The following is a 230,686-nucleotide window of genomic DNA, read 5'->3' as shown; positions in this document are numbered from 1 at the left end:
AGCGGCGCTGGCCGTGGTGGCCGGCGCGGCAGTCGCGGTGGCCCAGTCTGTGGATGAGCAGATCGCCGAGCGTATCGCACCGTCTGGCAAAACCTGTATGAAAGGTGAAGCCTGTGCAGCTGCCGCCCCGGCGGCCAGTGCCTCCACCGGTGGCGCGCGCAGCGGCAGCGACGTGTACAGCGCACATTGCGCGGCCTGTCACGCCACAGGTGCTGCCGGTGCACCGAAACTGGGTGATGTGGCTGCCTGGAGCCCACGTATCGCTCAGGGCATGGATACCCTCTACACCCACGCCATCCAGGGCTTTAACGCCATGCCGGCCAAGGGCCTGTGCATGACCTGCTCGGACGACGAGGTAAAAGCCGCTGTTGACCACCTGGTAGATGGCAGCAAGTAAGCAACTGCTTACTTAGCGTCAAAAAAAGCCGCTCAACGAGCGGCTTTTTTTGTGCCTGTAACAAAGCTGGTTTGGTGTGCCCGAATGGCGCGCGCCTGACCGATCGCGTCCCCAATCCCCCCCCTCGTCCGCCAATTTCCCTGGCCAATTCTACTATTGCGCACAAAATAAATTGTGTTAGGCTTATTTTGCTTTTGCGCACAAGAATAAATTTAACACGCTATCTAGGGGAAACGTACCATGCACGCCTCAAAGAAATTACTCGCGCTGGCCATCGCCGCGGCCACCAGTCACAGCACCCTGCTTTACGCACAGGACAATGCTCAGGACGACCAGTGGGAAGGCGATGCCGCCCTCGAAGAAGTGGTGGTCACTGGCTCGCGTATTCAGCGCTCCACCTTTGACACACCTTCGCCCACCTCGGTGATCGGCAAGGAAGCGATCAAGATGAGCGGTGAGCTGAACCTGAACGAAGTGCTGTCCACCATGCCGCAGTTCGGCGCCGGCTTTGACGCCACCAGTGGCAGCTACTCCTTCGGCAACTCGGGCCTGAACGCGCTCGACCTGCGCGACCTGGGCGTCAAGCGCACCCTGACCCTGGTCAATGGTCACCGCCCTGTGCAGGTCACCGCCGACGACAACACCATGGTGAGTGAAATTGGCATGATCCCCAGCGAGCTGGTGGAGCGGGTGGAAGTGCTCACCGGCGGTGCCTCCGCGGTGTATGGCGCCGATGCCGTGGCCGGGGTGGTGAACTTTATTCTGAGAGACGATTACGAGGGCATTTCCCTGCGCAGCCAGGTGGGTGAGTCGGAGGCCGGTGGCGGTGCCAACCAGTCCATCACCCTGACGCTTGGGGAAAACTTTGCCGACGGCCGCGGCAACTTCGCCGCCTCGGTGGATTACTTCAAGGAAAAGCCGCTCGCTTACCGCGACCGCAAATCCGCTGCCGGGCGCACCCGTTACCTGCCCAACCCGGACGACACCGGCCCCAACGACGGCATCAAGGATTACATCATCCACAACAACATCACCTATCCGGATTTCAACATCGACGGCAATGCGTTTGCGGTGTGGAATGCGGCGGCGGGTGATGTGGACTGGTTCCAGCTGGATGGCAGCGAAGCCAGCCTGCGCACGCCGGCCACCAGTATCGTCAACGGCTGGATGGTCACCGATGGCAGCGGCTACGACCCCAATGCGTACAACTTTGCCCGCGGCCCTTACGAGCGCCTGAACACCTATTTCCGCGGTCACTACGACATCAGCGACAGCACCCGCATCATCGCCGATCTGACCTATTCCAAAACCGAGTCTTACGATGAGATCGACCCGGATTTCATCTGGGCTGACTGGCATCAGGTCAGCGATCTCGAGGCCAACGGCATCGCCATTCCCGATGGCGTGCAGCAGGTGCTCGCCGACTACGGTGACAGCTGGCTGAAGATTCCCTACACCTTCGACGAGGCCGGCCCCCGCTGGCACACCAATGACCGGGAATACGTCGCCGCCACCGTGAACCTCACCGGTGAATTCGACAATGGCTGGAACTGGGACACCTATCTGGCCACCGGTTCCACCTCGGCGGATCTGGAACAGGGCAACAAGCTGCGCTATGACCGCATCGACACCGGCACCTTCCAGCTGATAGGCCCCTGTGAGGAAACCAACAGTTGTGCCAGCTTCTCGCCGTTTGCGCCGGCCTCGCAGGAAGTGCTGGATTATGTGATGACCCGTCACACCACCACTACCGATGTTGAGCAGCATACCTTTGCGGCCAACCTGAGCGGTGACCTGTTCGCCTTGCCTGCCGGCTCGGTCATGTTCAGCACTGGCCTGGAAACCCGTTATGAAAGCCTCGACTACCAGCCCTCGGAGCTGTGGCAGTCCGGCGCGCTGTCGTCACAGCAGACCTCCATCGACAACGCCAGCCGCAACGTGCATGAAGTCTATGCGGAACTGCTGGTGCCGCTGCTGCGCGAGGCGCCGCTGGCACAAAGCGTCGAGTTCGAGGCGGCAGTACGCGGTGCCGAATACTCCACCGAGTCCGCCAACTTCACCAGCTGGAAAACCGGCCTGAACTGGGCGTTCAACGACAGCGTGCGGTTCCGCACGGTACTGTCAAAAGCGGTGCGCGCGCCGCAGCTGGGTGAAATGTTCCTCGGCACCAGCATTGGCTACAGCGATCTGACCGACCCCTGTGATGTACTGGAAATTGACGGCGGCCCGGACGACGGACGCCGCAAGGCCAACTGTCAGGCACTGGGTATTGAGGACGGCTGGGATTCCAACCTGAAGGGACGTCGGGGGCGCGTGATTTCCGAGGGCAACGACCAGCTCAAGGAAGAGGAGGCCACCACCTTCACCGCGGGTCTGGTCTTCACCCCGACGTTTGTGGAAGGCCTGAATGTATCGGTGGACTATTTCGACATCGACATGATGGACATGATCGTGCGCTTCGGTGCGGGCACCAACCTGGCCATGTGTGTTGACTCGGAAACCATCAACAACGACTTCTGCGCGCAGGTCGTGCGTGAAGACAACGGCGATGTGTATTCCGTGCGCGATACCTACGTCAACGCCGACGCTGCGCGCCGCCGTGGTGTGGACCTCGAGCTGGATTACAATTTCAGCCTTGAAGATACCCTCGGCCTGCCGGGTGACCTGCGCCTCAACCTGTTGGGCACGCGCCTGATCGAAAGCTCCTACACCAACACGGTGGCCGGGGAATCGAGCACCACCGACTATGTGGGCCAGTACCGCACCCCGGAATGGAAAGCGGACTTCGCCACCACCTATTCCGTGGCCGACCTGACCATGCGCCTGACCACCAAATTCACCGAAGGTGGCCCGATTGACCTGGACGGCAACCCCGAGCGCTATGAAAACCATGTGATCCGGGATTCGCTGTATTACAACCTGTGGACTGGCTACCAGTTCACCGAGAGTACCGAAGGCTACTTCGGGGTGAACAACCTGACCGACGAGAACTGGCGTGACCACCCGTATACCTCATACGGGTCCGCCAACTACTCGCTGCTGGGGCGTTACTTCTACGCCGGTGTCACCGTGACCTTCTAAACCCATCCTCCCTTGTGCTCACAGGACCAGGTCCCCGCCCGTAACTCTGCGGGGGCCATTTGAGCTCTCTGCTTACGCGCCGCTTTGCGGCGCTTTTTTTTGTCGGGCTTGTGGGTTCACCCTAATCAAACATACTCAGCAGTGAGCCCAGCGTCTCGGCGCCCTTGGCCTGGTTCTGTTCTGGCGCTGCCTTGCCGAAGCCCTCAAAAATGCAGTCTTCCTCTGGCAGCTCTTCCAGAAAACGGCTGGGGGTGGTGTCCTGGTTTTCGCCGAACATCTTGCGTTTGCCGGCCAGCGTCATGGTCAGGGTTTTTTGTGCGCGGGTAATGCCCACGTAGTCGATATCGTCGAGCATCTCGCGCAGCGCGGATTCCGGGCTGTTGTCGCGGCGTGTTGATGATGCGCGGGAAGGCGTTGTCATCGTCCGGATTGACCAGCAGGCGCAGGTAGGACATCACATGCTGGACGCTGCCAAGTAAGCGGCTGCTTGCCCCTTGGTGCAAAAAAGCCGCTCAGTGAGCGGCTTTTTTCGTATTGATCACGTGTAAAAAGATGCCACACGCTCGATCGTCCAGAACATGGCAACACTGCCGACACCGTAGCTCACCGCCAGCTTTGCCAGGTGCCGATATTGACTGGCAGCTCCCATTGCTGCGTTGCTCAACAACATGACCCCGGCCACAAAGAGCAACTGTCCAGCCTCTACCCCCACATTGAACGACAGCAGCGCGAGGGGGATTTCACTGGGTGGCAGTCCGATTTCCGACAGGGCACCGGCAAAGCCGAACCCGTGAAGCAGCCCAAACACGAAGGCAACCAGCCACGGTTTGCGGTAGCTCAGCCCGATTTGTCCGTACTGCGCACGCACGATTTCTGCCGCCAGAAACAGAATACTGAGGGCGATCACGGCCTCAACGGGCGCCTGTGGAAGCCGTACCGCTCCCAGGGAGGCGGCGCTCAGGGTGATGCTGTGGGCGACCGTGAAGGCGGTGATGGTGGCTAGCAGATTGCGCCAGCCGACGACGATCAGTAGCAGGGCAAACACAAATAGCAGGTGGTCGATACCGAGCAGTATGTGCTCTATGCCGAGCACAAAGTAGGTCTGTGCGACTGCGCTGGGGGTAGGTGCGGGGCTAATGGCCACCGAATTCTGTCTCGGGGTGAGACGGGCTGTCTGTGCCGGCAGTTCCAGCCGGGTTACGCGCACCAGCGCGTCGGTCATCGAATGCTGCAAGCCGTCGATGGCGATGCGTTCGCCCTCGATATTTCCATCGCACAGCAGCTGCCAGCGCTGGATGATCGCTCCGGTGGCCTCGCGGGAAAGGCGAGGCCCCTGTTCGTGGCATTTTGTGGGGAAGGCGGGTTCCATGGGCGCAGGGATGCCGCCCTTGATCGGCATTTTCCACAGGACCTGCCACTGACCATCGCCGGATTCGGCCAGCTCAAGGTAAGCGGGTTTTACCTCGTGGGCGAACGTTGGCTGCGAGGTGAGCGCAGCCAGCAGTAGTCCCAGGAGCCAGGATAGCCGGCTCATTCAGATACGACCTCATCGGCTGCCAGCCGGGCTTCCACCGTCTGCGCCACGATGACTTCGTATTCCTGCCGGAGTGACTCGTAGAACGCCGCTTCCGTTTGCTCGCGCTGTTCCCGCAGCCACCGTTGCGTCACGGCTTCGCGCACATCGGCCAGGGTAGCGGCGCGGGCTGGCTGCACCTGCGAAACCCGGACCAGATGGTACCCGAAACCGGATCGAATCGGGCCGAACCACTCATTGAGCGGTGCGCTGTCCAGTGCCTCGCTGAACACCGAGCCAAACTCCCGTTCGATACCTGTTGCATCGGTATCGTCAATTTGCCCGGGCAGCATCATCGGGTCGCCGAGCTGCTGGTCACTGAGCTGCCGGTAGTCCGGCGCTTCGGCTACACGCAGTTGCGCCAGCAAGGCGCGGGCATCGGTTTCCAGTTTTCCGGCCCGCCGTTGCGGGTCCAGGTAGATTTGCTGAAAGCTGTATCGGGGAGGGGCCTGAAACTCAATGTGATGTCGCTCGAGATATTCTTGCAGGTCCATATCGGAAGGCTGCCGCATATCGCTGATATCGGCAGAAATGAACTCCATCTTCTGTGCCAGTCGTCGCCTTACCAGGGCGTCATCCCGGTCGAGCCCAAGGGCAAGAGCCTCCCGGTACAGAATCTCTTCACGGATATCACCGTCCACCAGTGCGGCGAGCTCACTACGGGTGGGCAGCCGTTGCCACTTGCGTTCAAACAGGGCGATATGGCGTTCTACGTCCCGCTCCGAGATGACAATCGTTTTTTGTGGCGCCGCCGGTTCTCCGGATTCAATGCTGTAGAGCGCGAACATCAGCCCACCGAGCAGGGTGAAATGGAGTAGCGGCTCCTTGATTATTTTTCTGATCATGCGCTGCGCTTACTTTGGGCTGTACCAGATTGGCGAGGTAAAGGCGCGCTCCTGAGACGACAGGCGCGCGCCCTTCGGCATTTTGAGGCTGTAGTATTTGGCATCGAACGCGAGCCATGTGGGTGTTGGGATTTCCAGTACCCGCACGTAATAGAACGCCTTTTCAGCGGGGTCAAAATCCGGGTCTTTCCAGAAAGCCTGTAAAAACGGCGCACCAATGGTGTTGGTAAAGCTCGCATCGGCTTCATTTACAGTGGTACCCACGGGGGTTTTGCAGCGGCCATTTTTATCAATCTTGCGGTCACCGGAGACGGCTACATCGTAGATTCGCTCGTGGGTCTTGCCATCCTTGTCGAGCCAGCCCTTGATGACCTGAATGCGGTCTAGGTTACCGCCTTCAACCTCGCGCATGGCTCGTACAACAAAGCTCGGTGCTTTACCGCTGGGTGCGCCCTTGAGGTCGCCGCCCATGGGCACGCCCTTGTCATAGCCAACCTTGGCAAACTCGGAGCTCGCCAGATCTTTTTCGGAAAAATCCCAGCCCCCGAAAACGCGCACCTGCAGGCGAGTACCGCTGGTACCGTAGGCTTCCTTGCGCTCCATGGCATCAAATAATGAGGTTCGGGTATTTTCATTCGCCCACACGGCGACCAGTCCCGCCGCCTGCAGGTCGAGGGCGGTGATATTGAGCTTGGGATCGACCAGGGATTTGATCAACACGTCCTGATAGCGCTCCGCGCTGGGCTCTAACATGTGGGCCTTGCCGAACCAGTTCTTTTCCTCGGCGGTTGCAAGACCGGTGTGGTTGTCGGTACTCCCGATCAGGCCGAACTTGTACGGGTTGGTGCCAAACTGGTTTTCCAGCAGCAGGCCATCCATCAGTGCCTGGCGAGCGTATTCTGTCTCCAACATTTTATTGGTCTTGGGGGCAGAGCCCTGCAGGTTGGTCTTGTCCAGCAGGCCAAAATCGGCAAATTCATCTTCCGGTGACAGTAGCGGGTGAGTCTCTCCGGTGCCCTTGGCTTGGGTAATTTCTACCAACGGCTCGCGCTTCGCCCGGGACTCGACATAGTTGCGATCCCATTTCGAACCGTCGAACTTGGTCTTTTCAAAGAAGCGGCCGTTACTGAGGTTGCCATTATGGGGAATCGCCAGCATACGGCCACCGGTCTTCTGCTCGTAGCGGTCCATGTATTTCCACAGTTCCTCCGGTGCCTCGGAGTCGTAGGCTGAGAAGGGTACTACTTGCTTGGCTTTGTCGCCGTTGTCGCGAAACACCACCACTCGGTGCAGGTTGTCGCCTTTGGGGTGTGAGGTCCACTCAAAGCCGATAAATGCGGTAAACAGTCCGGGCTGATTGTGCTTCTCCGCGGCATCAACGATTTCTCCCCAGGCCGACTTTGTCATCTCAGGGCTATCGAACGGGCGCTTGGCGCCGAAGTTCAACCACTCGATAAAGGCGTCATATCCTTTCCCCGCCTTCACCATGTCGTGCCATTTCTTACCCAGTGGGTCGCTTAAGACCGTTGGGTCAGATTTGCGAATGAACGGCGCCAGGCCGAGCAATTCGGCGTGGTCTGCCACCACCAGAAAATCCAGTGGTGCCCGCAGTCGCGCTTTCTGCCCGGTTTGGGATTCGACTACCTCGCCCTTGGCAAAGCGGTAGGCTTCATCCGGACCGACTTTTTCCTGCCCCGCCATGCCGGCATCGGTGGAATAGCTGGTGTGTAAATGGGTGTCGCCAAAGTAGACCCTGCGTGGAAAGTTCTCGCTCGGGTAGGGCGAGTACTGTCGGTCTCCCGGTGCCGGTTCAAAAACCGCACCTTGTGCGAGGGCAGGCGGCGCTGAAATGGCAGCGGACAGAACGGTGAAAGCCAGAAGGAAAGCTGGCGCTTTCCAGTTGTTCAAGGGGCTGGGGCTCATGGGGCTCGACTCGCGATAGAGGACTTGCCCGATGAATATAGGAAAGCTACGCCGGAGGCGCGTAAAGAAGGCGCCAAAAAACGCAACATTACTGCTATTAAAGAAAGTGAAGCTGCATTCCTATGTCGGTGCGAATCGAAATATGCGGATGGCTTCCACCGATGGTCACCGGGATCGCAACGGTCAGTCAAACATACTCAGCAGCGACCCCAGGGTTTCCGCGCCCTTGGCCTGATTTTGCTCCGGCGTGGCCTTTCCAAACCCTTCGAACACACAATCCTCTTCTGGCAGCTCCTCGAGGAAGCGGCTCGGCGTGGTGTCCTGATTCTCACCGAACATCTTGCGCTTGCCGGCGAGCGTCATGGTCAGGGTCTTTTGCGCGCGGGTGATACCCACGTACGTGAGGCGGCGCTCTTCCTCGATGTTGTCGTCTTCGATGCTGTTGCGGTGGGGCAGCAGGTTTTCTTCCATGCCGATCATGAACACATGGGGGTATTCCAGACCCTTGGACGCGTGCAGGGTCATCAGGCTCACTTTGTCGGTGGCCTCTTCCTCTTCCTGGCGGTCGAGCATATCCCGCAGGATCAATTTGGAGATTGCCTGTTCCAGGCGCACGTCCTGTTCCAGCTCGTCATCGGTGCCCTCCATGGTTTTCATCAGGCTGTCCAAAAGCCAGTAGACGTTCTCCATGCGTTTCTCGGCGACCTTTTCGCTGCTGGCGTTTTGCGACAGCCAGCCGGCGTAGTCGATGTCGTCGAGCATCTCGCGGAGGGCGGATTCCGGGCTGTTGTCGCGGCAGTTGCGCGCCACGCCTTCGAGCCAGTGGGCGAACCGATTCAGGCGCTCGTAGCCCGCTTCGGTGATGTGCTCCTTGAAACCGATCTCGCTACACGCACTGAGCATGGAAATCTCGCGGCCCTTGGCATAATTGCCCAGCGCTTCGAGACTGCTGGTGCCGATTTGCCGGCGCGGCGTATTGATGATGCGCAGGAAGGCGTTGTCGTCGTCTGGGTTCACCAGCAGGCGCAGGTAGGACATGACATCCTTGATCTCGGCGCGGGCAAAAAAGCTGGTGCCGCCCGACAGCTGGTAGGGAATCTGGTTCTCCTGCAGCTTCATCTCGATCAGGCGCGCCTGGTGGTTGCCCCGGTAGAGCACCGCGAAGTCCTTGAAGTGGCAGCCGCGGCGCGCCTTCTGCAGGAAGATCTCGTTCGCGACCCGCTCCGCTTCCTCGTTCTCGTTGGCCACCTTGAGTACGCGGATCTCGTCGCCGAGGCCGCGGTCGGACCACAGTGCCTTGTCGAACTCGTGCGGGTTGTGCGCAATCAGGTGGTTGGCCACCTTGAGGATACGGCTGGTGGAGCGGTAGTTCTGCTCCAGCTTGATCAGCCGCAGGTTGGGGTAGTCCTGCTTCAGCTGGCTCATGTTTTCCGGGCGTGCACCGCGCCAGGCGTAGATCGACTGGTCGTCGTCGCCCACCACGGTGAGGCCGCCGCGGCTGCCCACCAGCAGCTTCACCAGCAGATACTGGGAGCTGTTGGTGTCCTGATATTCGTCCACCAGCAGGTAGCGGATCTTGCGGCGCCAGCGCTGCAGCAGTTCCGGGTCACTGTCGAACAGCTGAACCGGCAGCATGATCAGGTCGTCGAAGTCCACCGAGTTGTACGCCTTGAGGGCGTCACAGTAGCGGCCATAGGCCACCGCCATGGCCTGCTCGCCCGGGCTCTGGGCCAGCTCCAGCGCCTTGCGCGGGGGCAGCATGTCGTTCTTCCAGTTGGAAATCTGGTTCTGCACCCGGTCCAGCAGGTCCGTGTCCAGGTCGCCATCGCGCAGCATCAGTTCCTTGATCAGACTGCGGGCGTCATCCGAGTCAAAAATGGAAAAGCCGGGTTTGAAACCGGCAACCCGGTATTCCTTGCGCAGGATATTCAGGCCCAGGTTGTGGAAGGTGGACACGGTGAGGCCGTGGGAGGCCTTGGACTTCTTGCCATCGGGGCCGGTAAGCAGCTTGCCGACCCGCTCCTTCATCTCCCGCGCGGCCTTGTTGGTAAACGTCAGGGCAGCGATGTTTCGTGCCTGATAGCCGCATTGTTCGATCAGATAGGCGATTTTCCGTGTAATTACACTGGTTTTTCCTGAGCCGGCACCGGCCAGCACCAGACAGGGACCGTCGATGTACTTCACGGCTTCCGCCTGGCGTGGATTGAGCTTGGTCATAGGTGAATCTGGGTCGTGATACAGCGGATTTGGGGCCACAAGATGCGGCGATTCTACCAGCGTGCGCCGCGGATGGCTTTGCCTTAGGTGGTTTTCCTCTGACCGGCGAGCCGCGGCTTTCGCCGCAAGCGGGATTTGTCTATAAAGAGCGGCTGAATAGCCTGGGGAACGGCATGCAACAGCCAATAGTCGGATATCACCGCGATGATGAGCGCCACTGGGTAGCGCAACTGGCCTGCGGTCATAACCAGCACGTGCGCCACGATCCACCCTGGCAAAACCGCCCTTGGGTGACCACCCGCGAGGGCCGGCAGCGTAAGCTGGGGCTCAAACTGGCGTGCAAAAAATGCGATGCGGGTGCCCCCGCCGACCAACAACCGCGAGAATCTGATTAATGCCGAAAATCTGGGTCGATGCCGATGCCTGCCCCACGGTGATCAAGGACATCCTGTTCCGTGCCGCCGAGCGCACACAGACGGAAATGACGCTGGTGGCCAACCAGCATGTGCGGGTACCGCCATCGCAATACATACGTTCGGTGCAGGTCACTGCGGGCTTTGATGTGGCCGACAATGAAATTGTCCGCCAGTGTGCCGCCGGCGATCTGGTGATTACCGCGGATATCCCGCTGGCCTCGGAAGTGATCGACAAGGATGCCACCGCGCTGAATCCCCGCGGCGAAAAATATTCCAAGGCCAATATCCGCGCACGCCTGAACATGCGTGACTTTATGGAAACCCTGCGCTCCAGCGGCGTACACACCGGCGGCCCACCGCCACTGGGCCAGCAGGAGCGTAAAGCATTTGCGGATCAGCTGGATCGGTGGCTGGTGCAGGCTCGCAAGAAGTAGCCCTGGCAATCGCCTAAGCGGGCATTACCGATTTACGATCCAGATTGCGATACGCCAGCACTTCCGCGATTTGCCCGCACCCGATATTTTCCTGCTTACTCAAATCGGCGAGCGTGCGCGCTACCTTCAACACCCGGTGGTAACTGCGCGCCGACAGTCCCAGCTTTTCTACCGAGGCGCGCAGCAGAGCGCTTTCTGCCCTACCCAGCGGGCAGTAGGCATCCAGCTCATTGCCTTTCAATTCGCCGTTGATCTTGCCCTGTCGCTGCAACTGTATATCCCGTGCAGTGCGCACTCGCTCACGTACCGTCGCTGATGATTCACCCACCGGCGCATCCTGTAACTGGCCGGCGCTCATGCTCGCCACTTCTACCTGCATATCGATGCGATCCAACAACGGCCCGGACAATTTATTGCGGTAGCGATCGATCTGGTCTGGGGTACAGCGGCAGCGGGGTTCGCCGAGATAACCGCACGGGCACGGATTCATCGCTGCCACCAGCTGGAAGTCGGCGGGGAAGGTGACCTGCGCGCGGGCGCGGGAAATGCGCACTTCGCCGTTTTCCAGCGGCTCGCGCAGTATCTCCAGTGCGGAGCGAGGGAACTCCGGCATTTCATCCAGGAACAGGACCCCACGATGGGCCAGGCTGATCTCGCCGGGGCGGGGTGTGCTGCCGCCGCCCACCAGGGCGGTGGGGGAGGCGGAGTGGTGCGGGGCGCGAAACGGTCGCGACCGCACCCGCTCAAGTCCCGCGCTGGAGTAGAGTGCGGCCACCTCGATCAGCTCGTCCTCCGCCAGCGGCGGCAGTATGCCGGGGAGGCGGCTGGCCAGCATGGTCTTGCCGGTGCCTGGCGGGCCATAAAACAGCAGGTTGTGGGATCCGGCGGCGGCCACTTCCAGTGCGCGCCGGGCCTTGAGTTGCCCGCGCACGTCGGCCAGGTCCGCGCAGATCACTGCCTCCTGTTCGGCGTCCTGCACCGCATCGGGCAATGGCTCGCGACCGTGCAGCTGGGCACACACCTGCAACAGGGTGCTGGCGGATTTTATCGGGGTGGCGATCAGAGCCGCTTCGCGGGCGGAGTCGGTGTCGGTGACCAGAGTGCGGCCGCTGTCGCGACAGGCCATGGCCGCGGGCAGGGCACCGGGAATGGGGCGCAGGCTGCCCGACAGCGCCAGCTCGCCAATGAATTCATAATGCTCCAGGGTTTCGCCGGGCACCTGCCCGGAAGCGGCGAGGATGCCCAGGGCAATGGCGAGGTCGTAACGCCCGCCGGCCTTTGGCAGGTCCGCCGGGGCCAGGTTGACGGTGATGCGCCGCTGGGGGAATTCGAAGTGGCTGTTGATGATGGCACTGCGCACCCGGTCGCGGCTTTCGCGCACCGCGGCCTCGGGCAGGCCCACGATGTTGAATGCGGGGAGTCCGTTGGCGAGATGGATCTCCACCGTCACCAGGGGGGCCTGCACGCCCAGCTGCGCGCGGGCATAGGTAATGGATAGGCTCATTTTCTTCCCTGAAAAATTGGCTGCCTTGGAATGCTTACATTGTGTGATGCGCGGGGTTTACTCGTCGAGCTTACCGGTGACGCTGCTTTCCAACGCGCGCACCTGCGCTTCCAGCTGGGCGAGCTTCTCCTCGGCGCGGGCGAGCTTGGCTGCCTGAATGTCGAATTCACGCTGGCTTACCAGCGGCAGCTTGCCCATCGCCACTTCCAGCGCATCGCGCAGGTCACTGCTGATCACTGCCCCCTGTTGTTGCAGCTCACTTAACAACTGTTGCAATTTGTCCCGTGCCACGCGCAATTCTCCACTAAGAAACGGTGATAAAACGAAGCGAAATATTACCGCAGCGGTGTTTTACCACCAAGCGGCGATTGCGGTGCGCCGGGATGGTTCACCCATTGCAGCTTGCACTGCCTCGATGCCCGTCGGTGGTGCGCGTGTCATTTTGGTGCGCACTGTTTTTGCGCAGTTTTTGTGACTGCCCCGTATCCAGGGCCCGAAAAACCTCCAGAAATCCTCTTAACTCACTGATTTTCCGATGACTTTTTAAAGTTGGCACTAAGTCTGCAAGTACCCCTGTGCAAATCGCCCTGGTGACGAAGGCAGGGGATAGGTCTTCAGTGAAGTGCCTGGGCGAGTGCGGTCAGTGCCGTTTCCCCGGCGAGGTCAGTGCCGCAAAACATAAAAATACCAAGACGAGCATTTCACACAGAGATCAAGGAGAACCAAAAGTGGGAATCAAATTTAATAACAAGGTTGCAGCTATCGTATCTGGCAGCGTTCTGGCCATGGCAATTTCCAGCGCCGCAACCGCAGAGGAATCCGGTCCCAGCTTCAGCGCCAATGTTGGTGTTGTCAGCGACTACCGCTTCCGCGGCATTTCCCAGAATGATCGCAATCCGGCGATCCAGGCCGGTGTTGACCTGGACCTGGGTAACGGCGTTTATCTGGGTACCTGGGCTTCCCAGGTAGATTTTGCCTACGGCATGGACGAAACCAAGTTCGAACAGGACTTCTACGGCGGTTACGCCGGTGAAACCGCCGGTGGTGTGGGCTACGACGTGGGCTACATCTACTACGCCTACCACGGCAGTGACTGGGACGAAGATTACCAGGAAGTTTACGGCAGCCTGAGCTTTGGCGATGCGTCTGTGGGCTTTGCCTACTCCGACGACTACTGGCTGCAGAGCGGCGCTTTCTACTACCTGAGCGCTGGCTATTCCTTCAGCCTGGCCAACGATATTTCCCTGGACCTGAGCGCCGGCCTGAACCTGTTTGATGAAGAAATCTTCCTCGACGGCGCCGACTCTTACATCGACTACTCCGTATCCGTAGGCAAAGAGTTCGGTGGCCTGGCCCTGAGCGCTTCTCTGGTAGGTACCGACGTGAGCGACCAGGAATGCTTCTTCACCGATTGGTGTGAGCCGACCGTACTGGCTGGTGCTTCTTACAGCTGGTAATCGACAACCGCGACCTGAGCCCGCTCGATGAGTGGGCTCTTTTCTCAGGGGGAGACCATGAAACTGGTAACCGCAATCATCAAACCATTCAAGCTCGACGCAGTGCGCGACGCTCTGGCAGAAGCCGGAGTCAGTGGCATTACCGTGAGTGAAGTAAAAGGTTTTGGGCGGCAGAAAGGGCATACCGAACTCTATCGTGGAGCCGAGTATGTGGTGGATTTTCTGCCCAAGACCATGTTGCAGATCGCCGTAGAAGACAGCCAGGTTGACGCCGTGCTGGAGGCCATCGGTACTGCGGCGCAAAGTGGCAAGATCGGCGACGGCAAGATCTTTGTTGCAAACCTTGAGCAGGCAATCCGCATTCGTACCGGTGAAACCGGTTCGGAAGCGATCTAAGACTCAGAACAGATTGCCTACAACGATTCTTTGATCAATAGACAAAAAACGACCGGGGTGACTCGGGATAGTTTGGGTTAAACGGAGCGAAAAATGGAAAATCAAATTTTTCAGTTGCAGTACGCAATTGATACATTTTATTTCCTCGTGTGTGGTGCACTGGTTATGTGGATGGCGGCAGGCTTTGCCATGCTGGAAGCCGGCCTGGTGCGTTCCAAAAACACGACTGAAATTCTCACCAAAAACGTGGCGCTGTTTGCGATCGCGTGCATCATGTATCTGGTCAGTGGCTACGCCATCATGTATGACGGCGGCTGGTTGCTGAGTGGTATCGAAGCCTTCAGCATGGATGAAGTGCTGGCAGCTTCTGCCGAAAACGGATTCGACGGCGATTCCGTCTACTCCGGTGCTTCCGACTTCTTCTTCCAGGTCGTGTTCGTTGCTACCGCAATGTCCATCGTCTCTGGTGCGGTTGCCGAGCGCATGAAGCTGTGGAGCTTCCTGGTATTCGCGGTTGTCCTGACCGGCTTCATCTACCCGATGGAAGGTGCCTGGACCTGGGGCGGTGCGGAAGTCTTCGGCCTGTATAACCTGGGCGACCTGGGCTTTTCCGACTTCGCCGGTTCCGGCATCGTACACATGGCCGGTGCCGCTGCCGCCCTGGCTGGCGTACTGTTGCTGGGTGCCCGTAAAGGCAAATATGGCCCGAACGGCGAAATCTTCGCGATCCCCGGTGCCAACCTGCCGCTGGCTACCCTCGGTACCTTCATCCTGTGGATGGGCTGGTTCGGCTTCAACGGCGGTTCCGTACTGAAACTGGGCGATGCCGCCAACGCGCACTCTGTAGCCCTGGTGTTCCTGAACACCAACACCGCTGCTGCGGGTGGTGCGGTCGCTGCGCTGATCACCGGTCGCATCCTGTTCGGCAAGGCCGACCTGACCATGCTGCTGAACGGTGCACTGGCTGGCCTGGTTGCGATCACTGCTGAGCCTTCCACCCCGACTCCGCTGCAGGCAACCCTGTTCGGCGCCCTGGGTGGCATCCTGGTGGTCTTCTCCATCATCACCCTGGACAAGCTGCGCATCGACGATCCTGTTGGTGCCATTTCTGTGCACGGTGTGGTTGGTCTGCTGGGTCTGCTGCTGGTACCGGTTACCAACGACGGCTCTTCCTTCAGCGGCCAGCTGATCGGTGCTGCCACTATCTTCGGCTGGGTATTCGCCACCTCCTTCGCGGTCTGGTTCGCCCTGAAGCTCATCACCGGTATCCGTGTTTCCGAAGAGGACGAGCAGCAAGGTGTTGACTTGGCCGAGTGCGGAATGGAAGCTTATCCGGAATTTATGAGCAAGTAAGCGCTCATAAGATCGCCGCCGGCGCCAGGGAACACTCCCCACCGGCGGTAAAATAATCTTCCGGCACCGGTTTTCGGGCCGGTGCCCGCAAGACAGATAATCAGGGGATAAGCGAATGAAATTGATTACGGCTGTGGTTAAGCCATTCAAACTGGACGATGTGCGCACGGCGCTGTCTGAGGTTGGCGTGCAGGGCATGACCGTGACAGAAGTGAAAGGCTTCGGTCGCCAGAAAGGTCACACCGAACTGTACCGTGGCGCCGAATACGTGGTGGACTTTCTGCCCAAGGTAAAACTGGAACTGGCGGTGGACGACAGCATGGTCGACAGCGCCGTTGAAGCCATTACCAAAGCCGCGCAGACCGGCAAGATCGGTGACGGCAAAATCTTTATCACTGCGCTCGAAGAAGTTATCCGTATTCGTACCGGCGAAACCGGCAGCGAAGCGGTCTGATCAAAGAATCGGACACAGTGTTTTATGAGCCCCGCAATGCGGGGCTTTTTTATGCCTGAAATAAGGCAAACAGGGTACAGCGGTGGTGTGGCAGAAAAAGCCTCTTACCCGTGTGCGTGACGTCTAAATCCTGACGCCTGAAATTGCATAACCAAGCGCGATAAATCGGGCAAAAATCGCACAAAAAAACTCTACTAAAATCGGGAACCTTTTCTGGCAGGCTGGTTAGACACTATCTATAAATATTTCGCCGCAGGAAAGTTTCCGGTGGACGGATCTGGTTTGCAGTTTCGCTTTGGCACTGTCGCCGATGTGAGTCTGAAGAGCAGATCTGCGCAACCGGGTGGAGCAATCCACGCAGGGTCTGCGGCAGCAGGGGTATTCCCTCTGTAACAAGGGGTATCAAGTTACAGGGTATATTGACATGAAAGACGACCAAGCCAGCGCTCGAGCGAAAGACACCGAGGATTTCGCAGAAGAGCGCACCCTATCTTCCCGTCACCGGGCCCGCAGCCAACTGACTGCCGAGGTCGAGGCTTTCCTCGCCCGCGGCGGTGCTATCGATGAGGTAGCGCCGGATGTTACTGCGGATCCACCGCGCAAGCCGCAGCCGAAGTACGGCAGTCGGCCTATCTGACGCAGGCGGACCGTTTGCGGGCAGATAGTTGAAGCCGGTGCACGCCGGCTCGTCGCCCCCGATTCCTCCGCGGGGGTGATGGCGTTGGCTGGCAGGCCGCTGGGCGTAGGTTTTCAGCGGCCTGCTAGACTCCTTCCGTATTTACCCCAATCCCATCCTGTTCGCCCTCTTCCAGTGGGGTAGTGCTTCTGTGTACTCCCTTTGTGTATTTCCGGTGGGCGGGTGCGGGACAGCACGGAGGCTGAAAACCATGACCCGCATGATACGAGTGCTAGCGGTAATCCCCCTGTTGATTAGCTCTGGCGCGACCTTGGCCCAGGATGCCCCACAGGCCGCGCCGAAGCCTGACACCCGGTATGCACCTTACCCGAGCCACAACTTCCCCAACCGGGTGTTCTTCGGCGACACCCATGTGCACACCAGTTACTCCACCGATGCCGGTATGTTCGGCAACCGCCTGGGGCCGGATGCCGCCTACCGCTTTGCCAAAGGCGAAGTGGTTACCTCAAGCACCGGCGTGAAGGCGCGCCTGAAGCGCCCGCTGGACTTTCTGGTGATTGCCGATCACGCGGAAAACCTCGGCCTCTCCCCCATGATTGAAGAATCGGACAAGCGTTTATGGGCGTCGCCCTGGGGCAAGCAGGTGCACGACCTCACCAAGGCGGGTAAGGCTGGCGAGGCGTACGCCATGTGGGGGGAGAAGATGACCGCGAAAGAGGATCCCCTTAAGGGGATTGAAGGCTTGCTGGCGTCCATGTGGCAGCGGCTGACCAAGGCCGCGGATGCGCACAATACGCCGGGTCTGTTTACCGCACTGATTGGCTACGAGTGGACCTCCAGCCCCGATGGCAGCAACTTGCACCGCAACGTGGTTTTCCGGGACGACAAGTCCAAAGCCGACCAGGTGGTGCCGATGTCCGCCTACGACTCGGAAGACCCGGAAGACCTGTGGCGCTGGATGGCCAACTATGAAAAGAAAACCGGGGGGCGTGTGCTGGCAATACCCCACAACGGCAACCTGTCGAATGGCCTGATGTTCGATGACGTCACCCTCACCGCGCGCAAACCGCTGGATCGGGACTACGCCGAGCGACGCAGCAAGTGGGAGCCACTGTATGAGGTCACCCAGATCAAGGGCGACGGCGAGACACATCCGCTGCTCTCGCCCGACGACGAGTTTGCCGATTTTGAGACCTGGGACCGGGGCAGTTTTGCCGCGGCCAAGGAGCCCGACATGCTGCCAAGGGAGTACGCCCGCGAAGCACTCAAGCGGGGCCTGGTGTACGAGAAAAAACTCGGCGCCAGTCCGTTCCGCTTTGGCATGATCGGCAGTTCGGATACGCACACATCCCTTGCCACCACCGACGAAGACAATTTCTTTGGCAAGGCCACCGCAGTAGAGCCCACCGCGGACCCGATCCGGTTCGAGGAAAAAATTACCGGCTATCTGCCGGACCCCAAGGGCCGCGACTATGCGATACGCCATTACGAGGCCAGTGCCTCCGGGCTGGCGGCGGTGTGGGCGCGGGAGAATACCCGTGAAGCGATATGGGACGCGATGGCGCGCAAGGAGGTCTATGCCACCACTGGCTCGCGGATGCTGGTGCGCGTGTTCGCCGGCTTTGGCTTTGCGGCGGATGATTTGAGTCGCCATGATTTTGCCCGCTACGGCTACGCCGAAGGTGTGCCCATGGGCGGCGACCTCAAGCCTTCGGACAAGGCGCCAGGCTTTCTTATCCGTGCCATGCGCGACGCCGACGGTGCCAACCTCGAACGTATTCAGGTCATCAAGGGCTGGCTCGATGCCGATGGCAAAGCACGGGAGCGGGTTTACGATGTGGCGGTATCCGGGGGGCGCAAGATCGGCAGTGACGGGCGTGCCGGCAAGGCCATTGGCAATACGGTTGACGTGGCCAATGCCACCTACGACAACAGCATCGGCGAACCCATTCTGCAGGCGTTCTGGAAAGACCCGGATTTCGAATCCGACCAGCACGCCTTCTACTATGTGCGGGTGCTGGAAATACCGACGCCGCGCTGGACCACCTACGATGCGAAATACTTTGGCGTGAAAGCGCCGGAGGATGTGCCGGCCACTATTCAGGAACGCGCGTATACCTCACCGATCTGGTACACGCCCTGAGTGCGCCCGGCGCATTGACGGGGTGCGTCAGTCCTCGTCGTGCTGGGCGCGGGGGTGCGCCTTGTCGTACACCCGGCTCAGGTGCTGGAAATCCAGGTGGGTATAAATCTGGGTGGTGCTGATATCCGCGTGCCCGAGCAGTTCCTGCACCGCGCGCAGATCGCCGCTGGATTCGAGCATATGACTGGCGAAGGAGTGGCGCAGCATATGCGGGTGTACGCGCTGCTCGGCACCGCCGGCGCGGGCCCAGTGGGCCAGGCGCTGTTGAATCGCGCGGTTGCCGAGCCGCCGGCCCCTGGCACTGGTGAACACCGGGCTGCTGCCGCGGGCGTCGGCGATGCTGGCTGGCGCGTTGCGGCGCCAGTCGGCCAGCGCACGGCATGCGTGCCGCCCCACCGGTAGCAGACGGGTCTTGTTGCCCTTGCCTGTCACCCGCACTTCGCCTCCCTTCAGGTCGATATCCTCCCAGTTGAGCCCGGTCAGCTCCGACAGGCGCAGGCCACTGCTGTAAAACAGCTCGAGTATGGCGCTATCGCGCAGGGCCAGCAGGTCATCGTCAGTGTCGGTATCGGTATCGGTCTTGGTATTGGTGTCGAGCGGGCTCTGCACATACTGCGCGGCGGCGTCCACATCGAGGAGTTTGGGCAGGGTACGCGCGGCCTTGGGCGCGCGCAGCCCTTCCGCCACATTGGCGCTTAGCCAGCCCTCGCGCACGCAAAAGCGCAACAGGGTGCGCACTGCCGAGAGCCAGCGCTGCAGGGTTTTGGGGGAAAGTCCGCCGCGGTGCAGCTGTGCCAGCCAGCTGCGCAGGCGCATCTCGTCGAGGGTGCGGACATCCGTAAGCAGCTCGGCGTCCGCCAGTTGCTGCAGCTTGTCGAGATCGCGGCGGTAACCCGCGAGGGTATTGGGGGAGAGGTTCTTGTGTTGCAGGTGTCGCAGGAAAGCGTCGCTCGCCGCTGCCAGCTGCATCGCATTCAGCTCCGCGCCAGCAGGTCGGGCAGCAGCCGCTCGAGAATCTCCCCGATGTACGACAGGAACAGGGTGTCGAGGCTGGAGCGGTAGTGGTTGGGGTCACTGGAGCCAACGGCGAGCACACCCAGCTGTCCGGCGAGGGGCACCACCGCTGCGGAGGCGACGCGGTCGGCGTGCTTGCCGAACAGGTAGGCGGTTTCCGAGGGCCGCAGGGTGCCGCACACGGTGCGCCCGTTGCGCAGGATGGAGCCAATGGCGGCCTCGGCACTGGTGCGGGCGCTGCTGCGCACATCGCCCAGCTGCTGTCCCGAACCGGGCAGGGGGGCGAACAGGGTCAGGGTGGTGAACTCTACCTTGAAGTCATTTTTGAAGCTGCCCAGCAGCGCGCTGCCGGCCTCGGCCACGGTGCGCGCTTCCAGCAGCGCCAGTACCAGCCGGCGGCTGTGCAAGAACAGCTGGTCGTTGTCCCGGGCATTCTGTAGCAGCTGGTCGAGCCGCTGGCGCATTTCGATGTTGCGCTCCCGCAGCAGGTTGGTCTGGTGCGTCATCAGCGAAACCGTCTTGCCGGATTCCTTGGGCAGCTGGATGCTTTCCAGCAGGTCCATGTGTTCGGCAAAGAAGGTGGGGTTCTGCATCAGGTAGCGGGCCACCTGGCGCGCAAGCAGTTTTTTGCTGCGCTGGCTCTCGCTGTCGGCGGCTTCCTGTCGGTCCAGGCTGGCTTCGACATCGCTGTCGAGCAGTGGGGCATCGCTGTGATCGGTCATGTCGGGTTCGCTGTGATCGGTCGTGGCCGGTATCGCCGATACCGGGCCGTGTTCAGAGTACTATCTGTCCGTGATATACCGCCGCGGTGGGCCCGGTCATGGTAACCGGCTCGCCCGGCCCGGGCCAGTGGATCGTCAGGGTGCCGCCGGGTAGGGTGATCTGGACTTCTTCGTCCACCAGGCCGCGCAGGCGCGCGGAGACCATGGCGGCGCAGGCGCCGGTGCCACAGGCGCGGGTCTCGCCCACACCGCGCTCGAAGACCCGCAGGCGCGCCCGGTCGCGCGCCTCGATCTGCAGGAAGCCAACATTCACCCGGGCGGGAAAGCGCGGGTGGCACTCGATGGCAGGTCCCAGGGATTCCACTGGCGCCTTCAGCACATCGTCTACCAGCAGCACCGCGTGGGGGTTGCCCATGGACACTGCGCCCACGTTGTACACCTCGCCGTCCACTTCCAGCGGGTAGGTTTCCGCCTGGATGTCCGCCTGAAAGGGAATTTCTCCCGGTTGCAGCACCGGTTCGCCCATATCCACACTGACCTGCTCTTTCTCCTGCACCTTCAGTTGGAGAATACCGGCGGCGGTCTCCACCAGGATCTGGTCCTTGCTGGTCAGGCGGCGGTCGCGCACAAAGCGTGCGAAACAGCGGGCACCGTTGCCGCAGTTTTCCACTTCGCTGCCGTCGGCGTTGTAGATGCGGTAGCGGAAATCGACGTCAGGGTTGCGCGGTGCTTCCACCAGCAACAGCTGATCGCACCCGATGCCGGTGTGGCGGTCGGCGATCTGGCGGACTTTTTCCGGTGACAGCTTCACCCGTTGGGTGATGCCGTCGACCATGACAAAGTCATTGCCGAGGCCGTGCATTTTGGTGAATTTAAGCCGCATTCTGATTCTCTTGACGGTGGATGCGCATGCGCCTATCCACCCAACATTCTATCTACAGTCATCCCGTAGGGTGGATAAGCAAAGCGCATCCACCACCCGGGCTCAATCCCTGGCCGGTACCGTCGTCTCACCGCGCACCAGGTCCGCGAGGGTTTCCCGCGCCCGTACCAGGTAGGTTTTGTCGCCGTCCACAAGAACTTCTGCGGCGCGAGCGCGGGAGTTGTAGTTGGAGCTCATGGTAAAACCATACGCGCCGGCGGACAGCATCGCCAGCAGTTGTCCCTGTTCCAGCGCCAGCGGGCGATGTTTGCCGAGGAAGTCGCCGGTCTCGCACACCGGGCCGACAATGTCCCAGCTCTCGGCGGTGGCATTGGACGGGGTAACGGCGACGATATCCTGCCAGGCCTGGTACAGGGCCGGGCGCAGGTTGTCGTTCATGGCGGCATCGACGATGGCAAAGTTGTGCTCGTCGGTGCGCTTGAGGTATTCCACCCGGGTCAGCAGGGCGCCACCGTTGGCGGCGATGGAACGCCCGGGCTCCAGCACCAGCGCCAGGTCGCGGCCGGCCAGTTTTTCTTTTACCGCACCCAGGTAGTCGCTCACTTCCGGCGGTTCTTCACCGCGGTAGCGAACCCCGAGTCCGCCGCCCAGGTCCAGGTGCTTCAGGGTGGTGCCGTCCTCGGCCAGTTCGTCGATCAGCACCAGCAGGCGGTCGAGGGCGTCGAGGAAGGGGGAGATTTCGGTGAGCTGGGAGCCAATGTGGCAATCCACACCCACGGCCTTCAGACTCTGGGAATCGGCGATGCGCGCGTACACAGCGCGGGCGCGCTCGATGGCGATACCGAATTTGTTTTCCTTCAGGCCGGTGGAAATATACGGGTGGGTCTTGGCATCCACGTCCGGATTCACCCGCAGGGACACCGGCGCGGTCACGCCCATCTCGGCGGCGACCGCTTCCAGGCGGTCCAGCTCGCCCTCGGACTCCACGTTGAAACAGTGCACGCCCACGGACAGCGCACGGCGCATTTCATCGGCGGTCTTGCCGACCCCGGAAAACACCACCTTGGCCGGGTCGCCGCCGGCCATGAGGACGCGCTCAAGCTCACCGGCGGAGACGATATCGAAACCCGCGCCCAGTTGCGCCAGCACCGACAGGATGCCGAGGTTGCTGTTGGCCTTGATGGCATAACAGATCAACCCCGGGTGATCGCCCAGTGCATCGGCATAGGCCTGATACTGGCGCTCGTAGTGGGCGCGGCTGTAGACGTAGGTGGGGGTGCCGAATTGTTCGGCAATCTGTTCCAGGCTGACGCCCTCAGCCCACAGGCTTCCCTGCTGGTAGGAAAATTCGTTCATTTGGAGACTGCTTCCGCTTCCGTGTGTTGCTCGGTCTGTTGTTCGGTCTTTTCTTCCGTCCGGGTGCTTTGCTGGGCGTCGACGCTACCCGGCTGGACTGCGCTGCGCGCGGCAGGCGCCGCCGGGTCCTGGGGCAGGTAGAGTGGGCCCTTCTGGCCACAGGCGCTCAACACCAGGCTGACGGCGGCGAGGGCGACCAGTGAAATCAGGGGAGTGCGCATGGGCTTTTACCTGGCTATTACCTAAAGAGTACCCGATGAGTACCGGGACTGTACCGGCCGCGTTCAAGCGGGACGAGAAGACCGGAAAAGCCTGCTAGTATAGCGATCCTCATCCCTTAGCAACACAGTAACAAAAGTAACCGCATTATGACCCAGGCCGCCTCCCAAACCGCCTATAACGCCGCGATCGAAGAAACCCTGATTGCCGTCGAGGACGCGCTCGACGAGTGCGATGTGGATATGGATTACGAGCGCGCGGATTCGGTGCTGACGATTACCCTGGAAGACAACGGCACCCAGGTGATTCTGTCGCGCCAGAGTGCGGTGCAGGAGCTGTGGGTGGCGGCGCGCTCCGGCGGCTATCACCTGAGTTTTAAGAACCCTGGCTGGCTTTGCTCCACTACCGGTGAGGATCTGCCGACGCTGCTGGATCGGGTGTTGAGCGAGCAGCAGGGAGCGCCGGTGTCCCTCGGGCTGTAAACGCGCCCACAAAAAAAGCGGGCCAGGCGCCCGCTTTTTTATTGCCTACCTATTTTTCACCGGCCTATCGCGAAGTGATCAAGGCGCGCGCCCGCGCACAGGCCGCACGCACCTGATTGGGCGCGGTGCCGCCGATATGATCGCGGGCGGCGACGGAGCCTTCCAGAGTCAGCACGTCGAATACATCGTCGCCAATCACATCGGAAAATTTCTGCAGCTCCGCCAGGCTCAAATCCGCCAGGTCGCACTCCTTGTCGATGGCAAACGCCACAGACTGGCCGACGATCTCGTGGGCATCGCGGAAGGCCACGCCCTTGCGCACCAGGTAATCGGCGAGGTCGGTGGCGGTGGAGAAACCCTTGCCGGCAGCGGCGAGCATATTTTCTTTTTTCGGCTTCAGGGCCGGTGCCATATCGGCAAAGGCGCGCAGGCAGTCGAGCACGGTGTCGGCGGCGTCGAACAGCGGCTCCTTGTCTTCCTGGTTGTCCTTGTTGTAGGCCAGCGGCTGGCTTTTCATCAGGGTCAGCAGGGCGATCAGGTGGCCGTTGACGCGCCCGGTCTTGCCGCGCACCAGTTCCGGTACGTCCGGGTTTTTCTTCTGCGGCATGATGGAGGAGCCGGTGCAGAAACGATCTGGCAGGTCGATAAAGTCGAACTGGCTGGAGGTCCACAGCACCAGTTCTTCACTGGCGCGAGACAGGTGCGTGAGCAGCAGGGCACTGAACGCGCAGAATTCGATGGCGAAGTCGCGATCGCTCACAGAATCCAGGGAGTTCTCGGTGGGGGCGTCGAAACCCAGCAGTTCGGCGGTGCGCGCGCGGTTGATCGGGTAGCTGGTGCCGGCCAGGGCAGCCGCACCCAGCGGCGAGCGGTTGACCCGCTTGCGGCAGTCCATCAGGCGATCAAAATCGCGGGTGAGCATCTCGTTCCAGGCCAGCAGGTGGTGGCCGAAGGTGACCGGCTGCGCGGACTGCAGGTGAGTGAAGCCGGGCATGATGGTATCGGCTTCTTTTTCAGCCAGATCCACCAGGCCGGTCTGCAGCCGGGTCAGTTCGCCGGCAATCAGGTCGATGCGGTTGCGCAGCCACAGGCGGATGTCGGTCGCCACCTGGTCGTTGCGCGAACGGCCGGTGTGCAGCTTCTTGCCGGTAGCGCCGATGCGGTCGGTGAGGCGCGCCTCGATATTCATGTGCACATCTTCCAGTGCCACCGACCAGGGGAATGTGCCGGCCTTGATCTCCTCGGCGATGTCCCTGAGGCCGCCTTCGATCTGCTGGAACTCGTCTTCCGTCAAAACACCCACTTCCGACAGCATCTGCGCGTGGGCCAGGGAGCCCTGGATGTCTTCCAGGGCCATGCGCTGGTCGAACATCACCGAGGCAGTGAAGCGCTCCACGAACGCATCGGTGGCTTCACTGAAGCGGCCACCCCACAGCTTGGCTGCGGGGTTGGCGGTAGAGCTCTGTGCGGTGTTTGCGGAGGAGTTATCGTTGCTCATGCTGCCTCTGGTCGAATATGGGTTGGGATATGGAAGTCCACCCGGGATGGCGGTATCTTCCTTGGACGGACACAGAATAAAGATAACGTGGTATGACATCTTCCCGGCCCGCGCAAGCGGCGGGCATTATAGCGCAGCAAATTCGCGAAATTGCCCCCGAAGGCAAAGATTCTGCGCGTGTGCCTCCTCGCCACGACGCCGAAGCCCCGGCGCCCTTCCTTCCCGACCTGTGCAGTGTGACCGGTGTGGCCGCACTGGTTCTGATGGGCGAGCTGCTGGCGCTGGTACTGGTGCTGGCCAGCGATGGCCTCAATCCTTTCAACTGGCAGCGCCTGGGCCTGGTGTCGCTCACCGTGCTGTGGGCCATTCTGCCGTCCGCCGCGATCCTCTGCCGCCTGCGGCCCCGCTTGGCCCGCCTGTCTCACAAGGTGGCCGCAGCGCTCAGCTATTCCACGGTGCTCGCGGTGCTCGCCGTTGTGCTGCTGGCGCAGCACTGGTGGAGTGCGGACATGGCGGGTGCGCCCATCGACTACTGGTCCCTGCTGGCCAACTTCCTGGTGGGTGCGATTTGCGCGGGCGTGGTGCTGCGCTACGCCTATGTGCAGCAGCAATGGCACAACCAGCAGCAGGCGGAGCTGGGGGCGCGTATCGAAGCGCTGCAGTCGCGTATTCGTCCGCATTTTCTGTTTAACAGTATGAACAGCCTGGCGAGCCTGATCGCGGTGGATGCGGAGCGCGCGGAAAAACTGGTGGAAGATCTTTCGGCCCTGTTTCGCGCATCGCTGGCGGACTCGAAGCTGGTGCCGCTGGAGCAGGAAATTGCGCTGGCAAAGCGTTACATGGAAATTGAGTCCCTGCGCCTCGGATCCCGTTTGCAACAAGAGTGGCAGATCGACAATCTCCCGGCCGGTGCTACATTGCCATCCATGTTGCTGCAGCCCCTGCTGGAAAATGCGGTGCTGCATGGCATCGCCCGTTTACGTCACGGCGGTACGATCAAAATCGGCATTCGTGAAGTCCCGGTTACCCATAAAAAATTCATTGGCAGCGGCACAAGTGAACTGCTATTGTCGATTCATAACCCTGTTGCAGATTGCGAAATAAAAACTGGGACTTACGAGCGCCACCTGTCGAATACGCATGTGGGTAACGGCATGGCGATGGAAAATATTCGCCAACGTCTCAGTGCATTTTACGGCGACCGTTTCCGCTTCTCCGCACAACCGTGCGATGGCGAGCACGGTACAGAGTACCGCGTAGAAATACGTTTGCCGCTGAATGCCAATACGCAAACCAGAACAACTGAGCCAGTGGCAGCACACTCAGCTGGCGTCGCGAAAGAGGTAGGTCAATGAGCGCTACCGAACGCCCCCTGGGAGTGCTGATCGTCGACGACGAGCCGCTGGCGCGGGCCAGGTTGGCCCGACAGTTGCAGTCTATAGATGGTTGCCAACTGCTTGGAGAAGCTGCCGATGGGGAAAGCGCGTTACAACAGCTGGATTCACTCGACCCGGACTTGTTGTTACTGGATATCGAAATGCCCGGAGAAAACGGGCTCCAACTCGCCACCCAAATCACCAACCGACCCAACCCGCCTGCGATTATATTCTGCACCGCCCACGACGAGTTTGCGCTCCCTGCCTTTGCGGTTGCTCCATCGGGTTACCTGCTCAAGCCCGTCAGTTTGGAACAACTGGCACAGGCGATTGCCCAGGCGCGAAGACTGAGCAAGCCCCAGTTACTGCAGACCCGTTCCGATGATTCGCAAAGCATCCGCGGCCGCCGCCAGATCAAGGCGGTAAGTCGCCGCGGCGTGCAGTTACTGAACGTCGACGATATCCGCTGTTTTATCGCCGAAGACAAGTACGTCATCGCCCACCATAGCGGCGGCGAAACGGTGCTGGATGAATCACTGAAGGAACTTGAGGCGGAATTCGGTGAGCGCTTTGTGCGGGTGCATCGCAGTGCGATTGTGGCGCGGGAATTTATTACCGGCCTGAAAAAATCCGGCGACGGTTACGGTGTCACCCTGAGTGGTTGTGCACAGGTGCCGCCGGTATCACGGCGATTGCTGGCCGGTGTGAAATCCCTGCTTACAGAAATGGCGTGAAGTTTGTTCGCCCTAGGCACTGCGTGCCGCCATCCACACTCCACTGCCAATCAATAGACTCCCGCCGAGCAGATTAAGCACTCTGCTTTCCTTGCGATTCTGTAGCAGCTTGCGCGTGTGCACCGTCGCCCAGGCGTACATCAGCATCACACCCACCACTGCGATCGTGACGACCGCAAAAATAATAAGCGTATCAATAGCGGTGATGCTGCCGAGTGGCAGAAATGCGGGAAAAAAACTGAGATAAAACAGGATCGCTTTAGGATTGCCGAGGGTCGTCGTCAGCCCCAACAGCAGGCTGGAGGCCAGTGATTTTTTTGCACCCTGGGTAATTTCGGCGCGACTGCCCCGCGCCCGGAGCAGGCTGATACCGAGCCAGATCAGATAGGCTGCACCCAGATACTTGATGACAACAAAGGCGCCGCCCATCACATCTGCCACATAGGCGAGTCCGGAAAGACACAGCGCAATAAACACGTAGTCTCCCAGCACAATGCCCACGGACGCCACCGCCCCGTGCAACATTCCTCCACCGGCAGCGCGCGCCATTACCGCGAAGGTGCCCGGGCCGGGAATGGCAGCCAGAACGACCATTGCGCTGAAAAGGGCGAGGGAGTTGATTAAATTCACTGAATTATCCGTACTTTAAAGGCCGCCGGAAATATCGATAAACGTGCCTGTGGAAAATGAAGCTTTGTCACTAATTAGCCAGGCAATTGCTTGCGCAACTTCGCGATCGTAACCGCCACGCCCGAGGGGGATAGCTGACTTCAAGCGCTCCACCCGATCCGGCTCTCCGCCATCTGCGTGCATTTCCGTGTAGATAAAACCGGGGCGAACACCGTTCACACGAATGCCTTCCCGCGCGACTTCCTTACTGAGACCGATGGTCAGTGTGTCGACCGCGCCCTTGCTTGCCGCGTAGTCGACATACTCATTGGGCGAACCACTGCGGGCTGCGCCAGAAGACACATTGATGATAGCGCCACCATTGCCTCCATGTTCTGTCGACATACGCCGGACGGCTTCGCGGCAACAGAGTAAGGTGCCGGTGACGTTGGTTTGCAGAATTTTGTTGATGCGCCCAGCGGATAAGTTTTCTACGCGGGTCTGCGGCATCAGCATGCCGGCATTATTCACAAGTGCATTCAGGCTGCCTTGGCGTTTGTCGAGCTCGCTGAATAGTCGTTCGATGTCTTCTTCGCGGGAAATGTCGGCCTGCACCGCGATCGCTTCTACGTCAAAGGCTTCACATGCCTCGGCGATCTTATCCGCCTCGGCGGACCTTTCGCGGTAGCTGATACAGATGTCGTAACCCTGCTCCGCGAGCAAGATTGCTGTGGCTGCACCAATGCCACGACTGCCGCCAGTGATCAATGCAATCGGTCTCAATGCGCGCATCCTTTCTGAGGGGGCGGTTGACCTCGGCCTGTTGCAGGCAAACCGCTTCCAAGTGGAACCTGTCCCGAAAGCAGGCTCCACAAATGGCCAGATCAATAAATCTGTGGGCCGCCGCCGGTATCGCTATCGCTGGCGAGACTCAGTTCATCGGCGGCGCTGCTGAGGTACTCGGCGTCGGATTCGGACTTGAGCTTGATCATCAGGCGCAGGTCGTTGGCGGAGTCGGCGTGGGCGAGGGCGTCTTCGTAGGTGATTTCGCCGCGGTCGTAGAGTTCGTACAGGGCCTGGTCGAAGGTCTGCATACCCTGCTCATTGGAGCGCTTCATCAGCTCCTTCATTTTGTGTACCTCGCCCTTGCGGATAAGGTCCGACATGAGCGGGGTGTTAATCATGATTTCGAGACAGGCGCGGCGGCCGTCGCCATCCGGGGTTGGCACCAGCTGCTGGGCGACCATGGCCTGCAGGTTCAGTGACAGGTCCATCCACAGCTGCTGGTGACGATCTGCGGGGAAGAAGTGGATGATGCGGTCGAGTGCCTGGTTGGCGTTGTTGGCGTGCAGGGTGCACAGGCACAGGTGGCCGGTTTCGGCGAAGGCGATGGCGTGGTCCATGGTTTCCCGCGAACGCACCTCACCAATGAGGATGACGTCGGGGGCCTGACGCAGGGTGTTTTTCAGCGCGGTCTCAAACGATTCGGTGTCGAGGCCCACTTCCCGCTGGGTGACGATGCAGCCGCGGTGCTGGTGGATGAATTCGATGGGGTCTTCGATGGAGATGATGTGACCCTTCGAGTTTTCGTTGCGGTGGCCGATCATCGAGGCCAGCGAGGTGGATTTACCGGTGCCGGTTGCGCCCACGAATATGATCAGGCCGCGCTTGGTCATGGCCAGTTCTTTGAGCTGTTCTGGCAGGCCGAGTCCGTCAATGGTGGGGATTTTGGTTTCGATGCGACGCAGTACCATGCCCACGAGGTTGCGCTGGAAGAAGGCGGATACCCGGAAGCGGCCGACGTTGCGCACGGAGATGGCGAAGTTGAGCTCTTTGGTTTCGGCGAATTCTTTTTTCTGGCGATCATTCATGATGCCGACGACCATTTCCCGGGCTTTTTCCGGGGTCAGCGGGGAGGTGCTGACGGGCACGATTTTGCCGTGCAGTTTTATGGACGCGGGTACGCCGGCAGTGATGAACAGGTCGGAGGCGCCTTTTTCGGTGACCAGTTGTAGGAGTCGTTCGATTTCCATTTTTATTTACCGCCTGGGGTATTTGTTCTTGTGCAAGTTCTGTGGCGGCCAGGCACCCGGCACCTAGCCTTCGATTTTTACATTGCTACTTCGCAAGTAGTCTTACTTCGTAGCACTGGGTCCCGGATCGAGTCCGGGAAGACGGGGGTGCGTCATCCCGGTCTCGTCATGCCGGACTTGATCCGGTACGGGATCTAGTTTTGTAGGGTGGATAAGCGCAGCGCATCCACCAAAATCCCGCCGTGTTCAATGGTGGATGCGCTCTCGCTTATCCACCCTACGGTATCGGGAGTGTTCGATCTTATTAAAAATTCTCTGGCATCTTTGCCTTCTCGCGCGCTGTTTCGCGGCTGATGATGCGTTTTTCCACCAGGTCCTGCAGGCACTGGTCCATGGTCTGCATGCCCACGTTGGCACCGGTCTGGATGGCGGAGTACATCTGCGCGATCTTGTCTTCGCGAATCAGGTTACGGATGGCCGGGGTGCCGCGCATAATCTCGTGGGCGGCGACACGACCGCCGCCGTTGCGCTTGAGCAGGGTTTGCGAGATGACCGCCTGCAGGGATTCCGACAGCATGGAGCGCACCATGGATTTTTCTTCCGCGGGGAAGACGTCGACAACACGGTCGATGGTCTTGGCGGCGGAGGTGGTGTGCAGGGTGCCGAATACCAGGTGGCCGGTTTCCGCGGCGGTCAGCGCCAAGCGGATGGTTTCGAGGTCACGCATCTCACCCACGAGGATGATGTCCGGGTCTTCACGCAGGGCGGAGCGCAGGGCTTCGGAGAAGCCGTGGGTGTCGCGGTGCACTTCCCGCTGGTTCACCAGGCACTTCTTGGATTCGTGCACGAATTCGATCGGGTCTTCGACGGTGAGGATGTGCTCGTACTTGTTATCGTTGATGTAGTCGATCATCGCCGCGAGGCTGGTGGACTTACCGGAACCGGTGGGTCCGGTGACCAGCACCAGACCGCGAGGCGTATCGGAGATCTGCTTGAACACCTGGCCCATCCCCAGGTCTTCCATGGTCAGTACCTTGGAGGGAATGGTCCGGAATACAGCGCCGGCGCCGCGGTTGTGGTTGAACGCGTTGACACGGAAGCGGGCCACGCCGGGCACCTCGAAGGAGAAGTCGGTCTCGAGGAACTCTTCGTAGTCCTTGCGCTGCTTGTCGTTCATGATCTCGTAGATCAGCCCGTGCACCTGCTTGTGCTCCATCGGCGGCAGGTTGATGCGGCGTACGTCGCCATCGACCCGGATCATCGGCGGCAGGCCGGCGGAGAGGTGCAGGTCCGAGGCGTTCTGTTTGGCGCTGAAGGCGAGGAGTTCTGTAATGTCCATACTGCTAACCTTTATTCTTCTCGTATATGACGCGGCGGCAATGAGCGCATAGAATGCCCGCCAAGCAAAAGTTGGGTCCCAGTATATGCGCAAAGGGTCTATCCCCGAAAACCTGAATTCCGTCGCTGAGCGGATTGTCACAGCCTGTCGCAGTTGTGACCGGCGGGCCGATTCTGTCACCCTGCTGGCGGTGTCGAAAACCCGTCCGGCGGAGGACCTGCGCGTCGCGTATGACGCGGGTCAGCGCCATTTTGGTGAGAATTACCTGCAGGAGGCGCTGGACAAGCAGGAGGCGCTGGCGGATTGCGACATCATCTGGCACTTCATCGGTCCCCTGCAGTCGAACAAGACCCGTGATGTGGCAGTGCACTTTCACTGGATGCATACCGTGGAGCGGCTAAAAATTGCACGGCGTCTGTCGGAGCAGCGCCCCACGGGGATGCCGCCGCTGAACGTATGCCTGCAGGTGAATATCGACGAAGAGGACAGCAAATCCGGTGTCAGCGTGGAGAAGCTGCCTGAGCTTGCGGCGTCCGTGGCGGCGCTGCCGAACCTCGCACTGCGCGGGTTGATGGCGATTCCGGCACCGCGCGGTGTGGCGGAGGACCAGCGCACCCCGTTTATACGGCTGGCTGGCTTGCTGGAAGATCTCAAGGCGCAGTTGCCGGATCAGCCCCTGGATACCCTGTCGATGGGCATGTCCGGTGATATGGAAGCGGCGATCTTCAGTGGCTCGACCATCGTGCGGATCGGTACCGATATTTTCGGCGCGCGTAAATAGTTTGGTGGAGGTTTAAATGTCTGATCAAAAAATGGTCTTTATTGGTGGCGCCGGCAATATGGCGGGTGCCGTGATTGGCGGCATGGTCGCCAGCGGCTACCCGGCGGACAAGATCGTCGCCACCGGCCGCGACAAAGAAAAGCTGAAAGCCTTCTGTGACCGCACTGGCGTGCACGGCAGCACCGATAACCTGGCGGCGATCGAGCATGCCGATGTGGTGGTGCTGTCCGTAAAGCCGCAAGTAATGAAAGAATTGTGCGAATCGATCGCTGAAAAAGTGAGCGCTCGCAAACCGCTGGTGATTACGCTTGCCGCGGGTATTCCGCTGGCAGCCTACCAGCGCTGGCTGGGCGCCGGGGTGCCGATCATTCGCGCCATGCCCAACACGCCGGCGCTGGTTGGCACCGGGGTGACTGGCCTCTATGCGGGCGACGGGGTGACGGATGAGCAGAAGTCCGTTGCCACCCAGATGGCCGACGCGGTGGGTATTGCCCTGTGGGTGGAGCAGGAATCCGGTATCGATCAGGTGATCGCGGTATCTGGTTCCGGGCCCGCGTACTACTTTCAGTTTATGGAGTCCATGATCGACGCGGCAGAGAAGGCGGGCATGGATCGCGCCGATGCCGAGCGACTTACCTTGCAAACCGCACTGGGCGCGGCGAAACTTGCGGTGGCCGCGGATGTGGATGTGGCGCAGTTAAAGCGCAATGTCATGTCACCGAACGGTACCACCGAGCGGGCGGTAAAGCGCTTCCAGGAGGGCGGCCTGCCGGAGCTGGTGGCGCAGGCCATGGGCGATTGCGCGGCGCGCGCCGCGGAAATGGCGAAAGAGCTCGACAAATAATGAATTGTGATTAAGGACTTTTGATGGTCAACACCTTCAGTAATATCGGCGTCTTTCTTCTCGCCACTATCGGTATTCTGTTTCTGTTTGCGGTGCTGCTGCGCTTTATGCTGCAGGTAGGTCGGGCGGATTTTTACAATCCGATTTCCCAGGGCATCGTCAAGGTCACCAACCCGTTCCTGCGCCCACTGCGCAAGATCGTGCCCGGCCTGTTCGGCATCGATATGGCCTCCCTGCTGCTCGCCCTGCTGGTGGGCTGGGTGATGATTATTGGTGCCGGCTTTCTCGCGGGCGCCGGCCTGCTGAACCCCCTGAGCGCTCTGCTGTGGTCCCTGCTCGGGGTGTTGATGACGCTGATTGCCATTCTGTTTGTGGGTATGCTGATCTCCATTGTGGTCAGCTGGATTGCGCCGCAGAGCTCCCACCCCGCGCTGATGTTGCTGCGCCAGGTACTGGAGCCGGTGTACGCGCCGGTGCGCAAGATCATCCCGCCGCTGGGGGTGATCGATATCAGCCCGATCTTTGTGTTTATCCTGCTCACCGTGGCGGACAAGCTGCTGGTGGGGTTTGCGCAGAGTGCGCAGATGCCGCAGTTGGTGTACAACCTGTTCTGGCACATCCCCTTCTAATGAATCGCCGCAGAGCTACTGCGCAGGGCTGTGGCGAATCCACCACAGCCCCGCTCGCTACGTTTTCAAGCGCCCCTCTGCCAGCTATTTAGTTGACTAACCTGTCAGCGCCTATTGCTCCTTTTCTCATTTCTCGATTGCGGCTTTATCCAGTTCGCGAAAACCGGGGCGCGGGGTTTAACTTCGCGCCGGGTTACTGGAGAATGGCAGCGAAATCTGTACGCAGTAACTCTTTAGTAGTAACCGATAAGAACACTAAAACATGGAAGATGTGACCTTGCGCCAGCATATTGCCGACTACGATCGTTGGAAAAAGGGGCTTGATGGCCAGTTAAGCCGCTTTAATGAGTGGCTTGAAGCGCATTTCCCCAATTCTGCTGGTGCGCGCCAGGTGGTGCAGCAGGCGCGTCAGTTGTTGGTGGAAGACCAGTTTACGGTGGCGCTGGTGGGGGAGTTTTCCCGCGGCAAGACCGAGCTGATCAACGCGCTGTTGTCACACACCTACGGCAAGCGCCTGTTGCCGTCGCGCCCGGGGCGTACCACCATGTGCCCCACCGAGATCTTCAGTGATGGCAGTGCACAGGCTTCGGTCCGCCTGCTGCCCATTGAGACTCTCGCCACCAATACCAGCCTGGAAAGCTTCCGCCGCATCCCGCAGAAATGGGTCAATTTTGACTTCGATCCGGAAGACGCCGAAGCCACCCGCAATGCCCTGATGAAGGTGGCCTCCAGCAAGGCGGTGACCCCGGAAGAGGCCGCCCGTTACGGGTTTGATCGTCGCCACCTCGACGGCAATGGCAACCTGGTACAGATTCCCGCCTGGCGCTACGCGCTGATTTCCTTGCCGCACCCGCTGCTGGCCCAGGGCTTGCGCATTATCGATACACCTGGGTTGAATGCCCTGGGCAACGAGCCCGAACTGACGCTGTCGACGCTACCCAGCGCGCAGGCCGTTGCCTTCCTGCTCTCGGCAGACGCCGGTGTCAGCGGCACCGACCTGAATATGTGGGAAACCCATCTGGTGCCATTGAAAGAGCACCGAGGTACCGCGGTGATGGCACTGCTAAACAAAATCGACGTGCTGTGGGACGATCCCGACGAAGACGCCGATCAGATGCTGCGCAAGATGCGCGCGGAAGTCAGCAAGTTGCTGGACCTGCCACAGGAAAACGTGGTGGGCGTGTCGGCGAAAAAAGCCCTGCTGGCGCGGGCGGAGCGCGACCCGGTGCTGCTGCAGCAGAGCTGCTTTGGCGATTTTGAAAGCCTGCTTGTACAGCGTTTGATGGAACACCGCGACAAGGTGGCCAACCACCGTTCGCTGCATCAGGCCCTGACGCTGATGGCGGATACCCGTGATCTGCTGAAGCGCCGCCTCAACAGTGGCCGCGCGACTCTGGAGCACCTGCAGCGCCAGGGGGCCACCAGCCCGGAGCAGATCGACGAGCTGAAGCAGCTGCATGCCACTGCCAAGCAGCAGCACAAGTATTGCCACCAGGAGCTGCTGACACTGAAATCGAGCCAGCGCATGCTCGCCCGCCAGCGCGCATCTCTGCTGGCACCGGTTTCCAGTCAGCAGCTGCAGCAGTTGATCGAGGAAACCCGTCACGCACTGAACGAGCGCTGGTCTCCGCTGGGACTCGCACGTGCGATCGATGGGTTTATGGGGGGCGTAGAGCACCAGCTGTCCAACCTTGAGCGGGAGGTGGACCAGGCTAATCGTCTGGTGGATGCCATCTACGATCGCTCCACCCTGAGTAATATCATCTCTGCTGAGCAGCACTTTGATATCGCCGGTTTCCGCGCGGCACTGCGCGGCCTGCACCGCCAGGCGGCGCAATTGCGCCGCTCGCCGCAGCTGCTGCTGGCGCGCCGCAATCGTCTCACCGAGCGCTTCGTGGCCACACTGGCCAACGAGGTGGGCCGTATGTACAGCCAGATGATTTCTTCAGTGGATGGCTGGCTGGACGGTGTACTTGAGCCGCTCAAGCAGCATGTGCAGTACCAGAAGCACCTGCTGAACCGGCATTTGATCAAGCTTACGGAGCTGAAGCAGAAAACTCAGAACAAGCGCACCGACCTGCGCGCGCTGGAAGAAGAGCTGGTGCGCAACCACAGTGCGTTGGGCGCCCTGGAAGACCTGTTGAAGCAGACCCGGGCGGCGCCACAGCCGATTCCACCGGCGCCGGTTGCGAATAATGTCACGCCGTTAAAAGCGCCGGTGACCTCTTGATTCTTCCGAAGTAACGCGGGTAGCCCTGACGCCGGGTACTGCTTCTCAAGACCTTCACCGGCAGGGATGCCGGTGCAGAGCCCCCAGGGATGGGTTCACGGCGTGTCTTGAGAAGCAGTACCCGGTGGCAGGGCGGCGGGGCACCACCGAAAGCTAACAGGTGTACTCCCGCCCCCAGCTTTCGTAAACTTGGCGCCCCGCCCAATAACCACATGCGAAAGATTTTGACCACGGAAGCGCAAACGTCCCAATCAGGAAGGCCGGCAGGATTGCCAGCCAACTCCGTCGGCATTGTCGAGCCGCAAAGCCACACCTTTCCCGGGCCTTTCAAATTGGCCTGTGGGCGTGTGCTCGACGAATACACCCTGGTGTACGAAACCTACGGCACCCTGAACGCCGACAAAAGCAACGGCGTGCTCATCTGCCACGCACTCTCCGGGCATCACCACGCCGCCGGGTATCACAGTGAAAATGACAAGCGCCCGGGCTGGTGGGATCACTATATCGGGCCCGGCAAACCGATCGATACCAACCAGTTTTTTGTGGTGGCGCTGAACAACCTTGGCGGTTGCCACGGCTCCACTGGCCCGACCTCCATCAATCCGCAAACAGGCAAACCCTGGGGTCCCGATTTTCCGCCGCTGCGCGCGCGGGACTGGGTGCACAGTCAGGCACAGCTGGCCGACCATCTCGGCATTCAACAGTGGGCCGCCGTGGTGGGTGGCAGTCTTGGTGGCATGCAGGCCATGCGCTGGGCGCTGGAGTACCCGGAGCGTCTGCGCCACTGTGTGGTGATCGCGTCGGCGATGAAATTGTCTGCGCAGAATATCGCATTTAACGAAACAGCCCGTCAGGCCATTACGTCCGACCCGGACTTCCGCGACGGCCGCTATCTGGAAGACAACACGTTACCCCGTGACGGCCTCGCCGTGGCGCGCATGATCGGGCACATCACCTATCTGTCGGATGACGGGCTGGGCAAGAAATTTGGCCGCGAGCTGCGCTCCGGTACTTTTCAGCAGGGTGTGGAAGAGCTGGTGGAGTTCCAGGTGCAGAGTTACCTGCGCTATCAGGGTGATACCTTTTCCAGCAGCTTCGACCCCAATACCTATATTTTGATGACCCGCGCGCTGGATTACTTTGACCTGGCCCGTGAATACGACGACGACCCGGTAAAAGCCTTTTCCCACGCACGCTGCAAATTCCTGCTGGTGTCGTTTACCTCCGACTGGCGTTTCGCTCCGGAGCGCTCGCGGGAAATTGCCGATGCACTGATGCACGCCAATATCCCGGTTACCTATGCCGAAGTGGAATCGCCCATGGGGCACGACGCTTTCCTGTTGCCCAATGCACGCTACGAGAATCTATTTGCGGCCTATATGAATAATGTTGCGCGCGAGCAGGACGCCACCGGGCCCCGTGAGGTGACCGCATGATGCGTCAGGACCTGGATATCATCCACAACTGGATCGCGCCCGCCACACGGGTACTTGACCTCGGCTGTGGCGATGGCGCGCTGCTGGACCGGCTGGGTAAAGAGAAGCGGGTGGACGGATACGGGCTGGAAATTGACCCGGACCAGATTCAGAAATGCATCGAACGCGGTGTTAATGTGGTCGAGCAGAACCTGGACAACGGTCTGAAGAATTTCGCCGACCAGAGTTTTGATACGGTGGTAATGACCCAGGCCCTGCAGACCCTGCGTTTCCCACACCTGGTGGTGGAAGAAATGCTGCGCGTGGGGCGTGAGTGCATTATTACCTTTCCCAACTTCGGCCAGTGGAAAGCGCGCTGGCACCTGGCGGTTTCCGGGCGTATGCCGGTATCCGACTTATTACCCTACGAATGGTACGACACGCCAAATATTCACTTTTGTACTTTCAAAGACTTTGAGGTGCTCTGCCGCGAACATCACTGGCAAATCTTGCACCGGCAGGTAGTCTCAGAGTCGCCGGTTTCCGGGGTTTTGAAGGATTTTTTGCCGAATCTTTTTGGAGAAACGGCGATTTACCATCTGACTCGCTAATATTAGAAGAAGATGGTTGTCAAACGCGCCGCCTCAAACGGAGGGGGCGGTTTCATGATTAGTAAGGAGGACGCTGTGAAACGTCTGTTTGCTGGATTTCTCTCATTGGCCCTGCTGCTGTGGGCGGCCGCTGCCGCGGCCCAGGGTGCGAAGATCATCGAAAATCACAAAACGTTCGGCGATTACCACGTCTCCTACTCGGTGTTTAACAGCGAATTCATTTCCCCCGACATTGCCCGCCAGTACAACCTGGTGCGTGCGCCAGATCGTGCCTTCGTCAATATCTCGGTGAGAAAGAAAGATGATACCCAGGGCATGAGTGCCGGGATATCCGGCAATGCCACCAACCTGATTCAGCAGTCGCGGACGCTCGAGTTCCGCGAAGTGCGCGACAACAAGGCCGTCTATTACCTGGCACCGTTCCGGTTTGAAAATGAGGAAAACCTCACCTTCAATATCGACCTGGTGCTGCCCGACGGCAGCACCCAGCAGCTTACCTTCCGTCGGCAATTGCACAAAAACTGATTGTGCGAGCCGTTAGAGTCTGCAGCGGGCCTGATTGAGCCCGCTGTTTTTATTTTGGCGATAGAGCTTTCCCTTAACCTTCTTGGGTTCTCGGGGAATTTTCTTGAGGCTTTCTCAGGTTTGGGTCATGGAAAAAATTGTTCTCGCCAGCGGCAACGCGGGCAAGCTCAAAGAATTTTCGCAGCTGTTTGCCGGCTGGCAGATTGCGGTGTTACCGCAGTCGGATTTTCTGCAGCAGGAGGCGGAGGAAACCGGCCTCAGCTTTATTGAGAACGCCCTGATCAAAGCGCGCCATGCCAGCCGTGCCAGCGGGCTTCCGGCGCTGGCGGACGACTCCGGGCTGGCGGTGGATGCGCTCGATGGTGCCCCCGGAATTTATTCGGCGCGTTATGCCGGTGCCGGTGCCAGTGATGAGGACAACAACCGCAAACTGATGGAAGCACTGGACGGGGTGCCCGCGGAAAAGCGCACCGCGGCTTTTCACTGTGCGCTCGCGTTCGTGCGTACGCCTGACGACCCGGTGCCACTGGTGTGCACCGCGCACTGGCCCGGCCAGATTCTCACCCGGCCTGCGGGGGACCAGGGCTTCGGTTACGACCCCCTGTTTTATGTGCCGTCGGAAAAGCTTACCTCCGCGCAATTGCCCCGCGAGGTGAAAAACCGCTTGAGCCACCGCGCTCAGGCCGTAAAGAAGTTCGAGCAGCTGTGGCACGAGGAAATGGTGGTGCCCGAACAGTTCCGCCACGCCGCTATCGGCAAGAAGCTGCTTTGAGTTCACCACATTGAGCGCCGATACCCAGCCACTGGTGCTGCCCCCGTTGAGTCTGTATGTGCATATACCCTGGTGTGTGCGCAAATGCCCCTACTGCGATTTCAACTCCCATCAGGTCCCCGCGGCTGATCGCTCCTCCGGGTCAGGTGAACATGTCTCCATTCGGCACGGAACCAACAGCGAACCGGCCGCTAGCCAGCTGCCGGAGGCCGAATATGTGGACCAGCTGGAGCGGGACCTGCGCAGCCAGCTCGGCTGGATTCAGGGGCGCAAGCTCGGCTCGATCTTCTTCGGTGGCGGTACCCCCAGCCTGTTTTCGCCGCTGGCGATCGAGCGCATTCTCAACCTGGCGGAATCCCTCGTGGGCTTTGCGCCGGATATCGAGATCACCCTGGAAGCCAACCCCGGCACCTTTGAGCAGGCGAAGTTCGCCGGCTATCACAGTGCCGGCGTCAATCGCCTGTCGATCGGCGTGCAGAGCTTCGACCCGTTACAGCTGCAGAACCTCGGGCGCATCCACTCCGGTGCCGAGGCGCACACGGCGGCGACACAGGCGCGGGCGGCGGGTTTCGATAACATCAATATCGACCTGATGCACGGCCTGCCCGGACAGGGAGAGGTGGATGCACTACAGGATCTGAAGCAGGCGGTGGCGCTGGGTGCCGAGCACATCTCCTGGTACCAGCTCACGATCGAGCCGAATACGGCCTTCTATTCTGCGCCACCGGTGACCCCGGGCTCCGAGCAGATCGCCGAGATTCAACAGGCGGGCCGGGCCTATCTGGCGGGGGAGGGCTATGGCCGCTATGAGGTGTCTGCCTATGCGCGCACTGGCCTGGCGTCTCGCCACAACCTCAACTACTGGTCGTTTGCGGACTACATAGGCATCGGTGCCGGCGCCCACGGTAAATTCATCTTGCCCGACAGTGGCCGGATCATCCGCACCCAGCGTACCCGAGCCCCCCGGGACTACCTGGCACTGGGGTGTGCCCTTGGTAAGGGCGGTGGTGACTTCCCACAGGCCAAAGTGACAGACGTTGCCATTGCCGAGCGCCCGCTGGAATTCCTCATGAATACCTTGCGGCTGGAAAAGGGGGTGCCGGCAATGTCTTTTCCGGCCTACACCGGCCTGCCCCTGTCCACCCTGGCGGGGGAATGGGCGAAACTGGAGGCCATGCAGTTGGTGGAGCCCCTGGGGCCGCGCATCTCCACCACGGAGTTTGGTTACGACTATGTGGACGAGATCCTGCAGCGATTTCTGCCCTCTGACTGAGCCACCATGGCGGCACGGGTGAGCGCGGCCACTTGAAAACCGTGGCGCGGCCCTTATATCAGGGCGAAATGCCAACTGTTGCGGCAAAATGGCAACGGTGGCGGGACCATTTGTCTTGCGGGGCCTGCGGGCGGTACTTATTATGTCTGCCGGCGGGCCAGCGGGGCCTGAAGAAACAGAACTACAGGAAAGCACTATGAGCGCGAACATCGTCAACGTCACCGACGCAGAATTTGAAGCCGAAGTACTCAAGGCCGAGGGCCCGGTACTGGTGGACTTCTGGGCCCAATGGTGCGGTCCCTGCAAGATGATCGCTCCGGTACTGGAAGACCTGTCTGGCCACTACGGCGACAAGCTGAAAATCGTCAAAGTGGACGTGGATGCCAACAAAGAAGCGGCAGCCAAGTACAACGTCCGCGGTATCCCCACGCTGTTGCTGTTCAAGGGCGGTAACGTCGAGGGTACCAAGGTGGGTGCGCTGTCCCGCGCCCAGCTGACCGAGTTCATCGACAGCCAGATCTGATCCGGCTGTGCGGGGCGTGACTGGCCAAGGTCAGGGCGCCCCGTGTCATTTCCTGCAACTGCCGGGTCGCGGCACCAGAGCCCGAGAAATAGACCTTGCAGGATGCCGAACTGCCGTTATACTGCCTAGTAATCAAAGTAACTGTTCAGTACAGACCTGAGCCAAGTCGCCAACCCCGCTGTCGTCACAGCCTCTCCGGCGCAAACTCCTCAAGTTGAACGATCTTCCCTCTGGCGCCTTTGCCAAGCCAATTGTGCCAATTGCGAGCGGTAACCCCTGTTTTGGTGGTATCCAAGAGAGTGTTCAAGTGAGTAGCGCGCGGAAAGCGAATCCGTCGGCCGGTCGATACAGGCATTATCAACATCGAACTTTCAAATCCCCCCGCAAACACTTCCGGTGCGTCCGCGCCATCTGACAGAAGAAACCTAAATAAAGCAATTGGTATGAACCTTTCTGAATTAAAAACCAAACCCATCGAAGAGCTGATTGAAATTGCCAAGGGCATGGGGCTCGAAAACGTCGCCCGCTCGCGCAAGCAGGACATCATTTTCAATATCCTCAAGCGCCACGCCAAAAGCGGTGAAGACATATACGGCGAGGGTGTGTTGGAAATTCTTCAGGACGGGTTTGGCTTTTTGCGGTCTGCCGACTCCTCCTACCTCGCAGGCCCCGATGACATCTATGTTTCCCCCAGTCAGATCCGCCGCTTCAATCTCCGCACCGGCGACTCCATTTCCGGCAAAATCCGTCCCCCCAAAGAAGGTGAGCGCTACTTCGCACTGCTGAAGGTCAGCGAGATCAACTTCGACAAGCCGGAAAATGCGCGCAACAAGATCCTGTTTGAAAACCTCACGCCGCTGTTCCCCAACGAGCGCCTCGGCCTCGAGTGCGGAAACGGCTCTTCCGAGGACCTGATCGGTCGTATCATCGACCTGATCGCACCGATCGGCAAAGGTCAGCGTGGCCTGATTGTTGCGCCGCCCAAGGCGGGTAAAACCATCATGTTGCAGAACATGGCCCAGGCCATCACCCGCAACAGCCCGGAGTGCCACCTGATCGTTCTGCTGATCGACGAGCGCCCGGAAGAAGTGACCGAGATGCAGCGCTCTGTGCGCGGCGAAGTGGTCGCCTCCACCTTCGACGAGCCGCCCGCCCGTCACGTGCAGGTGGCCGAAATGGTGATCGAGAAAGCCAAGCGCCTGGTCGAGCACAAGAAAGATGTGGTCATCCTGCTGGATTCCATCACCCGACTGGCGCGTGCCTACAACACCACCGTACCGAGCTCCGGTAAGGTGCTGACCGGTGGTGTGGATGCGCACGCCCTGGAGCGTCCGAAGCGCTTCTTTGGTGCGGCGCGAAACATCGAAGAAGGCGGTAGCCTCTCCATTATTGCCACTGCGCTGGTGGATACCGGCTCCAAGATGGACGAAGTGATCTTCGAGGAGTTCAAGGGCACCGGTAACATGGAGCTGCAGCTGGACCGTAAAATCGCCGAAAAGCGGGTTTACCCGGCCATCAACGTGCGTCGCTCCGGCACCCGCCGTGAAGAGCTGCTGATGCCCGAAGGCGAGCTGCAGCGGGTTTGGATCCTGCGCAAGTTGCTGCACGATATGGAAGACTTGGCCGCCACTGAATTCCTGATCGACAAGCTCAAGGACTTCAAGACCAACGACGAATTCTTCCTGTCCATGAAACGGAAATAATTCCTCTTCACAATAAGGCTTGCGCAAACTGCAGGCCTTTTTTGCATCTTGTGGAGAATTTTTGCAATGCGACGAAACAGGCGTGAAATTACGCCGAATTCGGTTGAAAAGGCATTGCGTTAGGCATATAAAGGCCAACATTGTTGTGTTGAACAGTATTTCAGCACTGCCCGAATTGGTCTCGCCCGGCTGGGAAGTCGAGCGACTCTGGACCAATCGCAAATGGATAACTCGGTGGAGCTGGTTACCATTTGTGAATTGCTCGACAGCCCACTGACTCTAGTGAGACTTTTTTGTGAATATCTATATCGGAAATCTGGCCTACGGCGTAACCTCTGACGAACTGCACGAAGCTTTCGGTGCGTTCGGTGAAATCTCCCGGGCTACTGTAATCACTGACCGGGAAACTGGCCGTTCTAAAGGTTTTGGTTTCGTAGAAATGCCGAACGACGACGAAGCGCGTAAGGCAATCGAAGAAATGAATGATCAGCCGCTGTCTGGCCGTAACATCCGTGTTAACGAAGCCAAGCCGCGCGAAGACCGTCCGCGTCGTCCCCGCTTCTAAGGCACGCTTTACCGCCTAGAAGTTCGGCAACCCGTAGCATGTTCCATGCTGCGGGTTGTTCAATATCCCCTTCCGTTCTGCCACCGAGCCTGCTGGTGCGGTGTATGTTCCCCATTTTGTTCTGACTGTTTTACACTGGCCGTCGAAATTCTCGTCGACCGGTAACACATGAAATACAACGACCTGCGCGACTTCATCCAGCTATTGGAAAAGCGCGGCCTCCTCAAGCGCATAACACATCCCGTCAGCCCCTATCTGGAAATGACAGAAATTGCCGACCGCGTGCTGCGTGCCGGCGGCCCAGCCCTGTTGTTTGAAAACCCCACCGGATATGACACCCCCGTACTCGCCAATCTGTTCGGCACGCCCGAACGTGTCGCCCTGGGCATGGGGCGCGAGTCCGTCAGCGAACTGCGCGAGGTGGGTGAGTTGCTCGCCTTCCTGAAGGAGCCGCAGCCGCCGGAAGGTCTGCGCGATGCCTGGGACAAACTACCCATCTTCAAGCAGGTGATGAACATGGGGCCCAAGGTCATCAGCAAAGCCGACTGCCAGCAGTTTGAAATCAACGCCGGCGACGTTGACCTGACCAAGCTCCCCATTCAGACCTGTTGGCCCGGTGATGCCGCACCCCTCGTCACCTGGCCCCTGGTGATTACCCGGGGGCCGGAGAAAAAGCGCCAGAACCTCGGTATCTACCGCATGCAGTTGATTGGTAAAAACCGCCTGATCATGCGCTGGCTATCCCACCGGGGCGGTGCGCTGGACTTCCGTGAATGGCAACAGCAATTCCCTGGCGAGCCCTTCCCGGTTGCTGTCGCACTCGGCGCTGACCCAGCCACCATTCTCGGCGCCGTCACCCCGGTACCGGATACCCTCTCTGAATACGCCTTTGCGGGCTTACTCCGGGGCGGGAAAACGGAAGTGGCAGAAGCCCGGCTCAGCAACCTGCAGGTCCCCGCCAGTGCCGAGTACGTGCTGGAGGGCTATATCTATCCGGACGACATGGCCGACGAGGGGCCCTACGGCGACCACACCGGCTACTACAACGAAATCGATCGCTTCCCGGTGTTCACCGTAGAAAAGATCACCCATCGTAAAGATCCCATCTATCACAGCACCTACACCGGCCGCCCACCGGATGAGCCGGCCGTTCTAGGCGAAGCGCTGAATGAAGTCTTCGTACCCATATTGCGCAAGCAATTTCCGGAAATTGTCGATTTCTACCTGCCGCCCGAGGGCTGTTCATACCGCCTCGCCGTGGTCACCATGAAGAAGCAATACCCGGGACATGCCAAGCGGGTCATGATGGGCGTCTGGTCTTTTTTGCGCCAATTCATGTACACCAAGTTTGTGATCGTCACCGATGATGACGTCAACGCACGGGACTGGAACGACGTCATCTGGGCCATGACCACCAGAATGGACCCCGCCCGCGATACGGTAATGGTCGAGAACACCCCGATCGATTATCTCGACTTCGCCTCACCGGTATCAGGGCTGGGCTCGAAGATCGGTTTCGACGCGACCAATAAATGGGACGGCGAAACCACCCGCGAGTGGGGGAGACCAATCGTAAAAGATCCCGAAGTCACACAAAAAATCGATGCCATGTGGGACGAGCTGGGTCTGTAGGAAGCATTTGCAAATGCCAAGGAGGGCAAATGGAAATTATAAAAACAATCCGGCCGGGCGATGATGGCAGCAAGCGCTATCACGACAAATACGGCGATCAACTATGCGCCGTACGATACCGACGATCCCCATGCAAAAACACCGTCTACACCACCGTGGAAATCATCGTCGCGCAACGGGAAGCCTATCGAAATAAAAATACCAAACCCACATCTCCGCAAAACCCAACGGAATGGGTGGCACTGAAAATCGCCTACGACGAAGTCGAGCTGCGCGCTGAAGTGCGGAAAATAGGTGGTCGCTGGAGCAGGACCGCCAAAGCCTGGGTGGTAAAGCGGAGCATGGCCGAGCGCAGAAACATGGCCCACAGAATCGTCGAGGGGCTAATTGATCAATGCCTAGATGTAGACATATAGCCGACCATAAAAAATGGCTACATATAGCCATAATGGACATATATAGACATGTCATGCCCAGATATGCACATAATGTCTATATCTGGGGCTTTTGAATAAAACTGTTAGGCATCCAAATGAATACGTTGCCAAGTTCAAAGTCTGCTCCCAAGAGAGTAGACGTTGAGAAGATTAAAAAAGCAGTTGTCCATCGAAACCTGGTGGGCTTAGCGAACGATACGAAGTGGAATGAATTAATTAATTCTGTTCGTGCGCGTAAGGACTGGCAGCCTTCCTACAGGTCGAAAACTGTCGAAGGATATGTAACGGGCTGGGATGTAGAGTGGTACTACCACCTTCCTTTCCCATTCGTTGGTGTGGAGTGGTTTGACATTAGCCTGCAATCCACTCAGAAAGAACAAGACACCTCATGGGTCGTTGATTTAGTCGAAGATATAGGCTTCGAATATGAGGTTAGGGAAGACATACTGCGGATTTGGGGATATGGTCCAAAGTCTTTTGATGAATTCGGAGTATGAAATGCCTAACAAGCGGCATCACGGCGACCGCTTTTCCGCCGCTTCGCGGCTCCAAATCGGCGCATGTGCCGGGCGTTAAGTTTCTAGGTGAAGTAATGACCGATAAAATTATTCAAAATATTCGTGAAAATAAATACGACAGAAACGAGCTGGAGAAGCTTCTTTCAAATGCAGAACGATTGAATCGTGAGGATATAATTGAAGCCGTTAAAGAATCACTTCAGGAAATTGATCCTAGATCATACTCAAAACGGTATGTGAAACCCATTCGCGAGAAGGTAAAGGGAATTGCTGAAGAAATAATGAATTCTCAAGGTTGGGGGGCATGGCCAGAAAACCTAGTTGGAAACGGTGTAAAAGCTGGAGGTCCAATGATGAATGGCGAGGTGCTGGCTGAATTTTATATATCGTACAAAAAGGAAGGCTGGAAAAACTCATCATACCTTGCTGTTGTTCAACCAGATGAAGAAAGTGTCGTTCACTATATGGTGAAAAAACACGGTGAAGAAGGACAAATTGTTTATACCAGTTCGGAAGCAATTGAGTTTTTCGCGGCAGCATTGGAAACTTAACAAAGCGCTGCAGACCGACAGCTTACTTTGTGCACCTTTTGCGCGGTCGCTGTCGCTCCCATTTTCGCGCAAAATGCGCACAAAGTAAGCTGCGGCTGAGCGCGGCGTTAGGCTTCGTATGGGTATGGATAAGAAATTTATACTTATCATGGTAGGAATGTTCTTAAGTTCGTGTGCTGTGCTTCATGAAGAGTATTTCTATCCGAGAGCGAGTGGAGCAACTGTCGAGAAGAAATGGTGTCGCGGAAAAGTCGGTGTAGATAACCAATTGATATTCAGCTTAAGCAATGTTGATGTAACGCTGGAAGTTTGGGAGTACAACGGAGTTACCCGCTTGGGGGTCAGTTTTAACGTTTCTCAAGGCGGTGCTGTAGTTTGGCCTTCACAAACGGTTATTGCCTTTACAGATTCAAGGCAAAAGGAAATAAAAGTAAATAGTTTTACAAGATTGCGCAGAGTTTCAGGCACAGATGATCTGCTAAAAAAGGATTTTCCTGTAAATTCTGTTATGAATAACTCTTCACTCGACGAAGCTGAGACCTACTATGAGTCATTCGAAATACCAGAGAAAATTATTGAAGAAGTAAAAATTTCGGAAATACGTCTATTGATTAATGGTATCGAGAATGTATTGTCAGATCTAACCTTTACAAAAAAGACCGGTCTATTTCTCCATCCTCTAAATTGCTAATCAAGCTTAGTGAGTGGGCCCTAGGAGCCTAACAAACAGCGGCAGAGCGACAGCCAACACTACACACCTTTTGTGTTACTCGCTAGCGCTCAAACATTAACACAAATGGCGCTCCGCATTGGCTGCGCCTGATTGAGGCGTTATGGTTCAGTGTTATCCACAAAGTAACCAATTCAACTGTTGATGAGCAAATATAAATAAGGAAATTCGTGTGGTTGGACAAATTTTTGTTTTTATTGTTGGGATGATCGGCTTGGTAGTGGGTTTGGTTGAAGGCGATTACCTCTGGGCGTTTGCCGGTCTCGTTGTGGTACTTTCTGGTGTTCACCTGATATACAAGATAAAAACAGGCAAAAACATTTGGGACAAAGAAAACAGATGATGAGCGTATTAATATATGGATCTATTGTGCTTGGCTGACGCTCATTCTTCGCTAATTTTGACCAAGCTTATCCACTCATTATGTGGGCGTTATGCAATACAAGGAGAGTAAATTTGAAGAGGGTATTCTCGCTCTTAGCGATAATTGTGATTGGCGTGATACTCGTATCAGATGTTGGGCTATTAATTAAATATGCGCAAAAACCAGAGGCCTATTCATTAATGGAGAACGTCTCATTTGTGCATTATTTTATCTTGTACAAAAATGGGGTTGAGTTCGCCCTGCTAAAAACAATATTTTCAGGCCTGCTGATGACTTTTTGGATTTGGAGGCTTATTTACCCTTCTAGAATCGAAGCTCTTAAATATGCGACTCTCGTGTACTCGCTGCTGTGGGTTTCCATTGGTGGGGTTGTACTAACAGGGATTTCGGGCGTATTGCAATTTTCGGCCGGTTTAACAGTGAAGCCCTTCGATATGACACCGCTAGTTGTAAGTATGAATTTAAAAAACCTTGGCGTTCTAGTGGCAATATCCATTGCACTTCCTATGGTATTACTATTTTTGCCTAGGCTACATAATCGTTATCATCGCGTCAGTAATGTATAACAGTGCCGGGAAATTTACGCTGGGCTTTTGGCAATCCGCGGGAGAGATTATTTTGTGCACGTTTTTCGCAGGTTACTTCGCCCCCATGGTTGGGCAAAACACGCACAAGATTATCTGCGCTACTAACGTCGTTAATTGAAATCCGAACATGAATATTCAATTGCTAGAGTCCGATGAGGAATTAGATAAGGTTGCTAGGGTTCTTCTGCAGCTTAGGCCGAAGTACGATCTGGATAGCCTTAAGACTCAAATCAAGTTACAGCGAGAGTCAGGCTACAACCTTGCGTATGTTACATGCGGTCACAGCGTTTTGAGCGTGGCAGGCTTTGTGGTCGGTCAGAAACTGGCTTGGGGCAAGCATGTCTATGTCGATGATCTCGTTACAGATGAGCGTCACAGGTCATCTGGGGCTGGCGCATTGCTGGTTGATTGGATAAAACAGTACGCGAAAGAAATTGGTTGTAGCCAAGTGCATCTTGACTCCGGGGTTCAAAGATTCCAGGCGCATCGCTTTTACTTGAGGGAAAAGTTCAATATTGAAAGCCATCATTTTTCCATAACAGGACTCTAGGGCGTTTAATCGGTTACAGGTTGCGGCTTGGTCCATGCATTTTCAGGATAGTTTTATGGATTTGAATCAGGTAACACTTCCCGTAGTTGATATGCAGGCAGCGACGGAGTTCTATCGAAAAATGGGGTTCCTTCAGATTGTTGATACGGATCATTACGCCCGCTTTGAGTGCCCGGCTGGAAATGCAACATTCTCTCTTAGCCTTTCAGGGGCAGGGTTTTCGAATGGGAGCATTATTTACTTCGAGCACGAAGATCTTGACGCATTGGTAAAAGAGCTTGAATCGAAAGGGATCAAGTTCGATGAGCAACCCAGTGATAAACCGTACCTTTGGCGGGAGGCGATATTGCACGATCCATCCGGGAACAAGATTAAATTATATTGGGCGGGTAAAAATCGGTTGAACCCACCATGGCGCGTCGAGCTTGGTGCATAGCCCAGGCTATTGGGTGACAGTCAGGTAGCGAATAAGCAGGATTAACAGATGAATAAGAAAATTGTCGGAATCGTTCTGATCGCTATTGGGGTGGCCTTGGGGCTCTGGGGTTATGACGTTTATGATTCGGCGAGCTCGCAGGTTGTGCGTGCGTTTAGTGGTGATACACCAATCGAAGCTTGGATCGGCATGGTCGGTGGTGCGATCTGTCTGCTGGTGGGGATCTTGAAGCTCAAGTAAATGGCGCGCTGTGTTCCAGGAAAATGCCGCGCCCATTTTCTGAATGGGGCGTCGCGTTTTTTGTGGCAATGAGGTGATTAGCGCTCAGCCCTTTCTATACTCTCAGCTCCCGATTGTGGGCGTGTATGAGGAGAATGTTATGGAAGGCGTTCTGGGCTTACTGGTTCTGATTGCGGATATCTATGCCATCATCAAGATTCTGCAAAGTTCTGCAAGCGGCCTGAAAAAGCTGGTGTGGGTATTGATTGTGCTGCTCTTCCCGGTCATTGGCTTTATTGCCTGGTTTTTCTTTGGTCCGGGCGGCCGGGCTTGAGCAAGCCCGGCCTGGTGTTGCGATATGAGTTGCTCAGGACGCTTTGGTGCTGAGCATGCCTGTCTGTTGGCCGGGTAGAGGCAGCTTCGGTAGGTCGGAAACGGCTTGCAGCAGGCCCTGTTCGTAGAGGCGCGCGGCCTGTTCCTTTTCGCCCAGTGCGAAGAGCAGGCGGGCCAGCTCCGCAGACGTGACGGGATCTGCACGCAGCAGCAGGCTTTTTTCGAAATACTGCCGCGCTTTGCCCCAGATTTCATTGCGCAGACATAGTCGGCCCAGGCAGGTCAGCAGGTCGGCATTTTCGCCGTACTCCTTTTGCCAGCCATCGGCGACCGAGAGTTGCTGGTTGGCGTCCGCACCGGTGAGGTGACCGTACAGGCGCACAGTGTCTCCCCGCCACTCGCGGTTGAGAATCCAGCGCAGGTGCTTTTCGGCCTCCACATCGTCTCCCACCTTGTGCAGGGTTTCGCCGTAAAGATTGCGCAGTTCAATATTGCGCTGCCAGCGGCCGTTGAGGCTCTGCCAGACTTCCTTGAGTTTTTCACGATCGTTACGGTTAGCCGCTTCGCGCAGCAGGTTCTGATAAACCTCGAGTTCTAATTGCTGGAGCTGGGATTCTGGCATGGTGCCGTGCTTTTCCAGTCGCGGCAGCAGTTCGCGGAGGCCGTGCCATTCGCCGATATGGTAGTAAGCCTGACGCAGTAACTGCAGCAGTGCCGGGTGGTTGGGCTCTTCGTGCATGGCTCGCTGCAGGCTGGCAATACACTGTTCGTAATGTTTGTCGAGCAGCTGCATGCGGGCCTGGCTGATGGCCACGGCCAGCTGGGTGTCGTCGCCGGTGGCTTCGGCCTTGGCCAGCAGTTCGTTGGCTTCATCCCGGTAGCCGAGCTCAAAAGCGCTGCGCGCGGCGGCCAGGTAATTGATGATGGGGGCATCCGAGCGCGCGGCACTTTTCAGCAGCAGGCGCCGGGCGCGCGCCCAGTTGCCCTCCATATACTCGACAAGGCCGTTCGTCAGGCGGCGGCGTGCCATGCGGCTGCGGCCAAAGCGGATGCGGCTGACACTGCCTTCAATGGCTCGGGCGAGGCTGCGCAGTAGCCAGATGGCGAGAAACAGGGCAAGCATGCCCAGGACCAGGCCACCAATCGCGACCCACAGGTTCATTTCAATACGTTTGCCGGCGTCGCCGCCCACCGTGAGTAACAGGTAGCCCGGGTAGGAGCGCATGGCTTCTGCGAGCAGGGCGCCACCCAGTAGCAATACCAGGGTAAAGAACAGGAAGCGTTTCACTGGGAGTCGCCTCCGTTGATGTCGTCATCCATTTGGCCGGACGAAACCTTGTGCATGCGCTCGATGTAATTGCGCAATGCGCTTTGCGAGGCGCTGAGGTTGGGCAGCTCGGTTTTGATTGTTTCTTCACTCAGTTCTTGCAGCTCGCGCAGGATCACTTCCCGTTGCGGATTTTCCACGCCGTAGTCGAGCAATAGCTGTCGCGCATGGTTGAGCGAGTCTTTGTATACAGTGTCGTCTGCGCGCAGCACCGCCAGTTCCGCCTGCTCCATATTCAGTCGCAGGCTCTGGCGGAAGCGGGTTTCACTCTGCGGTGAAAGCAGCACCGGGTCTACGGCGCCGTCGCGAATGCGTACCGATCCTTTGAGGAAATTAACGAAGTTGTCCCAGCTGGAGCGGAAATGCTCTTCACCCACATCGGTGTTGTCGGCCTGCGCCTGGGCCGCTGCCGCATCCCGTTTGGCGAGGTCGAACTGGGGCTGGATGTTGAGTTTCACCATCTGCTCTTCCAGCGCGCGCAGGCGCAGGTAGAGCCCTTCCCGGTCTACGTTCTCCACCAGTTTGAGCGCGGTGATGTCGCGGGCCAGCTGCTGGCGTACGCCGTAAAGGTCGGGCAGGTCGACCCGGCGCACAATGGTGTCTACTTCTTTCAGCAGGCCCAGCGCGGCGCGGCTGTCCTGTTCGAGCATCAGCCGCTGGTTGGCGAGGCGCAGCAGGTAGTCCGCTTCGGCGAGCTTCCAGTCCTCGCGGCTGGCGTTTCCGAGTTGGCTGAGGCGGGCGCCCTGCGCGGTGACGTTGCGTTGCAGGCCTGCCAGTTGCTGTTGTAGCTGCTGGATGGTCTGGCTCTGCTGCGACAGCTGCTGATTCTGTTGAGACAACTGCTGGCGCAGTTCGCCGATCAGTTGCGCGCTGTGGTCCTGAGGCGGGACCGGTGAAGTGCTGGAGGGCGGTGTGGGTGGCGCTTCGCCCGGTTGCAGCATGGGCTGCTCCGGCACCGGGGGTTGCGGGGCACTCTGTGTATTTCCTGTGTCGTTGTCGGCGGTGCCCGTGTCGCGCTGGGGTTCGCGCACACTGGTGGTGTCCGGACTGCCTTCCAGGTTGGTCGGTGCGGCATCCGGTTTCGGCGTGGTGCGCGTCGCCTGGGTCGGGTTGCTCGCGCTTGCGGAGAAGTGTTTGCCCACCACCGGCAGCGCCTGCAGGTGCTGTCCCACTTGCTGCCGCACGCCGGGCACCAGATACCACGCGGCCACGGCGATGGCGATCAGAACTATTAGTAACAGCCAGAACCAGCCCCAGCCGCGTTTCTTTTTGGCGGAGGGCCGTGGCTTTTTGGCGGAGCCGGGCGACGGTTTCTCACCTGGCTTGCTACCGCTTTTGCCACCGGTCTGGGCAGCTTTGGCAAAGTTGCTTTGGGGTTCGGCTTTGCGGGTCACCACCGGCACATCTTTGGCCGTACCTTTGTCCGTATCTTTGTCGCTGGCCTTTTTGTCGCCACTGTTGTCCGGAGTGGCGGGCGGCGGGGCTTTTTTATCGCTCATGGACTCGCTTGCTCAGAATGGATGCCGGGGTGCCCGTGGCACCTGCGTCTTTGGGCGGCTGCAGAACCGGTTCTACAGCGCGCGATGCGGTGACACAGGTTGAAACTGGAGCATCACCATAGAAATTTTGTCGCCAAATTATAGCGACTGACGCGGCTCTTTATACGGACTCTGGCGCGGAAATGAAATTTTTTACCGACTCTGGCGTGTAATCAGGAATCGCCGGCGGCCACGGCCTCTTTCAGTGCGGCCAGCATGGCGTCATCGCCGGCATTGGCGGCGGCAAAGGCACGGGTAAAGCCGAGTGCGCTGGCCTGTTCTGCTACGCGCGCGCTCGGGCAGATCAGCGCAGTGTGGCGCAGAGCCGTGCGCGCGCTCGCGTCGATGACCCGGTGCAGGTTTTCCAGGGTTTCACCGCTGTGCACGGTAATGGCGTCTGGTGTCGCGCGATAGGCGCGTATTTCTTCGGCAGCGTTGGCGGGTAGGGTGCGCCGGTACAGCTCGCAGTAATCCAGTCGCGCGCCGCGTTCTTCGAGTGTGGTGCCGATCAGGGGGCGGCCGCCCTGTCCGCGAAAAATGATGACCCGCTGGCCCTGCAGGTGTTGCAGCTGGGGCAGTGCGAGCAGGGCTTCCGAATCCATGGTGCTTGCCAGCCCCTGCTCAGTGTTGCCGGTTTCCGGGTTGGCCCCGCGTGCGCGAATGGCGCGCGCGGTGGCGGCGCCAATGGCGTAGTAGCGGGGCCCGATGGGCAGTTGCGGCCAGTAGTTGTCGAGCCAGTCGAAGGCGTACTGCACGGCATTCTGGGAGACGAAAATCGCATGTTCGAACTGGTCGAAATCCAGAATTAGGCTTTTAGTCCGCTGGGCGTCGTCGCCCTGTTCGATCGGCGCGATTTCCAGCAGGGGGATGCAGTCCGCCACCGCTTCCTCGGACTGCAGCCGGTCCCGCCAGCCCCCTGTTTGATGGGCGGGGCGGGTGATCAGTATGCGTTTGCCGGCGAGTGCGGAATGGGCGCTGGGCATGGGGGTATGTGGTTTGATCTGGCTCGGTTCAGGGTTCAATCGCTGCGAGAATCTTGTCGGCACCGGCGTCCAGCAGTCGTTCGGCAAGGCGGATGCCGAGGGCTTCGGCGTCCGCGGTGCTGCCGCGCACTTCATCGCTGAGCATGGTGGCTCCATCGGGGCTGCCCACCAGGCCGCGCACATGCAGGGTGCTGTGATCGCTACTGTCGAAAATGGCGTAGCAGCCGATGGGCACCTGGCAGCTGCCATTGAGGCGGCGCACCATGGCGCGTTCGGCTGTCAGGTGGTGGCTGGTGTCTGCGTGGTGCAGTGGCGCCAGCAGTGCTTCCAGAGCCGGGTCGCGGCGGGACTCGATGCCCACGGCACCCTGGCCACCGGCGGGCAGCAGTACTTCGGGCTCGATAAAGGCCGCGATGCGCTCACGCATTTCCAGGCGCAGCAGGCCGGCGGCCGCCAGGATGATGGCGTCGTAGTCGCCGGCATCGAGCTTGGCGAGGCGGGTGTTGACATTGCCGCGCAGGAATTTCACTTCCAGGTCCGGGCGCAGCGCCAGTACCTGACACTGGCGGCGCAGGCTGGAGGTGCCCACCACGGCACCCTTGGGCAGTGCTTCGAGAGATGCGTAGTGATTGCTCACAAAGGCGTCGCGCGGGTCCTCGCGCTCGCAGATCACGGGCAAATGCAGCCCCTCCGGGAATTCCATCGGTACGTCTTTCATGGAGTGCACGGCGATATCGGCACGGCCCTCCAGCATGGCCTTCTCCAGTTCTTTCACGAACAGGCCTTTGCCGCCAACCTTGCTCAGGGGGATGTCCAGCAGCTGGTCGCCACGACTGGTCAGCGGCAGCAGTTCCACGGTTAGGTCCGGGTGATGCAGCTCCAGCTGTTGCTTGACGTAATTCGCCTGCCACAGAGCAAGGGCGCTTTCACGGGTGGCAATGCGGATGGTGGTGATGGCGGAAGATGGGGAGTCGGACATGCGCGGCAATCAGGTCGGTTGGAAATGAGCGCGCAAGTCTAACAGTTTGGTGGCGGGAATGGTCTAGCCGGCGCCCTGCTGGCGCAGCCAGTCCTCGAGAAAAATCCGCGCGGCGATGGAGTCTACCGGCTGGTTGGCGTAGTTGCCGCGATGGCCGCGCTCACGGGCTTCGTCTTTGGCGGCGCGGGTGCTGAGGCGCTCATCGGCATACTCCACCGGCAGGCCCAGGCGGCCGTGCAGGCGCTGGCCGAATTTGCGCGCGCGGGCGCCGAATTCGCTTTCCGTGCCGTCCATGTTGAGAGGCAGGCCCACCAGCAGTACCTGCGGCTGCCACTCTTTGACAATGCGCTGTACCTGATCCCAGTTCGGCTTGCCGTCTTTGGCCGGCAGCGGGTCCAGTTCACGGGCACTGCCGGTGAGGCTCTGGCCGTAGGCGAGGCCGATGGAGCGGGTGCCGAAGTCGAACGCCAGGGCGGTGCGCGGTTTGTTCATGCTCACTCCTCAGGCGTGACCGGACTGGCTGCCCATGCCGGAAAGGTCGATACCGTGGCGCGCGGCGGCGGTCTGCCAGCGTTTTTCCCAGGGGGTGGCAAAGAGGATTTCCGGCTCGGCGGGCAGGGTCAGCCAGGCATTCTCGGTAATTTCCTGCTCCAGCTGCCCCGGCCCCCACCCGGCGTAGCCGAGGGCCAGCAGCACATCGTCGGGGCCGCGGCCACAGGCGAGGGACTCAATGATGTCCTTGGATGCGGTGAGGCTGATCTCGTCGGAGACCTCGGCAGTGGAGGCGAATTGCATGCCGCGACCGTGCAGCACGAATCCCTGCTCTTGGGCCACCGGGCCGCCTACCAGCACCGGCTCGTCGCTGCGCAGGCTGGTGTCGTCCAGTGACAGCTGCGCAAACACTTGTTTCCAGGTCACTTTACTCGGGTCGTTGATGACGATGCCCATGGTGCCTTCCGGGCCGTGCTCGCAGACAAAAGCCACCGCCTGGTGGAAGCGCGGATCCTGCATGCCGGGCATGGCGATCAGGAACTGGCCGCGCAGGCTGCTGTGGGTAAGGTCGCTGTCGATACTGGATGGCTGCATGGGGCGCTTTCGGTTAACAGAGCTGTGGGGCTGCCGCGCGGCTGCGGTGAAGCGTTAAGTTTAGCGTTTCTGACGCGGCTGCGTGGTCAGCCGCGGCTGGGTGACTTTCCGGCAGCGGTAGAGAAACCGGTCATTTCGAACCGCCAGGTGCGGATGATTTCGAGCCGGTCGGCCTGCTGGCGGATTTCCGGGGGAAACGGGGCAAAGGGTGCTGCCAGGCGCACGATCTGCTGGGCGGCATCGTCGAGAATGCGCTCGCCGGAGGATTCCAGGATCACCACATCTTCCACCGCTCCGGTGGGCAGCAGGCGCACCATCATGCGCAGGTCGCCGGTAATCTGGCGGGCCAGCGCTTCCTCGGGGAAGTTGTCGTTGCCGATGGCTTCCACTTTCTGTCGCCAGTCGTGCAGGTAGGCGGCATCCGAGGCAGCCTTGGTGGCCACAGAGGTCAGGCGGCGCACCCGCGGACGCTGTGCGATGGTCTGGCGGATCTTGTCCAGGCGCGCCTGCAGGCTGGCGATTTCCGGATTGGTGGGCGGCAGGTCGGAGGGCGCGTCGCCCCGTTTTTCTTCCGAGCGCTTGTCTTCGGCGGGCAATTCCGGGGCCCGCTGGGGGCTGTCGCCGATGGTGGTGATCAGTTGCCGCAACTGGTCGGCCGGACGCGCCGCCTGCTGTTGCGGGAGCGGGCTCACCTGGCGAATGCTGGTGTCTGCCATTTCCGCGCGCCTGTCGGTAGAGAGTTCCCGCGGGGTCTCCGCGGTGCCACTGGCCTGCTGGTTATGTTGTGCCAGGTAGTCGGCATCTTCCGGGGCGTCCAGTGACCGGTGTTGGGCCAGGGTGACCTCCAGGGTGGGCGGGGCTTCCCTGGCTTCAGGGGCGGTAAACGCAACGCCGAAAATCAGCAGCGCGTGCAGGGCGCAGGCCAGAAACAGGGCAAAGGTAAAGCGGTCGCCCTGGCTGGCAGGCGCGGTGGCCGCCGGGCGCGGGTTCTGGGCCTGTTTTGTGGCCTCTGCTTGGGGTTGGCTGGCTGCTGCGGTCATTGTGGTTATTGCTTTACTTCTTGCCGTTACTTCTGCCGTGAAACCGCCGGTGCCGCCAGCCACGGATCAGTCCGCGCGCATAGGGCTCCGGCAGGAGTCGGACAGTTTACCCTTTTTGCGCCAGTCGGTCTGTGATCGCGCGCATCAATAATCCGCCGATGTCGGTGCCGAACGCGGAGTCGATTTCGCGTACACAGGTGGGGCTGGTGACATTTACCTCGGTCAGGTAATCACCGATTACGTCGAGGCCAACAAACAGCAGGCCTTTTTCCTTCAGGCTGGGGCCGACCTGCCGTGCGATCCACAGATCCCGCTCAGAGAGTGGGCGCGCCTCGCCGCGGCCGCCGGCGGCGAGGTTGCCGCGGGTTTCACCGGCCTCGGGGATGCGTGCGAGGCAATAGGGCACCGGTTCCCCATCCACCATCAGGATGCGCTTGTCCCCGTCCTTGATTTCCGGCAGGTAGCGCTGGCCCATGATCTGGCGCTGGCCGTTGTCGGTGAGGGTTTCCAGGATGGCCCCCAAATTGGCGCCGTCCGGTTTGACGTGAAAGATGCCTGTGCCGCCCATGCCGTCGAGGGGTTTGAAAATGACGTCCTTGTGATGGGCGTGGAAGGCGCGCAGCTGGGCCATGTCGCGGCTGACCGTCAGCGGTGGGCAGCAGTCGGCGAAATGGGTGGCGAAGATTTTTTCGTTGCAGTCGCGCAGGGACTGGGGCTTGTTGGCCACCAGTGTGCCGGCGCGTTCAGCGGCTTCCAGTATGTAGGTGGAGTAGATGTATTCGTTGTCGAACGGCGGGTCCACGCGCATCAAGAGGACGTCCAGCTCACCCAGATGCATGGGCTTGCGCTCGCCGAGGGAGAACCAGTTGTCCGGATCCTCAAAGACTTCCAGGTGCGAGCCGTTGCCCATGGGCGTGCTGCCGTCGAGGTACAGGTCGGACTGCAGGAAGTAGCGCAGTTCAAAGCCGGCACGCTGTGCGGCCAGCAGTAGCGCCAGGGTGGTGTCTTTCTTGTAATTGATGTTGGCGATGGGGTCCATGACCACGCCGAGCGTGTGGCTCATACCGGTATCCATAGTAGTGAAAGTGGGGCAGGGTGGCGGCTGGTCCGGGTGCTGCGATCAGTGCCCGGGGTGCGACCTTTCAGCCCGGCTAAGGTAAGAGTAGCTGGCGCCTTGTGCAAGCCGGCACGCCGGACTCGGCGTGCGCCAGAAGTGCGGCTTTGCTCACAATTTGATCATCCCTCGATTACCGGTTCGGCCGTCGCTAGATTCACTCTGGTATCTGTGATACAAGTTTGTCCCTGATCTGCGTCTGCTGGCCGTACGCCAACAGTTTGCGACGATCGGACCCCGTAATGAGGTTGCACATAAGGGCGCCGCCGCGGTTACACAACAATATCCAATGGCGCTCGAAAATAAGTAAAGGGGATTTGGGAACACACTATGGAGCTCAACTGGGAAAGTCTCACCGTTATGGTGATTGACGACAGTAAAACCATTCGTCGCACCGCGGAAACGCTGCTGCAGAAAGCGGGTTGTGCGGTTGTTACCGCCACTGATGGCTTCGACGCACTGGCGAAAATTGCTGACTCGCGTCCGGATATCATTTTTGTCGACATCATGATGCCGCGTCTCGACGGCTATCAGACCTGTGCATTGATCAAGAACAACAGCGAGTTCCGCAGTACGCCGGTGGTCATGTTGTCCAGTAAAGATGGCCTGTTCGATAAGGCCAAGGGCCGCGTTGTGGGCTGTGACCAGTATCTCACCAAGCCATTCAGCAAAAGTGAGCTATTGGGTGCGATTTCTGCCCACGCCAAGCCGCATCACGCCGCTTGAGGTTGGGTTCTCGCTGAAAACGTGAAACCTTTGGCAAAAATCGCGTAGACTTAGGCGTCTTGCATGGCGCCCTCTCGGCCTGCCTTCGTGGCAATGCCGGGGTGCGCAATAGTCAGCAAATTTAATAACAAAGCGTTTGGCCGCACGCGCTGATGTGCAATGCGGTCGCTAGCAACAACAATTCGCCTGGCGGGGATCCGATGCCAGCGCGGAAACACTATCTCGGGGGAGAAAGATGGCCAGAGTGCTAATCGTTGATGATTCGCCAACCGAAACTCACAAACTGACCACCATTCTGGAAAAGAATGGCCACGCCGTATTGACCGCCACCAATGGCGAAAACGGTGTGGATGTCGCGCGTGAAGAGCGTCCCGACGTGATCCTGATGGATATCGTCATGCCGGGTCTGAACGGCTTCCAGGCTACCCGCCAGCTGAGCAAGAATGACCAGACCAGTGGTATTCCGGTAGTAATTGTGACCACCAAGGATCAGGATACCGACCGTGTCTGGGGTATGCGCCAGGGTGCGCGTGCTTACCTGACCAAGCCGGTCGATGAGAGCAAGCTGCTGGTTACCATTGAGGAGGTGTTGGCCTGAGGCCGACGTTGAGTCCTCGTGCATTCATCTCTAACCCCTTATCTCGCGCTGGTTGATATCGCCAATCGCGCAAAGGCGCAGGCGCAGGGGCTGCCTGCCCGTCAGGAGGTCAAGCCTTACTGGACGGGCATCGGTTTTTCTCTGCTCGGGCACCGCTTCGTCGCTGCCATGGAGGATGTGGTGGAACTGCTGGAAGTTCCGCAATACACCTTCATCCCGGGTGTTCAGCCCTGGGTGCGCGGTGTGGCCAATGTGCGCGGCCGCCTGTTGCCGCTGTTCGATATGGCCGTTTTCTTTGGCGGCCACCTGAACAGCCCTCGCCAGCGCCGCCGCGTGCTGGTGCTGGAGCGGGATAAGGTCTATGCCGGCCTGATCGTCGACGAGCTGCACGGGATGCAGCACTTGGCGCTCGAGTACGGAAAGATGCCGCCGTCCGATCTGACCGAGCCGTTTGCGCCTATGGTCAGTGGCCAGTTCCAGTTGCAGCAGGGTCGCTGGCTGGTTTTTGATCTGCAGGCGTTGTTAAGTGACTTTCAATTTGCGGATGCCGCGGCTCACTGAGTCGCGGCTTTCTGTTTTCTGGTGTCCGTTGAATCGGGCACGCCACTGCAAACATGCAGTGGCTACTGAGGTGCAGCGCCGTTTGTGCGTTACACCCTTTGCAGCGGCGGTTTTCCGCCGCTGAAGTAAACCGCAGCCGGCATTGCCCGGTTGCACAGGGGGTGCCCGCGTTTGTCGGGTAGCGAGAGATGTGAAGCCACGGGGCTTCAAACTAGTGGTAATAACAAGAATTGGCCTGAGGTACACGCAGGTCCGCCAGGAGTAAATTATGAAAACAGGCTCCCAGAGTTCATTTTCCGCGTTGCGCAGTAACCCTGCCGCGCTGTTTATGGGTTTGCTGGTACTCGCCACACTGGCGGGGCTGATCGTCAGCATCTATTTGGTGCAGAGCCACGCTGACCGGGACCAGGAATACCTTGAAGACGTAGCCGAGCTGCGCGCCCTTTCTTATCAGCTGGTGTCCTACGCACCTGCGGCGACCGCCGGCGATGAGCAGGCGTTTGCCGACCTTGAGAACACCGTCAACCAGATGGCGGCGACCTGGAGCACGCTGCAGGGCATGGAGCCGGGCAGTCGCCGCGCGCTGGAAGAAGAGCTGGCCAACTACGGCCAGGTGTGGCGTCAACTGCGCGAGCAGGCGGACACCATTATCGGTAACAAGGACTCGATCATCTTCCTGAACGATGTGGCCAGCACCCTGAACGACTCCCTCCCGGAGCTGCAGGCAGAGCACAACAACATCGTGGAGATTCTGCTGGCCAACAACGCGCCGGCGAACCAGGTCGAGCAGGCCCAGTTGCAGGTATGGCGCGCCGAGCGTATCGGTCGAAATATCGACAAGATGCTGCAGGGCGGTGACGATGCGGAATCCGCGGCCGACCAGTTCAACACCGACGCCAGCCTGTTCGGTAAAGTGGTTGAGGGCATGAAGGGCGGTGACGTGGTGATGGGCATCTCCCGCGTGACCGATGATGAGGCCCGCGAGTCGCTGGAAGAAATTACCGAGCTGTTCGAGTTCGTGAGCTCCTCGGTACGTGAGATCTTCGAGGCAACCCCAGCACTGTTTGCTACCCGTCAGGCCGCCGATGGTATTGCCACTTCCTCGCCACAGCTGCTGGAAGCCCTGTCTACCCTGAATGACCGCATCGTAAGCCTCTCCAGTGAGCGCCAGCCGAACAACCAGACCATCGCGATTATCGCGGGTGTGTTCGTACTGTTGATCTTCGGCATGATGATTACCGCATTCTCCGGTACCCGTCGAACCCTGAAGGAAGAGACCGAAACCAACGAGCGTAACCAGCAGGCGATTATGCAGCTGCTGGACGAACTGGCGGACCTCGCCGATGGTGACTTGACCACGTCGGCAACGGTAACCGAGGCCTTCACCGGTGCGATCGCGGACTCTATCAACTACACCATCGACCAGCTGCGTGTACTGGTATCCCGAATCAACGGCGCTGCACAGGAAGTATCCTCCCTGTCCCAGGAAACCCAGCAGACCGCTCTGCACCTGGCCGAGGCCTCTGAGCACCAGGCCCAGGAAATCGCCGGGGCTTCCGCGGCGGTGAACGAAATGGCCGTGACCATTGACCAGGTATCTGCTAACGCCGCCGAATCTGCCCAGGTAGCAGAACGCTCGGTACAGATCGCGAGTAACGGTGCCAAGGTGGTACAGAACACCATCAAGGGCATGGACACGATCCGCGAGCAGATCCAGGACACCTCCAAGCGAATCAAGCGACTGGGTGAATCTTCCCAGGAGATTGGTGACATCGTTAGCCTGATTAACGACATTGCCGACCAGACCAACATTCTGGCATTGAACGCGGCGATCCAGGCCTCTATGGCCGGTGACGCCGGTCGAGGCTTCGCGGTGGTTGCGGACGAGGTTCAGCGCCTCGCAGAACGCTCCGCGGCAGCCACCAAGCAGATTGAAGGCCTGGTAAAAGCGATTCAGTCGGACACCAACGAAGCGGTAGTTTCGATGGAATCCACCACCACCGAGGTGGTGCGCGGTGCTCGCCTGGCCCAGGACGCGGGTGTTGCCCTGGAGGAGATCGAAACGGTATCCACCAGCCTCGCATCCTTGATTCAGAACATCTCCAACGCGGCACGTCAGCAGGCTTCGTCCGCGGGCCACATTTCCAACACGATGAACGTGATTCAGGAAATTACCTCGCAGACCTCTGCCGGTACCCAGGCAACCGCACAGTCCATTGGTAACCTGGCGCAGACCGCCTCCGCTCTGCGCGATTCCGTTGCCGGCTTCAAACTGCCCAGCAATGACGATGTGGATGGCGAGAGCGATCTGTACGATGGCGATCTGGCCGAGCTTTCCGAAGAGTTCCCGATGCTGGAAGACGACACCGCTGACGGCGTTGCCGCTGAGCAAGACGGCCTCGCGGCGCTCTCCGCACGTGAGCGCGACGAACGGGCCATGGCCTGATCCGCACCTACCGATAACGACAACAAAGCGGATACCGCTGGGGCTCGCGGCCCCGCGGTGTAAAGCAGCAGATGGGTGGCGTTGCGGTTGAACGCCGCTTGTCAGCGAGCAACCTGAATTACCGAGGACTTGGCGTGAGTCGCGACAATCCCAATTTTGTAGCCCTGGATTGGCTGATAGGCGAAATCAACGAGACGCTGGCCCAGGCGCGCCAGCACCTGGAAACCTTTGCCTCGGATTCCTCCGCCGCGGAGTCGGCTGGTGACTCTTCCAGCCTGCTGAAAAACTGTCTTGAACTGATTCACCAGGTACACGGCAGCTTGCACATGGCAGAGCTGACCGGTGCCGCCATGCTTGCCGAAGAAATGGAGCAGCTGGTGCAGGCGCTGGCCAGTGGCGAGGTGGAAAACAGCGATGAAACCCGCGAGTTCCTCATGCGTGCGCTGCTGGAACTGCCGCTGTATCTGGAAAAAATTGCCTTCCAGCGCCGTGATAACCCGGTACTGTTGCTCCCCCTCCTGAACGATCTGCGTGCAGTGCGTCGTGAGCGCCTGATTACCGAGGGCGCACTGTTCGCGCCGGACCTCAGCGCGCTCGAGCAGGCCTCTGGCAAGCGTCAGCCCCTGCTTTCCAACAACGCCAAGTTGCAGGAGCTGGTGGTCAAGCTGCGCAAGATGTACCACGTTGCCGCCGCTTCCCTGATCCGCGATGTAAACAGCGGCGAAAGCCTGGCCTACCTGAACAAGGTCAGCGAAAAAATGTCGCTGCTCTACAGCGGTAGCCAGCGTCAGCATCTGTGGGAAGTATTGCAGGGCCTGCTCGAAGGTATTGCCGATCACCGCGTTAACGTATTGCCCGCATTGCGCCAGCTGCTGCGCCGCATCGATGTGGAATTCCGCCTGCTGCAGGGCCAGGGCGCGCGCGTACTCGACCTGCGCCCGGACCACGACCTTATCCGCAACCTGCTGTTTTACGTTTACCTGTGCGGCCCGAACGGGCCGCGCGGCCAGGCCCTGTACCAGAAATATGCTCTCGATCGAGCGGTTCCTGGTACCCCGCGCCCGGACACCGAAGACGCTCTGGCCATGGGCCCGGAAGCGATGGGTACCGCGGTCACCGCGCTGCGCGAAGAGCTGGCGGGTGTGCGCGAGGCGCTGGACCCCAGCATCACCAACGGCGAACGCCCGCCTCTGGCCGATACTGCCGTGGTCGCCAAGCGCATCGCCGATACCCTCGGTGTACTGGGCCTGGAAAACCAGCGCATCCGTGCGCGCAGCATTTACGAATATCTGCGTGACGCATCGCGCAGCCAGGCCCCGGACGATCTGCTGATGCAGGCGGCCTCCGAGCTGGTGCAGTTGGATTCCGGGCTGGCGGCTGCCGCCGAGCGCGACAAGCACATCGACAGTGAATCGCCGCTGATGGGCGAGGCCACCGGGCAGGTGCTGCGGGAAGCGCGCATTGGCCTGGAGACCGTCAAGGAGGCGGTGGTCGAATACATCGCCAGTCATTGGGATGCCGGACATCTCGCACAGGTGCCGAAGCGTCTGCAGGAAGTCTGCGGTGGTCTCGACATGGTGGGCTACCAGCGCGCCGCGGAGATTGTTGGTGCATGTAAAAGCTATATCTCGGAGCGCCTGATCAATGCCGGCGATCAGCCGGATTGGAAGCTGCTGGATACCCTTGCGGATGCGGTGACCAGCGTCGAGTACTACCTCGAGCGCCGTGCCGACGGCATCGAAGATGCCGATATGCTCCTGGCGCTGGCGGAAGACAGTGTGGCCACCCTGGGCTATGCCGTGTCCGACAGCGAAGGTGCCGCAATGGAAGAGGCACCGCAGCCATTTGCTGACGCTTCCGCCGAGCCGCAGGCGCCCGCGACGGACACAGCGGACGAGCAAATTGCCCTCGACAGTTTCGAATTCAACCTGGATCTGGATGAGGTCGATGTACCGGCGCAGACCGAAGCCGAAACCCCGCAGGCCCCAGTCAGCGAAGACCCACTGGCCAGCCTGTCCGAATCCCTGATAGAGAGCGCTGCGCAGGAAACTGCAGCGGCAGCGGAGCCGGCCGACGACGCGCCGTCGCTGCTCGAAGAGAGCTGGTTCGCGAGTGATGATCACGCGGCCGGGTCCACCGAGCCGGATACTGCCGTGGCAAGTGCCGGAGAGAGCACCCAGGCGAGCGCGCACCATAGTGACCTGGCGAGTACCGCTGAGCCTGCACCGCAGGCACCGGTGCTGGAAGAGGACGACGACACCAGCATTATCGACGATGAAATCGTCGAGATTTTCCTGGAAGAAGCGGGCGAAGTGCTGGAGACCATCGGGGAATACTTCCCACAGTGGGCGGCAAACTTTGACAACCAGGATGCACTGGTGGAATTCCGCCGCGGTTTCCACACCCTGAAAGGCTCCGGCCGCATGGTGGAAGCGCTGGAAGTGGGCGAGCTCGCCTGGGCCGTCGAGAATATGCTGAACCGGGTGATCGACGAGACCGTCAAACCCGGTCGCGGCCACGTACTGCTGATCGAGCAAGTGGTGGCCAAGCTGCCATCCATGGTGGACGGCTTCCGCACCCGCACCGGTGATCCCGATCCCGTGCGCACTGCGCAACTTGAAGGCTGGGCCAAGCAGCTCTCCCGCGGCGAAGTGCCGGAAGCGCTGCTGGACGCCGCCAGTACCAATGCGTCCGTGCAGAGTGCGCCCGCCGAGCCCCAGTTCGAGGACACCAGCGAAGCGGACGACAACGCCCAGTTGTGGGAAATATTTGCCCAGGAGGCGGAGACCCATCTCGCCACGGTGACGGACTTCCTCAATGAAATGCAACGGGCCGCGCCGTTGTACGGGATTCCCTCTGATCCGCTGCACCGTGCCCTGCATACCCTGAAAGGCTCCGCGCATATGGCGGAAGTCACCCAGGTCGCCGAACTGATGGCGCCGCTGGAGCGCTTCGCCAAGGAACTGCGCACCTATCAGGTCGTTATCGACAGCGATATTTTTGAGTTGATCAGCGATGCGCGCAGCTATGTGCAGGCGGTGATCGACCAGATTTACAACGGCGAGCCGCTGCACGTCGAGCGCAGCGAGCAATTCCTGGCCCGTGTTGCCGAATTGCAGGAGCGCGCCGTCGGCCACCTGATCCGGGAGCGCGAGGCCAACGAGCCTAAGGCGGTCGACCCGCAGTTGCTGGCGGTCATCATGGCCGATGGTATGAAGGTGCTGCTGGACGCAGACGAGATGCTCAATCAGTGGCGCGCGCATCCGGGTGACAAGGCAATCCTGCTGCCGGTCGCGGAAGAGCTGGACACCCTGCAGCAGGCGGCCGGCCAGGCGCAGCTGCCTACTTTGCAGGAGCTCGCGCAGCTGTTGCTGGCGGTCTACCGCCAGGTGATCGACGGTCACCTGGAAGAGGAGCCGGCGCTCTGGGCCGCCCTCGAGCAGGGGCACAATGAATTGCTTGATCTGGTGGATGCGGTCGCCGCCTCCACCGATCTGCCGCCGGTGAGCGAGGCGGTGGGTGAAGCGTTGCGCTACCTGGCGCAAGGCGACGACGGCGCCGACGATGAAGATATCGACCTGTCTGAATACGGCATCGACAGCAGCGATTACAGCTTTGTCGAAGATCTCTCGGTGGGTGAGCCCACAGCAACAGACAGCGCAGCCGCCACCGCAGACAGTGAAGATGATGCCCACAGCTTCAGTTTTGACGATCTGGTGCTGGCGGAAACGGCTGCTGAAGACTCGGCCGCCGCTGACTCGGATGATGCGGCGAGTATCACCTTGTCTGAGCCGAACACGAGCGGGCCCGAGTCAGAGCCTGAGCTTACCGTCGAGTGGCTGGAGTCCGAGCTGTCTGGTGACGATGTCGCAGTAGAAGCTCCCGCGGACGACGCGCATGTAGCGCCGGCGGCAGACGTCGAGTCGGTGATTGAGGTCGACGCAGATGATCTGGCCGATACCCGCTGGCTGGATGACGCGGTCGCAGAAGTAGAGCGTGTCGAGACGGTGGACTCTGTGGATACGGCGCAGCCGCGTGCAGCGGAGCCGGTCGTGGTGTCCCCCGAGCCGGTGCCCGAATCCGAGGCAGTTTCCGCCTCGTCCGGCGATATCACTGACGCGCAGCGCGCCTTGCTGGGCGATATTGACCCGGATGTGGTCGAGGTGTTCCTCGAGGAGGCCGGCGATCTGGTGGATGAGCTGGAAGAGCTGATCCAGAACTGGGAGCAGTCGCCGGACGACCGGGAAGCGCCCGAGGCCCTCAAGCGGGTGTTGCACACCTTCAAGGGTGGCGCACGAATGGCGGCCCTGATGGGCCTTGGTGAGGTCGCACACCGGTTTGAGACCGTCATCGAAAACATGCAAAGCGGCAGCTCGCCGTCGCCGGAATTCTTTGCCGATGCCCACGGTATCTATGACCGTCTGGCCGCCGGTGTTGAAACGACCCGTGCCTGGTTGAGTGGCGAAGAGCTCGGCCCCTTCTGTGCCCTGCTGGAAACCCGCTGGGCGGATGACCAGGTGGCCCCAGATGCGAGCCCGGTGGATTACGGCATGGAGTCTGGCGAGGAATTGCCGTCTGCTGCCCATGCTCCGAGCGCGTCCGGGAGTGAGTCCGGAAGCGAGGAGCCCGCGGCCGAACCGGTGGTGCCGACCACCGAGGTCGAGGTTGCCGAGAAAGCCGTGGCGGTACCGCCCCAGGCGCCGGCAGCCGCCAGCAATGTGCTGCCGTTTATCCGCAAGTCCACCAATGTGGGCGACCGCGAGGGCGGGCAGCCCCGCAACCAGCCTCAGGAAATGGTCCGGGTTGCCTCGGAATTGCTCGAAGAGCTGGTCAACCTCGCCGGTGAGACGTCTATTTCCCGCGGACGCCTGGAAGAGCAGGTGGGTGAATTCGGCCTGGCACTGGACGAGATGGACTCGACCCTGTCGCGCTTGAACGAGCAGCTGCGACGTCTGGATAAAGAGACCGAAGCCCAAATCCTGTTCCGTCAGGAACAGCTGGCGGAACAGGACGGCGATTTCGACCCGCTGGAAATGGACCGCTACTCGTCCATCCAGCAGCTGTCGCGCTCGCTGCTGGAATCGACGTCGGACTTGCTGGAATTGAAGCAGACCCTGGGCCACAAGGCGCGGGATACCGAGACACTGCTGCTGCAGCAGTCGCGGGTTAATACCGAGCTGCAGGAAGGCCTGATGCGCAGCCGCATGGTGCCGTTCTCCCGCCTGGTGCCGCGCCTGCGCCGTATCGTGCGCCAGGTAAGCGCGGAGCTTGGCAAGCAGGTGGACCTGGTGTTCTCCAACGTCGAGGGCGAACTCGACCGCTCCATGCTGGAGCGCATGGTTGCCCCGCTTGAGCACATGCTGCGCAACGCGGTGGACCACGGTATCGAGTCACCGGAAAAACGCCGCGAGGCCGGCAAGGCCGAGCGCGGGCGCATTTCTGTGGCGCTGGCTCGCGAGGGCAGTGAGGTAGTGCTGACCATCAGTGACGATGGCGCGGGTATTAACCTGATGCGGGTGCGCGAAAAGGCCATCGAAAGCGGCCTGATGCGCCCGGACGCCGAACTGTCCAACAATGAAATCATGCAGTTTATTCTGCAGGCAGGCTTCAGTACGGCCGACAAGGTGACCCAGATTTCCGGGCGCGGCGTCGGTATGGATGTGGTGTCTGCCGAGATCAAGCAGATCGGTGGCACGGTGGTCATCGGTTCGCAGATCGGCAAGGGCACGGAATTCGTGGTGCGCCTGCCGTTTACCGTGTCGGTGAACCGTGCACTGATGGTGCGTGTGGGTGACGACCTGTTCGCCCTGCCGTTGAATACCATCGAAGGTATCGTGCGTCTCAGCCCGTTTGAGCTGGAGCACTACTACCGCACGCCGGAAGCGCGTTTCGAGTATGCCGGTGAGCCCTATCAGGTGAACTACTTCGGCAGCCTGCTGCAGTCCAGTGCGCAGCCGCGCCTGGCGGTGGAAGATATGCAGATGCCGGTATTGCTGGTGCGCTCGGAGAACACCGCCATGGCCCTGCAGGTGGATGCGATCATGGGCAGCCGGGAAATTGTGGTGAAGAGCCTCGGGCCCCAGTTTGCCACTGTGCAGGGTGTGTCCGGTGCTACCGTGACCGGTGACGGTACCGTGGTAGTGATTCTCGACGCCCATGCGCTGTTGCGGAAGCACTCGGCGCTGCTGGCGCGCCCCGAGGCTCCGCTACTGCAAGACAAACTGCCGACGGTGAGTGGCCGCGAGGAGCCGGTCACCCAGAAGCTGGTTATGGTGGTGGATGACTCGGTAACCGTGCGCAAGGTAACCACGCGTTTCCTGGAGCGGGAGGGCTTCCGGGTCATCACGGCGAAAGACGGTCAGGATGCGATTATCCAGCTGCAGGATGTGATCCCGGATGTGATGCTGCTGGATATCGAGATGCCACGTATGGACGGCTTTGAGGTAGCGCGCAATATCCGTTCCAGCAGCCGCCTGCGGGATATCCCGATCATCATGATCACCTCCCGTACCGGTAAGAAACACCGCGACCACGCGCTCTCGCTGGGAGTTAACCACTACCTGGGTAAACCTTATCAGGAAGAGGTTCTGCTCAGTGCCATCCACGACTTTACCGAAGCGGAGGTGGATGCGTGATGGTCCGGATCCGTGTGAGCAACGAATGTATTGAAGCCCCGGTGGGCAGTGGAGAGGTCAGAGCATGAGTGGAATCGGCGTTGGTACCATGGCCACCACCGAAGTGCCTCAGGAGGTCAGCAGCCTGCTACTGCCACTGGCAGATGGCCAGCTACTGGTACCTGTGGAGACCCTGTCTGAAATTATTGCCCTGCAGAGCCCGGTATCCGCATTTGATGCGCCGGACTGGTATATGGGCGAACTGCACTGGCGGGAACAGCGTTTGCCGCTGATCTCCTTTGAGGTGATGCGGGGCAGCCCGATGCCGGTGTTGCGCAGCAATTGCCGCATCGCGGTACTGAGCAGTGGTAACAGTGAGGGCGACCTGCCGTTTTTTGCGGTGGTGCTGCAGGGTACCCCCAGGCTGGTGCGGGTTACGCCGGAGGAACTGGCTGGCCGCGAAGGCGAGTGTGCCATGGGTGAACTGATGCACGTGGCCCTGTCCGGCGAAGAAGCGGTGATACCGAATCTGGCAGAGCTTGAGGAAGCCTGTCTCGCTTACCGCAGCCGCCGCTGATTTACCGTGATGGATGGGAGCAGGGGGTTTTAACCCCGTATTCCAGTCTCAAGATTGCAGACACAAAAAAGCCGCTCATTGAGCGGCTTTTTTGTGTCTGTCTGTTCCGCCCCGTAATGGGGGGCGGGGTTAGAACAACTCCTCCGGCAGCGACTCCTGGGCCTGGTCATTGTCCCGGCTCGGGGTGCCGCGGCCGTCGTCGGAGTAAATCGACGGATAGTTGCCGTAGGTTTCCCGTCCGGGCACCCGGTCCGCTCGGAAGATTTCAAAGATACCACCGCGAGACGTGCGCAGGCCGGTGCGCGGGTTGATGCGCATGGTGACAATGTCGTCGGGCTGGGCCAGGTGCCGCTCCGGCAGGCCGTCCAGCGCGGCTGACATGAAGTCGATCCAGATTGGCAGCGCGGCGGAACCGCCGTACTCATTTCGACCGATGGGGGTGTTGTCATCAAAGCCCACCCAGGTGCTGGTGGCCAGATGGGGGCTGTAGCCGGAGAACCAGGCGTCGCGCGGGCCGTTGGTGGTACCGGTCTTACCGGCGATATCTCCGCGCTTCATGGCCAGCGCCTTGCGGCCGGTGCCGCGCTTGATCACGTCTTTCAGCATGGAATCCATGATGTAGGCGGTTTCCGGTGACATGGCACGCGGCGCCCGCGGGCGCGCCTGCTCGTCCGTATCCAGCGGTGCGACCGGCAGGGTGCGCAGCTCCAGCGGCTCATCAGCGCCCGCCTCCTGCTGTACCGCCAGCAGGTCGATCGGCTCTGCCTCCGGGATGCGCTCCTCACCGGCCACCGGGCACTCGTGGCACACGGTGAGCGGCAATGCCTGGTACACGGTGTCACCATGCACGTCCAGCACCTGGTCGAGCAGGTAGGGCTCTACGCGATAGCCACCGTTGGCGAATGCGGCATAGCCGCGCACCATTTCCAGCGGCGTGAGTGCCGAGCTGCCGAGGGCAATGGAGAGGTTGCGCGCGAGCTTGCTGCGCTCGAAGCCAAAGCCCTCGGCAAAGGTGAGCGCGCGGTCAATGCCCAGCGCCTGCAGCAGGCGGATGGAGACCATGTTGCGTGACATATACAGCGCTTTGCGCAGGCGGGTCGGGCCGAGGAAGGTGCCGCCATCGTTTTCGGGCCGCCAGACGTCTTCCAGATTGGTCTGTTCGAAGATGATCGGGGCGTCATTGATAATGCTGGCGGCGGTATAGCCTTTCTCCAGCGCCGCGGAATAAATGAACGGCTTGAAGCTGGACCCCGGCTGGCGTGCGGCCTGGGTCACCCGGTTGAAGTGACTCTGGCGGAAATCGTAACCGCCCACCAGGGCGCGGATGGCGCCGTCTTCCGGCTCCAGTGAAACCAGGGCGCCCTGCGCGGCGGGAATCTGGGTCAGGTGCCACTCTTCGCGGGGCTGCGGTAGCTCTTCCTCGCGCGCCTGCTCGAGGCCTTCTGGGGTGGCGAAGGGATCGTCGGTGAGTGCGGTCTCCTCCAGGGTTTCCGCCACAGACTCCTGCGCCTGGGCTTGCGCTTCCCGCTGCTCGCGGGCGACCTCTTCGGCGGAGATCACCACGCGACGCAGGCGCACCACATCGCCGGGGGCAAACAGCTCATCTGCAGACTTCAGGCGTGGGCCGCGGGCATTTTCGGAAATGTAGGGGCGGATGTCGCCAAGGCCGTGCTCCCAGGGGATCTCCACCACGCGCCGGTCGCGCAATTGCACGCTGAGACTTTGTGGTGCGACCGCGGTCACCACCGCCGGCTCCAGGCCACCGAGGATGGGAATTTCCTTGAGCAGGTCGACCAGTTGGTCGTTATCCGCCAGCAGTTCCGCATCCAGACGCTGCTCGGGCCCGCGATAGCCGTGGCGGCCGTCATAGGTTTCGAGGCCGTGCTGCAGCGCCTTACGCGCGGCATCCTGCAGCTTGCTGTCGACGGTGGTAATCACCTGGTAGCCATCGGTATAGGCGGCATCACCAAACAGGTCCACGGCTTCCTTGCGGGCCATTTCGGCCACGTAAGGGGCACTCAGATCCAGGTCGCGGCCGTGATAACGGGCGGTGACCGGGGCCGTAATGGAGTTTTTGTACTGATTCTGGTCGATATACCCCAGGTCCAGCATCCGCTTGAGGATCCAGTTACGGCGCTGCAGGGCGCGGGAGGGGTTGGCGATGGGGTTATAGGTGGATGGCGCCTTCGGAAGCCCCGCCATCATGGCCCACTGGGCCAGGTTCAGGTCGTTGATGTCCTGGCCGTAATACACGTGCGCAGCGGCCTGGAAGCCGTAAGCCCGGTTACCGAGAAAGATCTTGTTGATGTAAAGGGCGAGAATTTCGTCCTTACTGAGTTCGCGCTCGATTTGCAGGGACAGCAGGATTTCATTGAATTTGCGGATGAAGCGCTGTTCCCGGCTGAGGAAGAAGTTTCGCGCCACCTGCATGGTCACGGTACTGCCACCGGACTGGATCGAGCCACTCGCCACCAGCTGGCGCGCAGCACGCATCAGGCCTTTGATGGATACCCCGTTGTGGGAGTAGAAGCCGTCATCTTCCGCCGCAAGAATGGCCTTGATGAACATGTCGGGGGTTTGCTCGATGGTGATCGGGCTGCGTCGCTTTTCACCGAACTCACCGATCAGCTTCATGTCCCGGGAGTATATGCGCAGGGGGGTCTGCAGGCGAATGTCGCGCAGGGTCTCCACCGAGGGCAGTCCTGGCTTCAGGTAGATATAAATGCTGGAAAATGCCATGGCGCCAGCGGCGGCCCCGGCCAGAATCAGCCACAGCAGAGATATCAGGCGGTTGCGGGCTTTCTCGGTCATGAAAATGCTTCTATGTACGTCTTGATCAATTTATCGGCACTGTTCGACAATTATACGAAGAATGTGCGCTGTTACCTATGCAAAAGGCGGTTGCGGCGGTAATTTAAAGTGCTATACCATCAAACCTCCATAACCCACGGAAAAGATAAGAAAAATGGGGATGCTCCCTTTTCTCAACAAGGGTCCGAAGGCAATGCTCGGGCTCGATATTAGCTCCACCTCGGTAAAGTTGCTCGAACTGAGTCGCAGTGGCGACAAATACCGCGTGGAAAGCTATGCAGCCGAGCCTCTACCCCCGAATGCGGTAGTGGATAAAAACATCAATGATGTGGGGGCCATCGCGGAAGCCATCCGCAAGGTGGTGCGGCGCTCCAAGACCCGCCTGCGCCAGGCGGCTGTGGCTGTGTCCGGTTCTGCGGTCATCACCAAGACCCTGGATATGCCTGCCGACCTTTCCGACGACGCGCTGGAAGCCCAGATTGCGTTGGAAGCGGATCAGTACATTCCCTACCCCCTCGACGAGGTCAACCTGGACTTTGAAGTGCAGGGGCCATCGGAGAAGGGTGAAGGGCAGGTTGAGGTGCTACTGGCCGCCTGCCGCAGCGAGAACGTTGAGCAGCGCATTTCGGCGCTGGGCGAGGCGGACTTGCAGCCGGGGGTGGTGGATGTAGAGGCATATGCCATCGAGCGCGCCTACACCCTGATGGACAATCAGTTCCCTGCCCAGGAGCAGCTGGTGGTCGCGGTGATCGATATCGGCGCCACCATGAGCGCCCTGTCTGTCATGGTCGACGGGCGCACCGTCTACACCCGCGAGCAGCTGTTTGGCGGTCGCCAGTTGACCGACGAAATCCAGCGCCGTTACGGACTGTCCTCGGAGGAAGCCACGCTGGCCAAGCGCCAGGGTGGCAGCGGTCTGCCGGATGACTACTACCCGGAAGTACTGGAGCCGTTCCGCGACGCCGTGGTGCAGCAAGTGACCCGTTCACTGCAGTTCTTCTATTCCTCCACCTCCTACAGTGACGTGGACTACATCCTCCTCGGTGGCGGCGTTGCCGCAATGGATGGTCTTGCCGAGCTGGTCGGTCAGAAACTGAATAAGCCCACCATGGTGGCCAATCCTTTCCGGGATATGAGTGTTGCATCCCGCGTCAATCGCCAGGCGCTCGCCAGTGAGGCCCCCTCGCTGATGATTGCCGCCGGCCTCGCGATGCGCGAGCGGGAGTTCTGAGTCATGGCAAAGATTAACTTATTACCCTGGCGCCAGGAGTACCGGGCGCAGAAGCAGAAAGAGTTTCAGCAGGTTGCGGTGCTGGTGGTGATTGCCGCCGGCTTTTCCGTGTTCATGTGGATGAAGACCGTCGATTCGCAAATCGCGAACCAGAACGAGCGCAACCAGCTGCTGAATACTGAAATCACCGCGCTCAACAAGCAGGTGCGTGAGATCAAGGATCTCAAGAAGCGGCGCCAGGAGCTGATTGACCGCATGCGCGTCATTCAGGAGTTGCAGGGTAACCGCCCACTGGCGGTGCGCTACTTCGACGATATGGTGCGCGCAGCGCCCGAAGGACTATGGCTGACGAACCTCAAGCGCTCTGGCAGAACGGTAACGATCTCCGGCGTGGCTGAGTCCAATAACCGGGTGTCTTCGTTTATGCGCAGCCTGGACCAGTCCGAATGGTACGAGTCTCCCAACCTGACTGGCGTAACCGCCAAGCCGGAGTTTGGTGAGCAAGCGAGTGCCTTCGAAATGACGGTCAGTGTCAGTGGTCGCAAAAAAGAAGAAGATGATCAGAGCGCTGATGGCGCCAATAGTGGAGCGTAACCGTGGCGCTTGAAGATACTCTCAAACAGCTCCAAGAGCTGGATATTAATGACATCGACTTTTCCCGGGTCGGTGTGTGGCCCCTGGCGGGTCGCATCGCTTTGCTGGTTGTGATCTCTGCTGTGCTGGTTGGTGGTGGTTACTTCTTCATGATCAAGGATCGCTACGGTCAGCTGGAGTTCGCCGCCAATAAAGAGCGGGAGCTGTTTACCCAGTTTGAGCGCAAGTCCTTTGAAGCCGCCAACCTGGATGCGTACCGCGAGCAGCTGGCAGAAATGGAAGAGACCTTTGGAGCGCTGCTGAAGCAGCTGCCGAAAGACACCGAGGTCCCTGGCCTGCTGGAAGATATCGATGAATTCGGTCGTGGCAGCGGCCTCACCATTCAAAAAGTGGCACTGGAAGGCGAGCAGGTGGGCGAGTTCTACGTCGAACTGCCGATCCGCATTGAAGTCCAGGGCGGTTACCACGAGTTTGGCGCGTTTATCAGTGGCATCGCCGGTATGCCGCGCATCGTCACCTTGCACGATTTTACGATCGAAACCAGCAAGGATGGCTCCCACCTGCTGAGCATGGTGGTGAACGCCAAGACCTATCGCTATAAGGATCAGGGAGAAGAAGGATGAAAAAATACTTCGCTCTGAGTGTTGCACTGCTGGCGCTGACAGGCTGTAGCCTGGATGGCAGCCACAGCGACCTGCGCCAGAAAATGGCGGCAGTAAAGCACAAGCCTAAGGGTCAGATTGACCCGATCCCTACCTTTACGCCCTATAGCCCCTACGTCTACAGCGCGGCAGCCTTGCGCAGCCCGTTTGTACGCCCTGTGTTGGAAGCCGATCAGCGCCTCGTTGGTCGCAAGCTGGATGTGGCGCCGGACCAGAATCGCCAGAAAGAGCTGCTTGAACGGTATCCGTTCGATGCGCTGTCCATGGTGGGTACCTTGTCCCGTGGTGGACAACTGTGGGCGCTGGTGAACGACGGTGATGGGGGGATTCATCGCATCACCATCGGCAATTACATGGGTAAAAACCACGGGCGTGTGGTCAACGCCTCGCCGGCACAACTCGATGTACTGGAAATTGTGCCGGATGGCACCGGCGGCTGGATCGAACGGCCGCGGGCTCTGACTTTGGAAGATAAGGACAACTAAAAATGATCACCAAGCAACTCGCCAAAGTACTGGCGCGGGCCGCCAGCGTACTGTCGCGTGCGAAAGCACCGCTGCTGGGCCTGCTGTTACTGCCGTTGGCGACGCCGTCCCTGGCCAGCCAGCTGAACGATATCCAGTTCTCCGAACTGCCCGGCAGTCGCTTGCAGCTGCGTTTGACCTTCAGTGATGTGCCCCCAGAGCCCACTGGTTATACCATTGAGCAGCCAGCCCGTATTGTCATGGACTTTGCTGGCGTGGAGAGCGTGCTGCCAGAGAAAAAATACTCGCTGGATATCGGTGCTGCGCGCAGTGCAGTGATTGTTTCCAGCAACGACCGCACTCGCCTGATTTTGAATCTGGACGAACTGCCGGTTTACACCAGTGAGCGGGTGGGCAACCAGGTGGTACTGGAAGTGGGTGCGAATGCAGCGGCCACCGCGGCGGTTGCCGCAGCGCCGGTGACGACCACCACCAACATCGGTGGTAATTCCCAGTTCCGCGCGGCGGGCAATGTTGCGATCAACAATGTGGACTTTCGCCGCGGTGAGGGCGGTGAAGGCAAAGTGATCGTGAGCCTGACCGACCCGGCGGTGAACATCGATGTCGAGCGCACCCGTGGCAAAATCGTACTGACTTTCCTCGGTGCCGAGTTGCCGCCTGAACTGCGCCAGCGCCTGGATGTGACCGACTTTGCCACCCCGGTGAGTAGCATCAGCGTGGATTACGACGGGCGCAACACGGTGATCTCCGTGGATCCCCACGATGGCGAATACGATTACCTGGCGTACCAGGCGGACACCGAATACGTGCTGAGCGTAAAGCCGTTGACGGTGGCGCAGGTGCGTGAAAAGCAGAAAGAATTCCAGTTCACCGGCGAGAAGCTCTCCCTGAACTTCCAGGACATTGAAGTGCGCTCGGTGCTGCAGTTGATTGCCGACTTCACCGACCTGAACCTGGTGGCCAGCGATACGGTGCAGGGTCGCATTACCCTGCGCCTCGACGGCGTGCCCTGGGATCAGGCGCTGGAACTGATTCTGAAGGCCAAGGGCCTGGATAAGCGTCAGGAAGGCAATGTCATCATGGTGGCGCCTGCGGCAGAGATTGCCGAGCGCGAGCGCCGTGAGCTCGAAACCCGCAAGCAGCTGGAAGAGCTGGCGCCACTGCGCACCGAGTACATCCAGATTCGCTACGCAGATGCCCGTGAGCTGTTCACCCTGTTCGCTGGCGAACAGGGAGGTCAGGGTGGTGGCTTCGGTCAGGGTAATTTTGCCGGTGGCCGTGAAGACCAGGATGGCCGCAGCATCCTGTCTGCCCGCGGCAGTGCCATTGTCGACGAGCGCACCAATACCATTATCCTCACGGATACCGAAGACAAGATCGCGCAGTTCCGCGACCTGATCAGTGCCATCGATATCCCCATCCGCCAGGTGATGATCGAAGCGCGTATCGTTACCGCCAACACCGGCTTCGAGAAGAACCTGGGTGTGCGCTGGAGCTATCTGGAAGACCACAATATCAGTGACGACTCGATCGGTATCGGATCTGGCTCACAGCTGCCGGGCATCGCCGATGGCGACGGTAATGGCCCGGACCTGTCGGCACCAGAGACCTTGCACGATCCCCTGCTGGTGGATCTTGGTCTCGCTGAGAGCGCGGGCAGTGTGGCCTACGCCATCCTGAAGGAGGATTTCCTGCTGGGTCTGGAGCTGTCTGCGCTGGAAGATGTGGGCAAGGCGGAAATCGTTTCCCAGCCGAAAGTGGTAACCGGCGACAAGCAGGAAGCCAGCATTCGCTCCGGTGTGGAAATCCCGTACCTGGAAGCCACCTCGTCCGGTGCTGCATCGGTGACCTTTAAAGAGGCGGTTCTGTTGCTGAATGTGACTCCGCAGATCACACCAGACGACAACATCATCATGAATCTGAACATCGACCAGAACAGTGTCGGTGAGTTGTTCACCAACGTGATTACCGGTGCCCAGATTCCTGCGATCAATGTCAACTCCTTGCAGACCAAGGTGCTGGTGGCCAATGGTGAAACCATCGTGCTGGGTGGCATCTTCGAGGCGCAAACCCTGGAAGGTGAGACCAAGGTGCCGTTCCTCGGGGATATTCCTTTCCTCGGCCATCTGTTCAAGCGCACCACCCGACAGGATGACAAGCGCGAGCTGCTGATTTTCATCACGCCGCGCATCATGCAAGACGAGTTCATGTCGTTCAGCAAGTGATCACGCAACCTATCTTTCTTGTCGGTCCTATGGGGGCCGGCAAGTCGACCATCGGCAAGCTGTTGGCAACCCAACTCGGGTTGCCTTTTGCCGATTCCGACAAAGTGCTCGAAGACCGCACCGGTGCCGATATCCCCTGGATTTTTGATGTTGAAGGGGAAGATGGGTTTCGCCGGCGGGAAAGTGAAGTGTTGAAAGATCTGTGCACCGGTGAGCCCCAGGTGATCGCCACGGGTGGTGGTATCGTGGTGCTGCCGGAAAACCGCGCGCTGCTCAAGGCGCACGGGTTTGTGGTCTACCTGCGCGCGAGCCTGGATCAGCTGGTGGAGCGCACCGCAAAAAACAATAATCGGCCCCTGCTGCAGGTGGCGGATCCGAAGGGCAAGTTGCGGGAGATCCTCCTGCAGCGGGAAGCTTTCTACAGTGAAGTAGCGGATCTTGTCTGCGATACCGACGACTGCACGCCCAAGCAGGCCGCCGCCCTGGTGTCGGACCGACTATTAGCCACCGTGAGTGGTTGATCGCTCCGCGCATCGGTAATCGTCACGCACGGTAACCCGCTCCATCATTCCCCCTTGGCCGTGGCGACAGCACTCTTGTGCTAAAGTGGCGGCCTTTCTGAGTGAGTTCCTGTTAAGTTCCTGTGTGGAAGGGAGTATCTATGCACAGTCTACACGTCGACCTGGGTGAGCGTAGCTACCCGATCCTGATCGGTTCGGGGCTTATGGCGGACCCTGCCCATTTCCAGCAATGCATTCGCGGCAAGCAGGTACTGGTCGTCACCAACGAGACCATCGCCCCGCTGTACCTGGATACCTTGTGCGACGCGCTGCAGGGGTTCTCCAGAGTGGATGTGGTGCAGCTCCCCGACGGCGAAGCCTTCAAAACCCTCGATACCGTCAATCGCATCTTCGATACGCTGCTCGAGAAGCGGCACGACCGCGGCACCACCATTGTCGCGCTTGGCGGTGGGGTAGTCGGCGATATGAGTGGCTTCGCCGCGGCCTGCTATCAACGGGGTGTGGATTTTGTTCAGGTGCCCACGACACTGCTGTCGCAGGTGGATTCCTCGGTGGGGGGCAAGACCGGGGTCAATCACCCACTGGGTAAAAACATGATCGGGGCCTTCTATCAGCCGCAGCTGGTGCTGATCGATATCGATACCTTGAACACCTTGCCCGACCGCGAACTCTCTGCCGGCATCGCCGAAGTCATCAAGTACGGCATGATCTGTGATCCAGCATTTTTCCAGTGGCTCGAGCAGAACATGGACAAGCTGCTCGCACGGGATCCCGAGGCCCTGGCCTACGCGGTCGAGCGCAGCTGTGCCGACAAGGCTGCGGTAGTGGCGGAGGATGAGCGGGAATCCGGGCGCCGTGCCATCCTGAATTTTGGTCACACCTTCGGACACGCGATCGAGGCTGTGCAGGGCTATGGCAACTGGCTGCATGGTGAGGCGGTCGCTACCGGTATGGTGATGGCGGCGGAGCTGTCGCGCCTGCGCGGCTGGATCAGTGAGCACGACGTGGCGCGCTTACGTGCGCTGCTAGAGAAGGCGGCTCTCCCGCAACAATCCCCCGAGGACATGACCGTCGATGACTATCTGGCGGCGATGTCGGTGGACAAAAAAGTGAAGAATGGCAAATTGCGCCTGATCCTGCTGCGTGGGCTGGGGGATGCCCGGATAAGCGACGACACACCGAAAGACCAGCTGATTGAGGTATTACGTGCCTGCGGCGCCCGATGATGTTTTTGTAGTTTTACTACGCAGGTGAGGATCCTTTAGCGATAAAGCCAAGCGAAAGAAGATAAGTCGGTTAAACAGGCTGTCAACAGCAAAAAAAACTGCCGAATCTTGCAATCACAGGGGGGTGCTAGTAAGATTGCGCGCCCCCTCGGTGAAAGCCGGGAAAATGAGCTAATAACAACAAACGCAGGCTCGTATCCAGCGAGCAACCACAAGCCCCTCACGCGGGCTTTTTTTGTCACTGGGGTACACAAATTTCAGTGGGATCTGCGGCACTTTTGGCTCGAGACTAGATAAATATGCCCCCGGGGATCGCCTTCTATCAAAAGAGGGCGCCGGCCTTGCTGAGCGCTGCCAATGCAGTGGCCGTTCAGGGCACACGGGGAAGCAATAACACTTTGAGGAATTCTATGGGTAGCGGTCTGTATCGATTGGATGAGTTCAAAGATAACTGTGGCTTTGGACTGATTGCCCACCTGAAGGGCCAAACCAGCCACAAGTTATTGCAGACGGCGATTGAGTCGCTGACCTGCATGACTCACCGCGGTGGTATTGCCGCCGATGGCAAAACCGGCGATGGCTGCGGCCTGCTGTTGCAAAAGCCGGATAGCTTCCTGCGTGCCGTGGCCAAAGAACAGCTGGGTGCGACGCTGAGCGACCTGTATGCGGTCGGCTCCATTATGCTGCCATTGGATGAGGCTGAAGCCACCAGTGCGCGAGCCATTCTCGAGCGGGCGATCGAAGATCAGGGCCTGAAAGTGGCCGGCTGGCGTTTGGTGCCCACCAACGAAGAATGCCTCGGCCCCATCGCCAAGGAAACACTGCCGCGCTTCGAGCACCTGCTGATCAACAACGCCGATTCGGCGCTGGGGCAACAGCAGTTTAATGCGCGCCTGTTCGTCGCCCGTCGCAAGGCCGAGCAGCAGCTCACGGACGCCACCTATATCGGCAGCCTGTCCACCTCGGTCCTGTCCTACAAGGGCCTGATGATGCCCGCGGACCTGCCGGCCTTCTTCCCTGACTTGGCTGACCCGCGTCTGGAAACCGCCATCTGCGTGTTCCACCAGCGTTTCTCCACCAATACCATGCCGCGCTGGCCCCTTGCCCAGCCGTTCCGCATGCTGGCTCACAATGGTGAGATCAACACCATTACCGGCAACCGCAACTGGTCGGTAGCGCGCACCAACAAGTTCATTACCCAGCTGGTGCCGGAACTGTCCGAGCTGCAGCCGCTGGTCAACCGTGTAGGTTCCGACTCATCCAGCCTCGACAATATGCTGGAGCTGCTTACCGTGGGCGGCATCGATATGCACCGCGCCATCCGCATGCTGGTGCCGCCGGCATGGCAGAACGTGGACACCATGGACTCCGATCTGCGCGCCTTCTATGAATACAACTCCATGCATATGGAACCCTGGGACGGCCCCGCCGGCCTGGTGCTGACCGACGGTCGCCACGCGGTGTGTACGCTTGACCGCAATGGCCTGCGCCCGTCCCGCTGGGTAATCACCAAGGACGACTTCATCACCGTCGCGTCCGAAGTGGGCACTTACCAGTACGATCCTGCCGACGTCGTCGCCAAAGGCCGCCTGGGCCCGGGGCAGATTCTGTCGGTGGACACCCTGAAGGGCGAGCTGCGTCACACCGCCGAAGTGGATGGCGAGCTGAAAAAAGCCCAACCCTACAAGAAGTGGCTGAAGGCAAAGGCCCGCCGCATCCGCTCCACCCTGGTCACCGCGCCGGTGGACAACAATTTCTCCATGGAGCAGTTCAAGGTCTACCAGAAGCTGTTCAGCTCCTCCCTGGAAGAGCGCGATCAGGTGATCCGTCCGCTGGCGGAAGCCGGTCAGGAGGCGGTGGGTTCCATGGGTGACGACACGCCGATGGCGGTGCTGTCGGAGGGCAACCGCTGCCTGTATGACTATTTCCGTCAGCAGTTTGCGCAGGTCACCAATCCGCCTATCGACCCGCTGCGGGAAACCATCGTCATGTCTCTGGAGACCTGCCTGGGCCGTGAAAAATCCGTATTCGAGCAGACCGAGGAGCACGCAGACCGGGTGATCCTGTCGTCCCCGGTACTGTCGCACATGAAGTACACCGCGCTGCTGGAACTGGGGCGCGAAGAATTCACCGCGAAGATATTCGACCTTAATTACGATCCCGCACAGCTGGACCTGAAGAGCGCTATCGAGAAGCTGTGCAGCGATGTGGCCGAGTCCGTGCGCAAGGACGGCACCGTGGTTGTGGTGCTCTCCGATCGCGACATTGAAGAGGGCAAGCTGCCTATCGACGCGCTGATGGCTACCGGTGCGGTGCACCACCACCTGGTGCACAACGGCCTGCGCTGCGATTCCAACATCGTGGTGGATACGGCCACCGCGCGCGACTCCCACCAGCTTGCGTGTCTGATTGGTGTGGGCGCCACAGCGGTGCACCCGTACTTCTCCTACAGCATTATCAATCACCTGATCGAAACCGGTGAGTTGCTGCTGGACGCCGCCACCGCACAGAAGAACTACCGCAACGGCATCATCAAGGGCCTGCTGAAGATCCTGTCGAAGATGGGCATCTCCACCATCGCCTCGTACCGCGGCGCGCTGCTGTACGAACTGGTGGGCCTGTCCCAGGACGTGATCGACCTTTGCTTCCCGGAAGCCCCGGCCCGCGTCCTCGGTGCCGGCTTCAAAGAGCTGGAAGACGACATGCGCGCGCGCGCTCAGCTGGCGTGGAAACCGCGTAAGAAAGTGTCTCCGGGCGGCCTGCACAAGTTTGTGTACGGCGAGGAGTATCACGCCTTCAACCCGGATGTGGTCACGGCGTTGCAACAGGCGGTACGCACCGGCGACTACGGCGCCTGGCGGGATTACGCCACCCTGATTAACCAGCGTCCGGTTGCCACACTGCGCGACCTGCTGGGCCTGAAAAAAGATGTGCAGCCGATTGCGCTGGACGAAGTAGAGCCGGTAGAAAATATCCTGCGTCGCTTCGACTCCGCCGCCATGTCCCTGGGCGCGCTGTCGCCGGAAGCGCACGAGGCGCTGGCGCAGGCGATGAACCGGTTGGGCGGCCGCTCCAACAGTGGTGAGGGCGGCGAGGACCCGGTGCGTTTCGGCACCGACAAGGTTTCCAAGATCAAGCAGATCGCCTCCGGCCGTTTCGGCGTTACTCCGCACTACCTGGTAAACGCCGAGGTGCTGCAGATCAAGGTTGCCCAGGGCGCGAAGCCCGGCGAGGGCGGCCAGCTGCCCGGCGGCAAGGTGAACGAACTGATCGCGCGTCTGCGCTATTCGGTGCCCGGCGTGACCCTGATTTCACCGCCGCCGCACCACGATATTTACTCCATCGAGGATCTGGCGCAGCTGATCTACGACCTGAAGCAGGTCAACCCGGATGCGTTGGTCTCGGTAAAGCTGGTTTCCCGCCCCGGCGTCGGCACCATCGCCGCCGGTGTGGCCAAGGCCTATGCGGACCTGATCACTATCTCCGGTTACGACGGCGGTACCGCGGCGAGCCCGATCACCTCTATTCGTTACGCCGGCTCCCCGTGGGAGCTGGGCCTGGCGGAAACCCACCAGACCTTGCGGGCGAACGACCTGCGCGGCAATGTGCGCGTGCAGACCGATGGCGGCCTGAAGAGCGGCCTGGATGTGGTCAAGGCGGCGATGCTGGGTGCGGAGAGCTTTGGTTTCGGCACCGCACCCATGGTGGCGCTGGGCTGCAAATACCTGCGTATCTGCCACCTGAACAATTGCGCCACCGGTGTCGCCACCCAGAACAAGGATCTGCGTGACGACCACTACATCGGCACCGTGGAAATGGCGATGAACTTCTTCAAGTTCGTGGCCGAGGAAACCCGCGAGTGGATGGCGAGCCTGGGCGTGCGCACCATGGACGAACTGGTGGGTCGCGTGGATCTGCTGGAAACCCTGGAAGGCAAGACCAGCAAGCAGAAAACCCTGGACCTGTCGCCCCTGCTGCACACCGATGCGCTGCTCGACAGCAAGCCACAGACCTGCCAGCTGGCCAGGAACGAGCCGTGGGACAAGGGCCTGCTGGCCGAGCGCATGGTGGAAGAAACCCTGCCCGCGATCGAGAACCTGGCTGGTGGCGAATACCATTTCAAGCTGACCAATTGCGACCGCTCCATCGGTGCGCGCCTGTCCGGCGAGATTGCCAAGCGTCACGGCAACCAGGGCATGGTGGATGCACCGATCAAACTGCGCCTGACCGGTGTTGCCGGCCAGTCCTTCGGTGTGTGGAACGCCGGCGGCCTGGAAATGTATCTGGAAGGCGATGCCAACGATTATGTGGGTAAGGGCATGGCCGGCGGCAAGCTGGTGATTCGTCCGCCCCAGGGCAGCAGCTTCAAGTCGGAAAAAACCAGTATTGTCGGCAACACCTGCCTGTATGGCGCTACCGGTGGCAAGCTGTTCGCCTCCGGCTGCGCCGGTGAGCGCTTCGGCGTGCGCAACTCCGGTGCCTTCGCCGTGGTGGAGGGTGCCGGCGATCACTGTTGCGAATACATGACCGGTGGCATGGTCGCCGTACTGGGTAAAACCGGGGTCAACTTCGGTGCCGGCATGACCGGTGGCTTCGCCTACGTGCTGGATATGGATCGCGATTTCTTCGACAAGTGCAACCACGAGTTGATCGAGTTGCGCCGCATCAGCAGCGAGACTCTGGAGGAATACCAGAGTCACCTGCGCGAAGTGATCGAGGAGTTCGTCGCCGAGACCGGCAGTGCCTGGGGTGAGGAGTTGCTGGATAACCTGGACGACTACCTCAACAAATTCTGGTTGGTGAAGCCGAAGGCCGCCAGCCTCGCCGGACTGCTGTCCGATGTACGCAAGCGCGGCGAATAAGAGGGAGATTTACTTATGTCACAGCGTCTCAACAACGATTTCCAGTTTGTCGACGTGGGCCGAGTGGACCCCGCCAAGAAAGACATCATCACGCGTACCAACCAGTTCGTGGAGATTTACCAGCCCTACACTCAGCGGCAGGTCGCCAGCCAGGCACATCGCTGTCTGGACTGCGGCAACCCCTACTGCGAGTGGAAGTGCCCGGTACACAACTACATCCCGAACTGGCTGCGCCTGATCAGTGAAGGCAACATCATGGAGGCGGCGGAGCTGAGTCACCAGACCAACTCCCTGCCGGAAGTGTGTGGCCGCGTGTGTCCCCAGGACCGCCTGTGTGAAGGGGCCTGCACCCTGAACGATGGTTTTGGTGCGGTGACTATCGGCAACGCCGAGAAATACATTACTGATACTGCCTTCGCGTTGGGCTGGCGCCCGGATATGAGCGCAGTGAAGAAGACCGACAAGCGCGTTGCGGTAGTCGGTGCCGGTCCCGCGGGTCTCGCCTGTGCGGATGTGCTGGTGCGCAACGGTGTGCAGCCGGTGGTCTTCGACAAGTACCCGGAAATCGGTGGCCTGCTGACCTTTGGCATCCCGGAGTTCAAGCTGGAAAAATCCGTGATGCAGCAGCGTCGCGCGATCTTTACCGAGATGGGGGTCGAGTTCTGCCTGGAAACCGAGATCGGCAAGGACATCACTTTCGATCAGTTGATGGCCGATTACGATGCAGTGTTCCTGGCGATGGGCACCTACAACTATATGAAAGGCGGCTTCCCTGGCGAGGACCTGCCGGGCGTGCACGATGCGCTGCCGTTCCTGGTGGCGAATGTGAACCGCAACCTCGGCTTTGAAAAAAGGCCGGAAGATTTCATTTCGGTGGAAGGCAAGCGGGTGGTTGTACTTGGTGGTGGTGACACCGCGATGGACTGTAACCGCACGTCCATCCGCCAGGGCGCCAAGCGCGTGACCTGCGCCTACCGTCGTGATGAGGAAAACATGCCCGGTTCCCGCCGCGAGGTGGCGAATGCGAAGGAAGAGGGTGTACGTTTCCTGTTTAACCGTCAGCCGGTGGAAATTGTCGGCGACGGCAAAGTCGAAGGCGTGAAGGTGGTGACCACCAAACTGGGCGAGCCGGACGAAAACGGCCGCCGTCGTCCGGAAGTCATTCCCGGCTCCGAGGAAATCATCCCTGCGGATATCGTGCTGGTCGCCTTTGGTTTCCGCCCGAGCCCCGCCGAGTGGTTCGGTGACCACAACATCGAGGTTGCCGACTGGGGTGGTGTGGTTGCGCCCGAGAAGCAGGAGTACAAGTTCCAGACTAGCAACGAAAAAGTCTTTGCTGGTGGCGATATGGTTCGTGGCTCTGACCTCGTTGTTACTGCTATCTGGGAAGGCCGTCAGGCTGCCGAAGGTATTCTCGATTTCCTCGAGGTTTAATCTCCTCGTTGATTTTGCCTCCGTGGTACCGCTAGCTGCTTAGCTGGCGGTACTGCTGCCGATGCAAACTTGCCAGACACGTCGTGAACCCATCCATGGGGACTCTTCCGCGAGGTCCCTCTCGCGGAAGGTCTGGCAAGTTTGCATCGGCATCAGTACCTTCTCGTCGAGTTACAGAGCTCAGCCTGAGCTGCGAGCGAAATTCTCCGCATTCTCAAATCGCTCATCAGTCTGATGCGAAGGCTTTGATACCGGGTGGTTGTGTGCGGGACCGTCTGCGGCCAGGACGGCCGCAGCCGAGCCCCCAGGGATGGGTTCACGGCGTGTCCCGCACACAACCGCCCGGTAGCAAAGTCGCCACTAGAGCTCCCGAGTGCGTACCACTGGCGCCCAAACAAAGATCCATAGCTCGCTCCAATCACCCACATAAATCCCGAGTCACCCCAGTCTCTGTCCTAAACGAGACCCCGAGAGTACAATGGCCGCCCATTTATCCAGCCGTTGTAGTCATGTCTGATACCCAGTTCGCCCCCCTGCAAAACGACCGTTTCCTCCGCGCCCTGCTGCGCCAGCCCGTCGATCGTACCCCCATGTGGATGATGCGCCAGGCCGGCCGCTACCTGCCCGAATACCGCGCCACCCGGGCCAAGGCTGGTACCTTTATGGACCTGTGCCGCAACACCGAACTGGCCTGTGAAGTGACCCTGCAGCCGCTGGAGCGTTATCCGCTGGATGCCGCCATCCTGTTCTCTGACATCCTCACCATCCCCGACGCCATGGGCCTCGGGCTGTATTTTGAGGAAGGCGAAGGCCCCAAATTCAAAAAGCCCGTGCGCACCAGCGCCGATATCGCCGCCCTCGAAGTGGTGAATACCGCCAAAGACCTCAGTTATGTCACCGATGCCGTCACCACCATTCGTCGCGAACTGAATGGTCGCGTGCCTCTGATCGGCTTCTCCGGCAGTCCCTGGACCCTCGCCACCTACATGATCGAAGGCGGCTCCAGCCGGGATTTTGCCCGCGCCAAGGAAATGCTCTACAACCGCCCGCAGGATATGCACCAGCTCCTTACGGTGCTGGCGGACTCCGTCATCGACTACCTGAATGCGCAGATCCGCGCCGGTGCGCAGGCGGTGCAGATTTTTGACACCTGGGGCGGTGCGCTGAGCCACACCGCCTACAAAGAGTTTTCTCTGGGTTACATGGCCCGTATCGTGCAGGGACTGATTAAAGAGCACGACGGCCGCAAGGTCCCGGTCATCCTGTTTACCAAGGGTGGCGGGCAGTGGCTGGAGGCTATGGCGGATACCGGCGCCGATGCGCTGGGCCTCGACTGGACCACCGATATCGCTCAGGCGCGCGCGCGCGTCGGCGACCGGGTGACGTTGCAGGGCAATATGGACCCGTCGATCCTGCTGGCGAGCCCTGAGCGTATTCGCGAGGAAGTGGCCTCAATCCTGGCCGGGTTTGGCCGAGGAACCGGGCATATCTTCAACCTGGGCCACGGGGTAACACCGAAGGTCGATCCGTCCCATGCCGGTGCGATGTTTGATGCGGTTGTTGAGCTGTCGCCTCAGTACCATCAGTAAAGGCCAGTTGCATGGGCGCGCGGCGAATCCTGCCAGCGCCCGCGGGGTGGGGCGGGCGGTGGAATTTGGCGCCTATATTGCGCCTAATTTGCCCAAAAGTTCCCTTCGCACTGGCGCAGAACCTGCAAATCGTGATATTTATCACAATTGCGCTGTCTACTCGCAAGTAGACTTGTGTGACAATTCGCCCCCTTCTGTTTTTCACAGAATGGGGTATTTTTCTGCGCTGGCCGCGTCATGATGCGGCGGCCAAGCGCAGGACCCATAACAAAAATTACGCGGCAACCATCAAGTGGCAATCCAACAGGCGAAAGTATTCGTTGAAGACCTGCAGCGGGGCATGTTTGTGTCTCGCCTGGACCGCCCATGGACGCGTACGCCTTTCGCCCTGCAGGGCTTCTATATCCGCGACCTCGACGAAATCCGTCAGCTACAGAAGTACTGCCGCTACGTGTATGTCGATGTGGTGAAGACAGTGGGCGATGTGGGCGTCAAGCTGCGCAAGCTGACCCGTGCTGCCGCCGAGGCGTCCGCCTCTGATGTGTCTTCCGCCAAAGGCGCGCCGCGCCGTATCCCTGTCGCCATCAACTGCAAACCGGTGCAGGTGAAGCACGACAGCTACGCGCCCCCCGAGCCCGCCCGCAAAGAAGCGGCCAAAGCGCGCCAACTGCACGACCGCATTGTGCAGGGCATGCACGAGGTGATGGTCCAGCTGAAAACGGATCGGCCGCTGCCCACAGCCCAGGTCAATCAGACCGTCACTCAGATGGTGGACAGCGTGCTGCGCAGTCCGGATGCCTTCTCGTGGCTGGCGCGGGTACGCGAGCGGGATGAGCACACCTACAGCCACTCGGTACGCGCCAGTGTCTGGGCGGTGGTGTTTGGGCGTCATATCGGCCTGCGCCGTCAGGAGCTGGTGCAGCTGGGGATCGCTACCCTGCTGAAGGACGTCGGCAAACTATACATTGCGGAAGCCGTACTGAAGGCTGAGAAGCGCGATCCTCGCGCGGAGCTGGAATATCGTAAATTCGTGGATTACAGCGTGAAGCTGTTGTCGGCGGACGCCAACATTGATCCTCAGGTTCTCAACATCGTGCAGTGCCACAAGGAGCAGTACGATGGCAGCGGCTATCCGCGCGGCCTGCGCGGCGGCCAGATACCGGTGCTGGCGCGCATGTGCGGTATTGTGACCTTCTATGACGAGGCCACCAATCCTCGCGGTGCCGAGTTCCCACTGCCCCCGTCCAAGGCGGTGGGCCAGCTGTATGAATTGCGCAATTGCGCGTTTCAGGAGCAGTTGGTGGTGGAGTTTATTCAGTCCATCGGTCTTTACCCCACCGGTACCCAGGTGGAGCTGTCCACCGGCGAAATTGCGGTGGTGGTCGAGCAGAGCTACCAGCGCCGCCTGAAGCCCAAGGTGATGCTGGTGACGGATCGCAACAAGCAGCTTTTGGAAAAGCCCCGCCTGTTTGATATGGCAGCTGACGATGACCGCAAGCGGGCCATCGTGGACAAGGGCAAGAAGACTCTGGCTGAGGTGGGCCTGATTACGATTACCCAGGATCTGGATCCCAGCCGTTATCCGCACATCAATGTGGGCCGGGTGCGCGACCAGTATCTTTTCGAGCAGAGACTGCCTGCGTTTATTGCCCGCTTGCTGCCGGGTCGTTAATTCGCACTCCCTTCCCATTCCTATCGTTCTGCTACGGCAGCGCAGGTGGTTCGAGCCAGCTGCGTGCCGATGAGCCTGGTATTGGCCAGTCGCAGACTTCAGGGTGTTCGCCCCCAATCCCGGAAAATCAGGATCGGGGCGCGATTGTCACTGTTTGTGGCCGTTGTTTTTAAGTCAGGTCTCCAAAGTGCTCACCCATCTTCACCGGCGTTTCCGCGACGAGCTCTTCTGCCCATTTCACTTTGTCTGCGCCGAACAGCAGCACGACGGTTGAGCCGAGTTTGAAGCGGCCCATTTCGTCCCCTTTTTTCAGGGCGATGGGTTTTTGCTCGTCGTAGCGGGTGGTGCGAATCTGGCGCTTGATCGGTGCGACCTGGCCGGCCCACACGGTTTCGATGGCGGCGACGATCATGGCGCCGACGAGGATCATGGCCATGGGGCCGGCGGCGGTTTCGAAGATGCACACGAGGCGTTCATTGCGCGCAAACAGGCGCGGGACGTTTTCGGCGGTGGTGGTGTTGACCGAGAAGAGTTCGCCGGGCACGTAGACCATGCGTTGCAGGACGCCGTCGAGCGGCATGTGGACGCGGTGGTAGTCTTTGGGTGAAAGGTAGATGGTTGCGAATTTGCCGCCGGTAAACTGCGCGGCCACTTCGGGGTCGCCGCCGACCAGTTCGAGCAGGCTGTAGTCCTGGCCTTTGGCCTGGAAAATTCGGCCGTTGTGGATTTCACCCAGCTGGCTGATGGCGCCATCGGCACAGCCGGCGATGGTGTTTTCGCCTTCGACGATGGGGCGGGCGCCTTCTTTGAGTGCGCGGGTGAAGAAGTCGTTGAAGCAGGTGTAGGCGGTGTAGTCTTCCTCCTGTGCCTCGCTCATGTCGACTTTGTATTTCTCCACAAACCATTTGGTAAATGGATTTTTGATGCCGCCGATGCGGGTTTCGGCGAGCCAGCCCGCGGCTCTGGAGAGCAGGTGTTGCGGGGTGATGTATTGCAGAAAGATAAACAGTTTCGGGTGCATGAAAGTAAAGTGGTCCCGTGTAATGAAGTCTTGTGGCGGCCAGGCACCGGGTATTCGTTTTCGAAACCGCTGTGAATACATCCATGTACGCTGCGTCGGCGACGTCCCTGTCGCCGACGCTTTCGAAAACGAATCCCCGGCACCTGTCCTTCGATTCGTATTTCTACACTTTGTCAGTGCATGTGAAAAATGAGTTCGGTGTCACTCTCGCGTCGGTGGAAATCCAGTGGTCAGTGCCAGAGCGTCAGTTTTCAATCGGAGTATCCGGCAGGTTTCCCCATTCACTCCATGAGCCCGGATAAGCCACAATAGGTAGCCCCAAGGATTTCCCTACCAGCCATGTAAACGCGGAGCGATGGTGGCTCTGGCAGTGGGTGGCGATGTCTTTCTCGCCATTGATGCCAAGCGCTGCAAGAAACGCTTCTGCATCACTGCGAATACGCAAGTCCCGCTGTGGATCCATCAATTGTGTCCACTCGCAGTTGATGGCGCCCGGTATGTGTCCGCCGCGCATGGCAACGACGCGTTCCCCGGTGTATTCCGCCGGGGAGCGTGCATCCCAGATTTGCAGGTCGTTCTGTGCCAAGCGCTGTTGAATTTGCTCCGCGTCGATCATCGGTGCACGGTCGGCGATCTGAATGTTGATATCGCTGGGGGTGACGGTGACGTCTTCGGTGGTGAGCGGCAGGTCGGCATTTTTCCAGGCAATCATGCCGCCATTGAGGTAGCTGTATTTCTGGTGGCCGATGACTTCCAGGGTCCATAACAGCCGCCCGGCCCAGCCGCCGCCTTCGTCGTCGCAGGCGACGATGTGGGTGTCGGGGGTGAGGCCGATGGCGCGCATGACTTCGGTCAGGCGTTCAAGCGAGGGCAGCTTGCCCGGTGCTGGTGGTGTGCCGGCCATCAGGGCCTGAAAGGGCAGGCCGAGGGCGCCAGGGATATGCCCGGCGAGGTAGTTTTGCGGGCTGCTGAGGTCCACTACACGAATTTCTTCGTGTTCGAGCAGTGCGGCCAGTTGCTCTGGCTCGAGGATCAGGGGTACATCGCTCACGGTTGGTTCCTTCTGGGTCCTTTTGTAGTCGGCCTATAGTCGGGCGTGCGGGCTCAGTCGCTTTCCAGGCTGTTGCGCAGGTGCAGGAAGCTTTCCATACGCCGTTGACTGATGTCGCCACGCGCCTGCGCTTCGAGAATGGCGCAGCCGGGTTCGCCCTGGTGTCGGCAGTCGCGAAAGCGGCAGTGGCCGATAAACGGCCGGAATTCGACATAGCCTTCGAGCAGTTCCTGTTCGCTCATGTGCCAGATGCCGAACTCGCGGATACCGGGGGAGTCTATCAGATCGCCGCCGCTGGGCAGATGAAACAGTTCCGCGGCAGTGGTGGTGTGGGTGCCTTTGCCGGTGGCTTCGGACAGTGCCCCGGTGCGGGCGTCGGCACTGGGCAGCAGGCCGTTGATGAGTGAGGACTTGCCCACCCCGGACTGGCCGACAAACACGCTGGTGCCCTGGGCGAGGGTTTCCAGCAGTCCATCGAGGCCTTCGCCGGTCTTGGTGGATAGCTTGAGTACGGGGTAGCCCAGTGCCGGGTAGGGGCCCAGCAGCGCTTCGAGGTGCGCTCGATTGCTGTCGTCGATCAGGTCGATTTTGTTCAGCAGTAGGAGTGGCTGGATGCCTGTGGCCTCGGCGGCTACCAGATAGCGGTCGATGGCATTGGCGAAGGGTTCCGGGTAGGGCGCGATGACGATGAGGATGCGGTCGATATTGGCGGCGACGGTTTTCATGTCGCCATAGCGATCCGGCCGTTGCAGCTCGGAGTGGCGCGGCAGGCGTGCGCCCACCACACCCAGGCCGCCAGTGGACTCGCCCACCGCCGGTCGCCAGGCCACCTTGTCGCCGGTGACCAGGGTGTCGATGTTGGCGCGAATATGGCAGCGTTGTCGCAATGTGCTGTCGGCAGCGCTCTCCACCAGTACCTGGCTGCCATAATTGGCGATCACCATGCCGGTCTGCTCCGGCCCCAGATCGCCCTCTTCGGCGGCCTGTTCCAGGTTCTCTTCCCGTTTGCGCGCGCGAGCTTCCCGCTCCTGCTGGATCTTGGTGATGCGCCATTGCTGGCGGCGATTGAGTTTGCGTTTGCTCATGGGCGCTCGGTTTGTGGAAAGCGCCGGATTATAACTTGCATCGATGGGTGGTTGCGGTAACTTCCCCGCTATCCTCACGTTTATGGCATTTCGCCGCCAACAGCAGCAGTTAAGGAGACTATTGTGGATCAGAATAATCTGATCTGGATCGATCTGGAAATGACTGGCCTCGATCCCGAGAAGGAGCGCATCATCGAAATTGCCACGGTGGTGACGGATTCCCGCCTGAACGTGCTCGCCGAGGGGCCGGCGATGGCGATTCACCAGAGCGATGCGCTGCTGGATGCCATGGACGACTGGAACACCGAGCAGCACGGTGGTTCCGGGTTGGTGGCACGGGTCAGGGAGTCACCCATCAGTGAACACATGGCCGAGCGGGAGACCATCGAGTTCCTGCAGCAGTGGGTACCCGAGGGGGCGTCGCCCATGTGCGGGAATTCCATCGGCCAGGATCGCCGCTTCCTGGTGAAGTATATGCCGCTACTGGAAAGTTACTTCCACTACCGCAATCTCGATGTGAGCTCGGTGAAAGAGCTGGCGCGCCGCTGGCGCCCGGATGTGCTTGATGGGGTCAAGAAAACCTCCTCGCATCTCGCGCTGGACGATATCCATGACTCCATCAATGAGCTCAAGCACTACCGGGAACATTTCTTTCGCATGAGCTGAGTGGGCTAGCGATCCAGTCTGGCCGCTGCAGGAACGGCGGCCAGGCATACCACCAGCACCAGGGTGGCCAGAATGATCAGCTGTGTATAACTGCCGCCCCCGGTAATGAAGTACCCCGCCACCAGCGGCCCGCAGGCCAGTCCGAGCTTCGAAGCAAACCCACCGAATGCGCCCATCTGTCCGGCACTGTCAAAGCGTGATGCCATGGTCAGGAAGTAAGGCACACAGAAGGCCCAGGTCATGCCCGTCACGATATTGGCGAGGATGAACACCGGGCGAATATCACTGAAGATAAACAGCAGCAAGCCTGCGAGGGTCACCAGCAGGGCGATGGCCAGCGGCTTGGCGAGCGGCAGCTTCTGCCCGGTGATCGACGCCAATGCGGCACCGGAGATGGCGATCAGGTTGGCCCAGAACAGCGTCTGGCTGATAAACCCGAGGGGCAGGTCAAACGATTTCCCCAGATCAAAGATGAACGCGAACAGCGCCATATTGGCAAACTGAAAGCAGAACAGCGCCAGCAGTGTGATTGCGATGGGGAGAATGGGCAGCGGCTCGCGCTTGCTTGCCACCGCATCAGCGCCGGCAACAGCGGGTTTCGGCAGCGGATAATCCGCGATAAATGGCAGCATCAGCAGCGTGATCACACTGAAGGTTATCAGCGCATAGAAGGGCACATAAGTGCCGTGCTCGAGTACCAGCGCGGGCAAGAACCCCATACCGATCGCACCGCCGGTGTATTGCACCAGCAGCACCATGCTGTAACTGCGCCCCGCGATACCACTGCGGGCAATTACCGCAAAGCCCAGCCCTACCAGGGTGCCGCCGAGGATTCCGTGTACCAGTCGCAGCGGGATCAGCAGGTCCAGGTTGGCCAGCTGTATGGTCAGCACGTCCATGCCAATCGAGCAGCACAAAAGAATCACCGCAGCGCGTTTCCAGCGGGGAATATGCCGGATCAGCCAGGACACCGTAAACGCGCCGATCACCGCGCCGATGGTGTTCGCGAAGGTGATCTGCCCCGCCTGCTCGGCACTCAGCCCCGCGCCGGCCATCAGTGCATCGACGATGACCGGGAAGATATTCACATAATAAAGCCCCGCAGAAGACAAAAAGGCGAGAAAGATACTCGCCAGCCAGCCATTGCTGACCAGTAGCCCGCCAGGCACGGCGCCCGTGGGGGTGTCATTTCCGGAGTAACCGGAATCAGGCGCCTCTGTGGCAGCGGACTGGGCAGGGTTTTGCATGAATACTCCGGTGAATCATTATCGTTTTAATTCGGGCCGATCGCGGTCTCGATACCCTCGCGTCGGAATCTGTACCGGACAAACGCTAACCTATTACAGCCTGCGCCATAGTGCCAGATTGGCACTGCCGTTGGATCCAACAGCGGCCTGAAGGTGCAAAACCCCCATTGGACTCATGCCTCCTCCTCATCTGGCCCTATTGCCCCTTTTCGGGTTTGGGCCAGTATTGATCCAGCGCGGCACTGCCCGCCCTTTTATCGCGACAGTATCGCCACAGTGCCGCATACAAAACCAAAAATCCAGAACCAGGAACCGGTGTGATGAGTAGCAACCGCAGGTCTTTCGGAATAGCAGCACTGCAACTAAAGCTCGATGAGGCAGACAACCTGGAGTTGCTGTTGCAGAAAATCCAGCGCACCAAGCTGCGCTACCCCTGGGTCAGGATGATCGTATTGAGCGAGCTCGCTCTGCGCGGTGTTGGCGCGCAGCATGCACGGGAGCTCCCTTCCGCAGAAGAAGAAGCGTTTTGCCGCTCTGCACGTGAGCTGGGCGTCTGGCTGGTACCCGGCTCCATGTATGAAAAGTGTGGCAGTGCCGTATTCAACACCACGCCGGTAATCAATCCCGCCGGCGAAGTCATCGCGCGCTACCGCAAGCTCTACCCCTTCCTTCCCTATGAAAAAGGCGTGACCGCGGGCGACCAGTTTGTGGTGTTTGATGTGCCGGAAGTGGGTCGCTTTGCGGTCTCCATCTGTTACGACATGTGGTTCCCGGAGACCACCCGAGCCATGGCGTGGCTGGGTGCCGAAGTCATTATCCACCCGACCAAAACCGACACCATCGACCGATTGGATGAGCTTTCCATCGTGCGGGCCAGCGCCTCCATGAACCAGTGCTACGTGGTCGATGTGAATTCTGCCGGCCAGCAGGGCGTGGGGCGCTCCATCATCGTTGGCCCGGAAGGCGAGACTATTCACGAAGCCAGCGTCGAGGAAGAAATCATCGCTTTTGAAATCGATGTAGAACGGGTCGCCCGGGTGCGCACACGCGGTATGAAGGGCCTGGGGCAGACATTGAAGAGCTTCCGCGATAGCCGGGTGCGGTACCCCCAGTATGAACCGGGTGCCGTGTCACCCGCGCTGGAAGCACTCGGCGAGCTGAAAGTGCCGGAATGATTGCGGCCAGAAAAATTCATTGTCACAGGATGGATGACAACTGGACCAGTCGATATAGACTAACTGGCACTAGGTTGAGGCCAGGTTCCAGTTATAAAAACTAGACACAACAACAGCCGGCGCAGTTTGGCCAGCAGAGAAACTCCATAAAAGAGATCCAAACCTAGCAGAGGGCACCATGAAACAACCAATCAAGCAGGGGTTCACCAAGTCCACACTGGCCACAGCGGTCGCAGCGATTTCCGCGGGAACACTGGCTTCCATACCGCAGATAGCGCTGGCACAGTCCACCGATGCCATCGAAGAAGTGATCGTTACCGCGACGCGCCGGGCGCAGAGCGTCCAGGATATTCCATACAATATTTCGGCAGTGTCCGGAGACGAACTGGAAGCCAGTCAGGTAACGGACTCCGCGGAAATGATGCGCAGTATTGCCGGGCTTACCGTGGTGGATCGTGGTTACCGTAATTCCGGTACCGTGAATGGGGTTGTTATCCGCGGTATGAACATCGATACCGGCGCGAATGGTGATGTACCGCTCTCGGCCGTGGGTACGGTGGCTACCTATGTGGATGATACTCCGCTGTATGCGAACTTCGTGCTGAAAGATATCGAGCGTGTTGAAGTGCTGCGCGGTCCGCAGGGCACACTGTATGGTTCAGGCTCATTGGCCGGTACCGTACGTTACATCATGAACAAGCCCCAGCTTGGCGAGTTCGAGGCGAAGGTAGGCACCAGTGTAAGCCAGACTGAGGGCTCCGGCGGCTTTAATCTCAATAGCGATGTGCTGATCAACGTCCCACTGGGCGACAAGCTCGCCTTCCGCGCAAATGTCGGCATGATCGATAACGACGGCATTGTCGATTACGCCAACGTCTACGAGTTGGATGCCAGTGGCGCTCCGCTTGCGCAGGGTAACGATATCGTAAACGGCGCACCGGTATTCAAACGTGTAAAAGATGCTGATTACGTCGATATTACTTATAGCCGCGCGTCTCTTTTGTTCGAGCCGGCAGACAACGCGAGTATTCAACTCTCCTACCAGCAGCAGAGCGATGATATCGGTGGTCGCCGTCAGGTAACCCGCGGAACCAACTGGGTCAGTGGCAGCGAAGAGTCCTATGACGATTATGAAAATGGGGCAGTAACCCTGGAGCCCTCCGAGCGTGAAGTCGATATGACGTCACTTGAAGTCGAAGTGGACCTGGGCTTCGCTACTCTCACCTCAAGTACATCAGACTATAACCACACAGGCCTCGGCATCAGTGATAACTCCGGTTTCTATGCAGCACAGAACTGGTTTGAAGGCCTGTATTACGGAACACCCCGCCCGCTGGCGAAGGCGGAACGCTTTTACGATGATTCTGCACTGGTGCAGGAGCTGCGTCTTGTCAGCAATGCAGAGGATGCACGCGTAGATTGGGTGGTGGGCTTCTACTACATGGATCAGGACTCCAATGCCGGCCAGAACAGCTACATGCCGGGTTGGGCGGACTGGGCCATGGTGGCGCCGACTCCCTGGAATAATGCGACACCACTGGCCGATACGCTTGCTGGTTGGGGCGCTGACGTACAGGACCAGGATTTCTACTTCCGTCGCAACCAGAACTTCGTCGACAAGGCGGTCTTCGGTGAAGCCACGATCCATCTGTCGGAAGCACTGCACCTGACACTGGGGCTGCGCAGCTTCCAGAATGAACTCACCAACGAATCGCAGCTGTCGTTGCCGATCTGGCCTGGACTGGGCAATGGGGATGCTAACTTCGAGACAGAGGACAAAGACACTCTGTTCAAAGCCAACCTCGCCTGGGACATGTCCGATAGCACCATGGCTTACGCGACCGTTTCTGAAGGCTACCGTCGGGGTGGTGCAAATGCGGTGCCGACGATCGGCTTCTATGAGGAGGACCCGGCCTATCTGCGCTACGAGTCTGACTCGGTACTCAACTATGAAATGGGTGTGAAGGGGACAACCGATGTATTGCGTTACACCGTCTCCGGGTTCTATACCGACTGGAAAGATCCACAGCTGAATACCTCAACGCCTAACTGGGGCTTCTTTGCCGCGATGAATGGCGACGAGGCGCGCGTGCAGGGTATCGAGGTCGAGGTAGAAGGCAACCTTACTGACCAGCTGCACTACACTGCGGGCTACACCTTTGTGGACGCAGAGCTGACTGAAGATTTTGTCACGCCGACCGGGGTGACCATTGCTGAAGCGGGTGAGCGCCTGCCGAGCACTGCACAAAATACCTTCTCCATCTCCATGGATTACACCGCCAGCTTCCGTGAGGGTATTGACTGGGTCAGTCGGGTCAATGGTTACTACCAGTCTGATTCGGAGAATGCGATTGGCAATGGGGTAACCGCGGCGAAAATCGACGGATTCCAGCTGTGGGGCGCAAATACCTCGCTGGTAACCGATTCCTGGACCACCACGTTCTATGTGAAAAACCTGTTTAACGAGGATGGCGTTACCGGTCTTCTGACCGAGCGTCATATGGGCACGGATCCGAGCGAAAACTTCCTCGGCAATGCGTCAAAAGACTATATCAGCCTGCCGCGCACTATCGGTCTGTCAGGCAGCTATACCTTCTAAACAGTCGTTGTTGTGAGGATCCTCACTTTGTCGACCTTGCAATCTTGCCGGCCCTTTGGGCCGGCTTTTTTGTGTATGCTAGAGGCAATAATTTCATCTGTATCAGAGTTGAGAAAAACGGGGTGGTTGTGAGTCTGTCAGACCGGTACCAGAGAGCGCTCCACGCGTTCAGGGCAAAAGATTTGTCTACAGCCGAATCCGTCGTCAAAGAGTTGCTGGACAGTGCTCCATCACTGGTCAATGGTTGGCGATTGTTGGCGGACGTGCAGGCTGCGACTGGCCGCATCCGCGAAGCCATAGCTAGCCTGGAGACAGCCTGGAACGCCGCCAAAGGCGAGACGAAATCCTGGGTGAGCACGGGCTTGCATCTTGCTCGTGCACTCGCAACGGCGGGCCAGGAAGGTCGGGCAAAGTCAACGTTGCATGCGTTGAATCCTGCAGAGCTGAAGCATCCAGAGCCGTTGGCACAGGCAGCCTATTTGTACTCGCTGTGTGAAGAGCATGAACTGTCGCTGCAGTTGTACGAGCGCGCACTGGAATATCGCCCCGATAGTGTGGAGCTGCTTTTTAATTGCGCTGCGGCTAATCGCGCCATGGGAAATTTGTCTCGTGCGGAGGTGCTCTATGATCGACTGCTCGCGTTGAATCCGGCCGACGCTGAGGCGTATAAAAACAGATCGGACCTGCGGCGACAGACAGCGAATAGCAATCACGTACAGGCGATACGAAAAGCGATCTCTGTGGTTGATGATGACATCGCTTCGGCGAGCCAGTTGAATTTCGCTCTGGCGAAAGAGCTGGAGGACATCGGGTATCATGCGGAAAGCTTTGCGGCGCTTGCGGAGGCATGCAGGCTGCGTCGTTCGATCATTCAATATTCCCTGGAAAAAGATCTGGGAAAAATCGACGAGATTGCATCCGTTTTTTCTGAGGAGACATTTTCCCGTCTGCAGCAAACCTATTCACAGAGCGGGCTCGGAAAGGGCGTCATATTTGTGCTTGGCATGCCTCGTACAGGAACCACACTGGTGGACAGGATTCTGTGTGCAACTGGCCAGGTGTATTCCGCCGGTGAGCCTGGCATTTTCTCACGACTGGTGGGGGAGATGTCGCAGGATCTGCTGAGACAGCAGGCTGGGGAAATGTCGATCATTTCAGCCGCGTCGAGTATCGATTTTGAGGCGCTGGGCAGGCGATACTTGCAGGAATTACACGAGCGGGCTCCAGACAGCGCACCGGCGTTTATTCTGGACAAGAACCCGATGAATTTCCTTTATGTCGGCCTGATTCGTCTGGCACTGCCCGCTGCGCGCATCGTGCATCTGCGTCGTGATCCTATGGATACCTGCTACGCGGTTTACAAAACGCAATTCAGAAATGCCTACCCGTTTTCTTACGAACAAACTGAGCTGGCCAGTTACTTTATTCGTTATCATGAATTAATGGACACTTGGCGTTCTATGCGTGGAGTGGAGTTTCTGGATCTTCAGTATGAAGACCTGGTTGACCAATTCGAAAGTGAGTCCCGAAGGCTCTACGGCTTCTGTGGACTGGACTGGTCCCCTGAAGTGCAGCACTTTTATCGGAACGAGCGGCAGGGAACCGCAACGGCGAGTGCAAGTCAGGTACGGCAACCTGTTTACCGCTCTTCCGTGGGTAAATGGAAACGATACGAAGCGCAACTGCAACCGATGCGAGACCTGTTGGCGCAAGCAGGGATATAAAAATGGCAGCCTGAGGCTGCCATTTTTTGGGTTGCGTTTATTGATTCCGGGTTTGCTATTTCAAGCTCCTCACCAACGCCTGGCCTTGATCCTTCAGCGCCATACACAAGTTAATCCCTTCCTCCGTCTGCGCCAGTGCCCGCTGGTAGCCGGGTACCAGTTTCTGCTGCTGGGCAAACAGTGCTTGTACCTGCTGTAACGACTGTTGGTCACAGAACTTTGCCGCAAAGCGCGGGGTGTTGCGGCGCCACTGTTCTGGAATCTTGGCGACGACCGCGGCGAAGTTGTTCTGTAGCCATTCCCAGTTGCGTGCCTGCAGGTCTGGTTCGGCGAGTGTGTTTTGAATCAGGCCGAAGGCCTCCCGTGCGCCCATGTCGTCACTCAGTGCGAGGCTGTGGACGGTGCCTAGTTGTGATGGATCGGTGACGCGGCCGATGGCGTTGGCGCTGGCGTTATCGAACAGCGGGTCGTCCAGTTCACTGCGGACCTTGATCAGGTGATCAAGGAATCCCTTGCCGGAATCCTGCACGGCGACGGTAAGCGCACTTTCGTACAGGTCGGAATCCAGTGCCTTGGGATCTCGCTCTACGCCAAACCCGGTAAATGCCTCGGCCTGTTGCTGCAGCTGTTTGCGGGTTTGCGGATCCTTGCCTTCCAGGGCGAGGAAGCCGAGCAGGCGGCTGCGCAGCAGTTTGCTTTCGGAGTCGCGTTTGTCCGCCAGCGCCTGCACTTTTTTGCCGTACAGTCTCTTGAGCAGCGCCTGCCAGTGTTCCGCGTGTGCGCTATCCACATAGTGGTCTGCGTACTTGGCGAGATAGCCCAGCGGCGCTTCCACCACCTGGCGCTTGTCCGAGGCCGCCGAGAGGCGCACCACGTCCAGCAGTGTTGCCGGCTTCAGGGCGCCGGCTTCAAACGCGGCAAAGGCACTGTCGATCACCGACAGTCGCTCGGTTGGCTGCAGGCTGTCGAATTCCTCCAGCAGTGCCTGCCAGTAGGGTTCCTCCAGGTTAAACCGGTAATAGCCGCTGCCGTTGGCGTTGGGCATGACCCATTTGGGGCAGGTGCCACCGGCAAGTTTCACGGTCTGTTGTGATGCACTCAGAAATTCGCACTGCGCTTCTCCGGCGCTGCCGCGCATGCAGAATGGGATGCTCCACTGCTGGCCGGCATCGGAGATCGGGGAGCCCAGCGGCTTGTAGCGCTGTTGTTGAACGCGTACCTCGGCATCACCATCGGTGCTGCAATTCACGCTCACCGACAGCAGCGGTACGCCTTTCTGTTCCACGAAGGTGCGGAAGGTCTCGGTCAATTGCGGGCTGCCGGTTTCATCGCCGATGACTTTGTAGAAGTCCGGTGAGTCGGCGACGCCATCGGCGAACTGCTCCACATAGCGGCCGAGGGCGGGGCGAAAGGTGTCTGCACCAAAGTACGCATCCACCATGTGAATCACACCCAGGCTTTTGGCATAGGTAATCGCATCGTAGGCATTGCGGATGTTGTTGTTGTCGGTGATCGGTTCACGAATGGCGCGGGTGCTGGCGAGGGAGTCCAGCTTCATGGCGCTGATGGCACGCACCGCGGCGTTCAGGTCGTGGCCACCGTCGGGTTCCATGATGGTCAGTGCCAGCGGGGTGCCCCAGGTGGCAAAGCCTTCCTTCAGCCACAGGTCGTCCCACCAGGGCGGAGTCACCAGGTTGCCGAACCACATATGGGCGATCTCGTGGGCGTGCACGCCCAGCAGGGCGAGGCGCAGGCCGGGCGCGGGTTCGTCGCCTTCCACCAGAATACGCTGCTCGCGGTAGGTGATGGCGGCGGAGAGTTCGGTGGCACCGCTGGGCCACTGGGGTGCGGCGATGATGTCCAGTTTGCGGAAGGGATAGGGGCGCTGCAGCTGTTCCTCGAAGATACGCAGCATCTCCGGGGTTTTATCCAGTACGTACTTCATATCCTTGCCGCGGCCCTTGCGGGCGAAACCGCGCAGGGGCAGCGCTTCCTTGCGGTACTGGTTGGCGGGGATGGCTGGGCGTTCCACCACATCGAATGGGCCCACGGCGAGGGAAAGCAGGTAGGTGGGCATGGGCCGGGTCTGTGCGAAGCGCACCGTTTGCATGCCGTTGCCGGCGTCGCTGCGTTCGGTTTCCGGCCCGTTGCTGATGGCCTTGTAGCCTTGGGGAATGGTGAGGCTGATGTCGTAGGTTGCCTTCAGGCCGGGCTCGTCGAAGCCAGGCAGAAAGCGGCGCGCCTGGATGGATTCGGATTTGGCCAGTGCGTAGGCCTCGCCCTGTTCTACAACCTTAAACAGGCCGGCGAGGTTTTTGTCGAAGGGCGCGCGGTACTGGATACGCAGGGTGATGTTGCCCGCGGGGACCTGTTCGTCGAAGTCGACGCGCACCACGCCGCTATCGAGCACCTGGCGGTACTGCGCCGGCACGACCTTGTCATTTTGTGTGGGGACGATGGCTTCGATGTTGGCGACGTCGATGTTGTTGCCGTGCATCCACAGGTGGTCGGTGGCGGTGTCGATCGCGATGTCGATCTCCACCTGGCCGTGGAAGCTGTCTTCCCGGGGATCGAGGGTGAGGTTCAGGCGATAGGCGGTGGGGCGCACGCCGTCGGGAAGCTTGCCGGCGGGTGCCTGTTGCTCGGCACCTGGCCCGGAATCTTGTGCAGCGGCGTCCGGGGTGGCCGTTTGCGCGTCGCTGGCCACCTGGGCTGCGGGCTTGTCACCGGTGTTTTTGGCGCTGGTGTCTCGGTTATCGCTTCCGCAGGCGCTGAGCAGTATCAGACCGGCAAGCAGGGCTGGCTGGGTAAGAATTCGCATGATAAGTCTTTGTTGAAGGATTTTTGGTTCGTGGTTTTTCCCCATTGTAGCGGGTTGGGTGGGGTGGTTTGCAGGGTGGGCGGGATAGGATGAGACCGGTGCCGGCCCGGTAGCACCTTGTAGCGAGCTCCGTGGCGCCCAGGCACCGGGTATTGGTTTTCAAAACCGCTGTGAATACTTCCCTGTACGCTGCGTCGGCGACGTCCATGTCGCCGACGCTTTTGAAAACCAATCCCCGGCACCCGGCCTTAGCATGTTACTGCAGTGCTTGTATCGCGACGGACTACAAATGCGGAATCGTCAGCACCGATTGCCGGCTGCTGCGGTAAGGCACCTCGATTTCATAGTGTCTATCCTGCGGCTTCTGGTAGAGCGCCCCTTCGGTATCGATCGCAAGGGTTACCACATGCCCGGGTGGTACGTCGTAGGAGGTGGTGAACAGGTCCAGTGAGATCTTCTGCGCTTGGCCCACCTGCAGGTTGCGCAGGGTGATGGGGGCGTGGGTAATCAGGCGGCCCCAGCCGAGCGGGTCGGTGTCGTAGAGGTGTACCTGCAGCTGGACCTCCGGCTTGCTGGGTTTGATCCACATCTCCAGCGAGGGGGTGCCGCGGATTTTGAAGGTGCTCCAGTGCATGGGCGAGTTGTATTCGATGGCGTAGTAGCCGTTGATACCGGTCATGTTGGTGAATACGGGAATACCGAATCCTTCCAGTGCGTCGGAGATCACCGGTATACCGGTGCCGGCCTTGGTATCGGCGCCGCCGTGAAAGTCGTTGTTCCAGCCCCAGCCACTGTAGGGGCTGGTTTTCATACTGGCGTTATTGAAGTACGAGAGTCTGGGGTGGAGATAGTAGCGCTTGGCTTTCTGGGTAACCGGGAAGTCGTCGAACTGTTCCAGGCGGTTGCTGATGCGCACGGTCATGTCGACTTTCGGCTCGCTATCGATACCGTTGGCCTCGCCTTTCAGGTAGCGGTCAAACCAGCGGAAGGTGGTGGCCCAGATATGCCCGTCGTTGCCTCCCAGGGTCTCGGTCACCGCGTGGGTGCCGGGGTTCAGTAGCAACTTCTTGGGGCCGTCCAATAGACTGTAGAGCTGGGTCATGCTGTTGGGCTTGAACAGGTAGTCGGCGAAGTTGTTGGACATCAACACGGCGGTGCCGTTGCGGTTCAGTTCGCCGACGTAGGCAAGCGCGGAGCGCGGGGCGGCGAAGTCCTCAACGGCCTGAATATTCTGCGTGGTACGCAGGTTGTGCCAGATGGTGTCCACCTCGGGTTCCAGGTTGAATGCGGTAGTGGTGAGGATCGTGCCCCACACCAGGTTGACGGTGTTGTTGGGGTAGAGCCCTTCGATCACATCGGACCAGCCGGACAGGGCGGCGACCGCATCCACGCGCGGATCGCGGGCGGCGGTGACGAGGGAGATACCGGCACCGTAGGAAATACCCGCCATGGCCAGCTTGCCGACCGGGTAGTGGGCCTCCAGCCAGTCGATCAGTACGCCGGCGTCAGCGATGGAGTTGTCACCGGCCACGTCCACGAGGCCGCCGGAGGTGCCGAAGCCCCGGGTGGAATAACTCATCACCAGATAGCCGTCTTCCGCGAGTGCCGCCGCCTGCAGCAGATACTGGTTTTTGTCGAGGATCCAGCTGTTGGTGAACAGGACCGTGGGATAGCCCCCGCTGGGGGGGGGCGTTTCGGGCACAAACAGGTTGGCGTCGATCTCGGTGCCATCAAAGCTGGTGATGTCGAGGTCGGCAATAAAGGTGGGGTCTGCCCGGGTAACAGGGGTGAACAGGGAGCACAGGGCGGCCGCCAGCAACGCCGGCAGGGCGAGTGTTTTCATGATGTTTTCTCTCTTTATTATGTTTTTTACGGCTGCATCGCACCGGCCGACGCCAGGGGCTGGCCGGTCCCTCCGAGTCTAGGAAACTTGCCGTTGCAGGGGGCTACTGCGATTTAATGACTGTGAATTGGTTATCGGTCAGTGGCGTGCAGGTTTACGCAGAACCTTGTAGTCATTTTATGGCTGTGTCTGACCGTCCGGTCTGTGACCGCTATATGCCCAGGGTGAATTACAGGTTCCCGTTTAAGATTGTTCTTTTTTTGAACAGTAAAAACCTGTATTGTGGCTTTTCGCGCAACGGTGATCAAAAAGTGATCGGTTGCAAGTTTGGCGAAAAACCGGGTGATCAGAATATGTTTTCACGAATACTCTCGTACTTGGTCGTTTTTTCCGGCGCATGGCTGTTTACCAGCGATGTCATGGCGGACAACCTCGCGAAAGACACCTGGTACGAAATTGACAGCGCTAACTTTCACATCGTCACCAATGGTGAGCCCAACTCGGTGCGCCGCCTGGCGGAGGATTTGGAGCGTTACCGTGCGGTCGCTCTGAGCCTGCTGGGCGCGAAAGACGACGGCGCCAAGCTGACCATCTACGCTGCCGCCGACCGCGAAAGCTATGCCGGCCTGGTGGGTGAGGACCTGTCCGAGCTGACCAATGGCCTGTTCGATACTACCGCCGAGGGTAGTTATGCCCTGGTGAATCTGGATGGCCGCACCGGTGAGCGCCAGCTGGAAGCGCGTGAGTTCCTGTTCCATGAATACACTCACTTCCTGAGTTACAACGGCACCACTACCCACTATCCGTACTGGTACAGCGAGGGCTTTGCCGAGTTCATGTCCACCATGACCTTTGGCCCGGGCAATACCTACGATATCGGTGCCATCCCCGGCGAGCGGGCCATGACCCTGCTGTACACCAGCCCGGTGCCCCTGCAGGAACTGCTGCGCGCCACCGTGCACAACACCCCGGATGAAGAAAAAGGTCGCATCTATGCCAGTGGCTGGATGCTGGCGCACTGGATCATCATGAAGAGCGGCAAGGCCGAGGCGTTCAAGCAATTCGTTGCCGACTACAACAACGGCGCGGACCCGGTGAAGGCGTTGACCAAAAACCTGGGCATGTCGATCGAGGAGATCGAGCAGGTCTACAACGATCAGTTCCGCGAAGGCCGCTTCCAGCTCGCCCGCGGCAAGGTACCTGCCACCTTTGAGTCCAAGCGTCCGAAGTTGCGCACAATGAGTGGCGAGGAAGCCGTTGTGGAACTGGCCCGCTTCTTGGTGAAGTCTGGCTACAACACCCACGGTGTGCACGAGCTGGTGGAATTTGCCGAGCGCGAGGAGCTGTACTCTCCGGAGCTTTCCGCAGTGCGTGCCGATGCAGCTACCCGCGCGGGTGACTTCGACCAGGCCGCGCGCCTGCTGGCCCAGGTGGCGCCGTCGGATCGCAAACACTTCTGGTACCAGAAGGCGCAGGCCTGGTTGTGGCTGAACCGCGAAATCACCACCCTCGGTGGCGATCGTGACAAAACCGCACTCAAGGGTGCGCGGGACAAGTTCGTGCAGCTGGTGAACAACCAGTCCGGCGAGGCGATGAACTGGTACGGTCTGGCGATCAGCATGCAGATGCTGGGTTATCCGAAGGCGCAGTATGTGGAAATGCTGGAGCAGGCCTACCGCCGTGCGCCCCGCGAGTTACATATCGCCCAGTGGCTGGCGCAGGAGCTCTACGAGCGCAAAGATGCACAGTACTTCGCCGAAGTAGCGCAGCCGCTGATGCTGGAACTCACCGACGAGGCCGAGTACAACCAGATGAAAAATATGCTCGCCGAACTCAAGCCCACGCTTGCGGATGGCTCCGGCCCCCAGAGCAAGATTCAGGGCAAGGCGATGGTGAAAGACAAGGGGCAGTCGTCTCCGGGCGCTGGCACCAAGGCATCGCCGTGATACCGAGTATGTGAGTCTGCCGATGAGGTGGAAAGCTTGAGGGGAGCCTGGCTCCCCTTTTTTTCGCCTGCAGAAAACTGGCGGCTGTCAGGTGGGTTCGTCTGGCGAGGGTGGCGTGTCCACTTCGGTGCGATAAATCTGCATGCCGCGCGCCTGATAATTGGCCAGCGCGCCTTCGTGATCCAACGTGCAGGTGTGCACCCACACGCGCTGGCAGGGTGACCATTGCCACGCCTCCTGCAGCGCCCGGCTTAGCAGGTGCCCGCCAAAACCGCGGCCAATAAATCGCGGCGCCAGGCCGAAGTAGGCAATCTGTACCTCATCGTTGGGCTGTCTTTCCAGTTCAAAATAACCGGCGATGGCGCCGCGGTAGTAGGCCACCCAGGTGCGCAACCCATCGCGCTCAGCGTATTCCTGCCAGGTCTCGTCGGATTCCTTGAGCTTGTCGTTCCACTGCCAGGGCTCGCCCACCAGCTGGTAGAGATAACGATTGAAACGGAACTCCTTTTCCTCCGCCTCCACCACGGACAGCCCCTCAGGGCAGGGTTTGGCGTTGAGTTGGGCGGGATCGGTCATTTCCAGATAGTAAGTAATAACGCTCAAGATTTACTCCACTGTTCGCTTTTTTCTGCCATGGCTATTCCCCCCTTCCGCCTGCAATAGCGAACTTCTGAAAATATCCACAGATTCTCATTTCTAACATACTATCCCGCCAAAGACGGGGCAGGAAATCAATAAGTTTCCCCGCAACAATTATCGCCAGGTGTGCAGCCATATGACTGGTAGTGCTCTTGGGGTAAGGACCGGTGATTTGAAAATCCGCTCACCTTTGGTAACGTACGCGCCGAGTAAGGACTTACCTGTTTCATCATGAGCGCACTATCCAGAATCTGGCAGGGCTGCCCGTCTCCGTACGCGCGTGCGGGGAGCATCTGGCTTCTTTTCTTTCTGCTGTACAACCTCTACTGCTACTTCTGGCGCCACTATGTGGGCGGCGGTCGTTATGACTTTATCGACTCACAGATCTTCTGGCTGAAAGAGTGGGGTATGGTGCTGTTGCTCAGTGGGCTGGCTGTGACACTGAAGGTGCGCTGGCAGAGATCGATCTCGGCGGCACATGTAATTGCGGCATTTGTCGCGATGTATTTGCTGAGTAGCGTTACCCGGGTGCTAATCGATTACGATTTTTTTGGGGGTAACTGGGGGGCGTCGCTGGTCGGCATGGCGCCCAAATACCTGCTCGCCGCGTCGCTGGTGTGCGCCGGCTTGTGGATCGCTGCCCGGCCAGCGCTTGCGCAATCATGTGCACCCCCTGCGCCGGATGCTGCTACCTCTATGCTGGATGTGGAGTACCGCGGGCTGGCGCGCCCCTTGCCGCTGGCGGAAGTCGACTTTGTAAAAGCGGCGGGCAACTACGTAGAAATTCATGCCAGCGGAAAATGCTATATCAAGCGCAGTACCATCAAGCAGCTCACCGAGTCACTTTCCTCCCAGCACTTCATGCGTGTCCATCGCAGCTTCATCGTCAACCTCGAGCGGGTGGCACAGTTCTGTAATACCGATACCGGTGCTGCCTACCTGCTGCTTGCGGGCGACGAAAAAGTGAATGTAAGTAAAGCCTACAAAGACGCGGTCAAGACGCGCCTGTCCCGCACATCGATTCGTCCCTGAATCCGTCCACTCGTCACAATTCCCTTAAAATCAAGCACTTGGTGCCTATCCTGAGCCCACATTCCAATCGACTGATAGAGGCTTTGATGGATAGACACTCGCAAACTACACACCGCCTGCTGCACTGGGTCATGGCTGCCCTGGTGATCTTTTTGATATCACTGGGGTACTACATGACCACCTATCAGCAGTTTTCCCTGTATCACCTGCACAAGTCACTGGCCGTGCTGGTCATCCCGCTGCTGATGATTCGCGTGTTCTTGCGGATACGGGATCCCTGGCGCTCGGGCGCGGCAGCCCTGCCGCGGTGGGTGTCGGCCTATCACTGGCTGCTGTTGGTGGGGCTGCTGCTGATGCTGGTCTCCGGCGCCGCCTACAGTGGTTTCGGCGGTTACGGCATTGGCTTCTTCGGTATCGAACTCGTGTCTGCGAGCAAGGACGCACTGCAGCAGTACACAGCCTATTCCGCCACGCTGTCGACCTTCGGGCAGCAGGTGCATGTTGCCGCGGGCTACGCACTGAGCGCGCTGCTCGGCCTGCATGTTGTCGCGGCGCTGAAGCACCACTTTGTCGATCGCGATAACACGCTGCGCCACATGTTGTGGGCGAGGGGGTAACGGAACATGTTAATGAGAGATTTACTGATCGTCGTCGGCACGCTGCTGTTGTGTGCTGTCGGAACTGTGACCCCGGCGCAGGCTGCTAAACCGGAGGGCCGCCATTTTTCAGACTTGCAGGCGTTTGGTGAGGCCGTGGGTGACCGGCGAATCGTCCTGCTGGATGAGCTGACCCACGGTGAGCATGAAAACTTTGCCCTCAAGGCGCGACTGGTGCAGTACCTGCACCGGGAAAAAGGCTTCGATGCCCTGGTGATCGAGAGCGGCCTGTTCGACGTGGCGCGCATCTGGCAAACGTCGGAAAATCCGATCCGGGAGCAGGCACCGGGCAATATTTTTTATATGTATGCGAACAGTGCGCCGGTGAACGCTCTGTTTGATTATATCGATGCCGAGCGCGACGGCGCCCGACCACTGGAACTGGCCGGGTTTGACGGGCGCTTGAGTGGCGAATATTCCCTGGCTGGGGCGGCTGACTTTATAAAGCAGCAAAGTGTGCGGCTGCTACCGCGGGAATCGGCAACGGTGGATTGGTCAGAGTATCTGGCGATCACACAGGCGGCATTGGAGCGAGTCCCTGGAGGCTTCACGGACGCGCAGCAGGCGCGATTTATTGAAAACAGCTACCGCCTGATTCAAGGCTTCAACGGGCTGCCCAGCAGGGCTTCCGGCTACGATCGCCCGGATTACGTGGCGCGTCTGGTGCACGGCCTGGTGATTGTGGCGCAGAACCTGTGGGGCACGCGCCGCCACGACGAGCACGACATCGCCATGGCTGACAACCTGCGCTGGCTATTGGAAAACAGGTACAAGGATAAGAAGGTCATCGTATGGGGCCACTTTATCCATCTCAACTATGGCGGAACTGTGCCGCATCGCTTTGATAACCTGGGTACGCTACTGCGTCGCGATTACGGGAAAGACATGTATCTCGCCCATATTGCGGCAGTCAAAGGTCAATACCGGGATTTCGTCGATATGCAGGTGAAGGCGATTTCACCTGGGCAGGGTGGGATGCTGGAGGCGCAGATCGTTCGCGACCGCAATGTCGACGGCAGTGATGCCATATTTCTCGATGGCCCTGCGCTCGACCATGTTGTGCGGGATGCCGGTGACAATGCGAGGTTTTACGGGCACCAGTATCGGCACCCTATTGCCTCCCAGTCCTGGTCGCACTATTGGGACGGCATGTTTATCCTGCCGAACAGCACGGCGTCAGCGGCAGATCGAGGGCCAGAATAGGGGGCGTCCTGCCTTGGGGGCGAGCCGATACAGGCTTGCTTCCAGGTGCTCAGGTTTGGCCGGTTGTCACAACTAGCTTGACGGTTTTATGGCTTCCTTTCATAGGCCGGCGTGTCGTAAAGGCTGTAGTCGGTCTCCTGATAGATCCAGGAGACAGGCGCATCTACCTTTCTCTGCTCGATCGTCTTGCGGAAGATCTCCAGATGCGTACGCTCCATAATCTCGTTGAGTTCACTACGATTGCATAGCTCCATAAACACGCCCGCCTGCATAAAACCCTGCAGCCGGTGACGCTCTACTGCCGGTATCGGATGCCCGCTTTTGGAGGCTTTAAACAACTGGGTAAGTCGGCGTTCGACTTCTCTCAGAAAGATATTTTTTTCCATGGCGCTTACGCATTCATTTATTTTTTTGAAACTCTACCCGTTCACCACCAATACCTCCAGAAACAACTGCACTGCAGGTTGCTCTGCCGCAGTGCTCTTGAACGTCAGTGCATTCTGGATCTGGTAGCAGAAGCGGTCCGGAAAGAATGCGACCAGCTCACCGCGCTCCACATAGTCCCGCGCCAGATACTCCGGCAGAAAGCCAATAAATTTCCCCGACAGGATCATCGCCAGGCGCGCAGCCATATGGTTGGCGATGCTTTTGTGTGGAAACAGGCGGTAGAGGTGCGCGGCCCCGGAGAGCACGGCGTGGTCGGGCGCAGCAAGTTCCTGCTGGGTAATGACTTCCTCGTCAACCTGTGGTGCGACGGCGCAGGGGTGGTGGCTGGCCCCGTAGAGTAGCGACTGGTGACTGAACAGGGGCTGGTAGCTGAGCCCTGGGCGACGGGAGTGCAGCGGGTTGATGCCCACATCGGCGCGACCGCCGAGGATTTCCAGTTCCAGCTCGTGGGGCGCTGCCAGTTTGATATCCAGTTGCAGCTGCGGCGCGCGCTCGCGCAATTGCGCGATGGTCGCGGGCATATTGAGCTGTGGTATGGCCAGCATGTCGTCCGGCAGCACGATGCGCAGCTGCCCGGTGAGCTGTGACTGGATCGCATTCACCTGGCTTCTGAAGCTGGCCAGGTGCCCATCCAGCTCTTCGATTGCCTGGTACAGGGCCTCCCCCTCGCGGGTGAGCTTGAAGTCGGCGCGCCCGCGGGAGCGGATGCACAACGGCATCCCCAGGCGGGTCTCCAGGTCCGACAGGTGCACGCTGATGGTGGAGCGGCTGATGTTAAGCGCCACTTCCGCCGGCGCCAGGCCGCCGGCCTGCACCACTTCACGGAAGACCCGCAGCAGGCGTAGGTCCATATCGCTGAGGCGCCCGGACAGGGCTTTTGCGCTTTTAACCATGGTCTGTTCACGCGTTCTAAGGGGGGATGGATCAAAGTTTGATGGATCTGAACTTTAGTTGCAAAGATCTTACTATTCACCACCAGACTCTCGCTCCAGAATCCCTGAAAAGCCTATATACAGGATGATCAGGGAGTGTTCGATGAATCTGAACAATAACCAGTTGCTGAAGACCCAGAACTTTATCGACGGCCAGTGGCGTGATGGCGCCGGTAAGTTGGCGGTTACTGACCCCGCCAATGGCGATCTACTGGCAGAGATTGCCGATGGCAGCGCCGCTGATGCCGAGCAGGCGGTTGCCGCGGCGCATGCCGCGTTTCCCGCCTGGAGCCGCAAGACCGCCGGCGAGCGCGCAGCGGTGCTCAAGCGCTGGTATCAGCTGATTGCGGAGAACCGTGAGGATCTGGCGCGGTTACTGACGCTGGAGCAGGGTAAGCCACTGGCGGAGGCACTGGGTGAGATTGACTACGGTGCATCCTATATCGAGTGGTACGCGGAGGAGTGTCGCCGTGCCTATGGGCAGACGATCCCCACCCACAATCCGGCGATGCGCCTGCACACGATTCGCCAGCCGGTGGGGGTGGTGACCTGTATTACGCCGTGGAACTTCCCCAATGCGATGATTACCCGCAAGGCAGCACCGGCGCTGGCGGCGGGCTGTACGGTGGTGATCAAGCCGGCTTCGGAAACGCCGCTGTCGGCGCTGGCGCTGTGTGTGCTGGCGGAGCAGGCCGGGCTGCCGGCGGGCACGCTGAATGTGGTGGTGGGGTCGGACTCCGCGGCGATCGGCAAGGTGCTCACAGAAGATGCGCGCGTCGCCAAGTTCACCTTTACCGGCTCCACGCCGGTGGGCAAGCTGCTGATGGCGCAGTGCGCGAGCACCGTGAAGAAGATGTCGATGGAGCTGGGCGGCAACGCGCCGTTCATCGTGTTTGATGATGCGGACCTGGATACCGCCGTCACCGCCTGTGTGGCGACGAAGATGCGCAACGCGGGCCAGACCTGTGTATCTACTAACCGGATTTATGTGCACGAGTCGGTGCACGATGCGTTTGTGGCGAAGCTGGCGGCGGCGATTGAGCAGCTGCAGCCGGGTCACGGCCTGGAGCCGGGCACGACGCTGGGGCCGCTGATTTTCCGCCGCGCGGTAGATCGGGTGCACGGTCTGGTTGAGGAGGCGGTGGCCAATGGCGCGAAGCTGGTGCTGGGTGGTGATTTCCTGCCCGAGGGCGAAAACTACTATGCGCCGACGCTGCTGACGGATGTGGATGATTCGATGCGTATTGCGCAGGAAGAGATTTTCGGGCCGCTGGCGGTGGTGCAGAAGTTCCGTGAGGAAGCGGAGGTGATTCAGCGCGCCAATGACACGCCGTTCGGGTTGGCGGCGTATGTGATGAGTGAAAACATACATCGTGCGAACCGTGTGGTGGAGGCGCTGGAGTATGGCATGGTGGCGTGCAACGCGGGTGTCTTCTCGACCACGGTGGCACCCTTCGGCGGCTGCAAGGAATCCGGCATTGGCCGCGAGGGCGGTGTCGAGGGTATGGCCGAATTCTATGAGACGAAGTACTGCTGCTACGGAGTGTGAGCTTCGTCGTAGTTATTGAACCTTCTAATTTGCTGTGGTGGCGGCAAAGCACCGGGTACAGGTTTTCAGGACCGCTGTGAATACATCCCTGTACGCTGCGTCGGCGACGTCCATGTCGCCGACGCTCCTGAAAACCTGTACCCGGTGCTCCGCCTTCGCGTCGACATATTTACTACGTTAGAGAAACGTGAAAACTAAATCGGAGAAAACCATGTCCGAACTGAAAAACAACGCATTCTGGATGCCGTTTACCCCCAACCGCACCTTCAAGGCATCGCCGCGTATCGTCGAACGGGCGGAGGGGATTTACCTGTTTGAAAAATCCGGCCGCAAAATTATTGATGCGACCGCGGGTCTGTGGTGTTCCAATGCGGGCCACTGCCGTGCAGAAATTGCCGATGCGATTTCCGAGCAGGCGCGCAAGCTGGATTACAGCTCGATTTTCAATTTCGGCCACGAGCTGAGTTTCGCCTACGCGGAACGTCTGGTGCAGTACACACCCGATCCGCTGAACCATGTGTTCTTCGGCAATTCCGGTTCCGAGGCGGTGGAGTCGGCCCTGAAGATTGCGCTGCAATACCAGCGCGCCCGTGGCAAGGGTTCGCGCACCATGTTTATCGGTCGTGAAAAGGGTTACCACGGGGTGAACTTCGGCGGTATTTCCGTGGGCGGTATTGCGCCGAATTACCAGTCGTTCGGTCAGCCGGTGAAGGCGAACCATATGCGTCATACGCTGGACATCGAACGCAATGCGTTCAGCAAAGGTCTGCCGGAGCACGGGGTGGAGCTGGCGGAAGATCTGGAGCGTTTGGTCGCTTTCCACGGTGCGGATCAGATTGCGGCGGTGATTGTGGAGCCTTTCTCCGGTGCCGGTGGCGTGGTGCTGCCGCCGAAGGGGTATCTGCAGCGTCTGCGCGAGATCTGTGACAAGCACGATCTGCTGCTGATTTTTGATGAAGTAATTTCTGGCTGGGGCCGTACCGGTTCGCCATTTGCTTCGCAGGAATTCGGTGTGACGCCGGATATGATTACCTCGGCCAAGGGCATTACCAATGCGACAGTGCCTCTGGGCGCGGTGTTTGTCAGCGACAAGATTTACAACACGGTGATGGATGCCGCCGCCGAAGGTATGGTGGAGCTGTTCCATGGCTACACCTATTCAGCGCATCCGGTGGCCTGTGCTGCGGGGATGGCGACGCTGGATATTTACGATCGCGAGGGCCTGCTGACCCGTGCGGCCGGGGATATCGGCAAGCACTGGGAAGCGGCCCTGCATTCGCTGTCGGACCTCGACAATGTGATCGATGTGCGCAACTACGGTCTGGTAGGCGCCATCGAGCTGCGCGCACCGGAGGGCCTGAAAGGGAAGTTCGGTGCCAAGGCATCGGCGCTGGCCTGGGAGGCCGGGGTGATGGCGCGCGGCATTGGTGATGCGCTGTGCATGTCGCCGCCGCTGATTATCGAGGCCCACGAGATCGACGATATTGTCGGCAAGCTGCGGGAAGTGATTTCCGGCCTGTCCTGAGCCGTTGCTCGTCGCTGGTGGCCGGTTCTGGCTGGTCACCGGTCCCGGTCGGGTTTTGCGGCCGGGTGTGACGGTCTCGTGTGATGGTGTGTGATTTTGACGCCGTCGCAATTTTGGATGTCGGACGTAACAACCTACACTAAGGGAGTAGTCGGTCGTACAGCAATAGTGCGAGGCCCTTGAGGACTGCGCACTCTGTTGGTTTCGCCGGTCACACAAGCGACCGGCGCCGTCGGCTACCAAGCGCGCGCGGCCTTTGCCCGCTTTGCCTTTCACGGCGGGTAGGGACCGCGCGTTGCTCTTGTTGGTTTTTTGCAGGATTTCTTTTCTGTCAGGCTTTTGCCTGCGTAATGGGGTGGGAATGTTGGCGCCTTGCTGACCGAGTGTTCAGTGCGGTGCACTTGCGAGGTCGCACATGCCCCCAGCCCAGCCCCGTACCTTCTTCTTATTCCCTGCGAGCGCCTCTTTCGGTGCCTGTCTCAGGCCATTGCTGTGTGTTTCGTGCGGTGCACTGCTTTCCATTTTCGCCGCCGTTGCCATGATGGCGCCCGCCAAAGCGGTGGCGCAGGCCACTGACAATGCCAGTGCCGAGCCCGAGCGTGATTATGCCCGCGACCCCAACCGCCAGCGCGCGCTGCGCCCCGGGGCTACCCGCCTCACGCTCAATGGCAACACTTATTACTACCAGGGCGGCTACTTTTACCGCAAGGAAGACGACGGATACCTGCGGGTAGAGCCGCCGCTGGGGGCGGCGCTGGCGTTTGTACCCTACGGCAGTACCGGATTCGAGATCGATGGCCAGCGCTTTTTCATGAGCGGTACGGGCACGTTTTACCGTTACGACGCGCAGCGTCGGAGCTATATCGTGACCAACCCACCGTATCAATGGCGGCGTTATCTGGGCGAGCGTAGCAGCGATATTGTGGGGGCCTACGAGGAGCGTTTGTACGGTACTGTGGATGAAAACCCGGATGAAAATCTGGAGGATCTGCGCGAGCGATCCGGTATTCCCCGCGCTTATCCACCAGGTGCGATTGATCCGGAGGCTGTGGGTCGCAGTGACGCGCCGATGTTCGAGGCCGATCGCTACCGCGACCAGCGCCGGCGTGCGCCCCGGCCCTACGCCAATGTGCGCCCGCCTTACGACGCCGCCGGCGAGCGCTACGACAACCGCGCCCTGCTGGAGTCGGCCTGTCGACAGGATGCTTCCGATGCGGCGCGGAGGGGCAGCAGTCTCGAGGGGCAGCGGGTGCGTATCTATCAGCGGGCGTATCGCGATTGCATCCAGCGTTACGAAAGGCGCCGCTGAGGCCTGGTTGATCTCTTCTACAATTAATCCGATGTAGTTCCCACGCTGGAGTCGGTGTCGCCGGGTTTCCCTCGGCAAGCACCGGCGGGTGGCGCATGGACGATAGGCCGGGACAGGAATTCAAGGGCAGGGATACAGGGATCGCCTCACGCATGGGTGTTGTCAGCGCCGCGCCGTTTCCACATTGTCTTCGCATCGCGACGGGTTGCGTGCGCGCCGCGCTCGCCTGTCTGTGCCTGTTAAGCCTGTGCCTGCTGTTTCCCGCTTCTACCCTCGCGCAGCTGCCTTCCAACACACCGAAAGAATTCTCGCCGGTTGTCCCCGATTTCAGCAGCTTAGCCGCAGACTGGTGGACCCAGTGGCCGGACGTCACCCTCGAGCAGCGCGCGCTGTGGCTGGAAGATGTGGAACAGGCCTGGCAAGACTGGAGTGCCACACTGCCGGAGGAGGCGAAACTCTCTGAGGAGGTCGCCGCCATCAGTCGGCGCATCACGGGGATTCGAAAAACCTGGGAAAAGCGCGACGCACTGAAGAAAGTCAGCGTTTTGCCTGATGTTTCCTTTCCCACCGATCCGACGGTTTTGCAATGGGCGGAATCTGACGCGGCGGTGTCCCGCGGCAAACAGCGCTTTGACGGTCTGCAGCTGGAAAAATCGCAGATGGATGAGGCCGTTAATCTGTCGCTGAACCGCTTGCGGGAGACCGCGGGTACGCTGCGCGACAGGGGCAAGACGGACCCGCGGCACCTGAAATCCACGCTGAATCTGTTTCTCGCGCAGGTCAGTCACCTGCAGGTGCTCGAAGAGCAGAGCATGCTCAACGAGCAGCTCACCGCCTGGGACGAGGAATTGACGTTTGCCGGCGGCGAACTCACCCGCATGCTGAAGGAGTTGCAATACAGCAGCAAGGTGGCGGACAAGCTGGCCGCTGCGCGCACCGAGGAAAAGTCCAACCTGGAAGAGCTGGTGCGCGAGCGCAATAACTCGCGTGACCTGATTTTCGAAAGCTCCGACGCCGCGGTAACCATGGAGCAGCAGATTCGGATGATGAACTACAGCGTCGAGGCGCTGGAGAATCGCCTGCAGCTGCGCAAGCAGGAACTGCTGCTGGCCATGAACAGCGTGCTGGATGAGACCGCCGCCGATGAAAAGCTCACCATCAGCAAGGACCTGGTAAACAATGCGACCACCATTCGCGAGAACCTGGCACGACAACTGAATGTGCGTCAGCGCCAGATCGTTGCCTGGGTGGGCGAAGACCCCAAGGCCATGCGCAAGTGGTGGGGGCAGTTCGAAAAGGTAGCCAGCGGCCTCGGCCGGGTTCGCGACCTTACCGACGACATCAAACGTTACGAGGCGGCACAGCTTTTTGTCTACCAGCGCCAGCAGGGGTGGTGGCGCACCATGGGCAACCGGGTTGTGTTGCAGTTCGAGCAGCTGCGCACCGGTTGGCGAAACCTGGCCAATTACGAACTGTTTGCCATCAGCCAGCAGCCGATCACGCTGAAAGACATCGCCAAAATGCTGCTGGTGATTCTCGCCGCCTGGGCGTGTTCGCGCATACTCAACTGGGTGTTGCGGCGCATGGTGCACAAAAATCGCACCAGTGAACAGGGAGCCTATACCCTGTGGCGCATCCTCAATTATTGCATCGTACTCATTACCTTCATCATCATTCTCACCATGGTGGGGCTGGATACCTCCAAGCTCACTCTCATCGCCGGTGCCCTGTCGGTGGGTATCGGCTTCGGCATGCAGGCGATTTTTTCCAATTTTATTTCCGGCATCATCCTGTTGTTTGAGCAGCCGCTGCGGGTAGGTGACCTGGTAGAGCTGGAATCCGGGGTGTTTGGGCGTATCCGCGATATCAATGTCCGCTCTACCCGCATCACCACCCGCGACAATGTGGATATTCTGGTGCCCAACTCCGAGTTTGTGACCGGCCGGGTGACCAACCACACCCTGGAGGATCCGGTGCGCCGCATTCACGTGATGTTCGGGGTGGCCTATGGCACCGACCCGGAAGCCGTGCGCGAGGCCGCGCTGGCGGCGGCGGAGCGGGTGCCAGTCACCTTCTCCAACTGGCAGCGCAAGACCGAAGTGTGGCTCACCGGGTTCGGCGACAGTTCGCTGGATTTCAAGCTGGTGGTATGGGTAAACAGTAACGCCGTGTCCTCTCTCGGCGACCTGAACGCGCTGTATAACATCGAACTGTTGCGGGAGTTCAACCAGCGCAATATCGAGATTCCCTTTCCCCAGCGCGACCTGCATGTGCGCAGCTGGGGTGATCCGGCACCGTCACACCCGGAGGCGCCGGGTGCGGCGCCCTCCCAGCCTGCGGTTGAGGAGCGCCGCGGTTCCGCAGGTGCCGAGGACTGGCCGGCAGACGGGGGCAGCGACACAGGGGGCGACATCGGTGGTGAAGGCGAGGGAGGCGGTGACGATGGGGGCTCGTCCAGTCACTGACACCGCTGGCGCCTGCATCCACATCCATTGGCGGATGTCCTGTCTCTGGGGCTGTTCATATTCTGTAGCCCCTGTATTCTGGATGGCCCGAATGGATCCCTGATCTGATTACCCCAAGAGTCGATTGAGCCGCAGGTCTGCCCTTGCTGATAATACCCATCCAGAACAAGCCCGACTGGCGTCGACCGCCGCTGGTGTGCTTTGCGCTGATTCTGGTCAACCTGCTGGTCTACGTGCTCTATCAGGGCGAGGACGAGGCGCGTTGGCAGGTGGCGGAGGAGTTCTACTTTTCCAGCGAGCTACCGGTGCGGGAAGAGCAGCGCTTCTACGAGTTTGTGGACGCGGAAAAGCCGGAGTGGCGATCCCTGGCACAGGGTGCCGGGGAAGAGTTCATCTACGAACAGCTGCTTTGGAGCCACGAATTCCACAACTGGCTATTGCCGCAGCTTGCCGCAGAAGGTGAGCAGCAGTGGCTCGCGCAGCGCGTGGAATTCAATGAGCTGCGCGACCGCCTGTCCAGTTTCGCCTACGGGCTCACACCGGCAGAGCCGACCCTGCAGGGGCTGTTCGGGCATATGTTCCTGCACGGTAGCTGGGAACACCTGTTGGGGAACATGATCTTCCTGCTGTTGTTCGGCCTGTCGGTGGAGCTGGCGCTGGGTGCGGCCTGGTTTATCGGGCTGTATTTACTGGGTGGCCTCGCGGCTGCGGCGCTGCACATGGGGGTGGAAGCGGGCAGCATGGTGCCGGTGATCGGCGCGTCCGGCGCGGTATCCGCGGTGATGGGCATGTTTGTGGCGGTGTACGGTGTGCGGCGGCTGCGGTTTTTCTACACCCTGGGCTTCGCGTTTGGGGAGTTCACCGCGCCAGCGCTGCTGGTATTGCCCCTGTGGCTCGGCAAGGAGGTGTTCGGCTATCTCTTCGGCAGTGACAACATTGCCTACTGGGCGCATTTCGGTGGCCTTGTGGCCGGCTTTGTCTGCACTTTCGCGCTGATCCGCTGGCGCCCCAGCCGCGAGCTCCACGTGGAGGAAGACCTGCCTCCCACCCCGGAACAGCTGGCGCTGGCGCGGATCGAGTCCCTGCACAACCACGGCAAGCTGCTGGAGGCCGGTCAGGCTGCGGCCAGTGCCGTGCGCCAACATCCGCAATCCTTATCCCTGATCAACAAGTCCATCGAGGTCAGTGCTCTGGCACCGGAAAGCGAGGCGCACCACCGGGCCTGGCTGGCGCTTTTTGCGCTGGCGCGATTACCGGAGCAGGATTTTGCGCCGGTGGCAGACGGGGTGGATGTCTATCTCCAGCGGACCAGCGAGCCCCGTGCGCTGAATGCGCGGATGTGCCTGCTGCTGGCACAGCGTGCGGCCAGGGAGAAGCGCTGGGGAATGGTGGAGCGCCTGCTGCAGCGCCTTCAGCAAAAGCAGCAGCGTCACCCGCTGATGTTGCGTCTGGCCAATGGTCTGGTGGAGCACTATCGCCGCTGCGGCGACGAAGAGCGCGCGCGCAAGGCGCTGAATTTCGCCCGTTCCCTGCAGCCACAGGCGATATAGCCCCCACGCCGGGAACCGGTCCGGCCATAGCTCCCACCAACAGGCCGTGCAACGTGCTACGCGGGTTGCGCGTTCTGCTCGGCCGCCAGAATCGAATCCAGCTTGCGCACTTCACCCAGCACACTGCTCTTCGGGAATTTCTTCTGCACGAACGCCAGCAATTTGCGGCTGTTGTCAGTGCGGTTGAAGCCATCCATATAGATTTTTGCCAGCAGTAAATAGGCGCTGTCCAGGCGGGTGTAGTGCGGGTCTTCCTTGTGCAGGTTATTGATGAGTGCCAGCGCAGGTTTGAAGTGACGCTGGTGATACAGGGCCTCGGCGAGCTGATGCCGCAACAGCGATTTGTCGATCGCCGGTAACCCTTGGCTGGCGGCGATTGCCAGGTAGAGTTCTGCGGCCTTGTGGGCGTGGTTGAGGTTGACCAGGCGCTCCAGCAAATGCGGCCCCAGTTCACGCAACGCTTTTTTATCGTCGGTGGCGAGCAGCAGCCGTACATAGCGTTCATTCAGGGCGACATCGTTCGGTTGCTGGCGTAACACGTTTACCAGCGTTTTCCGGGCCTCATCGTGCCGGCTCTCCCGCAGCAGAATGACCGTATCCGCCAGGGCTTTCAGGCGTTCAAACTCGCGCTCTTCCAGCGGCTCCTGATCTTCCACCTGGGCGATGACCCCGAGCTTGCGCTGTCTGGTCAGGCAGATATACCCCATCATGGCACTGGTCACGATGGAGAAGTAACTGGTGAGGAAGGCGAGCAGCGGCAGCAACATCCACGCCGGGAGCTTTTCTGCCACCAGCGGCAGCAGGTAGGCGGGTGCCGCGGACACCGCGCTGGTGGAAAGCCACAGCAGCCAGTAAGGCCAGCCGATGATGAGGGTAAACTGCAACAGCTTGAGAGGGTTCACCGCCGCGCGCATGCTGTGCTCCAGTGCCAGCACAATCATCGCCGCCGGTGCCAGCAGCGACAGAGCGATGGAGTAGACCTGTACGGCTCCTTCTCCCAGCCCTGCCAGCAGCATGCCGGCACCACCGGCCACCAGGATCATGCCGATCACCTTGGCAAAAACGGCGGCACTGCGACCGTCCTGGGCATCGCCAAACGTCGGCGCTTCCAATTGACCGCCCGCGAGTTTTTCAATCACTAGCAGGTTGTAACGCATGACCACCGCGAGGGTGGCGACGAACACGAAGATCGACAGCAGCCCGAGACCGGTCATGGCGAGTGCCGCCACGGCGCAGAGTGCGGAGACCGTCAGCGGCCCGGCGCTGCATCCGTAGCGGAAATAGAACGGGGCCATCTGCCAGAATGGCTTGGCCGCATTGCTTGCCCCCACATTTTCCAGGCGCTTGTTGCACAGGGTACATTTGGGGGTGGACTGGTGATAATTGAGTGCCGAGCCCGGCACGCAGGCGCCGCAATAGTTAGTGCTGCAGCCGGAGCATTGCCAGATGGCATCGGCACTGGAATGGTAGTGGCAGGCGTCGCCCATGATGTACTTCCTTGTCGCGGTATGTCATCCGTCCAGTGTATCGGCACTCCCGGCGGTGGCGCAAACTGCCCCTTGCAGGCTGCTAGACTGCCCCAATAGTAAAGTCACTATTTAAAGTCTCTCTTTTTTGGATTCACAGAAGGCATAACGATGACGACAGCGATGCAGGTACGGCTGGACAATACCGCGGCGGCGGCACACTGGGGTAAAAACGCGTTGTTGAGTTTCAGCGACAGCGAGGCCCGCATCCATGCCACCGAGGCCACCGGCGGTACCCTGGTGGCGGTGCAACGCGCTGCCCGTCGCCTCGACGGCATGGGAGTGACGGATGTTGTCCTGGCCGGGGAACACTGGGACCTGGAGAGCCGCTGGAGTTTCTGGGCGGGTTACTACAATCCCAATCGCAAGAGCACACTGGACTGGGGGATTGGCGAGGGCGACGAACGCACAGAACTGGAAGCGCGCCGCGCCGCGTGTCTGTGGGTGCGGGAAATCACCAATGGCACCCCGGAAAATGTGTTTCCCCGCGCACTGGCGGAAAGCGCGGCCGATATGTTGCAGAAGCTGGCGCCGGATGCGGTCAGTTACCGGGTGATCTCCGGTGATGAATTGCTGGATGCGGGCTTTATGGGCATTCATCACGTGGGCCGGGGCAGTGTGCGCGGCGGAGCCATGTTGCAACTGGATTACAACCCCTCGGGCAGCGACGATGCGCCTGTGGATATCTGCCTGGTGGGCAAGGGCATCACCTTTGACTCCGGCGGTTACAGCATCAAGCCCTCGGCCGGCATGGCGCACATGAAGTCCGATATGGGCGGTGCGGCCATGGTTGCCGGTGGGTTGGCGTTGGCCATTGCCCGCGGCCTGCAGAAACGCGTGAAGCTGTATCTATGCTGCGCGGAAAATCTGATTTCCGGGCATGCGTTCAAGCTGGGCGATGTGATCACCTACAAGAATGGGGTGACCGCAGAAATCCTGAATACGGATGCGGAAGGTCGCCTGGTGTTGGCGGATGGCCTGATCGCGGCGAGCGAGGAGAACCCACGTTATATCCTCGATGCGGCGACCCTCACCGGCGCGGCCAAGATGGCGGTGGGCCGGGATTACAATTCGGTGCTGAGCCTGGAAGACGAGATGGCCGAGAAAGTATTGCGTGCAGCCGGGCAGGAAAATGAAAAAGCCTGGCGCCTGCCGCTGGAGAAATTCCATCTCGAGCAGATTCCTTCCGGCTTTGCGGAAATTGCCAATGTTGGTATGGACGGCACACCGGGCGCGTCCACGGCGGCGGCCTTTCTGGCCAAGTTTGTGCGCGACGAAGGGCGCGGTTGGGTGCACATGGACCTTTCCGGTTCTTACCTGCCGGCGCCAAACGACCAGTGGGCACAGGGGGCCAAGGGGCACGGCTTCCGCACCATCGCCCGGTTCCTGCTGGATAACTGATGTGGCTTTGCACTAGTCACTTGGCGCGCTGACTGGCAGTGCGCCATTTACGATTCGGCCGTTGGATTTTTTTGAAACCGTTGGAAGGTATTTATGGAAGAGTATCAGGTAATGATTCAATCCCGGGAGTGGCTGGTCGGTTGGGGCACACTCTCGCTGATCAACGCCGGCCTGGCCCAGGGCAAAAATCGCAGTGGTTTAATCTGGTGGGTGTTGAGTCTTATTTTTGGCCCGCTGGCCACGCTTGTTCTTGTACTGCTGAGCAAGGCACCGGCAAAGCTGGGCGACTGATTGCGACGCGCTTGCGTTATTTGCGACGGATACCGGTTTGAGCCTAGGGCTGCTTTTAAATAGCAGGCCTTGCTGATGACGTCGAGTTTGCCTGAAAGTCTTTAATAACCCACCTATCTTCCCGGCTAGACGAGATAACGGCATTCGGCGAGGCGTCGTGTGGAGGGCTGCATTTTAACAAGTAAGCGGTAAGGCCTGAGTCATAAGGCGGGGAATTCTGGTATGACCACGATGGTCCTTGGAGTGTTGTGGTGGTTTGACCCCTTCTGCTAGACTGCTTGGGGACTACTTGGGGCAGGCCGCTCATGGGAGTGGGGTAGGATCAGGTCAGACAAATTCGGGCCGGCCGTGCCTAACCACCGGCGAGTGAGCAACCGATCAGTGGGCCGCTTGCCCGGTGCTCTGCCGCTATATAGACAGAATAACCAGTGCAGTTATGAAAGCAGGAGAGTGGCTAGATGCCAGGTGCTCGACTTTATCAAAAGGTAGCGGAAAAGCTGGCCGAGGCTATCGCCGCTGGCGATTATCCGGCCGGCTCACGTTTGCCCGCTGAGCGCAAGCTGGCAGAGCGCTTTGAGGTAAGCCGCCCGACGGTGCGCGAGGCCATTATTGCGCTGGAATTGGCCGGTTCCGTTGAGGTTAAGGGTGGCTCCGGGGTTTACGTCACCGATACCGAGACCAGCGTATTTTCCTCAGGCGAGCGCGCTATCGGTGCTTTCGAAATTCTGCAGGCGCGCATAATGTTCGAGGGAGAGGCCGCAGGTTTGGCCGCCCGTGAAGTGAGCGACGAGGAAGTGGCGAAGCTGGCCGAAATTTTCGACGAAATGGTGGCAGAGAATGCCACCGAGTCCAGCGCGGAAGTGGCGGATGAGAAGTTCCACCTGCACATCGCTCAGTGTACACATAATGACGCCGTGGTTTCCGTATGTCAGCACCTCTGGAAGCTGCGCAACAATTCCTCCGTGTCTGCACACATTCTTGAAAAAGTGCGTCAGGCCGGATCCAAACCCGGTATCGAAGAGCACCGCCGTATTCTTGAGGCAATCCAGAGGCGTGATCCGGAGGGTGCGCGCAATGCCATGCGCGACCACCTCCAGCGTGTAGTTCAGCAGCTGTTGGACGCAACAGAGGCGGAAGCCCTGGAGCAGGCGCGGCGCGAAGTGAGCGCCGCTCGCCAGCGCTTTGCGCTCCCGTGAGCAGCGCTGTTCCTTCTGAAGCCGGCCATTGCGCCGGCTTTTTTGTTGCAGGGGAAATTTTTACGGTTTGAGCGGTGCGCCGGGTGGCAGCACCAGATTGACGTCGTTCGGGGTGATGATATCGAATAGGCCCAGAAATTGGCTTGCCGCACCCTTGTCACCGGTCACGGTGACACCCTCGGCGAGTTTCCCGGTGGCGACCGTTTTCAGGATGGCGCCTTTAGGGCCCGTTATGGTGACATCCGGTTTGGCCATCTTGCCATCGATATAGGCGGCAATCTTGTTGCGTACCTTGAAGCCTGCCGCCTCATTGGTATCTGAAATAACAAACTGCACATTCATCTTCGCATTGGCCGCGCGATCGGCATTGAGACGCACGCTCATGGTTTTCAGCAGTGCGGTCGTGGGTAGCGCTTTTACAATCGCCGGATCGGCAAAGTTCCACGGCATGGAGCGATCGATGGTGCCATCGAGTTCATTGGCTCCGGAAATGCCGTACATGCGCCAGTAGATATTGGTTTGCAAATAGCCCCACTGGCGCAGCGCCTCGGCTTTTAATTTACGTGCTTCCATGTCGCTGGGATCGACGTTGATCTGGTGCGTGAGCACCTCGGCGGCCCAGCCATAATTTTTGTTGTCGATGGCTTTGCGCCCCTCTTTCAGCACCGCATCGCGACCACCCATCACACGTACATACTGCGTTGATGTAGCCTTCGGCCCGGGACGTGCCAACTGTGTGGGGTCTCCTTCCCACCAGCCGATGTAGCCCCCGTAGATATTTCTTACCGAGTGCGCCACCGTCCCGTAATACTCCTGTAGCCACGGATCGCTCGCGTAGGGTTCCGGCAACACCACTTTTTCGGCGAGCTCGTCGCGCGTGTAACCCAGGTTGGTCCAGTAGATGGTCTGATCATGCACGTACTGGATGGCATCACGGTAGTTGCGGATTCGGTCGATGATGAAGTCGTTGCCCTTCCAGGCGCGCATGTGCGACCCGGAATAGGTGTCCGCCTTCTGCGCATATCCCAGCAAAATTTCTACACCATCAAGCCACTTGGCCACGTCCCGGTAGGATGTGCCGCGCAGGGAATACAGATTGGGAAAGGTCTCCCCCTGAATGGTTTCCGAACCATGTACATGGCGAAACTCGGGAAAGTAGATATCCACCTCGTCGGTGCCGGCGTCGCCATAGGCATGGAACACTTCGACGTCGATCCCGGAGATCTTGAGTTTCAGGGGCTCATTGGTCTTTACCGTGTCGGTGGGCAAATACAGCGAAATAGGTCCGGCGGCAAACGTCGGGCCGATCGCCACATGCACCAGGCCCTCGGCGCTTTGCTTGGGGTAGCCGCCCACGTACGCCGTGCGCTGGGTGAGAATGTTGCCGACCACACCCACGTCATTCACCAGGTTTTCGACAAAGTGCTCGGAGGCAATGATTTTCACCTTGCCGCTGGCGACATCTTCCTCGCTGACACCCCAGCCCGCAGAGCCGAATGGATGGTCGGGGTGTCGGTGCGTATAAATGATCGCGGTCACCGGGAGGTTCGCCGCTGATGGTACGGCCTTGAGAAAGGCCTCGCGGGTTGCCTTCGCGCTGTCGTTGTCGGAGCCCGGGTCGATCACGATCAGGCCATCGTCGCCCACCGCGATCATTGTCGAGGCCACCTGGAAACCATAGGCGTGGTAGATCTTCCCTTTCACTACTTCCTGGATGCTTTTCGGCATCATCTTGGCGTATTCGGTCTGGGCCTTGGCGATGGTGGGCGCGGATTTGGTGTAGGCCAGATTTTCCCCCTGCCAGATGTGGGGTGACAGGTGGTCCAGCACGTCTTTGCTGCTGAAGTTGGCGGGGTCCTGGCTGCGCACCGGGCTGTTCAGGCTATTGGCCTCTTGCGCTGTCACCTGAGAGCCCAAAAAGAGAGCGGCGACTACAGTTGCCGATGCGAGTATGAGGTTACAACCGCCATTTATTTTTTTTGCTGTGATTGTCATAAGGTTGGCTTTCCAAGTTGAAAAACTGCGAGGTTTGAATAGTGCAAATGTAGTTGTGCTGCCAGAGTAGCAAATGTGTTGCCAGGGAAAATTTCTCGGTAGTCATGTGGAGGTCATAGGCGTCATTCTGAGCTAGGTTTCATCTGTAGCTGTGCAGCACACCACACGACTTGCACAAGTGTTTAAGGCTGCAGGCGGTGTTGCCACTCCCCCAATGCCGTCACCAGCTTGCCGATATGTTGTCTGGTGTCGTCATCGTTCAATGTGCCGCTGTAATCGAACTTCTTGTGGGCGAAGCTGATCATGACCTCCGGCTTGTTCACAAAGTGCGCATTCAGATAAATCATTACCCGGCGCAGATCGTATTGCGCGCGTGCACCGCCAAACGCGCTCATGCTGGCACTCATTACCGCCACGGGCTTGTCGGCAAACGGCTGTGGGTCAACGCGGGAGAGCCAGTCGATAGTATTTTTGAGAACGCCGGAGATGGAGTAGTTGTACTCCGGGGTCGAGAAGAGAATGGCATCGGCTTCCAGTACCTGCTGCTGCAGGCGCTCGACTGCCTCGGGGACACCCTTGTCCCGCAGGTCCTGGTCGTAAAGCGGAATACCCGCGAGGTCGGCAAAGGTGAATTTGGCACTTTCACCGGCGATGTCCGCGGCGGTTTTGAGTGCCGCGCTATTAAACGAGCTATCGCGCAGGCTGCCGGAGATGGCGAGAATCTTGAGCGGGCTGGAGGACATGGCGGTTCCTCAAAGGTAAAGAAAAAGAACCTTCAAGATAGCAGCCGACTCGGCTCGGGCATTATGCCCACGCGTAAGGTTCAGTTATTGCCAAGCACAAAACAGCGTTCAAGGTCTTTGGGATAGCGCAAGCTGAGGTTGGCGACATTACTGTCGGCTTTGCCGGAAGCAGGCTGCAAGCCGGCTTTCGACGGTTTGGCGAGCAGAGCCGCCTTGGCGGGGGGCTGGGATTTTGTCGGCAGCTGCGTATTCATGGTGATGACCTCGACTGCTTGTACGCTGATGCTGATGCCGCTCCGGTTTTTGGGGTGCGTACTCGCGGGGGCTGAGTGGGCGCAGAACGGTCAAAAATCGGCAGGGCCTATGAAATAACTGTAGTGTAAAAATCGCCGTATTAGCCGCCACACGCCGGGAATAAGCGCAAACCTCACACATTGCGCAGCGCATCACAAACCGGGCTGGGGAAGGTGCAGTGGATGGGCGGTAACCGGAGCTGAGTCGAGCTGATTTGATAGCCTAACGATATTGATTTAAAAGTTTTAATTGATTTTATTTTCTCTGGCTGGTGCGCTACCTTGGCTCCTGTAACCGCGCGCCCACAGGGAGCCGGCGCAATACATTCACCCAACGAGGAAAAACACCATGTGGAATCCTGAAGCCAAACCCGCCTCGCAGCGGGAAGGTACTCTGGAATGCAACCTGGAATGCAACTATGCCGACAACTACTACGGCGACCAGGTGTGCGTGCTGAAAACGTCGGGCGCCTGAGACCCGTGGGGAGCGCGGGCAGAGAATTGCCTGGCCGGCATTTTTGCAACATAGTGCGGTCATCTGAAATTGCCCGCCACGTGCTGCATGCACGCACCGTTACTATGTTTGAACCTGTTGTTTGCATCTGATGTTTGAATTTGATCGAGCCAAACTGATCGCCAGTATCGGCGGTCCGGCCATCCTGCTGTTGCTGTGTGTCCTGCTGCAGCTGGCTCAGTCCGCCTACCCCGACCTGTTCATGTACGATCGCGCCCTGCTGGCCGGGGGCCAGTGGTGGCGGCTGCTGAGCGGGCATCTGGTACACACCAATAGCGCGCACCTGCTATTGAATGGTGTGGCGATCGTGGCCGTGTGGTTCGTGTTTGGGCAGAGCTGCTTGCTCGGGAAGCGTCACCCGGTGGTGGCGTATCTAGAGCTGACGGTGGTGCTGTCGTTGCTGATCAGCGCCGGCCTGTGGTTTTGGTTCCCCGAGGTTCAGGTCTATTACGGCCTCTCCGGTGTACTGCACGGACTCTTCTGTTTCGCGGCGGTGAGCGAGCTGTTCCAGCGGCGCTGGTCCGGGGGCCTGCTGCTCATAGGCTGCTTCGTCAAAGTTGGCTGGGAGCTGCTTGCCGGGCCGAGTGCGGCAACCGCCAGTATGATCGAGGCCGACGTGGCGGTATCCAGTCACCTGCTCGGTACCCTGTTCGGCACTCTGATCGGTGTGATTGTCGGGGTGATTGTCGGGGTGTCTACCCGGCGCAAAAAACCCGAATGACCGTCCATCAATGACTGGCTGTGAGCCAGGCGTACCTGTCGACCCGGGTTTGTGGAGGAATCCCCGCCCCCTCCTAAAATCTGGGGATGAAAACGATAACGCGAAATGGAACTTCGCTACGTTGGCTGAGAAGCGTCCAATGGATGGGTGCGATTTTTCTCGCCATCGGCAGCGCCACGGCCAGCGCAGGCGGTATTTCCCTGCAGCTGGAAAACGATTCTTTCGGCCGCACCAGTGATGCGGATTACACGCAGGGGCTCAGGCTTTCCTATACCACAGACGGCCCGGCCGGCTGGGTTCAGTCTCTGTTGCCCGAGCGCTACCAGAATCGTGAGCTGGCCACGCAGGTTTTTCTCGGGCAGGCAATTTTTACACCCTTCGAAGTGTTTGAAACCGATTTGCTGGAATACGACCGCCCCTATGCGGGCTGGCTGTATCTCGGTGGTGCCCTGCAGTCGGTGGACCTGAATCCTGGATCATCGTTGCGCGTCGCCGAGCGTTTTGAAGTTTCCGTGGGCATTGTCGGTCCATCCTCCGGTGCTGAGCAGGCACAGCGCGCTACGCACGCCCTGTTGCGCACCTACGACGTGAACGGCTGGGAAAACCAGTTGCGCGACGAACCTACCCTGCAGTTGAGCTATGCGCGCAAGTGGGCTCATATCCAGTCGGTGGGGGAGCGTGGCCTGCAGCTGGAATGGTCCGCTACCCTGGGTGGCCATCTCGGCAACGTGAACCGGTCACTGGTATCCGGGGTGGGTGTGCGGTTTGGCCGCGATCTGTTTTCGAGCCTCGAGGTCAGTGCGCTTGCCCCCTATACCACCGGCCCGGAAAGCGGCATGCGCGCAGGCGGCTGGTACCTGTATTCCGAGCTGCAGCTGCGGTTTGTGTCTCGGGATATTTTCCTCGACGGTAATACCTTCAAGGACAGCCACAGCGTGGAAAAAGAAACCCGGGTAGGGGAGTGGCAGTTCGGGCTGGTGCTGCCCACCGGACGCTATCACTGGAGCGCCTATCACGCGCGGCGCTCGCAGGAATTTATTGATCAATATGCGGATGTGAATTTTTTTGGCATTGGTCTGAGCGCTTCGTTCTGACGCTTTTCGCAATGTATTTTTTCGATTTCCTTTTCTGGCCGGCAGTGGGCCTCAATGGTCCGCGCCCAGCAGCGACAGCAGGGCGTCTTTGTCCTTGGGCAATCCGCTGGAGGCGGCGGCGTCAAACAACGCATCCGCCAGTGCCTGCTTCTGCTGCTGCATCTGGTGAATGCGCTCCTCCACGGTGTTTTCCGCCACCAGCTTGTACACAAACACCGGCTTGTCCTGGCCGATGCGGTGGGCGCGGTCGGTGGCCTGGTTTTCCACAGCCGGATTCCACCAGGGGTCGAGATGAATCACCACATCTGCGGCGGTGAGGTTGAGACCGGCACCGCCGGCCTTGAGGCTGATCAGGAATACCCGCACCTCACCGTTCTGGAAACTGTCGATGGCCTGCTGCCGTTTGCGGGTCTGGCCGGTGAGCTTGGTGTAGTCGATGTGCGTATCCTGCAGCTGCGCTTCCACCAGTTTCAGCACTTCGGTGAACTGGGAGAAGATCAGGATATTGCGCCCTTCCTCCAGCAGTTGCGGCAGGCTTTCCTGCAGCCACTCCATCTTGGCGCTTTCCTGAATACCGGCGGCCTTGTCGAGCTTGACCAGGCGCGGGTCGATACAGGTCTGGCGCAGTTTTAACAGGGCGTCGAGAAACTCGATATGGCTTCTGGCAATGCCTTGCCGTGCGACCAGTTCGCGAATGCGCTTTTCCATACTGATGCGCACGCTTTCGTACAGGGCCCGCTGCTTTCTGCCCAGCTCCACATACTGGATGGTTTCGGTCTTCGGCGGCAGCTCGGACACCACTTCCGATTTGGTGCGCCGCAGCATGAACGGCCGCACCCTGCGCGCCAGCTCCTGCTGCCGTTCGAATTCGCCGCGGTTTTCGATGGGCGTACGGTAGGCTTCGTTAAAGGTCTTACGGCCGCCCAGCAGCCCCGGCAGGGCAAAATCCATCAGTGACCAGAGTTCTCCCAGGTGATTCTCCAACGGCGTGCCGGATAGGCACAGCCGGGTCTCGCTCTTGAGGCGCCTGACACACTCGGCCGCCTGGGTGGTGGGGTTTTTGATGGCCTGCGCCTCGTCCAGTGCCACCACACTGAACTTGCGCTTGCTGTATCGCTCCCAGTCCCGCACCAGTAGCGGGTAGGTGGTGATCACCAGGTCACTCTTGTTGATGTGAGTAAACGCCTCGGCACGCTGGGGGCCGTGGATCAGGGTGACACGCAGGTCGGGCGTAAAGCGCGCGGCTTCGTGCTGCCAGTTGCCGGTGAGGCTGGTGGGCGCAATCACCAGTGCGGGCCGATTCAGTGCGCCGGTTTCCTTCATGTGCTGCACAAGCGCGAGTGTCTGCAGTGTTTTCCCTAGTCCCATATCGTCAGCGAGGATGCCGCCGAAGCCGTAGCGCTGCAGGAACACCAACCAGTTAAGCCCTTCCTGCTGGTAGGGGCGCAGGGTGGCGTTAAGCCCTTTGGGTACGGGAACCGTTTCCAGCCCGGAAAAGTCCCGCAATTGCGCGATCATTTTGCGCGTGGCGGGTGCCTTGCGCTCATCCAGCTCTGCCAGCGCGTCAAACTGCGCGGCCTGGAACGCGGGTAAGCGCACTGCGCCGCCGAGCTTCTTCTCCTTTAACAGGTCCAGCAGCAGGCCACGGATGCTCTGTAGCGGCTGGGTATTCACGCTGACCCAATCGCCGTCCAGATTGATGGTCAGTTCATCCGGGGCATCCTGCTCCAGCCAGTGCTCCACCAGTTCGGCGATGGGAAACTGGCGGCCATCGGCCAGTGTCAGGTCCAGGCCAAATTCAAACCAGTGGCTGTCGCTGTCCGCCAGCCGCATGGCGATGTCCGCGCGGGTGGTATCAAACTGGTAGCTCGGGTCGGTATCGATCACCCAGCCCTGTTGCTCCAGTGCCGGCAGGGTGTCTTTCAGGAACGCGCGCCAGCGCTGGGGAATATCCTGTGGACCGTGGGAATCCGTGAGCCAGACTTCTTCCTGTCCACCCAGCTCCTCGGGTATCAGGTATAGCCCTTGTTGGTAAATGGCATCACAGTGCTGGCGCTCTGCCTCAAGGTCGCGCTGGATATGGTAATAGGTACCGCCCTGCTCGCATGTGCTTTCCGGGCCGTCGAAGTGGCGGCTGTAGGCCGGGGGTAATGGAAACCCCGCGTAGTCGAAATGCAGCTTCAGCGCGGGCAGTTTGAGATGGTCGAGGGCACAACTCACCAGGGTGATGTGTGGCGTATGGCGGGTGACTGTTTCCAGCCGCGGCTCCACCGGTAAGGGCAGCTGCGTGGCGGGAATCTTCTGCCGCATCTGTACCGCCATCAGGCCCAGCTCCTCTTTGGAAACTGCGGGCATCGCCAGCAGGTGTTGCAGCTGTGCGGCGGGCAGGGGGGTTGTGATGTCGCCGATGGTGGCGTTTTCGGTATCGAGGTAACAGGGCGGTGCCACGGGCAGCAGTTGCCAGTGGCCGTTATCGTCGATGCCTTCCAGTTGCGCACGCAGCTGCTGGGTGTTTCCGTCCTGCGCCTGCCACTGCCAGCTGAGACGGCGGGCGGGGCCCCTTTGCAGTGCGCAGTCTTCGAAATAAAAACGACCGCTGTCGAGAAGCAGCATCAGCGCGCGCCGCCCCTGTTCGCCGATAAGGCCAAGCCGCCCCGCCGCATTCACCCGCGGCACCAGCTGCAAAATGGTGACATCGTCGTCGAGCAGGTGGCTGGGGCGGTTCCAGCCGAGCTTTGTGCTCTCTACCGGAAAGTACTTGAACTGACTCCAGCTGCCATCTTTTTTCAGGTAGGCCTTCTTGGTGGTCAGGCGCAATTGCTGTTTGTCGTCCAGTTCCAGGAAGTACAGCAGGTAATGCTTGCCGGGCTCCAGTGGTGCCGGTTCCGTGCCGGGCGCCGCGGGTAATTCGTCGAGCCAATGCTGCCACGCGGGTGCCTGGGACTGCGCGGAAGGCGCGGTGTCGCCCGTGGCGTCCGCGGGCTCGCGTTCCTCGTGCAGCAGTGTGAGGGCCGTCGCCACCGCATGTTTGCAGTTCAGTCCCACCGGGCAGGAACACAGGCCTACCAACCGGCCGCGCTCCACATCCAGCTCCACGCGATACACATACCGGGCCGAGCCCTTCACGCGCCCGTGGTAGGTCTCGGTTTCCTTGTCGTAATACGCCTCCATCACCCGCCCGCGGGCGAAGTAATCCTCACCGCGGGCGAAACTGCCCTCGTCGGCCATTCGGCGAATACTGTTGAGGTTGAAGGTGATCAAAAGCGGCTCCCGCGCAGGTTTTACAGGGGCAGGTTGGGTGCGAACCTTGCACTTTAACACGGGAACCTGACGGGGGAGAGCAGTGAGCGCCCCGGAGGGGCCTACTTGTTTTCGGCCTGGAGCTTAATTTCGGCCGGAGGTGAAGTTTTTGGTGCCACTGTATCGGTTTTCGCGAAGGCGGGGCCTATGCCGAGGCAGCCCGGAAGAGGGCGGGGTTGGACGCGCTTGTCGATAAACGCCGCAACGTCTTCTTTGGGAGCACGGTGATCGGCGTCCTGGAGTTTGGATTTGTCGCGATAGCCGATGTCACTGCGCATATACAGTATGTGTTTGGCTTGCTCCACCTGAGCCGCAGTGCAGTGAAACAGCGGGTAGTGGTTCTCCGGGTTTTCAATCGAGAGCTGTTCTTGTCGCGACTGTTCGGATAGCTCCACGGTGATGGTGGACATGATTTTTTCCATCAGGTCCCGGTAGTTGTCGATGGGAGAGCGTTGTACGCGGTAGGAATTTCCCGCATTTGACAGGTGTCGTGCGACGGAAAAGGTGGCTCGTAAGCAGCGGCGGTGGCCGATAGGACATAACCAGTAGAAATCGTCGGACCCTTCGCGTAGTGGCTGTGCTTCAAAGTACAGCCAGTTTTGGCCATTAAGCCCAAGCCATTGATTGTTCAGCGGGGCCAGATAGTTAGGCCAGTGGGGTGGCGAGAGATCGTAAATATTACGTTCGTCCGGTTCTCCAAAACCATGGTGAAAACTACCTAGCCAGCCCTCGCTAAAATATCCTTTTGCGTAGCGCGTAAGATCTTCTCGCCGAAATAAGCTGCAATTTATCGGTAGCTCGTCGATTTCTTCAAGTACCAGTTCGACTTGCAAATCGCCGATGCTGGCTCCGTCCAGTAGTGGGCGGCCGGTAAAGTTCCAGCCGCTGCTCCAGATTGTTATGCGACGGTCTGATCGTTCGCTGCCGGGAGGCTTTGGGCTGCGGTAGTCAATGGCCTCGAGTGTGTCAGGCGAGTCTAGATCAAAGCAGTCAGGCTCATCGTCGAAAGCAAAAGGCATGTAGACGTTGGGTTGTAGTGGCGGCGCTCGGAGAGCTACGCGAGTGTCCGACAGCTCCTTGATGACCGGCCGAGCCTTGTGCCAGCTCGGCCCTTTGGGATTTTGTTCGTTACCAAACCACATATGGATATCCTGTTCTTACACTGGCTCAGCGTTTCTGTTGCTTGTTGACCAAGTTTTGCAGTTGATCGCCGGTATTCTTGAAGTAGTAATTCCTCGCGCCAGGAATTGATGCGATTAGGGTGGGAGCCAGGTTGTGTAGCGCCTTTACCACGGCTACGGCCAGCGAAGCGGAGCCGCCGGTAGAGGCGGCAAGGCCTCCGGCTACACCCGCCGCGCCCCATTTCTTGAACAGGTATTCACCAGTCTGGTACGTCAGATTTATTGTTTTCCCCAAGCGCTCTTCCCTGGGAGTGTGATGTAGCAGATCGTTGCCGGCACTGAGCAGTGGTGCCAGGCCGAATTGCTCCCCGCCGACGGTTTGCGGTAGCCCCGGGGCGGCGTTGTGCCATTTATCATCCTCGAGATTCATATTCAATGCGCGGCGCGCGCGGTCAGCGCTGAAGCGACTGCGGGTGTGGTCACTGAGAAAGATCTTCTGTTGCTGCCGCAGGTCTACCTGTTGCTGCTGTAAGTGCTGCATGGCCTCGATCAGCACCCATGCCCCCTCGCCCTGGCTGGTCCACTCCACGTGCAGGTTTTGCTGGTGGGCTTCGAGCATATGTTGCGCGAGAATTCGTGCCGCCTTGCGTTGCTGCTCTGATCCCTGATTACCCAGGGACTTGAGAGTGCGCCAGCCGGCAACCCAGGCACTATTTTCTGGGGGGACGTATAGAAGTTGAAAGCCAGATTCTCGCAGTGCTCTGCGCTTGGCGGTATCTCCGTGGCTAATATGGCTTGCCATCAGCGTTGGAACATCATTTGTCGCACCTAATTGCCCATTTACGCCAATTTTCACAGGGATTTTCGCGCTACCTGGCTGTTTTTTTGTTGGGGTTAGTCGCGAACTGGGTTTCGGCGGGAAATCAAGTGCTCCTCTTTCATTCTTCTCTATCTGCCATAGCGCCGGTCGTTTGAAGTTTTCTGCTTCTCCTGTCGCCAACCGAATACCCACAATCTCCACATCCGTCTGGCAGCCTCCATAGTAACTATTCAACTCATACTCAATCTCAAACCCTCCCGCGATCAGCAATCGACGGGTGGGATGATTGGGTTTGAGCATGCTGTTGACTGGGCTGGCATCGCCTCGCAGGCTGTTGACGGCTTTAACCAAGGCTTGGGCATGATAGCCTTCGCTACTCTGCTGCTGGCTAAGTTGTGTGAAATTGTCGAGAATCTGGCGTTGGCTGCCAGTGGCGAAAATGGTGCGGCCTTGGCCGCTGGTGCCCCAGGCCTGGAGGGCGTTGGATTGCTGGTGTAGTTGCAGATTCCCCATGCGTGATTTCCTATCCTGTGCATCGTTCAGTCCATTGAGCGCAGGCTAGAGTAACAAGCGTTTTTCCGGGCGGCAATTTAACTTGAGGTACGATGGTGCCTGTTTACTAGGGCTGTGGTGGGGCATGCTTTTGAATCAGAACGGAGTGCTTAATTCAATGAGGCCTATGTTGCAAAACTCGAAGTTGCTTAAAACGGTTACCGTAATTCTGTTGGTCATATCAGCGGTTTCAGGCTGCGAAAAAGAAAACTCCGAACCTGCGGCAGCATTGAACTCGGAAGCAGAAGCTCTGGAAATGCTGGCGCCCAATTGCGCTTCGCCGGAAGATTGTACTTCCGTTTCCATTCGTCGTGAGGTCTATATCGACCATCCGGCGTTGAACGATGCCGTCTATGAGCAGTTGCTGCAGCAGCTTCAGGGCGATGTTGACAGCAGTACCCCATCGCTCGATTCGTTGGATAAGGTTGCACAGAAATTTATTGACGATGCCGCCGACGTCGCGGATATGTCTGCCGCCCGCTGGGAATTGAACGGCGATACCAAAATGCTCGCGCGCCGAGGCGATGTGCTGACCATTGTTATCAGCAGTTACGTATACAGCGGTGGTGCCCACGGTATGCCGGTGCGCCACTGGTTGAACTGGGATCTTGCAAAGCAATCGAAGCTTTCGCTGGCAGATGTGATCGAGGCGGAGAAAGAGGACGAGTTTTGGCAGGCGGCAGAAGAAGCACATCGCCAGTGGTTGGATGCACAGGGGGCGGATGCGGATTTTCGCCAGAACTGGCCCTTTGCGCGCAGTAGCGATTTCCGTATGACTGACGATGGCCTCGAGTTGTTATACGGCGTGTACACTCTTGGCCCTTACTCGATGGGTGAAGTTACCTTGACCTTGCCGATGGAGAAGATCGCCGGCCTACTGCGCGCACCTTACCGCTGATTCACCGGCGCACGCTTGCTGTGGTCATTTAATAATTTGCTGTAACGAGTATCCATCCATGGAACCTGAATTTTCTCCCGCTGCCGAAACGGCACCCGTCGCGAGCGCCCGCGTCCAGCGCAGCAATATCTGGCGGCTCGCCATTGCTCAGGCGCTTGCCGGTGCCAACTCAGTAGTCGCCTATGCCACCGGTGCCATCGTAGGCAGTGCGCTGGCACCGTCACCGATACTGGCAACCCTGCCACTGACCATTTTCGTGTTGGGCATGGCACTGTGCACTTTGCCTGCAGGAGCCATCGCCGGGCGCTATGGACGTCGTGCGGCATTTTTATCCGGCGCCGGTGCCGGTGTGCTGGCCGGGTTAACAGCGGTGGTCGCGGTGTATGTCGGCGGTGTGACTGGCTTCTGGTTATTTTGCCTGTCCACATTTTTTGGCGGTGCCTATGCCGCGGTGGTGCTGTCATTCCGATTTGCGGCGGCAGATGCGGTGGCTCCTGAGCGCAAGGCCCAGGCGCTTTCGCTGGTCATGGCCGGTGGCGTGGCGGCGGGGGTTGTGGGCCCGCAGCTGGTGAACTGGACCATGGATCTGTTACCGCAGCCGATGTTTGCCGCCACCTTCTATGCACAGGCCGCAGTGGCAGCACTCTCTGCAGTGATCCTGTTGGGGGTGCGGCTGCCGAAGCCCACTGCGCAGGCGCAAAAAGGTGGGCGACCACTGTCGCTTATCGTGAAACAGCCGCGTTTTATCGCCGCCGCAACCTGCGGGGCCATCTCCTACACCCTGATGAACTTCCTGATGACCGCCGCACCCCTGGCGATGCATATGCACGGGCATTCCACGGCATCGTCCAACCTCGGCCTACAGTGGCATGTGATCGCCATGTTCGCGCCCAGCTTTTTCACCGGAAAACTTATCGCGCGCTTCGGCGCCGAGCGGGTGATGATGGTGGGGCTGGTACTGATCGGCCTGTCCGCCGCGGTCGGCCTGGGTGGCATGCAGGTAGTCCATTTCTGGTGGACCCTGATTCTGCTCGGACTGGGATGGAATTTTGGATTCCTCGGCGCCTCTGCACTGGTGCTCGAATGCCACAGTGAGGCGGAAAAAACCCGGGTACAGTCTGCCAACGATTTCATCGTGTTCGGCCTGATGGCGTTGGGCTCGTTTGCGTCTGGCGGGATCCTGAGTGCCTATGGCTGGAGCACCGTACTCTGGGCATCGTTCCCGCCGCTGGCGATTACCGTGGTGGCTCTCGCGGTGTTGCAGTCGCGCACTAAGCCCGCCGCGGATGCCACAGAATCGGCCGCGTGATCGGCGCAACGCATAAAAGTGTTTGTCTGGGAGTGGCGGCAGGGAAAGGTAAGGAACGGGTAAAGAAAATGGTGGGCCCTCCGGGACTTGAACCCAGGACCTGCCGATTATGAGTCGGATGCTCTAACCAACTGAGCTAAGGGCCCCCACCGGGGCTCGCAAGGGCTTGCGAGCGGGTTGGGAAAGTACTCGATTTCTGTTGCCAAATCAACGCTTTGCCACGGACGGCAAGTATTTCACCAGGCCCAGTTGAAGCCGAGACTGGCGTTGGCTCCGGACCAGTCCAGGTCGTCGAGGGAGCGCTGGTAGCCGAGGTTTAGAAATGCGCTGCCGAGTTTGCTCTCAAGTAGCACTACACCACCCCCGAACTCCCCCCAGGTCGCTTGCCGCTCAAGATCGAGCTGCAGGTTCAGGTCGAACTGCAGCTGGTCGTTGCCGCCGAGGGTATGCCAGATGTTGCCAAACAGGTAGAGGCGTAGGTTGCCGCCCAGCCACTGGGTTTCTCCTTGGTTGCCGGTAGGGTAGGCGCGCAGCCCGGCACGGAAGTTGGCCTCCGGGGTCATGTCCGGTTCGACCCAGGAAATATCATCGTAGTAGGCGCTCAAATTGCTGTAGTTCACCACCGCCTGTAGTTGCGGTTCGATGTGGAACCGTTCGGATGGTTGCCAGGCGAAGCCTTTCTCTACCGAAAGGGTGAGCTGCGGTCCGGTGACGGTGCCGCCAATGCCGCGTGAGGATTCGCTGTCCAGCTCCAGGTAGGCCACCTTGGCGGTGAAATCGAAGTAGCCCATATCCGGGCGATAGTCATTGAAGTAATAACCCACGTGATAACTGGTGAGCTGGTTGCGGCCGGCGCGGTAGTCGCGGAAGCCTCGGGCAAAGCCGGTGACGTCGCCGCTGGCGCGGGTACTGCCGACGAACAGGCCCATTTCCCGTGCGCCGCCGGTACAGGTGGGGGCGGACCAGAAATTGGTACCTACCTGAAACCCGGTGATATTGCCGTCGAAGCGGTTGCTGACGTCGCCGTGCCAGTTGTAGTCGGCGCGCATGTGGTGCACACGCATCCAGTCGTCATTGACGCCATCGAACCAGCTACGCTGCTCTCCCCGGCGTTTGTGATAGCTGCCAATTTCCTGCAGCGAGGTGAGGCGGGCGAGGGACTTGGCCTGGGCGTACAGGGGAATCTCGGGCCGGTAGATCGGGACCGGGTTGCCGCCGATCGGGGGTGCGGCGAGGGGAGACGCCGTCGCGGGGAGGCTCAGGGTGCTGCCGGTAGCCATTCCGCTGGCCTCACCGGCGGGCTGGGTTACAGGCTGCTCACCGGGGCTGAGGGTGGAGCGCAGGTACCAGTTGTGGTCCGCCGGATCCCCCGTGCCGCGAAACAGGTGGTATTCGTAGGGGCCGGCGGAGACGGACTGCGGCATATAAAACGCATTGCCAGACGTGCTGCCGCCGTTGCGGGCCTCTACGACGAGGATGCCGTCCTGGGTATCGGCGCCGCTGCCGGCCAGCCGGTTGAAGTAGAGCCGGGTGCTGCCGCTGGCATGGCCGCCGTCGATGATCACGCGGTCGGCAAGGCTATCGTCGCCGCCGGCGACCAGATCCATGCGAATGGCACTGCCGGCGCCGCCAATATAGTCGCCCCGGATCAGCAGTTGATTGGCGGTTTGTCCGCTCAGGTCGATGGTGCCGGCATTGAACACGGAGAGTGCCTGGCCACCGCTGGTGTACAGGCCGGCGCTGTAGTGGGGCAGCAGCAAAGCGCTGTCACTACTGATGCCCAGGTGCCCGGGATGGTGCCCCGCATCGCCGAATATCAGGCTGCTGTTGAGCGTCAGGCGTGTGGCCTGTTCGAGGCTGATGGTTTCCCAGCGCCGCAGGCGTGCCGGATTTTCCAGCTCAAGCCCCTGAATGGTAAGGGTATCGCGGCCGGTGCCCCCGTCGAAGGTGGTGTCGAGAAGACGGCTGCCGGGACTGTTTGGGGTGAGAAGATAGCGATCATCCTCGCTGCCCAGTAGCACCTGGGCTGTGCTGGCGCCGGATGCCAGCGAGGTGAGTATGGCCGGCATGGCCAGTAAACAAAGCCTGGAGGCGCCGGCGTTACACGCACGGCCCGCGCTGGGATACCGCATGATTCCGTCCCTGGTACGTTTCTTTTTGGTGGCTCTGCGTGGTGGCGCATCGAGCTGTAAACACGCAGATCCATTGCGTGCACCAGTTGGTACATTGGTTCGGGAATTTTAGTTGAGCGGGAGGGGACTGCCGGGTTTTACCCCGGCGGTCACAGATTTTGACGGGCAATCTCGCTTGGCTCGGGCGTCAGCCGATCCAGCGGGGCAGTAGGATGCAGGCCCAGGTGGATGCCCACAGTAGCAGGGAGATGGATACCGCGGCGGAGCCCGTGTCTTTGGCGATTTTGGACAGGGGGTGTTTTTCCGGCCCGACCCGGTCCACCACCGCTTCCACCGCGCTGTTGAGCAACTCAACGATCATCACCAACAGGGTCACGCCGATCAGCAGGGCGCGCTCGACACCGGACTCACCCAGCCACAGGGCGGCGGGGATCAGGAAAATCGCGAGGATTACTTCCTGGCGGAAGGCCGCTTCGTTGCGCCAGGTAGCCATAAGCCCCTGACGGGAGTACTCGGTGGCGTCGATCAGGCGAGAGAGACCGGTTTTGCCGGGTTTATTCACAAACTGCTCTTCCATGGTTCTGTGTAGCCCTCCACTGTGTCATCGGTTTGAAATAATTCGCTGGCCCACAAAAAAGCCCGGCGAACCGGGCTTTTCAGTATGGACGGAAAGTATTGCCGTTTAACCGGCGGTCCTCATTATTCGTCCAGGAAGCTGCGCAGGTGTTCGGAGCGCGAAGGATGGCGCAGTTTGCGCAACGCCTTGGCTTCGATCTGACGGATACGCTCGCGGGTAACATCGAACTGCTTGCCCACTTCCTCGAGGGTGTGGTCGGTGTTCATGTCGATACCGAAGCGCATGCGCAGCACCTTGGCTTCACGAGCCGTCAGGCCGGACAGCACAGAGCGGGTGGCGTCGTGCAGGCCGGTGGACGTCGCGGTGTCGATCGGTGAAGACTGGTTCTGGTCTTCGATAAAGTCGCCCAGATGGGAGTCTTCATCGTCACCGATCGGGGTTTCCATGGAGATCGGCTCTTTGGCGATCTTCAGGACCTTACGCACCTTGTCTTCCGGCATCTCCATACGCTCGCCCAGCTCTTCCGGGGTGGGCTCGCGTCCCATCTCCTGTAGCATCTGGCGGCTGATACGGTTGAGCTTGTTGATGGTCTCAATCATATGCACCGGAATACGGATGGTGCGGGCCTGGTCGGCAATGGAGCGGGTGATCGCCTGACGAATCCACCAGGTGGCGTAGGTCGAGAACTTGTAGCCCCGGCGGTATTCGAACTTGTCGACCGCTTTCATCAGGCCGATGTTGCCCTCCTGGATCAGGTCCAGGAACTGCAGGCCGCGGTTGGTGTACTTCTTGGCGATAGAGATCACCAGGCGCAGGTTGGCCTCGACCATTTCTTTCTTGGCGCGGCGCGAGCGTGCCTCGCCAATGGACATGCGACGGTTGATCTCTTTGATCTGGGCCACGTCCAGCTGGGCTTTGTCCTGCGCCTGCTGCAGTTTGCGCTGGGCGCGCTGGATCTCTTCGGCGACCTGGCGCAGGGCGTCAGAGTAGTCGCGCTTCTTCTTGATGATCGCGGGGATCCACTCAAGATTGGTCTCGTTGCCGGGAAATTCCTTGATGAAGGTTTTGCGCGGCATACGGGCACGCTTGATGCACAGGTTCATCACCAGGCGCTCTTGCGCACGCACGTCGTCGAGAATATTGCGGACTTCGTTGTACAGCGGGTCGAACTGGCGCGGTGCCAGTTTGAAGAAGCGGAATACTTCGCCTACGGCTTCCATGGCCTCACCGGCCTGTTTGGAGTCGCGGCCGTGCTTCTTGATGGCGGCGTCGGCTTTCTTTTGGGCAGCGATCAGCGCGTTCATGCGCTCGGCGAGCTCTTCCGGATCGATACCGCCAACGTTCTCTTCCTCTTCTTCCGAGGAATCGTCGTCATCATCGCTGTCGTCACCGTCTTTGCTGTCGTCTTTTTTCTGCGCTTCCGCAGCCTGGCCAGCCTGGGCACCCGGGGGCACTTCGTCGGCGGGATCGAGCCAGCCGGCAATGACGTCGGGAATGCGGCGCTCTTCTTTCTCGATGAGTGCGTATTCGTCGATGACTTGCTGCACCGCGCCGGGCCAGTAGGCGAGCGCGGCCATCAGCTCACGCAGGCCCTCTTCGATGCGCTTGGCGATGGCGATCTCGCCCTCGCGGGTGAGCAGCTCGACGGTGCCCATTTCGCGCATGTACATACGCACCGGGTCGGTGGTACGGCCTACATCGGATTCTACGGCGGCGAGTGCGGCGGCGGCTTCGGCGGCGGCGATTTCGTCAGCGGAGCTGTCGCCCTCGGCCATCAACAGTTCTTCGGCATCCGGTGCCTGTTCGAACACCTTGATGCCCATGTCGTTGATCATGCCGATGATGTCTTCGACCTGATCGGGATCGGAGATGTCTTCGGGCAGGTGATCGTTCACTTCCGCATAGGTGAGATAGCCCTGCTCTTTGCCGCGGGCGATCAGTTCTCTGATGCGGGAGGTGGTTTTTTGCTGCTGGGTTTTGTCGGTCATGCACAACCCTGAATTCTGGGGATTGATAGTCGGGACTTTTGTCGAGACAAAGACGCGGGATTATAGCGTATATGCGATAGCAATAACCACAGTGACTGTCAAGGCAGATGGCGTGGTTCAGGGTGTCCGGGCGCGCTTGTCTTTGATCTCCGGCCGCTTATGCGGCGGGTCTGTAAATATGGTGCTCGTGCGCTGGAATTCAAGGGGGAGCTTTGAACTGTGTTTGTGGCAGCAGCGCCTTTGCTTCGGGCTCAGTCCGGTTTGCGGCGAAACTGGGCCAGCAGCGCCAGTTGTTCCGGGCTCAGCTGGTTGCCATTGTTTTTGAGCTGGCCCAGTAGGCCGCGCTTGCGCTGTTTTTCGGCGGCAATGTCCAGGGTGCGCAGGCAGTCGTTAAACTCGGTTTCCGGGTCATATTCCAGCTTCTGCCCGGCGCTGCCCACAATGGGGTGGCTCATGGCGAGGCGCGGCAGCAGCTCGCGGGCCTCCTTGCTCTCCAGGTTCAGCAGCCGCCCAAACAGCTGGTTGCTGTTGAGCCCCGGGTTTTTGTGCAAAACCTGCAGGACTTCGCCGAACAGCTGGAGGTCGGCATCGCTGCTGTCGCGAAAGCGCGCGTTGTCATCGATATGCTCGGCCAGTCTGGGATGGTGCAGTAGCAGGGCGATGAGCATGCGCTCTGCGGGCAGGCGGTACTGGCCGCTGCGCCGGCGCGGGGCCTCGTGGTGCGGGCTGTATTCGTCGGCGCCGGATGGGGCGTCCGATGGGGCATCGGATGGATAGTGCTCTGGCCCGGCCTCGGCGTAGTCATAGTCCGGTGGCGGGCCGTCGAATACGGGGCTATTCGCAGTGTGTGGGTGTTCACTTTGGGGTGCTGCCGTCCGTGTGTCGGGATTGCTGGGCTGGGTCTCCGGCGGGGACTCGGGGGCGGCGGGTGGCCTGGACTGGCGGGCGAATTCGGCGCTGCGGGCTTTTTCCGCGGCGATGATCTCTTCCAGCATGTCCTGTTCGAGGCCGGTGCGGCGGGCCAGTTGTTGGAACATCAGCTGGCGGTAGACGCCGGCGGGCAGCAGGTCGAGCAACGGTGCGGCGGCTTTGGACAGGCGCGCGCGGCCATCCATGGTCTGGATGTTGATGCCTTCACCGAGCAGGTCGAACAGGAAGTCCTCCAGCGGTCGCCCCTGCTCGTCGATCAGCTGGTCGAAGCGCTCACCGCCGATCTGGCGCACCAGGGTGTCGGGGTCTTCGCCTTCGGGCAGCAGTAAAAAGCGCAGGCTGCGGCCGTCCTGCATGTGCGGGAGCGCGGATTCCAGAGCGCGGCGGGCGGCGGTGCGCCCGGCCTTGTCGCCGTCGAAACAGAACACGATTTCTCCGGTGTGGCGGAACGCGAGCTGGATATGGTCCTCACCACAGGCAGTGCCGAGGGTGGCCACCGCGCAGCGGATGCCGAACTGGGCGAGTGCCACCACGTCCATATAACCCTCCACCACGATCAGTCGCTTCAGCTCGCGGTTGGCCTGGCGGGCTTCCCACAGGCCGTAGAGCTCGCGGCCCTTGTGGAAGATTGGGGTTTCCGGGGAGTTCAGGTATTTGGGTTTGTCGTCGCCCAGCACCCGGCCGCCGAAGGCAATGGTGCGTCCGCGCTGGTCGCGGATCGGGAACATGATGCGGTTGCGGAAGCGATCGTAGTGGTGGCGCTTGCCGGGCTCGGTCTTGGCCGGGTTGCCGTCACTGTCCTGGCGGCGGATGGCAAGCCCCGCCAGTTCCAGTTGTTCCGCTTTTTCCGCGCTGGTGCCCAGGTGGGTGAGCAGGTTGTCCCAGCCGGGCGGTGCCAGGCCGATGCCAAATTCCTTGCACACGGCACCGGAAAGGCCGCGGTTCTTCAGGTAGGTAATCGCCGGGGTGGAAACGCTGTGGTCGCGCAGCTTCTCGCGGTAGAAGTCCGCGGCTTTTTCCGTCAGCTGATAGAGCGACTGGCTTTCCTGCTGGCGCTTGATCTGCGCCGGGGCCAGCTGTTCGCGGGGTACTTCCAGGCTGAGGCTGGCGGCGAGCTTTTCCACCGCTTCCGGGAACGGCAGGCGATCGTATTCCATCAGGAAGCCGACCGCATTGCCACTGGCGCCGCAGCCGAAGCAGTAGTAGAACTGCTTGTCGGGGCTTACCGTAAACGAGGGTGTTTTTTCATCGTGAAACGGGCAGCAGGCGGAATAGTTTTTCCCGGTCTTGCGCAGTTTTACCCGGCTGTCGACCACCGGCACGATGTCGGCGCGGGCCAACAGGTCGTCGATAAAATACTGCGGGATCTTGCCTGCCATAAAGAGCCTTCAGCCTGCCAAACGCGGGCCTTTAGAAAGAGGCCTTCACGAATCGGCTCACGGCACCCATATCGGCGCGGCCCTGCACCTGGGGTTTCACCAGCGCCATGACCTTGCCCATGTCGGCCATGCTGCTGGCACCGGTTTCCTTGACCGCGGCGGCGACGATTTCCTGGATTTCCGCTTCCGACAGCTGTTCCGGCAGGAACTCCTGGATAACCTCGATTTCCTGCTGCTCCACTTCCGCTAGCTCCGGGCGGCCCGCTTTCTCATACTGGGTAATGGAGTCGCGGCGCTGCTTGGTCATCTTGTCCAGCAGGGCCAGGATGCGCGCGTCATCGAGCTCGATCCGCTCATCGACTTCCACCCGCTTGATCTCGGCATTGATCAGTCGCAGGGTTGCCAGGCGCGCCTTGTCACGTGCCTTCATGGCGTCTTTGGTGGCGGCGGCGAGAGTGTCCTTGAGTGTGCTCATTGGGTCGGTCCCGGATTCAATTGGGGTTGGGTTCAGGTGCTCAATATTGGAGGAATAAGGCGGTTTGGCAAGGCCTGCGCCGCTTTTGCGGGCAATAAAAAACGGCGCGCGAGAAAACTCGGGCGCCGTTTCTGGCCGCGAACCGCGTTCGCGTCAGCGTGCTGTGAGCGAGAGAAAGCTCGAACTCAGTAGAGACGCTGGAACTTGCGGTTTTCGCGCTGCATTTTCTTGGCGTGACGCTTAACAGCGGCAGCAGCCTTGCGCTTGCGAACGGAGGTCGGCTTCTCGTAAAACTCGCGGCGACGTACTTCGGAGAGTACACCGGCTTTTTCGCAGGAGCGCTTGAAGCGGCGCAGTGCGATGTCAAAAGGTTCGTTGTCTTTGATGCGTACTGATGGCATTAGATTACCTGTAAAATTCGTTTCTCTCGGCCAGTTCCCCCGATTTCAGGGGCCTGGATCCTGGCGGCCTTTCCGGCAAATTGCTCATCTCGCAGATGCAATCCGGAGGCCGGTTCACAGCGAGGGCGCAAATTCTATACAGATGAACTGGCCTTCGCAAGCCTGCAAGCGCGTTCTTTGCTTCATCCGTGGCGTTAATGGCAGGCTGGAACCGGGCTTATCACTATAGTCGTAATAATGGTCGGCATTGCGGTCGCCCTGACAGTGCCGGAACCATGGGAACCCTCGGCGGTTGGCGCAGGCTTAGCAGCGCGATTCCCCTTATAGGTGCGGGCCCCACAGAGTATGATAGCGCCCCTGAAACCCGGTCGGCAGCGGTCATTTGTCCGTTATTCTGGTTAGGCCGGCTGATATTGCTGAGGATCATTTGAAACCCGTGCGAGTACTCGGAATAGAAACCTCCTGTGATGAAACCGGTGTTGCCCTGTACGACAGCGAGCGGGGCCTGCTGGCCCATGCGCTCTACAGTCAGGTGAAGCTGCACGCGGACTACGGCGGCGTCGTGCCAGAACTGGCCAGTCGCGACCATGTGCGCAAACTGTTGCCCCTGATTCGCGAAGTGATGGCTCAGAGCGGCACCGAACCCGCCGATGTGGATGGTGTGGCCTACACCGCCGGCCCGGGTCTCATTGGTGCGCTGATGGTGGGTGCCTGCGCTGGCCGCGCACTGGCGTATGGCTGGGATGTGCCGGCGATCGGTGTCCACCATATGGAAGGCCACCTGCTGGCGCCCATGCTGGAAGCGAATCCCCCGGCGTTTCCCTTTGTTGCCCTGCTGGTGTCCGGCGGCCACACCCAGCTGGTGGATGTGCAGGGCCTTGGCCAGTATGCACTGCTGGGCGAGTCCCTGGATGATGCCGCCGGTGAAGCCTTCGACAAGGCGGCCAAAATGCTCGACCTCGACTACCCGGGTGGCCCGCGCCTGGCTGCGCTGGCGGAGCAGGGCGACCCGCTGCGCTTTACCTTCCCGCGCCCGATGACCGATCGCCCGGGGCTCGACTTCAGCTTTTCTGGTCTCAAGACCTTTACCCTGACCACCGTGCAAAAGCACGCCCTTGAAGATGGGCTGCCAGACGATCAGACCTGTGCGGATATTGCCGCAGCCTTTCAGGAAGCGGTGGTGGATACCCTGGTCATCAAATGCCGCCGTGCGCTCAAGCAGGCCGGGCGCAAAACCCTGGTGATCGCCGGCGGCGTGTCCGCCAACAAACTGCTGCGCCAGCGCCTGGAAGCGCGTCTCGCGGAAGATGGCTGCGATGTCTACTATCCGCGTCAGGAATTCTGCACCGACAACGGTGCCATGATTGCCTACGCTGGCTGCCTGCGGCTGCAGGCCGGCCAGCGCGCCGACCTGGATATTGATGTGCGTCCGCGCTGGCCACTGACGGAATTAACTGGCGCCCTGCGCGCGGAATAAACACGGAATAACAGGAGACTACCTTTGGATATCGTTTATATCCGCGATCTCAAGGTCAATACGATCATCGGCATTTATGACTGGGAGCGGGAAGTGCGCCAGACCGTCAGTCTGGATATCGAAATGGCATTCGATATCCGCGAGGCAGCGCGCACCGACAATATCGAGCACACCCTTAATTACAAGGCAGTCGCCAAGCGTCTGATTGCATTTATTGAGGGCAGTGAATTCCTGCTGGTGGAAACCATGGCCGAACAGGCCGCGGAAATCGTGCGCACGGAATTCAATGTGCGCTGGCTGCGCCTGCGTCTGTCCAAGCCCGGTGCCGTGCGCGGCGCGCGCGATGTGGGCGTCATCATCGAGCGCGGCACCAAACAAAGTTTGGAGGCCTGAACCATGGCAACCGTTTACCTGAGTCTCGGCAGCAATATCGAGCGTGAAAAACACTTGAGCGCCGGTCTGGATGCATTAGTTAAAGCATTCGGCGACCTGCGCATATCCCAGGTGTATGAAAGCGAATCGGTAGGTTTTGCTGGCGACGATTTTTACAACCTGGTCGCCGCCATCGACACCGATCTGTCCGTGGGCGCGCTGGCACTGCACCTGCGCCAGATCGAAGACGAAAATGGTCGCCAGCGCAGCGGGCCAAAATTCAGCGCGCGTACGCTGGATATCGATATCCTCACCTACGACGAACTCACCGGCGAAGTCGACGGGATACAACTGCCGCGCGATGAAATTCTGAAAAATGCGTTTGTGCTGCTACCGCTGTCGGAGCTGGCTCCGGATACCCTGCATCCGGTTGTCGGCAAAACCTACCAGCAGCTTTGGGAGGCCTACGACCAGTCCTCGCAAAAGCTGTGGCCGGTGGAATTTGACTGGCCCTCAGGTTCGAGTACCCAGATTTAGGGGCTTCCGCCGATAAAGTGGGCAAGGACGCCCACTATTTCCCTTCAAGAATTCCTTGCCGTTTGAATTCTCCCCTGAGGCGATTTTTTTGCCCCCTCACATATTGTTAACAATTTACATTTGGGTCATCCTGTAAGGCACATCTGCTGTGGATCTCAGCTCAACGCCGATAAAGGAAATAAAAATGACCCTAAAATCCTTGGCCTATGCCGTTGCTGTCTCAGCGGCCCTGGCCAGTATCGATAGCCAGCAAGCCGGTGCGGCGCAAGTGCTGGCGGTCCCACAGGCTGCCGAACTGACACCCCGGCAGCTGCCCGCGACCATCGTCAATTTTGTCAGTGCCAGGGAGCGTGGCTGGCTGGTGGCTGAGCAGGCAGAGATCGGCGCGGTTGACAAAAATACGCCTCAATCGATCAATCTGCGTTTCCCAGCGTCCGTCCACACGCCGGTACTGAATATCGTGCCAGACCAGCCCTGGGACCTCTCCAAAGTGGGTGATTTCAACCTGGCCTTTGATGTCGCGAATCTCGCACCAGTGGCCACACATTTCTATGTGGAACTGTTTGACGCTGCTGGCAATAGCCAGTCTCGGGAGCTCAGCGTGCCCAAGGGTTACACGGGTACCGTGTTTTTTCCGTTGGCCGGTGAGAAGGCGGCAATGGACAAGGGCATGTGGGCGAATCCCATGCCCTGGCCGACGGACGAGATGAAAATGGTATGGCGTTCCTGGCATGCCGAGCTCGACCTCAGCAAAGTCACCAAAATTGCGTTCTACACCATCGGTGTGTTGCAGGACCGCGCATTGCAGGTGGGCAATATCCAGCTGCGCGCCAACCCCCGGGCCGGCGCAGACTGGACGAATAAGCTGGTGGACCGTTTCGGTCAGGCTGCCAAAAAAGACACGCCGTTGAAAGTATCGTCGGAAGCCGAACTCAAGGCACTCGCCGAGCGGGAGCTGCAATCCCTTGCGCAGCATACTGGCCCCAAAGATCGTTCTCGCTTTGGTGGCTATAAAAATGGGCCCAAACTTGAGGCGACGGGCTTTTTTCGCACGGAGAAAATCGACGGAAAATGGTGGATGGTAGACCCCGAAGGCTACCTGTTCTTTTCCCATGGCCCAGCCAATGTGCGGATGTCGAACTTGACCACGTTGACGGGCATCGACTTCAGAGACCCGTCGGTGCGGGTGATCCATGCGGATGAGGTTACCCCGGAAGACTCGATGGGAATCGTGCAGGTGTCCGATAAGGTGCGTGAAAGCCGCTATGTCATCAATGACACTCGCCACGATATGTTCGAGTGGCTGCCGTCATACGATGACCCTCTGGCAGATCACTACAGCTATCGACGCTCCACGCACAAGGGGCCCATTCCACACGGAGAAACTTACAGCTTCTACCGTGCCAATCTCGAGCGCCGTTACGGTGAAAACGCACCGGAGTCCTATGTCAGAAAGTGGGAAGCGGTCACTTTACAGCGTATGCATAGCTGGGGGTTTACCTCCTTCGGCAACTGGGTGGACCCGGCCTTTTACCCGAACGAAAAAGTGCCTTACTTCGCCAATGGCTGGATTATTGGCGACTACCAAACCCTGTCCGGCGACACCAACCACTGGGGATTGATGCCCGACTTTTACGATCCGGTATTTGCCGAGCGTGCTCGCGCAACCATTGAGGTGATTGCCAGGGACGTAAAGGCCTCACCCTGGTGCATCGGTGTGTTTATCGATAACGAAAAAAGCTGGGGGGAGCGTGAGGGAACGGTGGCTGAGCGGTATGGTGTAATTCTCGATGCACTGAGCAAAGACGCAGCCGAGAGTCCAGCCAAGCTGGCCTTTACCGAACGTCTCAAAGAAAAATACGGCAACGTAAAAGCACTGAACCGTGCCTGGGAAAGTCAATTTGAAAGCTGGGATGCTTTCGCAGCCGATGCCAGCCTGGAACATCACAGCGATGCTCGGGTCGCCGACCTGTCCCTGCTGCTTGAGGCGCTGGGCGAACAGTACTTCAAGGTGGTGCATGGCACTCTGCAGGAATACCTGCCGGATCATTTGTACATGGGCGCACGTATGGCGAACTGGGGGATGCCGGACGAAATCATCAAGGCATCCGTCAAATACTCGGATGTACTCAGCTTTAATATTTACGAGGAAGGTATGCAGGCCCATCAGTGGGACTTCCTCGAAGAGATTGATTTGCCGGTAGTGATTGGCGAGTTCCATATCGGTGCCACCACGGACTCGGACAATTATCACCCGGGGATCGTTAGTGCGGCCAACCAGAAAGATCGGGCGCGCATGTACAAAGCCTATATGAACAGCGTGCTGGAAAAAGACTATATGGTGGGCGCGCACTGGTTCCAGTACGTGGATGAGCCGGTTACCGGCCGTGCTTTCGATGGCGAAAATGCCAATATCGGATTTGTGACCGTAACGGACATTCCCTATCCGGAGATGGTGGAGGCGGCAAAGGAAATCACTTTCGATCTCTACCTCAAGCGGTACGGAAAGTAAGCTGCGCCCCGCCCTCAGGCGGGGGCCTGGTTGCCAAATTTTTCCGCGCTAGCCACTCTGGCACGGGCCTTTCAGGTGGCTGGAAGGCCGTTGCTGGCGCTACTGGATTTGGCGCTTGCCAGTAAGCGCACGATATCCCAAAACTTGATCACTTCCCCTTGCATGGCCGCGACGATGCCATGCATGGCGAGCAACCGGCGGTCGATCCCTTCGCCATCGACGTCCGCTTGCTGGATAAATGTTTCCAGTACATCGCGCGCAGCAGAGTGCCCGTGGGTTTCATAGGCGAGCAGTAGCTCGATGGTTTTCTCCGTCTGCGTAACGGGGCGGGCCACCGGCTGGTATCCCAGCGCCCTCACCATTGCTTCCGTGACGCTCCATGATGACCAGGGGTTCTGCCCGGTGATCAAGCCCCCATCGATACTTACCTGATTCAGGTACAGTCGGCCTTTTTCGAATTCGGCACCATTCTCTCGTAAGCGTGTTTCCAGCAGGAAAGGGAATACCTGTTCGGCATCCGGTATCAGGAACAGCTCTTCGTCATTGGTAAAGCTGCTGATGCGACGCCCGTCGAGAAACGAAGAACCGGAATCGAGAGTGATATCCGCCAGCGCGGCCGGGCCGTGGCAGACTGCACCAATCACTCCGTCATTCTCATGCAGTGTAACAACCAGGTCCCGAATAGCTGGGTTGCCCGGAAAATCAAACATGGCGCCTTTGCCTCCAACGAAGAAGATGCCTTTATAGTGATCCGCAATTACTCTGTTCAGAGGAATACTGTTGCGCAGTTTTTCCATTGCGGCACCATCGTTGAGAAAGGCATATTCGAACTGCCCCATGTCATCCTTGTCCATCACCGCTGGCGGTTCCCCACCCAGCGGGCTAGCGATATCCACGGCGAAGCCATTGGCACTGAAGACATAGTAGGGGCGCACGAGTTCGGTAAATTCATAGCCGGTCTTCTTGCCGGTATTTCCCATTTCTGAGGCACTGCTGACGACAATCAAGATGCGCCCGCGTGTTTTTCTCTCGGGAATCTTGGCGAGGTAGGGCACATCACTTGCCGTGGTGAGCGCCAGTTGCTGGTGATCGGGCGCTGGTGGAATCAGGCTTTTCAGCCAGAATGCGGTACCGGTGAGTATTGCGACGCTGCAGACAATGGCGCCTAGAATTTTCTTGAGCATGGTAGATCTCCTATCGTTTGTAGGATGATCTTGCGGGATCCCCGGTGAAGCGCAGGTGAAAAAAGGGGGGGAATGTGTGGCTTGGCGCAGAGTATTCGGCGGGCTACTTCGGCCGCAATATCAGGAGGGTTCTTCCGGTGCAGGAGTAACGGAGACGGTAAACTGTTGCTTGCTGCATTGTGCCGAAAATGGCCAGTCCAGCGCATTGAGGATTCTGCTGGCGAGATAGAGGCCCTGCCCAAAACCATCACTGGGTTCTCCGCGGACGCCCGCATTGAACAGTGACGCTGTGCAGAGGTTTTCCCGAACGGGATTTCCGAAGGTCAGCGCTGTTCCGTCGTAAGTTATATGTAAAACCGGTTCGGACGCGTGCTGAATGGCATTGTCCAGAAGAATGTCTAGGAGTAGCCCCGCGAGGTTTGGATGGCCCTGCACCGAAAGTGTATTGGGCAGGGATACGTGTAGCTGAATCTCCTGGTCCTTGGCAATTTCCGGTCGCGCCAGCAGGCGATTTTCCTGCAGTGGACGCAGGTCAAACATCGTCGGTTCAAATGATTCGGACCTGGCCAGCGCCAGCAGTGTGGTGACTGTTCTATTCATGGTGGCGAGTATGTCGCCAAGCGCTCTTGACTGCTGCACGTTCAGACCTGTGTGTTGCGACAGGGCCAGCGTGTTGCTTGCGATCGCAAGGTTGGTACGCAGTTCATGGCTGACGTCGTGCGTGAATTCGGCTTCCCGTTTTCGCGCGCTCTTTAATTCGCGCAGGGTGCGTCGCAGGGTGCGTGCGAGAAAGCCGATTTCGTCGTCGCGGCTGCTCGTGCTCAGTTCTACGATTTGCTCGCCGATTGCCTGTGATTCAACTTCCTGCGCGAGGTTGAGGACGGGGCGGATGGCCTTCTGGACCAGCCGGTAGGCGAGCCAAAGTGCCAGCACGGTAGTCAGCAGAAAGGCCCCGAGCGGAAGCCATATCAATCGCTCGGATTGGCTGGAGACGGTGAGCAGGTCGCCAACTTCAGCAGCGAGAATGGCGTCGCTGCCAGCGGAGAGTTCGTGAAGATGGAAGTGCTGGTGACCCTCGGTAAAGTACTCGGCCTTGTGCGGTTTGCCGGCCAGTGCTTCTCGAAATTCCCGGGGTGTGTCATCCGTTGAGGTATACAGCGTGAAATGGGGCAGGCGCGGGGTGGGTAGATTGCCGTGCTCCCGATAGTGTTGCTCGATATAGCGCGCCTCGTCGCTGATCAGGTTATCAATCAGTTGGTCTTCGACGACATATGCGACGAGCAGACCCATGCCCGAGTAGATCAGGCAGAGTATCAGTGTAAAGCCACCGAACAGGGCGAAGACGTTACGCTGCAGTTGGCTGCGCGGTTTTTCAGTGTGCACCGGGCTGCTCCAGTTTGAAGCCTATATTGCTGATGGTTTTCAGCATTGGGCAGGAGAACGGTCGATCCAGGGCACGGCGCAGGCTGTAGATGTGGGATTTCAGCGCATCGCTGTCGGGCGGACTGTCCCCCCGGATGCGGTGGACAATTTCCCCGCGGCTGAGTGGTTCAGGGAATGCACAGGCGAGCTCCCACAGGATGTTGAAGGTAATGGTGGTGAGTTTGAGGGGTTGCCCATCTCTGCTTGCCTCGCGCCGACGCCGGTGTATGCGCAGGGCCCCGATGCAAATTTCGTCGTTGCGATGCAGTTCCCGCCTCCGCGCAAGCGCCCGGCAGCGTAAGGCCAGCTCCCGCGGATCGAATGGTTTGCACAGGTAATCGTCGGCGCCTGAGTCAAAGCCTTGAGCCTTATCGGCAAAGGCATCCCGGGCGGTTAGCATGAGTATTGGGGTGGTGAACTGTGCCCGTTGGCGAAGCTCGCGGCAGACGTCAAGGCCGTCGATACCGGGCAGGTTCAGATCCAGTAGGATCAGGTCATAGATTTCCCGCAGCGCCAGTTGCAGCCCGAGTTCCCCATCACTGGCAAAATCCACATGCCAGCCATGGCCCTCGAGAAACTCGCCGGTTTGGCGCGCGAGTGTTGGATTGTCTTCGATGAGAAGAATTTTGAGGCTATTCACCGGCAATGCCTGTCTACGAGTCCAATGAGTGAACATTGTGACAAGCTGCCGGTGAAATTGCAGTGAAATCTAACGGATTGCAGGGCTATCCGTTATCGCTACCGTGCTTAGCTGAGGCTCGCCAGCGCTTCCTTGGTGAATGGGACGATTTCTTCCTCGCGACCCTGTTTTATTTTTTGCAGCCAGTTCGGGTCCTGCAGCAGGGCGCGGCCCACGGCGATCAGGTCGAACTCGTTGCGGTCCATGCGGCGCACCAGCTCGTCCAGGCCGGTGGGGTTGGCGGTGCCGCCCATGCCCTGGTTGTTGCCGCCGATAAAGTCATCGTCGAGGCCAACGCTGCCCACGGAAATAACCGGTTTGCCGGTAAGTTCCTTGGTCCAGCCTGCCAGGTTCATGTCGGAACCTTCAAACTCCGGCTCCCAGAAGCGGCGGGTGGAGGCATGGAAGATGTCTACACCGGCGTCCACCAGCGGCGTCAGGAAGCGTTTCAGCTCTTCCGGGGTCTGCGCCAGCTTTGCGTCGTAGTCCTGCTGCTTCCACTGGGAGTAGCGCAGCACGATGGCGAAGTCTTCCCCGACCGCTGCGCGTACCGCTTTGACGATCTCCACCGCAAAGCGGGTGCGGTTTTCAATGGAGCCGCCATACTCGTCGTCGCGCACGTTGGTGCCTTCCCAGAAGAACTGGTCGATGAGATAGCCGTGAGCGCCGTGGATTTCTACTCCGTCAAAGCCCACTTCCTTGGCGGCCCTGGCGGCGTCCGCGAATGCGCGCACGACATCCTGAATGTCTTCCTTGGTCATGGCATGGCCGTTGGGCTTGCCGGGCTTGAACAGGCCGGAGGGGGAGTAGCCGGGCACGGATTTGTCCGGGCCAATCCCTTCCTTGCGCACGGCACCCACATGCCAGAGCTGGGGAATGATCTGGCCCCCGGCCGCGTGTACCTCATCGACCACCTTCTTCCAGCCCGCCAGCGCTTCGTCACCGTAGATGGCGGGGACATTCTCGTAGCCGTTGGCGGCCTTGCCGTCGACAAAGGTGCCCTCGGTGATAAGCAGGCCCACTTCGCCCTCCGCGCGGCGGCGGTAATACCCGGCCACCTGGTCGTTCGGGACGTAGCCGGGGGAGGCGGTGCGGGTCATGGGGGCCATAGCCACGCGATTGCGCAGCTTCAGGGATTTGTGTGCAAAAGGACGCAACAGGCTGTCCAGGTTACCGCTCATAACACTCTCCGAAATCTCGTTGATACACGGTTCAGTTGACGATTGGCGAGGCCGCAGTCCGGGTGGTCCGCCAATTAGGTTGCGTTATGAAACTGCATTTGGTTTTTTAATGCAACCTTTTCGCTTATACTGTTTTGCATGACACGTAAACGATTTGATGATCTTGGCTGCTCGGTGGCCTGCGCCCTGAATGAAGTGGGCGACTGGTGGTCCCTGCTGGTAATCAAGCAGGCGATGCTGGGTACCCGACGCTATGTGGATTTCCAGAAGAACCTGGGAATCGCCAAGAATATTTTGTGTGACCGCCTGTCCCGTCTGGTGGAGAACGGTGTGATGACCCGCGTGAATGTGGGTGAACACGGGACCCGTTACGAGTATCGCCTTACCGAGAAGGGTCGCGATTTGTTTGCGGTGGTGGTCGCCCTGCGTCAGTGGAGCGAGCGCTGGAACGGTAACAAGGATGCCATGCAGCTGGTGAGTCGCGGCAGCGGCGTGCCGATTGCGCCGGTGGCGGTGCAGAATGCCGCTGGCGAAGTGCTCAGCGTGCGCGATGTGTTGTTTGTGGACGAGAATGGTGAGCCGCTGGCGCACAGCGGCTAAAGGCTGGGGGCGACTCCGGTCGCCCTCAGGGTTTGGTGTTCTTCACGCGCTTCAATAGTTCCTGGTGCCGGCGCAGCTCCGGTTTGTTTTCCAGAATCTCTTCTTCCGTCAGCCCCTTCAATTCGTGGGGAAATACCAGCCATTCATCGGTCTTGTGCAGATAGTAGTCCGGCTCCTGGTCGGTGCGATTGCGGGTCGGTTTAAAGTAGGGGCACGCAATACGAATTTCCGGGGTGTTTTTTTTGCACGCTGTGCGCAGGTCGGTAATGGCCTGCTGGATACTCAGCCCGGTGTCGTAAACGTCGTCGACGATCAGCAACTTCTGGTGGGATTCGACCCGCTTGATCAGGTAGGTAAGCCCGTGCACGATTACCTCCTTGCTGCGCTGGTCCACACCGGTATAGGACGAGGTACGGATGGCAATGTGATCGGCGTGGAAGCCCAGGAAATCGAACATCTCCTGCACCGCAATGCCGATGGGTGCACCACCGCGCCATACCCCGACGATGTAGTCGGGCATAAAGCCACTCTCGACCACCTTCAGCGCCAGGGTGAAGGAATCCTCCAGCAATGACTGGGCGGAAATAAACTGTTTATCGCTCACGGGCTCGTACTCGGGTTAGTGGATCGGAGGGTCAGATGTTCAGGCTGCGGCCGCCGTCTACGGCGATGACCTGCCCGGTGATATACGGGGCGTCGGCGGCAAGGAAGCGCACCGTGCGGGCGATGTCCGATGGGTCACCACTGCGCTGCATGGGGATGCGCGCCAATATCTGCTCCTTGTTATAGCCTTCACTCTCATGCTCTGGCCAGAGAATTGCACCGGGTGCCACACCATTCACCCGCACCGCTGGTGCCAGCTCACGGGCCAGGCTCTTGGTCATCATCACCAGTCCCGCTTTTGCCGCACTGTAAATCGTGTGTTCGGGCATGGGTTTTTCCGCGTGAATATCCGCGAGATTGACGATGCAGCCACCGGCTTTGGTCAGCGCCGGGGCCAGTGCCTGGCTGAGAAAAAAGGGCGCTTTAAGGTTGCTGCCCATCAGCTCATCCCACTGTTGTTCATCGGCGCTGCCGACGGGGGTGGGGTAAAACGCCGAGGCATTGTTGACCAGCAGACTCAGCCCGCCAAAGCACTCAGTGGCGGCGGCTGCCAGCTGTTCACAGTCGGCTTTGGTGCGCAGGTCGCTGTGCAGGGCGGTGGCGGAGTTTGGTCGCAGCGCGTTCAGGGTATCCGCCAGCTGATGCGCCGCTTCTGCGGAATGACGGTAATGAATAACCACCTGGTGGTCTCGGTGCAGCTCTTCGGCAATGGCGCGCCCGAGGCGGGCGGCGGCGCCGGTAATCAGGACGCTGGCCATGGTGTGACTCCAGTTATTGTATTTGGCGACAAGGTCGGTGAATCAGGCCTTTTGCTTCAGAGGTGCCCCGGTGCCCCGTAGGTCTTCTTGAGTTCGGTGACTGCCTCAAGGCGCGCGCGCTCCAGTGCCTTGCCCAGTTCGGCGCCCTGATGCCCCTGGGCAATGAGTGCCTGCGGGTCGACGCTGGCTGCGGCCGCCCGGGCGGCGCGCAGGTAGTCCACTTGCGGGTATTCCCGGTCTTCCAGTCCCAGGCGGCCGCGGGCATCGGCCTCACAGCTCTCGAGAAACTGGTCGAACCGCTCCGGCCTGCGCAACGCATCCAGTGCGCGCAACATTTTCATAATGGTCTGGGGGCGTAACTCGAACGCCTTGTGGCAGTGCAGGTGGTATTCGCACACGCCGAGCGCCAGGGCGGTGATGTGATTGGGCACCCGCAGGCGTTGGCAGACCCCTTTCACCAGCGGTAAGCCGGCGGCCTCGTGACCGCGGTGACTGGGCAGCACATGCTCGGGGGTGACACCCTTGCCCAGGTCGTGCACCAGTACCGCAAAGCGCACCGGCAGCTCTGCGGGAGCCTGTTGCAGTGCCAGCAGAACGTGATCGCCGGTGTCGATTTCCGGGTGGTGCAGTACCGGTTGCGGTACGCCGAACAGGCGGTCGACTTCCGGCAGCAGTACCTTGAGTGCACCGCATTCCCGCAGCACCCGAATGAATACGTCAGGCCGCGGTTCCGTCAGTGCGCGGCTAACTTCTTTCCAAACCCGTTCGGCGACCAGATGCTCTACTTCTCCCGCATCCACCATGCCGCGCATCAGCCTCATGGTTTCGGTGGCCACGCGAAAGCCCAGCGGCGCATAGCGAGCGGCGAATCGCGCCACGCGCAGGATGCGCAGGGGGTCTTCGCTGAAGGCGGGCGATACGTGGCGGAGCTTGCGGGCCTCGAGGTCGGCGCGGCCACCGTAGGGGTCGACGATTTCGCCGGCTTCGGTTTCTGCCATGGCATTGACGGTGAGGTCCCGGCGTTGAAGGTCCTGTTCCAGGGTGACATCGGGGCTGGCGTGGACGGTAAAGCCGCCATAGCCGTGACCGCTTTTGCGCTCGGTGCGGGCGAGGGCGTATTCCTCGCCGGTTTCCGGGTGCAGAAACACCGGGAAATCCTTGCCCACCGGGCGAAAACCTCTGGCCCGCATCGCCTCCTCCGTAGCGCCGACAACGACCCAGTCGCGTTCGTGTATCGGGCGCTGGAGCAGGCGGTCACGTACGGCGCCGCCAACCAGATAGCATTTCACAGTCTGGCTCCCCGGTGGGACCCGGCGGGTGCGGTGACGATTGCGGAGGCGGAGGTGGCCATAAATGCTGCTGAACCTGAGTGCTACGTCGCCGGAAACGGCGTTTCTCAGGAAATAGTAGGAAATATAAGAGGCGGGAAGATAAAAAAAAGGCCCCGAAAATACAAGGGGGCCCAGGGTCTTAGGGTATTCGTAAAGAGAGGGAATCCCAACAAGCTCGCTTGCGCCTGAAACACTGCTGGACCTGTAGTTGGTTACAAAAGGCTACAGAGTTGGTGCAGATAGCGCCCGTTACAGATGGTTAAATCATCCAATGCAACATCCTGTCCATTCTATTTAACCTGACTTAACTGTCAACCATGGCAATCAAACTTTTATTGAGGGATATGTCCGTTGGTTCGTTAAACATATATAGGCATAGAATTTACACCTGTTTTTTTGGTTTAATTCAGCACAATTGATAAATAAATGCGCGATTCGTGGGGGATAGTTACAAAATGAGCGAAGTGCATGTGCTCACTACCGGGGAGGCTGCCCGGTATTGTGGAGTGAATTTCCGTACCGTCATCCGCTGGATTGAACGTGGTCAGCTGAAGGCGTACAAGCTTCCAGGGCGTGGCGACCATCGTATCTGCGTGGAAGACTTTGTCGGCTTCCTGCGGGATAACGCCATGCCGGTGCCTGCCGAGTTGGGTAGTGCAACCCGCAAGGTGCTACTGGTGTCGACGGCGCCAGAGCTGGCGGGATGCCGTTCCCTGCTGCAGCAGGCGAGCGTGGAAGTAGAGATCGCGGGTGACAGCTTCAGTGCGGGTGCCCTGCTGGCGACCAGTAAGCCGGCCATGCTGGTGCTGGATACCAGCCTTGAAGGCCTGAATGGCTTCCAGGTGCTGGATTGTGTGCGCTCTCGCAGTGACTTTTCTGCGTTGAGTGTGTTGGTGATTGCGCCGGCCGGAGAAGTGAATCCGCAGCGCTGGCTCGACGCCGGTGCCGATGCGGTGGTTGCCGCCAATTGCGATCGCAACGAGCTGGTGGGCCGTATCAATTTACTGCTGGATGCGTGACCCCCTAAAACCGTGATCCCGCATAGGGAACGGTTGGCGGTTCGCCAGCCTGGGAGCCCCCGGCCGCTGACCCGCACTCGCTTTTCTCGGGCCGATGTTAAATCGGCTTGGGCACCAGCATGGACTCTTCCTCGTCCGACCGATCCCTGCCGAGCTCCGGGCAGTGGAAGCTCGCTGTCACTTCATCACCATTCAGACTGTGCAGGTGCACATCAAACCCCCACAGGCGATGCAGGTGACGCAGTACCTCGCCGGTATCCTTGCCCAATGGTCTGCGCTGATGCTGCGTGTGGTGCAGCGTGATCGAGCGATCGCCACGGGTGTCTACCGAGTAAACCTGAATGTTGGGCTCGCGATTGCCCAGGTTGTATTGCCCTGCCAGCTTGGCACGAAGTTCCCGGTAGCCATCCTCGTTGTGAATGGCCCCTACCTCTATTTCCTTTTCCCGGTCGTCGTCGGAAATACAAAACAGTTTCATATCCCGCATCACCTTGGGTGAGAGGAACTGCAGGATAAAACTTTCGTCCTTGAAGTCGCGCATGGCAAATTGCAGGGTTTCTTTCCAGTTGCTGCCGGCGATATCCGGGAACCAGGCGCGGTCTTCCTGCGTGGGGTTTTCGCAAATACGGCGCAAATCCGTGAAGATACTGAATCCAAGTGCGTAGGGATTGATACCGTTGTAGTAGGGGCTGTCGTAGGGCGGCTGGTAAATCACACTGGTGTGGCTGGTGAGGAACTCCATCATGAAGCCATCGGTCACCTTGCCCCGCGCATGCAGTTCGTTCAGCAGGGTGTAATGCCAGAAGGTGGCCCAGCCCTCGTTCATGACCTGGGTCTGGCGCTGTGGATAAAAGTACTGCGCCAGCTTGCGCACGATACGCACCAGCTCCCGCTGCCAGTTCTCCAGCAGGGGGGCATTTTTCTCGATAAAGTAAAGAATGTTTTCCTGCGGCTCTTCCGGGAAACGGGGGGCTTGGGCCAACTCTTCGGCGCCGGCCATTTTCGGTATGGTCCGCCACAAGTCATTCAGCTGGCGCTGCCGGTATTCCTCGCGCTCCCTCTGGCGGCGCTCTTCTTCATGGGCGGAAATGGGGTAGGGTCGCTTGTAGCGATCGACACCGTAATTCATCAGCGCATGGCAGCTGTCCAGCAGGGCCTCCACTTCATCCACCCCGTGGCGTTCCTCGCAACGCGCAATGTAATTTTTCGCAAACAGCAGGTAATCGATGATACTGCTGGCATCGGTCCAGGTGCGGAACAGGTAGTTTCCCTTGAAAAAGGAATTATGACCGTAGCAGGCATGGGCAATCACCAGGGCCTGCATGGTCATGGTGTTCTCTTCCATCAGGTAGGCGATGCACGGATTGGAATTGATCACAATCTCGTACGCCAAGCCCATGCGCCCGCGCTGATAATTGTTCTCCACGCTGATGAACTGCTTGCCGAAGGACCAGTGGTTGTAGCCCACGGGCATGCCAACCGATGAGTAGGCGTCCATCATCTGCTCGGAGCTGATCACCTCAATCTGGTTGGGGTAGGTATCCAGGCCAAACTCCTTGGCCAGCAGCGCGATTTCCCGGTCGTACTCCTGAATGAGTTCGAAGGTCCACTCAGAGGTTGTGGAAATGGGCTGCCTGTTATTGAGTGCGGTATCAAGCATCACGCGGCAACCTTCTGGGTAAATAGCTGGCGGAATACCGGGTAGATATCCCCAACGTCGACAATCTGCTCCATGGCGAAATGCTCAGGGAACACCTGCGCCACACTCTGGTACTCATCCCACAGTGCCTGGTGGTCCCTGGGGGTAATCTCCACGTAGGAGTAGTACTGGACGTGGGGCATGATGTCGTCGATCAGTATCTTGTGGCAGGTACTGGAGTCGTCATTCCAGTTGTCCCCATCGGACGCCTGGGCACCGTAGATATTCCACTCGCTGGCGGGATAGCGTTCGCGCATGATGTCGCGCATCATTTTCAGAGCGCTGGATACGATGGTGCCACCGGTCTCGCGAGAATAGAAAAATTCCTGTTCGTCTACCTCTTTGGCACTGGTGTGGTGCCGAATAAATACCACCTCGGTATATTCATAGCTGCGCTGCAAAAACAGGTAAAGCAGCAGGAAAAACCGCTTGGCCATATCCTTGGTGGCCTGGTTCATGGAGCCGGACACGTCCATCAGGCAAAACATGACCGCTTTCGAGCTGGGTCTGGGTTGTTTTACCAGCAGGTTGTACTTGAGGTCGAAGTCATCGAGAAACGGGATGCGCTTGATGCGGCTTTTGAGCTCCTCGACTTCTAATCGCAGCTGCTCGAGCCTGCGCTGGTCGCGCAGTGCTGGGTCCTTGTTTTCTTCCTGTTCAATCTCCTGCTCCAGCAATTTCAGGTTGCGGCGCTTGCCGCCACTCAGTGCGATACGCCGGGCGTTTGCAGCGCGCATGGAGCGAACTACATTGAGCCTGCCGGGCGTGCCCTCGTTGCTGATCCCTGCGCGTACCACGTGGAAGGCGTCGTTGCCGGCGAGCTTGCGCTTCACCATGTTGGGCAGCTCCAGCCCTTCGAACATAAATTCGAGGAATTCTTCCTGGGATATTTGAAAGGCAAATTCATCCATCCCTTCGCCGCTGTCACTGGCTCCACTGCCACCACCGCCTTGCCCCTGGCCCTGGCCGGGGCGCGGAATACGATCACCGGTAACGAATTCCTTGTTGCCGGGAAGGACCTGTTCCATGTGGCCGCCGCGGCCATTGGAAAAAATGGGCTCGTTGAGATCGCGGGTGGGAATGCTGATTTTCTCACCGGCACCCAAGTCGGTGATCGATCGGCTGTTCATGGCCTCGCCGACAGCTTTCTTGATGTGCGATTTATAGCGCCGCAAAAAACGCTGGCGATTAACGGTGCTTTTCTTCTTGCCATTCAGGCGACGGTCGATGATGTAGCTCATAGTACTGCCTTATATTGCTTTGGCCGTGTCGCTCGCTAGTGGCGACGCGTCCAGCAATCAGATCCAGCTGCTGCACTATTTACGAAGCTGGATGGATTGTCTGAAGGCCCTGGCGCCGGTGGAGCTCTTCGAGACTGTCCGTCGGAGGGACCCGACGGACAAGCCCCCAGGGATGGGTTCACGGCGTGTCTCGAAGAGCTCCACCGGTGGCAGGGCCGCCACCGTAGGATTTCGGGACACAACCCTTCAGCAGTTACTGAGACTTGCGCACCCGCAGGTACCACTCGGAAAGCAGGCGCACCTGCTTCTCGGTGTAGCCGCGCTCAACCATGCGCGCCACAAAGTCCGCGTGTTTCTTCTGATCGTCTGCCGAGGCCTTGGTGTTGAAGGAAATCACTGGCAGCAGATCTTCGGTGTTGGAGAACATCTTCTTCTCGATGACCGAACGCAGCTTCTCGTAGGACCGCCAGTCCGGATTCTTGCCCTGGTTGCCAGCGCGGGCGCGCAGGACAAAGTTGACGATCTCGTTGCGGAAATCTTTCGGGTTGGAAATGCCCGCAGGTTTTTCGGTTTTCTCGAGCTCCTCGTTCAGTGCCGCGCGATCGAGGATTTCACCGGTTTCCGGATCGCGATATTCCTGATCCTGAATCCAGAAGTCCGCGTAGGTGACATAGCGGTCGAACAGGTTCTGGCCGTACTCCGCATAAGATTCCAGATAGGCCGTCTGGATTTCCTTGCCGATGAATTCCACGTAGCGCGGTGCCAGGTATTCCTTGATAAAGCCCAGGTAGTTTTCCTGAATTTCTGGCGGGAACTGTTCCTGCTCTATCTGCTGCTCCAGTACATACAAGAGGTGCACCGGATTGGCGGCGACTTCCGTGGCGTCGAAGTTGAACACCTTGGACAGGATCTTGAAGGCGAAGCGGGTCGACAGGCCGTTCATGCCCTCGTCCACCCCGGCGTTATCCCGGTACTCCTGAATGGTTTTCGCTTTCGGGTCGGTGTCTTTCAGGTTTTCACCGTCATACACCCGCATCTTGGAGAACACACTGGAGTTTTCCGGGTTCTTGATACGAGACAGCACCGAAAACTGTGCCAGCATACGCAGGGTGTCCGGGGCGCAGGGTGCCTTGGACAGCGAGCTGTGCTCCAGAAGCTTGTCGTAGATCTTCATTTCTTCCTTCACCCGCAGGCAGTAAGGCACCTTGACGATATAGATGCGGTCGAGGAAGGCTTCATTGTTGCGGTTGTTGCGGAAAGACTGCCACTCGGATTCGTTGGAGTGGGCGAGAATGATCCCGTTGAAGGGGATCGCGCCGAGCCCTTCGGTACTGTTGTAGTTGCCTTCCTGGGTGGCGGTGAGGAGCGGGTGCAGCACCTTGATGGGCGCCTTGAACATCTCCACAAATTCCATCAGCCCCTGGTTGGAGCGGCACAGACTGCCGGAAAAACTGTAAGCGTCAGGGTCATTCTGCGGGAAGTCTTCCAGCTTGCGGATATCCACCTTGCCCACCAGCGCTGAAATATCCTGGTTGTTCTCGTCGCCCGGCTCGGTTTTGGCGATGCTGATCTGATCCAGAATGGACGGACGTATTTTCACCACCTTGAATTTGGTGATATCGCCGTTGAACTCATGCAGGCGTTTTACCGCCCAGGGCGACATGATGGTGTTTACATAACGACGCGGAATGCCGTAGTCCTCCTCCAGAATCTGCCCGTCTTCGTGGGGGGAGAAGAGCGCAAGGGGGGATTCGAACACCGGGGAGCCCTTGATGGCGTAAATCGGGATCTGTTCCATCATCGCCTTGAGGCGCTCCGCGAGGGAGGACTTGCCGCCGCCAACAGGGCCGAGCAGGTACAGTATCTGCTTCTTCTCTTCCAGCCCCTGGGCGGCATGGCGGAAGAAAGAAACGATCTGCTCGATGGCTTCCTCCATGCCATAAAATTCACTGAATGCCTTGTAGCGCTTGATCACCTTGTTGGAAAAGATGCGCGAGAGTCGTGGGTCGCGGGAGGTGTCGATCAGCTCCGCCTCGCCAATGGCCATCAGCATACGCTCTGCCGGAGATGCGTAGGCGCTGCGGTCGTTTTTACACAGTTCCAGGTACTCCTGAATGGTGAGCTCTTCCTCCTGAATCGACTCGTAGCGTTCCAGGTAGTGATTGAATATCGACATGGTTTACGACTCCCTGTAGCGTACCGCGTCAGTTACCGGCCTCCTGCCGTGGAGTGCCTACTGCGCTGCAGCGTGTGATGACCGCGAATACATCTCGCAACGAATGCTGAAGGGCGCTGGCGCGCGAGATCGCTATCGTTATTACCTATTGATTGCGCGACGGTGCTGCTGTCGCAACAGGGGGCCTGCTAACAGGTCCCGCACTTTCAGGATAGTCAGCGCTGTGGCCTTCAATGGCAGATAGGCACAAGATGGGTTGAAAGAGGTGTCAGTTTTGCGAGGCCCGTTTAGGGCGTAGAATAGGTCGCGCAATGGCAGCGTTAGGGGTAGTGGGTGATGATCGCTGCGCCCGGCCTGAAAATCGCGCAAGTACGCGACAGTAAATCCAACAAAAAGGAAGATCATGAAAGTTCTGGTAACCGGGGGCGCCGGGTATATTGGCAGTCATACCTGTGTCGAGCTGCTGCAGGCGGGGTTTGAGCCTGTCGTGGTGGACAACCTCTGCAATAGCAGTGAAGAAGCCCTGCGCCGGGTTGAGGCCATTGCGGGCAAGCCTGTGCCCTTTCACCAGGTGGATATCCAGGACGCCGACGGTCTGCGCAACATTTTCCGCGAGCACAATATATCGGCGGTAATTCACTTCGCCGGTCTCAAGGCGGTTGGTGAATCAGTTTCTATTCCATTGCGCTATTACCAGAATAATGTTGCGGGCACCCTGACCCTTTGTGAGGTAATGGAAGAGTTTGGTGTGCGCCAGTTGATTTTCAGTTCCTCGGCCACGGTCTATGGCGACCCGGCGACGGTGCCCATTCGCGAAGACTTCCCCACTGGCGCCACCAACCCCTACGGTGCCAGCAAGCTGATGGTGGAAGATATGTTGCGCGACCTGTGCAAGGCCCCGGGCAACCAGTGGAAGGTGAGCCTGCTGCGTTACTTCAATCCCATCGGTGCCCACGAGAGCGGTACCATTGGCGAGGACCCTGCGGGTATCCCCAATAATCTGCTGCCCTACGTCGCCCAGGTCACTGTGGGTCGTCTGCCCCAGCTGCAGGTGTTTGGCGACGACTACCCCACCCCCGACGGTACCGGTGTGCGGGACTACATCCACGTGGTCGATCTTGCTCGCGGTCATCTCGCGGCGCTGAACAAGCTGCAGCGGGCCGATACTGCGGCAGACTGCTACACCTACAACCTGGGTACCGGTCGCGGCAGCTCGGTGCTGGAAATTGTGCGCGCTTTTGCCGAGGCTGCGGATAAGGAGATCCCTTATAAAGTGGTTCCCCGTCGCCCCGGCGACATCGCCGCGTGTTATGCCGATCCCACCTATGCGGAACAGGAGTTGGGCTGGAAAACCGAGCTTGGTCTGAAGCGTATGGTGGAAGATACCTGGCGCTGGCAATCGCAGAACCCCAAGGGGTATGCGGAGTAGCGCACTGGCGTCTGCCACGATCGGGCGGCGGATGCCGGATCACAATGGGATCATCAAGCGGGCCTTCGGGCCCGTTTTTGTTTTTGTTGCGCAATTGGTACGAGTGTCTCAGTGAGGGCCTTGGGTTAGCGAAGCTGTGTAATGGTGTGTAATGGCAGATTGTTGAAGTCTGCGCAAATTCGAATAATCATGCGCCGGTAGCTTTGCCGGACTGGATGACCGGCTGGCAAAGGAAATCATCAAAAGGAACACAGGAATCGTCATGGAACATACCGCATCCTCCCCCGCCGGCGACCCGAGCGAAAATTTCACCTCTGAACAAGTCGTACCCGCGCCATGGCGTGCCACGGGCTGGCTGGTGGTGTTCGCACTGCTGCATTTTATCGGCGTATTTTTCTATATCGCAGGCTACGGCGGCTATCTCGGTGCACAGCTGGGCGCGCAGGGACAAGTGATGGACCCCGCGGCGATCCAGGCCCAGGTCGCCGCCCACGCCGCTACCCCCGGTGCCATGGCTGGCATGTATCTGGCGCAGTTCGCGCTCATCTTGCCGGTGCTGTTGTTGGTTTCCCGTTTTAAACATCAGAGCGCTGGCCAGACCCTGGCTATCCGCGCATTCCCCACCAATCAGATACTGCCCTGGATCGCAGTACTGGCAGCATTTCTCGCCACGCAATTTATCGTGTATCGCCTGTTTCAGATTGACGCGGGCGAATTCTTGCAAACCCTGGCGGGCAGCAAGCACCTGCTTCTCGCGCTGGTTCTGGTCATTGCCGCACCGCTGTTGGAAGAGCTGGTGTTCCGCGGCTACCTGTTCCAGGCCTGGCGCAACACCCGTTTAGGTTTTAGCGGTACTCTTCTGCTGACTTCGGTGCTGTTTACCCTGTTGCACTGGGGCCAGTACAACCTGGTGCAGCTTGGTTTCATCTTTGCTTTCGCATTAATCCTCGGGCTTGCGCGGGAAAAAAGCGGCAGTGTCCTGCTGCCTATGCTGTTGCACCTGTGTAACAACCTTTTTGCGGCGGTTGTGGTGCTGTATTTGGGGATCTTGTAACGGAGCATTACTGAGGGTGGCCGGTCTGAGGCCACCTGCGGCAGAGCGTCGTTTGTTCTATTGCATTCCATGTGTGTGAGAGTGCCGGTATTTAGCGCCACAAAAAGCGTGATAAGAAGCAATTTGCAATGTCATTGAGCGAAATTCCCAGCAAGTCATCTCCCGTATCTCCAGAACCTGCCGTTCCATCTGGCGGATACGAGACCCAGTCCGATGATCCAGTTGAACGGAAAAGTCATTTGTGGTTCTCCATTAACTGGCTGATCGGCTTTTTGATTCTGCACGGGGTGGGCTCTGGAATATATCTGCAGATATTGCGTGCACGAGGCGCGGCGATTGACGCAAGCCAATTTCCAGACTCTTTGGCCCTAGAGTTTCTGCCCGGATTGGGGTTGTTTAGCTGGGCATTAGTGCTTCCTGCGCTGGCCTTGGCCGGACGCTCTCTTGGCGGCACCTGGCGGCAAGGACTCGGGCTGGTGCGCTTCAGGCCTGGTCTGCTGCTCACCTGGCTCGGAATCATGGTTGTATACCTGCTGGGTGAGTGGCTGGTAATACTGGCGCTTGGGCTGGAGATGCCCGAGTTCATGACTCAGATGGTTGGGCGCACAGAGTTGTCGCTGATTCTGGCTATTGTCGTGCTGGCTCCTGTAACTGAGGAACTGTTATTCAGGGGATATCTGTTCAACGCATGGCGTCACTCCGCTTTGGGTTTGGTGGGCACGCTATTTCTGACGTCGTTGTTGTTCTCACTGCTCCATTGGGGGCAGTACGACATCACAGTTCTGGCGTTTATCTTCTGCTTCAGCATCGTCGTGGGCCTTGCTAGGGAAAAAAGCGGTTCCACCTGGCTGCCAATCATCCTGCATGCCTTTGCCAATCTGACGAGTGTTATTACTGTGAATTTTTTGGGGTGGGTTTAGGGCTCGCGACGAGTGACATTGCGTAAGTCTGGATTTCATGGCCGCTTATCTATCCCGTTGAGCTTGCATAGATAAAAAATTGCTGATTCAGCAGGGATGTATGTGGCTGAGCCCACGGTGTATGAAGCCTGTGAAAATCGAGGGCGAAGAGAGGTTCTGCCGGGCTTGCGGTTCGTGCGCCGACACATGGAAGACAATAAAAAACCCGGCGAAAGCCGGGTTTTTTATTAGCTGTGAGCGAAGCGTCGTTTAGATACGGCGGCGACGCAGCAGGGCAGCGGCGAGAAGAGCCAGCAGGGCGAAGCCGGTGGCGCCGCCACTGGAGTCATTGCCTTCGTTTTCATTCTCATCTTCACCCTGGTCGGTGTCTTCCTCATCTTCCGGGATTGAACTGTCGTCTTCCCGCGCGAGGCTGAATACCGCAGTGGTGCGTGCCGGTACCGTGAACACACCGTCGGTGACGGAAGCAGTTGCCAGTGCCGTATCCGCGGATGCCTGCTGCACTTCATGCAGAGTGAAGGGCAGGTCGGTGGCAGAGGCGAGGGTGAATTCCTGAGCCTCTGCGCCGCCGTTAAACAGCACCAGAATCTGCGACGTTTCTTCATCAAACTCCCCCGCCGGGTCATTCAGATGCATGGCGATCAGGCCGGGAATCTGGTCGGGACCGGTGTTGGCGAAAGAGACCACGGCCTGAACCGCTTCTTTTGTTGGCAGTCGGAAGAGCCCACTGCTGGCTCGGATCTGCAGCCACTCTTTGAATACCGCCAGCGCAAACTCGCGATCTGCCTGCTGCGGTGCAATATCCGGGTTTGCCAGTAGCGGTGCCATCAGCCCCCAATGATCCTGATTCTTGTCGGCAATCGGCAGGCCCGCGCCCCAGTTGTCGGTAGCCAGTGAGTAATCGATCGCATTGAACCAGTCACCAGAGTTGTAACTGTCGCGGTCCATGGATTTAGAACGCAGGATTTCCTGACCGGCGTGTATGAACGGCACCCCCTGGGCGAGCATCACCAGCGAGGTGCTGAAGTTCTGCAAGCGCACACGATCGGCAACCGTGGTGGTGCTGTTGGCCTTGATCTGGATGCCGTCGAACAGGGTTTCATTGTCATGGGCGGCAACGTAGTTGATCGATTCCTGCGGGTCCGCGGTGTAGCCGGTGGGCTGGCCGTTGTAGATCAGCTCGGCGCCGGTCAACGTGGTGCCGTCGGAAGTTTCCAGCAGATAGTCGGCCAGGTTGCCAGCGAGGCTGATACGCACCTTATCCGCCAGTGTCAGCAGGGTTGCGCGCTCGTCGCCACTACCGAACTTGCCGTTGCTGTCAGTGAACAGGCCGGTACCGAACCCCTGTTCTTCAAAACCGCCAAACGGGTTGCCGCCGCGTACCGAGTCGCGCAGGCGATCGTTGAAGGTGCCTACCCCAGTGCCTGCCATGTTGCTTTGACGAGCCTGAACAAAGCGCGTGTCGTCGACCACTTCGCCAAAATTCCAGCCCTCGCCGTAAAGATAGATAGACGAGCCATCTACGCCATCCGCCTCGGGAGTGAGTGCCTGCAGGTCGCTGGCGACGTTCAGGATGTTTTGTTTGGTGTGATGTCCCATCAGGTCAAAGCGGAAGCTGTCCACCTTGTAAGCGGTAGCCCAGGTCTTCATGGAATCGCGCATCAGCTTTTCCATCATGGTGTGCTCGCTGGCGGTATTCGCGCAGCAGCTGCTCATTTCCACAAAACCTTCGCTGTTACGGCGGTGGTAATAGCCGGGAACGATCTTGTCCAGAATAGAATTGTTGTACTGGGCGAATGAGCTGGTGTGGTTGTACACCACGTCCATGACTACCCGCAGGCCCATATCACTCAGGGACTGCACCATTTCGCGGAATTCCAGAATACGCTGTACGCCATTGGGGTCGGTTGCATAGCTGCCCTCCGGCACGGTGAAATGCAGCGGGTCATAACCCCAGTTGAAGCCGTCTTCATCGCGGATGGCGTTGACCGCTGCCTGTTGCTCGGTACTGTCCGGCGCGTAAACGCTGAGGTCTCCGGTGTCCTTCTGCGCGCTACGGTCTTCATTGACTGTGGCGAAGTCGAATGCAGGCAGCAGGTGTACATGGGTAAGGCCTGCAGCCGCCAGTTCCGCGAGATGCAGGGTGCCGCGCCCGTCTTCGGCGAAGGCCGCGAAGGTGCCGCGCGCCGGTGCACTGACCAGATCATCCTTGATGCTGAAATCGCGCACGTGCAGTTCGTACACGGAAATATCCTCTGCTGAGGACAGCGCCGGTTTCGCCAGAGAGTCCCAATCCGCGGGCTTCAGGTCGTCGTCATTCAGGTTGACGATCTGAGACTTGTAGGAGTTGGTGGAGAGGCTCAGGGAGTAGGGGTCGGTCACCCAGTTGTTTTCGATTTTGCGTGTCGCGTAGGAGTAGACCTCTACTTCGTACATATAGAACTTGCGGTCCCAGTCGATACTGGTAGAGGCAGTCCACACACCGTTGTTTTCGGTCATATCCACCTGGGTGGTCGGTGCGTACTGATCACCGCTGTCGAACAGATGCACCCTGACGGATTTTGCCGTGGGTGCCCACAGGGCAAATTCAATGGCGTTTTCGCCGACCGTAGCACCGAGGGTTCCATCGTAGGCGAATTGTGCATCCAGTACGCCCGGTGTCTGCACGCCAGTGGCATCGACAATCGCACCTTCGGCATCGAAAATGGCCACGGCCAGTTGGCCTTTAATCAGTGCATGGATATCGACGTCGGTCGGTACTGTGAAGGTGGTGGCATTTGCCAGGTGCGGGAATTTTTCGCTGACCGCTTCAGCCGGGCCGCTGGTGTTGTGGGTCAGGAGAATTGCGGTATCGCCGGTGACACCGTCCGGGCCAAGGGTCAGTGTGGCGCTCGTGCTCGCCACCAATTGGGCGCTGCCACCTTCGGGCAGGGTAACCGGCCATACGATAGTGTCGCCATCGACCCAGTGTGCTTTGTCGGTGGTCAGGTCACCACGGGGGACACCGTCTGTGCTGACTACCACCTTTTTCGTGTTGCTGTCGAAGGCAAAATAGACTTCTTTACCTGCCTCTGCCGTAAACGCAATATTTTGGCCATTGGCGTCGCCGTAACTTTCGTCCCAGCCCTCATTCAGAGCCGCTTTCATCTGGTAATCACCGGCGGGTAGCGCGTCGGTGATGAAGGTGTAGACACCGTCGCCATCCACATCCTGGAGCCAGGTCTGCAGACAATCAGGTTGCCAGTCACCGGGGCAGCCAAGTTCGCTCTGAAAGTCACCTGCCGCGGTGACAATGGAGTGTCTTACATTGTCTGCAATCCAGTTGGTTGCGTGATCATAGATAAACGTAACCGCGCGCTCGGCTGCGATATTCAGCGGGATATTACCGCCGCCCGCATCGGCGTAGCCGCCGTAGTTTTCATCCCAGGTTCCGTTGATCGCCACTTTGTATTCGTAATCACCCGCGGGCAGAGTGTAGGTGCCTCGCCACAGATCATCGATCGCATCATAGCTTAACTGCGACGCTTCGCAGGCAGGATCCCAGTCGCCAGCGCACCCGATCGGGGTCTGGATGGTGCCGGGAATATTGACCATGGAAAGTTCAGAATTTGTCGTCTGGGCAGAACTGTTGGCCGAGGCCGAAATAGCGATCGCCAGGAGTGAGGCAACACGAATATAACAGGCGCGACGATTGCGCCCGTGCGCGCGGGGGGGAGCTTGCATGCTGTTTGACCTTATTGTTTCTATTATTGATTTTCTGCCAGCCTGCGCCGTTGTTGCTCGCCGCAAGCGGACACACCATCGCTACATGCGCCCCCTCAAACCGACGGGTGCTGATTGCATGTAAAAAATCGGAAAATTGATTAGAGGCCAGACGGGATCAAACGGCATCCCACCCGGAGGGGGAGGAGGAGAATGTAACCAAAGGTGATGGGGGATGAGATGAGGGACGCAGGGTACTGCTGTGCGCGCGGTCAAGCCTGCCGGGTGATTTGTGGCCGTGTCCAGCTATCGACGCGTTAAACGGGCGATATGGCACCGATGCGTGATCTAGGGTGTGCAGTCCGCACAATAAAAAGACTCGTCTTCGAGCTTTAGCGCAGTGAGATACCCACCCCACACACACCCTGTATCCAGCGCGTACACATTCTTCGTGTTCGCTTCACCCTCCAGTGCCGCCCAGTGGCCGAAAATTACCCGGTCGTTTTTGGTTTTACGGTTTTTATAGCTGAACCAGGGTTTGTAATCGTGGTGGGCCGCCAGTGGGCCCTGCTTGGTCACCAGGTCCAGGGTGCCGTCTTCCTTGCAGAAGCGCATGCGGGTGAAATAGTTGGTGATGGAGCGCAGTCGCTCGACGCCGATCAGGTGGTCGCTCCACTTGTGCGGCTCATTGCCGTACATGCCAAAGAAGTAGGCCTCCGCCATGGCCGGGTCCTGCAGGGTTCTGTGTACCTCGCCCGCCAGTTCCAACGCCTTGCTCATGCTCCACATGGGCGGGATGCCCGCATGCACCATGGAAAAGTACTTGTCGTTGACTTTCTTGTGCACCATCAGCGGCTGCTTTTGCAGCCAGCCAAGCAGCTTATCGGCGTCCTTTGCGCGCAGCACTTCCGCCAGGTCGTGCTCCTTGTCGGTCAGGCGTTTGGCGCCGTGGGCGATGGCAAGCAGGTGCAGGTCGTGATTGCCGAGCACGGCGGTGACCTGGCTGCGGTGCTCGTACAGGAAGCGCAGGGTGCCGAGACTGTCCGGGCCGCGGTGCACCATGTCACCGGCGAGCCACAGCTTGTCCTTGTCCGGGCGGAAGTGGACTTTCTTCAACAGTCGTTGCAGCGGTTCCAGGCAGCCCTGAATATCGCCAATTGCAAAGGTTGCCAAGTGAGGCTCCCGCTTATGGTTTCGGTGATTCGGGCGCGGACAACTGGCTGCAGTAATTGGCCAGCTCCACATATTCCTTCACGCCGAGGGTTTCCGGCCGACGGCTGGTGTCTACCGGCAGCTGTTCCGGGTCGAGGTCGGGGAACAGGGGCTTCAGGGCATTGCGCAGGGTTTTGCGGCGCTGCTGAAAGGCCACACTGACGATACGCTCCAGCAGCTCTTCGTCCTTGGCCGGGTACGGCAGCGTCTGGTGTGGTACCAGGCGCACGATGGCGGAGTCGACCTTGGGTGCCGGGCGGAAAGATTGCGGGGGTACCGGAAACAACCCCTGCACGCGGCAGTGGTACTGGGTCATCACGCTCAGTCGGCCAAAGGCTTTCACCCCGGGCACCGCGCTCAGGCGGTCCACCACTTCCTTCTGCAGCATAAAGTGCATGTCCTGAATCTTGCCGCGGAAGCTCAGCAGGTGAAACAGCAGTGGAGTTGAAATGTTGTAGGGGAGGTTGCCCACGATGCGCAGTTGTTCCCCATCCCCTTGTGCCAGGCTGCCAAAGTCGAACTTGAGCGCATCTTTTTCGATGATGGTGAAATCCGGGTAGTCGCGGAATTTGAATTCCAGCATGGGGATCAAATCCCGGTCCAGTTCGACCGCGGTCAGTGACGGGCACTTGTCCAGCAGCAGGGCGGTAATGGCGCCCTGACCGGGGCCAATTTCCACCAGCTTATCGGTGTCCTTGGGGCCGATGGCGCGCACGATCCGTTCGATGATGTTTTCGTCGACGAGAAAATTCTGGCCGAAACGCTTGCGCGCTTTGTGTTGGAAAAAATTGTCCATGAAGCTGTTCGTATGGGTAAAAAGTTAGGGCGCGCTGTGTCGTCGTTAAATGGCGCGCAGTTGGGCCAGTTCAATGGCCTGGCTGACGGCGGCCAGTAGGCTGCCGCTGTCGGCGATTCCCTGCCCGGCAATATTGAGTGCCGTGCCGTGATCCACCGAGGTGCGGATAAACGGCAGCCCCAGGGTGATATTGATCGCGCGCCCGAATCCCTTGAATTTTAACACCGGCAGCCCCTGGTCGTGGTACATGGCGAGTACCGCGTCACAGCGGGCCAGTTGTGGCGGGGTAAACAATGTGTCCGCGGGCAGTGGGCCGATCAGGTTGAGACCGAGACCGCGCAGGGTGTCGAGCGCTGGCGTGATCACGTCGATTTCTTCCCGCCCCAGGTGTCCGCCTTCACCGGCGTGGGGGTTTAGGCCGCACACGCCGATACGGGGGTGTTCGATACGGAACTGGTGTTGCAGGCTGCGGTGCAGAATGGTCAGCACCTGCTGCAGGGTGTCGGCGCTGATGGCGCTGCTCACATCTTTCAGGGGGATATGGGTGGTGGCCAGTGCCACCCGTAGATCATCGGCGGCCAGCATCATCACCACTTTTTCCACGCCTGCCTGTTCTGCAAAGAACTCGGTGTGGCCGCTAAACGGTGTGCCGGATTCGTTGATTACCCCTTTGTGCACCGGGCCGGTGACTACGGCATCGAAGGTGCGGTTGAGGCAGCCCTGTGCGGCGCGCTCGAGGGTTTCCAGCACATAGTGACCGTTGGCGCTGTTGAGCTCGCCGGGGTGGGCTGGAGCGGCGAGGGAAACCGGCAGCAGGTGCAGGGCACCTTCGGGGGTAGCGGCAGGAGGCTCGCTGGGATCGAAGGGCAGCAGCTGCAGCGGCTTGCCCTGCCTGGCGGCTTCCTGTTGCAGTAGCTCGGGGTCGGCAATGGCGACGATTTGTGCCGGCGCGATATCCGCCGGACGCCCGGCGCAGGCCAGTTTGACGGCGAGCTCCGGGCCGATCCCGGCGGGCTCGCCGGGGGTGAGGGCGATGCGAGGGGTCATCCGGTTACTGGTTTTCCCCGGCTTCGTCGGCGGCGGGTTCTTTCAGTTCCGGCAGCTTGATTTCGACGTAGGCCTGGTCGCGGATTTCCTGACGCCAGTTCTGCAGCTCTTCCTCGTAACGGCGGTTGCGCAGCAGGTTGGCGGCCTGGTTACGGATGTATTGGTCGGTCATGTCCTGCTGGCGGCGACCTTCAACCTGCAGGATGTGCCAGCCAAACTGGCTGCGGAACGGCAGGCTGATCTCGCCGACCGGGGTGTTGTTCATGGCCTGGGTAAACTCGGGTACAAACTGGCCCGGCATGGACCAGCCGAGGTCGCCGCCTTGCAGCATGGTGCCGATATCTTCGGAATTATCTTTGGCGGCATCCTCGAACTTGAGTTCGCCGGCGCTGATTTTTTCCCGCAGGTCTGTGAGCAGTTTGTACGCCGCATCGTCGTCACGGATGGCCGAAGTTTTCACCAGGATATGACGCACCTTGGTCTGTTCTACGACCTGCTCGGTGGCGCCGCGCTGCTCGTGAATCTTGAGCAGGTGAAAGCCGGCGTCGCTGCGGAATGGCTTGGTGGTCTCGCCCACGCTCAGGCCTTCCAGCGCATCGGCAAACAGGGTTGGCAGCTCGACCGTCTTGCGCCAGCCCAGGTCACCACCCTGCAGGGCGTTCTGCCCGGCCGAGTTGGAAATGGCCAGGGCGCGGAAGTCTTCGCCGTTGGTGGATTTTTCGTAAATGGATTCCGCCTTGGCGCGCGCTGCGGTCACATCTTCGGCGGGAGCGCTGGAGCTGACCGGGATCAGGATATGGCCCAGCTGATACTGCGGCGACTTCCAGAATTCGCCCTCTTTGGAGCGTAGGAAGTTATTGATGTCCTGGTCGGTAATCTGGATACGCCGCCCGACGCTGCCCTGCTCGACCCGGCGGATAATCAGCTCCTGGCGGATCTGCTGGCGGAAGGCATTGTTGGAAATGCCATCGGCTTCCAGTTTGCGCTGAAACTCTTGGGGGGACGCGCCCATGTTCTGCTGAACCCGGGCGATGGCCTGATCCAGCTCCTCCTCGGCGATGGTGACACCGGCGCGGGCCCCCATCTGCAGTTGCAGGCGCTCGACGATCAGTTGTTCGAGCACCTGGCGACGCAGGATATCGATGGGCGGAGCTTGCACATTTTGCGCCGCGATCTGCTGGGTGATGGTGTTCATACGCTGCTGCAGCTCGCTGGCCATGACGACATCGTCGTCGACCACGGCGACAACCCGGTCGAGTTTTTGTACCTGCGCAGTGGCGGGCAGGGCCAGCGCGCACAGGGCGGCGCAGGCCAACAGGCCGCGGCGAAGAGGGGTGAACATCTGCATTATTGTCATCACTGTTTCAGTACTTCTCGTTGTTCAAAGTTGGCAATGCCCTGGCTCAGGATCCGGGTGACCGAGCCACCGAGGCCGGCCAGTCCCTTCAGTTGCAGTTCAATATAGATACCTTCATCGAACTCCAGCTCTTCCGGGGGCACTACATCCGCCAGGTCATTATCCAGCTCGCGCCGCCACAGTACCCGGGTACGGTAGCAACAGGTGTCATATTCGAGTCCGGCGAGGTATTCCAGTTCCCTGTCGAAGGTGAAATCGTAGTTGGCTCGGGCGAGGATGGAAAGCCGGTCATTGATTGGCCAGGCGACGGAAACATCCGCCTGCCGCACGGGGCCCTGTATCAGAAAGGAATCCGTGGCGTCGAATCTCTCCTCTTTGCGCAGGTAGCGGTAGCCGACATTGAACAGTCGGTAGTCGTCATCCAGGTAGCGCAGGGTGAAGTTGCCGCGATTGATGGTGTGGTCGGTGTCGTGATAAATCACCTCGCTGCTGATGCGCAGGGAGTCCGTGGGGCGGCTCTCCAGGCGTGCGGCGAACTCCGAGCGCGGCACATCTTCGATAAACTGGGCCAGTTCGATGCGGCTGGCCTCGGAATAGAAAATCTGGCCGGCGCTGGCAGCGAACAGGTCGCGCCCGCTGCGCGGGTCCACAAAGCGGGTGGTGAGACCAATGGCGGCGCGGTCGGCGTCGTCGATACGGTCGTTGCCGTTGAAGCGGCTGCTGCGGAACAGCTGGTCGTAGCTGAAGGTAAACAGCGAGGTGTCGTAGAGCAGGTCGTTGCCGCCGTCGCGGTTGCTGGTGCTCACATTGAGGAAGTCCGTCTGGTCGGCTTCGCTGCTGGCCATCAGGAACAAGCGAGGTTCCAGCGTCTGCACGTATTCATAGTCGAACAGAGTGTCGCTGCGCTCAAAGAACAGCCCGCTGTCGATGGTGAACTGTCCGGCAGACGCCTCCGGCGTGTCCATGCTGGGGTCGGCGAGGAAGGTGTCGGCCAGTTCATAGCCCAGGTAGATACCGGTAATTTCCGGATTGAAAAAGCCCCACAGCCACTGTTTGTCCCAGCCGAAGCTGTAGTCCACGCGGGTGCGGGTGGCGTTGACAAAATTCCGCGTGCTGGTGGTGACGCTATTGGGGTCGTCCACATCGGCAATAAAGCGGATGGTCTGGGTGTCATCGTGGTCGAAGCTGGTGACTTCGTGATTCATCAGCAGCTGCCAGTCGCCCCATTTGTAGCTGCCGTCCAGGTTTACCCGCGGCAGCTGGCTGTAGGTATCAAAACGGTCTTTGGATAACTGCTGATATTCCTGCGCACGAATACTGGCGCGCCAGTGTTCACTGGTGAGGCTGGCCTCTGCCGTCTGGTTGAGGTTGGTGAGCGCCCGCGCACTTACGTTTTGCGGGACATTGAGCTCGGCGTTGTCCAGGTCGCGGAAATAGTCCGGGTCGCTGACCTTGGCGTAATCGATCCGCGTGCGCCACAGGCCACCGTTGCCGCCGACCTGGTCCAGGTTCAGGTACCAGCGGTCCTCGCCCTTGGCGGGCAGCACCAGGTCTTCCGGGAAGCCCTCATTGATCAGCCGGCGGGCGTCTTCATCGTCGCCGCCCTTGTCATTGGGCAGGCCAGCCGCGCGCGCCTCGGTACTGAACCACTGGCTCAGGTGGCGGGTTTCAATCTCCAGACCGGTGCCGCGGTACTGCACGTAGCGCGGCACAATGGTGGCGTCGAGCTGCGGGGCAATATTCCAGTAGTAGGGGACGGCAATGTCCCAGCCGTTTTCATCGCTGTTGCTGATACTGGGAAAAAGCAGGCCGGACATACGGTCATCACCGACCGGGAAACGCAGGTAGGGGAAGTAGAACACCGGGATATCGGCAATTTCCAGGCGTACATTGCGCGCGGTACCCTGGCGTTCCACACTGTCGATGGCGATCTCCCCGCCGCGCATTCTCCAGAAAACGTCGTCCGGTTCACAGCGGGTGTAGTTGCCATCAGTCAGAATCAGCTCCCCACTGGCTTCGCGGGAGGCGAAGCGCGCCGACCCGTGCACGAATTCGTCGTGCACCACGTAGGTGGCATCTTCAATGGCGGCGGCCTTGCTGTCGGTGTGGATCTCGGCAGCCTTGCCGCGCACCAGCAGGCTCGGCTCGCGCATTTCGATGGCGCCGCTCAGGTAGGCAGTGCTTTCCGCGCGGTTCACATTGACCTGGTCGGCAAACAGCTGCCGGTAGCCCTGGGTGATGTGCACATTGCCGCGCAGCTGCGCGGTACCATCCTCCAGCCAGTTAGAGCTGTCGGCCGTGGCGCGCAGAGGGGCCTGTTCCGGCAGCAGGTCGGCGTTGGGGTACAGTCGTGGGGGCTCGACAAACGCGCCGCCACACACCGGCGCCAGCGTGTGGCGGTAGGTCGGGTCCAGCTGGGACTTGGAAAACCAGTCCAGGTGCAGGTAGGGGTTGTCGGATGATAGGGTGCCCGTTACCGCCGAGGCCCGGGGCGAGTCGGTGTCGGCCGCATCCGCCGCCGCCAGCCACAGGGGCTGGGCAGCGAGCAGGCCAAAAGCGAGGGAGCGCGGGCGTGATAATTGTCCAATAGCCAGCGCAAGGCGGCGCCAGCGGGAAGCTTCCAGCATCGAGTGATTGGTTCCAGCTATCTTTAGAATCTGTTCTGGTGGCGAGAATGTGCGATCAGATCGCATTGCGCGGCCCCCAAAAAGGGAACTAACGCCGGGCAGTGTGACAGAAACTGCGGTGAAGTCCGCAACAATGTGTGCTGCCGGCAAAAGCTGGTGCGCAAAAATCAGCGGTCGATTCTACTTGAATGGCCGTACCCATGGAAACAATAGCGGGTGAACCCGGGCGCCGGCGCAGTTACAATGCGCAGTTTTTAGGCGGCTGATGGGCCGGGAAGGCTGAAAACCCGCCGCAAAATGAATCGATGTATGCAGGTAGCGGATGAATGAACGTGTGAACGAAGCCCCGGATGAGCGCCGCCAACAGCTGCGCCAATGGGCCGCCCGCGCCCTGCAGAGTGGCCACGACGCGCTGCAGGTGCCGCCGGTGGCAAGCAGCCTGGATTTGAAGCCCCTGTCCGGCGATGCAGGGTTCCGGCGCTATTTTCGTACCGATACCGCCCCGACACTGATCGCGGTGGACTCTCCACCGGGCAAGACCAACGTCAGCCGCTTCGTCGCCCTGGCCGACTACCTGCGCCGCAATGGGATTCACACCCCGCTGGTAATCGCCGCCGACATCGAGCAGGGCTATATGCTGCTGGAAGATCTGGGTGATACACAGCTGTTGCGTGAGCTGAACCCAGACAGCGTCTCTGGCCTCTATGCGGAAGTCATGAACGAGCTGCTCTGCCTGCAGCAGATCAGCCGCCCGGAGGGCATGTTCCCGCCCTATGACCGCGCACTGTTGCACATGGAAATGCGCCTGTTGCCGGAGTGGCTGATTGGCAAGCTGCTGCAGCGGGAGATTTCCGAAGAAGAGAATCAGCTACTCGAGCGCACCTTCGCGCACCTGCTGGACAGCGCCAGTGCCCAGCCCCAGGTGCTGGTGCACCGGGATTACCACAGTCGCAACCTGATGATCCGCGATGGCGAACGGCCGGGCGTGGTGGATTTCCAGGATGCAGTGTGGGGGCCAGTCACCTACGACCTGGCTTCGCTGTTGCGCGACTGCTACATCCGCTGGCCACAGGAGCAGGTGGAGCGCTGGGCGCTGGCCTATGCCTCGTCCGCGATCGATAGCGGCGTGATCCCGGAAGTCCCGGCGGAAACCTTCCTGCGCTGGTTCGACTGGATGGGCCTGCAGCGCCATTTCAAGGTGCTTGGCCTGTTCCCGCGCCTGTATCTGCGCGACGGCAAGCACGGCTACCTGCCGGACCTGCCCCTGGTGATCCGCTACACACTGGAAGTGTGTGATAAATATCCGGAGCTTCAGCCATTCTCCGACTGGTTCCGCCAGGAAATCCTGCCCCTGATCGAGCTGCAGGACTGGTACCGCGACTACCGAGCCGCCGGCGAACGCCAGGCCCTGGAAACCGAAACCCCCGAATAAGTGCCAAGATGACCAGCAGACACAACCCCGCTCCTGCCGCCATGGTGCTCGCCGCCGGGTTCGGCAAACGCATGCGCCCGCTCACCGATCACACCCCGAAACCGCTGATCCCGGTGTTGGGCAAACCCCTGATCGAATACGCCATCGAGCGCCTTGCGCAGGCCGGGGTCACCAACCTGGTCATCAACCTCGCCCACCTGGGCGGCAAGATCCGCGATCACCTGGGCAGCGGTGAACGCCTCGGCGTCACTATCCAGTACTCCGCAGAAAGTGAACCCCTGGAAACCGCCGGCGGCATCACCAAGGCCTTGCCGCTACTGGGTGACGCGCCCTTTCTGGTCGTCAACGGCGACGTCTGGTGCGACTTCGATTTCAGTTACTGGGTCAACAATCCGCTGCCGCAACACTGCCCCGGCCGCCTGCTGATGGTGCCCAATCCGCCACACAACCCCGAGGGCGACTTTGGCATCGACGACGGCCTACTCTCCGGTACCACCAAGCCCAGATATACCTTCGCCGGCATTAGCTACCTGCGCCCGGAGATCCTCACCAGCTACCCCAATGCCCGCGAGCGCTACGGTCTGGGTGAGGTCTTTGCGTTTAACGAAGACAAGATGCAGGCGGAAGTCTACGAAGGTGACTGGTGCGATGTGGGAACGCCAGAGCGACTGAACAAGTTGGAAGAAAGGCTACGCGGCGATGTTTGAGTGGAAGAAATGCGCTAGCTAACGAAGTAGACAATTTGGAATTGAAGGGCGGGTGCTGGGTGAAGCTTTTCGAAAGCGTCAGCGACAGGGACGTCGCTGACGCAGCGTACAGGGATGTATTCACAGCGGTTTCGAAAAGCTTCACCCAGTGCCCGGCCGCCACGATTTTTTAATAGGACCATCAGGTACCGAGACGAGAAAATGCCAGACTACAAAATTGCACCTTCCATCCTTTCCGCCAACTTCGCCCGTCTGGGGGAAGAAGTCGACAACGTCCTCGCCGCCGGCGCCGACTGGGTGCATTTCGACGTAATGGACAACCACTACGTCCCCAACCTCACCATCGGCCCCATGGTCTGCAAAGCCCTGCGCAACCACGGTGTGACCGCCCCCATCGACGTTCACCTCATGGTTGAGCCCGTCGACGACATGATCCGCATGTTCGCCGACGCCGGCGCCACCTACATCACCTTCCACCCGGAAGCCAGTAAACACGTGGATCGCTCCCTGCAACTGATCCAGTCGCTGGGGTGCAAGGCCGGTCTGGTATTCAACCCGGCCAGCAGCCTCGACGCCGCCAAATACGTAATGGACAAGCTCGACATGATCCTCCTCATGTCCGTAAACCCCGGCTTCGGCGGCCAGAAGTTCATCCCCGCCACCCTCGACAAGCTCAAAGAAGCCCGCAAACTCATCGACGACTCCGGCCTCGACATCCGCCTGGAAATCGACGGCGGCGTCACCAAAGACAACATCCGCGAAATCGCCCAGGCTGGTGCCGACAGCTTTGTTGCCGGCTCTGCCATTTTCAATGCGGATGACTATGCGGAAGTGATCAAAGTGATGCGTTCCGAACTGGCGCTGGCCTAAGGACGGGACCCCGTAACCGGGCCCTGGCGGTCGGGCACCGGGTGGCGCTTTTCGGGACCGCTGTGAACCCATCCCTGGGCGCTTCGGCGCAAACATCCTGTTTGCGACGATCCCGAAAAGCGCCACCCGGCACCCGACCTTCGCATCCAAGTTCAGCGCTCTATAGCCCGAATCGAAGCTGGAGTGCCGGGTAAGGGGTTTTGAAAGCGTCAGCGACAGGGACGTCGCTGACGCAGCGTACAGGGATGTATTCACAGGGGGGCGCCTAGCTCGGTTTCAAAACCCCTTACCCGGTGCTCCGGCGCCACCGGGGGTTACAAAGGACTTAAACAGGGCCAATAAGAGCCACCAAATCCCGAGCTTGCCGCCTTTACCAGAGATTTGTACACTTGCTCGCCGGAATACAGGGAAGCAACTCGACGCTGCGACCCCAACGCTGCGAGAAAGTGACATTGAACTGCACTGCCCCCCACATCAACAGCTGGCGATGGCGCCACTGATCCGCTGAAGCCTGCAGGCCCATACACAGGGTCCGACGGGCGCCTTTCCCGCGGGTAGGATTCCACCAACGATGTGCAATCCATAATAAGACCCGCAGTAAAAATCGAAGCATTGCACAGACCGGAGTCGCCATGACCCCCAGCGAATACGCCCAGCTTACGTCTGCAGGTTACAACCGCATACCCCTAGTCCGTCGCGTACTGGCCGACATAGAAACCCCGCTGACCACCTACATGAAGCTCGCTGCCCGCGACGGCGGTCGCTACAGCTACCTGCTGGAATCCGTGCAGGGCGGTGAAAAATGGGGGCGCTACTCCATTATTGGCTTGCCCGCGCGCACCGTTCTTAAAGTGACCGGTCACGATGTGGTGGTCGAGCGCGATGGCAAAATCGTCGAGCAGAAAACCGTTGCAGACCCGCTCGCCTTCGTCGAAGAGTTCCGCGGCCGCTACAAGGTGCCGGAAATCGACGGCCTGCCGCGCTTTAATGGCGGCCTCGTCGGCTACTTCGGCTACGACGTGGTGCGCTATATCGAGCCAAAACTGGCCGACAGCTGCCCGCCCGATACCCTCGGCAACCCGGATATCCTGCTGATGGTCAGCGACGAGCTGGTGGTGTTCGACAATCTGGCCGGCGCCGTGCTGTTTATCGTGCACGCGGACCCAGAGCAGGAAAGTGCCTTTGAAGGCGCCCAGCGTCGCCTCGACGAGCTGGTTGGTCAGTTGTCCCAGCCGCTGGCCAGCGTCGAACCCCTGGGTATCGACGGCGACCACACCGCGGAAGCGACCTTCACCTCCCACTTCGGCGAAGAAGCCTTCAAGCACGGCGTGCACAAGGTCAAGGATTACATTCTGGCCGGCGATGTCATGCAGGTGGTTCCGTCCCAGCGCCTGTCGGCACCGTTTACGGTGCCACCGCTCAATCTTTATCGGGCCTTGCGCAGCCTGAATCCGTCGCCATATATGTACTTCCTCGACCTGGGTGACCACCAGGTGGTGGGCTCCAGCCCGGAAATTCTGGTGCACCTGGAAGACGGCGATATGACCGTGCGCCCGATCGCCGGCACCCGCCGCCGCGGTGCCACCGAAGAGCAGGACCTGGCACTGGAGCAGGACCTGCTGGCGGACCCGAAAGAGATCGCCGAGCACCTGATGCTGATCGACCTGGGCCGCAACGACGTGGGCCGGGTTGCGCAGACCGGTAGCGTCAAAGTGACGGAAAAGATGGTGGTGGAGCGTTATTCCCACGTGATGCACATTGTCTCCAACGTGACCGGCAAAATTAAGCCGGAGCTGCACGCGATCGACGCCCTGCGCGCGGCGCATCCGGCGGGCACCCTCTCCGGTGCGCCCAAGATTCGCGCCATGGAAATCATTGATGAACTGGAGCCGGAAAAGCGCGGCGTCTACGGCGGAGCCGTGGGCTATCTGGCGTGGAACGGCAACATGGACACCGCTATCGCCATTCGTACCGCGGTCATCAAGGATGAAAAAGTTTACGTACAGGCCGGCGCCGGCCTGGTCGCGGATTCCGATCCGCAATCCGAGTGGGATGAGACCATGAACAAAGCGCGGGCGCTGTTCCGCGCCGTGGCCATCGCCACCGGGCAATAACCTTATTGTTAGGATCCATTGGAAGAAGTAACCCGATGAGTAGCGAAATTTCGGTACAGCAAAAGCGCGGCTTTGCCGAGCAGTGTCGTCGCCTTGTGGAGGCGCCCATTTTTAATCAGGTGATTATTGGCCTGATTATGGTGAATGCCGCCGTTGTCGGCCTGGAAACCTCTACCTGGGTGCTGGAACGTTTCAGCAGCACCCTGTATGGCATCAACCAGCTGATCCTGTTGGCGTTTATGGTGGAAGCGGCGATCAAGATTGCCGCCCATGGCAACCGTCCGTGGCGTTACTTCGCCAATGGCTGGAACTGCTTTGATTTCTCGATCATCGTACTGAGCCTGATTCCGGCGGCGGGGCCCATGGCTACGCTGGCGCGCCTGGTGCGGGTGCTGCGGGTGTTGCGCCTGGTCTCCGCGTTCCCGGAGTTGCGCTTGCTGGTCGACACCCTGCTGCGCAGCCTGCCGAGCATGTTCCACATCAGCCTGCTGATGGGGATTATTTTTTACATTTACGGGGTGGCCGGTTATTTCCTGTTTCACGAAATTGACCCCACCCACTGGCGCACGCTGCCCATCGCCCTGTTGAGTCTGTTCCGCATTGTCACTTTTGAGGACTGGACCGACATTATGTATACCGCGATGGAGGCCATGCCTTATTCATGGATCTATTTCATCAGCTTCGTGGTGATGGGCGCGTTTGTGATGATCAACCTGTTTATCGGTGTGGTGTTGAACAATCTCGAAGAAGCCAAGCTGCGTCGTCTGGATGAGCTGTCCATGCCGCCGAGCCAGACCGAAATTCTGCGCGAACTCCGCGCAACCCAGGACTCCCTCGCCCGCTTGCAAAAGCGTTTGGGCGACCTGGGCGATGAGAAAGGAACCGAATCATGATCCTGATGATCGACAACTACGACTCCTTCACCTTCAACATCGTGCAGTATCTGGCGGAGCTGGGGGCGGAAGTTGTGGTGAAGCGCAACGACGAAATTACCGTTGCGGACATTGAGAAGCTGAACCCGGAGAAAATCGTCATCTCACCGGGCCCGTGCACGCCGAACGAGGCGGGTATCTCGATGGAAACGATTCGTACTTATGCGGGCAAGTTGCCGATTCTCGGTATCTGCCTGGGGCACCAGAGTATCGGTCAGGTGTTTGGTGGTCGCGTGGTGCGTGCCGGTCAGGTGATGCACGGCAAAACCTCGCCGATCATCCACAACAACGTCGGCGTATTTCACGGCCTGTCCAACCCGTTCGAGGCAACGCGCTATCACTCGCTGGTGGTGGAGAAGGGCAGCCTGCCGGATTGCCTGGAAGTCACCGCCTGGACCGAGACCGAGGGCGGTGAGATCGACGAAATTATGGGTATCCGCCATCGCGAACTGCCCATCGAAGGGGTGCAGTTCCACCCGGAGTCGATTCTGACTCAGCATGGGCACGATATGTTGCGGAATTTTTTGGAGTCTTGAGGTATTGGTACGGCGCTCCGCAGATGGCTTGGTGGCGGCGCTGCTGCCGGTATCCGTTTGCGAGACACGCCGTGAACCCATCCATGGGGGCTCTTCTAAAACGTCCCTGTTTTAGAAGGTCTCGCAAACGGATACCGGCATCAGCACCTTAGCTTTGACCGCCGGATAATTTGCGAACCTCAGGAATACATACTTAGGGAAGGGGAAGAATAATGAATATCCAGCAGGCCATCGCCAAACTGGTGGAGGGTGAACATCTCACCCGTGAAGAGATGCGCGCGGCCATGGGCCAGATTATGCGCGGGGAAGTGGAAGACGCACAGATCGGCGGTTTCTTGGTGGCCCTGCGCATGGCCGGGGAATCGGTCGAAGAAATTACCGGTGCGGTGGAAGTCATGCGCGAGCTGGCCACCAAGGTCGAAATCGACCACACCAATGCCGTGGACATTGTGGGTACCGGCGGTGATGGTGCCAACCTGTTTAATGTGTCCAGCGCCTCCAGTTTTGTCGCCGCTGCCGCCGGCGCGCGGGTGGCGAAGCATGGAAACCGTTCGGTCTCGTCGTCCTCCGGCTCCGCCGATCTGTTGGAAAAAGCCGGTATCTATCTGCCGCTCACCCCGGAACAGGTCGCCCGCTGCATCGACGGCGTGGGGGTGGGCTTCATGTTTGCACCCAGCTATCACAGCGCCATGCGCCACGCTATCGGCCCGCGCAAGGCACTGGGCCTGCGCACCATTTTTAATCTGCTGGGGCCACTCACTAATCCGGCGGGGGTGAAGCGGCAGGTCATCGGGGTATTTGATTACCAGTATTGCCGGATGCTGGCGGAGGTGCTGCAGACCCTGGGCGCGGAACATGTGCTGGTGTTGCACAGTGACGACGGCCTGGATGAGGTCAGCCTGGCGGCGGACACCCGCGGTTGGGAATTGAAGAATGGTGAGCTGAAAAAAGTCACGATTACTCCGGAAGATTTTGGTATCGAGCGCCAGAATCTGGACGGGTTGTGCGTTTCGGGTTCTGAAGATTCGCTGGCACTGATTCGCGATGCCCTCGGTAAACGGGAAACCCCCGCGGGCGACAAGGCAGCTGATATCATTGCGCTCAATGCCGGCATGGCCATCTACGTCAGTGGCGTGGCCGCAAGCCGGGCGGAAGGGGTGAGCATGGCGCAGGACGCCATCTACAGCGGCCTCGCCGGAGAGAAAATCAACGAGCTGGCCGCCTTTACCAGCGCATTCAAAGAGTGAAGTCATGAATACGCCAACAATTCTGAAGACCATTGTCGCGCGCAAATGGGAAGAAGTGGCCGAGCGCAAGCAACGAGTCAGCCAGGATGAAATGCAGCAGCGCGCCCTGCAGCAGCCCCCCTGTCGCGGTTTTGTCAGCGCCATCGAAGCCAAGCGCAACGCCGGCGAAGCGGCGGTCATCGCCGAAATCAAAAAGGCCTCCCCCAGCAAGGGGGTAATCCGCGAAGACTTCATTCCCGCTGAAATTGCCACCAGCTACGAAAAAGGCGGTGCCGCCTGTCTGTCGGTGCTCACCGATGTGGACTTTTTCCAGGGCGCCGATGAATACCTGCAGCAGGCGCGTAACGCGGTGCGCCTGCCGGTCATCCGCAAGGACTTTATTGTCGATCCGTATCAGGTGTACGAGGCCCGGGCCATCGGTGCCGACTGCATCCTGCTGATCGCCGCCTGCCTGGACGACGCGCAGCTGACGAGCCTGAATGATCTGGCTCTGGAGCTGGGGCTGGATGTGCTGGTGGAAGTGCACGATCGCGAGGAGCTGGAGCGGGCCCTGAAGTTGCCCAATCGCCTGATCGGCATCAACAACCGCAACCTGCACAACTTCGAGGTGCAGCTGGAAACCACATTCAAGCTATTGGACCGGATTCCCGACGATCGTATCGTGGTGACCGAAAGCGGTATCCATACCACCGATGACGTTGCGGCCATGCGTGGTCACAATGTGGATACCTTTCTGGTGGGGGAAGCCTTTATGCGTGACCCGGAGCCGGGTCGCCGTCTGATGGAGCTGTTCAACTAGGCCAGTTATCGGAAGGCAATAACGGAAGTGCTGTAAAACCGGGCAATTTGCCCGGTTTTTTTATGCGCTGTGTTGTTCAGGCGGCGGTGGCCCCCGGGGCTGGTGACGGGACGAATGGTGGTCTGGGCGGGTTAAAACGCAGGGTGGTGAATTTCTGGTCAGGCTCGAAATAGTGTATTGTCACGTTAGTCATCTTCAGTGAGGCAGGTTGCTTTACTGTGCGGCTGTCCTTGCGGGTAAGCCTGCGCATGGCGCAGGTGCCTGGCATCGGTACCAGAAATACACACCGGAGAATGAAATGCGTAAATCCCTGCTCGCGGTTGCCATTTTGGCTGTAGCTGCCTGTTCCGAGGCACCCAAGCCCGACGCGAACCCGTCTGTAACGTCTGCCGCGGTTGAAAATACCCAGGCCGCGACGGATTCGAACACCGCTGCAGGGCAGGACAACCCGCTGTTGCAGCCGAGTCTCCTCCAGTATCAGGCGCCGGACTTCGGGAAGATCAAGGACAGCCACTTTGCGCCGGCGTTCGAGCAGGGTATGCGCAAGCATCTGCAGGAAATCCAGACGATTGCCAGCAACCCTGAGCCGGCCAGCTTCAACAACACCGTTGTGGCGATGGAGCAGGCAGGTGCTCTGCTGACCCGGGTTTCCAGCGTCTTCTACAACCTGGTTGGTAGTGATAGCAACGAAGCCCGCCGGGCGCTGCAAAGCCAGCTGGCGCCGAAACTGGCGGCGCACTCCGACAGCATCTACCTGAATGCCGATCTGTTTGCCCGCGTGGAGGCGCTGTATAAGCAGCGGGTTGCGCAAGAACTGGATGCGGAGTCCGCACGTCTGCTGGAAGAGTATTACGACAAGTTCGTAAAAGCCGGTGCCAAGCTGTCTGCGGAGCAGAAAGTCACCCTGCGGGCATTGAATGAAGAGCACTCCAAGCTCGCCACCCAGTTCAGCCAGAATCTGCTGAAGCTGAGTAAGGATATTGCGGTGATCGTCGATGACGAGCGTGAGCTGGATGGCCTGTCGGAAAGCCAGGTCAAGGCTGCCGCAGAGGCCGCCAACAGCGCCGGTCATGCAGGCAAGTACCTGATCAGTATCACCAACACCACCCGCCAGCCGATACTGGCCTCTTTGAATAACCGCGCGCTGCGTCAGCGCATCTGGGAAGCCTCCGCCTATCGCGGAACCTCGGGCGAGCTGGATAACCGGCCGCTGGTCAAGCGCCTGGTTCAGATCCGCGCGGAAAAAGCCGATCTGCTGGGTTACGGCAACTGGGCAGAGTACCGGTTGACCGGCACCATGGCGGAGAAACCGGAAAACGTCCTCAACATGCTCAGCTCCATGGTGCCGGCGGTGGTGAAAAACACCCAGGCCGAGCAGGCCGATATCCAGGCCATGATTGAGCGCGAGGGTGGCGACTTTGCGGTGCAACCCTGGGACTGGGCCTACTACGCGGAGAAAGTCCGTCAGGAAAAATACGACCTGAACGAAAGCGAGGTACGCGAATACTTCGAGTTCAACCGGGTGCTGAAAGATGGTCTGTTCTACACCATGAACCGCCTGTACGGTATCACCTTCAAGCCCCGCCCGGACCTGCCGGTATACCACCCGGACGTTCAGGCCTTCGAGCTGTTTGATCACGATGGCGAGAGCCTCGCGATCTTCTATGCCGATTATTTCGCGCGCGAGGGCAAGCGCGGTGGTGCCTGGATGAACTCTTTTGTCGGGCAGTCGCACCTGCTGGAGCAAAAGCCGGTGGTGGTGAATGTGATGAACATTCCCAAAGGCCCGGAAGGCGAGCCGACGCTGGTGAGCTTCGACCATGTCACCACCATGTTCCACGAGCTTGGGCACGGCCTGCACGGCATGCTTTCGCAGGTTCACTACCCGAGCCTTGCGGGCACCGCCGTCTCGCGCGACTTTGTCGAGTTCCCGTCCACCTTCGAGGAAGACTGGGCGAGTCATCCGGAAGTGCTGGCGAATTACGCCTACCACTACAAGACCGGTGAGGCTATTCCCGAAGCGCTACTGGCAAAAGTGCTGAAGGCAAAAAATTTCAATATGGGCTTCGATACCCTGGAATATATGTCTGCGGCACTGCTGGATATGGAATGGCACTCCCTGCCGGCGGATGCGGAACCGCAGGAGGTTGAGCAATTTGAAGCCAAGGCGCTGGCGAAGCATGGGGTGGACCTGGCCGCGGTGCCGCCGCGTTACAAATCCACCTACTTTGCCCACTCCATTGGCGGCGGCTACTCGGCCAGCTACTACGCCTACATGTGGAGTGAAATCCTCGCCGCAGACGCCTTTGCCTACCTGCGCGATCGCGGTGGCCTGACCCGGGAAAACGGCGCGCTGTATCGCAAGAATATCCTGGAGGTGGGCAACTCCCGCGCACCTATGGAGTCGTACGTCAAATTCCGCGGCAAGGAGCCGACCACCGACGCGCTGCTGATCCGCCGTGGTCTGCAGCCGGTTGCCGGTGGTCAGTAAGTGATCACCTGAAGCATCGCGCAGGGGCGTCAGCCTCTCGCTCATAAAAAAACCGGGCCTCGTGCCCGGTTTTTTTATGAGCGACCAGCCAGGCTCAGGGTAGAGCAAGTCTTGGGCGGTTTGTGGTAAATGCCGCGCCCCGTGCGCGATACGGGGCATTGGTGTTTGCGGAAGCTTCTTTCCTGCCGTGTATGGCGGGTTTTTGTCCTTACTGGTAGCGGGCCTCTGCTGGCCGATCTGCACACGCCCGGTTGGCCTGGGCCCTTTCTACGCTACAGCCAAATATTCAAGGAGGCTGCTAGTATGAGGGTGCGCGAGAATGAACGACCGGTTCTGCTTATTCGATTTATTCGATGAAGAATCGGTGTGAGCACCCCAGAGATGGCCCCCAGTTGTATGGCAGTATTTTTGCATCACTGTCACTTCCCAGGTGGCCTCCGGTGCCTGAACAGAACTTTTCGCGGCCAATGCTGTATAAGTTCTAACCTGCGGGCTGATCGCCAACAGGGCCAAGCAAACAATAAATGAAGTTCCACAAGAACGAGTAATAAATGATGCGACGCAACCAATCTTCCAACCTTCGCCGTACCTGGTATTTGGGACCTGTACTGACAGCCCTGTTCGCACTTGCCGGGTGTGGGGGACCCTCAGAGCCCGCTGCGGAGTCCAGTACCCCCGCAGTGAAGCTGGACTCATCCAGGCTTGCCGCAGATCAGACTCTGGTACGGGGCGGTAGCTCGGAGCCGGAATCTCTCGATCCGCACAAAATCTCCGGGACCGTAGAGTCCGCGTTGCTGCGCGATCTGCTGGAGACGCTGGTTATCGCCGCACCAGACGGTGGGGTTCGCCCTGCGGTTGCGGAAAGCTGGGAGACAACCGACCACCAGACGTATATTTTCAACTTGCGTGAAGACGCCAAGTGGAGCAATGGTGACCCGGTCACCGCTCAGGATTTCGTCTACTCCTGGCGCCGACTGGTGGACCCGGCTACAGCCTCTAAATACGCCTGGTACCTTGCCGCCGGCAAAGTAGCGAATGCGCAAGATATTAGCGAGGGCAAGCAGCCTCCGGAAAACCTCGGTGTTGAGGCAGTGGATACGCATACCCTCAAGGTCTCCCTCGAAGTGCCGGTGCCTTACTTTGTCTCCATGCTGGTCCACGTCTCCACTTCACCGGTGCACAAAGACACCGTTGAGCAGTATGGCGATCAGTGGACCCGGGTTGGGAATTTCGTCGGCAATGGTGCCTTCAAACTGACCGAGTGGGTCGTAAACGAACGTATCGAGTATGTAAAAAATGATCTGTACTGGGATGCGGCCAACGTAAAACTGCAGAAAGTGCGCAACCTGCCGATCGCATCGCCCAATGCAGAGTTGAAGCGCTATGAAGCCGGCGAGATAGATTTCGCCTATGAGATTCCTATTGAACACATCAGCCGCCTGAAAAAAGAGCGTCCGGATGAGGTCAAAACCACGCCCTATATCGGCACCTACTACTACGAGTTCAATAATACCAAGGCACCGTTTGACGACGCACGTGTGCGCAAGGCATTGGCCTACGCCATCGACCGCGAAATCATGGCATACAAGGTCATGGGGCGTGGCGAGGAGCCTGCGTTCCACCTGACACCTGCAGTGGTCAAGGGCTTCGATGCTCCGCCGACGGCCTGGAGCCAGAAGAGCCAGCAAGACCGCGCGGCCAAAGCCAGAGAGTTGCTCGCCGAAGCGGGCTACAACGCGCAGAACCCGCTCAAGTTCAGCATCCTCTACAACACCAACGACAACCACAAGAAAGTGGCGGTCGCGATTAGCGCGATGTGGAAACAGAATCTGCAGCACGTGGATGTCACTCTGGAAAACCAGGAGTGGAAAACCTACCTCTCCACCCGCGCCAATACTGATTTTGATATTGCCCGCGCCGGCTGGATTGGTGATTACAATGAGCCGTCCACCATGCTGAAGTTGCTATTGACCGATGGCGGGAGTAACTATGCCAAGTACAGCAATCCCATGTACGACGCGCTGCTGGCGAAAAGTTCACAAGAAATGGATATGACCAAGCGTGCGGAGTATTACGCCCAGGCCGAAGAAATTCTGGCTGAGGATATGCCGATCGCACCGATTTATCAGTATGTGATCCAGCATATGGTCAAACCCCACGTGGGCGGCTATGCCGCTGATCCGCTGGACAATTATTACTCCAAAGATATGTGGATCATCGAACATTAACCGTTAACCCGGGGCCTCACACGAGGCTCCGGGTAGTTTATACAAAGGTATGGAAGCGTTTCAGAACAAGTAAGTTGCTAACAAAAACGATAAAAAGAAATTCTATATGCTGAGATTTATCGCCAAACGTGTGCTGGAAGCCATTCCCACACTGTTTATTCTGATCACGGTCTCCTTTTTCCTGATGCGCTTTGCGCCCGGTAACCCGTTTTCTGCCGAAATAACCATGACGCCGGAAGTCATGGCGAACATCGAGGCAAAATACGGCTTCGACAAGCCGGTCTACCAGCAGTATTTCAATTATCTCGGCAGCCTGTTACAGGGCGACCTGGGACCATCCTTTAAATACAAAGATTACAGCGTGAATGAGCTGGTCGCCCAGGCCTTGCCAGTTTCGGTCAAGATCGGTCTTTTTGCGTTTATCGTTGCGGTCACCTGTGGTGTCTGTTTCGGTACTTTAGCCGCGCTCCGGCAGAATACCTGGCTCGACTACACAATTATGACCAGTGCCATGGCGGGGGTGGTCATTCCCAGTTTCGTGCTGGCACCTTTGCTGGTGTTGATCTTCGCCATCTGGCTCGAATGGCTTCCCGCGGGCGGATGGCACAATGGTGCCGCACAGTATGTTGTGTTACCTGTGCTGGGGATGTCCCTTTACTACATCGCGTCGATCTCCCGCATCATGCGTGGCAGCATGATTGAAGTACTGAACTCCAACTTTATTCGCACTGCGAAGGCCAAGGGCCTCTCTATGCCCTATATCATTGTGCGCCATGCCCTGCGGCCAGCGATTCTTCCGGTGCTGTCTTATCTGGGCCCTGCGCTGGTGGGCATCATTACCGGCTCGGTAGTGATTGAAACCATTTTTGGTTTGCCCGGCATTGGCCAGTTGTTCGTCAATGGTGCCCTCAATCGCGACTACTCCATGGTGTTGGGCCTGACCATCCTGGTCGGCGCGCTCACCATTACTTTCAATGCGATCGTCGACATTCTGTATGCCGTGGTCGACCCCAAAATCCGCTACGCGTAACCTGAGGCCTGCCAGATGTTATCTACTACAGCCAATAGAGAAGCGGTTGAAAATCTTTCTACACAGCTGGAAGTGAAAGGTCGCAGTTTATGGGACGACGCCCGCCGTCGTTTTTTCAATAACCGCGCGGCACTGACCAGCCTGATCATTCTCGGTTTTGTCACGTTATTCGTATTTCTCGGCCCCGTGCTGAGCCAGTTCGCGTTTGATGAAGTGGACTGGGGTGCTATGCATGCGGCACCGTCGCTGGCCTCCGGCCACTATTTCGGTACCGACTCCCTCGGCCGTGACCTGTTTGTGCGCACCGCTATGGGTGGGCGTATCTCGCTGATGGTTGGGGTGATGGGCGCACTGGTGGCCGTCTTGATCGGCACTTTGTACGGCGCCACCGCCGGTTTTGTCGGCGGCCGCACCGACCGTTTTATGATGCGCACCCTGGAGATTCTCTACTCATTTCCGTTTATGTTTTTCGTCATCCTGCTGGTGACTTTCTTTGGCCGCAATATCCTGCTGATTTTTATCGCCATTGGTGCGGTGAGCTGGTTGGATATGGCGCGGATCGTGCGCGGCCAGACACTCAGTATTAAAAGCAAAGAGTTTGTTGAGGCTGCGACCGTCTACGGCGTTTCCAAATGGGCAATGATTACCCGGCATATCGTGCCCAACGTGTTGGGAATCGTCGCGGTGTATGCCACGCTGCTGGTGCCGCAGATGATCCTGTTCGAGTCTTTCCTCAGCTTCCTCGGGCTGGGTGTGCAGGAGCCGATGACTTCCTGGGGCTCATTGATGAACGAGGGTGCTCAAACCATGGAGATCGCGCTCTGGCAATTGATTGTGCCTGCGATTTTTATGGTCACCACCTTGTTCTGTTTCAATTTTATCGGCGACGGCCTGCGCGATGCGCTGGACCCGAAAGATCGCTAGAGAGGTGCCCATGAATTTACTCAACGTCAAAGATCTCCGGGTGGAGTTCACCACACCGGAAGGCGCCGTCACTGCCGTCAATGATTTGAACTTCTCTCTCGATGCAGGGGAAACACTCGGGATTGTTGGGGAGTCCGGTTCCGGAAAAACCCAGACCGTATTTGCAATGATGGGGCTATTAGCCAAAAACGGTATCGTCAGTGGTAGTGCCAATTTTAAAGACCAGGAAATACTGGGTTTGCCGGAGCGTGCCCTCAACAAGATTCGCGCGGAAAAAATCGCGATGATCTTCCAGGACCCGATGACTTCTCTGAACCCTTACATGAAAGTGGGAAGCCAATTAGCGGAGGTTCTGATCAAGCACAAGAGCATGAACAAACGAGAAGCCCTTGTTGAAGCCAGACAGATGCTGGATGCGGTCAAGATTCCCGAAGCGCACAAGCGTCTCAATATGTATCCCCACGAATTTTCCGGTGGCATGCGCCAGCGCGTCATGATCGCCATGGCATTGTTGTGCCGCCCGGAACTGTTAATTGCCGATGAACCTACCACGGCGCTTGATGTTACTGTCCAGGCGCAGATTCTCTCCCTGCTGAACGAGCTGAAACGGGATTTCAATACCGCCATCATCTTGATCACTCATGACCTGGGTGTGGTGGCCGGAGCCTGTGACAAGGTGCTGGTCATGTATGCAGGACGTACCATGGAATACGGTAGTGCCGACGATATTTTTTACCGTCCTAGCCATCCCTACAGTGAGGGCTTGCTGCAAGCCATTCCGAGACTGGATGCGGAGGAGGGCGCCTTGCCCACCATTCCGGGCAATCCGCCCAACCTGCTGAATTTACCTGCCGGCTGTCCTTTTCAGGATCGCTGTCATCGCGTGCAGGAACACTGCCGCCAAGAGGCACCTGTACTGACCGCCTTTGACACCACGCGTATGCGTGCCTGTCACGCAGACCCTGCCGAAATTCTGGAGGCCAGCTGATGCAAGATGCCGAAAAAGAAATGTTGTTGGACGTCCAGTCTCTGAAGGTCCACTTCTCGATCAAACAGGAAAACGCCTGGCCGTGGACAAAACCGGTGAGCCTTAAAGCCGTGAACGGGGTTGATCTGAAGCTGTATGCCGGAGAAACCCTCGGCATTGTCGGGGAGTCCGGCTGCGGTAAATCCACCCTGGCGCGGGCGATTATCGGACTCACTGACGTGACCGATGGTCATGTGCTGTGGCTCGGCCAGGATCTTGCGGCGCTGGATAAAAAGTCCTTGCGTGCGACTCGCAAAGACATCCAGATGATCTTTCAGGACCCGCTGGCCTCCTTGAATCCGCGTATGACGATCGGCGATATTATCGCGGAGCCCTTACGTACCCTGTATCCGGACGTTCCGAAAGCGGATGTCACGGAGCGTGTACAGGCGATGATGAAGAAGGTGGGGCTACTACCCAACCTGGTCAATCGCTACCCGCACGAATTTTCCGGTGGACAGTGCCAGCGCATCGGTATTGCTCGTGCTCTGATTCTCGATCCCAAACTGATCATCTGCGATGAGCCGGTTTCTGCACTGGACGTGTCGATACAGGCCCAGGTCGTCAACCTGCTCAAGCAGTTGCAGCGGGAAATGAACTTGTCGCTGATCTTTATTGCCCACGATCTGTCCGTGGTGAAGCATATCTCCGACCGTGTGATTGTGATGTATCTCGGCAATGCGGTAGAAGTAGGCACCAAAGACAAGCTGTTTGCGGCCCCCAGGCACCCGTACACTCAGGCATTGATGTCCGCGGTGCCGATTCCGGACCCGAAAAAAGAAAAGAATAAGCAGATTCAATTACTCGAGGGCGATCTGCCATCGCCGATTCACCCCCCCAGCGGGTGCGTGTTCCGCACCCGCTGTCCACACGCGGCGGCAGAATGTGCCGAGCAGGTGCCGGTGCTGCAGGGTGTAGAGGAGCACCAAAGTGCCTGCTTACGCAGCGCGGAGCTGGGGGTCCAGCATTCCGCGTGAAGGCTGTCGCCAGCGGAGATCTGAAGTTGGCTTGTGGGGGGATGGCCCTGTGCTGTACGGACATAAAAAAACCGGGCGTCTTGCCCGGTTTTTTTATGTGGCTGGAGAGGCGGTTAGCGCGTCCCGTACACCACCATGGTCTTGCCCTTCACCGATACCAGCCCCTGTTCCTCCAGGGTCTTCAGTACGCGGCCGACCATCTCGCGGGAGCAGCCGACGATGCGGCCGATTTCCTGGCGGGTGATCTTGATCTGCATGCCTTCGGGGTGGGTCATGGCATCGGGCTCGTTGCACAGGTCCAGCAGGGTGCGGGCCACGCGGCCGGTCACGTCCAGGAACGCGAGGTCGCCCACTTTACGGGTGGTGTTGCGCAGGCGTACCGCCATCTGGGTGGCGAGGTTGAACAGGAACTCCGGGTGCTGACGGGTCAGTTCCAGGAATTTGGTGTAGGAAATTTCCGCGACCTCACACTCGGTCTTGGTGCGTACCCATGCGCTGCGGGTGTCCTGGTCAAACAGGCCCATTTCGCCGAAGAAATCGCCATCGTTCAGGTAGGCAACGATCATTTCGCGCCCTTCGTCGTCTTCGATCAGTACGGTCACGGAGCCGCGCATGATGAAGTACAGGGACTCACAGCGGTCACCAGCGTAGATGATGGTGCTTTTGGCCGGGTAGCGACGGCGGTGGCAGTGGGCGAGAAAGTCTTCAATGTTGCCAGTAGACAGGGTTTCTTCGGTAGCAACCGTCACGGATCTACTCCTTTTCTAGAATTTTTGTGCCTGATCCCGGTAAGCGGAGGATTATCCCGCTTATTACACGGGGCTGACAGGGGCAGTAGGCGGCAATCGTCCGCAATGTGATCTGGGCCACCCTTTGCCGAGAGGGCGTTGGCGGCCGCCGGTGTGCGGAATGTGATGTTGTTTATAACGGTTGTGCGAGGTTGATACAACCGCCGTGAGTGATGACTTACTATTCGATAATTACCGGGTGATGCTGGTCACAGTTTGATCGATTGGCGGGGCTGCCGGGGAAGCGGTGGGGTATGCGCGTGTCGGTATGATAAGCTCGCGGCCCCATCTTTTGAGTAGGAGTCTTTCCATGGCGGCTGGTGTTATGCAGGGGCAGGTAACCTGGGTCAATGGCGTCACATTTGTCGGTGAGTCCGGCAGTGGCAATTCGATAGTGATGGAAGGCGGGCAGAAGAACAATGGTATTCGCCCGATGGAGATGATTCTACTCGGCGTCGGCGGCTGCGCGTCCTACGATGTGGTGGGCATATTGCAGAAATCCCGCCAGGATGTGATCAGCTGCCATGTAGAACTAAAAGGTCACCGCCCTGATGCGGTACCGGCACCGTTCGAGAAAATCGAGATGGAGTTTGTGGTGCGCGGGCGGGATATCAAGGAGAAGCAGGTGGCGAAGGCAGTGGAGCTGTCGGCAGAAAAGTACTGCTCGGCCTCGATTATGCTGGGCAAGGCCGGGGTGGAGATTGTGCACTCCTACCGGATCGAGCAGGTCTGAGACCCGCCGGTTTCAGGCGAAAGAAAACCCCGGGACTCGCGAGAGGGCCGGGGTTTTGTATTTTACGGGCAACCTAACCACCGGTAGCCGACCTAGACCCGGTAACTCACCGAAGTCATGGCTTTCGACACCAGGGTCATCAGCCCTTTCACCGGCCCGGGGAAGCGTGCCCCGCCGGCGTCCAGTGCGGCGTGCTGATGCTTGGCTTCATCCACCAGCATCTGCTCGACCACCGCGCGACTCTTTTCATCCTGCGCCGGCAGTTGCTGCAGGTGCCCCTCGAGATGCTTGCACACCTGCTCTTCGGTGGCGGCAACGAAGCCGAGGCTGATTTTGTCGCTGATCTTGCCGGCGGCGGCGCCAATGCCAAACGAGAGGCCATACCAGAGGGGGTTGAGCACGCTCGGGCGGCTGCCCAGTTCATCCAGCCGCTGTTCACACCAGGCGAGGTGGTCTATTTCCTCATCCGCGGCGTGTTCCATTTCCTGGCGAATCTCGGGTAACTTGGCGGTCAGCGCCTGGCCCTGATACAGGGCCTGGGCGCACACCTCACCGCTGTGATTTACCCGCATCAATCCCGCCGCGTGGCGACGCTCACTGTCGGACAGTGCTGCTTCATCCACGCTCCTGGCGGGTGACGGCCGCTCGTGACAGGGGGAGCCGGGGCTCAGGGTGCGCAGGGCGCGGTCCGCCTGCAGCAGCAGGCGGTCGAGTCCGGTCAGTTGGCGATGATTATTCACAGTGTGCTCCTAAACGGCGGATTACGCTTGCTCGGATTCTTCCCGTTCGACCGCACGGTAGCCAATGTCCTTACGGTAAAAAGAGCCTTCCCAGTAGATCTTGCGCGCGCATTCGTAGGCGTTGGCCTGGGCTTCTGCCACGGTATCGCCCAGTGCGGTGGCGCAGAGCACGCGGCCGCCGCTGGTAACCACGCGCTCGCCGTCGAGGGCGGTGCCGGCCTGGAACACCTTGGCATTCTCGCTATCGGCCTTGTCGAGTCCGGAGATGGCGTCGCCCTTGCGGTAGCTGCCGGGGTAGCCGTGGGCGGCAAGTACCACGCCCAGCGCGGGGCGGGGATCCCATTCCGCGGTGACTTTGTCGAGGCGTTTTTCCACGGCGGCCATGCACAGCTCCACCAGGTCGGATTGGAGGCGCATCATGATGGGCTGGGTTTCCGGGTCGCCGAAGCGGCAGTTGTATTCGATGACCTTGGGGGCACCCTCTTCGTTGATCATCAGGCCGGCGTACAGGAAGCCGGTGTAGGGCATGCCTTCACTGGCGAGGCCCTGCACGGTGGGCTCGATGACTTCTTTCATCACCCGCTCGTAGACGTCGGGGGTGACCACCGGTGCCGGGGAGTAGGCGCCCATGCCGCCGGTATTGGGGCCGGTGTCGCCATCGCCGACCCGCTTGTGGTCCTGGCTGGTGGCCATGGGCAGGATGTGTTCGCCGTCGACCATGACGATGAAGCTGGCTTCTTCGCCGGTGAGGAATTCTTCGATCACTACGCGGCAGCCGGCGTCGCCAAAGGCGTTGCCGCTCAGCATGTCGCGCACGGCCAGTTCGGCCTGCTCTACGGTTTCGGCGACGATGACGCCTTTACCGGCGGCGAGTCCGTCGGCTTTGACGACGATGGGCGCGCCTTTTTCCCGCAGGTAGGCGATGGCCGGTTCCACTTCGGTGAAGTTCTGGTAGTCGGCGGTGGGGATGGCGTGGCGCTCTAGGAAGTCTTTGGTGAAGGCTTTGGAGCCTTCGAGCTGGGCGGCGGCCTTCTCGGGGCCGAAGATGTTGTGGCCGCGGGCATTGAAGTAGTCGACGATGCCGTCTACCAGGGGGGCTTCGGGGCCGACGATGGTGAGGTCGATGCCTTTTTCTTCGACGAGGTCGGAGAGGGCGGAGAAGTTGTCGACGCCGATGTTGACGTTCTGGAGTTTGGGTTCGCGGGCGGTGCCGGCGTTACCGGGGGCGACGAAGACGGTGTCTACGGCGGGGTTTTGGGCGGCCTTCCAGGCCAGTGCGTGTTCGCGGCCACCAGAGCCGATTACCAGGATGTTCATTCTTGAGTTTCCCCGTGCCTGTGTTTTAGGTGGGCTAGTTTAGCATTCTTAACTTGTCGGACAGGTGACGGAGTGATGGCAGGGTGGTGGTTTGCCAGCTCCGTGGCGGGCCAAGTGCCGATGCCCGTTTGCGAGACACGCCGTGAACCCATCCCTGGGGGCTCTGCACCGCCATCCATGGCGGTGAAGGTCTCGCAAACGGGCCTCGGCACTTGGCCCTTCGCATCCGGGCTGTGTGCAACCCGGAAGGTGTCTTAGTTGCTTAGTGACGGAAGTGACGCATGCCGGTAAACACCATCGCCATACCGTGCTCGTCCGCAGCGGTGATGACTTCTTCATCGCGCATGGAGCCACCGGGCTGGATCACGGCGCTGATGCCTACCTTGGCGGCGTTGTCGATGCCGTCGCGGAAGGGGAAGAAGGCGTCGGAGGCCATGACGGCGCCCTTCACTTCGAGGCCGGCGTGTTCGGCTTTGATGGCGGCGATGCGAGCGGAGTTGACGCGGCTCATCTGGCCGGCGCCGACGCCGATGGTGCGGCCGTCTTTGGCGTAGATGATGGCGTTGGATTTCACCATTTTGGCGACTTTCCACGCGAACAGCAGTTCGTCCAGTTGCTCGTCAGAAGGCTGTACCTTGGTGACCACTTTGAGGTCTTCCTTGGCAACCATGCCGTTGTCTTTTTCCTGAACCAGCAAACCACCGGTAACGCGCTTGTAGTCGAAGGCGGCGGGGCGGGTGCTGTCCCATTCGCCGCATTCCAGCAGGCGTACGTTCTTCTTGGCGGAGACGGCCTGGGCGGCTTCGGCGCTCACTTTGGGGGCGATGATGACTTCGGAGAACTGTTTGTCGACGATCAGCTGGGCGGTTTCGGCGTCCAGTTCGCGGTTGAAGGCGATGATGCCGCCGAAGGCAGATTCCGGATCGGTGGCGAAGGCCAGTTCGTAGGCGGTTTTGATGTCGGCGGCGACGGCCACTCCGCAGGGGTTGGCGTGCTTGACGATGACGCAGGCGGGTTCGTCGAACAGTTTGACGGTTTCCAGCGCGGCGTCGGTGTCGGCGACGTTATTGAAGGAGAGTTCCTTGCCCTGCAGCTGGGTGGCGGTGGAGACCGAGGCTTCCTCAGCGTCGGCTTCCACGTAGAACGCCGCTTTCTGGTGCGGGTTTTCGCCGTAGCGCATGTCCTGGGCTTTTTCGTACTGGACGTTGTAGGTGTTGGGGAACTCGCGGGCAACGTTGTCGGTATTGCGGGCGCCGAAGTGGTTGGCGATCATGCCGTCGTACTGGGCGGTATGCTCGAACGCCTGCACCATCAGGTCGTAGCGGGTTGCGTAACCCAGCTGGCCGTCGTTGGCTTTCATTTCCTCGATCACGGTGTCGTAGCTGTGGGCATTGACCACGATGGCGACGTCTTTGTGATTCTTGGCGGCGGAGCGGACCATGGTGGGGCCGCCGATGTCGATGTTTTCAATGGCGGTGGGCAGGTCGCAGTTCGGGTCGGCGACGGTGGCCTTGAAGGGGTAGAGGTTGACCACGACCATGTCGATGGGCTTGATGCCATGCTCATCCATGACCGCGTCGTCCTTGCCGCGACGGCCGAGGATGCCGCCGTGTACTTTCGGGTGCAGGGTTTTGACGCGCCCGTCCATCATTTCCGGGAAGCCGGTGTAGTCGGAGACTTCCACGACCGGGATACCGGCCTCGCCCAGCTGGCGGTAGGTGCCGCCGGTGGAGAGAATCTCCACGCCCATGGAGGAGAGTTCGCGGGCAAATTCTACAATGCCGGTTTTGTCGGAAACGCTGATCAGCGCGCGGCGAACGGCCACCTTGTCAGTCATATCACATCGTCCGTTTGATTTAGGAAAGAACTGGTAATTCAGAAAATAGCGAGGGGGGATGGGTAAAACCCATCCCCCCTCGTCGAATTTTTACCGCTCCAGCCTGTGTCTGCCGGTAGCGGCTGGTCGCCTTACAGCAGACCGTAGCGCTTGAGCTTCTTGCGCAGGGTACCCCGGTTGAGGCCCAGCAGCTGTGCGGCGCGCGTCTGGTTGTGGCGGGTGTGCTTCATTACCACTTCCAGCATCGGTGCTTCAATTTCGGAGAGCACCATATCGTATACATCGGTCACCATCTGACCGTCGAGGTGACGGAAGTAGTTTTCCATCGCCTGCTCAACCGCGTCGCGCAAGGCCTGCGGTTGTTGTAGTTGAGTCTGGCCCCCAGTGGACACCGCATCGCTGGTATCCGGAATTAGTGCTTCATTAGTCATGCCGCTTTTGCCCCTCTAGTTATTCGGCGTTCAAACCACTCACGAACGCTGGCATGTTGTGCTTCTGCGCTATCCAATTGGTTAAAGGATTTGCGAAAAGACTCGCTGTCGGCGAGTGTCTTTACGTACCAACCCACATGTTTGCGGGCAATACGTACCCCCATAACCTCACCGTAGAAACGGTGTAACTCACCCAGGTGAGTGATCAAAATATCCCTAACTTCATCCAGTGAGGGCTCCGGCAGCTGTTCCCCCGTAGCGAGGTAATGGGCAATTTCCCGGAATATCCATGGACGTCCCTGAGCCGCACGGCCAATCATGACCGCTTTGGCGCCGGTGTAGTCCAACACCTTGCGGGCCTTTTCCGCGCCGGTAATGTCGCCGTTGGCAAAGACCGGAATCTTTACCGCGGACACAATCTCGGCAATGGTATCGAATTCGGCCTGACCGTGGTAGCCACAGGCGCGGGTGCGACCGTGGACTGCCAGGGCAGAAATTCCGAGATCCTCGGCCATTTTGGCCACCGTCACGCCATTGCGGGTATCCGGGCACCAGCCAGTGCGAATTTTCAGCGTCACTGGTACTGAGACGGATTGCACCACCGTTTCCAGAATGTCGGCGACCAGTTTTTCGTCGCGCAGCAGGGCGGAGCCCGCTGCCTTCTTACACACTTTTTTTGCCGGGCAACCCATATTGATGTCGATGATCTGGGCACCGCGCTCAACATTTGCGCGCGCGGCGTCGGCCATCATCTGCGGGTCGCCACCGGCAATCTGTACCGAAATGGGGCCTGCCTCACCGGCGTGATCCAGGCGCATACGAGATTTGCGGCTGTTCCACAGGCTGGTGTCGGAGGTGACCATCTCGGAAACCACGAGACCGGCGCCGAGTGCTCGGCACAGTTTGCGAAAGGGGCGATCGGTAACGCCGGCCATGGGCGCCAGAATGACTGGTGCACCAATGCTATAGGGGCCGATGGCGAAGCTGCTTGGTAAATCCGTGGGCAACTCGGCCTCCCGCAGGTCTGGTCTCAATCGGTGTCAAAGAGCCGCCTATAATAGCGGCTGCTCGGCCGCTGGAAAAGCGAAAAAGCGCGCAAATTGTTCGAAGGCTGGCCGGTTAGGGCGAAGTTTGTGCAGTATCCGGTGGTAATACGCGCCTTCGTCCGCTAGTCGGCCGGCGTGCCCTGGGTTACTGCGGGGCAATACGCAGCTCGTAGTTCACCGCTTCGGGGCCGGGGTCGACGATATCAAGTGCAATGTGCACCGGGTTTCCCGCGGGCATCAACCGGCGTCCGGACATCTCGCCCTTGAGGTAGTCCTGCGGGGTGAAGCGACGACTGGCAACGGGGTTATTCTTGAGGTCGGTAAACCGCAGCTGCAGGGCCGGGAAGGGCTGGTCGAAGGGGGCGCGGTTCAGGAGTACCGCTTCCACCGCCAGTGCGCCGGCAATTTGCGGGTGGCTGCGCACCACCAGATTGGAGGTGTGCATGGCGTTAATGTCCACCTGGGCTGGCAGCTTGCAGCCAAGTAGCGGGCAGGCCTGGGCATAGATGGCGCGCCAGGGTTCGCGCTTGCTGAGTGTGTCGAAACGAAAATAGGCGGTTTGCGCCGCTAGCGCCAGCATCAGCAGCAGAACGCCCAGTGTCCACAGCCACCCGGGGACCCGGTTGTGGCGCTTGGGCTGCCAGTTGACCTCGATGGGCGCGGGGCCGATGGCGGAGATCAGCTGGTCGCGGGGCAGCAGTGGGGCGTCGTCCCGCTGGCGTGAGTCGATGTGGTCATCTGCCACGGCGGAGGGCTTGATGTCGCCCTTGTCAGCCCGTGGCGGGGAGGGCAGGTCGTCGCTGAACCTTGGCTCGTCGTCCGCTGCCGGAAGCTCGAAGTCTTCGTGCGCGCGGTGTGCGGGTATGATGCCGCTGGATTCTTCGCGGGCTATTTCTTCGGCCCAGGGGTCGTCGCTGGCGCGGCTCAGATCATTGATTTCATCTTCGAGGCTGCTGCTGAGGTCGAGGCTCTGCTGGCTGTCTTCTTCCTGATCGAGGTTTTGCCACTGGTGTTCGCCGAAGGCGTCGTCGATCAGGGGGCTCTGGCGTGAGGGCTCGGGCTTTTCGCCGCTGTTGTTCTGCGCCGGGTCGGCTTTGGGGGTTGTTTTCTTTGGCAGCGAGTCTGCGTCGTCGCTGTCGTCACCTTCCAGCTCGATGTCGTCGTGGATCAGGAAGTCATCATCTTCGAGCAGGTCGTCGATGGCTTTCTTGGTTTCGGCTGGGGCCGGATCGTCTTCGTTGAAAACGATGTTTTCATCGGCGCGGAAGACCTGCAGGCAGGAGCCACAACGCACGGCACCGCGGGCGGCGCGCAGTTGTTGTTCGCTGACGTGAAACGAGGTGCTGCAGTGGGGGCAGCGGGTGACCAGTTGCGACATGGAATTCGACGATTATTGGTTTGGCGGGGAAGTTTATCAGTCTGCAGGGCTGGCGCGTAGTGCTGTGGCTTGGAGCTTCGTAGCCGGCGGGGGTGCTTCGTAGTTACTTTTGTGGCGGTACTGCTAGCGATACTCCCTCGCCGGACACGCCGTAAACCCATCCCTGGGGGCTCGGCTGCGGCCGTCCTGGCCGCAGACGGTCCGGCGAGGGAGTATCGCTAGCAGTCCCTGCGCTTTGGGCAGCAGACAATTACCGAACCCGTGTTCCGCTCAATCTGACCCATTCTTCCTTTTCGCCATTCTCATCAAAGTCGATCCACTGGCTGTAAGCCGTTTTCACCCTCTCGGCCTGACTATTGAGAATGCCGGAAAGACAGATGCGACCGCCCACCTTGGTGCGTTCAACCAGCTGCGGTGCCAGTTCCACCAGCGGGCCGGCGAGGATATTGGCGAGCATGATGTCGGCGCTGGACTCCTCCGGCCTGGGGGCTTTTTCCGGCAGGTAGACCGGGAAGCGCTCGGGATCGATGCCGTTGCGCACGGCGTTGTCACGGCTGGCGAGTAGCGCCTGGGGGTCGATGTCGGTGCCCATGGCGGACTCGGCGCCAAGCAGCAGGGCGGCAATACCGAGGATGCCGGAGCCGCAGCCGAAGTCGATGGCGGTTTTACCCTGTACTTGTTCACCGGCGAGCCATTGCAGGCACAGAAAGGTGGTGGGGTGGGTGCCGGTGCCGAAGGCGAGGCCGGGGTCGAGCATGAGATTGACGGCTTCCGGGGCGGGCGGCTCGCACCAGCTGGGGCAGATCCAGAGGTTGTCGGCGCACTGGATGGGCTTGTAGTGGCTCATCCACTCCCGCTCCCAGTCTTTGTCTTCGAGCTGTTCCCAGCGGGCATTGGGGAGCAGTTCGCAAAGGAAGGAGGCGGCTTTGGCTTCGGTGACACTGGTGTCGATTTCCGCATCGAACAGGCCGGTGACGAGGGTTTCGTCCCACAGGGGTGTTTCGCCGAGGCCCGGTTCGAGGATGGGCTGGTCGGCGTTGTCTTGCAGGGTGACGGAGACGGCGCCGGCGAACAGCAGGGCGTTCTCGATCTTCTCGGCCTGTTCGCGGTTGGTGTTCACTCTTAGTTGGAGCCAGGGCATTAGGTTCGTCCGGATTTTGTGGTCTTTGGGGTACTCGGAAAGTTCGTGGCGTCACCCCTGCCGGTAAGACTTTGCGGGACACGCCGTAAACCCATCCCTGGGGGCTCGGCTGCGGCCATCCGGGCCGCAGACGGCCCCGCAAAGTCTTACCGGCAGGGGCGACTTCAATTCGAAATTCGGTGCATTCTACAAGTGAAGCTGGACGCTAACAGGGTAAGGAGGGAACTGCTGAAGGGGAAGTGCCGGGGATCCATTTTCAAAAGCGTCGGCGACAGGGACGTCGCCGCCGCAGCGCCCATGGATGGGTTTACAGCGGTTTTGAAAATGGATACCCGGTGCTTGCCCGCCACGGAGGTTAATCAATGCGACTTACCTTGGGCGGGGAAAGCAGTGGAGCTTACTCGAGCCCCAGTTTCTTCTCAAGGTAGTGGATATTCACCCCACCCTTGGCAAATTCCGCATCGCGCACCAGATCTTCCTGCAGCGGGATGTTGGTCTTGATGCCGGTGATGATCGTTTCACTCAGTGCCACTCGCATCCGCGCCAGGGCGGTTTCGCGGTCTTCGGCGTAGGTGATGATCTTCGCGATCATGGAGTCGTAGTTGGGCGGTACCGAGTAGCCGGAGTACAGGTGCGAGTCCACACGTACGCCGAGGCCGCCCGGGGCGTGGAAGTTTTCCACCTTGCCGGGGCAGGGGAAGAAGCTCTTCGGATCCTCGGCGTTGATGCGGCACTCGAACGCATGGCCGGTGATCTTGATGTCTTCCTGCTTGAAAGAGAGCTTTTCGCCCGCGCAGACGCGGATCTGCTCCTTGATCAGGTCGACGCCGGTGACCATCTCCGAGACCGGGTGCTCCACCTGAATACGGGTATTCATTTCAATGAAGTAGAAGCGCTCGTCCTCGTACAGGAACTCGAACGTGCCCGCGCCGCGGTAACCGATGTCGATACAGGCCTGCACGCAGGCATCCTGCACGTCTTTGCGCACCTTGTCCGGGATACCGGGGGCGGGCGCCTCTTCCAGTACCTTCTGGTGACGGCGCTGCAGGGAGCAGTCGCGATCGCCAAAGTGCACCGCATTACCCTGTCCGTCCGACATCACCTGGATTTCCACGTGACGCGGGTTCTGCAGGAATTTTTCCATATAGACCGTGCTGTCACCGAAAGCGGCGCCGGCTTCGGACTTGGTCACCGAAATGGCATTGAGCAGGGCACCTTCGCTGTGCACCACGCGCATGCCGCGGCCACCACCGCCAGCGGCGGCCTTGATGATTACCGGCAGGCCAATGCGGCGTGCGATTTCCAGGCACTTCTCGCCGTCTTCCGGCAGCGGGCCATCGGAGCCCGGTACCGTGGGAACACCGGCTCGTTTCATCGCCGCGATGGCGGAAACCTTGTCGCCCATCAGGCGAATGGTGTCGGCGTCTGGGCCAATGAACGTGAAGCCGCTTTTCTGGACCTGCTCGGCAAAGTCGGCATTCTCTGCGAGGAAACCGTAACCGGGGTGTACCGCCACCGCATCGGTGATTTCCATCGCCGCGATAATGGCCGGGATATTCAGGTAGCTCTGCGGGGACGGGTTGGGGCCGATGCACACGGCCTCATCCGCCAGGCGCACGTGCTTGAGGTCGCGGTCAATCTGGGAGTGTACCGCCACGGTACCGATACCCATCTCTTTACACGCGCGCAATACACGCAGGGCGATTTCGCCGCGGTTGGCGATCAGTATTTTTTCAAACATGCGTCGTCACCCTACTCAGGAAATGATCACCAGGGGCTGGTCGAACTCTACCGGCTGACCGTCTTCCACCAGAATGGCTTCGATGGTGCCGGCCTTGTCGGCTTCAATCTGGTTCATCATTTTCATGGCTTCAACGATACAGATGACATCGCCCGCTTTGACTTGCTGGCCCACTTTCACGAAGGGGGCGGCGCCGGGGCTGGAAGCGGCATAAAAGGTGCCAACCATCGGTGATTTCACCGGGTGGCCGGTGAGTGCCGGTACGGACTCTGCTTCGCTTTCTGCGGCGGGGGCCGGCGCAGGAGCTGCCGCGACCGGGGCGGCGGGTGCAGCGGGCGCCATCATCGGCATCGCCATTTGCGGCATCTGCATGGATGCACCGCTGGTGCCGCGGCTGATGCGCACGGACTCTTCCCCTTCCTTGATCTCCAGCTCGCCGATATCGGACTCCTCGAGCAGTTCAATCAGTTTCTTGATCTTGCGAATATCCATAACAGTGTCACTCTCAATTTGTGAATACAAAGACGCCGGCACGCAGCCGGCGAATGAAAAAATTCTGTTTAAAGTCGCTTCAGCGCCGCTTCCAGTGCCAGGGTGTAGCTATCTGCTCCGAACCCACAGACCACGCCCACTGCCAGATCAGACAGGTAGGAATGATGCCGGAACGCCTCGCGGGCGTGGGGGTTGGAGAGGTGGACCTCAATAAAGGGAATGGCCACTCCCGCCAGGGCATCGCGCAGCGCCACACTGGTGTGGGTAAAGGCGGCTGGGTTGATGACGATAAAGTCCACCTTGTCGGCATACGCCTGGTGAATCCGCTCCACCAGCGCCGCTTCGCTGTTGCTTTGCAGGCAATCGAAGGTGCAGTCGGCCGCGTCGCACTGGGCGCGGGCGGCCTCGTTGATCTGGGCGAGGGTGGTGGAGCCGTATATCTGTGGCTCGCGGGTGCCCAGCAGGTTCAGATTGGGGCCATGTAGCAAAAGCAGTTTCGCCATCTTGTGCCTCGCTCTATGCCTCACGCTTGCGATTGGAAGTACACACGAAACTGTGACTAAAATCTGGAAAAAGTCAGAGAACGTGCGGGTAAACAGCGTTAATCAGCAGATTTGCCGAATATGGGCCGGAGTTTGCCGCAAAAGTGACCCTCTGTCCATGCCCCAAAACTGGAAATAGAGACGTTGTACGCAGATCGCCGAATTTAACGACCTATTGGCGGCAAAGTTTTAGCGGGAGTGGCCTATTCACCCATTTGAATGGCCACAAAGGCAGGGGCGGCCGGCTGGCCGCATTCGGGAGGATTCAGGGGGTGCTCTGTTCGGAGCTGGCGACCGCCTGGTCGCCAGCGGCGCCGCGCATGGCGGTGAGCAAGCTGTCGCGGGTGAGGATCTGCGGCAGGACCAGTGGCTCACCGCCGCCCGCGGGAAACAGCAAATACAGCGGCACGCTGGAGCGGCCGTAACGGGCCAGTAATTCGGTGATCTGCGGGTCCTGATTGGTCCAGTCGCCTTTCAGGGCGGTAAAGCCCAGGTCACCCACCGCTGCGGTGATCGCGTCGCTGGACAGCACCACTTTTTCATTGGCCAGACAGGTAATGCACCACGCCGCCGTCATATTGATCAGCACCGGGCGGCCCGCGCTGCGGGCGTCCGCCAGCGCCTCGGGGGAGTACACCTGCCAGTAATCGCTTTTGCCCGACTGCGCCTGCTGCCCTGTCGCGTTCTGCAGGCTGGCCAGATTCGGCAATGCCCATACGGCGCCGGCCACCGCGACCATGGCAACGGCATGGCGCAGCCATTTTTGCTGGCCGTCGCGGTTGGCCCCCGGCCACAGCCACAGGGCAAAGGCGATGGCGACCGCACCGGCGAGCACCAGCGCGACACCGTCACTGCCGGTCTGGCGGCCGAGCACCCAGAGTAGCCATACCGCGGTGAGGTACATGGGAAAGGCGAGCAGCTGCTTGAGCGTCTCCATCCAGGGCCCGGGGCGCGGCAGGCGTCGGGCGAGGCCCGGCAGATAGGTGAGCAGCAGGAAGGGCGCGGCCATGCCGGCGCCGAGGGCCGCGAATACCGCGAGCGCCATGGGTGCGGGCTGGGTAACGGCGAAGCCCAGTGCCGAGCCCATCATCGGGGCGGTACAGGGGCTGGCCACCACGGTGGCCAGGGCGCCGGTGCTGAAGGAGCCGCCGAGGCCGCTATTCTGGGTGCTGTGCGCGCCAAGTCCCATCAGGCGTCCGCCAAATTCGGTCACTCCGGAGAGGCTCAGCCCCATGGCGAAGAACAGGTACACGAGGGCCGCGATCACCACCGGGGATTGCAGTTGGAAGCCCCAGCCCACCGCCTCGCCGGCGGTGCGCAGCACCAGCATGATCGCGGCAATCAGGACAAAGGTGCCGATAACACCGGCGGTATACGCCCAGCCGTGCAGGTGCTGGCGCTCGCCGGCATGGGTGATGGCCAGCGCCTTGATCGACAGCACCGGAAATACGCAGGGCATCAGGTTGAGCAGCAAGCCGCCGCCAAACGCCAGTGCCATGGCGAGCAGCAGGCCACTGAGTCCGCCGCTGGTCGCAGCTGCGCCGGACAGGGCGCCCGTGCCCTGGCTGGTTGCGCCACCCATGCCCCCGGCGGGCGCGGCACCGCCAGTGACCGGGGTGGCGGTTTTGGCCACCGGGTCCAGGGTGAAATTGCGTATTTGCGGGGGGTAGCAGAGGCCGGCATCCGCACAGCCCTGGTAGTGCACCTGAATGCGGACGGCGCCGTCCCCGCTCAGGGCCAGCGGAACTTCCAGCTGCCAGCGGTAGACTTCCGTTTCTTTTTCGAAGTAGTCATCCCAGATTACCTCACCCTTTTCCAGCTGGAGGGGCAGTGCGGTTTTGTTTTCTCCGTCCGCCGTGTAGAGGGCGAGCTTGTCGCGATACAGGTAGTACTCGGGGGCAATCTGGAACAGGGCGCTGGCACCGCTGTCAGTAAACAGGAAGTCCAGCTGGTAGGCCTGGTCTACCGGCAGAAAGTCGTCCTGCCCACTGCTGAGGGCAGCGAACGGCGAGGACGACTGCGCGGCACTGAAGCTGTCCCGGGCAAGTGTGGGTGGTGTGAATAGCGCCAGTAGTATCAGGACCGCACTGAGCGCGGCGAGAATGGATAAGTGTGAAGCTGCTTTTGTTGGTAAGCCGTAGGTCTTCGCAGTCATGAGCAATAAAATTCTTTATAGTCGGTCTGTGTTGGACTGATGTTGTCGGCTCTCGTTCCATGACTGCCGCGGCATCCGGTGCGTAAAACCTGACGCATGAGTGTTCGTTGCGTATCGTTTGGGTGCCGGTTAGTGAGATCCAGTATACCGGGAGGCCGAGTATAGCGGTGCTTGTGGTACAAAAAAACAGCAGCCCTTTGCGGTGCAGTGATACATTGGAGGCGTTTATCAGAAGAGTGAATGGTGTCTCACGCGGTAATCGGGCCAGCACGGGCTTTTGTATTGCGCACCGGCCGTTGGCGCAATCGGCGCTGCTGCTTGTTTTGCTAGTGTCAGTGGGATGTGCAACACCGGCACCGCCGCCGCCAGCGCTGCCGGTAGAACCGCCGCAGCCCACCGGACCGAGTCCGGAGGAAATCCGCCAGCGCGCCGTACAGCATTTTCTGGCTCGTGCGGAGGTGGCGCAGCGGGAGGGGTTTATCACCATGCCCGCCGGTGCCAGTGCCTACGATTTCTACCTGCAGGTGCAACAGCTGGATCCGGGAAATATACAGGCCACAGCTGGCATCCAGACCCTGGTGATGCAGCTGGTTGAGCAGGCGCGCGACGCACTGCGCCAGCGCGCGTTCGGCCGGGTGAACAGCCTGCTGAACACGGCCGATGAAATTGCCCCGGGCAATCCGTTGTCCAAAGAAGTGCGTAGTCAGTTGCGACGCGAGCAGCAGCGGGCGCGACAGGATGTGACGCCGGGAGGTCCGGGCGCCCAGACGGTGGCACTGCCCGAGCGGGACCTGAGTGCGCGCTCCGATACCATGGTGCAAATGTTGGGTTCCATCGCCCGGCGTATTCGCGAGCACGGGTTGCGTGTGGTGATTGTTGCCCGCACTGATGCCGAGGGGCGCTGGGTGTACAGCCAGTTGCGTCAGGCTGTGCCTGGATACCGCGTGCGCGGTGACATAAAGCTCGGCAATCCACCGCGATTACTGTTACAAAAGAATCCCTGATGAACGGCCAAGTGCCGGAGTCGGATGCAGAAAGAATAAAAAGCCCCGAGCCACAATCGGGTGCGGGAGGAAAGTGCGATGATCAAACCGCTATGGCGAGTCCGTCACTGTCTGTTGAGCCTGCTTTTTTTTGCCCTTCCCGGCGGCGTTGTCGCGGCGGAAAACGCCAGGCTGGATACGCAGGTGACCACTGAAGAGGTGAGCGACAAGCTTGCCAGAGAACTGGAGGCCGCAGGTTATGCCCTGGAAATGCCTCCCGGGGCGCCCATGGGGGCAGCTTATATTGCCCTGCGCAACCTGTCTGCGAGCGAGCGGGTGCTGGCCAGGGTGGAGTTGCCCTCTCACCCTGCGGGGAAAATTGAGATGCATACCACGCAAGAGGTCGACGGCGTGAGCCGTATGCGCCCATTGAAAAAAATTGCTCTGCCCGGTCACGGCACCATTGAAATGCGCCCGGGGGCGACCCATCTGATGGTACACGGGGTGACATTGAAAGCCGGGGAGTTGCTGCCCCTCCGGTTGGTGTTTGCCGATGGGACCATCCGCGATATGCGGCTGCCGGTGTATGGCCGCGAGCAACAAAAGCAGCGCGCGGAGCCCGGCACTGGCCACCACCACGGGCATCACCATCACGGTTGAGCGCGTGTCACCCGATCAACAGAAAGTAGTCGTTAATACTGGAGAATTTGAATGAAACGTTTTGCCGCTCTACTGGTAACCGGATTTGCCTTTATGCTGGCGGCCTGTGCGCACAGCCCGGTGCAGGTCGCGGTCAAGCCTCAGGTGACAGTGGCGCCTGACAGTCTCGGCGCCGGCTATACCGTGCACGCCCGCGGGGTCAACCAGTTACCCGGTGGCGGTCTCGGGTCGTTGGGTGGCATCTATGCGGACCCCTCTAACGTGACCCTGGCGAACGACATTGAAACCTCCATGGTCGGTGCCCTCTATCAGGGGCTGGAAGCCTGGTCATTTCGTCGCGTGGAAACCGGTGGCGATGTACAAGTTGTCGCGAACTTGACCGATCTCAAGTACGACAGTCCCAACAAGCTGTATACCACTAAAGTGAAGTCCGGCGCGTCGATCCAGTTGCAGGTGACGGTGAAAGGAGCCACCTTCTATGGCAACTACAGCACCAGTGGCAATGATCGCAATCTCATCAAGCCCAGTGCGGAAGAAGTGGAGAGCACCATCAACCGGCTGCTGAGCGCCACACTCCAGCGCGCATTTGAAGACGAAAAGCTGAAGGCATTTCTGCGTCAGCACCTGTAATCGGTGCGATCGTTCGGTTTTTTGGCGGCGTGTGAGGCGCATCACAATTGCCACCAGGAGCGATAAGTAGGTTTCCGCGCCGGTGAAGATGCCGGTATTATTTTCTCTGATCGAGAGCAAGTGCCCCGCGCACTTTTTGACTCGGTAGCTGCAACACTGGGCTGCCTCGGTAAAGCCGGACCAAGTTGCTGGCTGAATTGGAATTGCATTGACTGAGTTCACACCCAAAAACGCCGCCTATCATGGTCAGCTGGATGAGTCCGGTTCAGACCTGTTACCTGGTGGTCATTTGAGCGGGGAGGCGGCGGAGTTGGCGCTGGGTGAGGTGGCTGACGGCGTGATCGTGACCGATCGTCACGGTGTTGTGCGCTACAGCAATCCTCTAGTGAGTGAACTCTGTGGCAACCTGGTGGGGCTGTTGCCCGGGCAGTTACTCCGCGACAGCCTGCCCCTATTTACCGACGAGGGGCAAGCGCTGGATCTCAAGCTGGCCAGCGGCGATAGCGGTGAAGACATTCCCCGCCGGCGCGAGCTGCATGCCAATATCCGCAGGGAGGATGGCGATCTGCTCGCCGTGAGTGTGCAGATCAACAGTCTCACCAGTGGTGCAGCGCTGGACGGCTATGTGTTGGTACTGCGGCACACTTCCGATGCCCGCCGTATTTCTACCCGCCTCAGCTGGCAGAGCAGTCACGATGCGCTCACCCGTCTCCCCAACCGCCAGACCTTCGAACATGCGCTGCAGCAGTTGCTGAAGAACTACAACGGCGCCCGCCAGCACCATATCCTGCTGTACCTCGACGTATACCAGTTCAAAGTGGTCAACGACACTCTGGGTTACAACGCGGGCGACGCACTGTTGATTGCACTGGCGAAAATTCTGACTCGCTGCCTCGGCAATGGCGACCTGCTGGGTCGTGTGGGCAGTGATGAGTTTGCGCTGTTGTTGAAAGATTGCACGCTGGAAGAGGCGCGGCGCATTGTTACCCGCTTGCGCGAAGCGGTGAATGAGTATGTATTCCAGTGGGAAGACAGCGAAACCCGCCCGGCACTTTCCATTGGCGCGGTCAGTGTTGATCGTCATGCACCGCCTGCGAGCCAGCTACTGGCTTCGGCCAATGACGCGTGCAGTGCAGCGCGGGACCAGGGGCGCAACCGGGTCAAATTTTTTGGGGATTCGCGCAAGGCGCTGGAGAAGCGTCGCGAGAGTACCTGGCTGGCAGAAATTCACGCCGCCATTCGCGAAGATCGCCTGTTGCTTTATCGGCAGCCAGTGGTGGCGCTGCAGGATCATAACCGCGTGCATCACTACGAGGTGCTGGTGCGAATGCAGGGGCGGGACGGGGATGTGATTTCTCCGGGGGTCTTCCTGCCGGCGGCAGAGCGCTACGGAATGATCGATGAGGTGGACCGCTGGGTGATTCGGAATATTTTCCGTTACATGGCGCTGGAGCAGGTCAATGGCTCCGCCGGTTTTCACTATGCCATCAATATTTCCGGCATCAGTCTCGGCGACGAGCAGTTTGCAGACTTTGTACTGCGCGAACTGACCGAGGCGGGGGTGGCGCCGTCGCGGGTACAGTTTGAGATTACCGAGACCAGTGCAATCGCCAACCTGGACCGGGCGCTGCTATTTATCCACAAATTGCGCGCCGCGGGATGCAGTTTCGCACTGGATGATTTCGGCCGCGGCGCCTCGTCGCTGGCGTACCTGCGTCAGTTGCCCGTCGATTACCTGAAGATTGACGGTTCGTTCGTGCGCAACATGCTGGAGGACGAGATCGACAGTGCCATGGTGAGCACCATCGACCATCTGGCGAAGCGCATGGGTATCGCCACCATTGCAGAATTTGCCGAGACGCCGGAATTGCTGGAGAAGCTGCGCCTGATGGGGGTGGATTATGCCCAGGGCTTCGGGATTGCCGCGGCGGCCTGCCTGCCGGAAATCAGCGGGCCTCGTCCTGCCTCGGTAGATTAGCGCCGCAGTTGCGCGGGTGCGCATGCGGCGCCTGCTGCGGCCTTCGAGTGCCGGACCCTGGTTTCAGGTCGCTGCCTGGTGCCCCGCCAAACTCGCTCCGGCGCGTTCACCTCCCTCACTGCAAAACTGTATCTAAGCTGCCTGTCCAAGGTGCTGGGTGGCGTTCGCGCCTCGAGTCCCCGGTTACGCGTCGGCCACCTGCCCCAGTAACGCACTGTGCTGCTCCGCACGCAATCTCGGTCCATACTGACTCACCACCTGCGCGGCCGCGCGGCAGGCCAGTTCCCCCGCTTCGGCGAATGCCATACCGCGATTGATACCGTACAGGAAGGCGCCCGCGAACATGTCGCCGGCGCCATTGGTGTCGATCGCTTTTACTTGCGGGGCGGCGACGCGGTATTCCTGTTCGCCATCCCATAGCAGTGCGCCGTCGGCACCGAGGGTGATGGCGAAGGCGCGGCAGTGTCTACGCAGGTCCTGGGCGGCGTCTTCCAGAGTCTCGGTTTTGCAGAATTGCAGTGCCTCTTCACGGTTACAGAACAGCAGGTCAACGCCATTGGCGCCAATCATTTCCTCGAGACCGTCGTGGAACAGTTGCACCATCATGGGGTCGGATAAACTCAGGGCGGTTTTAACGCCGGCGGCCTCGGCCTGCTGGCGTAGCTCGACGGCGGCAGCGCGGCCGGTAGGCGAGGAAACCAGGTAGCCCTCGATGTAGGTCCAGCGGGATTTGCTAAGGGCTTCGCGATCGAGCTCATCGACCGAGAGTTCGGCGCTGATACCGAGGAAGGTATTCATACTGCGCTCGGCGTCCGGTGTAATCAGCACCAGGCACTTTCCGGTGGTGCCGGTACCGGCGTTGTGCAGGGCCTTCGGGTAGTCGACACCGGCGGCGGCCAGATTGTCGCGGTAGAAATCGCCGTTGTCGTCGTCCGCGACCTTGCATGAGTAGAAGGTGTCGAGGCCGAAATAGCTGGCGGCGATGATGGTGTTGGCGCCGGAACCGCCGCAGGCATGGCTGGCGGTTACCAGATGGTTTTGCAGGTCGTCCACCAGCTGTTGCTGGCGTGTGTCGTCCACCAGTGTCATGACCCCCTTGTCGACACCCAGGGTTTGCAGGTCGCTGTCGGTGACTTCAATTTCGGTGTCGAGAAGCGCGGCGCCAATGCCGTAGAGATCGTACTGGTGCATAGAGATTTCCGTTACTGATAGGTGGCAGGTGGGTACCCGAATCCAATGGCCCATGCCGCGGGCGTTTGGCGCATTATGGCGGCCGTTGGGTCAAGTGCAAGTCGGCTCCCACGAGTGGATGCGGCGTCTGCACCGTCGAAATGTGACCGACTGGGTTTGACTTGTATGAATGTGACCCTATAAATGCGCGCTATAACTGCCTCAAGTGTGGCCGAATAACCCGGTCCAATCCCTGCAAGTCGCAGCAAGAAACGAGTTTATCTGAATATCTATGGCATCAAACAAACGCCGTACAAAAGCAAAACGTGCAAAGGGTAACGGTGGCTCCGGCCGCCTGCGCCGCTGGATCAAGCGTCTCAGTCTGCTGGCCCTGCTCGGCGTGCTGGTGCTCGCGGGTTATATGGTGTGGCTGGATGTGCAGTTGCGGGAGCGGCTGGATAGTCGCCAGTACCAGCTGCCCGCCAGGGTCTATGCGCGCCCGCTGATCCTGCAGGAAGGCATGGTCATGCGACCGGATGAGCTGGAGTCCGAGTTCGCCGCACTCAATTACAAGAAGGTTGCGGCGGTCGAGGAACCAGGACAATGGCAAAGAGAAGGGATGGAATACCTGGTCTGGCGCCGTGACTTTATCCACGCCGATCAACGTGAGCCCGCGGCCAAGGTACAGTTCCGCCTGCGCAATGATGAATTGAGCAACCTGCGTAGTGAAAGCGGCGACCGGTTGCAGGAATTCCGCCTGGATGCCGCGTCTATCGGCACCTTGCTCGGTGGTGGTGACGACCGTACACCGGTGCGCATCGAGGATATTCCGCCACTGCTGGGGGCGACCCTGATTGCGGTAGAGGACCAGGATTTTGTGCACCACTTCGGGGTGTCGCCCCGTGGTATCGCTCGCGCCATGGTGGCCAACTTCAAAGCCGGTGGCGTGGTGCAGGGTGGCTCCACCATCACCCAGCAGCTGGTAAAAAATATCTTCTTCGATCACAAGCCGAGTCTGTGGCGCAAATTCAACGAAGCGCTGATGGCGATCCTGATGGAGGTGCATTACGACAAGGCTTACATCCTGCAGGAGTACATCAACGAAGTCTGGCTGGGCCAGCAGGGCAGCCGCGCTATTTATGGTTTCGGGCTGGCGTCTGAATTCTATTTCCAGAAGCCGCTCAACCAGCTGGAACCCCATCAGATTGCCTTGCTGGTGGGGCTGGCCAAGGGTGCCTCTTATTACAATCCGTGGCGCAACCCCGCGCGGGCGCTGGAGCGGCGCAACACGGTGCTGGATGTGATGCTCGAACAGGGGCTGATCAGCAACGAGCAGCACGACCGCCTGCGTAAAAAACCGCTGGAAGTGGCCGCTGCCGGTGCCGCGGCGCAGAATCCGTATCCCGCGTTTACCGAGCGGTTGCTGGCAGAGCTGCGCCCCTACTATTCCGTCGAGGAGCTGCGCACGGCCGGCTTGCGTGTTTACACCACCCTCGCGCCCTCGGTGCAGAAGCTGGCGGAAGATGCGGTCAGTGCAGGCGCGGCCAAGCTGGAAAAAGACCGTGGTATTCAGGCGGATTCCCTGCAGGGCGCTACCGTGGTGCTGGAAAACCTCAGTGGCAATGTGCTCGCCATGGTGGGCGACCGGCGCCCACACTACCCCGGGTTCAACCGGGCACTGGATGCCCGGCGTCAGGTGGGCTCGCTAATCAAGCCCGCGGTATACCTGACGGCACTGGAGCGGGCTCATGAATACAACCTGGCCACCCTGATCGACGACGCCCCCATCCGCGAAGAGACCGCCGACGGTCAGGTGTGGATGCCGGCGAACTTCAACAACCGCAGCCACGGCCTGGTGCCGCTGTACGTGGCCCTGTCGCGCTCCTACAACCAGGCCACCGCCCGTCTGGGGCTGGATCTGGGCATTGAAAATGTGCGACAGACGATCCGCCGGCTGGGCGTGCAGGCGCCCCTGCCGCGGGTACCGTCACTGTTTCTGGGCGCCGTGGAGATGACTCCGTTTGAGGTGGCCGGTATGTACCAGACTATCGCCAATGGTGGTGAACATGTGGAACCGCGCACCCTGTTGGCGGTGTCCGATGCGGATGGTGAGCAGGTACAGCGCTTCCGGCCCAAATCCAACCGCGGCGTGGATGAGGTGCCGGTATACCTGTTGCGCTACGGACTCGAGCAGGTAATGCGCGAGGGCACGGGTAAAAGTGCCTACCGGCGCCTGCCCAACAGCGTACCTTTTGCCGGCAAGACCGGTACTACCAACAATTATCGTGACAGCTGGTTTGCCGGGTTCAGCCCGGGTGTGACCGCGGTGGTGTGGCTGGGGCGCGATGACAACGATCGCACCAGCCTCACCGGTGCCACCGGTGCCTTGAGCATCTGGACCGACATCATGCGCCAGCTGCCCCACCGGCACGGGCGTATCAAGGCGCCCCGCGGTGTCGAGTGGAAGCCGCTGAACGAACAGGGCCAGTTTATGGATCCGCGCAACTGCCAGGGCGGGCGCGAGATTCCCGTATCGGTGGAGAGCCGACTGGAAACCGATCCCCGCTGCCAGCGCCGCGGCTGGTTCCGCAACTGGTTTGACCGGGAAGATGAAAATGTTGCCCCGCGCGAGGACATGACCCCGGGATGGGGTATCGATCCCGAGCAGCAACGCCGGGAACGCGAGCAGCAGCAACAGTATCAACGGGAGCAGCAACTGCGGGATCAGCTGGACCAGGAGAATCTGGAGAGCCCCGTGGTGCCGCAGGAGCGCCCGGAGAGCGGCCGCGACGAAATCCCCCAGACCGAGAGTGAGCGCTTGCGCCGGCTGGAGGAATCCGGCCGCATTCAGGAGCAGCGCTATCTGGAGGAGGAGCGCCGCGCGGCAGAGGAGCGGCGGATACTGGAGGAGCGGTTACGGCGGTCCGGTGCACCCGTAGAGGAGGCGGAGCCTTGGCCGCCGCAGGAACCCGATCAGTGGCCGTAGCGGCCGCGAGAGAGGCTGCGAACGTGGCCGCGCGACCTGCTGCAAGCCACTACTGTTCCAATAACCGCGCCGCTTCTTCCGCGAAATAGGTCAGCACTCCGTCGGCACCGGCGCGTTTGAACGCGAGCAGGGATTCGAGGATCACGGCTTCGCGATTGAGCCAGCCGTTGTCAAAGGCCGCGCAGTGCATGGCGTATTCGCCACTCACCTGATACGCAAACGTCGGCACTTTCAGTTCGTCTTTCACTCGCCGCACCACATCCAGATACGGCATGCCGGGCTTGACCATGATCATGTCAGCGCCTTCGGCCAGGTCCAACGCGCACTCATGCAGTGCTTCGTCGCCGTTGGCCGGGTCCATCTGGTAGCTGAACTTGTTGGCGCCTTTCAGGTTGCCGGCAGAGCCCACCGCATCCCGAAACGGGCCGTAATAGCTCGAAGCGTATTTCGCGGCATAGGACATGATCTGGGTGTTCACATGGCCCTCCCGTTCCAGTGCTGCGCGCACCGCGCCGATGCGCCCGTCCATCATGTCGGAAGGCGCCACCACATCGGCGCCGGCCTCGGCGTGGGACAGCGCCTGCTGCACCAGTACCTCTACCGTGTCGTCGTTGACGATGTAACCGGCCTCGTTCATCAGGCCATCCTGGCCGTGGCTGGTGAAGGGGTCCAGTGCCACATCGGTAATGACCCCCAGTTCGGGCGCGGCGTCTTTCAGCGCGCGCACCGCGCGCTGGGCCAGCCCGTGTTTGTCGTAGGCGGCGCGGGCGTCGTCAGATTTCGCCGATGGGTCTACCACCGGGAACAGGGCCACTGCCGGAATACCCAGTGCCACCAGTGCCTTCGCCTTGGCGGTGAGCAGGTCCACAGTCAGCCGCTCTACGCCGGGCATGGAGGCAACCTGCTGGGTCTCGCCACGGCCCTCGATGACGAACAGGGGCAGGATCAGGTCGTCGCTGGTGAGGCGGTTTTCCCGCACCAGACGGCGGGAAAATTCACTGGCACGCAGGCGCCGTGGGCGGCTGTGGGGGAAGGGGCCCCGGTGGGAGGAAAACGTCATGGTGGGCCTCCCTTACTGCAGTTTGGCGAAGACATTTTTCGCCGCCTGAATGGTGGCATCAATGTCCTCGTCGCTGTGGGCGGCGGACATGAACCCGGCTTCGTAGGACGCTGGCGCCAGATAAACGCCTTCTTCCAGCATGCCGTGGAAGAAGCGGTTGAAGCGATCGGTGTCGCAGGCCATGACCTGCTGGTAATTGGTTACCTGGTCGGCGTCGGTGAAGAAGAAGCCGAACATACTGCCCACCTTGTTGGCGGTGAGCGGAATACCCGCGTCTTTTGCCGCGGCCAACACGCCGTCCACCAGGCGGTCGGTCTTTTCCGTCAGGCTGTCGTAGAGGCCCGGTTCCTGAATCAACTGCAGGGTTTCCAGGCCCGCAACCATGGCCATTGGGTTACCCGACAGGGTGCCCGCCTGATAGATCGGGCCCAGCGGTGCAATCTGCTCCATGATCTCGCGCTTGCCACCAAATGCCCCTACCGGCATACCGCCGCCGATGACCTTGCCCAGGGTGGTGATATCCGCCTCGACGCCGTAGTGGCCCTGGGCGCCGGTCAGGCTGACACGGAAACCGGTCATCACTTCGTCCAGGATCAGCACCGCACCGGACTGGTCACACACTTCGCGCAGCGCCTGCAGGAAGCCCGGCACCGGCGGGATGCAGTTCATATTGCCGGCCACCGGCTCGACGATGATGCAGGCAATCTGGTCGCCGATCTCGGCGAAGCACTTTTTCACGCCCTCGATATCGTTGTAAGTCAGGGTGATGGTGTGGTCCGCCAGTGAGGCCGGTACGCCGGGGGAGGAGGGCACGCCCATGGTGAGGGCCCCGGAGCCGGCCTTGACCAGCAGCGAGTCGGAGTGGCCGTGGTAGCAACCCTCGAATTTAACGATCTTGTCGCGGCCGGTGTAGCCGCGGGCCAGGCGAATGGCGCTCATGGTGGCTTCGGTGCCGGAGTTTACGAAGCGCACCAGATCCATATTCGGCCACACGCGGCACAGTTCTTCCGCGAGTTCGGTTTCCAGCTCGGTGGGTGCACCGAAACTCAGCCCTGACTGGGCCTGTTCCACCACCGCGTCGATCACGTCCGGGTGCGCGTGGCCCAGCACCATGGGGCCCCAGGACTGCACATAGTCGATATAGCGTTTTTCATCGGCATCGTAGAGGTAGGCGCCCTCGGCGCGCTCGATAAAAACGGGCGTGCCACCCACCGCGCGGAATGCGCGGACCGGTGAATTGACGCCACCGGGAATGACCTTTTGGGCTTCGGCGAAGAGGGTTTCGGACTTGCTCATAGCTACTGGGGAACCGGATTGGTGGTAAGGAAGGGATGCCATCGCAACAGCATCGGCACAGAATGTTGCGCGTATTATCTTCACCGTCGCGTCTCGCCGCAAACGCCAGGGAAGATTGCGCTGGAAGAATCCGCCGGACGTCGCCTGGTGTGGCGGTAGAGGCTTGTCAGAAGCGGGTGGTGGACCGATCAGTCCTTGCAGGTCCAGAACAGGCGGTTGGGTACCGGCCGCCCCATGCCCAGTCGTCGGCTACCCGCTATGGCGCTCCAGGTGAATTGTTGGCTGCGATTGACCGCTTCAAGAATGTTGAGGCCATGGGCAATGTGGCAGGCAATCGCCGTGGTGAGGGTGCCGCAGGCACCGTAGGCGGCGGGGGGCAGGCGCTGCCAGCGGAATTCCCGCACCAGGCCGCGCACATCGTAGAGCCGGTTCTCCAGCTGTTGACCACCGGCGGGTACGCCGGTCAGCAGCAGATAGCGGCAGCCACTCTCGAGCAGCTCCTGGGCCTGGGCATCGTGGACATCCGCCTCGCCAGCCATGGCGCGGGCTTCGCGCCGGTTGGGGGCAACCAGGGTGGCCAGTGGCAGCAGCAGGTCGCACATGGCCCGCCACAAGGGGGGAGCCAGCAGGCTCTCCTTGTCTGCGAGGGTGGCATCCGGGTCGATGATCAGGGGAATATCCGGGTAGTCCCGCAGCACGCTGTGCAGTGCGTGCACGTTTTCCACCGAGCCGAGATAGCCGATTTTGATTGCCGCCACGGGCATGTCTTCGAGCACGGCGCGGGCCTGCTCTACCAGCAAGCTGTCGTCGACCGGCGCTACTCCTGCCAGGTCGCGGGTGTCACCGACGGTGATTGCCGACACGACCGACGTGCAGTGACACCCAAGGCTGGCCGCGGTTTCCGTATCCGCGGCAATGCCGGCGCTGCCGCTGGGGTCGTGGTGGGTAACCGTGAGAACGATGGGTTGGCGTGTATCCATGACCATTCGGGACCTGAAAAGCGATGTATCTATTCTAGACGCGCCACTGTATAGCAGGGCTCTGCTTCGGTGCCCTCACGCGCCCCGGGCCGCAGTAAGAGGCGACGGGGCGGGTGATCGCGACAGGGGTCAGAAGGGCCTGACCACCGCGAGTATCACGATTATCACCAGCGCCACCACCGGTAGCTCATTAAACACGCGGAAATAGCGGCCGCTTTTGTTGATAGTGCCGGCGGCAAACTTCTTCACATAGCTGCCGCAAATATGGTGGTAACCGATCAGCAAGACCACGAAGGTGAGCTTGGCGTGCAGCCAGCCAGCGGATTTGTAGTACTCGGGGTTAAAGGTAATCAGCCAGACGCCGAATACGATGGTGGCGATCATCGAGGGTATGGCAATACCGCGATACAAGCGGCGCTCCATGATCTGAAAGCGATCTTTACTCAGAGAGTCGGTGGCATCGACGTGATACACGAACAGGCGGGGCAGGTAGAAGAGTGCGGCAAACCAGCACACCATGGATATGAGATGGAAAGCCTTGAGCCAAAGCATCGTTGCTCCTTATCCGGAACAAGGTCCGGTTAGTTTATTTATTCTGGATCGACGGAGGCACAGCCTCCGCCGGGCGCCTACTGGCGATAATAATGCTCGATATGCTGCGGCAGAATGATACCCGCCACCTCGCTGTCCAGTACACCGCTATTACCCTGGTCGTAATCCCGGCCGATATACAGTGCTCCCGCGCCCTGCTGTTCCAGTTGCTGCTGGGCTTCCAGAAGCGTCGCGCGCCAGCTTAACGGCGCCAGCTGCAGGCGCTCGCCGGGCAGGCGCAGCAGGTCGATCTTCTCTTCCTCTTTCTCGCTTTCCTCATGGCCGTCGGGTTCTTTTGGCGGACGCTGGAGAAAAATGGCGAGATCGGCGGTGCGCAGGGCCTGTGGTGTGTCATCCCCGCCGATCAGTAGCCAGGCTGGCTGGTGCTCGATCAGTCGCTCGGCTTGCGCTCGTTCCAGTAGTCGCGGGGTTGTGGCGACCGCGCGTTCCATAACGCTGGCAACGCCCACCCGGCTGAGCATCTGCGCGCGCCAGCTGGGGGTGCCACTTTTGCCCAGCGCCCTGAGGGACTCCTGATAAATGCCGTCGCTGCCGAACAGCTGTCGGCTGACCAGGCAGGCGACCACGATAGTCATCATGCCGGGGAACAGCACATTCGGGTTGTAGGTCAGCTCGAGGATGGTCAGCAGCGCGGCCAGCGGGGCGTTGAGCAGCGCCGCCATCATTGCCGCCATCCCTACCATTGCATACAACCCCGGGCTGGCTGTGGCGGCCCCCAGCCACAGGTTGGCCAGGTGTCCTGCCGCGCCGCCCACGCAGGCGCCGATTACCAGGCTCGGGCCAATGACCCCGCCGGGAATCCCCAGCCCGGTGGCCAGTGCCGTGGCCACGATCTTGGCCAGCACGATGGCTGCGAGGGCCGCAATACTGAGCTGCCCAAGCATGGCCAGTTCCAGGGTGTCGTAGCCGGTGCCGAGAATCTCCGGCACCCACAGCGCCAGTACGCCGGTGGCGACACCGGCAACCAGGAAACGGGGGAAAGGCGAGTGTTTCTGCTGAAGCGGCACCAGATAGCGCTGGCTGAGGATAAACAGTGCGGCCAGTGCACCGATGATCAGCGCAGCGACGAACAGGATGGGGAATTCCGCCAGGGACTCCAGCTGCGAGGCCGGCACGCTAAACGCAGCCTGGTGACCGAACGCCAGGCGGGTGGCAGCGCTGCCGCTCACCGCGGCGATCATCACGGGCAGGAAGCCGGCGACGGTGTACTCCAGCATCACCACTTCCATGGCGAAGATCACCCCGGCCAGCGGCGTATTGAATGAGGCGGCAATGGCCGCCGCAACGCCACACGCCAACAGGGTGCGCGCCGAGTTGTCGGGCAGTCGCAGGCGCTGGGCAACCCAGCTGCCGCTCGCCGCACCGAGGTGTACCGACGGCCCCTCACGGCCGATGGACTGACCGCTCAATAGCGCGAGGGTGCCGCCAAAGAACTGCAGTACCGCATTCTTCATAGGCATCCGGCCCTGATGATTGTGCAGTCGGTCCAGTACATGCACCACGCCGGTGGGCCGCCCGGAGGGTGCCACCCAGTGAAATAGCAGGCCGAGAACGGCTGCGCCCGCCACTGGCAGGCCGAATCGCCACGATGCCGGGAGTGCCTCAAAATCCTCCAGCCGTGGCAGGTACAGGATTGCGGGACCTTCACTCAGCTGGCGAAATCCGATCACCACTACTCCCGCACACACGCCGATGACCAGTGCGAGCAGTACCAGCAGCGCCAGCGCCTGTTGCGCCGAGAGCTTTACCCGCGCGCGCTCGAACAGACCTGCGTAATGCCGGGCGGAGAGTGGGGAAGTGGGTGGCTCGGGGTCTCGCTGCTGGCGGCGCCGCACGGTTAGTCCTTTAAAATCGGTGGCTTATGGTAGAGTGCACGGCTCAGTATACAGGGTCATGGCCCGCCAGCAGGCGGCGGTGGCCCGGACAGGGACAGACAACAGCGAGGAGTGGGCGTGAGCGTCATCAAAGCGGCAATTGTTGGTGGAACCGGTTATACGGGCGTTGAGCTTTTGCGTCTGTTGTCTGGCCATTCACAAGTGGAGGTGACCGCGATCACCTCGCGCGCGGAAGCCGGAACGCCAGTGGCGGACCTGTTTCCGAGCCTGCGTGGCCACTACGACCTCGCGTTCAGTGCCCCGGATCTGGACACGCTGGCACAGTGCGATGTGGTGTTTTTTGCCACCCCCCACGGAGTGGCGCAGGCGCAGGTGCCCGAGCTGGTGGCGCGCGGTGTGCGTGTCATCGACCTGTCTGCGGATTTTCGCCTGCAGGATATTCCCGTCTGGGAGCAATGGTACGGGCAGCCGCACGCCTGCCCGGAGCTGGCCGCACAGGCGGTGTACGGATTGCCGGAGGTGAATCGTGCGCAGATTGCGGGTGCCCAGTTGATCGCGTGCCCGGGGTGTTACCCCACTGCTATCCAGCTTGGCCTGATCCCTTTGCTGGAGGCGGGCCTGGTAGAGCCCCGGGGCCTGATTGCCAATGCGGCCAGTGGTGCCAGTGGCGCCGGCCGCCAGGGCAAGACCGACCTGCTGTTCGCGGAAAATAACGACAGTTTTCGCGCCTACGGCGCAGCCGGGCATCGCCACTTGCCGGAAATCGAGCAGGGGCTGGCACAGGCTGCTGGCGGCAGTGTTGAACTCACGTTTGTGCCGCACCTGCTGCCGATGGTGCGCGGTATCCACGCCACCTTGTACGCAAAGCTCAAGAGCCCTGCTGCTGCGGAGGCAACCCAGGCGTCCTTGCAGGCCCTGTTCGAGCAGCGCTACGCGGCAGAGCCGTTTGTGGATGTGATGCCCGCGGGCAGCCACCCGCAGACGCGCAGCGTACGCGGTACCAATGTCTGCCGCCTTGCCGTTGTCCGGCCCCAGGGGCGCGACACCGTGGTTGTCCTGTCGGTCATTGATAACCTGGCCAAGGGTGCATCGGCGCAGGCGCTGCAGAACATGAACATCATGTTTGGCTTAAATGAGAACCAGGGGCTGGAGAGCCCGGCATTGCTGCCTTAGAATCGAAGGCTTTGGTAAAACAGAAAAATACGCGACACCGCGATCACACTATCCAGATAACGACACTCAAGATACATGGCACGCAAAGTTAAAGGCAGTAAACAGTATCGCATGAAGGTGGTCCCCCACAGGCCCATCCATGGCGTATTTTCTGTGCTGGGGGTGTCCTTGCTGGTGCTTTCAACCAGTGCCGGCGCTTTCTTTGCGGGACAGTATCAACTGAGTAAAAACCTGGACGAGAAGACCCGGGCACACGCCCGCTCGCTGGACGAGCTCGATCGCCTGCGCGCTGAGAACGAGGCGCTGCGCGTCAGGGCCGCCACTGCGGAGCAGTCGGTGGCGATTGGCCAGCAGGCGAGCGAGTCCGTGCGGAGCGAGCTGGTGGCCAAGGAAAATCAGATTGCCGAGCTGCGCCAGGAAATCTCCTTTTACCGTGGGATTATGGCGCCCTCGGAGGGCAGTGATGGGGTTTCCATCGGTCGCTTCAGTATCTCTGAGGCGGGAGAGGGGCGCTACCAGTACAAGTTGCTGGTGCAGCAGTCCGCCGCCCGCCATCAGGTAGTTACCGGTGCGGTGCGTTTTACCATTGTGGGGCAGCTGGAGGGAGAGGCGCGCCGCTACGCGCTCGCAGACCTTTCCCCGCAGGTGGAAAGCGAGTCGATTCCGCTACGCTTCAAGTATTTCCAGAATATCGAGGGAGAGCTGCAGTTGCCGGAGGGCTTTGTGCCAGAAGGTGTGGAGCTGTCGCTTAAATCCAGCAAGCGCAAAGGTTTCAGCATCGACCAGCGCTATGGCTGGCTGGTGCAGCAGAGCTGATTTGCTGATATGGGCGCCTTGCGGCGCTCTCCGCGGAGTGACCAGGTTCCGCGCAATTCATGAGGTTTTGGTTGAATTATGTTGAAAAAGAAAGAGAAAACTATGGCTAGCACTGGCGGCAACAGTACGACTTTGATCGCGCGTCACACCGAAGTGACCGGCGACCTGCATTTTCGCGGCAACCTGGTTGTTGAGGGACGGGTCAACGGCAATGTGAGCGCCCACAGTGACAGCGACGCACGCCTGCAAATCGTCGATGGCGGCGTCGTCGAAGGCGAAATCCGCGTGCCTAACGTGGTGGTCAACGGCAACGTGAAGGGCGATGTGCATGCCAGTGGACACCTGGAGCTGGCTTCCAAGGCGGTCGTAGAAGGCAATGTGCACTACAAACTGATCGAGATGGTGAAGGGTGCCCAGGTCAACGGCTCCCTGGTCTCCAATGTGGAAGTGGATACCACCAGCGAGCCCCGTATGCTCGGCTACTCCGAAGAAACGGCGGCAGACGCGGAATAACGCGAAGGGCGCTGCTGGTTAACTCCGATCAGGCTGGCAATACTTGACCTGTTTGCTGGGTTTTACCCATAATGCGTCCGCACCGCTGCCATCCGGCAGTGGGCAGCCCCCTCTGTGGAGGGCAGGGCTGCGAATCTGTTTCGAGAGTGAATTATGTCTGAAGCTGTTTCTTTTTCCCCCGACCCGATTCAGGTGACCGACAAGGCTGTGGCCAAGGTCAAAGGCCTGCTGGAGGAAGAAGGTAACCCGGAGCTGAAGTTGCGTGTCTTCGTGACCGGTGGCGGCTGCTCCGGTTTTCAGTACGGCTTTACCTTTGATGAGCTGGTGGCGGAAGATGATGCCGTAGTGGAAAAGGACGGCATCGAAGTTCTGGTAGACGCCATGAGTTATCCGTATCTGGTTGGTGCCAGTGTGGACTATGAAGAGGGGCTGTCTGGTTCCCGCTTTGTGGTCCAGAATCCCAACGCGTCCGCTACCTGTGGATGTGGCTCTTCCTTCTCGATCTAGTCGGTTGCCGCGCCGGATGGCGCAGCCCTGATCAGGCGGGAAATATCCCCCCCAGAATGGTCTCTTTTGCTGCCCCGGTCACGGCGGGGCAGTTACCGCTGAGGCTGAGCATTGTCTGACGCGCCAGCCACGCAAAGCCCGCCCCTTCGACCCAGTCCGCATCGATTCCGTACTCGTTGGTGGCAGCCACCGACCACGTGGGCAGTCGCCGCCGCAGGCGCTCCATCAGGTCCCCATTGCGGGCGCCGCCGCCGCAAACCAGCAATTCTCCGCCGCGTGCAAACTCGCGCACGCCGTCGGCAATGGAGGCCGCGGTGACCTCTGCCAGTGTCGCCTGAATGTCCGCCGGGGGGACTTCCAGGCCGGCGCAGGCACGCTCCAGCCAGCTCGGGTTGAATGCTTCCCTGCCGGTACTCTTGGGCGCCGGTGCGGCGAAGTAGGCGTCGGACAACAGGCGATTGAGCAGTTCCGGGTGCGGTGTGCCGCTGGCGGCCCAGGCGCCGTCGGCGTCGTAGGCTTCTCCGCGATGCAGCTTCACCCAGTAATCCAGCAATGCGTTACCGGGCCCGGTATCGTACCCGCGCACGCCGCCATCCGCGGCAAGCTCGGTGATATTGGCCATGCCGCCGATATTGACCACGGCCCGGTCGCGGCTTGTGCGGAAAACCGCGTTATGAAACGCCGGCATCAGCGGTGCGCCATGTCCGCCCAGCGCCATATCGCGGCGACGGAAGTCCGCTACGGTAGTGATACCGGTCAGTGCTGCGATGGTGTTGGGATCGCCGAGCTGGATGGAAAAGGGGGTGGATACGCTGCCCGGTGGACGGTGCCGTACGGTTTGGCCGTGGCTGCCAATCGCACGGATCGCGCCGGGCTCGATGCCCGCTTCATGCAGCAGTGCCAGGGCTGCGGCAGCAAATTCCTGGCCGAGCTGGCGGTCCAGCTGGCCGGCGCGGTCCAGTTCGGACGGGCCCGGCGCGCACAGCGCGAGAATGGCCTCGCGCATGGTCTGTGAAATGGGGTGGCCAAGCGCTGCACGGGTCTTGCACTGCAGCTTGCTGCCAGAGCCGGAAAACTCCACCAGCACCGCGTCGATACAATCAACGCTGGTGCCAGACATCAGGCCGATGTAGAGGTCCGTCATTCAGTTTACGGAGTCCTTCTCTTCGGTGTTTTGCGCCAACGCTGGTTGCTCGAAGCGCTCCAGCTGGGCCATCAGTGGTTGGGTTTGCTCCTGGAAGCGGGCCATTTCCGATGTCGGGATGGCTTTCGCCTTGGGCAGCTTGCGCACGATGGTGGCCGGGTTGCGGTGGTGACCGTCCACCAGGAACTCGTAGTGCAGATGCGGCCCGGTCGCATAACCCGTGGCACCCACGGTGCCGATCACCTGGCGCTGCTTGACCCGCTGGCCGCGTTTTACGTGACGCTTGTTCAGGTGCAGGTAGCGGGTGACGTAGCGTTCACCGTGCTGAATGAACACGTAATTACCGTTCGCCTTGCTGTAACCCGCCTTGATCACTCTACCGTCGCCGGCGGAGTAAACCGGGGTTCCACGGGGGGCGGCGTAGTCGGTACCGTTGTGCGGGCGACGGGTCTTGAAGATCGGGTGCAGGCGACGCGGGTTAAAGTGCGAGCTGATGCGACCGATATCCACCGGCGTGCGGATGAACGCCTTGCGCATACTCTTGCCGTCGGGGGTGTAGTAGTTGGTATCGCCATTGCTGTCGGTGTACCGCACCGCGCTGAAAGTCTTGCCCTGGTTGGTAAAGGTCACCGCCTGAATGGCGCCGTTACCGATCTTTTCACCATCCAGGAACTCCTCATCGAACACGACACTGAACTTGTCGCCCTTGCGGATATCCAGTGCAAAGTCGATATCCGAGCCGAAGATGTCGGCCATCTCCATGATCAGGTTGTTGCTCAGGCCGGCCTTGCTGCCATCGACGAACAGGGAGCTGTGGATCTCTGCCTGGCGGAATGCGGTGTAGCGCTCGGGATCCCGCTGGTGCAGTGCGTATTTGTACTCATCTGAATTGTCACGGCTGAACTCCACCTTGCTCAGGCGGTCACGATGCAATTCAAGGCTTTGCAGGCTGCCCTCGCCGTCAATCTGGAAGGTGAGTTCCTCGCCGGGGGTCAGTTTGGCCAGCTGTTTTGCTTCCTTGCCGCTGGACAGCAGCTGGTACATTTCGGCACTACTGATACCCGCGCGCTGAAACAGGTCGGACAGGGTGTCGCCGTTGCGCACCGTCTCCTGTACTACCCGCAGGCCTTCCATCACGCTTTGCGGCGCGTCAGCGGTAGTCGTTACATCAACGGGCGGCTGCTCGGGGAGCTGTTGCATCGCGGCTTCGGGCTGGCTGAGGGAGACTTCCAGCGAGATGCGTTTTGCCTCCACTTCCGGAGTGGAAACAAACAGTGCCAGAGCGAGCGCAAAGCTGGCGGCGCCGGCTGCCAGTGCGTGGGTGCGAGGAAAATGTTTGCCCAGTGCGCCCAGCAGGCGTGGATTTTTACGGTGATCTTGCATGGTACTAATGGGTAGCGCTGACAGTGATTGTTTTCGGGTTCTGGCCTGGCCGCTGGCCGGGACTCTGGTGTTGGTGCACATAGTGGCGTCTAAAAAACGAACACCGAGAGGGCTTTATAACAAAATTCCCGCCTTGGTTCACGGGGTAATTGACCTGTCTGTCCATGATTCAGTTCCTTTGCCCTGCGAGGAAATACCGCACGACCGCTGGATGGCCGGCTTTTACCTCCACCGCCCGCCGCGCTTGTATTTGCCGCAGGATTCGGTACATTTGCAGCCCAATTTTTGCCCGCCCAAACGCTGGTTTTGCGGGCTTCCATGAGCACATCTGAACTTACCGCAAGGGGATACAATGGCCGGAGTGGATGCGACACTGCTGGAAGACCTCACGCGCCGTGGGCTGGTCAATCAGGCCACCGGTGACGGCGAACTGGAACAGCACCTGGCAGAAGGCAGTCGCACACTCTATTGCGGCTTTGACCCCACTGCAGATTCCCTGCATATAGGCAGTCTAGTCCCGCTGCTGACACTCAAGAGGTTTCAGGCGGCAGGTCATAAGCCTATTGCACTGGTTGGCGGCGCAACCGGCCTGATTGGCGACCCTTCCTTCAAGGCGCAGGAGCGATCACTCAATACGCCAGAAGTGGTTTCCGGTTGGGTGGAGAAGATCAAGGCGCAAGTCAGCGCCTTTGTGGACTTTGATGCCGGTGAAAACAGTGGCCTGGTGGCCAACAACCTCGACTGGACCAAAGATCTGAATGTGCTCGACTTCCTGCGCGATGTTGGCAAGCACTTCTCGATCAACAATATGGTGAACAAGGAGTCCGTGAAGCAGCGGATCCAGCGCGAGGGGGAGGGCATCTCTTTCACCGAGTTCGCCTACATCCTCCTGCAGTCCATGGACTTCTCAGAGCTCTATAAGCGCCATAACTGCACCCTGCAGATTGGTGGCTCCGACCAGTGGGGCAATATCACCGGTGGTGTGGATCTCACCCGCCGCCAGCATCGGGGCAAGGTGTTTGGCCTCACCCTGCCGCTGGTCACCAAGGCGGATGGCACCAAATTTGGCAAAACCGAGAGTGGCACCATCTGGCTGGATCCGCAGCGCACATCGCCTTATGCCTTTTATCAATTCTGGTTGAACACTGCCGACGCGGATGTCTACAAGTTCCTGAAGTACTTCACATTCCTTACGGTCGATGCCATCGACGAGATCGAAAAGGCCGACGCGGAACGGGCGGGGCGTCCGGAAGCGCAGGGTGTGCTTGCCAGGGAGGTGACCCGTCTTGTGCACGGTGAAGAGGGGCTCGCGGCCGCCGAGCGCATTTCGCAGGCGTTATTTTCCGGTGGTATCGACGATCTGTCCGAGGGGGATCTCGAGCAGTTGCGTCTCGATGGCCTGCCCAGTTCCGAGTTGCCGGTTGAGTTTGGTGAGCAGACGTTGATTCATCTGCTGGTCGACGCGGGCATGGCGCCATCGGGCAAGCCGGTGAAAGACGCGCTCGGTCGCAATGCGGTGCTGGTCAATGGCGTTGAGGTGGGTATGGATAGCAACGCTAGCCCGGCTTCGGTCTTCGCCGGTGAGCGCGCGCTGCATGGCCGTTACTTCATTGTTCGCCTGGGTAAGAAGAAGTACCACCTCTTCTATCAAGTTGCCTGATAGGCGGCCAATTGATTGAAAGTTGAGCGAATCAGGGCTCAAAAAAACTTTTTTACAGTTTTGTCACAAAAGTGCTTGCGTGCCCCCGGGCAGGCTCGTATAGTTCGCGCCCTCGCTGCTTGAGCAGCAACGCAAAACGCGGCGAGGAAGCTAAGTAAGCTGTTGATTTTCAAAGAGTTTTCTTCGAAAAGAAATTAAAAAAACGCTTGCTTCAGCAGATTGGATGTGTAAAATGCGCATCCCACAGTGAGGGCCGAGCGCCACGCTGAGTTGTTTAAAAATTCGATCAAGCAATATGTGTGGGTGCTTGCGGAGCGACGGATC

At 59.6% G+C, this 230,686-nt stretch carries 191 protein-coding genes, 1 tRNA gene and 1 pseudogene (1 of these 193 cut by a window edge); 108 read left to right on the top strand and 85 right to left on the bottom strand.

What is annotated here, in order from left to right; all coding sequences use genetic code 11:
• Both JF535_RS00960 and JF535_RS00955 read left to right on the top strand, forming a co-directional pair.
• A protein-coding gene (locus JF535_RS00960) for a c-type cytochrome (protein WP_206998038.1) crosses the window boundary here: on the top strand, nucleotides 1-397 show its 3' portion. It extends 23 nt beyond the left edge of the window; the window shows 397 of its 420 coding nt (coding positions 24-420); its start codon lies beyond the left edge, outside the window; it ends in the stop codon at nucleotides 395-397.
• A gap of 240 nt (nucleotides 398-637) precedes the next feature.
• The gene (locus JF535_RS00955) at nucleotides 638-3,478 is read left to right on the top strand and encodes a TonB-dependent receptor plug domain-containing protein (protein WP_206998036.1); all 2,841 of its coding nucleotides are present in this window, start codon (nucleotides 638-640) and stop codon (nucleotides 3,476-3,478) included.
• A 121-nt stretch (nucleotides 3,479-3,599) separates the two neighbouring features.
• Here JF535_RS00955 and JF535_RS00950 read toward each other — a convergent pair.
• From JF535_RS00950 to rep, 5 genes and pseudogenes are all read right to left on the bottom strand, one after another.
• Nucleotides 3,600-3,821: pseudogene (locus JF535_RS00950) on the bottom strand (ATP-dependent DNA helicase Rep); the annotation flags it as partial.
• 195 nt (nucleotides 3,822-4,016) lie between these two features.
• Nucleotides 4,017-5,012: a HupE/UreJ family protein gene (locus JF535_RS00945; RefSeq protein ID WP_206998032.1), complete on the bottom strand. Its 996-nt coding sequence runs from the start codon at nucleotides 5,010-5,012 to the stop codon at nucleotides 4,017-4,019.
• The gene (locus JF535_RS00940) at nucleotides 5,009-5,896 is read right to left on the bottom strand and encodes a peptidyl-prolyl cis-trans isomerase (protein ID WP_206998030.1); all 888 of its coding nucleotides are present in this window, start codon (nucleotides 5,894-5,896) and stop codon (nucleotides 5,009-5,011) included. The genes JF535_RS00945 and JF535_RS00940 overlap by 4 nt, the downstream gene beginning before the upstream one ends.
• Before the next feature lie 9 nt (nucleotides 5,897-5,905).
• On the bottom strand, nucleotides 5,906-7,819 hold the full coding sequence (locus JF535_RS00935; protein WP_206998028.1) for a DUF3604 domain-containing protein: 1,914 nt from the start codon (nucleotides 7,817-7,819) through the stop codon (nucleotides 5,906-5,908).
• Between the two features lie 183 nt (nucleotides 7,820-8,002).
• Nucleotides 8,003-10,036, bottom strand: a complete 2,034-nt coding sequence (gene rep / locus JF535_RS00930) for a DNA helicase Rep (protein ID WP_206998026.1) — start codon at nucleotides 10,034-10,036, stop codon at nucleotides 8,003-8,005.
• 173 nt (nucleotides 10,037-10,209) lie between these two features.
• Here rep and JF535_RS00925 point away from each other — a divergent pair, with 173 nt between their 5' ends.
• The gene (locus JF535_RS00925; protein ID WP_066961898.1) at nucleotides 10,210-10,431 is read left to right on the top strand and encodes a DUF3565 domain-containing protein; all 222 of its coding nucleotides are present in this window, start codon (nucleotides 10,210-10,212) and stop codon (nucleotides 10,429-10,431) included.
• A complete protein-coding gene (locus tag JF535_RS00920) occupies nucleotides 10,431-10,886 on the top strand; it encodes a YaiI/YqxD family protein (RefSeq protein WP_206998024.1) in 456 nt (151 codons plus the stop codon). Before JF535_RS00925 ends, JF535_RS00920 begins: the two co-directional genes overlap by 1 nt.
• A gap of 13 nt (nucleotides 10,887-10,899) precedes the next feature.
• Here JF535_RS00920 and JF535_RS00915 read toward each other — a convergent pair whose 3' ends face one another.
• Both JF535_RS00915 and JF535_RS00910 read right to left on the bottom strand, forming a co-directional pair.
• Entirely contained in the window at nucleotides 10,900-12,390 is a 1,491-nt protein-coding gene (locus JF535_RS00915; RefSeq protein WP_206998022.1) for a YifB family Mg chelatase-like AAA ATPase, read from the bottom strand.
• A gap of 57 nt (nucleotides 12,391-12,447) precedes the next feature.
• Nucleotides 12,448-12,681: an accessory factor UbiK family protein gene (locus JF535_RS00910; protein WP_206998020.1), complete on the bottom strand. Its 234-nt coding sequence runs from the start codon at nucleotides 12,679-12,681 to the stop codon at nucleotides 12,448-12,450.
• Nucleotides 12,682-13,118: 437 nt separating this feature from the next.
• Here JF535_RS00910 and JF535_RS00905 point away from each other — a divergent pair, with 437 nt between their 5' ends.
• The 6 genes from JF535_RS00905 (at nucleotide 13,119) to JF535_RS00880 (ending at nucleotide 18,830) form a co-directional block, all read left to right on the top strand.
• A complete protein-coding gene (locus JF535_RS00905; RefSeq protein WP_340674095.1) occupies nucleotides 13,119-13,847 on the top strand; it encodes a TorF family putative porin in 729 nt (242 codons plus the stop codon).
• 57 nt (nucleotides 13,848-13,904) lie between these two features.
• On the top strand, nucleotides 13,905-14,243 hold the full coding sequence (locus JF535_RS00900; RefSeq protein ID WP_206998018.1) for a P-II family nitrogen regulator: 339 nt from the start codon (nucleotides 13,905-13,907) through the stop codon (nucleotides 14,241-14,243).
• A gap of 93 nt (nucleotides 14,244-14,336) precedes the next feature.
• A complete protein-coding gene (locus JF535_RS00895; protein ID WP_206998016.1) occupies nucleotides 14,337-15,596 on the top strand; it encodes an ammonium transporter in 1,260 nt (419 codons plus the stop codon).
• 115 nt (nucleotides 15,597-15,711) lie between these two features.
• Nucleotides 15,712-16,050: a P-II family nitrogen regulator gene (locus tag JF535_RS00890; protein WP_043319767.1), complete on the top strand. Its 339-nt coding sequence runs from the start codon at nucleotides 15,712-15,714 to the stop codon at nucleotides 16,048-16,050.
• A gap of 424 nt (nucleotides 16,051-16,474) precedes the next feature.
• On the top strand, nucleotides 16,475-16,687 hold the full coding sequence (locus JF535_RS00885; RefSeq protein WP_066959506.1) for a hypothetical protein: 213 nt from the start codon (nucleotides 16,475-16,477) through the stop codon (nucleotides 16,685-16,687).
• 250 nt (nucleotides 16,688-16,937) lie between these two features.
• Nucleotides 16,938-18,830, top strand: a complete 1,893-nt coding sequence (locus tag JF535_RS00880) for a DUF3604 domain-containing protein (protein ID WP_206998014.1) — start codon at nucleotides 16,938-16,940, stop codon at nucleotides 18,828-18,830.
• A 27-nt stretch (nucleotides 18,831-18,857) separates the two neighbouring features.
• Here the strand turns inward: JF535_RS00880 and xerC are convergent, their stop codons facing one another.
• The 5 genes from xerC to lptM form a co-directional block, all read right to left on the bottom strand.
• Nucleotides 18,858-19,799 (bottom strand): tyrosine recombinase XerC, encoded by a 942-nt coding sequence (xerC, locus tag JF535_RS00875; RefSeq protein ID WP_206998013.1) that lies wholly within the window; start codon nucleotides 19,797-19,799, stop codon nucleotides 18,858-18,860.
• 5 nt (nucleotides 19,800-19,804) lie between these two features.
• Nucleotides 19,805-20,566, bottom strand: coding sequence for a DUF484 family protein (locus JF535_RS00870; protein ID WP_082859127.1), 762 nt, complete (start codon nucleotides 20,564-20,566; stop codon nucleotides 19,805-19,807).
• Between the two features lie 52 nt (nucleotides 20,567-20,618).
• Nucleotides 20,619-21,449, bottom strand: a complete 831-nt coding sequence (gene dapF, locus JF535_RS00865; RefSeq protein WP_206998011.1) for a diaminopimelate epimerase — start codon at nucleotides 21,447-21,449, stop codon at nucleotides 20,619-20,621.
• Nucleotides 21,450-21,551: 102 nt separating this feature from the next.
• Nucleotides 21,552-22,805: a diaminopimelate decarboxylase gene (gene lysA / locus JF535_RS00860; protein ID WP_206998009.1), complete on the bottom strand. Its 1,254-nt coding sequence runs from the start codon at nucleotides 22,803-22,805 to the stop codon at nucleotides 21,552-21,554.
• The gene (gene lptM, locus JF535_RS00855) at nucleotides 22,802-23,026 is read right to left on the bottom strand and encodes an LPS translocon maturation chaperone LptM (protein WP_206998007.1); all 225 of its coding nucleotides are present in this window, start codon (nucleotides 23,024-23,026) and stop codon (nucleotides 22,802-22,804) included. The genes lysA and lptM overlap by 4 nt, the downstream gene beginning before the upstream one ends.
• Nucleotides 23,027-23,173: 147 nt before the next feature.
• Between lptM and cyaY the strand changes: the two genes are divergently transcribed.
• Nucleotides 23,174-23,506, top strand: a complete 333-nt coding sequence (gene cyaY / locus JF535_RS00850) for an iron donor protein CyaY (RefSeq protein ID WP_206998005.1) — start codon at nucleotides 23,174-23,176, stop codon at nucleotides 23,504-23,506.
• A 64-nt stretch (nucleotides 23,507-23,570) separates the two neighbouring features.
• Here cyaY and argH read toward each other — a convergent pair whose 3' ends face one another.
• Nucleotides 23,571-25,004, bottom strand: coding sequence for an argininosuccinate lyase (argH, locus tag JF535_RS00845; RefSeq protein ID WP_206998003.1), 1,434 nt, complete (start codon nucleotides 25,002-25,004; stop codon nucleotides 23,571-23,573).
• Nucleotides 25,005-25,096: 92 nt separating this feature from the next.
• On the opposite strand from argH, the gene JF535_RS00840 reads away from it, so the two are divergent.
• Nucleotides 25,097-26,359 (top strand): sensor histidine kinase, encoded by a 1,263-nt coding sequence (locus JF535_RS00840; protein ID WP_206998001.1) that lies wholly within the window; start codon nucleotides 25,097-25,099, stop codon nucleotides 26,357-26,359.
• Nucleotides 26,356-27,114: a LytR/AlgR family response regulator transcription factor gene (locus tag JF535_RS00835; RefSeq protein WP_242523543.1), complete on the top strand. Its 759-nt coding sequence runs from the start codon at nucleotides 26,356-26,358 to the stop codon at nucleotides 27,112-27,114. The genes JF535_RS00840 and JF535_RS00835 overlap by 4 nt, the downstream gene beginning before the upstream one ends.
• 12 nt (nucleotides 27,115-27,126) lie before the next feature.
• Here the strand turns inward: JF535_RS00835 and JF535_RS00830 are convergent, their stop codons facing one another.
• The 4 genes from JF535_RS00830 to JF535_RS00815 all read right to left on the bottom strand — a co-directional run bounded on the left by JF535_RS00830 (nucleotide 27,127) and on the right by JF535_RS00815 (nucleotide 31,095).
• Nucleotides 27,127-27,744 carry a LysE family transporter gene (locus JF535_RS00830; protein WP_206997999.1) on the bottom strand — a complete coding sequence of 206 codons (618 nt, stop codon included), beginning with the start codon at nucleotides 27,742-27,744 and terminating at the stop codon, nucleotides 27,127-27,129.
• A gap of 15 nt (nucleotides 27,745-27,759) precedes the next feature.
• Nucleotides 27,760-28,506, bottom strand: coding sequence for an SDR family oxidoreductase (locus JF535_RS00825; protein WP_206997997.1), 747 nt, complete (start codon nucleotides 28,504-28,506; stop codon nucleotides 27,760-27,762).
• Nucleotides 28,507-28,607: 101 nt separating this feature from the next.
• On the bottom strand, nucleotides 28,608-29,756 hold the full coding sequence (locus JF535_RS00820; RefSeq protein ID WP_206997994.1) for a PilT/PilU family type 4a pilus ATPase: 1,149 nt from the start codon (nucleotides 29,754-29,756) through the stop codon (nucleotides 28,608-28,610).
• 304 nt (nucleotides 29,757-30,060) lie between these two features.
• Nucleotides 30,061-31,095 (bottom strand): type IV pilus twitching motility protein PilT, encoded by a 1,035-nt coding sequence (locus tag JF535_RS00815; protein ID WP_206997992.1) that lies wholly within the window; start codon nucleotides 31,093-31,095, stop codon nucleotides 30,061-30,063.
• 85 nt (nucleotides 31,096-31,180) lie between these two features.
• Between JF535_RS00815 and JF535_RS00810 the strand changes: the two genes are divergently transcribed.
• The 23 genes from JF535_RS00810 (at nucleotide 31,181) to JF535_RS00700 (ending at nucleotide 49,345) form a co-directional block, all read left to right on the top strand.
• Complete coding sequence (locus JF535_RS00810) at nucleotides 31,181-31,876, top strand: YggS family pyridoxal phosphate-dependent enzyme (protein WP_206997990.1); 696 nt, start codon at nucleotides 31,181-31,183, stop codon at nucleotides 31,874-31,876.
• 16 nt (nucleotides 31,877-31,892) lie between these two features.
• Entirely contained in the window at nucleotides 31,893-32,720 is an 828-nt protein-coding gene (gene proC / locus JF535_RS00805; protein ID WP_242523541.1) for a pyrroline-5-carboxylate reductase, read from the top strand.
• 23 nt (nucleotides 32,721-32,743) lie between these two features.
• Nucleotides 32,744-33,349 carry a YggT family protein gene (locus tag JF535_RS00800; RefSeq protein WP_206997988.1) on the top strand — a complete coding sequence of 202 codons (606 nt, stop codon included), beginning with the start codon at nucleotides 32,744-32,746 and terminating at the stop codon, nucleotides 33,347-33,349.
• Nucleotides 33,350-33,611: 262 nt separating this feature from the next.
• Nucleotides 33,612-35,579: a dynamin family protein gene (locus JF535_RS00795; RefSeq protein WP_206997986.1), complete on the top strand. Its 1,968-nt coding sequence runs from the start codon at nucleotides 33,612-33,614 to the stop codon at nucleotides 35,577-35,579.
• Nucleotides 35,580-35,791: 212 nt separating this feature from the next.
• Complete coding sequence (gene metX, locus JF535_RS00790; RefSeq protein WP_206997984.1) at nucleotides 35,792-37,015, top strand: homoserine O-succinyltransferase MetX; 1,224 nt, start codon at nucleotides 35,792-35,794, stop codon at nucleotides 37,013-37,015.
• Nucleotides 37,015-37,605 carry a methionine biosynthesis protein MetW gene (gene metW / locus JF535_RS00785; protein WP_207000084.1) on the top strand — a complete coding sequence of 197 codons (591 nt, stop codon included), beginning with the start codon at nucleotides 37,015-37,017 and terminating at the stop codon, nucleotides 37,603-37,605. Before metX ends, metW begins: the two co-directional genes overlap by 1 nt.
• A 75-nt stretch (nucleotides 37,606-37,680) precedes the next feature.
• Nucleotides 37,681-38,130 (top strand): DUF4426 domain-containing protein, encoded by a 450-nt coding sequence (locus JF535_RS00780; protein WP_206997982.1) that lies wholly within the window; start codon nucleotides 37,681-37,683, stop codon nucleotides 38,128-38,130.
• Nucleotides 38,131-38,257: 127 nt separating this feature from the next.
• Nucleotides 38,258-38,902, top strand: a complete 645-nt coding sequence (gene rdgB, locus JF535_RS00775; protein WP_206997980.1) for an RdgB/HAM1 family non-canonical purine NTP pyrophosphatase — start codon at nucleotides 38,258-38,260, stop codon at nucleotides 38,900-38,902.
• Between the two features lie 10 nt (nucleotides 38,903-38,912).
• Nucleotides 38,913-40,175, top strand: coding sequence for a radical SAM family heme chaperone HemW (gene hemW, locus JF535_RS00770; protein ID WP_242523540.1), 1,263 nt, complete (start codon nucleotides 38,913-38,915; stop codon nucleotides 40,173-40,175).
• Nucleotides 40,176-40,371: 196 nt separating this feature from the next.
• Nucleotides 40,372-40,698, top strand: coding sequence for a thioredoxin TrxA (gene trxA / locus JF535_RS00765; RefSeq protein ID WP_066959467.1), 327 nt, complete (start codon nucleotides 40,372-40,374; stop codon nucleotides 40,696-40,698).
• 443 nt (nucleotides 40,699-41,141) lie between these two features.
• Nucleotides 41,142-42,401 (top strand): transcription termination factor Rho, encoded by a 1,260-nt coding sequence (gene rho / locus JF535_RS00760; RefSeq protein ID WP_206997978.1) that lies wholly within the window; start codon nucleotides 41,142-41,144, stop codon nucleotides 42,399-42,401.
• A gap of 295 nt (nucleotides 42,402-42,696) precedes the next feature.
• Nucleotides 42,697-42,966 (top strand): RNA recognition motif domain-containing protein, encoded by a 270-nt coding sequence (locus JF535_RS00755; RefSeq protein WP_010133764.1) that lies wholly within the window; start codon nucleotides 42,697-42,699, stop codon nucleotides 42,964-42,966.
• 168 nt (nucleotides 42,967-43,134) lie between these two features.
• A complete protein-coding gene (ubiD, locus tag JF535_RS00750) occupies nucleotides 43,135-44,598 on the top strand; it encodes a 4-hydroxy-3-polyprenylbenzoate decarboxylase (RefSeq protein WP_206997976.1) in 1,464 nt (487 codons plus the stop codon).
• 29 nt (nucleotides 44,599-44,627) lie between these two features.
• A complete protein-coding gene (locus JF535_RS00745; protein ID WP_206997974.1) occupies nucleotides 44,628-45,014 on the top strand; it encodes a hypothetical protein in 387 nt (128 codons plus the stop codon).
• A gap of 116 nt (nucleotides 45,015-45,130) precedes the next feature.
• On the top strand, nucleotides 45,131-45,532 hold the full coding sequence (locus tag JF535_RS00740) for a DUF6678 family protein (protein ID WP_206997972.1): 402 nt from the start codon (nucleotides 45,131-45,133) through the stop codon (nucleotides 45,530-45,532).
• 95 nt (nucleotides 45,533-45,627) lie between these two features.
• The gene (locus tag JF535_RS00735) at nucleotides 45,628-46,104 is read left to right on the top strand and encodes a hypothetical protein (protein ID WP_206997970.1); all 477 of its coding nucleotides are present in this window, start codon (nucleotides 45,628-45,630) and stop codon (nucleotides 46,102-46,104) included.
• 124 nt (nucleotides 46,105-46,228) lie between these two features.
• On the top strand, nucleotides 46,229-46,795 hold the full coding sequence (locus JF535_RS00730) for a hypothetical protein (RefSeq protein WP_206997968.1): 567 nt from the start codon (nucleotides 46,229-46,231) through the stop codon (nucleotides 46,793-46,795).
• A 211-nt stretch (nucleotides 46,796-47,006) separates the two neighbouring features.
• Entirely contained in the window at nucleotides 47,007-47,177 is a 171-nt protein-coding gene (locus JF535_RS00725; protein WP_206997966.1) for a hypothetical protein, read from the top strand.
• Between the two features lie 113 nt (nucleotides 47,178-47,290).
• Entirely contained in the window at nucleotides 47,291-47,785 is a 495-nt protein-coding gene (locus JF535_RS00720) for a hypothetical protein (RefSeq protein WP_206997964.1), read from the top strand.
• 148 nt (nucleotides 47,786-47,933) lie between these two features.
• Nucleotides 47,934-48,356, top strand: coding sequence for a GNAT family N-acetyltransferase (locus tag JF535_RS00715; protein WP_206997961.1), 423 nt, complete (start codon nucleotides 47,934-47,936; stop codon nucleotides 48,354-48,356).
• Between the two features lie 55 nt (nucleotides 48,357-48,411).
• Nucleotides 48,412-48,792, top strand: a complete 381-nt coding sequence (locus tag JF535_RS00710; RefSeq protein WP_206997959.1) for a VOC family protein — start codon at nucleotides 48,412-48,414, stop codon at nucleotides 48,790-48,792.
• Nucleotides 48,793-48,840: 48 nt separating this feature from the next.
• Entirely contained in the window at nucleotides 48,841-49,032 is a 192-nt protein-coding gene (locus JF535_RS00705) for a DUF3185 family protein (RefSeq protein WP_206997957.1), read from the top strand.
• Between the two features lie 139 nt (nucleotides 49,033-49,171).
• Nucleotides 49,172-49,345, top strand: coding sequence for a PLD nuclease N-terminal domain-containing protein (locus JF535_RS00700; RefSeq protein ID WP_206997956.1), 174 nt, complete (start codon nucleotides 49,172-49,174; stop codon nucleotides 49,343-49,345).
• 33 nt (nucleotides 49,346-49,378) lie between these two features.
• On the opposite strand, the gene JF535_RS00695 is transcribed toward JF535_RS00700, so the two are convergent.
• From JF535_RS00695 to gshB, 8 genes are all read right to left on the bottom strand, one after another.
• Complete coding sequence (locus JF535_RS00695) at nucleotides 49,379-50,632, bottom strand: heme biosynthesis HemY N-terminal domain-containing protein (protein ID WP_206997953.1); 1,254 nt, start codon at nucleotides 50,630-50,632, stop codon at nucleotides 49,379-49,381.
• Nucleotides 50,629-52,170, bottom strand: a complete 1,542-nt coding sequence (locus tag JF535_RS00690; protein WP_206997952.1) for a uroporphyrinogen-III C-methyltransferase — start codon at nucleotides 52,168-52,170, stop codon at nucleotides 50,629-50,631. The genes JF535_RS00695 and JF535_RS00690 overlap by 4 nt, the downstream gene beginning before the upstream one ends.
• 212 nt (nucleotides 52,171-52,382) lie before the next feature.
• Complete coding sequence (locus JF535_RS00685; protein WP_242523539.1) at nucleotides 52,383-53,231, bottom strand: uroporphyrinogen-III synthase; 849 nt, start codon at nucleotides 53,229-53,231, stop codon at nucleotides 52,383-52,385.
• Nucleotides 53,221-54,171 (bottom strand): hydroxymethylbilane synthase, encoded by a 951-nt coding sequence (gene hemC, locus JF535_RS00680; protein WP_206997950.1) that lies wholly within the window; start codon nucleotides 54,169-54,171, stop codon nucleotides 53,221-53,223. Before hemC ends, JF535_RS00685 begins: the two co-directional genes overlap by 11 nt.
• Nucleotides 54,172-54,234: 63 nt before the next feature.
• A complete protein-coding gene (gene ruvX, locus JF535_RS00675) occupies nucleotides 54,235-54,663 on the bottom strand; it encodes a Holliday junction resolvase RuvX (RefSeq protein ID WP_206997948.1) in 429 nt (142 codons plus the stop codon).
• A 9-nt stretch (nucleotides 54,664-54,672) separates the two neighbouring features.
• Nucleotides 54,673-55,257 carry a YqgE/AlgH family protein gene (locus JF535_RS00670; RefSeq protein WP_206997946.1) on the bottom strand — a complete coding sequence of 195 codons (585 nt, stop codon included), beginning with the start codon at nucleotides 55,255-55,257 and terminating at the stop codon, nucleotides 54,673-54,675.
• A gap of 86 nt (nucleotides 55,258-55,343) precedes the next feature.
• Entirely contained in the window at nucleotides 55,344-56,297 is a 954-nt protein-coding gene (locus JF535_RS00665) for an energy transducer TonB (RefSeq protein WP_206997944.1), read from the bottom strand.
• 106 nt (nucleotides 56,298-56,403) lie between these two features.
• On the bottom strand, nucleotides 56,404-57,360 hold the full coding sequence (gshB, locus tag JF535_RS00660) for a glutathione synthase (RefSeq protein WP_206997942.1): 957 nt from the start codon (nucleotides 57,358-57,360) through the stop codon (nucleotides 56,404-56,406).
• A 381-nt stretch (nucleotides 57,361-57,741) separates the two neighbouring features.
• Between gshB and pilG the strand changes: the two genes are divergently transcribed.
• The 6 genes from pilG to JF535_RS00630 all read left to right on the top strand — a co-directional run bounded on the left by pilG (nucleotide 57,742) and on the right by JF535_RS00630 (nucleotide 68,933).
• The gene (pilG, locus tag JF535_RS00655; RefSeq protein WP_010132439.1) at nucleotides 57,742-58,137 is read left to right on the top strand and encodes a twitching motility response regulator PilG; all 396 of its coding nucleotides are present in this window, start codon (nucleotides 57,742-57,744) and stop codon (nucleotides 58,135-58,137) included.
• Between the two features lie 235 nt (nucleotides 58,138-58,372).
• Nucleotides 58,373-58,735, top strand: coding sequence for a twitching motility response regulator PilH (pilH, locus tag JF535_RS00650; RefSeq protein WP_206997940.1), 363 nt, complete (start codon nucleotides 58,373-58,375; stop codon nucleotides 58,733-58,735).
• Nucleotides 58,736-58,753: 18 nt separating this feature from the next.
• Nucleotides 58,754-59,296: a chemotaxis protein CheW gene (locus JF535_RS00645; protein ID WP_206997932.1), complete on the top strand. Its 543-nt coding sequence runs from the start codon at nucleotides 58,754-58,756 to the stop codon at nucleotides 59,294-59,296.
• A gap of 268 nt (nucleotides 59,297-59,564) precedes the next feature.
• Nucleotides 59,565-61,742 (top strand): methyl-accepting chemotaxis protein, encoded by a 2,178-nt coding sequence (locus tag JF535_RS00640; RefSeq protein WP_206997930.1) that lies wholly within the window; start codon nucleotides 59,565-59,567, stop codon nucleotides 61,740-61,742.
• Nucleotides 61,743-61,876: 134 nt separating this feature from the next.
• Nucleotides 61,877-68,377 carry an Hpt domain-containing protein gene (locus JF535_RS00635; protein ID WP_340674094.1) on the top strand — a complete coding sequence of 2,167 codons (6,501 nt, stop codon included), beginning with the start codon at nucleotides 61,877-61,879 and terminating at the stop codon, nucleotides 68,375-68,377.
• 64 nt (nucleotides 68,378-68,441) lie between these two features.
• Nucleotides 68,442-68,933, top strand: coding sequence for a chemotaxis protein CheW (locus tag JF535_RS00630; RefSeq protein WP_206997926.1), 492 nt, complete (start codon nucleotides 68,442-68,444; stop codon nucleotides 68,931-68,933).
• Between the two features lie 129 nt (nucleotides 68,934-69,062).
• Here JF535_RS00630 and JF535_RS00625 read toward each other — a convergent pair whose 3' ends face one another.
• Nucleotides 69,063-71,744: a penicillin-binding protein 1A gene (locus JF535_RS00625; RefSeq protein WP_206997924.1), complete on the bottom strand. Its 2,682-nt coding sequence runs from the start codon at nucleotides 71,742-71,744 to the stop codon at nucleotides 69,063-69,065.
• A gap of 154 nt (nucleotides 71,745-71,898) precedes the next feature.
• Between JF535_RS00625 and JF535_RS00620 the strand changes: the two genes are divergently transcribed.
• From JF535_RS00620 to JF535_RS00570, 11 genes are all read left to right on the top strand, one after another.
• Nucleotides 71,899-72,975 carry a pilus assembly protein PilM gene (locus tag JF535_RS00620; RefSeq protein WP_206997921.1) on the top strand — a complete coding sequence of 359 codons (1,077 nt, stop codon included), beginning with the start codon at nucleotides 71,899-71,901 and terminating at the stop codon, nucleotides 72,973-72,975.
• A gap of 3 nt (nucleotides 72,976-72,978) precedes the next feature.
• Nucleotides 72,979-73,569 carry a PilN domain-containing protein gene (locus JF535_RS00615; RefSeq protein ID WP_066959419.1) on the top strand — a complete coding sequence of 197 codons (591 nt, stop codon included), beginning with the start codon at nucleotides 72,979-72,981 and terminating at the stop codon, nucleotides 73,567-73,569.
• Between the two features lie 2 nt (nucleotides 73,570-73,571).
• Nucleotides 73,572-74,192 carry a type 4a pilus biogenesis protein PilO gene (locus JF535_RS00610; RefSeq protein ID WP_206997919.1) on the top strand — a complete coding sequence of 207 codons (621 nt, stop codon included), beginning with the start codon at nucleotides 73,572-73,574 and terminating at the stop codon, nucleotides 74,190-74,192.
• Entirely contained in the window at nucleotides 74,189-74,716 is a 528-nt protein-coding gene (locus JF535_RS00605; protein WP_206997917.1) for a pilus assembly protein PilP, read from the top strand. The genes JF535_RS00610 and JF535_RS00605 overlap by 4 nt, the downstream gene beginning before the upstream one ends.
• Before the next feature lie 2 nt (nucleotides 74,717-74,718).
• Nucleotides 74,719-76,941: a type IV pilus secretin PilQ gene (locus JF535_RS00600; protein WP_206997915.1), complete on the top strand. Its 2,223-nt coding sequence runs from the start codon at nucleotides 74,719-74,721 to the stop codon at nucleotides 76,939-76,941.
• Nucleotides 76,941-77,462 carry a shikimate kinase gene (locus tag JF535_RS00595; RefSeq protein ID WP_207000073.1) on the top strand — a complete coding sequence of 174 codons (522 nt, stop codon included), beginning with the start codon at nucleotides 76,941-76,943 and terminating at the stop codon, nucleotides 77,460-77,462. Before JF535_RS00600 ends, JF535_RS00595 begins: the two co-directional genes overlap by 1 nt.
• Nucleotides 77,463-77,602: 140 nt before the next feature.
• Nucleotides 77,603-78,688: a 3-dehydroquinate synthase gene (aroB, locus tag JF535_RS00590; protein ID WP_206997913.1), complete on the top strand. Its 1,086-nt coding sequence runs from the start codon at nucleotides 77,603-77,605 to the stop codon at nucleotides 78,686-78,688.
• Between the two features lie 410 nt (nucleotides 78,689-79,098).
• A complete protein-coding gene (gltB, locus tag JF535_RS00585) occupies nucleotides 79,099-83,550 on the top strand; it encodes a glutamate synthase large subunit (protein ID WP_206997911.1) in 4,452 nt (1,483 codons plus the stop codon).
• Between the two features lie 15 nt (nucleotides 83,551-83,565).
• Nucleotides 83,566-84,984, top strand: coding sequence for an FAD-dependent oxidoreductase (locus JF535_RS00580; RefSeq protein ID WP_206997909.1), 1,419 nt, complete (start codon nucleotides 83,566-83,568; stop codon nucleotides 84,982-84,984).
• A gap of 509 nt (nucleotides 84,985-85,493) precedes the next feature.
• Complete coding sequence (hemE, locus tag JF535_RS00575) at nucleotides 85,494-86,573, top strand: uroporphyrinogen decarboxylase (protein WP_206997907.1); 1,080 nt, start codon at nucleotides 85,494-85,496, stop codon at nucleotides 86,571-86,573.
• Nucleotides 86,574-86,865: 292 nt separating this feature from the next.
• Complete coding sequence (locus JF535_RS00570) at nucleotides 86,866-88,245, top strand: DUF3391 domain-containing protein (protein ID WP_206997905.1); 1,380 nt, start codon at nucleotides 86,866-86,868, stop codon at nucleotides 88,243-88,245.
• Nucleotides 88,246-88,414: 169 nt separating this feature from the next.
• On the opposite strand, the gene asd is transcribed toward JF535_RS00570, so the two are convergent.
• The 3 genes from asd to rsgA all read right to left on the bottom strand — a co-directional run bounded on the left by asd (nucleotide 88,415) and on the right by rsgA (nucleotide 91,402).
• Entirely contained in the window at nucleotides 88,415-89,266 is an 852-nt protein-coding gene (gene asd, locus JF535_RS00565; protein WP_206997903.1) for an archaetidylserine decarboxylase, read from the bottom strand.
• A 244-nt stretch (nucleotides 89,267-89,510) separates the two neighbouring features.
• Nucleotides 89,511-90,317 carry a rhodanese-like domain-containing protein gene (locus tag JF535_RS00560; protein ID WP_206997901.1) on the bottom strand — a complete coding sequence of 269 codons (807 nt, stop codon included), beginning with the start codon at nucleotides 90,315-90,317 and terminating at the stop codon, nucleotides 89,511-89,513.
• 53 nt (nucleotides 90,318-90,370) lie between these two features.
• Nucleotides 90,371-91,402 (bottom strand): small ribosomal subunit biogenesis GTPase RsgA, encoded by a 1,032-nt coding sequence (rsgA, locus tag JF535_RS00555; RefSeq protein ID WP_206997899.1) that lies wholly within the window; start codon nucleotides 91,400-91,402, stop codon nucleotides 90,371-90,373.
• Between the two features lie 123 nt (nucleotides 91,403-91,525).
• Between rsgA and orn the strand changes: the two genes are divergently transcribed.
• Nucleotides 91,526-92,068, top strand: coding sequence for an oligoribonuclease (gene orn / locus JF535_RS00550; protein ID WP_206997897.1), 543 nt, complete (start codon nucleotides 91,526-91,528; stop codon nucleotides 92,066-92,068).
• 5 nt (nucleotides 92,069-92,073) lie between these two features.
• Here the strand turns inward: orn and JF535_RS00545 are convergent, their stop codons facing one another.
• Nucleotides 92,074-93,315, bottom strand: coding sequence for an MFS transporter (locus JF535_RS00545; RefSeq protein ID WP_206997895.1), 1,242 nt, complete (start codon nucleotides 93,313-93,315; stop codon nucleotides 92,074-92,076).
• A 320-nt stretch (nucleotides 93,316-93,635) separates the two neighbouring features.
• Here JF535_RS00545 and JF535_RS00540 point away from each other — a divergent pair, with 320 nt between their 5' ends.
• The 3 genes from JF535_RS00540 (at nucleotide 93,636) to JF535_RS00530 (ending at nucleotide 98,813) form a co-directional block, all read left to right on the top strand.
• Complete coding sequence (locus tag JF535_RS00540; protein WP_206997893.1) at nucleotides 93,636-94,490, top strand: carbon-nitrogen hydrolase family protein; 855 nt, start codon at nucleotides 93,636-93,638, stop codon at nucleotides 94,488-94,490.
• Between the two features lie 178 nt (nucleotides 94,491-94,668).
• Complete coding sequence (locus tag JF535_RS00535) at nucleotides 94,669-97,089, top strand: TonB-dependent receptor (RefSeq protein ID WP_206997891.1); 2,421 nt, start codon at nucleotides 94,669-94,671, stop codon at nucleotides 97,087-97,089.
• Between the two features lie 182 nt (nucleotides 97,090-97,271).
• Complete coding sequence (locus JF535_RS00530; protein WP_206997888.1) at nucleotides 97,272-98,813, top strand: tetratricopeptide repeat-containing sulfotransferase family protein; 1,542 nt, start codon at nucleotides 97,272-97,274, stop codon at nucleotides 98,811-98,813.
• A 55-nt stretch (nucleotides 98,814-98,868) separates the two neighbouring features.
• On the opposite strand, the gene JF535_RS00525 is transcribed toward JF535_RS00530, so the two are convergent.
• On the bottom strand, nucleotides 98,869-101,634 hold the full coding sequence (locus JF535_RS00525) for a M1 family metallopeptidase (RefSeq protein ID WP_206997886.1): 2,766 nt from the start codon (nucleotides 101,632-101,634) through the stop codon (nucleotides 98,869-98,871).
• A gap of 283 nt (nucleotides 101,635-101,917) precedes the next feature.
• Nucleotides 101,918-103,477 carry an alpha/beta fold hydrolase gene (locus JF535_RS00520; protein ID WP_206997883.1) on the bottom strand — a complete coding sequence of 520 codons (1,560 nt, stop codon included), beginning with the start codon at nucleotides 103,475-103,477 and terminating at the stop codon, nucleotides 101,918-101,920.
• A 353-nt stretch (nucleotides 103,478-103,830) separates the two neighbouring features.
• Here JF535_RS00520 and JF535_RS00515 point away from each other — a divergent pair, with 353 nt between their 5' ends.
• Nucleotides 103,831-105,423: a hypothetical protein gene (locus JF535_RS00515; RefSeq protein ID WP_242523538.1), complete on the top strand. Its 1,593-nt coding sequence runs from the start codon at nucleotides 103,831-103,833 to the stop codon at nucleotides 105,421-105,423.
• An 87-nt stretch (nucleotides 105,424-105,510) separates the two neighbouring features.
• On the opposite strand, the gene JF535_RS00510 is transcribed toward JF535_RS00515, so the two are convergent.
• Entirely contained in the window at nucleotides 105,511-106,026 is a 516-nt protein-coding gene (locus JF535_RS00510) for a GNAT family N-acetyltransferase (RefSeq protein ID WP_242523537.1), read from the bottom strand.
• A gap of 267 nt (nucleotides 106,027-106,293) precedes the next feature.
• On the opposite strand from JF535_RS00510, the gene JF535_RS00505 reads away from it, so the two are divergent.
• The 3 genes from JF535_RS00505 to JF535_RS00495 all read left to right on the top strand — a co-directional run bounded on the left by JF535_RS00505 (nucleotide 106,294) and on the right by JF535_RS00495 (nucleotide 108,953).
• A complete protein-coding gene (locus JF535_RS00505; protein WP_206997881.1) occupies nucleotides 106,294-107,094 on the top strand; it encodes a LytTR family transcriptional regulator DNA-binding domain-containing protein in 801 nt (266 codons plus the stop codon).
• An 86-nt stretch (nucleotides 107,095-107,180) separates the two neighbouring features.
• Nucleotides 107,181-107,711, top strand: coding sequence for a cytochrome b (locus tag JF535_RS00500; protein WP_206997879.1), 531 nt, complete (start codon nucleotides 107,181-107,183; stop codon nucleotides 107,709-107,711).
• A gap of 12 nt (nucleotides 107,712-107,723) precedes the next feature.
• Nucleotides 107,724-108,953 (top strand): erythromycin esterase family protein, encoded by a 1,230-nt coding sequence (locus JF535_RS00495; RefSeq protein WP_206997876.1) that lies wholly within the window; start codon nucleotides 107,724-107,726, stop codon nucleotides 108,951-108,953.
• Between the two features lie 86 nt (nucleotides 108,954-109,039).
• Here the strand turns inward: JF535_RS00495 and JF535_RS00490 are convergent, their stop codons facing one another.
• Together JF535_RS00490 and JF535_RS00485 are read right to left on the bottom strand one after the other, a co-directional pair.
• Complete coding sequence (locus JF535_RS00490) at nucleotides 109,040-109,339, bottom strand: hypothetical protein (RefSeq protein WP_206997874.1); 300 nt, start codon at nucleotides 109,337-109,339, stop codon at nucleotides 109,040-109,042.
• A 33-nt stretch (nucleotides 109,340-109,372) separates the two neighbouring features.
• The gene (locus JF535_RS00485) at nucleotides 109,373-110,293 is read right to left on the bottom strand and encodes a LysR family transcriptional regulator (protein WP_206997872.1); all 921 of its coding nucleotides are present in this window, start codon (nucleotides 110,291-110,293) and stop codon (nucleotides 109,373-109,375) included.
• Nucleotides 110,294-110,435: 142 nt separating this feature from the next.
• On the opposite strand from JF535_RS00485, the gene JF535_RS00480 reads away from it, so the two are divergent.
• From JF535_RS00480 to JF535_RS00460, 5 genes are all read left to right on the top strand, one after another.
• Nucleotides 110,436-111,881 (top strand): NAD-dependent succinate-semialdehyde dehydrogenase, encoded by a 1,446-nt coding sequence (locus JF535_RS00480; RefSeq protein ID WP_206997870.1) that lies wholly within the window; start codon nucleotides 110,436-110,438, stop codon nucleotides 111,879-111,881.
• A 211-nt stretch (nucleotides 111,882-112,092) separates the two neighbouring features.
• Nucleotides 112,093-113,406 (top strand): omega-aminotransferase AptA, encoded by a 1,314-nt coding sequence (aptA, locus tag JF535_RS00475; protein ID WP_206997869.1) that lies wholly within the window; start codon nucleotides 112,093-112,095, stop codon nucleotides 113,404-113,406.
• 538 nt (nucleotides 113,407-113,944) lie between these two features.
• Nucleotides 113,945-114,715, top strand: coding sequence for a DUF6515 family protein (locus JF535_RS00470; protein ID WP_206997867.1), 771 nt, complete (start codon nucleotides 113,945-113,947; stop codon nucleotides 114,713-114,715).
• 95 nt (nucleotides 114,716-114,810) lie between these two features.
• Nucleotides 114,811-117,180, top strand: coding sequence for a mechanosensitive ion channel domain-containing protein (locus JF535_RS00465; RefSeq protein WP_242523536.1), 2,370 nt, complete (start codon nucleotides 114,811-114,813; stop codon nucleotides 117,178-117,180).
• A gap of 143 nt (nucleotides 117,181-117,323) precedes the next feature.
• Nucleotides 117,324-118,730, top strand: coding sequence for a rhomboid family intramembrane serine protease (locus JF535_RS00460; RefSeq protein ID WP_206997865.1), 1,407 nt, complete (start codon nucleotides 117,324-117,326; stop codon nucleotides 118,728-118,730).
• 56 nt (nucleotides 118,731-118,786) lie between these two features.
• Here JF535_RS00460 and JF535_RS00455 read toward each other — a convergent pair whose 3' ends face one another.
• Nucleotides 118,787-120,217, bottom strand: coding sequence for a hypothetical protein (locus JF535_RS00455; RefSeq protein WP_206997863.1), 1,431 nt, complete (start codon nucleotides 120,215-120,217; stop codon nucleotides 118,787-118,789).
• A gap of 150 nt (nucleotides 120,218-120,367) precedes the next feature.
• Here JF535_RS00455 and pepB point away from each other — a divergent pair, with 150 nt between their 5' ends.
• The 3 genes from pepB (at nucleotide 120,368) to JF535_RS00440 (ending at nucleotide 123,144) form a co-directional block, all read left to right on the top strand.
• The gene (gene pepB, locus JF535_RS00450) at nucleotides 120,368-121,657 is read left to right on the top strand and encodes an aminopeptidase PepB (RefSeq protein WP_206997861.1); all 1,290 of its coding nucleotides are present in this window, start codon (nucleotides 120,368-120,370) and stop codon (nucleotides 121,655-121,657) included.
• A 93-nt stretch (nucleotides 121,658-121,750) separates the two neighbouring features.
• Nucleotides 121,751-121,948, top strand: coding sequence for an antitermination protein NusB (locus JF535_RS00445; RefSeq protein ID WP_066959364.1), 198 nt, complete (start codon nucleotides 121,751-121,753; stop codon nucleotides 121,946-121,948).
• A 458-nt stretch (nucleotides 121,949-122,406) separates the two neighbouring features.
• Entirely contained in the window at nucleotides 122,407-123,144 is a 738-nt protein-coding gene (locus tag JF535_RS00440) for a FadR/GntR family transcriptional regulator (RefSeq protein WP_206997858.1), read from the top strand.
• A 60-nt stretch (nucleotides 123,145-123,204) separates the two neighbouring features.
• On the opposite strand, the gene JF535_RS00435 is transcribed toward JF535_RS00440, so the two are convergent.
• The 3 genes from JF535_RS00435 to JF535_RS00425 form a co-directional block, all read right to left on the bottom strand.
• Entirely contained in the window at nucleotides 123,205-125,049 is a 1,845-nt protein-coding gene (locus JF535_RS00435) for an alkyl sulfatase dimerization domain-containing protein (protein WP_206997856.1), read from the bottom strand.
• 272 nt (nucleotides 125,050-125,321) lie between these two features.
• Nucleotides 125,322-125,882, bottom strand: a complete 561-nt coding sequence (locus tag JF535_RS00430; protein WP_206997854.1) for an NADPH-dependent FMN reductase — start codon at nucleotides 125,880-125,882, stop codon at nucleotides 125,322-125,324.
• Nucleotides 125,883-125,962: 80 nt separating this feature from the next.
• Nucleotides 125,963-126,136, bottom strand: a complete 174-nt coding sequence (locus JF535_RS00425; RefSeq protein ID WP_206997851.1) for a hypothetical protein — start codon at nucleotides 126,134-126,136, stop codon at nucleotides 125,963-125,965.
• Nucleotides 126,137-126,524: 388 nt separating this feature from the next.
• Here JF535_RS00425 and JF535_RS16820 point away from each other — a divergent pair, with 388 nt between their 5' ends.
• From JF535_RS16820 to JF535_RS00415, 3 genes are all read left to right on the top strand, one after another.
• A complete protein-coding gene (locus tag JF535_RS16820; protein WP_277987198.1) occupies nucleotides 126,525-126,650 on the top strand; it encodes a hypothetical protein in 126 nt (41 codons plus the stop codon).
• A 130-nt stretch (nucleotides 126,651-126,780) separates the two neighbouring features.
• On the top strand, nucleotides 126,781-127,410 hold the full coding sequence (rrtA, locus tag JF535_RS00420) for a rhombosortase (RefSeq protein ID WP_206997843.1): 630 nt from the start codon (nucleotides 126,781-126,783) through the stop codon (nucleotides 127,408-127,410).
• Between the two features lie 143 nt (nucleotides 127,411-127,553).
• Nucleotides 127,554-128,504, top strand: a complete 951-nt coding sequence (locus JF535_RS00415) for a lipid A deacylase LpxR family protein (RefSeq protein WP_206997841.1) — start codon at nucleotides 127,554-127,556, stop codon at nucleotides 128,502-128,504.
• Between the two features lie 51 nt (nucleotides 128,505-128,555).
• Here JF535_RS00415 and JF535_RS00410 read toward each other — a convergent pair whose 3' ends face one another.
• The 3 genes from JF535_RS00410 to JF535_RS00400 form a co-directional block, all read right to left on the bottom strand.
• Nucleotides 128,556-131,765 carry a DEAD/DEAH box helicase gene (locus JF535_RS00410; RefSeq protein WP_206997839.1) on the bottom strand — a complete coding sequence of 1,070 codons (3,210 nt, stop codon included), beginning with the start codon at nucleotides 131,763-131,765 and terminating at the stop codon, nucleotides 128,556-128,558.
• A 101-nt stretch (nucleotides 131,766-131,866) separates the two neighbouring features.
• The gene (locus tag JF535_RS00405; protein WP_206997837.1) at nucleotides 131,867-132,946 is read right to left on the bottom strand and encodes a hypothetical protein; all 1,080 of its coding nucleotides are present in this window, start codon (nucleotides 132,944-132,946) and stop codon (nucleotides 131,867-131,869) included.
• 25 nt (nucleotides 132,947-132,971) lie between these two features.
• A complete protein-coding gene (locus tag JF535_RS00400) occupies nucleotides 132,972-134,258 on the bottom strand; it encodes a hypothetical protein (RefSeq protein ID WP_206997835.1) in 1,287 nt (428 codons plus the stop codon).
• Between the two features lie 124 nt (nucleotides 134,259-134,382).
• Here JF535_RS00400 and JF535_RS00395 point away from each other — a divergent pair, with 124 nt between their 5' ends.
• A complete protein-coding gene (locus JF535_RS00395; protein WP_206997834.1) occupies nucleotides 134,383-135,195 on the top strand; it encodes a DUF3298 and DUF4163 domain-containing protein in 813 nt (270 codons plus the stop codon).
• Between the two features lie 58 nt (nucleotides 135,196-135,253).
• Complete coding sequence (locus JF535_RS00390) at nucleotides 135,254-136,504, top strand: MFS transporter (RefSeq protein ID WP_206997832.1); 1,251 nt, start codon at nucleotides 135,254-135,256, stop codon at nucleotides 136,502-136,504.
• A 69-nt stretch (nucleotides 136,505-136,573) separates the two neighbouring features.
• On the opposite strand, the gene JF535_RS00385 is transcribed toward JF535_RS00390, so the two are convergent.
• From JF535_RS00385 to rpsU, 7 genes are all read right to left on the bottom strand, one after another.
• Nucleotides 136,574-136,650: transfer RNA gene (locus JF535_RS00385), tRNA-Ile, on the bottom strand.
• 90 nt (nucleotides 136,651-136,740) lie between these two features.
• Nucleotides 136,741-138,636: an autotransporter family protein gene (locus JF535_RS00380; RefSeq protein WP_206997830.1), complete on the bottom strand. Its 1,896-nt coding sequence runs from the start codon at nucleotides 138,634-138,636 to the stop codon at nucleotides 136,741-136,743.
• 187 nt (nucleotides 138,637-138,823) lie between these two features.
• Nucleotides 138,824-139,213, bottom strand: a complete 390-nt coding sequence (locus tag JF535_RS00375; protein ID WP_066959290.1) for a diacylglycerol kinase — start codon at nucleotides 139,211-139,213, stop codon at nucleotides 138,824-138,826.
• Nucleotides 139,214-139,335: 122 nt separating this feature from the next.
• A complete protein-coding gene (gene rpoD, locus JF535_RS00370; protein WP_206997821.1) occupies nucleotides 139,336-141,201 on the bottom strand; it encodes an RNA polymerase sigma factor RpoD in 1,866 nt (621 codons plus the stop codon).
• Nucleotides 141,202-141,452: 251 nt separating this feature from the next.
• The gene (dnaG, locus tag JF535_RS00365; RefSeq protein WP_206997819.1) at nucleotides 141,453-143,510 is read right to left on the bottom strand and encodes a DNA primase; all 2,058 of its coding nucleotides are present in this window, start codon (nucleotides 143,508-143,510) and stop codon (nucleotides 141,453-141,455) included.
• Between the two features lie 31 nt (nucleotides 143,511-143,541).
• On the bottom strand, nucleotides 143,542-143,985 hold the full coding sequence (locus JF535_RS00360) for a GatB/YqeY domain-containing protein (RefSeq protein ID WP_206997817.1): 444 nt from the start codon (nucleotides 143,983-143,985) through the stop codon (nucleotides 143,542-143,544).
• A gap of 185 nt (nucleotides 143,986-144,170) precedes the next feature.
• Complete coding sequence (gene rpsU / locus JF535_RS00355) at nucleotides 144,171-144,386, bottom strand: 30S ribosomal protein S21 (protein ID WP_010133379.1); 216 nt, start codon at nucleotides 144,384-144,386, stop codon at nucleotides 144,171-144,173.
• 436 nt (nucleotides 144,387-144,822) lie between these two features.
• Between rpsU and tsaD the strand changes: the two genes are divergently transcribed.
• The 4 genes from tsaD (at nucleotide 144,823) to JF535_RS00335 (ending at nucleotide 149,284) form a co-directional block, all read left to right on the top strand.
• Complete coding sequence (gene tsaD, locus JF535_RS00350) at nucleotides 144,823-145,863, top strand: tRNA (adenosine(37)-N6)-threonylcarbamoyltransferase complex transferase subunit TsaD (RefSeq protein ID WP_207000067.1); 1,041 nt, start codon at nucleotides 144,823-144,825, stop codon at nucleotides 145,861-145,863.
• A 24-nt stretch (nucleotides 145,864-145,887) separates the two neighbouring features.
• A complete protein-coding gene (gene folB / locus JF535_RS00345; RefSeq protein ID WP_206997815.1) occupies nucleotides 145,888-146,256 on the top strand; it encodes a dihydroneopterin aldolase in 369 nt (122 codons plus the stop codon).
• A gap of 3 nt (nucleotides 146,257-146,259) precedes the next feature.
• Nucleotides 146,260-146,772 carry a 2-amino-4-hydroxy-6-hydroxymethyldihydropteridine diphosphokinase gene (gene folK / locus JF535_RS00340; RefSeq protein ID WP_206997814.1) on the top strand — a complete coding sequence of 171 codons (513 nt, stop codon included), beginning with the start codon at nucleotides 146,260-146,262 and terminating at the stop codon, nucleotides 146,770-146,772.
• A gap of 184 nt (nucleotides 146,773-146,956) precedes the next feature.
• Complete coding sequence (locus tag JF535_RS00335) at nucleotides 146,957-149,284, top strand: agarase (protein WP_206997812.1); 2,328 nt, start codon at nucleotides 146,957-146,959, stop codon at nucleotides 149,282-149,284.
• A 71-nt stretch (nucleotides 149,285-149,355) separates the two neighbouring features.
• Here the strand turns inward: JF535_RS00335 and JF535_RS00330 are convergent, their stop codons facing one another.
• From JF535_RS00330 to JF535_RS00315, 4 genes are all read right to left on the bottom strand, one after another.
• Complete coding sequence (locus tag JF535_RS00330) at nucleotides 149,356-150,468, bottom strand: type 1 glutamine amidotransferase domain-containing protein (protein WP_206997810.1); 1,113 nt, start codon at nucleotides 150,466-150,468, stop codon at nucleotides 149,356-149,358.
• Nucleotides 150,469-150,588: 120 nt separating this feature from the next.
• Nucleotides 150,589-151,851: a sensor histidine kinase gene (locus JF535_RS00325; RefSeq protein ID WP_206997808.1), complete on the bottom strand. Its 1,263-nt coding sequence runs from the start codon at nucleotides 151,849-151,851 to the stop codon at nucleotides 150,589-150,591.
• Complete coding sequence (locus tag JF535_RS00320) at nucleotides 151,841-152,530, bottom strand: response regulator (protein ID WP_206997805.1); 690 nt, start codon at nucleotides 152,528-152,530, stop codon at nucleotides 151,841-151,843. Before JF535_RS00320 ends, JF535_RS00325 begins: the two co-directional genes overlap by 11 nt.
• A 107-nt stretch (nucleotides 152,531-152,637) precedes the next feature.
• Nucleotides 152,638-153,750 carry an NADH:flavin oxidoreductase gene (locus JF535_RS00315; RefSeq protein ID WP_206997803.1) on the bottom strand — a complete coding sequence of 371 codons (1,113 nt, stop codon included), beginning with the start codon at nucleotides 153,748-153,750 and terminating at the stop codon, nucleotides 152,638-152,640.
• A 138-nt stretch (nucleotides 153,751-153,888) separates the two neighbouring features.
• Between JF535_RS00315 and JF535_RS00310 the strand changes: the two genes are divergently transcribed.
• Complete coding sequence (locus JF535_RS00310; RefSeq protein ID WP_206997801.1) at nucleotides 153,889-154,350, top strand: winged helix-turn-helix transcriptional regulator; 462 nt, start codon at nucleotides 153,889-153,891, stop codon at nucleotides 154,348-154,350.
• Nucleotides 154,351-154,375: 25 nt separating this feature from the next.
• On the opposite strand, the gene JF535_RS00305 is transcribed toward JF535_RS00310, so the two are convergent.
• The 3 genes from JF535_RS00305 to JF535_RS00295 are packed head-to-tail and all read right to left on the bottom strand — an operon-like array spanning nucleotide 154,376 to nucleotide 157,000.
• Entirely contained in the window at nucleotides 154,376-154,954 is a 579-nt protein-coding gene (locus JF535_RS00305; RefSeq protein ID WP_206997799.1) for a phosphoribosyltransferase family protein, read from the bottom strand.
• Nucleotides 154,955-154,985: 31 nt separating this feature from the next.
• Nucleotides 154,986-155,711 carry a pteridine reductase gene (locus JF535_RS00300; protein ID WP_206997797.1) on the bottom strand — a complete coding sequence of 242 codons (726 nt, stop codon included), beginning with the start codon at nucleotides 155,709-155,711 and terminating at the stop codon, nucleotides 154,986-154,988.
• 56 nt (nucleotides 155,712-155,767) lie between these two features.
• Entirely contained in the window at nucleotides 155,768-157,000 is a 1,233-nt protein-coding gene (locus JF535_RS00295; protein ID WP_206997795.1) for a multifunctional CCA addition/repair protein, read from the bottom strand.
• 497 nt (nucleotides 157,001-157,497) lie between these two features.
• On the opposite strand from JF535_RS00295, the gene JF535_RS00290 reads away from it, so the two are divergent.
• A complete protein-coding gene (locus JF535_RS00290; protein ID WP_206997792.1) occupies nucleotides 157,498-158,061 on the top strand; it encodes a helix-turn-helix domain-containing protein in 564 nt (187 codons plus the stop codon).
• 97 nt (nucleotides 158,062-158,158) lie between these two features.
• Here JF535_RS00290 and JF535_RS00285 read toward each other — a convergent pair whose 3' ends face one another.
• The 3 genes from JF535_RS00285 to JF535_RS00275 form a co-directional block, all read right to left on the bottom strand.
• The gene (locus JF535_RS00285; protein ID WP_207000064.1) at nucleotides 158,159-159,721 is read right to left on the bottom strand and encodes a SpoVR family protein; all 1,563 of its coding nucleotides are present in this window, start codon (nucleotides 159,719-159,721) and stop codon (nucleotides 158,159-158,161) included.
• Nucleotides 159,721-161,001 carry a YeaH/YhbH family protein gene (locus JF535_RS00280; protein ID WP_206997790.1) on the bottom strand — a complete coding sequence of 427 codons (1,281 nt, stop codon included), beginning with the start codon at nucleotides 160,999-161,001 and terminating at the stop codon, nucleotides 159,721-159,723. The genes JF535_RS00285 and JF535_RS00280 overlap by 1 nt, the downstream gene beginning before the upstream one ends.
• Nucleotides 161,002-161,254: 253 nt before the next feature.
• Complete coding sequence (locus JF535_RS00275; RefSeq protein WP_206997788.1) at nucleotides 161,255-163,177, bottom strand: PrkA family serine protein kinase; 1,923 nt, start codon at nucleotides 163,175-163,177, stop codon at nucleotides 161,255-161,257.
• A 403-nt stretch (nucleotides 163,178-163,580) separates the two neighbouring features.
• Between JF535_RS00275 and galE the strand changes: the two genes are divergently transcribed.
• From galE to JF535_RS00260, 3 genes are all read left to right on the top strand, one after another.
• Complete coding sequence (gene galE / locus JF535_RS00270; protein WP_206997786.1) at nucleotides 163,581-164,606, top strand: UDP-glucose 4-epimerase GalE; 1,026 nt, start codon at nucleotides 163,581-163,583, stop codon at nucleotides 164,604-164,606.
• A gap of 262 nt (nucleotides 164,607-164,868) precedes the next feature.
• Nucleotides 164,869-165,660, top strand: coding sequence for a CPBP family intramembrane glutamic endopeptidase (locus JF535_RS00265; RefSeq protein ID WP_206997784.1), 792 nt, complete (start codon nucleotides 164,869-164,871; stop codon nucleotides 165,658-165,660).
• Nucleotides 165,661-165,788: 128 nt separating this feature from the next.
• On the top strand, nucleotides 165,789-166,580 hold the full coding sequence (locus JF535_RS00260; protein ID WP_206997782.1) for a CPBP family intramembrane glutamic endopeptidase: 792 nt from the start codon (nucleotides 165,789-165,791) through the stop codon (nucleotides 166,578-166,580).
• A 249-nt stretch (nucleotides 166,581-166,829) separates the two neighbouring features.
• Here the strand turns inward: JF535_RS00260 and pulA are convergent, their stop codons facing one another.
• The 6 genes from pulA to JF535_RS00230 all read right to left on the bottom strand — a co-directional run bounded on the left by pulA (nucleotide 166,830) and on the right by JF535_RS00230 (nucleotide 177,321).
• Entirely contained in the window at nucleotides 166,830-170,303 is a 3,474-nt protein-coding gene (gene pulA / locus JF535_RS00255) for a pullulanase-type alpha-1,6-glucosidase (protein ID WP_242523533.1), read from the bottom strand.
• 327 nt (nucleotides 170,304-170,630) lie between these two features.
• A complete protein-coding gene (locus tag JF535_RS00250) occupies nucleotides 170,631-171,455 on the bottom strand; it encodes a symmetrical bis(5'-nucleosyl)-tetraphosphatase (RefSeq protein WP_206997779.1) in 825 nt (274 codons plus the stop codon).
• Between the two features lie 13 nt (nucleotides 171,456-171,468).
• Nucleotides 171,469-172,290 (bottom strand): 16S rRNA (adenine(1518)-N(6)/adenine(1519)-N(6))-dimethyltransferase RsmA, encoded by an 822-nt coding sequence (gene rsmA, locus JF535_RS00245; protein WP_206997777.1) that lies wholly within the window; start codon nucleotides 172,288-172,290, stop codon nucleotides 171,469-171,471.
• A 45-nt stretch (nucleotides 172,291-172,335) separates the two neighbouring features.
• On the bottom strand, nucleotides 172,336-173,337 hold the full coding sequence (gene pdxA / locus JF535_RS00240; RefSeq protein WP_206997776.1) for a 4-hydroxythreonine-4-phosphate dehydrogenase PdxA: 1,002 nt from the start codon (nucleotides 173,335-173,337) through the stop codon (nucleotides 172,336-172,338).
• Between the two features lie 4 nt (nucleotides 173,338-173,341).
• A complete protein-coding gene (locus JF535_RS00235) occupies nucleotides 173,342-174,694 on the bottom strand; it encodes a peptidylprolyl isomerase (RefSeq protein WP_206997774.1) in 1,353 nt (450 codons plus the stop codon).
• Nucleotides 174,694-177,321, bottom strand: coding sequence for an LPS-assembly protein LptD (locus JF535_RS00230; RefSeq protein ID WP_206997771.1), 2,628 nt, complete (start codon nucleotides 177,319-177,321; stop codon nucleotides 174,694-174,696). The genes JF535_RS00235 and JF535_RS00230 overlap by 1 nt, the downstream gene beginning before the upstream one ends.
• Nucleotides 177,322-177,643: 322 nt before the next feature.
• On the opposite strand from JF535_RS00230, the gene JF535_RS00225 reads away from it, so the two are divergent.
• The 14 genes from JF535_RS00225 (at nucleotide 177,644) to oppF (ending at nucleotide 194,635) form a co-directional block, all read left to right on the top strand.
• The gene (locus JF535_RS00225; protein ID WP_206997769.1) at nucleotides 177,644-178,753 is read left to right on the top strand and encodes an aminoglycoside phosphotransferase family protein; all 1,110 of its coding nucleotides are present in this window, start codon (nucleotides 177,644-177,646) and stop codon (nucleotides 178,751-178,753) included.
• A gap of 8 nt (nucleotides 178,754-178,761) precedes the next feature.
• Nucleotides 178,762-179,460, top strand: a complete 699-nt coding sequence (gene murU, locus JF535_RS00220; protein ID WP_206997767.1) for an N-acetylmuramate alpha-1-phosphate uridylyltransferase MurU — start codon at nucleotides 178,762-178,764, stop codon at nucleotides 179,458-179,460.
• Between the two features lie 201 nt (nucleotides 179,461-179,661).
• Nucleotides 179,662-180,330, top strand: a complete 669-nt coding sequence (gene rpe, locus JF535_RS00215) for a ribulose-phosphate 3-epimerase (protein WP_206997765.1) — start codon at nucleotides 179,662-179,664, stop codon at nucleotides 180,328-180,330.
• A gap of 632 nt (nucleotides 180,331-180,962) precedes the next feature.
• The gene (trpE, locus tag JF535_RS00210) at nucleotides 180,963-182,444 is read left to right on the top strand and encodes an anthranilate synthase component I (RefSeq protein ID WP_206997763.1); all 1,482 of its coding nucleotides are present in this window, start codon (nucleotides 180,963-180,965) and stop codon (nucleotides 182,442-182,444) included.
• A gap of 35 nt (nucleotides 182,445-182,479) precedes the next feature.
• Nucleotides 182,480-183,337, top strand: coding sequence for an ion transporter (locus JF535_RS00205; protein ID WP_206997761.1), 858 nt, complete (start codon nucleotides 182,480-182,482; stop codon nucleotides 183,335-183,337).
• A complete protein-coding gene (locus tag JF535_RS00200; protein ID WP_206997759.1) occupies nucleotides 183,334-183,912 on the top strand; it encodes an anthranilate synthase component II in 579 nt (192 codons plus the stop codon). Before JF535_RS00205 ends, JF535_RS00200 begins: the two co-directional genes overlap by 4 nt.
• A 212-nt stretch (nucleotides 183,913-184,124) precedes the next feature.
• Entirely contained in the window at nucleotides 184,125-185,159 is a 1,035-nt protein-coding gene (gene trpD, locus JF535_RS00195) for an anthranilate phosphoribosyltransferase (RefSeq protein WP_206997757.1), read from the top strand.
• Between the two features lie 4 nt (nucleotides 185,160-185,163).
• Nucleotides 185,164-185,958: an indole-3-glycerol phosphate synthase TrpC gene (trpC, locus tag JF535_RS00190; RefSeq protein ID WP_206997756.1), complete on the top strand. Its 795-nt coding sequence runs from the start codon at nucleotides 185,164-185,166 to the stop codon at nucleotides 185,956-185,958.
• A 298-nt stretch (nucleotides 185,959-186,256) separates the two neighbouring features.
• On the top strand, nucleotides 186,257-188,449 hold the full coding sequence (locus JF535_RS00185; protein WP_206997754.1) for a M3 family metallopeptidase: 2,193 nt from the start codon (nucleotides 186,257-186,259) through the stop codon (nucleotides 188,447-188,449).
• 551 nt (nucleotides 188,450-189,000) lie between these two features.
• Nucleotides 189,001-190,677 carry a peptide ABC transporter substrate-binding protein gene (locus JF535_RS00180; protein WP_242523532.1) on the top strand — a complete coding sequence of 559 codons (1,677 nt, stop codon included), beginning with the start codon at nucleotides 189,001-189,003 and terminating at the stop codon, nucleotides 190,675-190,677.
• Between the two features lie 106 nt (nucleotides 190,678-190,783).
• The gene (oppB, locus tag JF535_RS00175; RefSeq protein ID WP_206997752.1) at nucleotides 190,784-191,707 is read left to right on the top strand and encodes an oligopeptide ABC transporter permease OppB; all 924 of its coding nucleotides are present in this window, start codon (nucleotides 190,784-190,786) and stop codon (nucleotides 191,705-191,707) included.
• Nucleotides 191,708-191,722: 15 nt separating this feature from the next.
• Complete coding sequence (oppC, locus tag JF535_RS00170; protein WP_206997750.1) at nucleotides 191,723-192,631, top strand: oligopeptide ABC transporter permease OppC; 909 nt, start codon at nucleotides 191,723-191,725, stop codon at nucleotides 192,629-192,631.
• A 10-nt stretch (nucleotides 192,632-192,641) separates the two neighbouring features.
• The gene (gene oppD, locus JF535_RS00165) at nucleotides 192,642-193,619 is read left to right on the top strand and encodes an oligopeptide ABC transporter ATP-binding protein OppD (protein ID WP_242523531.1); all 978 of its coding nucleotides are present in this window, start codon (nucleotides 192,642-192,644) and stop codon (nucleotides 193,617-193,619) included.
• Nucleotides 193,619-194,635 (top strand): murein tripeptide/oligopeptide ABC transporter ATP binding protein OppF, encoded by a 1,017-nt coding sequence (oppF, locus tag JF535_RS00160; protein WP_206997746.1) that lies wholly within the window; start codon nucleotides 193,619-193,621, stop codon nucleotides 194,633-194,635. The genes oppD and oppF overlap by 1 nt, the downstream gene beginning before the upstream one ends.
• A gap of 113 nt (nucleotides 194,636-194,748) precedes the next feature.
• Here oppF and crp read toward each other — a convergent pair whose 3' ends face one another.
• Complete coding sequence (gene crp, locus JF535_RS00155; RefSeq protein ID WP_206997744.1) at nucleotides 194,749-195,384, bottom strand: cAMP-activated global transcriptional regulator CRP; 636 nt, start codon at nucleotides 195,382-195,384, stop codon at nucleotides 194,749-194,751.
• Nucleotides 195,385-195,748: 364 nt separating this feature from the next.
• On the opposite strand from crp, the gene JF535_RS00150 reads away from it, so the two are divergent.
• Entirely contained in the window at nucleotides 195,749-196,156 is a 408-nt protein-coding gene (locus JF535_RS00150; RefSeq protein ID WP_207000058.1) for an OsmC family protein, read from the top strand.
• A 92-nt stretch (nucleotides 196,157-196,248) separates the two neighbouring features.
• Here JF535_RS00150 and coq7 read toward each other — a convergent pair whose 3' ends face one another.
• The 11 genes from coq7 to JF535_RS00095 all read right to left on the bottom strand — a co-directional run bounded on the left by coq7 (nucleotide 196,249) and on the right by JF535_RS00095 (nucleotide 208,976).
• A complete protein-coding gene (gene coq7 / locus JF535_RS00145; protein WP_206997734.1) occupies nucleotides 196,249-196,896 on the bottom strand; it encodes a 2-polyprenyl-3-methyl-6-methoxy-1,4-benzoquinone monooxygenase in 648 nt (215 codons plus the stop codon).
• Nucleotides 196,897-196,917: 21 nt separating this feature from the next.
• Entirely contained in the window at nucleotides 196,918-198,213 is a 1,296-nt protein-coding gene (purD, locus tag JF535_RS00140; protein ID WP_206997732.1) for a phosphoribosylamine--glycine ligase, read from the bottom strand.
• Nucleotides 198,214-198,475: 262 nt separating this feature from the next.
• Nucleotides 198,476-200,050 (bottom strand): bifunctional phosphoribosylaminoimidazolecarboxamide formyltransferase/IMP cyclohydrolase, encoded by a 1,575-nt coding sequence (gene purH / locus JF535_RS00135; RefSeq protein WP_206997730.1) that lies wholly within the window; start codon nucleotides 200,048-200,050, stop codon nucleotides 198,476-198,478.
• A gap of 131 nt (nucleotides 200,051-200,181) precedes the next feature.
• Nucleotides 200,182-200,481: a DNA-binding transcriptional regulator Fis gene (gene fis, locus JF535_RS00130; RefSeq protein WP_066959196.1), complete on the bottom strand. Its 300-nt coding sequence runs from the start codon at nucleotides 200,479-200,481 to the stop codon at nucleotides 200,182-200,184.
• Complete coding sequence (gene dusB / locus JF535_RS00125) at nucleotides 200,478-201,488, bottom strand: tRNA dihydrouridine synthase DusB (RefSeq protein WP_206997728.1); 1,011 nt, start codon at nucleotides 201,486-201,488, stop codon at nucleotides 200,478-200,480. Before dusB ends, fis begins: the two co-directional genes overlap by 4 nt.
• 184 nt (nucleotides 201,489-201,672) lie before the next feature.
• Nucleotides 201,673-202,905 (bottom strand): DUF3426 domain-containing protein, encoded by a 1,233-nt coding sequence (locus JF535_RS00120; RefSeq protein ID WP_206997727.1) that lies wholly within the window; start codon nucleotides 202,903-202,905, stop codon nucleotides 201,673-201,675.
• A 250-nt stretch (nucleotides 202,906-203,155) separates the two neighbouring features.
• Nucleotides 203,156-204,046, bottom strand: coding sequence for a 50S ribosomal protein L11 methyltransferase (prmA, locus tag JF535_RS00115; RefSeq protein WP_206997725.1), 891 nt, complete (start codon nucleotides 204,044-204,046; stop codon nucleotides 203,156-203,158).
• 397 nt (nucleotides 204,047-204,443) lie between these two features.
• A complete protein-coding gene (gene accC / locus JF535_RS00110; RefSeq protein ID WP_206997723.1) occupies nucleotides 204,444-205,787 on the bottom strand; it encodes an acetyl-CoA carboxylase biotin carboxylase subunit in 1,344 nt (447 codons plus the stop codon).
• A gap of 15 nt (nucleotides 205,788-205,802) precedes the next feature.
• Nucleotides 205,803-206,279, bottom strand: a complete 477-nt coding sequence (accB, locus tag JF535_RS00105) for an acetyl-CoA carboxylase biotin carboxyl carrier protein (RefSeq protein ID WP_066959189.1) — start codon at nucleotides 206,277-206,279, stop codon at nucleotides 205,803-205,805.
• A 68-nt stretch (nucleotides 206,280-206,347) separates the two neighbouring features.
• Nucleotides 206,348-206,782 carry a type II 3-dehydroquinate dehydratase gene (aroQ, locus tag JF535_RS00100; RefSeq protein ID WP_206997720.1) on the bottom strand — a complete coding sequence of 145 codons (435 nt, stop codon included), beginning with the start codon at nucleotides 206,780-206,782 and terminating at the stop codon, nucleotides 206,348-206,350.
• A gap of 304 nt (nucleotides 206,783-207,086) precedes the next feature.
• Nucleotides 207,087-208,976, bottom strand: coding sequence for a protein-disulfide reductase DsbD family protein (locus tag JF535_RS00095; RefSeq protein ID WP_206997718.1), 1,890 nt, complete (start codon nucleotides 208,974-208,976; stop codon nucleotides 207,087-207,089).
• A 335-nt stretch (nucleotides 208,977-209,311) separates the two neighbouring features.
• Between JF535_RS00095 and JF535_RS00090 the strand changes: the two genes are divergently transcribed.
• The 4 genes from JF535_RS00090 (at nucleotide 209,312) to JF535_RS00075 (ending at nucleotide 213,227) form a co-directional block, all read left to right on the top strand.
• Nucleotides 209,312-209,980: an N-acetylglucosaminyltransferase gene (locus JF535_RS00090; protein WP_206997716.1), complete on the top strand. Its 669-nt coding sequence runs from the start codon at nucleotides 209,312-209,314 to the stop codon at nucleotides 209,978-209,980.
• A 78-nt stretch (nucleotides 209,981-210,058) separates the two neighbouring features.
• Nucleotides 210,059-210,619 carry a copper chaperone PCu(A)C gene (locus tag JF535_RS00085; RefSeq protein WP_206997714.1) on the top strand — a complete coding sequence of 187 codons (561 nt, stop codon included), beginning with the start codon at nucleotides 210,059-210,061 and terminating at the stop codon, nucleotides 210,617-210,619.
• Between the two features lie 51 nt (nucleotides 210,620-210,670).
• On the top strand, nucleotides 210,671-211,249 hold the full coding sequence (locus JF535_RS00080; RefSeq protein ID WP_206997712.1) for a YajG family lipoprotein: 579 nt from the start codon (nucleotides 210,671-210,673) through the stop codon (nucleotides 211,247-211,249).
• A 208-nt stretch (nucleotides 211,250-211,457) separates the two neighbouring features.
• A complete protein-coding gene (locus tag JF535_RS00075; protein ID WP_206997710.1) occupies nucleotides 211,458-213,227 on the top strand; it encodes a putative bifunctional diguanylate cyclase/phosphodiesterase in 1,770 nt (589 codons plus the stop codon).
• A gap of 183 nt (nucleotides 213,228-213,410) precedes the next feature.
• Here JF535_RS00075 and JF535_RS00070 read toward each other — a convergent pair whose 3' ends face one another.
• The gene (locus JF535_RS00070; protein WP_206997708.1) at nucleotides 213,411-214,418 is read right to left on the bottom strand and encodes an adenosine kinase; all 1,008 of its coding nucleotides are present in this window, start codon (nucleotides 214,416-214,418) and stop codon (nucleotides 213,411-213,413) included.
• A 271-nt stretch (nucleotides 214,419-214,689) separates the two neighbouring features.
• On the opposite strand from JF535_RS00070, the gene mrcB reads away from it, so the two are divergent.
• A complete protein-coding gene (gene mrcB, locus JF535_RS00065; protein ID WP_206997706.1) occupies nucleotides 214,690-217,383 on the top strand; it encodes a penicillin-binding protein 1B in 2,694 nt (897 codons plus the stop codon).
• A gap of 49 nt (nucleotides 217,384-217,432) precedes the next feature.
• Here the strand turns inward: mrcB and hemB are convergent, their stop codons facing one another.
• The 5 genes from hemB to JF535_RS00040 form a co-directional block, all read right to left on the bottom strand.
• Nucleotides 217,433-218,443, bottom strand: a complete 1,011-nt coding sequence (gene hemB, locus JF535_RS00060; RefSeq protein ID WP_206997704.1) for a porphobilinogen synthase — start codon at nucleotides 218,441-218,443, stop codon at nucleotides 217,433-217,435.
• A gap of 12 nt (nucleotides 218,444-218,455) precedes the next feature.
• Nucleotides 218,456-219,739 carry a glutamate-1-semialdehyde 2,1-aminomutase gene (gene hemL, locus JF535_RS00055; RefSeq protein ID WP_206997701.1) on the bottom strand — a complete coding sequence of 428 codons (1,284 nt, stop codon included), beginning with the start codon at nucleotides 219,737-219,739 and terminating at the stop codon, nucleotides 218,456-218,458.
• Between the two features lie 188 nt (nucleotides 219,740-219,927).
• Nucleotides 219,928-220,719, bottom strand: a complete 792-nt coding sequence (gene thiD, locus JF535_RS00050) for a bifunctional hydroxymethylpyrimidine kinase/phosphomethylpyrimidine kinase (RefSeq protein WP_206997700.1) — start codon at nucleotides 220,717-220,719, stop codon at nucleotides 219,928-219,930.
• Nucleotides 220,720-220,848: 129 nt separating this feature from the next.
• A complete protein-coding gene (gene hemJ / locus JF535_RS00045) occupies nucleotides 220,849-221,271 on the bottom strand; it encodes a protoporphyrinogen oxidase HemJ (protein ID WP_206997698.1) in 423 nt (140 codons plus the stop codon).
• 77 nt (nucleotides 221,272-221,348) lie between these two features.
• A complete protein-coding gene (locus JF535_RS00040; protein WP_206997696.1) occupies nucleotides 221,349-223,166 on the bottom strand; it encodes a chloride channel protein in 1,818 nt (605 codons plus the stop codon).
• A gap of 117 nt (nucleotides 223,167-223,283) precedes the next feature.
• On the opposite strand from JF535_RS00040, the gene argC reads away from it, so the two are divergent.
• The 4 genes from argC to erpA all read left to right on the top strand — a co-directional run bounded on the left by argC (nucleotide 223,284) and on the right by erpA (nucleotide 226,175).
• Nucleotides 223,284-224,339, top strand: a complete 1,056-nt coding sequence (argC, locus tag JF535_RS00035; RefSeq protein ID WP_206997694.1) for an N-acetyl-gamma-glutamyl-phosphate reductase — start codon at nucleotides 223,284-223,286, stop codon at nucleotides 224,337-224,339.
• 75 nt (nucleotides 224,340-224,414) lie between these two features.
• Nucleotides 224,415-225,155 (top strand): DUF6776 family protein, encoded by a 741-nt coding sequence (locus JF535_RS00030; protein WP_206997692.1) that lies wholly within the window; start codon nucleotides 224,415-224,417, stop codon nucleotides 225,153-225,155.
• Between the two features lie 102 nt (nucleotides 225,156-225,257).
• Entirely contained in the window at nucleotides 225,258-225,668 is a 411-nt protein-coding gene (locus JF535_RS00025; RefSeq protein ID WP_242523530.1) for a bactofilin family protein, read from the top strand.
• Between the two features lie 153 nt (nucleotides 225,669-225,821).
• The gene (gene erpA, locus JF535_RS00020; RefSeq protein ID WP_066959162.1) at nucleotides 225,822-226,175 is read left to right on the top strand and encodes an iron-sulfur cluster insertion protein ErpA; all 354 of its coding nucleotides are present in this window, start codon (nucleotides 225,822-225,824) and stop codon (nucleotides 226,173-226,175) included.
• 31 nt (nucleotides 226,176-226,206) lie between these two features.
• Here the strand turns inward: erpA and JF535_RS00015 are convergent, their stop codons facing one another.
• A complete protein-coding gene (locus tag JF535_RS00015; RefSeq protein WP_206997689.1) occupies nucleotides 226,207-227,319 on the bottom strand; it encodes an anhydro-N-acetylmuramic acid kinase in 1,113 nt (370 codons plus the stop codon).
• Nucleotides 227,320-228,702 carry a peptidoglycan DD-metalloendopeptidase family protein gene (locus JF535_RS00010; protein ID WP_206997686.1) on the bottom strand — a complete coding sequence of 461 codons (1,383 nt, stop codon included), beginning with the start codon at nucleotides 228,700-228,702 and terminating at the stop codon, nucleotides 227,320-227,322.
• Nucleotides 228,703-229,054: 352 nt separating this feature from the next.
• On the opposite strand from JF535_RS00010, the gene tyrS reads away from it, so the two are divergent.
• A complete protein-coding gene (gene tyrS / locus JF535_RS00005; RefSeq protein ID WP_206997684.1) occupies nucleotides 229,055-230,362 on the top strand; it encodes a tyrosine--tRNA ligase in 1,308 nt (435 codons plus the stop codon).
• Nucleotides 230,363-230,686 lie beyond the last annotated feature (324 nt).

The sequence above is a fragment of the Microbulbifer salipaludis genome (genome assembly GCF_017303155.1).
GTDB classification, from domain to species: Bacteria; Pseudomonadota; Gammaproteobacteria; order Pseudomonadales; family Cellvibrionaceae; genus Microbulbifer; species Microbulbifer salipaludis.
The sequence above is the reverse complement of the archived record's forward strand: the minus strand, read 5'-3'. Positions and strand labels throughout refer to the sequence as shown.

What these genes read in the sequence shown, in the direction of transcription:
- JF535_RS00955 (WP_206998036.1), top strand. Translation starts at nt 638, where the DNA reads ATGCACGCCTCAAAGAAATTACTCGCGCTGGCCATCGCCGCGGCCACC.
- JF535_RS00945 (WP_206998032.1), bottom strand. Translation starts at nt 5,012, where the DNA reads ATGAGCCGGCTATCCTGGCTCCTGGGACTACTGCTGGCTGCGCTCACC.
- JF535_RS00940 (WP_206998030.1), bottom strand. Translation starts at nt 5,896, where the DNA reads ATGATCAGAAAAATAATCAAGGAGCCGCTACTCCATTTCACCCTGCTC.
- JF535_RS00935 (WP_206998028.1), bottom strand. Translation starts at nt 7,819, where the DNA reads ATGAGCCCCAGCCCCTTGAACAACTGGAAAGCGCCAGCTTTCCTTCTG.
- rep (WP_206998026.1), bottom strand. Translation starts at nt 10,036, where the DNA reads ATGACCAAGCTCAATCCACGCCAGGCGGAAGCCGTGAAGTACATCGAC.
- JF535_RS00925 (WP_066961898.1), top strand. Translation starts at nt 10,210, where the DNA reads ATGCAACAGCCAATAGTCGGATATCACCGCGATGATGAGCGCCACTGG.
- JF535_RS00920 (WP_206998024.1), top strand. Translation starts at nt 10,431, where the DNA reads ATGCCGAAAATCTGGGTCGATGCCGATGCCTGCCCCACGGTGATCAAG.
- JF535_RS00915 (WP_206998022.1), bottom strand. Translation starts at nt 12,390, where the DNA reads ATGAGCCTATCCATTACCTATGCCCGCGCGCAGCTGGGCGTGCAGGCC.
- JF535_RS00900 (WP_206998018.1), top strand. Translation starts at nt 13,905, where the DNA reads ATGAAACTGGTAACCGCAATCATCAAACCATTCAAGCTCGACGCAGTG.
- JF535_RS00895 (WP_206998016.1), top strand. Translation starts at nt 14,337, where the DNA reads ATGGAAAATCAAATTTTTCAGTTGCAGTACGCAATTGATACATTTTAT.
- JF535_RS00890 (WP_043319767.1), top strand. Translation starts at nt 15,712, where the DNA reads ATGAAATTGATTACGGCTGTGGTTAAGCCATTCAAACTGGACGATGTG.
- JF535_RS00885 (WP_066959506.1), top strand. Translation starts at nt 16,475, where the DNA reads ATGAAAGACGACCAAGCCAGCGCTCGAGCGAAAGACACCGAGGATTTC.
- JF535_RS00880 (WP_206998014.1), top strand. Translation starts at nt 16,938, where the DNA reads ATGACCCGCATGATACGAGTGCTAGCGGTAATCCCCCTGTTGATTAGC.
- xerC (WP_206998013.1), bottom strand. Translation starts at nt 19,799, where the DNA reads ATGCAGCTGGCAGCGGCGAGCGACGCTTTCCTGCGACACCTGCAACAC.
- JF535_RS00870 (WP_082859127.1), bottom strand. Translation starts at nt 20,566, where the DNA reads ATGACCGATCACAGCGATGCCCCACTGCTCGACAGCGATGTCGAAGCC.
- dapF (WP_206998011.1), bottom strand. Translation starts at nt 21,449, where the DNA reads ATGCGGCTTAAATTCACCAAAATGCACGGCCTCGGCAATGACTTTGTC.
- lysA (WP_206998009.1), bottom strand. Translation starts at nt 22,805, where the DNA reads ATGAACGAATTTTCCTACCAGCAGGGAAGCCTGTGGGCTGAGGGCGTC.
- lptM (WP_206998007.1), bottom strand. Translation starts at nt 23,026, where the DNA reads ATGCGCACTCCCCTGATTTCACTGGTCGCCCTCGCCGCCGTCAGCCTG.
- cyaY (WP_206998005.1), top strand. Translation starts at nt 23,174, where the DNA reads ATGACCCAGGCCGCCTCCCAAACCGCCTATAACGCCGCGATCGAAGAA.
- argH (WP_206998003.1), bottom strand. Translation starts at nt 25,004, where the DNA reads ATGAGCAACGATAACTCCTCCGCAAACACCGCACAGAGCTCTACCGCC.
- JF535_RS00840 (WP_206998001.1), top strand. Translation starts at nt 25,097, where the DNA reads ATGACATCTTCCCGGCCCGCGCAAGCGGCGGGCATTATAGCGCAGCAA.
- JF535_RS00835 (WP_242523543.1), top strand. Translation starts at nt 26,356, where the DNA reads ATGAGCGCTACCGAACGCCCCCTGGGAGTGCTGATCGTCGACGACGAG.
- JF535_RS00820 (WP_206997994.1), bottom strand. Translation starts at nt 29,756, where the DNA reads ATGGAAATCGAACGACTCCTACAACTGGTCACCGAAAAAGGCGCCTCC.
- JF535_RS00815 (WP_206997992.1), bottom strand. Translation starts at nt 31,095, where the DNA reads ATGGACATTACAGAACTCCTCGCCTTCAGCGCCAAACAGAACGCCTCG.
- JF535_RS00810 (WP_206997990.1), top strand. Translation starts at nt 31,181, where the DNA reads ATGCGCAAAGGGTCTATCCCCGAAAACCTGAATTCCGTCGCTGAGCGG.
- proC (WP_242523541.1), top strand. Translation starts at nt 31,893, where the DNA reads ATGTCTGATCAAAAAATGGTCTTTATTGGTGGCGCCGGCAATATGGCG.
- JF535_RS00800 (WP_206997988.1), top strand. Translation starts at nt 32,744, where the DNA reads ATGGTCAACACCTTCAGTAATATCGGCGTCTTTCTTCTCGCCACTATC.
- JF535_RS00795 (WP_206997986.1), top strand. Translation starts at nt 33,612, where the DNA reads ATGGAAGATGTGACCTTGCGCCAGCATATTGCCGACTACGATCGTTGG.
- metX (WP_206997984.1), top strand. Translation starts at nt 35,792, where the DNA reads ATGCGAAAGATTTTGACCACGGAAGCGCAAACGTCCCAATCAGGAAGG.
- metW (WP_207000084.1), top strand. Translation starts at nt 37,015, where the DNA reads ATGCGTCAGGACCTGGATATCATCCACAACTGGATCGCGCCCGCCACA.
- rdgB (WP_206997980.1), top strand. Translation starts at nt 38,258, where the DNA reads ATGGAAAAAATTGTTCTCGCCAGCGGCAACGCGGGCAAGCTCAAAGAA.
- trxA (WP_066959467.1), top strand. Translation starts at nt 40,372, where the DNA reads ATGAGCGCGAACATCGTCAACGTCACCGACGCAGAATTTGAAGCCGAA.
- rho (WP_206997978.1), top strand. Translation starts at nt 41,142, where the DNA reads ATGAACCTTTCTGAATTAAAAACCAAACCCATCGAAGAGCTGATTGAA.
- ubiD (WP_206997976.1), top strand. Translation starts at nt 43,135, where the DNA reads ATGAAATACAACGACCTGCGCGACTTCATCCAGCTATTGGAAAAGCGC.
- JF535_RS00745 (WP_206997974.1), top strand. Translation starts at nt 44,628, where the DNA reads ATGGAAATTATAAAAACAATCCGGCCGGGCGATGATGGCAGCAAGCGC.
- JF535_RS00740 (WP_206997972.1), top strand. Translation starts at nt 45,131, where the DNA reads ATGAATACGTTGCCAAGTTCAAAGTCTGCTCCCAAGAGAGTAGACGTT.
- JF535_RS00735 (WP_206997970.1), top strand. Translation starts at nt 45,628, where the DNA reads ATGACCGATAAAATTATTCAAAATATTCGTGAAAATAAATACGACAGA.
- JF535_RS00730 (WP_206997968.1), top strand. Translation starts at nt 46,229, where the DNA reads ATGGATAAGAAATTTATACTTATCATGGTAGGAATGTTCTTAAGTTCG.
- JF535_RS00715 (WP_206997961.1), top strand. Translation starts at nt 47,934, where the DNA reads ATGAATATTCAATTGCTAGAGTCCGATGAGGAATTAGATAAGGTTGCT.
- JF535_RS00710 (WP_206997959.1), top strand. Translation starts at nt 48,412, where the DNA reads ATGGATTTGAATCAGGTAACACTTCCCGTAGTTGATATGCAGGCAGCG.
- JF535_RS00705 (WP_206997957.1), top strand. Translation starts at nt 48,841, where the DNA reads ATGAATAAGAAAATTGTCGGAATCGTTCTGATCGCTATTGGGGTGGCC.
- JF535_RS00700 (WP_206997956.1), top strand. Translation starts at nt 49,172, where the DNA reads ATGGAAGGCGTTCTGGGCTTACTGGTTCTGATTGCGGATATCTATGCC.
- JF535_RS00690 (WP_206997952.1), bottom strand. Translation starts at nt 52,170, where the DNA reads ATGAGCGATAAAAAAGCCCCGCCGCCCGCCACTCCGGACAACAGTGGC.
- hemC (WP_206997950.1), bottom strand. Translation starts at nt 54,171, where the DNA reads ATGTCCGACTCCCCATCTTCCGCCATCACCACCATCCGCATTGCCACC.
- ruvX (WP_206997948.1), bottom strand. Translation starts at nt 54,663, where the DNA reads ATGAACAAACCGCGCACCGCCCTGGCGTTCGACTTCGGCACCCGCTCC.
- JF535_RS00670 (WP_206997946.1), bottom strand. Translation starts at nt 55,257, where the DNA reads ATGCAGCCATCCAGTATCGACAGCGACCTTACCCACAGCAGCCTGCGC.
- JF535_RS00665 (WP_206997944.1), bottom strand. Translation starts at nt 56,297, where the DNA reads ATGACCGCAGCAGCCAGCCAACCCCAAGCAGAGGCCACAAAACAGGCC.
- gshB (WP_206997942.1), bottom strand. Translation starts at nt 57,360, where the DNA reads ATGAGCCACACGCTCGGCGTGGTCATGGACCCCATCGCCAACATCAAT.
- pilG (WP_010132439.1), top strand. Translation starts at nt 57,742, where the DNA reads ATGGAGCTCAACTGGGAAAGTCTCACCGTTATGGTGATTGACGACAGT.
- pilH (WP_206997940.1), top strand. Translation starts at nt 58,373, where the DNA reads ATGGCCAGAGTGCTAATCGTTGATGATTCGCCAACCGAAACTCACAAA.
- JF535_RS00640 (WP_206997930.1), top strand. Translation starts at nt 59,565, where the DNA reads ATGAAAACAGGCTCCCAGAGTTCATTTTCCGCGTTGCGCAGTAACCCT.
- JF535_RS00630 (WP_206997926.1), top strand. Translation starts at nt 68,442, where the DNA reads ATGAGTGGAATCGGCGTTGGTACCATGGCCACCACCGAAGTGCCTCAG.
- JF535_RS00625 (WP_206997924.1), bottom strand. Translation starts at nt 71,744, where the DNA reads ATGACCGAGAAAGCCCGCAACCGCCTGATATCTCTGCTGTGGCTGATT.
- JF535_RS00620 (WP_206997921.1), top strand. Translation starts at nt 71,899, where the DNA reads ATGGGGATGCTCCCTTTTCTCAACAAGGGTCCGAAGGCAATGCTCGGG.
- JF535_RS00615 (WP_066959419.1), top strand. Translation starts at nt 72,979, where the DNA reads ATGGCAAAGATTAACTTATTACCCTGGCGCCAGGAGTACCGGGCGCAG.
- JF535_RS00605 (WP_206997917.1), top strand. Translation starts at nt 74,189, where the DNA reads ATGAAAAAATACTTCGCTCTGAGTGTTGCACTGCTGGCGCTGACAGGC.
- JF535_RS00600 (WP_206997915.1), top strand. Translation starts at nt 74,719, where the DNA reads ATGATCACCAAGCAACTCGCCAAAGTACTGGCGCGGGCCGCCAGCGTA.
- aroB (WP_206997913.1), top strand. Translation starts at nt 77,603, where the DNA reads ATGCACAGTCTACACGTCGACCTGGGTGAGCGTAGCTACCCGATCCTG.
- gltB (WP_206997911.1), top strand. Translation starts at nt 79,099, where the DNA reads ATGGGTAGCGGTCTGTATCGATTGGATGAGTTCAAAGATAACTGTGGC.
- JF535_RS00580 (WP_206997909.1), top strand. Translation starts at nt 83,566, where the DNA reads ATGTCACAGCGTCTCAACAACGATTTCCAGTTTGTCGACGTGGGCCGA.
- hemE (WP_206997907.1), top strand. Translation starts at nt 85,494, where the DNA reads ATGTCTGATACCCAGTTCGCCCCCCTGCAAAACGACCGTTTCCTCCGC.
- asd (WP_206997903.1), bottom strand. Translation starts at nt 89,266, where the DNA reads ATGCACCCGAAACTGTTTATCTTTCTGCAATACATCACCCCGCAACAC.
- rsgA (WP_206997899.1), bottom strand. Translation starts at nt 91,402, where the DNA reads ATGAGCAAACGCAAACTCAATCGCCGCCAGCAATGGCGCATCACCAAG.
- JF535_RS00545 (WP_206997895.1), bottom strand. Translation starts at nt 93,315, where the DNA reads ATGCAAAACCCTGCCCAGTCCGCTGCCACAGAGGCGCCTGATTCCGGT.
- JF535_RS00540 (WP_206997893.1), top strand. Translation starts at nt 93,636, where the DNA reads ATGAGTAGCAACCGCAGGTCTTTCGGAATAGCAGCACTGCAACTAAAG.
- JF535_RS00535 (WP_206997891.1), top strand. Translation starts at nt 94,669, where the DNA reads ATGAAACAACCAATCAAGCAGGGGTTCACCAAGTCCACACTGGCCACA.
- JF535_RS00525 (WP_206997886.1), bottom strand. Translation starts at nt 101,634, where the DNA reads ATGCGAATTCTTACCCAGCCAGCCCTGCTTGCCGGTCTGATACTGCTC.
- JF535_RS00520 (WP_206997883.1), bottom strand. Translation starts at nt 103,477, where the DNA reads ATGAAAACACTCGCCCTGCCGGCGTTGCTGGCGGCCGCCCTGTGCTCC.
- JF535_RS00515 (WP_242523538.1), top strand. Translation starts at nt 103,831, where the DNA reads ATGTTTTCACGAATACTCTCGTACTTGGTCGTTTTTTCCGGCGCATGG.
- JF535_RS00505 (WP_206997881.1), top strand. Translation starts at nt 106,294, where the DNA reads ATGAGCGCACTATCCAGAATCTGGCAGGGCTGCCCGTCTCCGTACGCG.
- JF535_RS00500 (WP_206997879.1), top strand. Translation starts at nt 107,181, where the DNA reads ATGGATAGACACTCGCAAACTACACACCGCCTGCTGCACTGGGTCATG.
- JF535_RS00495 (WP_206997876.1), top strand. Translation starts at nt 107,724, where the DNA reads ATGAGAGATTTACTGATCGTCGTCGGCACGCTGCTGTTGTGTGCTGTC.
- JF535_RS00490 (WP_206997874.1), bottom strand. Translation starts at nt 109,339, where the DNA reads ATGGAAAAAAATATCTTTCTGAGAGAAGTCGAACGCCGACTTACCCAG.
- JF535_RS00485 (WP_206997872.1), bottom strand. Translation starts at nt 110,293, where the DNA reads ATGGTTAAAAGCGCAAAAGCCCTGTCCGGGCGCCTCAGCGATATGGAC.
- JF535_RS00480 (WP_206997870.1), top strand. Translation starts at nt 110,436, where the DNA reads ATGAATCTGAACAATAACCAGTTGCTGAAGACCCAGAACTTTATCGAC.
- aptA (WP_206997869.1), top strand. Translation starts at nt 112,093, where the DNA reads ATGTCCGAACTGAAAAACAACGCATTCTGGATGCCGTTTACCCCCAAC.
- JF535_RS00470 (WP_206997867.1), top strand. Translation starts at nt 113,945, where the DNA reads ATGATGGCGCCCGCCAAAGCGGTGGCGCAGGCCACTGACAATGCCAGT.
- JF535_RS00465 (WP_242523536.1), top strand. Translation starts at nt 114,811, where the DNA reads ATGGACGATAGGCCGGGACAGGAATTCAAGGGCAGGGATACAGGGATC.
- JF535_RS00455 (WP_206997863.1), bottom strand. Translation starts at nt 120,217, where the DNA reads ATGGGCGACGCCTGCCACTACCATTCCAGTGCCGATGCCATCTGGCAA.
- pepB (WP_206997861.1), top strand. Translation starts at nt 120,368, where the DNA reads ATGACGACAGCGATGCAGGTACGGCTGGACAATACCGCGGCGGCGGCA.
- JF535_RS00445 (WP_066959364.1), top strand. Translation starts at nt 121,751, where the DNA reads ATGGAAGAGTATCAGGTAATGATTCAATCCCGGGAGTGGCTGGTCGGT.
- JF535_RS00440 (WP_206997858.1), top strand. Translation starts at nt 122,407, where the DNA reads ATGCCAGGTGCTCGACTTTATCAAAAGGTAGCGGAAAAGCTGGCCGAG.
- JF535_RS00430 (WP_206997854.1), bottom strand. Translation starts at nt 125,882, where the DNA reads ATGTCCTCCAGCCCGCTCAAGATTCTCGCCATCTCCGGCAGCCTGCGC.
- JF535_RS00425 (WP_206997851.1), bottom strand. Translation starts at nt 126,136, where the DNA reads ATGAATACGCAGCTGCCGACAAAATCCCAGCCCCCCGCCAAGGCGGCT.
- JF535_RS16820 (WP_277987198.1), top strand. Translation starts at nt 126,525, where the DNA reads ATGTGGAATCCTGAAGCCAAACCCGCCTCGCAGCGGGAAGGTACTCTG.
- rrtA (WP_206997843.1), top strand. Translation starts at nt 126,781, where the DNA reads ATGTTTGAATTTGATCGAGCCAAACTGATCGCCAGTATCGGCGGTCCG.
- JF535_RS00415 (WP_206997841.1), top strand. Translation starts at nt 127,554, where the DNA reads ATGGGTGCGATTTTTCTCGCCATCGGCAGCGCCACGGCCAGCGCAGGC.
- JF535_RS00405 (WP_206997837.1), bottom strand. Translation starts at nt 132,946, where the DNA reads ATGTGGTTTGGTAACGAACAAAATCCCAAAGGGCCGAGCTGGCACAAG.
- JF535_RS00400 (WP_206997835.1), bottom strand. Translation starts at nt 134,258, where the DNA reads ATGGGGAATCTGCAACTACACCAGCAATCCAACGCCCTCCAGGCCTGG.
- JF535_RS00395 (WP_206997834.1), top strand. Translation starts at nt 134,383, where the DNA reads ATGCTTTTGAATCAGAACGGAGTGCTTAATTCAATGAGGCCTATGTTG.
- JF535_RS00390 (WP_206997832.1), top strand. Translation starts at nt 135,254, where the DNA reads ATGGAACCTGAATTTTCTCCCGCTGCCGAAACGGCACCCGTCGCGAGC.
- JF535_RS00380 (WP_206997830.1), bottom strand. Translation starts at nt 138,636, where the DNA reads ATGCGGTATCCCAGCGCGGGCCGTGCGTGTAACGCCGGCGCCTCCAGG.
- JF535_RS00375 (WP_066959290.1), bottom strand. Translation starts at nt 139,213, where the DNA reads ATGGAAGAGCAGTTTGTGAATAAACCCGGCAAAACCGGTCTCTCTCGC.
- rpoD (WP_206997821.1), bottom strand. Translation starts at nt 141,201, where the DNA reads ATGACCGACAAAACCCAGCAGCAAAAAACCACCTCCCGCATCAGAGAA.
- dnaG (WP_206997819.1), bottom strand. Translation starts at nt 143,510, where the DNA reads ATGGCAGGCAAGATCCCGCAGTATTTTATCGACGACCTGTTGGCCCGC.
- JF535_RS00360 (WP_206997817.1), bottom strand. Translation starts at nt 143,985, where the DNA reads ATGAGCACACTCAAGGACACTCTCGCCGCCGCCACCAAAGACGCCATG.
- rpsU (WP_010133379.1), bottom strand. Translation starts at nt 144,386, where the DNA reads ATGCCATCAGTACGCATCAAAGACAACGAACCTTTTGACATCGCACTG.
- folK (WP_206997814.1), top strand. Translation starts at nt 146,260, where the DNA reads ATGGCAACCGTTTACCTGAGTCTCGGCAGCAATATCGAGCGTGAAAAA.
- JF535_RS00335 (WP_206997812.1), top strand. Translation starts at nt 146,957, where the DNA reads ATGACCCTAAAATCCTTGGCCTATGCCGTTGCTGTCTCAGCGGCCCTG.
- JF535_RS00330 (WP_206997810.1), bottom strand. Translation starts at nt 150,468, where the DNA reads ATGCTCAAGAAAATTCTAGGCGCCATTGTCTGCAGCGTCGCAATACTC.
- JF535_RS00315 (WP_206997803.1), bottom strand. Translation starts at nt 153,750, where the DNA reads ATGAGCGGTAACCTGGACAGCCTGTTGCGTCCTTTTGCACACAAATCC.
- JF535_RS00310 (WP_206997801.1), top strand. Translation starts at nt 153,889, where the DNA reads ATGACACGTAAACGATTTGATGATCTTGGCTGCTCGGTGGCCTGCGCC.
- JF535_RS00300 (WP_206997797.1), bottom strand. Translation starts at nt 155,711, where the DNA reads ATGGCCAGCGTCCTGATTACCGGCGCCGCCGCCCGCCTCGGGCGCGCC.
- JF535_RS00290 (WP_206997792.1), top strand. Translation starts at nt 157,498, where the DNA reads ATGAGCGAAGTGCATGTGCTCACTACCGGGGAGGCTGCCCGGTATTGT.
- JF535_RS00285 (WP_207000064.1), bottom strand. Translation starts at nt 159,721, where the DNA reads ATGCTTGATACCGCACTCAATAACAGGCAGCCCATTTCCACAACCTCT.
- JF535_RS00280 (WP_206997790.1), bottom strand. Translation starts at nt 161,001, where the DNA reads ATGAGCTACATCATCGACCGTCGCCTGAATGGCAAGAAGAAAAGCACC.
- JF535_RS00275 (WP_206997788.1), bottom strand. Translation starts at nt 163,177, where the DNA reads ATGTCGATATTCAATCACTACCTGGAACGCTACGAGTCGATTCAGGAG.
- galE (WP_206997786.1), top strand. Translation starts at nt 163,581, where the DNA reads ATGAAAGTTCTGGTAACCGGGGGCGCCGGGTATATTGGCAGTCATACC.
- JF535_RS00265 (WP_206997784.1), top strand. Translation starts at nt 164,869, where the DNA reads ATGGAACATACCGCATCCTCCCCCGCCGGCGACCCGAGCGAAAATTTC.
- JF535_RS00260 (WP_206997782.1), top strand. Translation starts at nt 165,789, where the DNA reads ATGTCATTGAGCGAAATTCCCAGCAAGTCATCTCCCGTATCTCCAGAA.
- pulA (WP_242523533.1), bottom strand. Translation starts at nt 170,303, where the DNA reads ATGCAAGCTCCCCCCCGCGCGCACGGGCGCAATCGTCGCGCCTGTTAT.
- rsmA (WP_206997777.1), bottom strand. Translation starts at nt 172,290, where the DNA reads ATGGACAATTTTTTCCAACACAAAGCGCGCAAGCGTTTCGGCCAGAAT.
- pdxA (WP_206997776.1), bottom strand. Translation starts at nt 173,337, where the DNA reads ATGACCCCTCGCATCGCCCTCACCCCCGGCGAGCCCGCCGGGATCGGC.
- JF535_RS00235 (WP_206997774.1), bottom strand. Translation starts at nt 174,694, where the DNA reads ATGACAATAATGCAGATGTTCACCCCTCTTCGCCGCGGCCTGTTGGCC.
- JF535_RS00230 (WP_206997771.1), bottom strand. Translation starts at nt 177,321, where the DNA reads ATGCTGGAAGCTTCCCGCTGGCGCCGCCTTGCGCTGGCTATTGGACAA.
- JF535_RS00225 (WP_206997769.1), top strand. Translation starts at nt 177,644, where the DNA reads ATGAATGAACGTGTGAACGAAGCCCCGGATGAGCGCCGCCAACAGCTG.
- murU (WP_206997767.1), top strand. Translation starts at nt 178,762, where the DNA reads ATGACCAGCAGACACAACCCCGCTCCTGCCGCCATGGTGCTCGCCGCC.
- rpe (WP_206997765.1), top strand. Translation starts at nt 179,662, where the DNA reads ATGCCAGACTACAAAATTGCACCTTCCATCCTTTCCGCCAACTTCGCC.
- trpE (WP_206997763.1), top strand. Translation starts at nt 180,963, where the DNA reads ATGACCCCCAGCGAATACGCCCAGCTTACGTCTGCAGGTTACAACCGC.
- JF535_RS00205 (WP_206997761.1), top strand. Translation starts at nt 182,480, where the DNA reads ATGAGTAGCGAAATTTCGGTACAGCAAAAGCGCGGCTTTGCCGAGCAG.
- JF535_RS00200 (WP_206997759.1), top strand. Translation starts at nt 183,334, where the DNA reads ATGATCCTGATGATCGACAACTACGACTCCTTCACCTTCAACATCGTG.
- trpD (WP_206997757.1), top strand. Translation starts at nt 184,125, where the DNA reads ATGAATATCCAGCAGGCCATCGCCAAACTGGTGGAGGGTGAACATCTC.
- trpC (WP_206997756.1), top strand. Translation starts at nt 185,164, where the DNA reads ATGAATACGCCAACAATTCTGAAGACCATTGTCGCGCGCAAATGGGAA.
- JF535_RS00185 (WP_206997754.1), top strand. Translation starts at nt 186,257, where the DNA reads ATGCGTAAATCCCTGCTCGCGGTTGCCATTTTGGCTGTAGCTGCCTGT.
- JF535_RS00180 (WP_242523532.1), top strand. Translation starts at nt 189,001, where the DNA reads ATGATGCGACGCAACCAATCTTCCAACCTTCGCCGTACCTGGTATTTG.
- oppB (WP_206997752.1), top strand. Translation starts at nt 190,784, where the DNA reads ATGCTGAGATTTATCGCCAAACGTGTGCTGGAAGCCATTCCCACACTG.
- oppC (WP_206997750.1), top strand. Translation starts at nt 191,723, where the DNA reads ATGTTATCTACTACAGCCAATAGAGAAGCGGTTGAAAATCTTTCTACA.
- oppD (WP_242523531.1), top strand. Translation starts at nt 192,642, where the DNA reads ATGAATTTACTCAACGTCAAAGATCTCCGGGTGGAGTTCACCACACCG.
- oppF (WP_206997746.1), top strand. Translation starts at nt 193,619, where the DNA reads ATGCAAGATGCCGAAAAAGAAATGTTGTTGGACGTCCAGTCTCTGAAG.
- JF535_RS00150 (WP_207000058.1), top strand. Translation starts at nt 195,749, where the DNA reads ATGCAGGGGCAGGTAACCTGGGTCAATGGCGTCACATTTGTCGGTGAG.
- purD (WP_206997732.1), bottom strand. Translation starts at nt 198,213, where the DNA reads ATGAACATCCTGGTAATCGGCTCTGGTGGCCGCGAACACGCACTGGCC.
- purH (WP_206997730.1), bottom strand. Translation starts at nt 200,050, where the DNA reads ATGACTGACAAGGTGGCCGTTCGCCGCGCGCTGATCAGCGTTTCCGAC.
- fis (WP_066959196.1), bottom strand. Translation starts at nt 200,481, where the DNA reads ATGACTAATGAAGCACTAATTCCGGATACCAGCGATGCGGTGTCCACT.
- JF535_RS00120 (WP_206997727.1), bottom strand. Translation starts at nt 202,905, where the DNA reads ATGTCGCAACTGGTCACCCGCTGCCCCCACTGCAGCACCTCGTTTCAC.
- prmA (WP_206997725.1), bottom strand. Translation starts at nt 204,046, where the DNA reads ATGCCCTGGCTCCAACTAAGAGTGAACACCAACCGCGAACAGGCCGAG.
- accC (WP_206997723.1), bottom strand. Translation starts at nt 205,787, where the DNA reads ATGTTTGAAAAAATACTGATCGCCAACCGCGGCGAAATCGCCCTGCGT.
- accB (WP_066959189.1), bottom strand. Translation starts at nt 206,279, where the DNA reads ATGGATATTCGCAAGATCAAGAAACTGATTGAACTGCTCGAGGAGTCC.
- aroQ (WP_206997720.1), bottom strand. Translation starts at nt 206,782, where the DNA reads ATGGCGAAACTGCTTTTGCTACATGGCCCCAATCTGAACCTGCTGGGC.
- JF535_RS00095 (WP_206997718.1), bottom strand. Translation starts at nt 208,976, where the DNA reads ATGACTGCGAAGACCTACGGCTTACCAACAAAAGCAGCTTCACACTTA.
- JF535_RS00085 (WP_206997714.1), top strand. Translation starts at nt 210,059, where the DNA reads ATGATCAAACCGCTATGGCGAGTCCGTCACTGTCTGTTGAGCCTGCTT.
- JF535_RS00080 (WP_206997712.1), top strand. Translation starts at nt 210,671, where the DNA reads ATGAAACGTTTTGCCGCTCTACTGGTAACCGGATTTGCCTTTATGCTG.
- JF535_RS00070 (WP_206997708.1), bottom strand. Translation starts at nt 214,418, where the DNA reads ATGCACCAGTACGATCTCTACGGCATTGGCGCCGCGCTTCTCGACACC.
- mrcB (WP_206997706.1), top strand. Translation starts at nt 214,690, where the DNA reads ATGGCATCAAACAAACGCCGTACAAAAGCAAAACGTGCAAAGGGTAAC.
- hemB (WP_206997704.1), bottom strand. Translation starts at nt 218,443, where the DNA reads ATGACGTTTTCCTCCCACCGGGGCCCCTTCCCCCACAGCCGCCCACGG.
- hemL (WP_206997701.1), bottom strand. Translation starts at nt 219,739, where the DNA reads ATGAGCAAGTCCGAAACCCTCTTCGCCGAAGCCCAAAAGGTCATTCCC.
- thiD (WP_206997700.1), bottom strand. Translation starts at nt 220,719, where the DNA reads ATGGATACACGCCAACCCATCGTTCTCACGGTTACCCACCACGACCCC.
- hemJ (WP_206997698.1), bottom strand. Translation starts at nt 221,271, where the DNA reads ATGCTTTGGCTCAAGGCTTTCCATCTCATATCCATGGTGTGCTGGTTT.
- JF535_RS00030 (WP_206997692.1), top strand. Translation starts at nt 224,415, where the DNA reads ATGGCACGCAAAGTTAAAGGCAGTAAACAGTATCGCATGAAGGTGGTC.
- JF535_RS00025 (WP_242523530.1), top strand. Translation starts at nt 225,258, where the DNA reads ATGGCTAGCACTGGCGGCAACAGTACGACTTTGATCGCGCGTCACACC.
- erpA (WP_066959162.1), top strand. Translation starts at nt 225,822, where the DNA reads ATGTCTGAAGCTGTTTCTTTTTCCCCCGACCCGATTCAGGTGACCGAC.
- JF535_RS00015 (WP_206997689.1), bottom strand. Translation starts at nt 227,319, where the DNA reads ATGACGGACCTCTACATCGGCCTGATGTCTGGCACCAGCGTTGATTGT.
- JF535_RS00010 (WP_206997686.1), bottom strand. Translation starts at nt 228,702, where the DNA reads ATGCAAGATCACCGTAAAAATCCACGCCTGCTGGGCGCACTGGGCAAA.
- tyrS (WP_206997684.1), top strand. Translation starts at nt 229,055, where the DNA reads ATGGCCGGAGTGGATGCGACACTGCTGGAAGACCTCACGCGCCGTGGG.